General features: G+C 41.6%; 123 protein-coding genes, 3 tRNA genes, 2 rRNA genes, 5 pseudogenes and 2 CRISPR repeat arrays. Of the genes and pseudogenes, 65 read left to right on the forward strand and 68 right to left on the reverse strand.

Features of this window, described 5'->3' with window-relative positions; all coding sequences use genetic code 11:
* Together L8106_RS07255 and L8106_RS07260 are read right to left on the reverse strand one after the other, a co-directional pair.
* Window positions 1-529, reverse strand: a 23S ribosomal RNA gene (locus tag L8106_RS07255); the annotation flags it as partial.
* 250 nt (window positions 530-779) lie between these two features.
* Window positions 780-2,269: ribosomal RNA gene (locus tag L8106_RS07260) — 16S ribosomal RNA — on the reverse strand.
* An 847-nt stretch (window positions 2,270-3,116) separates the two neighbouring features.
* Here L8106_RS07260 and L8106_RS07270 point away from each other — a divergent pair.
* Window positions 3,117-4,967, forward strand: coding sequence for a caspase family protein (locus tag L8106_RS07270; protein ID WP_009783597.1), 1,851 nt, complete (start codon window positions 3,117-3,119; stop codon window positions 4,965-4,967).
* 553 nt (window positions 4,968-5,520) lie between these two features.
* A complete protein-coding gene (locus L8106_RS07275) occupies window positions 5,521-7,797 on the forward strand; it encodes a glycosyltransferase (protein WP_009783599.1) in 2,277 nt (758 codons plus the stop codon).
* Between the two features lie 17 nt (window positions 7,798-7,814).
* On the opposite strand, the gene L8106_RS07280 is transcribed toward L8106_RS07275, so the two are convergent.
* Complete coding sequence (locus L8106_RS07280; protein WP_009783600.1) at window positions 7,815-9,452, reverse strand: Ppx/GppA phosphatase family protein; 1,638 nt, start codon at window positions 9,450-9,452, stop codon at window positions 7,815-7,817.
* Window positions 9,453-9,752: 300 nt separating this feature from the next.
* Between L8106_RS07280 and L8106_RS07285 the strand changes: the two genes are divergently transcribed.
* Window positions 9,753-10,637 carry a 4-hydroxybenzoate solanesyltransferase gene (locus L8106_RS07285; RefSeq protein ID WP_009783601.1) on the forward strand — a complete coding sequence of 295 codons (885 nt, stop codon included), beginning with the start codon at window positions 9,753-9,755 and terminating at the stop codon, window positions 10,635-10,637.
* A gap of 32 nt (window positions 10,638-10,669) precedes the next feature.
* Here L8106_RS07285 and L8106_RS07290 read toward each other — a convergent pair whose 3' ends face one another.
* A complete protein-coding gene (locus tag L8106_RS07290; protein ID WP_050779085.1) occupies window positions 10,670-11,734 on the reverse strand; it encodes a DUF389 domain-containing protein in 1,065 nt (354 codons plus the stop codon).
* Between the two features lie 127 nt (window positions 11,735-11,861).
* Between L8106_RS07290 and L8106_RS07295 the strand changes: the two genes are divergently transcribed.
* From L8106_RS07295 to L8106_RS32020, 4 genes are all read left to right on the forward strand, one after another.
* Complete coding sequence (locus L8106_RS07295; RefSeq protein WP_009783603.1) at window positions 11,862-12,359, forward strand: LOG family protein; 498 nt, start codon at window positions 11,862-11,864, stop codon at window positions 12,357-12,359.
* A 151-nt stretch (window positions 12,360-12,510) separates the two neighbouring features.
* Window positions 12,511-13,404 carry a class I SAM-dependent methyltransferase gene (locus L8106_RS07300; RefSeq protein ID WP_009783604.1) on the forward strand — a complete coding sequence of 298 codons (894 nt, stop codon included), beginning with the start codon at window positions 12,511-12,513 and terminating at the stop codon, window positions 13,402-13,404.
* Window positions 13,405-13,507: 103 nt separating this feature from the next.
* Window positions 13,508-14,215 carry an HAD family phosphatase gene (locus L8106_RS07305; protein WP_009783605.1) on the forward strand — a complete coding sequence of 236 codons (708 nt, stop codon included), beginning with the start codon at window positions 13,508-13,510 and terminating at the stop codon, window positions 14,213-14,215.
* A 360-nt stretch (window positions 14,216-14,575) separates the two neighbouring features.
* Complete coding sequence (locus L8106_RS32020; RefSeq protein ID WP_009783606.1) at window positions 14,576-14,740, forward strand: hypothetical protein; 165 nt, start codon at window positions 14,576-14,578, stop codon at window positions 14,738-14,740.
* A gap of 34 nt (window positions 14,741-14,774) precedes the next feature.
* Here L8106_RS32020 and L8106_RS07310 read toward each other — a convergent pair whose 3' ends face one another.
* The 3 genes from L8106_RS07310 to L8106_RS07315 all read right to left on the reverse strand — a co-directional run bounded on the left by L8106_RS07310 (window position 14,775) and on the right by L8106_RS07315 (window position 16,369).
* Window positions 14,775-15,803 (reverse strand): Gfo/Idh/MocA family protein, encoded by a 1,029-nt coding sequence (locus L8106_RS07310; protein ID WP_009783607.1) that lies wholly within the window; start codon window positions 15,801-15,803, stop codon window positions 14,775-14,777.
* 79 nt (window positions 15,804-15,882) lie between these two features.
* On the reverse strand, window positions 15,883-16,032 hold the full coding sequence (locus tag L8106_RS32820; RefSeq protein ID WP_198012909.1) for a hypothetical protein: 150 nt from the start codon (window positions 16,030-16,032) through the stop codon (window positions 15,883-15,885).
* Window positions 16,025-16,369, reverse strand: coding sequence for a YwiC-like family protein (locus L8106_RS07315; protein WP_009783608.1), 345 nt, complete (start codon window positions 16,367-16,369; stop codon window positions 16,025-16,027). The genes L8106_RS32820 and L8106_RS07315 overlap by 8 nt, the downstream gene beginning before the upstream one ends.
* 512 nt (window positions 16,370-16,881) lie before the next feature.
* Here L8106_RS07315 and L8106_RS07320 point away from each other — a divergent pair.
* Window positions 16,882-17,175 carry a ferredoxin gene (locus tag L8106_RS07320; protein ID WP_009783609.1) on the forward strand — a complete coding sequence of 98 codons (294 nt, stop codon included), beginning with the start codon at window positions 16,882-16,884 and terminating at the stop codon, window positions 17,173-17,175.
* 148 nt (window positions 17,176-17,323) lie between these two features.
* Complete coding sequence (locus tag L8106_RS07325) at window positions 17,324-17,614, forward strand: ferredoxin (protein ID WP_009783610.1); 291 nt, start codon at window positions 17,324-17,326, stop codon at window positions 17,612-17,614.
* A gap of 252 nt (window positions 17,615-17,866) precedes the next feature.
* Here L8106_RS07325 and L8106_RS07330 read toward each other — a convergent pair whose 3' ends face one another.
* Entirely contained in the window at window positions 17,867-19,516 is a 1,650-nt protein-coding gene (locus tag L8106_RS07330) for a SpoIID/LytB domain-containing protein (RefSeq protein WP_009783611.1), read from the reverse strand.
* Between the two features lie 174 nt (window positions 19,517-19,690).
* Here L8106_RS07330 and egtC point away from each other — a divergent pair, with 174 nt between their 5' ends.
* Together egtC and L8106_RS07340 are read left to right on the forward strand one after the other, a co-directional pair.
* On the forward strand, window positions 19,691-20,482 hold the full coding sequence (gene egtC, locus L8106_RS07335) for an ergothioneine biosynthesis protein EgtC (protein ID WP_009783612.1): 792 nt from the start codon (window positions 19,691-19,693) through the stop codon (window positions 20,480-20,482).
* Entirely contained in the window at window positions 20,457-21,716 is a 1,260-nt protein-coding gene (locus L8106_RS07340) for an SUMF1/EgtB/PvdO family nonheme iron enzyme (protein ID WP_009783613.1), read from the forward strand. The genes egtC and L8106_RS07340 overlap by 26 nt, the downstream gene beginning before the upstream one ends.
* 55 nt (window positions 21,717-21,771) lie before the next feature.
* On the opposite strand, the gene L8106_RS07345 is transcribed toward L8106_RS07340, so the two are convergent.
* On the reverse strand, window positions 21,772-23,244 hold the full coding sequence (locus L8106_RS07345) for an MBOAT family protein (protein ID WP_009783614.1): 1,473 nt from the start codon (window positions 23,242-23,244) through the stop codon (window positions 21,772-21,774).
* A gap of 596 nt (window positions 23,245-23,840) precedes the next feature.
* On the opposite strand from L8106_RS07345, the gene L8106_RS07350 reads away from it, so the two are divergent.
* Window positions 23,841-31,559: a tandem-95 repeat protein gene (locus L8106_RS07350; RefSeq protein WP_009783615.1), complete on the forward strand. Its 7,719-nt coding sequence runs from the start codon at window positions 23,841-23,843 to the stop codon at window positions 31,557-31,559.
* 39 nt (window positions 31,560-31,598) lie between these two features.
* On the opposite strand, the gene L8106_RS29420 is transcribed toward L8106_RS07350, so the two are convergent.
* The 3 genes and pseudogenes from L8106_RS29420 to L8106_RS34420 all read right to left on the reverse strand — a co-directional run bounded on the left by L8106_RS29420 (window position 31,599) and on the right by L8106_RS34420 (window position 34,530).
* Window positions 31,599-33,137 carry a hypothetical protein gene (locus tag L8106_RS29420; protein ID WP_009783616.1) on the reverse strand — a complete coding sequence of 513 codons (1,539 nt, stop codon included), beginning with the start codon at window positions 33,135-33,137 and terminating at the stop codon, window positions 31,599-31,601.
* 106 nt (window positions 33,138-33,243) lie between these two features.
* Window positions 33,244-34,380 (reverse strand): annotated as a pseudogene (locus tag L8106_RS07360) (RNA-guided endonuclease InsQ/TnpB family protein); the annotation flags it as partial.
* A gap of 24 nt (window positions 34,381-34,404) precedes the next feature.
* A complete protein-coding gene (locus L8106_RS34420; RefSeq protein ID WP_232228439.1) occupies window positions 34,405-34,530 on the reverse strand; it encodes a helix-turn-helix domain-containing protein in 126 nt (41 codons plus the stop codon).
* Between the two features lie 65 nt (window positions 34,531-34,595).
* Here L8106_RS34420 and tnpA point away from each other — a divergent pair.
* A pseudogene (gene tnpA, locus L8106_RS07365) lies at window positions 34,596-34,983 on the forward strand (IS200/IS605 family transposase); the annotation flags it as partial.
* A gap of 146 nt (window positions 34,984-35,129) precedes the next feature.
* Here the strand turns inward: tnpA and L8106_RS07370 are convergent.
* The 3 genes from L8106_RS07370 to hemW form a co-directional block, all read right to left on the reverse strand.
* A tRNA-Met gene (locus L8106_RS07370) sits at window positions 35,130-35,206 on the reverse strand.
* Window positions 35,207-35,385: 179 nt separating this feature from the next.
* Window positions 35,386-35,667: a DUF1830 domain-containing protein gene (locus L8106_RS07375; RefSeq protein WP_009783619.1), complete on the reverse strand. Its 282-nt coding sequence runs from the start codon at window positions 35,665-35,667 to the stop codon at window positions 35,386-35,388.
* Window positions 35,668-36,233: 566 nt separating this feature from the next.
* Window positions 36,234-37,475 carry a radical SAM family heme chaperone HemW gene (gene hemW / locus L8106_RS07380; protein WP_039895692.1) on the reverse strand — a complete coding sequence of 414 codons (1,242 nt, stop codon included), beginning with the start codon at window positions 37,473-37,475 and terminating at the stop codon, window positions 36,234-36,236.
* Between the two features lie 287 nt (window positions 37,476-37,762).
* Between hemW and L8106_RS07385 the strand changes: the two genes are divergently transcribed.
* The 3 genes from L8106_RS07385 to L8106_RS07395 all read left to right on the forward strand — a co-directional run bounded on the left by L8106_RS07385 (window position 37,763) and on the right by L8106_RS07395 (window position 41,422).
* Complete coding sequence (locus tag L8106_RS07385; protein WP_009783621.1) at window positions 37,763-38,842, forward strand: PIN/TRAM domain-containing protein; 1,080 nt, start codon at window positions 37,763-37,765, stop codon at window positions 38,840-38,842.
* A 459-nt stretch (window positions 38,843-39,301) separates the two neighbouring features.
* Complete coding sequence (locus L8106_RS07390) at window positions 39,302-40,708, forward strand: HD domain-containing phosphohydrolase (protein ID WP_039895693.1); 1,407 nt, start codon at window positions 39,302-39,304, stop codon at window positions 40,706-40,708.
* A 111-nt stretch (window positions 40,709-40,819) separates the two neighbouring features.
* Window positions 40,820-41,422, forward strand: a complete 603-nt coding sequence (locus L8106_RS07395) for a pentapeptide repeat-containing protein (RefSeq protein WP_039895720.1) — start codon at window positions 40,820-40,822, stop codon at window positions 41,420-41,422.
* Here L8106_RS07395 and L8106_RS30375 read toward each other — a convergent pair.
* Together L8106_RS30375 and L8106_RS07400 are read right to left on the reverse strand one after the other, a co-directional pair.
* Window positions 41,367-41,648 carry a hypothetical protein gene (locus L8106_RS30375; RefSeq protein WP_071941375.1) on the reverse strand — a complete coding sequence of 94 codons (282 nt, stop codon included), beginning with the start codon at window positions 41,646-41,648 and terminating at the stop codon, window positions 41,367-41,369. The genes L8106_RS07395 and L8106_RS30375 overlap by 56 nt on opposite strands.
* Before the next feature lie 87 nt (window positions 41,649-41,735).
* A complete protein-coding gene (locus L8106_RS07400; protein ID WP_009783625.1) occupies window positions 41,736-42,710 on the reverse strand; it encodes a calcium-binding protein in 975 nt (324 codons plus the stop codon).
* Between the two features lie 209 nt (window positions 42,711-42,919).
* Between L8106_RS07400 and L8106_RS29425 the strand changes: the two genes are divergently transcribed.
* Window positions 42,920-43,939: a calcium-binding protein gene (locus L8106_RS29425; RefSeq protein ID WP_009783626.1), complete on the forward strand. Its 1,020-nt coding sequence runs from the start codon at window positions 42,920-42,922 to the stop codon at window positions 43,937-43,939.
* A 119-nt stretch (window positions 43,940-44,058) separates the two neighbouring features.
* Here the strand turns inward: L8106_RS29425 and L8106_RS32825 are convergent, their stop codons facing one another.
* Window positions 44,059-44,199: a translation elongation factor G (fusA-2) gene (locus tag L8106_RS32825; RefSeq protein ID WP_009783627.1), complete on the reverse strand. Its 141-nt coding sequence runs from the start codon at window positions 44,197-44,199 to the stop codon at window positions 44,059-44,061.
* A 924-nt stretch (window positions 44,200-45,123) separates the two neighbouring features.
* On the opposite strand from L8106_RS32825, the gene L8106_RS07410 reads away from it, so the two are divergent.
* Window positions 45,124-47,046 (forward strand): S8 family serine peptidase, encoded by a 1,923-nt coding sequence (locus L8106_RS07410; RefSeq protein ID WP_009783628.1) that lies wholly within the window; start codon window positions 45,124-45,126, stop codon window positions 47,044-47,046.
* A gap of 233 nt (window positions 47,047-47,279) precedes the next feature.
* Here L8106_RS07410 and L8106_RS07415 read toward each other — a convergent pair whose 3' ends face one another.
* From L8106_RS07415 to L8106_RS32030, 4 genes are all read right to left on the reverse strand, one after another.
* Window positions 47,280-49,127 (reverse strand): GAF domain-containing protein, encoded by a 1,848-nt coding sequence (locus tag L8106_RS07415; RefSeq protein ID WP_009783630.1) that lies wholly within the window; start codon window positions 49,125-49,127, stop codon window positions 47,280-47,282.
* A 466-nt stretch (window positions 49,128-49,593) separates the two neighbouring features.
* The gene (locus tag L8106_RS07420) at window positions 49,594-49,824 is read right to left on the reverse strand and encodes a type II toxin-antitoxin system CcdA family antitoxin (RefSeq protein WP_039895726.1); all 231 of its coding nucleotides are present in this window, start codon (window positions 49,822-49,824) and stop codon (window positions 49,594-49,596) included.
* 244 nt (window positions 49,825-50,068) lie between these two features.
* Window positions 50,069-51,883 (reverse strand): transglycosylase domain-containing protein, encoded by a 1,815-nt coding sequence (locus tag L8106_RS07425; protein ID WP_009783632.1) that lies wholly within the window; start codon window positions 51,881-51,883, stop codon window positions 50,069-50,071.
* A 218-nt stretch (window positions 51,884-52,101) separates the two neighbouring features.
* Complete coding sequence (locus tag L8106_RS32030; protein WP_156803609.1) at window positions 52,102-52,239, reverse strand: hypothetical protein; 138 nt, start codon at window positions 52,237-52,239, stop codon at window positions 52,102-52,104.
* Window positions 52,240-52,317: 78 nt separating this feature from the next.
* On the opposite strand from L8106_RS32030, the gene tyrS reads away from it, so the two are divergent.
* Window positions 52,318-53,568 carry a tyrosine--tRNA ligase gene (gene tyrS / locus L8106_RS07430; RefSeq protein WP_009783633.1) on the forward strand — a complete coding sequence of 417 codons (1,251 nt, stop codon included), beginning with the start codon at window positions 52,318-52,320 and terminating at the stop codon, window positions 53,566-53,568.
* Window positions 53,568-54,275 (forward strand): orotidine-5'-phosphate decarboxylase, encoded by a 708-nt coding sequence (pyrF, locus tag L8106_RS07435; RefSeq protein ID WP_009783634.1) that lies wholly within the window; start codon window positions 53,568-53,570, stop codon window positions 54,273-54,275. Before tyrS ends, pyrF begins: the two co-directional genes overlap by 1 nt.
* A gap of 312 nt (window positions 54,276-54,587) precedes the next feature.
* On the opposite strand, the gene L8106_RS07440 is transcribed toward pyrF, so the two are convergent.
* Window positions 54,588-55,883, reverse strand: a complete 1,296-nt coding sequence (locus L8106_RS07440) for a hypothetical protein (RefSeq protein WP_009783635.1) — start codon at window positions 55,881-55,883, stop codon at window positions 54,588-54,590.
* 222 nt (window positions 55,884-56,105) lie between these two features.
* Here L8106_RS07440 and L8106_RS07445 point away from each other — a divergent pair, with 222 nt between their 5' ends.
* Window positions 56,106-58,736 (forward strand): dynamin family protein, encoded by a 2,631-nt coding sequence (locus L8106_RS07445; RefSeq protein WP_009783636.1) that lies wholly within the window; start codon window positions 56,106-56,108, stop codon window positions 58,734-58,736.
* Between the two features lie 99 nt (window positions 58,737-58,835).
* On the opposite strand, the gene L8106_RS07450 is transcribed toward L8106_RS07445, so the two are convergent.
* A complete protein-coding gene (locus L8106_RS07450) occupies window positions 58,836-63,068 on the reverse strand; it encodes a response regulator (protein ID WP_009783637.1) in 4,233 nt (1,410 codons plus the stop codon).
* A 663-nt stretch (window positions 63,069-63,731) separates the two neighbouring features.
* Here L8106_RS07450 and L8106_RS07455 point away from each other — a divergent pair.
* From L8106_RS07455 to L8106_RS33500, 4 genes are all read left to right on the forward strand, one after another.
* Window positions 63,732-65,459: a diflavin flavoprotein gene (locus tag L8106_RS07455; RefSeq protein ID WP_009783638.1), complete on the forward strand. Its 1,728-nt coding sequence runs from the start codon at window positions 63,732-63,734 to the stop codon at window positions 65,457-65,459.
* 205 nt (window positions 65,460-65,664) lie between these two features.
* Window positions 65,665-66,297: a hypothetical protein gene (locus L8106_RS07460; RefSeq protein WP_009783639.1), complete on the forward strand. Its 633-nt coding sequence runs from the start codon at window positions 65,665-65,667 to the stop codon at window positions 66,295-66,297.
* 32 nt (window positions 66,298-66,329) lie between these two features.
* Entirely contained in the window at window positions 66,330-68,063 is a 1,734-nt protein-coding gene (locus L8106_RS07465) for a diflavin flavoprotein (RefSeq protein WP_009783640.1), read from the forward strand.
* Window positions 68,064-68,708: 645 nt separating this feature from the next.
* On the forward strand, window positions 68,709-71,741 hold the full coding sequence (locus tag L8106_RS33500; RefSeq protein ID WP_009783641.1) for an FG-GAP-like repeat-containing protein: 3,033 nt from the start codon (window positions 68,709-68,711) through the stop codon (window positions 71,739-71,741).
* 87 nt (window positions 71,742-71,828) lie between these two features.
* Here L8106_RS33500 and sfsA read toward each other — a convergent pair whose 3' ends face one another.
* Window positions 71,829-72,551, reverse strand: coding sequence for a DNA/RNA nuclease SfsA (gene sfsA / locus L8106_RS07475; protein WP_039895697.1), 723 nt, complete (start codon window positions 72,549-72,551; stop codon window positions 71,829-71,831).
* A gap of 136 nt (window positions 72,552-72,687) precedes the next feature.
* Here sfsA and murJ point away from each other — a divergent pair, with 136 nt between their 5' ends.
* The 3 genes from murJ to L8106_RS29430 all read left to right on the forward strand — a co-directional run bounded on the left by murJ (window position 72,688) and on the right by L8106_RS29430 (window position 77,171).
* On the forward strand, window positions 72,688-74,301 hold the full coding sequence (murJ, locus tag L8106_RS07480; RefSeq protein WP_009783643.1) for a murein biosynthesis integral membrane protein MurJ: 1,614 nt from the start codon (window positions 72,688-72,690) through the stop codon (window positions 74,299-74,301).
* 326 nt (window positions 74,302-74,627) lie between these two features.
* Entirely contained in the window at window positions 74,628-76,013 is a 1,386-nt protein-coding gene (locus L8106_RS07485) for a carotenoid oxygenase family protein (protein WP_009783644.1), read from the forward strand.
* Window positions 76,014-76,412: 399 nt separating this feature from the next.
* Complete coding sequence (locus L8106_RS29430) at window positions 76,413-77,171, forward strand: methyltransferase (RefSeq protein ID WP_009783645.1); 759 nt, start codon at window positions 76,413-76,415, stop codon at window positions 77,169-77,171.
* Between the two features lie 329 nt (window positions 77,172-77,500).
* A CRISPR array of direct repeats spans window positions 77,501-79,021; the repeat unit is 37 nt; unit sequence GTTGCAATTAACAAGAATCCCTATGAGGGATTGAAAC.
* A 130-nt stretch (window positions 79,022-79,151) separates the two neighbouring features.
* On the opposite strand, the gene treY is transcribed toward L8106_RS29430, so the two are convergent.
* From treY to L8106_RS07505, 3 genes are all read right to left on the reverse strand, one after another.
* Window positions 79,152-81,965 (reverse strand): malto-oligosyltrehalose synthase, encoded by a 2,814-nt coding sequence (gene treY / locus L8106_RS07495; protein ID WP_009783646.1) that lies wholly within the window; start codon window positions 81,963-81,965, stop codon window positions 79,152-79,154.
* 83 nt (window positions 81,966-82,048) lie between these two features.
* Window positions 82,049-83,869: a malto-oligosyltrehalose trehalohydrolase gene (gene treZ / locus L8106_RS07500; protein ID WP_009783647.1), complete on the reverse strand. Its 1,821-nt coding sequence runs from the start codon at window positions 83,867-83,869 to the stop codon at window positions 82,049-82,051.
* Window positions 83,870-83,889: 20 nt separating this feature from the next.
* A complete protein-coding gene (locus L8106_RS07505) occupies window positions 83,890-84,963 on the reverse strand; it encodes a DMT family transporter (RefSeq protein WP_009783648.1) in 1,074 nt (357 codons plus the stop codon).
* 292 nt (window positions 84,964-85,255) lie between these two features.
* On the opposite strand from L8106_RS07505, the gene sppA reads away from it, so the two are divergent.
* From sppA to L8106_RS07520, 4 genes and pseudogenes are all read left to right on the forward strand, one after another.
* Entirely contained in the window at window positions 85,256-86,077 is an 822-nt protein-coding gene (sppA, locus tag L8106_RS07510) for a signal peptide peptidase SppA (RefSeq protein WP_009783649.1), read from the forward strand.
* 109 nt (window positions 86,078-86,186) lie between these two features.
* A pseudogene (gene aroH, locus L8106_RS30385) lies at window positions 86,187-86,555 on the forward strand (chorismate mutase); the annotation flags it as partial.
* 27 nt (window positions 86,556-86,582) lie between these two features.
* Window positions 86,583-88,115: a CRISPR direct-repeat array (repeat unit 37 nt; unit sequence GTTTCAATCCCTCATAGGGATTCTTGTTAATTGCAAT).
* Between the two features lie 299 nt (window positions 88,116-88,414).
* Window positions 88,415-89,011, forward strand: a complete 597-nt coding sequence (locus tag L8106_RS07515) for an IS607 family transposase (RefSeq protein WP_039895698.1) — start codon at window positions 88,415-88,417, stop codon at window positions 89,009-89,011.
* Window positions 88,984-90,101 (forward strand): annotated as a pseudogene (locus L8106_RS07520) (RNA-guided endonuclease InsQ/TnpB family protein). The gene L8106_RS07515 and the pseudogene L8106_RS07520 overlap by 28 nt, the downstream one beginning before the upstream one ends.
* A gap of 119 nt (window positions 90,102-90,220) precedes the next feature.
* Here the strand turns inward: L8106_RS07520 and L8106_RS07525 are convergent.
* Together L8106_RS07525 and L8106_RS07530 are read right to left on the reverse strand one after the other, a co-directional pair.
* Window positions 90,221-91,993: a vanadium-dependent haloperoxidase gene (locus L8106_RS07525; RefSeq protein WP_009783653.1), complete on the reverse strand. Its 1,773-nt coding sequence runs from the start codon at window positions 91,991-91,993 to the stop codon at window positions 90,221-90,223.
* Between the two features lie 640 nt (window positions 91,994-92,633).
* Entirely contained in the window at window positions 92,634-93,050 is a 417-nt protein-coding gene (locus tag L8106_RS07530) for an AbrB family transcriptional regulator (protein WP_009783654.1), read from the reverse strand.
* 389 nt (window positions 93,051-93,439) lie between these two features.
* Here L8106_RS07530 and L8106_RS33510 point away from each other — a divergent pair, with 389 nt between their 5' ends.
* Window positions 93,440-93,853 (forward strand): hypothetical protein, encoded by a 414-nt coding sequence (locus L8106_RS33510; RefSeq protein WP_009783655.1) that lies wholly within the window; start codon window positions 93,440-93,442, stop codon window positions 93,851-93,853.
* Window positions 93,854-93,892: 39 nt separating this feature from the next.
* Here the strand turns inward: L8106_RS33510 and L8106_RS07540 are convergent, their stop codons facing one another.
* The 3 genes from L8106_RS07540 to L8106_RS07550 form a co-directional block, all read right to left on the reverse strand.
* A complete protein-coding gene (locus L8106_RS07540; RefSeq protein ID WP_156803610.1) occupies window positions 93,893-94,816 on the reverse strand; it encodes a M28 family peptidase in 924 nt (307 codons plus the stop codon).
* A gap of 117 nt (window positions 94,817-94,933) precedes the next feature.
* Window positions 94,934-96,391, reverse strand: coding sequence for a YdiU family protein (locus tag L8106_RS07545; RefSeq protein WP_009783657.1), 1,458 nt, complete (start codon window positions 96,389-96,391; stop codon window positions 94,934-94,936).
* Window positions 96,392-96,518: 127 nt separating this feature from the next.
* Window positions 96,519-97,526 (reverse strand): hypothetical protein, encoded by a 1,008-nt coding sequence (locus L8106_RS07550; RefSeq protein WP_009783658.1) that lies wholly within the window; start codon window positions 97,524-97,526, stop codon window positions 96,519-96,521.
* Window positions 97,527-97,640: 114 nt separating this feature from the next.
* Here L8106_RS07550 and L8106_RS07555 point away from each other — a divergent pair, with 114 nt between their 5' ends.
* Window positions 97,641-98,546, forward strand: coding sequence for a metallophosphoesterase (locus L8106_RS07555; RefSeq protein WP_009783659.1), 906 nt, complete (start codon window positions 97,641-97,643; stop codon window positions 98,544-98,546).
* Window positions 98,547-98,823: 277 nt separating this feature from the next.
* Window positions 98,824-99,252, forward strand: a complete 429-nt coding sequence (speD, locus tag L8106_RS07560; RefSeq protein WP_039895699.1) for an adenosylmethionine decarboxylase — start codon at window positions 98,824-98,826, stop codon at window positions 99,250-99,252.
* A 137-nt stretch (window positions 99,253-99,389) separates the two neighbouring features.
* Here speD and L8106_RS07565 read toward each other — a convergent pair whose 3' ends face one another.
* The 5 genes from L8106_RS07565 to L8106_RS07585 form a co-directional block, all read right to left on the reverse strand.
* A complete protein-coding gene (locus L8106_RS07565) occupies window positions 99,390-101,846 on the reverse strand; it encodes an exonuclease domain-containing protein (RefSeq protein ID WP_009783661.1) in 2,457 nt (818 codons plus the stop codon).
* Between the two features lie 253 nt (window positions 101,847-102,099).
* The gene (locus L8106_RS07570) at window positions 102,100-102,429 is read right to left on the reverse strand and encodes a hypothetical protein (RefSeq protein WP_009783662.1); all 330 of its coding nucleotides are present in this window, start codon (window positions 102,427-102,429) and stop codon (window positions 102,100-102,102) included.
* Between the two features lie 149 nt (window positions 102,430-102,578).
* Window positions 102,579-104,057 carry a hypothetical protein gene (locus tag L8106_RS07575; protein WP_009783663.1) on the reverse strand — a complete coding sequence of 493 codons (1,479 nt, stop codon included), beginning with the start codon at window positions 104,055-104,057 and terminating at the stop codon, window positions 102,579-102,581.
* The gene (locus L8106_RS07580) at window positions 104,058-104,492 is read right to left on the reverse strand and encodes a nucleoside deaminase (RefSeq protein ID WP_009783664.1); all 435 of its coding nucleotides are present in this window, start codon (window positions 104,490-104,492) and stop codon (window positions 104,058-104,060) included.
* Between the two features lie 126 nt (window positions 104,493-104,618).
* A complete protein-coding gene (locus tag L8106_RS07585) occupies window positions 104,619-105,083 on the reverse strand; it encodes a DUF2267 domain-containing protein (protein WP_009783665.1) in 465 nt (154 codons plus the stop codon).
* Between the two features lie 204 nt (window positions 105,084-105,287).
* Here L8106_RS07585 and L8106_RS07590 point away from each other — a divergent pair, with 204 nt between their 5' ends.
* Window positions 105,288-105,542, forward strand: a complete 255-nt coding sequence (locus L8106_RS07590; RefSeq protein ID WP_009783666.1) for a hypothetical protein — start codon at window positions 105,288-105,290, stop codon at window positions 105,540-105,542.
* A gap of 112 nt (window positions 105,543-105,654) precedes the next feature.
* On the opposite strand, the gene L8106_RS07595 is transcribed toward L8106_RS07590, so the two are convergent.
* Window positions 105,655-106,560 (reverse strand): mechanosensitive ion channel family protein, encoded by a 906-nt coding sequence (locus L8106_RS07595; RefSeq protein ID WP_009783667.1) that lies wholly within the window; start codon window positions 106,558-106,560, stop codon window positions 105,655-105,657.
* Window positions 106,561-106,969: 409 nt separating this feature from the next.
* Between L8106_RS07595 and L8106_RS07600 the strand changes: the two genes are divergently transcribed.
* Window positions 106,970-107,350, forward strand: coding sequence for a WGxxGxxG family protein (locus L8106_RS07600; RefSeq protein ID WP_009783668.1), 381 nt, complete (start codon window positions 106,970-106,972; stop codon window positions 107,348-107,350).
* Window positions 107,351-107,352: 2 nt separating this feature from the next.
* On the opposite strand, the gene ruvB is transcribed toward L8106_RS07600, so the two are convergent.
* Entirely contained in the window at window positions 107,353-108,477 is a 1,125-nt protein-coding gene (gene ruvB, locus L8106_RS07605; RefSeq protein WP_009783669.1) for a Holliday junction branch migration DNA helicase RuvB, read from the reverse strand.
* A 90-nt stretch (window positions 108,478-108,567) separates the two neighbouring features.
* Here ruvB and L8106_RS07610 point away from each other — a divergent pair, with 90 nt between their 5' ends.
* On the forward strand, window positions 108,568-109,101 hold the full coding sequence (locus L8106_RS07610) for a hypothetical protein (RefSeq protein WP_009783670.1): 534 nt from the start codon (window positions 108,568-108,570) through the stop codon (window positions 109,099-109,101).
* A gap of 114 nt (window positions 109,102-109,215) precedes the next feature.
* Here L8106_RS07610 and L8106_RS29435 read toward each other — a convergent pair whose 3' ends face one another.
* From L8106_RS29435 to psb35, 4 genes are all read right to left on the reverse strand, one after another.
* Window positions 109,216-110,709, reverse strand: coding sequence for an extracellular nuclease (locus L8106_RS29435; RefSeq protein ID WP_009783671.1), 1,494 nt, complete (start codon window positions 110,707-110,709; stop codon window positions 109,216-109,218).
* Between the two features lie 423 nt (window positions 110,710-111,132).
* A complete protein-coding gene (purQ, locus tag L8106_RS07620) occupies window positions 111,133-111,810 on the reverse strand; it encodes a phosphoribosylformylglycinamidine synthase subunit PurQ (RefSeq protein WP_009783672.1) in 678 nt (225 codons plus the stop codon).
* 27 nt (window positions 111,811-111,837) lie between these two features.
* Entirely contained in the window at window positions 111,838-112,116 is a 279-nt protein-coding gene (gene purS, locus L8106_RS07625) for a phosphoribosylformylglycinamidine synthase subunit PurS (protein ID WP_039895735.1), read from the reverse strand.
* A 188-nt stretch (window positions 112,117-112,304) separates the two neighbouring features.
* A complete protein-coding gene (psb35, locus tag L8106_RS07630) occupies window positions 112,305-112,505 on the reverse strand; it encodes a photosystem II assembly protein Psb35 (protein WP_009783674.1) in 201 nt (66 codons plus the stop codon).
* Between the two features lie 229 nt (window positions 112,506-112,734).
* On the opposite strand from psb35, the gene L8106_RS07635 reads away from it, so the two are divergent.
* Window positions 112,735-112,938 (forward strand): DUF751 family protein, encoded by a 204-nt coding sequence (locus L8106_RS07635; RefSeq protein ID WP_039895701.1) that lies wholly within the window; start codon window positions 112,735-112,737, stop codon window positions 112,936-112,938.
* A 344-nt stretch (window positions 112,939-113,282) separates the two neighbouring features.
* On the opposite strand, the gene L8106_RS07640 is transcribed toward L8106_RS07635, so the two are convergent.
* Complete coding sequence (locus L8106_RS07640) at window positions 113,283-114,200, reverse strand: histone deacetylase (RefSeq protein WP_009783675.1); 918 nt, start codon at window positions 114,198-114,200, stop codon at window positions 113,283-113,285.
* 71 nt (window positions 114,201-114,271) lie between these two features.
* On the opposite strand from L8106_RS07640, the gene L8106_RS07645 reads away from it, so the two are divergent.
* The gene (locus L8106_RS07645) at window positions 114,272-114,778 is read left to right on the forward strand and encodes a hypothetical protein (RefSeq protein ID WP_009783676.1); all 507 of its coding nucleotides are present in this window, start codon (window positions 114,272-114,274) and stop codon (window positions 114,776-114,778) included.
* A 382-nt stretch (window positions 114,779-115,160) separates the two neighbouring features.
* Window positions 115,161-115,652 (forward strand): pentapeptide repeat-containing protein, encoded by a 492-nt coding sequence (locus tag L8106_RS07650; protein WP_232228441.1) that lies wholly within the window; start codon window positions 115,161-115,163, stop codon window positions 115,650-115,652.
* A gap of 230 nt (window positions 115,653-115,882) precedes the next feature.
* Here the strand turns inward: L8106_RS07650 and L8106_RS07655 are convergent, their stop codons facing one another.
* The 4 genes from L8106_RS07655 to L8106_RS07675 all read right to left on the reverse strand — a co-directional run bounded on the left by L8106_RS07655 (window position 115,883) and on the right by L8106_RS07675 (window position 127,218).
* Window positions 115,883-117,970 (reverse strand): elongation factor G, encoded by a 2,088-nt coding sequence (locus tag L8106_RS07655; protein WP_009783678.1) that lies wholly within the window; start codon window positions 117,968-117,970, stop codon window positions 115,883-115,885.
* Between the two features lie 454 nt (window positions 117,971-118,424).
* On the reverse strand, window positions 118,425-120,521 hold the full coding sequence (locus L8106_RS29440; RefSeq protein WP_009783679.1) for a diguanylate cyclase domain-containing protein: 2,097 nt from the start codon (window positions 120,519-120,521) through the stop codon (window positions 118,425-118,427).
* A 14-nt stretch (window positions 120,522-120,535) separates the two neighbouring features.
* Window positions 120,536-126,403, reverse strand: coding sequence for a PAS domain S-box protein (locus L8106_RS29445; RefSeq protein WP_009783680.1), 5,868 nt, complete (start codon window positions 126,401-126,403; stop codon window positions 120,536-120,538).
* 476 nt (window positions 126,404-126,879) lie between these two features.
* Window positions 126,880-127,218, reverse strand: a complete 339-nt coding sequence (locus L8106_RS07675; protein WP_009783681.1) for a P-II family nitrogen regulator — start codon at window positions 127,216-127,218, stop codon at window positions 126,880-126,882.
* A 137-nt stretch (window positions 127,219-127,355) separates the two neighbouring features.
* On the opposite strand from L8106_RS07675, the gene L8106_RS07680 reads away from it, so the two are divergent.
* From L8106_RS07680 to L8106_RS07695, 5 genes are all read left to right on the forward strand, one after another.
* A complete protein-coding gene (locus L8106_RS07680; RefSeq protein WP_039895705.1) occupies window positions 127,356-127,937 on the forward strand; it encodes a TetR/AcrR family transcriptional regulator in 582 nt (193 codons plus the stop codon).
* Between the two features lie 166 nt (window positions 127,938-128,103).
* Window positions 128,104-128,535 carry a peroxiredoxin-like family protein gene (locus L8106_RS07685; RefSeq protein ID WP_009783683.1) on the forward strand — a complete coding sequence of 144 codons (432 nt, stop codon included), beginning with the start codon at window positions 128,104-128,106 and terminating at the stop codon, window positions 128,533-128,535.
* A gap of 3 nt (window positions 128,536-128,538) precedes the next feature.
* The gene (locus L8106_RS33515) at window positions 128,539-128,760 is read left to right on the forward strand and encodes a hypothetical protein (protein WP_009783684.1); all 222 of its coding nucleotides are present in this window, start codon (window positions 128,539-128,541) and stop codon (window positions 128,758-128,760) included.
* A gap of 62 nt (window positions 128,761-128,822) precedes the next feature.
* The gene (gene trxA, locus L8106_RS07690) at window positions 128,823-129,185 is read left to right on the forward strand and encodes a thioredoxin (RefSeq protein WP_009783685.1); all 363 of its coding nucleotides are present in this window, start codon (window positions 128,823-128,825) and stop codon (window positions 129,183-129,185) included.
* Between the two features lie 74 nt (window positions 129,186-129,259).
* The gene (locus L8106_RS07695; protein WP_009783686.1) at window positions 129,260-130,378 is read left to right on the forward strand and encodes an alkene reductase; all 1,119 of its coding nucleotides are present in this window, start codon (window positions 129,260-129,262) and stop codon (window positions 130,376-130,378) included.
* A 113-nt stretch (window positions 130,379-130,491) separates the two neighbouring features.
* On the opposite strand, the gene L8106_RS07700 is transcribed toward L8106_RS07695, so the two are convergent.
* Window positions 130,492-131,250 (reverse strand): RibD family protein, encoded by a 759-nt coding sequence (locus L8106_RS07700; RefSeq protein WP_009783687.1) that lies wholly within the window; start codon window positions 131,248-131,250, stop codon window positions 130,492-130,494.
* Window positions 131,251-131,719: 469 nt separating this feature from the next.
* On the opposite strand from L8106_RS07700, the gene L8106_RS07705 reads away from it, so the two are divergent.
* The 4 genes from L8106_RS07705 to L8106_RS07720 all read left to right on the forward strand — a co-directional run bounded on the left by L8106_RS07705 (window position 131,720) and on the right by L8106_RS07720 (window position 139,956).
* Complete coding sequence (locus L8106_RS07705; protein WP_009783688.1) at window positions 131,720-135,826, forward strand: PQQ-binding-like beta-propeller repeat protein; 4,107 nt, start codon at window positions 131,720-131,722, stop codon at window positions 135,824-135,826.
* Between the two features lie 134 nt (window positions 135,827-135,960).
* Window positions 135,961-137,403, forward strand: a complete 1,443-nt coding sequence (locus L8106_RS07710) for a hypothetical protein (protein WP_009783689.1) — start codon at window positions 135,961-135,963, stop codon at window positions 137,401-137,403.
* A gap of 201 nt (window positions 137,404-137,604) precedes the next feature.
* Window positions 137,605-139,215 (forward strand): penicillin-insensitive murein endopeptidase, encoded by a 1,611-nt coding sequence (locus tag L8106_RS07715; RefSeq protein WP_009783690.1) that lies wholly within the window; start codon window positions 137,605-137,607, stop codon window positions 139,213-139,215.
* 111 nt (window positions 139,216-139,326) lie between these two features.
* Window positions 139,327-139,956, forward strand: coding sequence for a chromophore lyase CpcT/CpeT (locus L8106_RS07720; RefSeq protein ID WP_009783691.1), 630 nt, complete (start codon window positions 139,327-139,329; stop codon window positions 139,954-139,956).
* Between the two features lie 84 nt (window positions 139,957-140,040).
* On the opposite strand, the gene L8106_RS07725 is transcribed toward L8106_RS07720, so the two are convergent.
* Both L8106_RS07725 and hemF read right to left on the reverse strand, forming a co-directional pair.
* Entirely contained in the window at window positions 140,041-140,403 is a 363-nt protein-coding gene (locus L8106_RS07725; protein ID WP_009783692.1) for an STAS domain-containing protein, read from the reverse strand.
* 72 nt (window positions 140,404-140,475) lie between these two features.
* Window positions 140,476-141,510 carry an oxygen-dependent coproporphyrinogen oxidase gene (hemF, locus tag L8106_RS07730; protein ID WP_039895741.1) on the reverse strand — a complete coding sequence of 345 codons (1,035 nt, stop codon included), beginning with the start codon at window positions 141,508-141,510 and terminating at the stop codon, window positions 140,476-140,478.
* Between the two features lie 297 nt (window positions 141,511-141,807).
* On the opposite strand from hemF, the gene L8106_RS07735 reads away from it, so the two are divergent.
* The 3 genes from L8106_RS07735 (at window position 141,808) to L8106_RS07745 (ending at window position 143,919) form a co-directional block, all read left to right on the forward strand.
* The gene (locus L8106_RS07735; RefSeq protein WP_009783694.1) at window positions 141,808-142,878 is read left to right on the forward strand and encodes an Mrp/NBP35 family ATP-binding protein; all 1,071 of its coding nucleotides are present in this window, start codon (window positions 141,808-141,810) and stop codon (window positions 142,876-142,878) included.
* A gap of 95 nt (window positions 142,879-142,973) precedes the next feature.
* Window positions 142,974-143,174: an NAD(P)H dehydrogenase subunit NdhS gene (locus L8106_RS07740; RefSeq protein WP_009783695.1), complete on the forward strand. Its 201-nt coding sequence runs from the start codon at window positions 142,974-142,976 to the stop codon at window positions 143,172-143,174.
* A 76-nt stretch (window positions 143,175-143,250) separates the two neighbouring features.
* Window positions 143,251-143,919: an HAS-barrel domain-containing protein gene (locus tag L8106_RS07745; RefSeq protein WP_009783696.1), complete on the forward strand. Its 669-nt coding sequence runs from the start codon at window positions 143,251-143,253 to the stop codon at window positions 143,917-143,919.
* Window positions 143,920-144,115: 196 nt separating this feature from the next.
* Here L8106_RS07745 and L8106_RS07750 read toward each other — a convergent pair whose 3' ends face one another.
* From L8106_RS07750 to L8106_RS07760, 3 genes are all read right to left on the reverse strand, one after another.
* Window positions 144,116-145,039, reverse strand: a complete 924-nt coding sequence (locus tag L8106_RS07750) for an alpha/beta fold hydrolase (protein WP_009783697.1) — start codon at window positions 145,037-145,039, stop codon at window positions 144,116-144,118.
* A gap of 48 nt (window positions 145,040-145,087) precedes the next feature.
* Window positions 145,088-145,570, reverse strand: a complete 483-nt coding sequence (locus tag L8106_RS07755; protein ID WP_009783698.1) for a pentapeptide repeat-containing protein — start codon at window positions 145,568-145,570, stop codon at window positions 145,088-145,090.
* 121 nt (window positions 145,571-145,691) lie between these two features.
* Window positions 145,692-147,755 (reverse strand): hypothetical protein, encoded by a 2,064-nt coding sequence (locus L8106_RS07760; protein WP_156803611.1) that lies wholly within the window; start codon window positions 147,753-147,755, stop codon window positions 145,692-145,694.
* 522 nt (window positions 147,756-148,277) lie between these two features.
* Between L8106_RS07760 and psaA the strand changes: the two genes are divergently transcribed.
* Together psaA and psaB are read left to right on the forward strand one after the other, a co-directional pair.
* Window positions 148,278-150,539: a photosystem I core protein PsaA gene (psaA, locus tag L8106_RS07765; RefSeq protein WP_009783700.1), complete on the forward strand. Its 2,262-nt coding sequence runs from the start codon at window positions 148,278-148,280 to the stop codon at window positions 150,537-150,539.
* 251 nt (window positions 150,540-150,790) lie between these two features.
* Window positions 150,791-153,019, forward strand: a complete 2,229-nt coding sequence (gene psaB, locus L8106_RS07770; RefSeq protein ID WP_009783701.1) for a photosystem I core protein PsaB — start codon at window positions 150,791-150,793, stop codon at window positions 153,017-153,019.
* Window positions 153,020-153,811: 792 nt separating this feature from the next.
* Here the strand turns inward: psaB and L8106_RS07775 are convergent.
* Both L8106_RS07775 and L8106_RS07780 read right to left on the reverse strand, forming a co-directional pair.
* On the reverse strand, window positions 153,812-154,690 hold the full coding sequence (locus tag L8106_RS07775; protein WP_009783702.1) for a PEP-CTERM sorting domain-containing protein: 879 nt from the start codon (window positions 154,688-154,690) through the stop codon (window positions 153,812-153,814).
* A gap of 560 nt (window positions 154,691-155,250) precedes the next feature.
* Window positions 155,251-157,503 carry an alginate lyase family protein gene (locus L8106_RS07780; RefSeq protein ID WP_009783703.1) on the reverse strand — a complete coding sequence of 751 codons (2,253 nt, stop codon included), beginning with the start codon at window positions 157,501-157,503 and terminating at the stop codon, window positions 155,251-155,253.
* Between the two features lie 402 nt (window positions 157,504-157,905).
* Here L8106_RS07780 and L8106_RS07785 point away from each other — a divergent pair, with 402 nt between their 5' ends.
* Window positions 157,906-159,135, forward strand: a complete 1,230-nt coding sequence (locus tag L8106_RS07785; protein WP_009783704.1) for a class I SAM-dependent methyltransferase — start codon at window positions 157,906-157,908, stop codon at window positions 159,133-159,135.
* 6 nt (window positions 159,136-159,141) lie between these two features.
* On the opposite strand, the gene L8106_RS07790 is transcribed toward L8106_RS07785, so the two are convergent.
* A complete protein-coding gene (locus tag L8106_RS07790) occupies window positions 159,142-160,647 on the reverse strand; it encodes a cryptochrome/photolyase family protein (RefSeq protein WP_009783705.1) in 1,506 nt (501 codons plus the stop codon).
* A gap of 467 nt (window positions 160,648-161,114) precedes the next feature.
* Here L8106_RS07790 and L8106_RS07795 point away from each other — a divergent pair, with 467 nt between their 5' ends.
* Both L8106_RS07795 and L8106_RS07800 read left to right on the forward strand, forming a co-directional pair.
* A complete protein-coding gene (locus L8106_RS07795; RefSeq protein WP_009783706.1) occupies window positions 161,115-163,094 on the forward strand; it encodes an ATP-binding protein in 1,980 nt (659 codons plus the stop codon).
* Between the two features lie 81 nt (window positions 163,095-163,175).
* Window positions 163,176-163,247 (forward strand) — tRNA-Thr (locus L8106_RS07800).
* 150 nt (window positions 163,248-163,397) lie between these two features.
* Here L8106_RS07800 and L8106_RS07805 read toward each other — a convergent pair.
* A tRNA-Arg gene (locus L8106_RS07805) sits at window positions 163,398-163,471 on the reverse strand.
* Window positions 163,472-163,732: 261 nt separating this feature from the next.
* Between L8106_RS07805 and L8106_RS07810 the strand changes: the two genes are divergently transcribed.
* From L8106_RS07810 to L8106_RS07820, 3 genes are all read left to right on the forward strand, one after another.
* A complete protein-coding gene (locus L8106_RS07810) occupies window positions 163,733-164,404 on the forward strand; it encodes an Npun_F0813 family protein (RefSeq protein WP_009783707.1) in 672 nt (223 codons plus the stop codon).
* A gap of 139 nt (window positions 164,405-164,543) precedes the next feature.
* Window positions 164,544-165,569 (forward strand): hypothetical protein, encoded by a 1,026-nt coding sequence (locus L8106_RS07815; RefSeq protein WP_009783708.1) that lies wholly within the window; start codon window positions 164,544-164,546, stop codon window positions 165,567-165,569.
* 119 nt (window positions 165,570-165,688) lie between these two features.
* Window positions 165,689-166,645 (forward strand): hypothetical protein, encoded by a 957-nt coding sequence (locus L8106_RS07820; protein ID WP_009783709.1) that lies wholly within the window; start codon window positions 165,689-165,691, stop codon window positions 166,643-166,645.
* 142 nt (window positions 166,646-166,787) lie between these two features.
* Here L8106_RS07820 and L8106_RS07825 read toward each other — a convergent pair whose 3' ends face one another.
* The 6 genes from L8106_RS07825 to L8106_RS07850 all read right to left on the reverse strand — a co-directional run bounded on the left by L8106_RS07825 (window position 166,788) and on the right by L8106_RS07850 (window position 172,801).
* Window positions 166,788-167,762 carry a glycosyltransferase family 2 protein gene (locus L8106_RS07825; protein ID WP_009783710.1) on the reverse strand — a complete coding sequence of 325 codons (975 nt, stop codon included), beginning with the start codon at window positions 167,760-167,762 and terminating at the stop codon, window positions 166,788-166,790.
* Between the two features lie 26 nt (window positions 167,763-167,788).
* Entirely contained in the window at window positions 167,789-168,400 is a 612-nt protein-coding gene (locus tag L8106_RS07830) for a serine O-acetyltransferase (RefSeq protein ID WP_009783711.1), read from the reverse strand.
* Window positions 168,401-168,838: 438 nt separating this feature from the next.
* Window positions 168,839-169,882: a sulfate/molybdate ABC transporter ATP-binding protein gene (locus L8106_RS07835; protein ID WP_009783712.1), complete on the reverse strand. Its 1,044-nt coding sequence runs from the start codon at window positions 169,880-169,882 to the stop codon at window positions 168,839-168,841.
* 48 nt (window positions 169,883-169,930) lie between these two features.
* On the reverse strand, window positions 169,931-170,764 hold the full coding sequence (cysW, locus tag L8106_RS07840; RefSeq protein ID WP_009783713.1) for a sulfate ABC transporter permease subunit CysW: 834 nt from the start codon (window positions 170,762-170,764) through the stop codon (window positions 169,931-169,933).
* Window positions 170,765-170,844: 80 nt separating this feature from the next.
* Window positions 170,845-171,711 (reverse strand): sulfate ABC transporter permease subunit CysT, encoded by an 867-nt coding sequence (gene cysT / locus L8106_RS07845; protein ID WP_156803612.1) that lies wholly within the window; start codon window positions 171,709-171,711, stop codon window positions 170,845-170,847.
* Between the two features lie 46 nt (window positions 171,712-171,757).
* Complete coding sequence (locus L8106_RS07850) at window positions 171,758-172,801, reverse strand: sulfate ABC transporter substrate-binding protein (protein ID WP_009783715.1); 1,044 nt, start codon at window positions 172,799-172,801, stop codon at window positions 171,758-171,760.
* Between the two features lie 186 nt (window positions 172,802-172,987).
* Here L8106_RS07850 and L8106_RS07855 point away from each other — a divergent pair, with 186 nt between their 5' ends.
* The 4 genes and pseudogenes from L8106_RS07855 to L8106_RS07870 all read left to right on the forward strand — a co-directional run bounded on the left by L8106_RS07855 (window position 172,988) and on the right by L8106_RS07870 (window position 178,172).
* The gene (locus L8106_RS07855) at window positions 172,988-173,773 is read left to right on the forward strand and encodes a hypothetical protein (protein ID WP_009783716.1); all 786 of its coding nucleotides are present in this window, start codon (window positions 172,988-172,990) and stop codon (window positions 173,771-173,773) included.
* Between the two features lie 331 nt (window positions 173,774-174,104).
* Window positions 174,105-175,142, forward strand: coding sequence for an RNA-guided endonuclease TnpB family protein (locus L8106_RS07860; protein ID WP_009783717.1), 1,038 nt, complete (start codon window positions 174,105-174,107; stop codon window positions 175,140-175,142).
* A gap of 95 nt (window positions 175,143-175,237) precedes the next feature.
* Window positions 175,238-176,410 (forward strand): annotated as a pseudogene (locus L8106_RS07865) (RNA-guided endonuclease InsQ/TnpB family protein).
* A 229-nt stretch (window positions 176,411-176,639) separates the two neighbouring features.
* On the forward strand, window positions 176,640-178,172 hold the full coding sequence (locus tag L8106_RS07870) for a SagB/ThcOx family dehydrogenase (RefSeq protein ID WP_009783719.1): 1,533 nt from the start codon (window positions 176,640-176,642) through the stop codon (window positions 178,170-178,172).
* A gap of 2 nt (window positions 178,173-178,174) precedes the next feature.
* Here the strand turns inward: L8106_RS07870 and L8106_RS07875 are convergent, their stop codons facing one another.
* The 3 genes from L8106_RS07875 to L8106_RS07885 form a co-directional block, all read right to left on the reverse strand.
* Entirely contained in the window at window positions 178,175-178,576 is a 402-nt protein-coding gene (locus L8106_RS07875; RefSeq protein WP_009783720.1) for a Fur family transcriptional regulator, read from the reverse strand.
* Between the two features lie 60 nt (window positions 178,577-178,636).
* Window positions 178,637-179,926 (reverse strand): serine--tRNA ligase, encoded by a 1,290-nt coding sequence (gene serS / locus L8106_RS07880; RefSeq protein WP_009783721.1) that lies wholly within the window; start codon window positions 179,924-179,926, stop codon window positions 178,637-178,639.
* Between the two features lie 402 nt (window positions 179,927-180,328).
* Window positions 180,329-181,157 (reverse strand): RNA-guided endonuclease TnpB family protein (locus L8106_RS07885; RefSeq protein ID WP_009783722.1); only part of this gene is annotated, 829 nt, incomplete at its 5' end.

A 181,157-nucleotide genomic window follows, 5' to 3' on the forward strand; every position in this document is an offset into this window, starting at 1 on the left:
CAGGTTCTATTTCACTCCCCTCCCGGGGTTCTTTCACCTTTCCCTCACGGTACTGGTTCTCTATCGGTCACACAGGAGTATTTAGCATTCCTCGTGGTCGAGGCGGATTCACACGGACTTTCACGGGCTCCGTGCTACTCGGGATACAGCTCGGTTGCTTTAGTTTTCAACTACAGGACTTTCACCTTCTCTGGTGCAGTTTTCAACTGCTTCGTTTAACCTCTACAATCCTTTGATGCTGTCCCACTACCCCCTCTGTAAAAACAGAAGGTTTAGGCTGTTTCCCTTTCGCTCACCACTACTTAGGAAATCGCTTTTGCTTTCTTTTCCTCCAGCTACTAAGATGTTTCAGTTCGCTGGGTTCGCTCTCACTCGCCTATGGATTCAGCGAGTAGTTTATAGGTTGCCCTATTCGGATACCTCCGGATCTCTGCTTGCTTCCAGCTCCTCGGAGCGTTTCGTCGGTCGCCACGTCCTTCTTCGCCTCTGTGTGCCTAGGGATCCACCGTTAGCTCTTTGTAGCTTGACCACTTTGACTTAGTTGTCTGTTACGGTTCTACCTTTTTTCTGATTCTCTATGCAGTTTTCTAGGTTCTGACTGAACTTTCGTCCAGCATCCTATAGCCTTTTTTACGACTTCTAGGTGCTGTACTATATTTTTTTAATACCGAACCGAGAGTTTGAAAGCCTGTTAATGCTTGATTCCTTGACCGACCTAGGATGACCTTAGCCTGCCTATTAATATTGGGGTTGGCTCGACTAAAGTTAGGTCTCCCTATAAAGGAGGTGATCCAGCCACACCTTCCGGTACGGCTACCTTGTTACGACTTCACCCCAGTCATCAACCCTGCCTTCGGCACCCTCCTCCTCGAAAGGTTAGAGTAATGACTTCGGGCATGGTTAACTTCCATGGTGTGACGGGCGGTGTGTACAAGGCCCGGGAACGGATTCACCGCAGTATGCTGACCTGCGATTACTAGCGATTCCTCCTTCATGCAGGCGAGTTGCAGCCTGCAATCTGAACTGAGGCAAGGTTTACGGGATTAGCTCCTCCTCGCGAAGTGGCTGCCCTTTGTCCTTACCATTGTAGTACGTGTGTAGCCCAGGACGTAAGGGGCATGATGACTTGACGTCATCCCCACCTTCCTCCGGTTTGTCACCGGCAGTCTCTCTAGAGTGCCCAACTTAATGATGGCAACTAAAAACGAGGGTTGCGCTCGTTGCGGGACTTAACCCAACATCTCACGACACGAGCTGACGACAGCCATGCACCACCTGTGTTCCGGTTCCCGAAGGCACTTCCGAGTTTCCCCAGAATTCCGGACATGTCAAGCCCTGGTAAGGTTCTTCGCGTTGCATCGAATTAAACCACATACTCCACCGCTTGTGCGGGCCCCCGTCAATTCCTTTGAGTTTCACACTTGCGTGCGTACTCCCCAGGCGGGAAACTTAACGCGTTAGCTACGGCACTGCCTGGGTCGATACAGGCAACACCTAGTTTCCATCGTTTACAGCTAGGACTACTGGGGTATCTAATCCCATTCGCTCCCCTAGCTTTCGTCCCTCAGTGTCAGTTGCGGCCCAGCAGAGCGCTTTCGCCACCGGTGTTCTTCCCGATCTCTACGCATTTCACCGCTACACCGGGAATTCCCTCTGCCCCTACCGCACTCTAGCTATTCAGTTTCCACTGCCTTGCAGTAGTTGAGCTACTGTCTTTGACAGCAGACTTGAATTGCCACCTACGAACGCTTTACGCCCAATCATTCCGGATAACGCTTGCCTCCTCCGTATTACCGCGGCTGCTGGCACGGAGTTAGCCGAGGCTGATTCCTCAGGTACCGTCACTTTCTTCTTCCCTGAGAAAAGGGGTTTACAACCCAAAGGCTTTTCCTCCCCCACGCGGTCTTGCTCCGTCAGGCTTGCGCCCATTGCGGAAAATTCCCCACTGCTGCCTCCCGTAGGAGTCTGGGCCGTGTCTCAGTCCCAGTGTGGCTGATCATCCTCTCAGACCAGCTACTGATCGTCGCCTTGGTAAGCTTTTACCTTACCAACTAGCTAATCAGACGCGAGCTCATCTCTAGACGATAAATCTTTGACCTTTCGGCTCATCCGGGATTAGCAGAAGTTTCCCTCTGTTGTCCCCGTTCTAGAGGCAGATTCTCACGCGTTACTCACCCGTCCGCCACTAACTCCGAAGAGTCCGTTCGACTTGCATGTGTTAAGCAGACCGCCAGCGTTCATCCTGAGCCAGGATCAAACTCTCCGTGTTGATTTCACCACTTGAGTTGAGTTAGCTTGCTCACTATAATAATAATGAGTCGCTTTTCCTCTCTGGCTAGTTTCTTTGTTTGTGTAATTTAGATGACTCTTAGTTTCCTAAAAGTCCTCAAAAGAATATGTTCAAGGAACTGTGCTTAGGCTTTCAAACTCTTTTGTTATCTAGGTTCGGGCGCGTCGGAAGCAGTTGTCTGTTTCTCGAGCGCATTTACTAATGTAGCTGACTCTTCTGGGATTGTCAACCCTTTTCCTAAACTTTTTTTTTGATTGGGCTAACCGAAAGATGAATCTTAGAGCCAGAGGGAGTTTAAGCGATTGCAGTCCCTTGTTATTTGTTGGAGAGCGATCTCTTTCACTTTTGTAATTGTCTAACGGCCCAGTCCCAAGGCTCTCTTCTAAAACAGTTCACTCTCCTGTTGTGAGTACATTCTTCTTTGACTCCTCCCCAAAGCCAACAGTCCTAATTCTTGAGAACGGGTACTCAGAGCCAATACCCTAGTTCTATATATATAGACAAGAGAGAGAGTCCGCCTATTGAGTGTGTTATCGTTTTTTCAGAGAATCAAACCTATACCTATAGGTGCCAGCAGTCAGGAACCCTACCGATAAAGTAGTAGAGCCTGTTGAAACCCACTTTTCATAATGGCAGTCCTGACTAGCCCCCTGAACACCAAACCCAGGTGTAAGGTTCTGAATCCTTCTCTAGTTCGGACTCTCTTTAAACTCTGTTTTTTCTCATCAGTACCTGTTTCTAATTGTCCTTTGGAAAGCGAAATACCCATCTCGCCTCGCTTTCCTCCCGCCCTCTCAACAGGGATGGGTATCCAGCGAGATTTTCTATGAAACATCACGCTTGCATCACAATCGGCATTAACCAGTATCAGTATCTACAACCCCTCAGCTATGCACAGAGAGATGCTGAGGCTCTACAGAGCTTCCTCGTAGAAAGAGGAGGATTTTCACCCGACAAAAGCTTATTGATGAGCGACACTTCATCAGAGGTGTGGGGAATTCCAACATATCCTAATCGTGAGAACCTCAAGGATTGGATTGAGGCCATGTGTAAAGAACAGCTGCGTTCAGGTGATCAGCTTTGGTGTTTCTTTAGTGGCTATGGTCTAACCTATGAAGGCCAAGATTACCTCATGCCCATTAACGGTAATCCCGCTGATATAGAAGCGACAGGAATACCTTTAAAGTTCCTCTTTGAAAACCTCAAAGAAGCTCCCACATCAGAACTTCTGGTTTTGCTTGATATCAACCGTAGCCAAGGAGCGCGTGCTGGGAATACGGTTGGAGCAGCGACAATGGAGTTAGCTAATCAAATGGCAATACCCACTCTACTATCCTGTCAACCCGATCAAGTCTCTCGGGAAACCTCCGCTCTGCGTCATGGATTCTTTACCGCAGCAATTTTAGAAGGACTAAACTCAGGACAATGCAAAACCATTCAAAACTTATGTCATTTCCTCAGTGATTATTTACCCCTGTTAACTGATCAACATCTGCGACCCAAACAAAATCCAGTTTTCATCCTCAATCCCGCAGGTAAAATTGATCAAACCCTTTTACCAGAGCAACTTCCCGCGACCGCAGCAATGGCAAGTCATAATGGAAATAATTGGATTAACTCATCTCCAGAACACAAAAATAATGGAGTTAGACCGAAAACAACTGATAACCAAGTCAATATTCCTTTAAAGCTTGGTCAAAATCACACTAATCAAAAGTCTAAAAAGTCTTCCAATCAAAAAACGCCAACCCAAAAAGCTCATCAGTCCTCGAATCAAACTCAAATCGACTCCCCGGCTCAACAAAATTCTACACAAGAAACTATGTCGGACAGATCGTTTTTACAACAGCTTATTCTCTGGAGTGGAGCCACCGCCCTTTTATTGCTACTCGGTGTGTTCTACACAAATAGATCTATTTTTCTCGGTCAAAACACAGCAGAGCCTGTCTCAACTGCTCCCATAGAATTAGTTGAAGATTCATCATCTACCTCCGGATCAGAACCCAACTCAAATTCAACCTCAACTAACAACGAAACAACTCAAACACCGCAAGCTAACAGTGAAGTCTTACTAGAGCGTTCCAAAGCTTCTTTACAAAGTGCTTCGGCATCTAGCTTTAGTAATGCAATTACTATAGCTAGTCAGATTCCTCCACAAGATCCTTTTTATCCCACCGCTCAAGAAAATATAGAACGCTGGGGCCAAACGATTTTAGATATTGCTGAGGGACGAGCAAAAGCAGAGAATTTTTCCGATGCACTGGCTGCGGCTAAACTGATACCTCAAAGCAGTCGCCCAATTTATGAACAGGCGCAACTCCAAATTCAAAAATGGGAACAGAAACAACAAGAGATTGAAAAGAGTTTTGCTCCGGTAAAAGCTGCACAAGCAGGGATTAAACCTGGACAAGCTTCGTCTTATAATAATGGGATTACGGAGTTGCGTAAAATTCAATCTGACGAAATTAGTTACCCACAAGCTCAACAATTAATTGCTCAATGGAGTGCCGAGATTTTAACGATTGCTCAGTCTCGCGCTCAAAATAAACAGTTTGAGAGTGCAATTCAAGCTGCTAAGTTAGTTCCTACGAATACATCTTCCTATGATGCTGCTCAAAAAGCGATTGCGAACTGGCAAACTCAGCTAAAAGCGAACAATAATGACCAAAACAATTGACAATTGTTGAGTTGGGGGTGAAGCTCGTCCAAACTTACGGTTGCTGGGATGATCACAATAGATAAGAAAAAATATATGTATCGACTCGATTGATTGTTATCAAAGATAAATCAGGAATACTAGCCCTGACCTCAACATAAATCCTGGTGATCAGCGCATGAAATGAAGATCAAATCAGATAGCAATCTAGAAAAATTAGTGGAAAATCATGGGATAGGTAATGCCTATCCTATTTGTTTTATTAAAGGCAACCAAAACTTTCAGTCAATTCTCAGCTTCAACTTGTCAATTTTTCACAAATCTGAAGTTTAATCTTCAATATTAATCGAGAGTAATTGACAAAAAATTCTGATTTCTCGGGTTAACACAAGATTTCGATCAATAGTGTCCGACTCCCGAAGAAAACAAATCTCTCATCAAATTTTCAGAAAAATGTTAAATAATGTAACAGAGGAGTCGAGCGAGCAAGTTATTTTCATGTAAAAACCCTTAGCTAGTAGAATGCTAACTTTGCTTAATACACACACTCATACAATTCAGGAGTTTTCAAACTATGATATCTGAAAGTAAGCAACGCCTGAAAATAGCCCTATGGTTTACCAGTCGTCCTCACACAGCTACATTAGTCTTATTAACGACTATCACTTTATTTGCTGTGATTACGGGCGGATGGTTTTTTGGGGAAGAAAATATTAGCCAGTTTTTTGCTTACATTGATCTAGGACAACAAAATCCTCCTTTTTGGATACAACCTCCAGAAATTAATCAGAAATATCTATTATTACCCACTATTGTATTCGTAACAACGGTTTTTACGATTATCAAACTGTCTCCTAAACCGAAGTTATGGTCGCGAACAATTATCATCGCTATTGTATTAGCTTTAATAATTCGTTATATTTTATGGCGAACTTTATCCACCTTAAATTTAAGCGATCCGATGAACGGAACGTTTAGTTTAGGACTACTTTTCCTCGAAGTATTAATCTGGATTTCAGGTGGTATCCGACTCTGGTTAGTCTTGAAAATGAAAGATCGGAGTCAACAAGCCAATCAAATGGAAATCAATGTTCGCGAAGGAAAATTTTTACCTACAGTAGATATTTTAATTCCAACTTATCAGGAGTCAACATCAATTGTAAAACGAACAATTATTGGCTGTCAAGCTATAGACTATCCTAACAAAAAAGTCTATCTACTCGATGATAGTCAACGTTTGGAAGTCAAACAACTAGCTCAAGAATTAGGATGCAATTATATCGCTAGATCTGAAAACTCTCATGCTAAAGCAGGCAATTTAAATCATGCACTACCCCTAACAAGTGGTGAATTAATTGTCGTTTTTGATGCTGATTTTATTCCAACCCGTAACTTTCTTGATCGAACAATTGGCTTTTTTCAGAATAAAAAAGTAGCTCTTGTGCAAACACCACAAAGCTTTTATAACCCTGATCCGATAGCAAAAAACTTAGGCTTAGAAAAAGTTTTAATATCCGATGATGAAGAATTTTATCGACATATTGAGCTACTCAAAGATGGAGTAAATAGTACCGTTTGTGCAGGGACATCATTTGTGATGAGGCGGAAAGCCCTCGAAGAAATTGGGGGATTTGTAACTGAATCAATCAGTGAAGATTATTTTACAGGAATTCGTTTATCGGCTCAAGGTTATCAGTTAGTTTATTTGAGAGAAAAATTAAGTGCAGGTTTAGCGGCTGAGGATATAACAAACTATTTTGTACAACGAAAACGATGGGGACGAGGAACTTTACAAGCCTTTTTCATTAATTCTAATCCTCTAACTATTCCTGGTTTAAAACTGTCTCAAAGATTAGCACATTTAGAAGGCTTAGTTAATTGGTTAAGTGTTTGGGCTTATCCTTATTTCTTTTTAATGCCATTAGCTTATGCTTTTTTAGGTGTTCTTCCGATTCAAGCTACAGTAGAAGAATGGTTGTATTTCTTTATCCCCTGTTATTGGGTTCAAATCATTGTTTTTAGATGGCTGAATGAACGCAGTCGTTCTGTGATTATTTCAGAAATTTATAAAACTGTTCTCTGTTTTCCTTTGTCTTTAAGTGTTTTTCTAGTCATGCTGAACCCATTCAAGCATAAATTTCAAGTCACTCAAAAAGGAATTTCCAGTCAACGATTTTCATTTAATTGGACTCTTGGCTGGCCTTTAATTTTACTATTTATCGCAACATTAATCGGGCTTTTAAGAATTTTAAGAATTTGGGGAACAGTACCAATTACTGCTGAAGTTGCTGAATTTACTCAAGATGCTTTTGACTTAGGTTTAATCTGGACTGTATACAATTTATTGAGTATTGGAGTCGCACTTTTAGCTTTAATTGATACTCCCAAATCAGATCTTTACGATGGCTTTGATCTTCGACGCATTGTTCGTTTAAAACTCGGCGATCAAACTTTATGGGGAATTACAACTAAAATCTCTGAAGTGGAAGCAGAAATTCAACTCACTCAAAAATTGAGTAGTCCAATTCAACCCAACAATTTCCTCAGTTCTCATCAGGGTTTTCCAGTTAAGCTACATATCGTAGATGAAGGATTAAAACTAACAGCAGAAATGACTAATTACACTTTCATCGATTCATTTCCAACCTTAAAAGTGAAATTTAAACACATTACGCTTTCCCAATATCGGCAATTAATTACAATGCTCTTTTGTCAGCCCGGTCAATGGAAAGAGCGAGAAACACCTGGCGAACTATATTCACTATTTTTGGTTCTAAAAACGTTATTAAATCCCCCACTTGTGCAGAGTTATCGCCGAAAATTTACAAAAGCAAAGAAATTAAAATTCTAATTAATCAACTCCCAAAATCATTGAACAACTCCCATAGATGACTCTAAAAATGCAATCACTTTCAATTTGTACTCAGCTTCAAATGCTTCTTTTTTGAGGTCTAAACTCCATAACTCCAAAGCACAATCATCTTTGGAATCAGCAGGTTTCAGCCTTAAATGAAATTCTTCTGCTTCCCAATGACATTGACAACTTACCTGCGCTACTGCTCCGATTTGACGTCGATCTAAAGCTACAGCCAACCTCAACAAAGGACTTAATTGATCAACAATTTGGCGATATCGTTTCGGAAGATTTTGATAATTTTCGTGTTTTTTCTTGGGCTGACTTTTACGATGATAACGAGCTAAATTAGCTATCGTTTCAATTTCTGTTTCTGTATAACCTAGTAGTTCACTATGTCGAATCAAGTAATAAGAATGCTTATGATGAGCGGAATGACTAATATTCAAACCGCAGTTGTGTAGAATTCCCGCCGCCCATAATAATTCTCGTTCTTCTGGTTCCCAATGGTGAAGAATAGATTTAGTTTGGTCAAATAAATTTAACGCAAAAGCTGCAACCCGTTCACCATGATTCAAATTCACCTGATACTTTTGAGCAATTTTCAGAATACTTCGCTGACGAATTGAACTTCCATAACGGAGTCGATCTTCAATTAATCCATGGGTTAACATCCAATCCACAATCACCCCTTCTCGAAGACTCCGTTCACAAACAGTTAAACAATCAAGATTAAGCAGCGTCATGGCTTCTTGTAAAATCAAAGCACCTGCTAAAATAATCTCGGCTCGTTTATCAGAAATACCCGGAATTTCTAACCGTTCAGAATAAGACATTTTCCGAAAGCGATTGACGAGATCTTGTAAATCACTGAGTTTCAATTCATAGCCCGTTAAAGGTGTGGGTTCTGTTCCTAATTTTTCCCGAGCATTAATCACGGCTAAAGTTTCAATTGTTCCTGATGTTCCCACTAAACGAGGTAATTCTTTACTTTTAAGATTCAAAGCCAGTTCATCAACTGTACGCTCTAATATTCCGCGAATATAAGCTTGTAAATATAAAAACTCACTCCGACTAACAGGATCACTTTTCACATACTCTTGAGTGAGACGAACTGCACCGACTTTCGTACTACTTAAAAATAGAGGTTCTCGTCCTTCTCCTAAAATTAACTCTGTCGATCCGCCTCCAATATCAATAATAATATGAGGCTGATTGTTGAACTCCATTGCAGATAAAACACCCAGATAAATCCGCCGAGCTTCTTCTTGACCTGAGATTAAACTAATTTCTAAATTCAACTCATCAGAAACCTGCTTGATAAAATCTCGACCATTTGGTGCTTCTCGAACTGCACTGGTTGCTACTGCAACAATTTGTTCAGCATTATAGGTTTTTGCCAATTCTTGAAAGCGACGCAAACAAATAATTCCTCGTTCTACTACTTCTTTCTTTAAACGTCCTTTGGGTTCACAATCACCCAGCCGAACCATTTCTTTATCGCGGGCAATAATCGTAAAACTTGGCAATGTCGGATCAATTTTTACAATTACCATATGAAAAGAGTTTGTCCCAAGATCAATAGCAGCAAGAATTCGATCTTGACTGTTAGAAGCATAAGAAACTTTAACGTTAGGAACTGAATTAACCATGAAACTTAAATTTTAGCATCCATTCTCTCAATCATCTCATACAATCAACCCGAACGAAAACCCGTTTTTTTTTATCGATAGAGATGATCACTCAAATCCGATCAGCTTTTTTAATCAAAGACTGCATTTCAGTTCGTGACTTACTGACTCAATTGCAACTGAAATTCTTAGAGATTGGATCAAGGCTGCTGAATGTCAACCAATCGCTATCAAAATTCAATTGGTGATTATCGATGACAGCCTCAGCAAGAAACTATAGAATAAAAGCTGAAAACTCAGTACAAATTCAAAGTCATTCCAATGCTGATTCAATCTGAACCCCAACCCGAATCAACATTAATCCAGATCATTCGATTATTAAGATGGGATAAGCCCGCCGGACGCCTAATTTTAATGATTCCGGCACTTTGGGCGGTATTTTTGGCCTCTGATGCGACACCGCCTTGGCTTTTAGTTTTGGTGATTATCTTCGGAAGTGTTGCGACTAGCGCCGCCGGATGTGTGGTGAATGATTTATGGGATCGCGATATTGATCCTGAAGTCGAACGAACTCGCACCCGTCCCCTGGCTTCCCGTGCCTTAACGGTAAAAACAGGTATTGCTGTGGCTTTTGTAGCCTTTGCTTGTGCTGCGGGATTAGCCTTTTACCTCAATTCTTTGAGTTTTTGGCTGTGTGTCGCTGCCGTTCCTGTAATCATTTGCTATCCCCTTGCCAAGCGGTTTTTTCCGGTTCCCCAATTAGTCTTATCTATCGCTTGGGGTTTTGCTGTCTTAATTAGTTGGACTGCTGCTGTTGCACACTTAGAACCTGTGACTTGGTTACTTTGGGGGGCTACTGTGGTTTGGACTTTGGGATTTGATACAGTTTATGCGATGAGTGATCGCGAAGATGACAAACGCATGGGGGTTAATTCTAGTGCGTTATTTTTTGGAGATCAAGCGGCTAATGCGGTGGGTATTTTCTTCTTGAGTACGGTGATCTTACTTGCTGTTCTGGGAATTAAAATGGAATTACATTGGGAATATGGGATGAGTCTGGCGATCGCAGTTGGAATTTGGATTCAACAATATCGCCAGTTACGAAAACCCGAAATTCCCAAACCTGTCTATGGTGAAATCTTTCGTCAGAATGTCTGGGTGGGTTTCATTTTATTAGCCGGAATGATCAGTGGAACTTTACTTTAGAGTCAAGTCAATTCCAAGGGCGTTTCAAAACGTTAAGGTTTGGCTTTACGCTTAAGAATGCGAACTTTTTTGAGATCTTGATTCGTCATCGTTTTGGTCACTTTATCTTTTTTCTCAGGCTTTCGCATATAGAATGGGTCTGCTTCGGCTCTGACTTCTGTAATCGCATCTACAAGCACAATCAGTTCAAAATTTCGTTTCATTTTTTTACCCAAAAACTCTTGAACTAAACGGACTTGTTTGGGAGTAATGGGTTCTTTTGAACGAACTTTTAGATAAACAGAGACGGGCTTTCTTGTCCACAGCATATCTGTTTCTAGTAGTTCAACTCGTTGACCTGTGAGTGTATTTTTTTTGAACATCCGTGTGAGATTATATTCCACTTGACCTTGAATGATTAATCGAATCAAACTTAAGCCCAACGGAAAAAATAGGATTCCCGTTAACAAAATTGCCCAACCTAAAGCGACATTAACTCGAGTATAGCCTGCCACAATAAACACAATCATACAGGCCAGAGTAATTCCTAACAGGTTTGTAAAATACAGTAAAAAAGCACCATAACTTTCATTCCAAAGCCCTTGAGATAATGTCAATCCAATTACACACAAAGGAGGCATTAAAGCAACAGCAATAGCAGTTCCGGCTACCGCATCATTAATTCCTTGTCGAACCTTAGAAAAACCACTTAATCCTCCAGCAACAATCGCTACACCTAAGTCAATTAGAGTCGGCTGAGTTCGAGCGATTACCTCACTTCCAAAGTTTTGAAACCCTGTTACACGTCCTAAAAAAATGGATAAACACAGAGCGACTCCCGTTGCTGCAATTAAAGAGATAAAACTGCGACGAAATAAATCTGGATCACCCTCTAAAGCCCCAAAAGCAAGTCCTCTCAAAGGTAACATTAAAGGCGCAACTAACATCGCCCCAATAATCACACCTGTACTGTTACTCAGTAATCCAAATGTAGCGATTAAACAGGAGGTAAGAACCAAAACCATAAAGTTAAAATTCAGTTCCGAGTCTGCCATTAAGTCTTGACGCATTTGAATAATGGCAGGTGCAGAGATTTTAGCCGTAGAGATTTTAGGCATAATTTTAGAAGGGGTAACAGGAGAGGTGAAAAAGAGCAAAGAAGAAGATATAAATAGAATAAAGGATATTTTCTCGGTTCTGAGATTCTTTCCAACTTTCTAAAGGATAATCAATATTTATTTTACCATGAAAAAAATAATCATTGGTGTCATGGGGCCAGGTAATAGTGCAACGACTTTGGATCTAAAAAATGCCTATCAACTCGGTCAACTCATTGCTCAAAACGGATGGACTCTTTTGACAGGAGGGCGAAATGTAGGCGTAATGGAAGCCGCTAGTCAAGGCGCCAAATCAGCCCAGGGTTTGACTTTAGGAATTTTACCAGGATCGAATTCCTCGGGAATGTCTGAAGCCGTTGATATTGCTATTTTTACTAATTTAGGAAATGCTCGAAATATGATTAACATTCTCTCTAGTGATATTGTGATTGGCTGCGGAATGGGTGCAGGAACAGCTTCAGAAATTGCCCTCGCTATTAAAGAACATAAAACCGTCATTCTGCTCAATCAAAATCAAGCCAGTCAAGTCTTTTTCAAAAGCTTATCTCCCGATCAAGTTTATCGAGTAGAAACCCCCCAAGAAGCAATCGAGACGGTGATTGATTGTCTCTCCTCACAATTTTGATGATCTTTGAAAGGATCAAGAAATGACCGATATCCCAATCAATGGACTAACTTCACAATCTTAGTCATCCTCCCAAAGCAATCATCGCCAAAATCGGTTAACTTAGGAAATCAAAGCCAATCGTTATTAACGTAACCTCAAACTCATTCCCATGTCAGTTCGTCAAGATACAATTTTTCAACAGTTTCTCCTTCCCCTTTTCGGAAACGTTCTGGTTGATCAAGAAGCCCTAAAACAATTTAAACAGAGCATCAATTGGGAGGAAGAAAGCACTCGCCTCACCAACCCTCGTTTAACCTATCCAGACTATTACCATTCTCAAAATTTCCACGGGATAAAAGGCGGATATCTCAACTCAGAAGCCCCTGTTTCCTATGATCCGATCACTCAATACGTTTTACCTCCCACCGAACCGATTGTTCGACAAGGATTAATTGATCGAATTCGAGTCAAACCTCGACAAATTTTAGACTTAGGATGTGGTACAGGTTCAACAACATTACGCTTGAAGCAAGCCTTTCCCGAAGCTGAGGTGATTGGTATAGATTTATCCCCTTATATGTTAGTGGTTGCTGAACTCAAAGCCAAAAAAGCGGGATTAGAGATTCAGTTTCACCACGCTAACGCTGAGGATACAGGCTTCCCCGATGGGTCTTTTGATCTCGTCAGTGCGTCTCTGTTGTTCCATGAAACCCCGCCAGATGTCGCTCAAACCATTACTCAGGAAAGTTTTAGGCTATTGCGAGTCGGAGGGGAAATGATCGTTTTAGATGGAAATCAGCAAACCTTACGTCAGAACGAATGGTTGACAGAAATTTTTGAGGAGCCTTACATTAAAGCTTATGCTGCGGCAAGTCTTAATGCTTGGATGACTCAAGCCGGATTTGCTCAAGTCCAAACCGATGACTGGTGGTGGGTTCATCAAATTAGCCAGGGAATTAAACCTATTGTTAAAAATACCTCAACATCTACCCGTTCTCAGACTCGGGTAAGTTACAATAAACCCGAAATTGATAGTTCTGCTGGACTACCAGCACCCGCTTAACTTCAGATTAAAGTTACTTTGCGGTTTAGGTGAGAAATTGAGGATTTTTCCTTTTTTCTCACTCCAACGCTAATCTGCTGTGAATTTCTAGATCCCACTTTATATGACTCTCAAAGCAATTTTATTTGACTTCAATGGTATTATTATTAATGATGAACCCCTTCACGAGCGACTGATTGAACAGTTGCTGATTGAAGAAAACTTACGGGCTAAACCTGAAGAATTTAAACAATTTTGTTTGGGACGTAGCGATCGCATTAGTTTGAGAGAATTACTCACTCATCGAGGACGAGTTGTAACCGATGAGTATCTTGAACAGTTAATTCAACGCAAAACTCAAGCTTATTGTCAACAAATGGAAGCTTTAGAAGAATTACCCATTTATTCAGGAGTTCAAGAGTTTGTTTGCAAAATTCACGCGGCTGAGTTAAAAATGGCGGTTGTTAGCGGAGCAGTCCGATCAGAGATTGAATTAATCTTAAATCGGGCTAATATTGCCGAATATTTTTCTGTGATTGTTGCCGGAGATGACATTACAACCAGTAAACCCGATCCCGAAGGTTACTTATTCGCCATTGAGCGACTCAATCAACAATACCCCGAACTTAACTTACATCCGTCTGAATGTTTAGCGATCGAAGATACATTACCCGGAATTCATGCTGCTCAAGAAGCAAAAATAGCAGTTGTTGGAGTGGCTCATACCTATCCATTACATATGCTCCAACGTATAGCCAATTGGTCTGTTGATCATTTCTCTGATCTTGAGCTAGATCGAGTTCGACACAGTTATGAGTTAGAAGTCGCCTAAACCTGTGACCGCTTGAGATCAATTATTTTGTCTTATGACAATTTCCCATCTGTCCCCTAAACTCATGCCTCCGCCTCAATGAAGATTCAACAGATATAGCAGTACGCGAATACGTGTTTGACATTTATAAACCCTAAAACTCCTTCACAGTCTACTGATCCGGTGTTCCCTGTTCCGGTGTTCCCTGTTCCCTAGCGCGTAGCGCTATGTGAGTCACCATCGCCTTACTCAAAGCTTGAATTGCTGGCAGTCACACCACCCAAAAACCAATCAACACAGTGGCATAATTTTATTTTTTCTCTGATATTTTCCTCTTAGGTTAGATCCTAGAAATTCATCACATCGGAGAAACCTGTTACCATGCCACCTGGGAAATCAATATCTTTTTCAACACTTTACTACATCGCACGAGTTCGAGCAACCAGCAATATTCTACTGATCAAATATTACAATCAACTCACTCAAGTTCTCAATACTGCTCCCAAAGTCTCGTTAGTAGTCAATGCCATCAAACTCGCTTTTTAATCCCTGGCGTCATTTGACAATTATTAGACTCCTTTCAGTTCAAACTTTCTACAACTACAACTTTACCTATTTGGGCTGATTGTTTAGCCGCATCCGCAACTTTTAGGGTGTAAGCACTCTCAGAAGCCGTCATGTAGAGGGGAGTATGATGTAACAGATGCTCCAATACAATTTGAGTATCCTTAGCAAATAATCCCCGACGACTCTCGACTTCAATCTTTTGTGAACTCTCCCCTTGAATCAGTTGACCTTGCTGTGGAGTAAAAACTAACGTTCCATTCTCACCATACAGGGTAAATGTATTTTCGCTTTGCCAAAATGTTTCCCCTTTTCCATAAACCGCCTCAGCCAAAACTCCATTTTGAAACTGAAGTTGAGCAGTACACAAACACGCTTTATAATGATCAGTTTGTTCTTCTGTGGGCTGATTCCAAAAGCGGCTTTGACAGTGAACCGTTTGTACTAAACCAAACAAATCTGTTAAACGATTTAAACGAGAAAGCGCCCCAGAAAAGGGAAACCCAAACAGCGAGTGTTGATAAGTCCATTTATCAGGAGCAGGATGTTTAGGACTGATCGTAATATAACGAGCATAAAACACTTGACCAATATCGCCAATTGATTTTTTGATCGCATTATGCAACCCTCCCAACAGTTCAATATGTTCGACGTGTAGCATTTTGTTTTGCTGTTGGGCGAGAGTGATCAGGTTTTGGGCTTCAGTTGGATCTAAACTCAGGGGATATTCAACAATGACGTGTTTATGATTTTCCAAAGCCGCTTGGACAATTTTGCCGTGATCACGGTTAACTGTGGCAATCACCACTAAGTCTACATCTTCACGTTTCACCAGTTCTTCCCAACTTGCAGAGGCTTCTACATTAAACCGTTGACAAATGGCTTTGGTTTTATCAGAAGTATGACCTGTAAGCGTCACCAGTTGCGATCGCCAATCTGACTTTAACGTTTCTGCTCGGGTTTGAGCGGCGTATCCCGTTCCGACAATACCGACTCTAATGGGTGTGGTACTGGGAGTATAAGATGAGAGATCACTGGGCACCATAAAAAAATTGTTGTTCTATACTTCCGCAGTCTTATTGTCTCGCTTTGTCGGGATTTTCGATAGATGGGTTCACAGAAGATCACGACGGGGGTAAATGAGCCGGAAGAACACTAATCGCTGCGATCGCAATATACATCAAGGCGCATCGGGTTTCAAATAGTGCAACATGATGAAATTTAGTGGTGCGATACCACTCAAACCGCCAACAGACCAGAAGAAATTCAAACAAGGCGACAGCAAATGCTAAGGCTGTGACCAGAGATAGATAGTGCAATGATTCCATATATTCCGCTCCAGACTAAAAAGCGGGGCTTCCAACTGCGTCGTTGTTTAATTTGTAGAATCAGGGGATATTCGGCTTGTAGAGCAAAAAAGGTACAGATGAGGGCTAGGGTGGTTGAACTTGTCCAGTGTTGGGCTAAAGCGGATCCGGTGACGACTGATCCAAATAAAATTAACAAAATGCCTTGTTCTGGAGATACAGTCGGGCGATACCAGGCTTGTAAGTTGGGCTTCACTCGTTTTTGCTGCTGAACAGGAGTCGATTCAAGGGTTGATACTGTCATGGTTTGAGAGTAAGTTATTCACTTATTGCAACTTATTTTCAATAAAAAAAGAGGATTATTTATAATAAAGTATCTATGTTTACTGAAAATCAGACTTAATTTAGGTATTTATCAAAAGTAATTAGGAACTATTATCATTAATAAGTATTTTTACTTGAGTATATTTAATAAAAAAGCTGAGTTGAAAAAAAAGTCAATGAGGACAAAAAAGTAAATCAGTCAGTCAATTTTGTGTCAAAACTGACTCTGGATGAATCTTTAAGCCGTTAGAGACGTGATCTAACTTTGGTTTTTAGAGAGTCAGATATAAGCAATTAGGATGTAATTAGAAAAATTTATAATAAAAACCATTCAAACTCTCGTCAAAATTCGTTGTACAAGGTTGGTTTTTTCCCTTAATATCAAAAGATAAAGAAAGTCTGAAGTACCACCATGAAGGTTAATCATCCCTTCGTTTTTGCATAAGGTAAGCTTATACTTTCTGATCATTCAACCTCAAAGAGGAAAATCACATGGCAAGCTACAACGTAACCTTGAAAACTCCTGACGGAGAACAAACAATCGAAGTCCCTGATGACAAGTATATTTTGGATGAAGCGGAAGAACAGGGCTTAGAACTGCCTTTTTCTTGTCGTGCGGGTGCTTGTTCGACTTGTGCAGGTAAAATTGAATCCGGTACGGTTGACCAATCCGATCAGTCTTTCTTAGATGATGATCAAATCGAAGCCGGATATGTTCTAACTTGCGTTGCTTATCCGAGTTCAGACTGCACGATCACCACTCACCAAGAAGAAGCACTGTACTAAATCCGTTACAAATCTAGAGGTTGCTCACTAATTGTGAGAATATCTAGATCAGACAAAAGTCTTCACTCCAAGTACCAAGTCTGAGAATGACTAGGTTTTTGTGTGAGACTGGATCAAACTCTAATTCAAATTTAAAGAGGACAGTAACATGGCAAGCTATAAAGTTACACTGAAAATGCCGGATGGGGAACAAACCATTGATGTTCCTGATGATATTTATATTCTCGATCAAGCAGAAGAACTCGGCTTAGATTTGCCCTTCTCTTGTCGTGCAGGTGCTTGTTCGACTTGTGCAGGTAAAATTGAATCTGGTACGGTTGACCAATCTGATCAGTCTTTCTTAGATGATGATCAAATCGAAGCCGGATTAGTTCTGACTTGTGTTGCTTATCCGAGTTCAGACTGCACGATCACCACTCACCAAGAAGATAATATGTAGGCGGGATATGGGAATAATTATCAGTAAACAGAAAATAGCAACCAGTTACAGCCATAACTGGTCACTGAAATCCCATAAGTTACGAAAAACCTGCCCTCTATCTCCCCACTGAAGGAGCTAGACTTGGGGACTAGGTTAGATTTCAATCAACTCGACGAATCGTTGAGAAGATTTAAAAATCTGATTAGAACTCTGTTTTATTCTAACCTAGTCCCTAATTACTCTTGTGTGCTTCTCAATCATCTGTAATGGTTACCAAAAAATAATCGATTCACTCAGACGTTTAAGCTCAGTACCCGGAAAATAAAATTCAAGAATTCGTGCGCTCGACCAGCCTAACTCAGAGAGTTTGTACGATCCCGTTTGGCTCAAACCCACACCATGACCAAACCCACCTCCGATAAAGACATAACCATCAAGCTTTTGATCTTGATCGTAAATCGGATCAAGATAGAATAAGGTACTCACGGGCGGCCAGAACGCATTTTGAATTTCATCCTTTTCAATTTTGATGATCTCCTGATCCGTTTGAACTTCCATTTGTAGAATTCGTCCAGACGGCGATCGCTGCGTTACTTTTACTTGTTTAATCGTCTTGAAATTTGGTTTAATATTATACTTGCGTTCCAAATAATACTTAAGATGAGCTGTCATCGCCTTTAAACTGGTTGCTTCTCGCCAGCGAAAATCGGCCCAACCCTCCTCATTAAACCCTTTTTTCAAACTCATAAACCGTCGAAAATTCTGTTCCGAGGCTAAACTCTTAGCCGATAAATCCCAAACTTGACCGGGTGAATCAACCACCGAACGCAGGTAAGAACGTTTAGGCCCATTCCAAATATCATGGAAATTGGCAGTGACTCCCCCACTAGACGAAAAATAAACCGCATCAGCCAACTCATTATTGTAAGTCAGTACCAATCCCTCAGTCACCGAAATTGCTCGATCAGTAGACGGGTAAACTTCAGTTAGTCCTTTATAAACCTGACAATCGGTATTTGCACAGATTTCATAGTTATCAGCCTCAAAGCGTCGTAAATTTCTCAGAGCATAAGTTCTCGATAAAATCGCTTGAGCCTCAATAGAAGCATCTGGGGGCCAAGCTCCCATTTCGTGAGGAACCACACCTCGTAAATAAGTTTCTAGGGGAACATGATTCACCAAAGTATGAGTTCCATAAGCATCCGGTTGCAGTTCCAAACTTCCCCCATAACTCATCGGTTGCGGATCTTTACTACTTTTGTGAACCTCAATCACATTCTGAGTCGCACTCAAGAGAAGTTCATGGCGGTTGTAGCGATAGCCACCCAATACCCAATAGGGAATTCGCTGCTGCTTGAGAACTTGAGTTTGTAAACGAACTTTTTGATGTCCTTGGGCTTTGAGACTTTCGAGCAACCAACGTCGCAATAAAGGCGTATTATAAACACTCCGTTTCGCCCAAACTTGCCACAAATCGGGTTGAGCGAGTTCAACTTCAATCCCCATTTCCCGCCATTTTTGGGCTGACTCTTCGGCTGTTTCATAGCTACGATGACTACTGAGAATAATCCGTTCATCAACAAACGGTTCCGGTAGGGGTTGGGTTTCTATTTTGAGAACAACGCTGAGGGTATGGAGAACTTTCTCGCCCTCAGGCGACTGAAACCGCAAAATCAGATGATCGTCGGGTTTAGCTTTGAGAATTAGCGTGTCGGTTGTTTTTTTACCAAACTGCTGAACAACTCCGACTTCCAAAATGGGGTTAAATTCATCTTCAGCATTCGCCCGAACCGATGTCACTCCAAAAAGAATACAGATGGAAGCGATCACCTGAGACACAGAGATCAAAGTGAACTGAGACAATGAGAAGCGGTGTTGACGAACTCGACGAGATGTAAAGCTTGAGGTTGGAATAATCATTAAGGTCAATTCCAGTGAGATCTAAACGTTAGTATTAAAGCGATCGCAGGCAACCATCAAGCATTTTGACATACTCCCTAGCCGTTATTCAATTTCTCCCCCCAACTCCATCAATATAGAAAAATTGAGTAAGAGGGCTGGTAAAATAGAAGCTTTGAAAGTTTTGACAACTCTATGTGTCGTTTACTTGGCTATATTGGCTCTACAATTCCTCTCAAGCAAATTTTATCCGATCCGCCCCATTCTTTGATTGTTCAGAGCTATCAACCTCGTGAAATGGAAGAAGCTTTACTGAATGCCGATGGCTTTGGGTTGGGTTGGTATCATCCCACTCAACAAACTGATCCGTTTACCTACAAAAATATTCTACCGGCTTGGAGCGATCTCAACCTTGATAGTCTCAATCGTTATATTGAGTCCAAACGTATTTTAGCTTATGTTCGCAGTGCAACCCCAGGTCAAGCGGTTAATTTAAGCAACTGTCAACCCTTTCAGTTTGAACGCTTGTTATTTGTTCACAATGGCTACATCAAAGAATTTCGCACCAGTCTCTATCGACTGATTCGCAACCGTCTCCGAGATTCAGTTTACCAGAATATTGAAGGAACAACTGACTCAGAACATATTTTTGGGTTACTCATTAATGAACTGACTTCCGCCACTCAACCGACACTGACAACGGCATTACACACAACATTAATGATCATCAAAGAACTTGCTGAATTAGCAGATGTCAAAGCATTGGTAAATGTGATAATCTGTGACGGGCAGCAAATGGTGGCTTCTCGGTTTTCAATTGCAGGGATTCCACCCAGTTTATATTGGCTGCAAAACGATCCAAAATTCCCCGAATCTGTGATTATTGCTTCGGAACCTTTGTTTCCGGGGAATTGGCATTCTTGTCCTGAACAAAGCATTATTAGTGTGGGAGAAGACCTTAATGTCCACATCGAAAAACTCGGTTAAAGATAGTCTCCATTATGCCTTACATCGCTGTCGTCTAATTACTTTAAAGCAGTTTGAAGATATCGATGAAACTGCTTTTTGCGCTCAACCTCATCCTGATTTTAGTCCGATTGGTTGGCATTTTGGACATATTGCCTATACAGAAGCGTATTGGTTGCTAGAAAAATGTGCGGGTTTAAAACCTTTATTTCCCGAATATGATCAACTATTTCGGGCTGATGGTTTACCGAAAAATGAACGGATTCAATTACCGTCTATATCGACGATTAATTGTTATTTAGAGGCGGTTCGTAGTGAAGTTTGGCATTGTCTTAATACTGCCCCGATTGAAGAACAAGAAAGGTTATGGCGGTTTATTTTACAACACGAAAGCCAACACAGTGAAACGATTGCTTTTGTTTTGCAGTTACATCGTCTAAAAAATTCAAAAAATCAACAACAAATCTCTCATTCTTCTTCTAAAATCTCTCATTCTCCCCAAACATTAAAAATTCCCGCAGGTGAGTTTGAGATGGGGAACAACTCAGTCGAGGCTATGGATAATGAAAAACCTTTACATCGTCTTTCTTTAGACACCTATTGGATTGATCGTTATCCTGTTACCTGTGGTCAATATCGCATATTTATCCAAGCGGGAGGATATCAAAACCGCGAATTTTGGTCAACTCTAGGATGGCAATGGTTACAACAAAATCCAGTTTCTAAACCGTTATATTGGTTAGATGATCCGATCTTTGATGATCATCCTGTTTGTGGGGTAAGCTGGTACGAAGCCGAAGCATATTGTAACTTTGTTGGAAAACGTTTACCGACAGAAGCAGAATGGGAAAAAGCCGCCAGTTGGGATGAAGAAACTCAAAGTAAACTGACTTATCCTTGGGGAGAAGAACTTCCAAATTCTAACCGATGTAATTGTAATGACGGCGAAAGAATGCAACAAGGAACAACCTCTGTGAATGCTTATATTCAAGGAGAAAGTGCTTACGGAGTGCGTGATTTATTAGGGAATGTTTGGGAGTGGACAGACAGTTGGTTTGCGGGATATTCAAAATTTCAACATTATCCCTATGTTGGATATTCTCAGAGTTATTTTGATTACCAACATCGGGTTTTAAAAGGAGGAAGTTGGGCAACTCGTCCTTGGGCGATGCGGTGTAGTTTTCGCAATTGGTATCATCCCGGAGTTCGAGAAATACTAGCAGGTTTTCGTTGTGTAAGTCAGGGTGAATTTTAATCAAAAATCAATTTGTAGGGGCGCAAGGCTTGCGTCCTAATTGTTGTTTATGTATTTAAAAATCAAAATAAATGTAAGGTAAAACTCCTTCAGGTGCCAGTAACCAAACCGCCAGAAAACAAATCGGGGCTAATACCAGTTTTATCGGCCAGCTTAACTGTAATTTCAAGCCTCGATTAAATAGAGTAGACAACCCCATTAAAACAAAAACTGAAACCAATAAAAAAACGACATTAATACGTTCTAAACTTAATGATTCCACATAAACTTTATGGGCAAATTGTACATCAGCGGGATGATTCCATAGATTTTTCATCACAAACTCTGAATCTTTTAAATTGGGAAGCCGGAAAAATATCCACGCAAAAAATACCATGGATTGAGTTAAAAACCAAGAAAAAATTATACCCGGAAATGTTTTCCAAACTTCTTGAATAGAAAATTGTTTTGATAAAGTATCTGTCAAACGATGAATAACTAAAGCCATACCATGTAAAATTCCCCAAACGATAAAACCCCAAGCCGCACCATGCCAAATTCCAGCGATTAACATAACAATTAATAGATTGAGACAAGTGTGAAGTAATCCGACTCTAGACCCTCCCAATGGAAAGTATAAATAATTCCGTAACCAATCCCCTAACGTCATATGCCAACGTCGCCAAAAGTCCGCAATACTCGTCGTAAAATAAGGTGCATCAAAGTTTTCAGGAAGACTTAATCCAAGTAGTAATGCACTCCCTCTCGCTAAATCAATATAACCGCTAAAATCAAGATAAAGTTGGAGTCCATAAGCAAACGTTGCTAACCATAAATCTCCACTCCCAGCCCGTTCTAAACTACTAAAACTTAAGTCAACTAAAATCCCAATTCTGTCTGCAAATAAACCTTTTTTTACAGCCCCTCTCGCAATTAACCACAGTCCATCAGCAATTTGTTCAGGAATGGGAAACTTTAAGTTTTTGAGTTGATATTCAAGATTATGATAGCGAGTAATTGGCCCTGAAATTAATTTAGGGAAAAATAATTTATAAGAAGTAAACGTTAGAAAAGAATTGGCTGCGGGTGCGCCTCGATAAACATCAATTAAATAAGCAATAATTTCAAAACAGAAAAAACTTAATCCGAGAGGTGCAATAAGATTATTGTCTAACCAAGTCGCACGGTCTAAAAACAACGGAAGTTTTAACGTTTCTCCCACAGTATTAAAAATAAACGGCAAATACTTAAAGCCTAACAATAAAAATACATTGAAAATAATACCAATCCAGAGGAGAATTAAACGCCGACTATTCCAAGCTTCATTCGCAATTCGCCAATCCAAGGGTTCACCGATGGCTAATGCCAAGCCAAAATTAAACAAAATATACAGTATAAGTAATGGAATATATTGAATTTGTAAAGTTGCATAAAAAAACAGACTTGCCACCAACAAAGTCAGCATTCGCCAAGATTGCCAAGGAACAATCCAGTAAACTCCAAACAAAATGAGTAAAAATAAAGCGTAGGGAACTGAGATAAAAGTCATCGGTTAATTTTTGTTCACTTTAGGGGTAGAATATATTTGTATCATCTTTTAAGAATCGTTTAAATTTCTCCGCTAACAATTGTTAAGTGAGTTTGAGCTTGTCCGACGGTACGGTTTGTCACTAGGGGTTCTAGTCAATTTCCGCAGTTGTCAGTTACTCCTTACCCTAGAGTCGGTAAAGTACACACAATTTCAATCCTATCATCCATGTAAAAAGTGATATAAAAATTAACTTTTTCTCAAAAAAGACTCAAACTCTGTAAACTTACGGATAAATCTGAAAAAAATTATGCAATCAAAATTCTGTGAATTTACTCAGGACACATTCACGTTAAAATGCTAGATTGAAAGACAGGGAAGTTGATCAAGGATAAAGTTCTCAGTTGGACTTTTTCTTTAACTTCATCTTAACTCTAATCAGGGATTTTATTTTCAAGCGTTGGTTGTAAGCAATCAACTCATTCATCTTAAAAAAGAACGACATCTACAGTTATTCAATATTCAGTTATAGAGTTGAAAGTAAACTCTATAATTGATTGATAAAAAAATCTTCATTGACAAACAAAAGACTCATTCAAACTCCAGGAGTATCTACCGTGTATCTATCAAATAAAGCTGTTGATTCAGTTTCTTATAAAGCTTATACTCTGCGTGCATCTCAATCCTTAAAACCCATGAATAATATTGTTTTTATTGACTCAAACGTTCAAGATTATCAATATTTAGTTCAAACTATTATTGACAACACTACTGTCAAAATCATCAATTCAGAAGCAGATGGAATTCAACAAATTACTCAATATCTAGCAAAAGACAACTATTCAGAAGTTAATATTGTTGCTCATGGTTCACCTGGGTGTTTATATCTAGGAAATAGTCAGTTAAGTTTAGATACTCTCGAATATTATACAGATCAAGTCAAAACTTGGTCAGTTACATCAATTTTAATTTATGGGTGTAATGTTGCAGTTGGAGATGCAGGCGTTGAATTTATTGAAAAATTACACAAAATTACCCGTGCAGAAATCGCCGCCTCTACTCATAAAATCGGTCATTCAGCATTAGGAGGAGATTGGAAGTTAGATATTAAAACTGCTGATTTTTCGGTCAATTTACCATTTCAATCTTGCATTAAAAGTCAATGGAATCAAGTTCTTGAACCGTTTGCATCTCAACCTGCTTTTTATCAAGTTATTGCAGGTCAACTCAAATTATTAAATCCACTGACGGGTGAATATGAGGATATAGGGCTAAAACAATCATTTTATAATGGTACGGGTTTTAATACACAAGATAACTTTATTTATGGAGTCGGTACTGAGGTAAGTATTCTCAACAAAATTATTCGGATTAATTCTGATGGTTCTATTGAAGATCTCAATATAACAGTAACTGGAACTTTAAATAATGCAGGTGAATTTCAGTATGATAGTGTTAATAATATAAGCTACTTATGGATTCAAGATCAATCCCAAAATTTAACAAGAGTAAATCTGACAAATAACACAGCTTCAACTATCACTTTTGCAGATCCAAATAATAATGTACCAGATAATGTCAATGTTGCCGATCTTGTTCTCATCGATAACTTTCTTTATGGAGTCAGAGATAACAATTTATATATTTGGGATATCAACACTAATACAGTTACCCAAAAAACGATATCTGGTTTAGCAAATAATTCGGGTGGTTATGGTGCTGCTTGGACAGCTTCTGGTGGAGAGCTATATGTTAGTAGCAATACTCAAGCGAAACTGTATAAAATCAATAACTATGATCAAAATAATCCAGCTGCTACAGAAATCACAAATACCAATGATAACCAACCAACATTTAATAATGATGGTGTGAGTGATCCTACTCAATTATCACCTTTTGTCATTCCATTAATTGACTTAGATGGTGATAATAATTCGGGTGCAGGTAGTCCTAACTACGAAACAGAATTCACTGAAGATAGCGGTGGTATTGGTATTGTAGAACCGAATAATCCAACAGATGAAACCGCAGATATTCTGATTAAAGATTTTGATACACCGAATCAGATTAGAAGCGCAACAATCACTATTGCAAATACAAAAGAGGGTGATGAATTAATTGTTGAAACTTTACCAACAGGAATAACATCCAGTCAAATTACAAATACTTCAGGTAATATTGTTCTAACGTTAAGTGCAACTGCTGACATTACCCCAGAAAATTGGGAGTTAGCATTAGAAGCAATTCAGTTCAACAATACTAGCGACGCGCCAGATACTGACCCCCGACAAGTACAGGTTTTTCTGACTGATGCTAATGGTAATCAGGGAAATACTGCAACAACAACGATTAATATTGAGGAAGCTAATGATGCGCCCAGTTTTAACGAACTTAATGGAACTCCTACTTTTAGTATAGGCGGAGATGCTGTCGTTCTGGATGCTAATGCAACGATTATTGACCCCGAACTTGATAATACAAATTACAGTGGAGCTACTCTTACTTTACAAAGAAATGGTGGAGCAAATACTGGTGATGTTTTTGGTAATAGTGGAACATTAGGTGCTTTAACCGAAGGAGAAAATATTGTTCTGAATGATGTTTCAGTTGGAACGGTTACAACGAATAGTAATGGAACTTTAAATCTAACTTTTAATACGGATGCAACAGGTGATTTAGTTGATCAAGTTCTCCAACAAATTACTTATTCAAATAACGGTTCAACTTCACCAACTACTGTTCAGATTGATTATACCATTAATGATGGGAATACAGGTGTTCAAGGTACATCTAATCCATTAGCTTTAACAGGAAATGGTTCTGTTACTGTTAATATTACGACTAATACCACTCCCACCGTTAATAATATTAGTAAAACGGGAACAGAAGACAATACCATTCTTTTTACTGCGGATGACTTTACCAGTCAATTTACTGACGATGATGGTGATAGTCTAACGAAAATTCAAATCACTTCACCCCCAGAAAATGGAAGCCTAACTCTGAATGGAAATCCAGTAAATGCTGAGGATGAAATAGAGGTTACACAGTTAGGAAATTTAGTCTTTACTCCGAATGAAAACTTTAACGGAGATACCAGTTTTGGCTGGAATGGCTTTGATGGAACCAGCTACGCCGATACACCTGGAACCGTCAATATTAATATCGGAGAAGTTAACGACGTTCCCACAGTTAACAACATTAGCAAAACCGGAACAGAAGATAACATAATTCCCTTTACTGCGGATGACTTTACCAGTCAATTTACTGATATAGATGGTGATAGTCTAACGAAAATTCAAATCACTTCACCCCCAGAAAATGGAAGCCTAACTCTGAATGGAAATCCAGTAAATGCTGAGGATGAAATAGAGGTTACACAGTTAGGAAATTTAGTCTTTACACCGGACGAAAACTTTAACGGAGATACCAGTTTTGGCTGGAATGGCTTTGATGGAACCAGCTACGCCGATACACCTGGAACCGTCAATATTAATATCGGAGAAGTTAACGACGTTCCCACAGTTAACAACATTAGCAAAACCGGAACAGAAGATAACATAATTCCCTTTACTGCGGATGACTTTACCAGTCAATTTACTGATATAGATGGTGATAGTCTAACGAAAATTCAAATCACTTCACCCCCAGAAAATGGAAGCCTAACTCTGAATGGAAATCCAGTAAATGCTGAGGATGAAATAGAGGTTACACAGTTAGGAAATTTAGTCTTTACACCGGACGAAAACTTTAACGGAGATACCAGTTTTGGCTGGAATGGCTTTGATGGAACCAGCTACGCCGATACACCTGGAACCGTCAATATTAATATCGGAGAAGTTAACGATGTTCCCACAGTTAACAACATTAGCAAAACCGGAACAGAAGATAACATAATTCCCTTTACTGCGGATGATTTTACCAATCAATTTTCTGACACAGATGGTGATAGTCTAACGAAAATTCAAATCACTTCACCCCCAGAAAATGGAAGCCTAACTCTGAATGGAAATCCAGTAAATGCTGAGGATGAAATAGAGGTTACACAGTTAGGAAATTTAGTCTTTACTCCGAATGAAAACTTTAACGGAGATACCAGTTTTGGCTGGAATGGGTTTGATGGAAATAGCTACGCGGATACACCTGGAACTGTTAATATTAATATCGGAACAACAACCAATAATCCTCCCGAAGTTTCTGATAACAGTGTTCGGGTTAATAATAATAGCCAAGATAACGAGTTAGAAATAACCGCCCCAACCGATGAGGATGGTGATAATCTGACGATAACTGTTACCACTTTACCCAACTTAGGAACCATTACCAAAGCAGATGGTACACCTGTTAATGTTGATGATATTCTCACTCCCGAAGAACTCGCAGGACTGCTTTATGACACCCCAGAAAATTACAACGGTACAGATGAATTAGGAAGCTTTAGTTATGACGTGAGTGATGGGGTTAATACCGTTCCCGGTACTGTAAATATTGACATTATTAACCCTGATACAGATACCGATGGGGATGGAATTCCTGATATTAATGACCTCGATGATGATAACGACGGAATTTTCGATAGCAACGAAGGCGACGGAGACACAGACGGAGACGGTATCCCAGACAGTCTAGACCTCGATAGCGATAACGATGGTATTCCCGACCTCAATGAAAGTGGACTCACCCCCGACCAAATTAACCAACTCGATACCGATGGCGACGGCGTTATTGACCCGACTAACAACTTTGGGACAAACGGCGTTATTGACAGTTTGGAAACGACCCCAGACTCCGGTGAACTCGACCTCAACGGCGATGGTCAACCCGATGACCCCATTGATACCGACAAAGACGGGGTTCCCGACTTCCAAGACCTCGATAGTGATAACGATGGTATTCCCGACGTTATTGAAGCGGGAGGAACAGACACCGATGGGGATGGGTTAATTGATGGGGCGAATATTGATACAGATGGCGATGGGTTAGCGGATGCGGTTGACCCCGATAACGGGGGGACTGCGGTTACTATTCCCGATATTGATAATGATGGTGTTGCAGACTTCCGTGACCTCGATAGCGATAACGATGGTATTTCCGACCTCATCGAAGGCGGACAAGACCCCGCAGTGGTCGATACAGATGGGAACGGTATTGTTGACGGTTCCGATAGTGATGGGGATGGTATTCTTGATGTTATTGATGAAAACGACGGGTTCAGCGACGCCAACAACGACCCCCTACCGGATGCAGATGGAGACGGAACACCCGACTATCAAGAAATTGACAGCAATAACGATGGGACTCCTGACCGAGTAGAAGCGGGACTCCCGACAGGAGAAGGAACCCCCGATGTTGATGGAGATGGTCAAATTGATGACCCGACAGATAGCGATGGGGATGGTGTTCCCGATAGTATTGATACCCTTCCCGATGGCGACGGTGGTTTTGAAACGCCCACGAACCAACCTCCAACGGTTGCGAGTAACAGTATTCGAGTCGATGTCACCAGTGACAATAACAACCTTGGACTCAGCGCCCCAACTGACCTCGAAAATGACAATTTAACCATTACCATTTCTTCAATACCCACACTGGGAAGCATTACCAAAACAGATGGAACAGTTGTTAATCAGGGCGATAGCCTAACTCCCGAAGAACTAGAAGGACTGGTTTATAACGCCCCCGACAACTACAACGGTAGCGATGACTTGGGTGAGTTTAGCTATAACGTCAGCGATGGGGTGAATACGGTTACGGGTACAGTTGATATTACTGTCGTTACGCCAGATATTGATAGTGATGGGGATGGAATTCCTGATATTAACGACTTAGATGATGATAATGACGCTATTCTCGATACCGATGAAGGGGAGGGAGACAAAGACGGCGATGGTATTCCCAATGTTCTCGACCTCGACAGCGATAACGATGGTATTCCCGACCTTTACGAAAGTGGACTTCCTCTCGACCAAGCCAGTCAACTCGATACCGATGGAGATGGCGTTATTGACCCCACTAATGATTTTGGTAACAATGGTTTTGCAGATAGTATAGAAAACCCTCCCGAGTCCGGTCAAGTCGATTACAATGGCGACGGTCAACCCGACACTCCCGTTGATACCGATAGCGATAATACCTCCGACTTTCAAGACCTCGACAGCGACAACGACGGAATTAACGATGTCATCGAAGCCGGAGGAACAGACACCGATAACGATGGGTTAATTGATGGGGCGAATACCGACACAGACGGCGATGGGTTAGCCGATAGCGTTGACCCTGATAATGGAGGAACAGCAAATATTCCCCCTGATACCGATAATGATGGTGTCGCAGACTTCCGTGACCTTGATAGCGACAACGACGGAATAAACGATATTATCGAAGGCGGTTCACCTGACCCCGATGGCGATGGGGTTATTGGTGGGGGGGATATTGATAATGACGGTATTCCCGATATCGTTGACAATAATGATGGCGGTTTTGGTAATAGTGGCGGAACTCCCACACCAGACACCGACAACGACGGAACCCCCGACTATCAAGACCTCGACAGTGACAACGATGGAACTAACGATATTATCGAAGTCGGTTTAACTGACCCCGACGGTGATGGTCGCCTCGATGGGGCGGATAACGACAGTGACGGTATTCCCAACGCAGTTGACAATAATGATGGTGGTTTTGGCAATAGCGATACCCCTCCCCTTCCGGATACAGACAATGATGGTATCCCTGACTTCCGAGATGTCGATACACCGCCCACCCCTTCTGTTCCTTTCGTTCCTGTTCCAACGGTTCCTGTTGATAATCAACCTCCCGTTGCTGTCGATGATACCCCCAATACGCCGAAAGACACCACTGTTGTCATTGATGTTCTCGAAAATGACAAAGATGATAACCCCTTAAACCCCGGTAGTGTTGTAGTTGTCAGCGAACCCAACCAAGGTACAGTCGTTAACAATCAAAACGGTACTCTGACTTATACCCCCAATTCTGAATACATTGGTTCAGATAGTTTTTCCTACACCGTTAAAGACCAAGATGGCAACTTATCCAATATTGCGACTGTTACAATTACGGTTAACGCCCAAGGAACTATCGATACCGAATGTTGTCAGTGTCCTGAACCCCCTCAACTCGGCGAAACAATTCTCCCGACTCCCCCAGAAGTAACAGCTAGCAATTTAAACAGTACCAATGAAGCGGACTTGTTGGTGGGGACTGTTAACGATGATGTGATTACTGCTTCTGCGGGAAACGATACCCTGGTTTCGGGAGACGGAAATAATCTCATCTATACAGGCTTGGGTGATGATTTAGTCTTCAGTTCCACGGAAAATGATACCCTATACGGTGAACTCGGTAAAGATACCCTGATTGGTGGGCCTAGCGGTTTAGAACCTATTGGGAATAGCGGCGACCAAGATATTCTGTTTGGTGATGAAAATGAAGATTGGTTAGTCGGAAGTTTCGGTCAAGATACCCTTTACAGTGGGAAAGACGATGACAAAGCTTTCGGGGGTAAAGATGATGATTGGGTAATGGGTGAACAGGGTAATGATACTGTTGTTGGGGATATGGGAAATGATACCGTTCTCGGCGGAACTAATAACCTCCCAGATGACCCCACACGCGATACCAACGGAGAAGATTGGCTATTTGGCGGTGAAGGAAATGACTTCATGGATGGTAACGAAGCCAACGATACCTTAGTTGCGGGAGTGGGTGACGATACGGTTCATGGCGGTAAACAGAATGATTGGCTATGGGGTGAAGCCGGAAATGATATGATGTTCGGCGATATTGGCAATGATAGCCTTTGTGGAGGGGAAGGTAATGATACTTTACGCGGTGATCAAATCGATAATGGTAATTCTCCCTCTGTCGGCGCCAATGGTCAACAAGATCAACTCTCTGGTGGGGTTGGAAATGACCTGTTATTCGGTGATGAAGGTCAAGATACTCTCTGTGGAGGAGAGGATAACGATACCCTACATGGCGGTAAAGATGATGACCTGTTGAAAGGATGTAGCGGCGATGATTTGCTGTTGGGAGAAATGGGCAATGATAGTTTAGTAGGTGGTGAGGGTAATGATACCCTAACAGGTGGGGAAGGAAACAACTATTTTGTCCTAGAACTTGATTCCGGTTCAGACTGGATAACCGATTTTCAAGTGGGTCAGGATAAGTTAGTTTTAGCAGAAGGGTTAACAATTTCCCAATTGCAAATTAACCCCGAGGGTGACAACACAACGATTACCATTAATAGTCAAATTATCGCGACTTTACTGGAAGTTGATGCAACGGTAATTATTCGTTCAGATCTCCTGATCTAAGCGAAGAAAGGGCGCAAACGACCGCGCCCCTCAAAAAATTCAAAACGGTTCACCCTCACTGTTAGAAGCCATCACCTCTTGGTCTACAGGCGAAGATTGGGAAAATCTCGGAAGTTCAACCCGTGCTAACGATCGCAATTTTTTCTGACGAGTCGGTTGAAGTAATGGTGCGGGCCAATTGGAGGTCTTCGAGGTTGATGAAACTGTTTGCTGGGGTTGTGAACCTCGATGCAATTGATCAAGCGGTTGATCAGGGAAAGGAATAAACCCTGACTTCCCTGAATCTAACTCAAAACTAGGGATTGTCGAGGACGCATATTCCATCCGAATTCGATCCAACTCATCTTCGATAAACTGAGGAGAAGATTGTACAGGAGTCGATTCAACCGATTCTGACTCAGATTCAAACTCAGATTCAGAGGTTTCTACAAAGGGATTTGACGTTAAGGGTGTCTCTCCCGAATCATCTGGATACCAATAGTTTTCTAATTCGCCTAAATTGGGAAGTTCTGACAGTTGAGAAGCGGCTAAACTCGGTTGATTTTCTCTCCAATAATCTTGTTGGGATAAGTCATCTGGGGTGTTCTGGAGATGAGGAGGGATCTGTTCATCTAGTTCTAACCATTCTGAAACCATTTCTTCGTCAAAATGATCCAGGTGTTGTTCTTGCCTAACAATTTCATCGAGGCGTTCTACACTATTATTATCGTCTGTCGATTCGGCTGACCACGGTTGAACTGGTTGAGATCTCGAAACTGCTATTGGAGGGGAGTCAAGTTCCAACCCCAAAGACTCTCGAGGATCTTCTCCTGGGCTGGTCTGTTCAATTTTTGGTAAATTTAAATAGGTCTTGGGTTGATTGTGTTGATCATTGGGCTGTTGTCGCGGTTGCATCTCTAAACATCGTTCTAAAGCCGCTTTAAACTGAAGGGTATGACGTTGCTGGCGGTGTAAACGCGATCGCAATTCTCGACAAGCATTTTGAGCTTCTACCAACTCATGGAATTGTTCATTGTAGCGCTGTTGAGCCAAAGCACATTCTCGTTCCATCTGAGCCATGCGGGTTTGGCTGGTTTCCCATTGTTGGGTGAGGGTTTCGACTAAGACTTGTTGACGGCGAATGACTTGATTAGATAGTTCTAGCTTCCCAAACAACCGAGTTACCTGATCTTGAGCAATCGCAAGTTCTTGAACCCGCTGATTGAATAGACTATCTTGATTGTGTAATGCTTTTCGACATTCATCAAGTTCAATTTCAAGTTCTGTGACTCGATTAATCAAATCCCGATTACACTCATGTAAGGCTTGGATTAACTGAGATGGATTTTCGCTTTCACCCGGTTGAATTTCGACTTCCTCAAGAGCAAACTTTTCCTCTACAACTTCTGAGATGTTGTTTTCGGGAGTAACGGGAAGCTGATCGACACTGATAGCATTCGGTAAATTAACAGTTTCCCATTCTTCCTCTGGTGAGTGACTCCGATGAGCGGAACTCTCATTCGCCTCTAAAGGGTGAGAATCTGTTGAAGGAGTGGGATCAGATGGATTGATGTTGGGTGGAAGATCGGCTCCGGGCATAGCTTTAACTTAGACAGCAACAGAATTACATCCAGTTTACCGTGATCGTTTCTGACTGCCAAAGTTTCTCCTGGAAATTCTCTGTACTATGAACTACGCACATCCGCTATTGCTGAGATGTGCGTTTCTGACGCTTCACTTGAGAAACTTTCAGACCGCTAACCAAACAAGTAGAGGTTGTCTCATCTGCGTCTGTAGAGGCACGTTCCATACCCCTGTCTTGGAAAATTGCTCCACTTGGGGACACCCCAAGACCGCATTTTCCGCTTGCGTAATTAAGCATCACCATTGCTGCTGCGACGTCTCTATCACACTGAAACCCACAGTTGACACAATGATGAACTCTATCTGCTAATGCTTTCTTTCTTTGATGACCGCAATTAGGACAGGTTTGTGAAGGCTTTACTTTTTGGGTTGGAATCTCAATATAAAACCCACCTGCTTCGGTGACTTTATATTTAATTAAATCCTTAAAATTCCCAATCCCAACGTCAAGCAATGAACGATTCAGTCCCGATTTTTGACGTTTGTTTTTACCCTTCGATTTGCGAGTCATCCCTTTAAGGTTTAACTTTTCAGTGGCTACCAAGCTATTACAGCTAACGATTTGTGTAGACACTTGATGCTGCCAGTTCTGTCTTTGTCTGGCGATTTTAGACTGAATTCTGGCAATTGCTTGATTTGCTTTTCTCCAACGTCGCGAAGCTTTAACCCCTCTCTTTGGAGGTCTTTTTCTCCGACTGGTTTTAGCAATTTTGTTGATTTGGTGTTGAGCAACTTTAACAAATCTGGGGTGATCAGTTATATTCCCCTTTGAGTCGGCAATTGCGTGATGGGTTCCAAAGTCTAAACCAATTGCACCAAGATCGGTTTGATAACGAGTTGGGACGCAATCAACGGTAATTGACGCATACCATTTCCCTTGTTTAAACAGTATGGTACAGGTTTTTGGTTTTCCCCAATCTCTAGCTTGACCTCGCATTTTAAGGGTTCCCAAATTCGTTATTTTCAAGAAACCATTTTTACCATCAGTCAAAGCTTTCCATCCGCTTTTACAAGGATATGTCCATCCCTTGTAACGCCGACTTTTTTTGAATTTAGGATACCCAGACCTAAGTTTGAAGAAGCGTTGAAAAGCTAAATCAACTCGTTTAACAGTGTCTTGCAATGCGTGGCTACCCAGTTCTTTATAATCTGTCCAGAATTCTTTGAACTCTGGCAAACAATTCTGTTGGTCATAGTAACTAACCGACTTATTGAATCGTTTTTAAGATGTTTTCCGGTGTTCCACACAAGCATTATACAAAGCACAATGCAGCTTCCGCCAATAGTGCATTTTATTGGCTTGTGTTTTAGTTGGATACAAGCGGAATGTTACTCGTTTGGTAGCCATAACATATCGACCTTCTGTTATTTTTATGGTTACTTATTATAGTTACGCAGGTACAGTCTATCAATATGTCTATCAGAAAAGGTTCTCACAGCATATGAGCGTGTGCGGTTGCACTTTGTTTTTGTGACCCATTACCGAAAAAGGGTTTTAAACACAGAAATGCTCAACCGACTAAAAGAAATGGTTGAGCAAGTGTCAAATAAAATGGGATGTCAGTTGATTGAGTTTAATGGAGAGTCTGACCATATCCATATTTTGTTAGACTTCCATCCGAGAAACTCAATCGCTGCGGTTGTTGGAAGTTTAAAAAGTTCGAGTGCGAGAATGCTTAAAAAAGAATTTCCTGTAGAAGTTGAAAAGCATTACTGGGGTAAAGTTTCGTTTTGGTCGAACTCGTATTATGTTGCCTCTTGCGGCGGCGCACCAATTGAAGTTCTTAAAAAATATATCCGCGCACCAAGCAAGTTCCTAGAAATCGCTATCCTTCCCCACCCCGCTTTGCGCTCGGGTGGGGACTGCCGCTCAAATCGTTCATCTCTGATCCAAAAAAGCCCTCAGCGATTTCTTGCTTTTGGGCTTTTTTGGTAAACTGTTGTTATTGGTGGCGGGGAGCGGATTTGAACCACTGACCTTCGGGTTATGAGCCCGACGAGCTACCAGACTGCTCTACCCCGCGTCGCACTTCTATTACTATAACCTGATCAACACCAAACTGACAACCCCCTAATTCAAATCAATTGATTGAGTCTTCCTCAACTCCAATCCTGTTAAGCTTTTGAGCAATCGCGCTTCTCTTGCATCAACAGAAGACACAGGGAGAGACGCGATCACATTTTAAGTTAGGACGCTAAGAATTTAGCTGGCGGATTTCGACTCATGGCCTTCTTCAACTAGCAGGCTAGAGCAGGAATGCTTGGCTAGTAATTGTACTCCCTCAGTCGCATCTTGATAGACTTCTAACTCCGCTTTTGAAGGGGCTTCAAATAGAAAGTCTTCTTGAGGAAAAACAACTCGTTCTAAATACCAATTTTGAATATTACTAATCCGCACAACCTGTACTTTGTCACTCTCGTTAAAATAGCAGCAAAGTTTCTTGATCCCATAACTTGCAGGCAATTGATCCAATGTTAATGTCATTGTGAAATCCTCATTTCAAATGTTGTTTTTATCAGACACCCTTTCCTCATTTTACTGAGGTATGATCCCCAATCATCTAGAAATTTCTGAGACGCTTGAAAATCTACAAAATATCCTTTCCTTTTCTAGCGTCAAAAAAAGCCAGCTTTATCCATTTGGTTAGTTGGCTTTTAACTTAAACGGACAGGCTCGCAGCTTTTCAGCCGATCTGTCCGAATTTTGCTTAACCCGATCAATTTTCTATAGAAGTAGATTGCACTCAATTTTTTTTCGCTAACTCTGGAGTTGACCCATCTCGCTGTCTTGATCCTTTACATCTTAACTTTGTGTTTAGGTCAATTCCTTATCCCAATTCTACTGCTTGTTAAAGCCTTTTTGCAAGATAAGTTTGATAAATCTAACTTGAGTTAGAGATCTATGATCAGCCATCCTCTCTCAGCAGGGGAGTTGTATAAGTTACAATTAGCTATTATACAAATTTTTACTTTGTATTTTTTTTTCTATAAAGAATTTATTAAAGACTAGATTCGAGTCTGAAGACCAAACTGTTTGGGTTAAAATATCCCTCAACTGTACTGGTAAGAAATCTCAGAATCCGTAAAATAGTGAAATAGGCTAGCTAAAATTGTATTAGAAAATAAGAAGCCTTCTGGATCAGTTAATCTCAGAAAGCCAGAAATCGCCAGATCAGACTCCCCATCCATCGCTACAACTTCTACCCATCCTTGTTCTTGATAGGGATGCAAACAATAGAGAATATCTTTAACCGTTTGTTGTCCAAATCGTTGACTCAAACTCCTTAAATTCAGTCCTTCAGACAACCTTAACCCCAACATTAAGCTTTCAAGTAACTGATCACAAGCACGATTAACCCATTCGGCATCTTGCATTTGATCTTCAGAGTGTACCCACTGATGATAAAGTTGAGTCTGTCGAGGGCGAGTGAGACGATATCCCTGTAAATAACTGGCAGCCCCCATTCCAAACCCGTAGTAAGGCTGACAATGCCAGTACACTAAATTATGGCGACACTGCATACCCGGTTGGGCATAATTCGAGATTTCATAGTGAGTATAACCCGCTTGAGTGAGGATTTTTTGCGCCCAACGATACATCGCCGTTGTACTTTCATCCGTCGGTAGCGGTGACTCTCCCGGCGAATAATATCGTCCAAAAACCGTTTTGGGTTCCACAATCAGATCATAATGGGAAATATGAGGGGGATTGAGAGTTAAAACCTGCTCTACAGACTGTTGCCAAAGTTCTAGAGTTTGATGAGGTAAACCCGAAATCAGATCCAGACTGTAATTAGAAACTCCGGCAGTGTGAATGAAATCAATAGCCTTCCAAACATCAGCCACCGTATGCGATCGCCCACAAGCTTGTAAAAGTTCATCTTGAAAGGCTTGTACACCCAAACTGACTCGATTGATCCCTAAATTGATAAATCCTTGTAACCGATGAAGATCAAACGTGTCAGGGTCCATTTCCATCGAGATTTCAGCCTCAGCATCAATCCCAAAACGTTGCTCAAGTCTATCAAGAATTTGACCCAACTGACTCACCGATAACAGCGAAGGGGTTCCCCCACCAAAAAAAATCGTTTCTAGAGGCTGATCTTCGACAGGGGCTTGAGTAATTTCCTCACACAACACATCGACATACTGTTGTATCCAAGTCGAATTTTCACCCCGTTTGCGATCGCCGACAACAGACACCGCAAAATCACAGTAATAGCATCGACGACGACAGAAGGGGATATGAAGATAAGCTGAGGTTGGAATTGAGAAAATAGGGGAGTTTACCATCTCAAGAATGTTTTGCCGCTGGCATTAACAAAATTTCACTCAATCTATTATCCTCAAACTCAAACCCATTGTGGGATAATCCGATTCAAGCTCAGTCATGATCCTCAAAAGGATTGATGGTACAGCCGATTGATCAAAAAAAATAGTCTGATCATCCTGAAAAAATTGTAGGGTTTACCGAAAGACGATCAGGAAAACAGTAAAGTTTGATTGAACGATATAATAGAACGAAAACTTGTGGAAATTCCTATTGGAAAATCCCTATCCAATTCCATTAGCCTAAAGCAATGCTAGATGCCATCATTATCATTCTATTCATCCTAGCGGGCGCAGGAATGGGCTTCTATGGTATTGAACTGCTTCCTTACAATGTACTGGAGCAAGTCACCAATATCGAGGGACTGCGATCAGTGACGGCTGCATTCACAGCCCTCATCGGAGGAGTGCTAGGCTTAGTGGTTCAAACCACCTATCGCCGACTCGAAGAGCAAGTCCGACAGATGCCCATTGACGTGCTGCTGACTCGTGCCATTGGCTTAGTCATTGGGCTATTAGTGGCGAACCTGATGCTAGCACCCTTATTTCTGTTGCCAATTCCGAGAGAATTTGGCTTTATCAAGCCGTTAGTCGCTGTATTATTCAGTGTCATGTTAGGTTTTACCGGAGTAAACCTCGCCGATACACACGGACGAGCCTTTTTACGACTGCTAAACCCGAATAGTCTAGAAAGTATGCTCATCGCTGAGGGTACACTTAAACCAGCCTCCAGCAAAATTCTCGATACGAGTTGTATTATTGACGGTCGAGTTGAGAAGTTGTTAGAAACAGGCTTTCTCGAAGGACAAATCTTAGTCCCGGGCTTTATTTTACAAGAGTTGCAACTGGTGGCAGATGCAGCCAATGACCAAAAACGAGCGCGTGGACGCCGAGGATTAGAAATCTTAAATCAAATTCGAGAAAATTATCCGGATCGCATTCAAATTCATTCAGCAGATTACGAAGATGTACAAACTGTTGATGCTAAACTGGTGCGACTCGCTCTAGATATCAATGCCACATTGCTAACCAATGACTATAACTTGTCTCAAGTGGCAACTGTGCAGCAAATCTCGGTATTGAATATTAACGACTTAACTCAAGCGTTACGCCCCAACTATTTACCGGGAGATGGTCTAGACTTGAAAATCCGCAAAGAAGGAAAAGAACCCTCTCAAGGCATCGGCTACCTCGAAGATGGCACAATGGTTGTTGTAGAAGCCGGAAGTGATTATGTTGGTGATCAGGTGAGAGTTATTGTCACCAGTTCTTTACAAACTTCGGCGGGACGGATGATTTTTGCTCGACCTGAACAATCTGTTATGGCTTAGGGTTGACTTCAATTGGTGAATCTTGAATCCGGGAAACCATACGAAAAACAACCCCCCAAAGACACGGCAATCCCACCTGATCGTCGTGTTTTTTGTGCGAAGATCTGCTCAAACCAGCTTAAAATGGTATCTTATATAAAATTGAAAAAATAATGATACCGCTCATTTTCTGGACTTCCCTTGCTTCTTCTGCTTCCCTGGCTCCCCTGCCACTCAAGCGATCGCAAATATTTAAGTATTTCATTTAGCAGCTCACTATTGCTAAATTTTGGAGCAGAGTTTGAACTTGATCAGATTGGAGATCGACAAAACCGATCTTAAATCTGGGATCAATTTTAGGTTAAGAATCTATGCTTACCCTAAATGTGTCTCCTCCAACAACGGAGCCTTACAGTCTAGATGTCGGGCTTTTCACAGTTTAAGTTAAGATTTAAAGAACAGTCAGGATTGCCTGTCGATATGAATCCAGAATCCACATTACATCAACTCAAAACAGCACAGCCTAATGGTCAACTGCCTTCAAGCTTTGGAGTTTACTATAAAAACACCTTAGTGGCGCTGTGTCATGCCTTAGAAGACCACATTTTACAAACCTCTAATCCTGAACCCAACCAACAACCCCTGGTTTTAGTCACCTTCCAAGAAGGAAAGTGGTATTTACAAGAAGCCGAACGCTATTATGATCTAGCCCAATGTTGCCGTCACGTGGCGATCGCCGCTAAACCGGACAGCGGGTTTATTCAGCATCGCACGGGACAGTTGGAAAACGTCTCTTTGATCAACTTGAAAGATAGCGATCACTTGGCCGAAGAATGGAATTTGATCATTCTGGCACCAGGTTACACGGCGATGGTGTTGTGTCACGAACTCTCAGAGGAAGAATATCTCCCCCAGGGAAAACCGAAGAACGATTCCGAGCGGAAATTCTACGGGTTGTGGACGTTTGACTGCAACTTGGTTCGCAAGTCGGCGGAAATCTTAATTGATCGCATCGGACCCTACAACCCGGAGTTGGGCGACCGACTCCAGCAGCAGCACCAAGATATTCTCAAAACCACCTGTCCGGCGGTTCCCGACTTGACCGGAGTGGTTTCCCGGATTGTGACTTATTTGCAAACCTCCCAGCAAGAACTGATCGCCGTCAACCGCCAAGCCCGGGAACTGCGAGAACTCGAAGGTCAAGCCAAGCGCGTTAGCCGTAATATTAACGCCAATAAATTACAAGCTTTTCTTCGCATGGCTCAACGAGTCGATGAACGAGACAAAGACAACCCCTTTGCTTCCCTACAAGTCTCCGCTTTGTGTGAAACCATAGGTCAACTATTAGATTTACCCACGGTGAAGTTACGGCGTTTGCGTCTGGCGGGGTTACTATATCGCATTGGGTTGGCTTCCGCACCCCCAGAAGTCTTTACCCAAACCCCAGAAGAAATGGACGATGCAACTCACGCCTTCTGGAAAGAACGAGCCGCGATTGGAGCTAGACTATTAGAGGCGATGCCTGAAATTGCGATCGTTAGGGATGTTGTGGCTCATCATTTGGAACATTGGGATGGTAGCGGTAAACCTAATGGTCAACAGGGGGAAGAAATTAATATCAAAGCTCGCATTTTAGGATTAATTTCTTACTTCCAAGAATTGATTCAACCACGGGGAAATCGTCCAGCATTGAGTTTGTCTGAAGCACTGGAAAAATGCCAAAAACTGAGCGGAACTCGCTTTGATCCTCAGTTAGTCGAGTCACTCAATACCATAGTTCGACTCTCAGAAATTGGTTTAATGCAGTTACCCGATCGACCCGCTCAACTCCCTAATGTCTGGTTAGAGGACAGCTCTCCTTTGGATCAGATTAAATCAAATAGTTGAAGTTTGATCAATTAAGAAGTTTAGGAGTGACAAGAATAAAGAGTTTAGAGCTTCTGAACTTCTCAAACTCCTCGAACTTCTAAACTCTTTATGAATATTGATTTGAATGTTATGAATCTTGACCTAAGTGCTATTCGACGGGGAAAACTGAAAGAACTGACTTATGCGTACCTTGCGGGTGCCGACTTATCAGGCGCAGACTTAAGCAATGCAGATTTGTCTCAAGCCAATTTAACGGGTGTGAGTTTAACGGGGGCTAATTTACAAAGAGCAAAGTTACGCGCTAATTTACGGGGGGCGGACTTAACAGGCACTAATTTAATCGGGGCAGACTTACGAAATGCTGATTTAAGAGGTGCGATTTTGTTGGATGCCGATGTCCGCGAAGCCAGTTTCGCTGGAGCGTTTTTAACGGGTGCGAGTTGTGGAGCGTTGGATCTCACGGGTGTTGATTTGCGAGGGGCTGATTTGCGAGGGGTTAGCCTATCTCAAGCTATTTTACAACAAGCAGACTTGAGAAATACGAATCTCTCAGGAGCAGATTTATCCCAAGCAGACTTAGAAGAAGCGAACCTTAGTGGTGCAGTTTTACGGGGAACTAACTTAGAACGAGCGAACTTACTTTGTGCCATTGTCGAACAAACCCAATGGTTCGGAACTATTCTCGATGGGGCTTGTTTGGAAGGAACTCCCCTCGCCCTAAAACAGAGTTAGGGGCGTTCTTAACGGTTATTGAACCAATATTATTAACCGGGCGATAACAGGCAAACTCCATCGTAATTGAAGCCATTCCCGAAGTCAGCGATCGCAGTGGGTTAGAATAGCCAAACGTCTGCACTAACGACACTTCGGCTTGAATAATCAACTCCCCAAATTGAGGCGTATGACCCCAACAATAACCCCAGACGTGCGGATAAATCGCCCTGAAGCAGTTCGGCATCAATTCAACCCTCAGCTTGGGAAAGATTGTTATTCAACCCCATTGGGTCGTAACCTTCTTCCATACCTTTTCTTGACAAACAGTCTCTTAAACAAAGTCTTCTGCGTCAATCTGATTACTTGCTAGAACCGGGATAGCTGGGTTATCCCCAATATTCCCATTGAGTACCGCCAGAAGTTGACCCGTCTGAGCCAGTCGAATTCCAACGTCTGTGGGAGCGTTTATCCAAGGTAGCTCTGAAATCTGGTTGAGAATATCGGCATCTGTTGAGAGTTCAGCGATCGCAAGGTCATCAAACGAGATACCCTCCGGCAGCATGAATTTATCAATGCCATCCTCAAAATCAGAGATCAGGTCAAAGGAAATATCAGACTGAACCTCCAACACAAATTCATCAGGCGTATCATCCCCTGGGAATGACGGGGCACCCCCTTCGGGCGGAATTCCCAAATCCCCACCAATTAGAACGTCAAACCCGCTTCCTCCGGTCAATACATCTACCCCTGCCCCAGCTTGCAAATTGTCGTTTCCTTGATCTCCCCAAATCGAATCATTTCCAGCCCCAGCAGTCAGATTGTCGTCGCCTTGGCCCCCATAAAGTAAATTGATTTCTAGTGGAAGACTCTCATCTCGAATAAAATCATCTCCTTCCCCACCTAAAATAGTGTCATTTCCCATTTGACCATCAATAGAATCCCCAGCGGTCTGACCAAACAGCAAATCATTTCCATCTCCGCCCCTTAATGCTTCGACACCCACCCCGCCGTAGACAGTATCATCACCAAAACCTCCAGTGAAATTATCATCTCCTGAACCCCCATAAAATAGGGTTGTACCCAAACCAAATCCAGTAAATTCGTCACTGTCTTCTAAGCCAAATACAATTTTTGAGCCTTCGTCAAAGCTAAAGATAGTATCAATTGAAGCAGTTCCAATAAAGACACCAGAGCCACGAAGTTCAACAGAACGACCCACTCCTTGAACTCCATCAGGAGGAAATAACGACAATGTTCCATCGGGATTTTGAATCTCTCCGTTTGGCAATGAAATGATTGTAAGCATTTATGTTATCTATTAGATTATTAGAGTTCAAAAGATCTCTGGTATATTTTACAATCTTTATTTTAAGTTTAATAGAAAGTTAAGTAAATACGATATTTTTTAAAAATTTTTTAGCTAAAAAATTTTTATCTTTCGTTTATAAAACCTCTGATACAATCCAAGTAAAGGAAAGAAAAATCCGCGAAAACCTTCAAATTAGGAGCAACATTATGGCTGTTTTAATTGGAAACAATAATAGTGAAAAGATCCAAGGAGCGGCTGGGGATGATACCATCTACGGATTGGGAGGTAACGACAGTATAAACGGCGCAGGAGGTCGTGATTTAATATTTGGAAATGGGCAAAACGACTTATTGTTCGGATCTTCCGACCGAGATACTATGTTTGGTGGGCAAGGAAATGACAATATAGAAGGGTCAAGTGGTCGTGACGACTTGTATGGTGATAATGACAACGACACCTTGAATGGAGGTAGTGACACAGATACTTTCACAGGTGGAAGTGGCAGTGATTTATTTATACTTAGCACAACGGAGTTTGTTAACTACACCCGAGATTTCAACAGTAGCGAAGGTGATGATGTAGTTCTGACCAATAGCCCTTTTGCACTTGTGGTGCCAGAATCTGATGTGATAGGCATTGAGTCCGTATCTGAATCTAGCTTCTCTGAAACCCCTTACGCAATAGAATTAATCCGTCAGGGCGATCACCTGTTCTTAACTTCTTCATGGACTGAGGATTACGGCATACTTCGTGGAGCTGGAGAAGAGATTGAAAATATTCCTCAGTTGCTTTCCTCCGTTAATTTTAATGAAGTTCCGTTAATTGATCTGGCTCCGCCTGCGGATGAAGTAATCGAAGAAGATCCTTTAACAGAATTATCTGAATCTCGTTTTTTTCTAGAGCAAGAAATTCGTCGTACTGCACAACAAGAGGCTAATGGAACCTTAGATGAAAATGCACCTACCGTAGAAGATCTAGAAAGTGCCCTTGTTGAAATAAATGAACGCATTGCAGACTTTCAGAGTAATGAATTCGACTTGTTGAAGCCTCTCCAACCTGATTTCTCTCTCCCAAGCGAACGGGTTGTTATTCTAGAAATAGCAGATGTAGCTGTACTGAACAACACCTCTGCAACAGTTAACCTCACCGAAGATATGGGTACAATTGAAACCGAGGTGTTCACCGTACCCGATGGATACTTCCAGTTCCAAAATAACCTAATGTGACATACTCGACACAAGCGACTCTAAAGCCTGTGTGTAAGCCATAGTAATAGATTTAGCTTCGTTGACACTTGCTAATAGCCGCTCTTGAGTTAGCTTAAGTAAGTGTCAAGTCATAGCGTTTAACGCGATTCTGAGTCAACGCCAACCCGAAAGGTGGGATCTTCTTTACCAAAACGGTTCAACGCTTTCGATAAACGGGCGATATCCTGTTGGCGCCGAGGAATAATCGCCAAAGTCACAACGGGTTCGGGTAAAAACATCCCCTCTAGGGAGATTAAGCGATGTTCTCCGCACTATCGCAATCTACCCCAATCAGAATAATTATATCTTCGGCGATCGCGGGGGTCGATATCCTCCTGTTTATTGGCGTGCATTCGTTTGAGTTGTTCGATCGCAATCGTTCCCCAGTTCGAGAATTATAGACTTGATCTCCGAGTTTGAGTGTTTTCGAGGAATCATCAGATTGGCTCCTACTTGAGCTTTTTTGCACTACATATATACTACATTTGTCCCAGTTCCGATTCCAGATTCTGAATAAAAACCCAATTTTTTGGGGCTGGCGGCCTCGGGCTTTGGGTTAGTGCTTTTTGAAAAGGAATCTCCGTAGAAATACTGAGTCTCAACAACAGTATATAGGGATTTTTAGTATTTTTATTCACTAATTATTGATGTAATCCGAGAAAGCACTGACTGATTTTTGTTTTAAGTTGTAGCAAATTACTTTTCCACCAGTCAGTAATTTCACTGAAAATAAATTGATTCAATATTCAAAAGTTATATTCTGGTATTTTTACGGAGACTTTGATTTCATTTTTTATCAGAATAAATACGCAAATTTTGTTTGTAACTAGGCATAAAATATCTCCATATTCATCTCCGTGTATTCGTTTTGACTCTCTTTTTTTTACTTTAATAGATCACTAAAGTTCAGTGGTATAACCGATGACAGACCCTAGAGTGAACTGCAATAATTTAATTATGAAAGGTTAAAAAAGATACGGCAAGCCAATCACTCTATCTTTACAAAAACCTTTGATATTCCCGGACAACATTGAAAATTGCTGTCAACCTAAAAAGTTAATCAAATCAATCTAAATCGACCATAAAAGGCTAAGAATTAACTCATTTTTTCATATTAATTACTCAAACTAATTTACAAAAAATCAGCCCAGGAGATCGTCGTCATGTTTTCTAATCAACCCATTACCCGCTCAAATTCAGTCATTAGTCAAGGCGATGTTGCTCTCAATACAGAAGAAATTCGTAATACACTCAACCTCGATGGTAGCGGTATTAAAATTGGGGTAATTTCTGATAGTTTTAACCGATTAAAAGATGGAGTAACCGCAGTAGATGACATCAGAAGTGGCGACCTACCAGGTATTGGAAATCCAGATGGTTATACAACTCCGGTACAAATTTTAAATGAAGGCTCTAAAGGTAAAGATGAAGGCCGAGCAATGTTGCAAATCGTTCACGACATCGCACCGGGTTCTGAACTGATGTTTTATGGAGTTTCTAATAACGTAGAAATGGCTCAAGCTATTGATGCTTTAGCCGCAGCCGGAGCGGATATAATTGTCGATGATATGGGCTTTACCAATCAGCCCTTTTTCCAAGATGGAATTGCAGCACAAGCGGTTAATCGAGTTGTAGACCAAGGTGTTGTTTATTTCTCCGCCGCTGGAAACGATGGTCAACGCTCCTACGAATCAGAATTCAGCAACTCAGCGTCTACCTTCACTGTCAACGGAATCACCTACGAAGCCCATGATTTTAATAGCGGAGCAGGTGTTGATATATTTAACCAATTTAACCTCGATGCAGGCAAGAAACTCGGACCATTAACACTACAATGGGATGAACCCTTCGCCTCTGTGAATAATGGCTCAGGAGCAACCAGTGATTTAGATATCTTCATCGTTACAAAAGACTCTCTCAACCTGAGTGCAGATAATATTGTTGCTTCTAGCACCGATAGTAACGTCGGAGCAGACCCCCTCGAAACCTTTTCTTTTACCAATAATACCGATAGCAGCAAATTCTATGTTTTGATTGGTAAACGAGTAGAGTCCACTGAACCGAATCAAATCAAATACATCAGCTTTTCTAACGACGCAGACAACTTTGAGTATGGTTATAATAGTTCTACCGTTTTCGGACATCCCAACGCAGAAAGTGCAATTACCATTGGAGCTACTGGCTACAACGACACTCCAGCATTTGGTACAAGTATTCCCAAAGCCAAGTCTACTTCTTCTGTCGGTGGAACCCCCATCTTAATTGCAGCAGATGGAACTCACCTAGAGAGTTCTCTAATTCGTCAAAAACCCAACTTACTCGCCACAGACGGCGTAAATACCACCTTTTTCGGTGTGGATAATTCTTCTGATAGTGATGCGTTCCCCAACTTTAGCGGAACGTCTGCTGCTGCTCCCCACGCTGCGGGAGTTGCGGCTTTGATGTTACAAGCCGGAGGCGGTGCAGATTCTTTAACCCCTGGGGAAGTTCGGAGTATTCTCGAAGAAACTGCTCTGGATGCTGATTTTTCAGGGTTAGACTTTAAAAGTGGTTCGGGTTTAATTCAAGCTTCGTCAGCAGTCGAATTAATTGCACCTCAGTTTGGGGGAGTAGCGGAAGATAATACAGCCATTACTCGGGTTTCTCGGGATGCAAACAATGATATGGTGGGTACAGTAGAAGATGATATTCTCACAGGAAGCACGGGGTCTGATGTTCTTCTCGGCGCTCAAGGCAATGACCAACTGTTAGGGGAAGCCGGAGATGATGCGCTCTACGGGGGTCAAGGAAATGATATTTTACTCGGACGACAAGGCAACGATATTTTAAGTGGAAATTTAGGCGATGATGTTTTGATTGGTGGAAAAGGAAATGACCGCTTTGATTTAGGTTTAGAAGCGGGTGTCGATGTGATTAAAGACTTTACGCCTGGAGAAGATATTATCGGTTTGAGTGATGGCTTGGTTTTCACCGATTTAACGCTCAGTTTCCACAATGGCGCAACTCTCATCGCAGCTCAAAATCAAGTCCTGGCGACAGTAGATGGGTTACATTCTCTGAGTGAACAGAATTTTGTTTCTCTCTAATCTGTCTGATTGTAATCGAGATCAACTCCAATTATTAATCTTCAGAAATTTTGTTTACCCCAAAACAGTCTACTTTCTCCACTAATATCATGTCCGCCCAAACAGTCATTATTCCCCTGTGCCTTGCAACCTTCCTCCTTCCCTTCTGACTTCTGCCCTCTGCCTGATCTCCAGCAATAGTGTAAGTATTCCATCGAGAGCAATTGCCGCTTGTGCAAAGTTCATATTAAAAATCAAGAGATAGAGTTGGGCGTGTTATCCAAAAAAATATTATTATTTTCAGCGTTATTTTGTCGAGGTTCTTGATACAAAGGAACGGTAAACGTGACAGTTGAGCCTAAACCTTCGCCAAGACTATAGAACTTCACACTTCCTCCCATCGCTTGTACCAATTTCTGAGAAATCACTAATCCTAAACCCGTACCCCCATATTGACGAGTGTAGCCTGTATCGACCTGAGAAAAGGCTTTAAAAAGGCGATCTTGCTTTTCTAAAGGGACACCAATTCCGGTATCTGTGACTCGAAATTCTACAAAACCGGGAAATTCTTGATTCTGAAGGATGACTTTTTGGTTCAGGACTCCTAAACTGATATTGACTCCTCCTTCGTGGGTGAATTTAATGGCATTTCCTACCAAGTTCAGCATGACTTGTAGGAGGCGTTGATAGTTGGCATAAACAATTAAGTCTGGGGAGTAAGAGTGTTCGTGAATCGATAAATTTAATCCTTTTTGTTGAACTTGAGTTTTGGTAAACTGTTCGACTTCTTTTAAAAGTTCACTCACTTTAACTAAAGCCAAGTCAATTTCCATTTTTCCGGCTTCGATCTTGGCAATATCTAATACATCATTAATTAAATTGAGCAAATGTAAAGCAGCACGATGACCTTCTTGGACAAACTCTCGTTCTTCTTCAGGATCATCAACCATCCCATCAATAACGAGTTTGAGAAAGCCAATAATACCATTAAGCGGGGTACGCAGTTCGTGGGAAGTATTAGCGAGAAATTCACTTTTGAGACGGGAGGAGGCTTCAGCTTCTGCTCGGGCTTCTTCGAGTTCTTGATATAAAGTTGCATGAGCAATTGCTGTTCCCACATGAGTGGCGAGTTCCCGCACAAAATCAATTTCAGCGAGTGTCCATTGACGAAAGCGATCGCATTGATGGAGGGCGATCAAACCATTCGGGCGGATCACTCCATTGGGTTGATCGAGGTAGGATGTTGCCACCACCAACACCGAATGACGTTTGTAGGAATCTTCCGAAGCAGACGTGCGTTCGAGGGCGATGGGTTCGAGGGTTGCCAAGGCTTGACTCCAACCCCACTCGTGACTAATGGAGATTTCTGAACCGAGCATACTTTCGTAGGGATTTTGCAGATACTCTGCCACAACTTGGGTGTGCGCGAACCGAATATCTGTGTGAGTCTGATCCGGTTTGTAGGGACAAATAATGCAACGGTTAACTCGCAGAACCTGACCTAAACTTGCTACCGTTTGCTGCCAGATTTGCTTGAGATCAAGGGTGCGGCGAATTTTTTGGGTTATTTGACTCAGAAGCGTTTGATAAATTTGGGAACTCGGAGGTACTGTCCGACAAATCGTTCCGGCAATTTGCACCAGCATTTTTTGCTGAATGTCAAAGTTAGAAGGCAAAGAACGATAAGCAATGATTTCGTCGAGATTTGCCTCCGAATTCATCTCATTTTGTTCGAGAGTGCGACCCATAACCATTACCCGACTCGGTTTGCTATTCGGGGTCAAAATGGGACTGACGACTAATTCTAAGGGAATATAATGGTCTTGATAAACAAAGGGATAGCTAAATCGCTCTGGAATTGAATTTTCGAGAACACGGTGAATTCGTTCTAGATAGGGTTCTAACAAAGCAGGCCCAAACGTTTCCCCCATTTGAGAGCCTACTACTAGGTCAGCACCAAGATCATAGGATTCGCTCTGTTGCCAATAAAACGACAGATACTTACCCGATGCATCCTGAATAAATACTAAATCAGCCCCCAACTCTCGCCAAATTTCGGCAGGAAATGAGTTTGAAAGCTGAAAGTCTGTATTGGAGTTCATCAGTGTTCGCGACAGGGAACCTTTACCTCAATGCAGTTTAGGAGAATCAAGCTTCACCTTAGACCCCAGAGAATCTGAGAAGTTGAAAGCTTCAAACCGATCAATTGATCGAGAGAAAAGCAACTTAAGACTACTAATCTTTGATTCTAGCTTTTGATTCTCGCTCCCGGATCTATTCCTCACATAGCAATAGAGTAACCTTCTTTCCTGGAGGTCTTCAAGTCGTCACTTTAACTTCTTCCCCTACTCTCGATTAGCGGGGACTCTAAAAGGATGTTTGGAGGCGGGTTAAAGCCTGACCTCTCAACTCTTTTAGCTGACTCGTTTTTACCGTTTTGGGGACGAGTCTAAACCCCCCGACACACTCAAACCCACTCTTATTCAAGACTGGAAAAGTGACTTACAAAAATTGAACAGGGACTTTCCGTTCTATCCAATCAGACAGAGTGGAGAGTGGGGAGTTGAGCTAATCATTCCACTCACCCCGAGGCGGGATGGGAGGATTGCGTTGGAGAGTCAAAGCCAATTCATCTTCAGGACGTTCACCTCTGAGCCACTGACGCAAAGCATTTTCTATCACCTTACTCGGATCATTCGTCAGATGCTTAATCTGATCAAGCAGCTCGGGGTCTATTTTAATAGAAACTTCGACTTTTGTGGGCGCATCGGAGGAAGATATGGGGTTCTGCTGGTTCATAACGTAAAAAAATCCTAGCCAATCAAAATCTAAATCTTTCGGGGGAATAAGCACGGCTGAGTATGATTTTCACCTGAAACTTGGGGTGACTTTACCCAGGAAGACTCGCTTCATTTCTTTGATTTGCAGCAAGACAGAGCAACCCCTGATTCCGTGCCTATTTCTATTGTACGATGCCCGTTCCACAATCCAACAAACTGAGTTATTGGGAGTTGACTCCTGAACCCCCAACAATCACGATTCTTTAGGGTCGTTCAAACTTAGATGGAGGTTGAAACCCTTGAGCGGACTGACCTGAGAGCGCACGACTCATAAAATCTCGCCAAATCGGAGCAACTGTTGTACCTCCGGTAGACCCGGAAGCCAGGGGAGTGTAATCATCATGTCCCACCCAGACAGCGGTGGATAATTGCGGGGTATACCCCACAAACCAGACATCTCGCTCGGAGGAGGTCGTTCCCGTCTTTCCGGCTGCTGGACGGCCAATTTGCGCGCGGGTTCCAGTTCCCCCTGAAATTACTCCTTGTAAGACACTGTTAAGCGATGCTGCCGCCCATTGATTCAAGACTAATCTCGGTTTAGGCGTATTATCCAACAATATATTTCCCTGACTGTCGGTGACTTGGACAATAAAGGTCGGATCAGAGTGCCAACCGTCATTGGCAAAGGTCGCATAGGCACCGGCCATTTCCATCGGGGTAACATCGACTGAACCCAACGGTAAAGAAATTACCGGGTCTATCGGACTTCGGAAACCCAGAATGCGACAGACTTCAATCACTTGATTGAGTCCAACCGCTTGACCGATTTTCACCGCCGGAATATTGAGAGAATTGGTCAAAGCGGAGCGAATACTCACCGCCCCAGAAAAGCCACCTCCGTAGTTGCGGGGAGAATAGTAGCCATAACCATCGGGATAACTCACCGGTGAATCAGAAACGGTTGATTCTGGGGAATATTTACCCGTCGCAAAGGCGGTATAGTAAACAAACGGTTTAAACGCCGAACCCGGTTGACGTTGAGCTTGAATCGCCCGGTTGTATTGACTGGTTTTGTAGTCAGCACCCCCCACCATCGCTTTGACAAAATGGGTTCGCGGGTCAACAGCAGCCAAAGCAATTTGACCTTGATCCCAACTCCGGTAAACTCCCCAATAATACAGGCGTTCATGCCATGTACTCACGACTTGTTCGGCCATGCGTTGGAAGTTGACATCAATCGTTGTTTGTACGCGCATTCCGCCTTTGAGGACTGCATCTCGGCCAAACTTACGGGTTAACTCCTGAACCACCGCTTCGGTCACGTAGGGTAACTGACTCTGGCGAAATGAGGTGATAGACCCGACCAGCAGAGGTTGTTTGAGGGCTTCAGCTTCTTCTTCGGGGGTAATCCATTTTAACTCCCGCATTCGTTTGAGAACGGTGGCTTGTCTCTGCTTGGATTTTTTGTAGTCTACAAACGGGCTGAAATCTTCGGGCGCTGGAATCAAACCCGCTAACATCGAAGCTTCGGCCAGCGTCAGATCCTTGGCTGATTTATTAAAATAACTTAGAGATGCGGTTTCTACACCATACAGGTTATGACCCCAATAGACTTGGTTGAGATATAGCTCTAAAATCTCGTCTTTGGCTAAAATTTGTTCTAACCGAATCGCCATCACCGCTTCAGCGGCTTTCCGGCTAATGGTGCGGTTTGGGGACAGAAACAGGTTTTTCACCAACTGCATGGTTAGGGTTGAACCCCCCTCTACCGTCTCTCCGCTCTCTAAGTTGGCCACAAAAGCCCGGATAATTCCTGTGGGATAAATGCCTTTGTGATAGTAGAAGTTGCTGTCTTCAATTGCTAAAACTGCACGCTTGAGGTGAGGTGAAATTTCATCAAGGGAAATAACTTCTCGGTTGGCTTCATCGTGAAGACTGGCCAGTGGTCTACCCTGAATATCGTAAATGTGGGTGGTTTCTGTCGGGGCGTAGCTTTGCATAACCCGCACATCGGGCAAATTTCTGAAGCTGACGGCTAAACCCACTAGCCCTCCAGCCATGACCGAACTCGCTAACATGGTAGCACTGAGTAGCGTCCCAGCCGTGACCTTGCTAACCGACTGCACGAAGTCAAAAATACCTTCTGAGTTGTTAACTTCTGGTTTTTGGTGGATAGCGTTAGTTGATGACACGTTAGATTTCACTCCCTTCAGGAAAACAAGGCAACAGGGGATCAAGCCGGGGTTAGGATCGCGCCCAGAGGGTGATCGCTCTGGCTAAGTGATAGCATACAGCATTAGTTTGTGGCTATTGATTGGTTTTCTAAAAGTTTTCTCAGAAAACCGGGTTCGACAATTTGGGCTTGTCTCTCCTCTTTGTAATCTATCCCCAATCGCATCGGACAATGGTAAGATGCTGTATGAATATAAATCATTGATTAACACAGCATATCAGGGATCAAGGTTAACTTAATCGATCCAATATTTGCAATAATAAAAATCTTCATCAAATTATGGCATTGAGTCAACCTCCAAAAGAGAGATCAACAGAAGCATCTCTCGATCATATGACGAAACTGCGTCGAGGTGTTAGTGAAATTTTTCCCGAACAACTCGATTCCGAGAGTCCCGATGACAATTTTAACCAACGATTGGCTCAGTCTGATCAGCCGTTACGAGTTAAATTCGGGATTGACCCCACTGGAACTGATATTCACCTCGGACATAGTGTTGTTGTCCGCAAACTTCGGGATTTTCAAGATGCTGGACACACTGCTGTTTTAATTATTGGTGATTTTACGGCAAGAATTGGTGATCCGACGGGAAAATCTGAAGTTCGTAAACAACTCACGACTGAACAAGTTCAACAAAACGCTCAAACTTATCTCGATCAAGTTCGTCCGATTCTTGATTTTGACACCCCCGGACGCTTAGAAATTCGGTATAATTCCGAATGGCTATCGACGCTAGATTTAGCTAAAATTTTGGATTTGCTTTCGACGATGACGGTAGGGCAAATGTTAGCCAAAGAAGGCTTTGCGTTGCGCTACGAAAAAGAAGCACCAATTTATTTACATGAATTTCTCTATCCTCTGATGCAAGGCTATGATTCGGTTGCCGTTGAAGCCGATATTGAACTCGGAGGCACCGATCAAAAGTTTAACCTGGCGGTGGGTAGAGATTTACAACGCTACTTCCAACAAAAGCCTCAATTTGGTTTATTAATGCCGATTTTAATCGGTACCGATGGCGTTCAGAAAATGTCAAAATCTCTGGGAAATTATGTCGGACTGTCTGAAGATGCACTAACCATGTATTCCAAATTGGAAAAAATTCCTGATGATTTGATTGTACAATACTTTGAACTACTTACCAAACTCCCCCTCGATGAACTCCCGGAAAATCCCCGAGAACGACAAAAATTATTAGCCCTCGATGTTGTTTCTCAGTATCACGGCAAAGAAGCTGCATTAGAAGCCCAAAAAGCCGCCATCAACCTCACAGGAGGAAATACTAAACAAGCCGATGCGGTTCCTGAATTTTCCCTCGCTGAAGTCGAATTTCCGGCGAAGTTATTCTATATTCTCAGTGCGAGTGGGTTGTGCAAAAGTGGAAGTGAAGCCCGACGACAAATGCAAGGGGGCGGAGTTCGACTCGATGGCGAACAAATCACCGATGCTAACCTCATCTTTGACTCAATAGATGATTTAAACGGACGAGTTTTGCAAGTTGGGAAAAAGAAATTTGTGCGGTTAGTTGGATAATGAATACAGATAAAATTATTGTTCCTCTCGATGTTTCAACGATTACAGAAGCACTCGCTTTAGTTGACCAATTGCCCCAAGTTTCTTTCTGGAAAGTCGGTCTAGAACTCTTTGTGAGTAACGGGCCAGAAATATTAACCCAACTCAAACAACGACAAAAACGAATATTTCTCGACCTGAAATTTCACGATATTCCGAATACCGTTGCAGGTGCTTGTCGGGCGGCTTCTCAATACGGCGTTGATTTAATTACCATTCACGCAACCGCCGGAAAAGTGGCGTTAAAAGCCGCTCAAAATGCCCTAGAAGAAGGGGCAAAAGCAGCTAATAAACCGATTCCAAATTTAATTGCAATTACATTATTAACGAGTCTCAATTCCCGTGAATTAGCCTTTGATTTAAAAATCCCTTTAGAGTTGCCAGAATACGCCCTACACATGGCATTACTCGCCCAAGAAAGTGGGTTGGCGGGGGCGGTTTGTTCACCCCAAGAAGTTGAACAGTTACGGCGAACCTGTGGGAATGATTTTCTACTCGTTTGTCCGGGTGTACGTCCGACTTGGGCGGAAAAAGGCGATCAACAGCGTTCATTTACCCCGTCTCAGGCGATGAAAGCGGGTGCTGATTACCTGGTCATCGGACGACCCATAACCGCCTCAGAGGACCCCGTAGGTGCTTTAGAACGCATTTTTGAGGAGATATCTTAAACATAAATTATCCCTCTAAATCCCCCTTTGTATCCCCCTAAATCCCCCGCCCCCTAAATCCCCCAATTCTGGGGGACTTTGAAAGATGGAGACTTTGAAAGATGGAGACTTTGAAAGATGGGGGACTTTTTGACTGATTCCGCCTTAAAAAAAGGAACTTTCTAACTAATTCCCCCCTTACTAAGGGGGGCTAGGGGGGATTCAACTCAGGGGGGCTAGGGGGGATTAAAAACTTGACATCATTAGTAGCAAACATTAAATAATTTTATATGAACTCTCATGCTGAACTCCCTAAATAATTTATAGGTCAATTTAAGCGGTAACAGTTGTGGGTTTGAGTTCATCTTCTGACTCGTCTTGAACTTTGAAATACCAATACAAATTGGCAACGGTCATGTGAGAAGCCTGTTGTAAATTAGCAGAAACGAGGCTTTTAAATCCCGCATTTTTTGCGTGTTCACTAACATAACGTTCCGACTCTCGCCGCAAATCTGGGTTCATTAAAAATATAAGTTGATCCTGTAAAGATGCGGGGTGAGACTTTTGTTTTAACTCTTGATAATATTGATATTCCGGCGGTTCTGTAACGGGGGTTAATTGTGTTTCTGGGGTTTCTGTGGATTCTTGAAAATCTGCACTTGCTAATAGTTTTAAGTCTTCGGGTGGTAAACTCATCATCCAATCTATTTGATTTTCCCACGCTGACAATGCTGCTAAATCATGGTCGTGAATGTGGGTCAATTCGGGGAATATAAAGTCTAATTCTTCTTCGGTTTGGCAAGATTTAATCACTTCTAAGGAATCTTGACGAATTTTTTCTTGTAAATCAGAAACGGACTGTTTTAACGCTTTGGGTTCATTTTGCAGTTGATAGGTGAGACAAATGGTTTGTTCTATCGCCCAAGCACATTCGTGTCTTCGCAGTTTTCCGGGTGCGGAAGTTTCTGATAACAAATGGGGACTATTATAAATCGCCAACGCTTCTCCAAGGGTTTGACGGGCGTTAGAAAGTTCTACTTTTCTCGCGTCTAAATCTTCGATAGTCGTGGCGGTTTTCATTAATTTTGTCGCTTGAATAAACCGCGAATAGGCTTTGACATATTCGAGGCGATGCTGTTCAAACTTGATATCTTCGGCGACTTTATCCAAATGTTGAACAATTTCAACGCCCTGGCTTCTTAATGCTTGTTTGAGGTCAAGAAAACCGCCTCGGAGTTCTAATTTTAATTGTTTAACATCTTCTCGTAACTTCAATGTTTGCCATAAATTAACCGCCGAAAGTACAGCCGTCGCCGCCACACCAACGCCGATAAAAGCTGTTGTTGCTTGCAACATTCCCAAGCCCGATTTAATAACGTTTAATTGTCCTAATACTTGTTGATTTTGGTACATTTGTCCTAACGCTAAAGGAATCTGGGCTGGAGTTCCACCAATTAGAGGCGATAAAGAAGCACCGTTAAAAACTGCACCTTTTGCCATTTCTACAAATTGACCCGTAGCGGGATTTCGCAATAAAGGCAAAACTTGACCTGTACTTGTGGTGACTTGAAGCAGTTTACCTGCGCCCAAAAGTGCTTGACTTCCTGCACTGAAGATGTATTCTATCATTGTTAACTTTTTTATTGAAGAATGACCCTGCTTTCTAATCGAATGATATACTACTTTCGTATAGAAGCATTACTCTAATTTTACTTTAACTCGAATTGTAGTAAATCAAGAAAAATTGATTTGTTAGTTGGTTTTTTCGAGAGATAATTTTTATCTCTGCATTTTTACGAAAGTTCTGAATAAAAACCTATCAATCACTAAAACTTAGGAGGCTGACGGCTCATGGATTTATCATTAATTACAGCCGATACCGTAGATTTACTGTCTCGCATCACCGGACACGAACTTGAAGAAGAAGATCTCAGTCCTCCCGTTGTGTTTCTCGCCGCTTTAGTCTGTGTATTGTTGGGTGTGATAGCTGCTGATAATCAAGTTGATCAAGAGGAAACACAACGGCTTCTAATTACTCTCCGTCGCTTTATTCCAGAAACAGGAAATGTTCGCGAATTAGTCAAACTAATGAAACAGGGAGTTCGTCAACAAAAGATTTATCAAAATCCTAATGATTTGTTGTTGCTGACCGCATTTTTTTCGGAATCGGAAAAGTTGTTATTGATTGGCTTGGGTTATGAAATGTCAGCAGCAGATGGAGATATGGATGCGCGAGAGAAAAAATATTTAGAAATTTTGGCGAATCACTTGAGACTTGAACCGCAATATTTAAACGTATTAGAATCGGCGTTTACTAATCCTGCTTCTGTCGATAACGAATATTTAGAAAAAGTCAGATTTTTACTCGATCCGGTTTGGTTTCACGATTTAGATAGCGTGTTTGTGAAAGCGGCGAGTCAGATGTTAGCGGTTCTTCCGGTTGTTTCCGAAAAGAAAAAAAGTCAACAGCATCGCACGATTTCCTATGAGGCGTTACAAGCCTTTCAAAACTGCAAACGCCAGCTTGATCAAAAATGTGTTGATATTGAGAAAATTGTACAAGATTGTACGGACAGAGAGTTTCTTCAGGCGTCTTTAATTGAGGACATTGGCAAAGTTTCTAAAAAGCTACAGTCCCAACGTTTTCGAGTTGCGGTTGTGGGTGAATTTAGTCAAGGAAAGTCAACGATTTTAAATGCTTTACTGGGTGAAGAAATCCAACCCGTTCGAGATATTCCCTGTAGCGGAACGGTAACGGTTTTGAGATATGGAGAACAAAAACGGGTAATTTGTTGTTACAAAGATAAACGACAAGAAGAAATCCCGTTAGAACAGTATCAAGAAAAAGCGGCGATTTCTGAAGAAGCTGCATTGGGAAATCTAACCGAAGGATTGGCGAATTCTGAAGTTAGTAAAATTAGCGAAATTATTTTTGAGCATCCTAACTTAGAGTTGTGTCGGTATGGGGTTGAAATAGTTGATTCTCCGGGGTTGAACGAACATCCAGAACGAACGGAAATCACTCAACAACTGCTAAAAGATACGGATGTTGTTATTTTTGTAACGAATGCTTCCCGTCCTCTCACACAGGGAGAACGAGAGTTACTTGAAAGTCTGAAAAATCAACTCAATGGCAATAAACAGGAACCCGCCAATAATTTGTTTATGTTGGTGAATTTCTGGGATTTACTTCGCAGCGAAAATAGTCGTCAGCAGGTACAAAAACGGATTGAAAATTTGGTGATGGGGAAAAATCCTATCATTGGCGGAGAAAACCGAATTCATTTTATTTCTGCACAAGCAACCCTCGATGCTATTTTAGCGGGAACGGAGAATGAGTATTTGCAAAGTTTTTCTCATTTTACCCAATCTGTAGAAAAGTTTCTGACTCAGGAACGGGGAATTTTAGAGGTTAAGAAAGCAACGACAGAAGTTAATCAATTAATTCAGTCGGCGTTAGAAGGTTTGCATCAAGCCGAGAATCTTTTAGAAGGAAAACTACAACTCAAGGAGGCGGGAAAATCAGAAATTATTGAAAAAATGGGAGAAATCAGTGGACGGGATGTAAAAATTAAAATCTTTGCAGATCAAGAACTAGAAGATGTGATTGACGAAGTTCTTGAATCTTGGAATAAATGGCTTGATCAATTGGATGAGCGCATTATTCAATCAAGCGAACAATGGACTTCAACCTATTCTCCATTCAAAGACAAAAAAAAGTTAATCAAAGACTATGGAGATCAATTTATGGCTTCTCTTTTAAAAGAAATTAAAGAGTGGGAATCAACATTAAAAGATGACCTGTTGCTTGACTGGCTTAAAAATATAAATGGATTCATTCAATATGAACTTGAAGAAATCAAAAATGATTTAACCGAATTAGATAGCAAACTCGATACATATATCGGTAATCAATTTACCTCTACTCTAATTGGAAATGTGAATGCTTGTCGAGAATTAGGGATTAATCCTACACTTAAGTCTCAGAAGAATGAAGAAGAAGATTTTCATTTATTTGCTGGTCTGGGAACCGCAGGTGGATTAGCAATAGGCGCAGCGTTAGCATTTACAGGAATAGGGTTGATTCCATTATTGATAGGTGGTGTAGGTGGAGCGGTAACTGGAGTAGTCGGTTCTGCATTATTTGGCAAGAATAAGGATAGCATTAACGCTAAAGTTAAGGGAGAAGTTTGTGAGACAGGTTTGAAAAACTTTTATGAGTCTCACCAAGAACTGTTCGACAACATTTGTGAGCAGATTCAATCAATGTATAATACCCGAGTTGAATTAGCGAGTAATTTAATTAACCAAGCGATTTCACTGTGCGAAAATCCACTTAAACAGCAAGAAAAAGATTATCAAAAATCTGTTCAACAGCGCCAACAAGATCAAGCTTGGATAGAACAACAGCGTCAACGACTGGAACAAGTTCGACAGGAAATACAAGCCATTGTTCGTGATATTAACCCGGTTAGCAATTAGAAACTATGAATAAATTAAACGATTATCGTCAACGTCTTCAAGATTTAATTAGCCCCCAGAATTGGGGGTTGGGGGCAATATTAACCGACTGGAAACTCCCTACGGGGAACGTTTAACTTCGAGTTGTAACGCTGCTTTTACCCATCCCAACTCGGCTGTAACTTTATCATAAATTGTGGTAATATCTTCTGATAAAGGAACGCCTTTTTCTAGAGTTTCACGGGCTTTCATCTCCAACTGTTCGCAGAGTTCAAAGAGTGTTAAAGCCCCCAACGTTCCACTAATTGATTTGAGAGAATGGGCGGCAGGTTTGAGTTGTTCGGCGTCTAGGTTTGTTGTCGCTGCTGCTATTTTTTCTAACAGTTCGGGTGCTGTTTCTATATACGCTTCGACTGCTTCTTCTAAGGCTTCAATCTCCCGTAAACTCTCAATCACATTCGGATCGAGAACGACCAATTTTTCACGGGGAGAAGTCGCCACTTGAGTCGAAAAAACTTGGGTTTGTTTAGGTTCATTCGTTAACTGAACAGTCTCAGAAACGACAACATCGATATTATTATTTAAAACAGCTTGATTAATCGGTTTACATTGTTTTAAAACAGAAACTAACTGTTCCATTCTAATCGGTTTACTGATATAATCATCCATACCCGCAGCAATACAATCATTGCGATCGCTTTCCATAGCATTCGCAGTTACGGCAATAATTCTTGGACGTTCAGACATATCTTGTTCGCGATCGCCGTAGAGTTTTTTAATCTGTCGCGCCGCTTCCAAACCATCCATTTCCGGCATTTGCATATCCATCAAAATCACATCATAGGTTTGACGCCGCAAAGCCTCTAATACTTCTAATCCATTCCCCGCCACATCCGCCCGATATCCCATCCGTTGTAAGATTTGCAAAGCCACTTTTTGATTAACTAAATGATCTTCAGCCAGTAGAATTCGCAAAGGTAAAGTTTTTGCCAGTAAAGGAATATCTTTAGTGAGTTTCACCCGATCTTTATCGGCTAAATGAACTTCTAGCGATTCTCCCCCTAAAATATTCATCAATACATTATAAAGCTGAGATTGTTTAATCGGCTTATTTAAACAAGCAGAAAAATCATAAAGTTGGGCGCGATCAATACTTTGCCTTCCCATCGAAGTTAACAAAACCAAAGGAACTCTTTTATAGGGTGATAGCTTGCGAATTTCTTTAGCTAATGACAGCCCATCAAAATCAGGCATTTGCATTTCTAACAACGCCATATCAAACGGTTCACCCTGACGCAAAATATTTAAGGCTTCTACTCCATTTGCGGCGGTTTTTGCTAGCATTCCCCAAGCTTGAGTTTGTAGAGTCAAAACTTGGCGATTTGTGGCATTGTTATCAACAATTAATAACCGTTTTTCGGTTAATTCAGGCGTTTTTCCCCACTCTTTTTTGAGATGAGAACAAGATTCTACAATAATAGTAAAATAAAAGGTTGAACCGACTGCTTTATTGGGAATAAAAGATTTAGACGTTTGTGAAACTTGATCAATTTTTACGGGATCGAGTAAGGGGCGATTCCCGGTAGAATTTGTCATAGAAGGTATAAAATCAGTAGGCGGTTCACCTGCTATTGTTTTGTGACTTTCCACCCACATTTGACCCCCCATCATTTCAGCAAGTCGTTTGCTAATTACTAATCCTAAACCCGTTCCGCCATATTGCCGACTGGTGGAAGAATCCACCTGACTAAAGGATTTAAACAAACGATTCATTCGTGCGGGTGGAATACCAATTCCGGTATCTCGGACTGCAAATTGAATCTGATAACGGTTGGGTTGAGTTGTCGTTTCTGTAGAATTTTCGTCTAGATTTTCTTCAGAAACAATCGGCTCTAAAGAAACTGCTTTTAGTGAAATTACCACTTCTCCGGTTTCTGTAAATTTAACAGCATTACTGAGAAGATTCACTAAAATTTGTCTAAGTCGCGCCCCATCTCCAATCACTTTAGAAGGCGTTATCGGGTCAATTAAATAGGCAAGTTCAATATTTTTACTGACTGCTTTTGTCGCGAGTAAATCCAACGATTCTTCAATACAAGTTCGCAAGTCAAATGGATGTTGTTCTAACTCCAACTTTCCCGATTCAATTTTTGAGAAATCCAGAATATCATTAATCAATGAAAGCAACGCATCGCTACTACTACGAATCGTTTCCACATAATCTTGTTGAGTAGAGGTGAGGCGAGTATCTAATAACAACCCTGTCATCCCAATTACCGCATTCATGGGGGTACGAATTTCGTGACTCATGGTGGCTAAAAACTCACTTTTCGCTTTAGTTGCAGCCAGGGCTTCATCTCGAACTTTAGCTAAATCTTGGGCGGTTTTTTGACGTTCAAGTTCACTTCCGATCCATTGTGCCATTAACTTTAAGAGTTCCCGATCAACGGCTTTAAAGGGTTCTGTTTTTGTTTGCTGACTCCAAAAACATAAAATCCCATAAACTTTATTTTCAACAATCACCGGAATGCCCATATAAGCTTCAATTTTAAATGGTGTTGAAGTTGAACAGGGTAAACCAGAAAATTGTAGGGATTCAAAATAAAGGGGTTTTTTAGATTTTGCTGTCATCAAACCCAAACTATCCGTCAATTCAAAAACTTTTCCTGTTTGGATCTCTGGATAGGGACACATAGCAGCCATGATTTCCAGTTTATATTGATTTTGAGTCGGATTAATATCTTCTAGACGAGAAAGCAACCCCACTTCTAAACCAAACTTATAACAACCCACTTTTAAAATTCGACGGAGACGTTCTTGAAAATTCATCTCTCGGGTGGATGTGATCTGATATAATGCTCGAATAGAAGCTTCACTATCTTGAAGTTGTTGTTCGCGTTGTTTGCGATCGCTAATATCTCGAGAAACGCCAATAATTTCTTGTGAATCTTCATTCTCAGAAGTCCGAATTGCGCTACTGGTGGTTTCAAACCAAATATAATTTCCATTTTTGTGACGGATGCGATAAGTGATGGTGTAAGTCACATTTTGACGCAATACAAAAAAATGAGCTTTCACTAAAGCATTCAAATCACGAGGATGAAGAAACTCAGCCGCAGTACAATTAATTAATTCTTCGGGTTCATATCCGAGTAAAATTCGACAAGCGGGTGAAGCATAAAGAATAATTCCGTCAACCGAATGGCGAGTAATCATATCGGTTGAATGTTCGGCTAATAAACGATAACGTTCTTCTTGTTGTAGGCGATCATGATCAGCATCTTCTAGGGCGCGAAGCATCTGATTAATGGTTTCAGCTAAATTCCCTAGTTCATCTTCTCCCAATACCGATACTTGTAGAGATAAGTCGCCACTACTGCTAATATTACTAACTTGATTGTTTAAATCAGATAAACGGGATAATACCAATCGTTCTAGAACAAAGAGGGTAATTCCACCTAAGATTGCACCCACAAACAAAACTGCTATAATTAAGTGATATTGACTATCTTGAGACGCTTTAGAGAAGATTCGGTTAACTTTTACTTCGAGTTTTAGGGCGTTTTTGCCTTGAATATCTCGCAGAACTGTATATCCCTCTAATATTGAATAATTCAGAGGTTCAACCCAAATATTTTCTGAGTTTTTTGAAGGAAATATGGCGGAACTCCAAGGTTTGATCTCGAGCGATAATTGACTTCTTTGGGCAATATCAGGAACTAAGCGGTTTAAATTCTGTCCTAATATAACAACACCTTGCAGGTTTGGAGAATCAGAGGTAAAAATGGGTTGAGTTGCAATTAACCAATTACTTTCTGGTAAAGTCAAAAGACCCGAACTTCCCGGGGTAAAAATTGAAGAATAAGAACTGTTTTTTTCTGCTACACTAGAGGACAATAAAAACTTAGACTGGGGGACTGTCTGACTATTTTCACTAAAAAATTGGCAGAGTCGAAAAGAATCTGAAGTCAGATAGTCTTGAAATGCTTCAGAAATTGGAATTTCTCGCTGACGAGTCGGATCAAATCCTCTACTAAAAACAACTTTCCCTTCCCCATTCACTAAGACGAATAAATCAACGGGTGTTTGTTGCCAATCTACCTCCATAGAATTTGAGGAACTGACAATCGCAGTAATATTGAGGGACTGGGCTTGATGTTGGGCTAGTTTTTCTAAGTTGACAGATTCTTGATGTAAAGCATTCACCGCCCGCATGACCTCTTGATGTACAGACTCCACTTCTAGGCGATGAAAGTTGTTATGCAGGACAATTGATACTGTGACATAGAGTGCCACAAGGAGACTTGATAGGGCTGCACCGATAATCAATAGAGTTTTCTTACGCAATTTCATGGGATATTCCTTAGTGGTGCGACTGAGTGACTCGCATCAATACACCTGCACCCAACTGATGGAGGGGAATCTCCGACCATGGCATCTCAATCAACTGTAATCGTTTGCTGGTGGCATTACCTCATCTTTTTGAGGGGTTGGTTGATGTCTCATCTCGATTTTAACTTGAATACTACAAACCCTTCCAATCTCCCTGTCTTGATCACCACAGAATATCAGAAAAATAGCCATTGAAAGTCACAGATAAAATCTTGTAAAACCTTTAACTCTTTGAATTGGGCTTAAATCTCATTTGATTGGATCACGGTTTGGTCATAAAAATTTGATACAATTCTATCTAATATATAGATATTCAAGTTAGGGTTATTTGGAGATCACTTTTCAAGCTTTAACACTCAATAACCTAATATTAAACTTCAACTCAAAAACAAAACTCAAAGTACGAGGTGTTTTTCAGGTGAAGATGATCCCAGATTTTTGCGGTATTGTTCGATCGAGTTGCTGTAGAACTCAAGGAGAGCGTCCCCTGTAAACGGGGGAAAATGAACAACCTTTTGTGGATCTTAACTCACCTATAGGTTTTTCAATAAAACTTTAGAGTTGATTCATGTCACAATAGAACACAAATTGAAGTCATAACGAGTTACTGCGGGGAAGTCAAATATGGTAGCCCTTACCGATAAAGTTCAATCAAGTCGCTTGACGATGGAAGTCAGCGAAACCGTTACAGATACAACAGCGATTCGTTCCTTAGATTGGGATCGCGATCGCTTTGATATCGAATTTGGATTACAAAATGGAACAACCTATAATTCATTCATCATCCGAGGCGAAAAAACCGCTTTAGTTGATACATCCCACGCCAAATTTCGTCAACAGTACCTCGAAACTCTCCAAGGACTGATTGATCCGCGTGAAATTGATTATCTGATTATCAGTCATACCGAACCCGATCACAGTGGTTTAGTCAAAGACGTTTTAGAACTCGCCCCGAATATTACCATTGTCGGCGCAAAAGTCGCCATTCAATTCCTCGAAAATCTGACTCACGTTGAGTTTAAACGCATTCAAGTCAAAAACGGTGAGACTCTAGACTTAGGCAATGGTCATCTCTTAGAATTTGTCTCTGCTCCCAATTTACATTGGCCAGACACGATTTTCACCTACGATCACAAAACCCAAACCCTGTTTACCTGTGATGCGTTTGGGATGCACTATTGTTCTGATCAAACCTATGATGCAAATTTAGCCGCAATAGAACCCGATTATCGCTTCTATTATGAATGCTTGATGGCACCGAACGCTCGTTCAGTCCTGAGCGCGATCAAACGCATGGAAAAACTCGGAGAAATCAATACGATCGCCACCGGACACGGGCCATTACTTCGTCATAACGTCGGGGAACTGGTAGGGCGTTACTTCGAGTGGAGTCAAGCCCAAACCAAAGGCGAAACTACTGTCGCGGTATTCTACTATTCCGACTACGCCTATAGTGATCGGCTTTCCCAAGCGATCGCTCATGGGGTAACTAAAACTGGAATTGCAGTCGAAATGCTAGATTTGCGATCAGCCGATCAGCAAGAAATTCGTGAACTCGCCAGTTCCGCCCAAGGCTTAATCGTGGGTACACCGCCTGTATCTGGCCCTGATGCTGAAATGGCCGAAGAAGCAATTAGCACGATTTTAGCCTCCACTCACGCCAAACAAGCCTTTGGTCTGTACGAAAGCGGCGAGAGTAGTCTATCGGTTTATCTGTTAGAAGTAAAGTTTAAACAAACCGGAATTAAACAAGGTTTTCCCTCCATTCGCGTCACAGAAACCCCAACCGAAAACACCTACAAACTCTGTGAAGAAGCGGGGACTGACATTGGACAGTGGTTAGGGTTGAAAAAAGCTGTTAAGCAAATGAAGTCTCTTGATAATGACCTCGATAAAGCGCTCGGTCGCCTCAGTGGAGGATTATATATTATCACCGCCACCAAAGGAGAAGTTCGCAGTGCGATGTTGGCGTCTTGGGTGTCTCAAGCCAGTTTTCAACCCTTGGGTTTGAGTATTGCGGTGGCAAAAGATCGGGCAATTGAAGCCTTAATGCAGGTGAATGATACCTTTGTTTTAAATGTCTTGGCAGAAAATAACTATCAAAAGCTGATGCGTCATTTTCTCAAACGGTTTGCGCCCGGTGCGGATCGTTTTGAAGGGGTTGAGACTCAAAGCGCAAGTAATGGCAGTCCGATTTTAACCGATGCGGTGGCTTATCTAGAATGTCAAGTCGCTAGTCGGATGGAGTTGAGTGATCACTGGATTATTTACGCTACGGTGCAGGCGGGACGGGTGAGTGATCCCGATACTTTACCTGCGGTTCACCATCGGAAAGTGGGTAATCATTACTAGACTGGGAATCAAAAAATAGGGAATGTAAAAGCGTGAGTTGATTGTTGTTCTCTGCGGGAGAGCGATAAAAAGGAGCTAAAGAAATGCCTGTTTTTTTACTTTTTTTAGGCAGCGGCGTTGATAAAATCAGAGGAGTAGGAATCTCTAGAGAACGCCTAATCATTCACGTCTCAGCCATTTCCCTATTTTTACGAGGTGCAATTCCATGTCTACCGATTTATTGAAAGACCGTAGTTACACAATTGTTATTGCTCGCAGTGGGGTCAGCCGCGATCAACACCATCCTTGGTTTAATGAATGGATAGATGCTCAAGCTTCTTTAATTGATTTGGCAAAGAAATGTCAGGAATTTGATCCCGAGGGCTTAACGATTTATGAGGCTTCTAGTTATTTAAAAAAATATCCGAAAGCGACCGTAAGTCGATTTGCCGATCTTTTACAAGAAAATAATCGTTCTTGTGTCACCAATATCATTGACATTAATGTAGTTGAAGCGGTTGCTGATATTCTCAATCATTATTTTGAGCGCAAAGAAAACCATCAAACTAAGCCAAAAGGTGAGATTATTGTGGTTGTTCTAGATAAACATGGCATTGATGGCATTGGAGATCTACAACAATTAATTATCAAATCCTCTCATCAGATGGATTATGCCGAAGAATTGGGAATTACCTTTATTCAAGTCGGAGATGATGTGACAACTCGACGATTTATGACGGGATTGGATGATGATTTAACCCAAGTTGGTGCTAAGTTTGATATCGTAGATACAAAATATTGGCATGAAGTTAAACGGAAATCCATTAATCAGTTTTTAATTGATGCAATTTTGGATTAAAGCAATTCACAACTCATTTAAAATAATCTAACATGACAGCAACACTTGTAAAAGCCCGTGACGTACAAACACTCTTGATTGCAGAAGATACAAAAGTCCTGCGATCGCGCACTTGGGATCGCCTAAAATTTGAGGTTGAATATTCCCTCAAAAAAGGCACCAGCGCCAATAGTTATCTGATTCAAGCTGAACACACTGCAATTATCGATCCGCCCGGAGAATCCTTTACCCGCAACTATATTGAAGCCTTGCAAATGCGGCTGAATTGGTCTAAATTAAATTACATTATCTTAGGACATTTTAATGCGAATCGAGGCGCGACGATTAAAGCATTATTAACACTAGCCCCACAAGTGACTTTTGTTTGTTCCAATCCTGCCGCCCTAGCTTTAAAAGAATATCTCAGCGACTACGATAATATTAACTTGCTCGTTGTTAAAGGAGAAGAAACCCTCGATCTCGGCAACGGACATCAACTGCAATTTATCGCCGTCCCCACACCCCGTTGGCCGGATGGCTTATTAACCTACGATCCCAAAACCCAAGTATTATACACCGATAAATTCTTTGGGGCGCACGTTTGCGGCGATCAGATTTTTGATGAAGGATGGTCAATTTATAGCGAAGATCGACGCTTTTATTATGATTGTCTTCATGCTGCCCAAGCCCGTCAAGTGCTTTCAACCCTCGATAAAATTGCAGATTTACCGCAAATTAAATTCTATGCAACAGGTCACGGGCCGTTAGTTCGTTATGGGATGAGTGAGTTAACTCACCTGTATCGAGAATGGAGTAATAAACAAAAAACTCAAGCTTTTAATGTGGCTTTATTATACGCTTCAGCCTATGGAAATACAGCAACTATCGCCCAAGCGATCGCCAAAGGTTTAACCAAAGCAGGTATTGCCGTCGAATCAATTAACTGTGAATATACCAAAGCTTCAGACATTCAAGCCGCGATTGAAAAATGTGATGGATTTATTATCGGTTCACCCACTCTCGGAGGTCACGCCCCGACCCAAATTCAAACCGCATTAGGAATTATATTAAACACCGCTTCTACCAATAAATTAGCTGGAGTTTTTGGGTCTTTTGGATGGAGTGGAGAAGCCATTGATATCCTCGAAGGTAAGCTAAAAGATGCCGGATATAAGTTTGGGTTTGAACCGATTCGTGTTAAATTTAAACCCACCGATGTTACCCTACAAACCTGCAAAGAAGCTGCTATTGACTTCGCCCAAACCCTCAGACGCACCCAAAAACTGCGGAGCGCCCGATCTTCTGTCACCGACTCTGGGGCTGATCGTACCGCCCAAGCTGTAGGGCGTTTAGTGGGTTCGCTGTGTGTGATGTGTTGTCGGCGAGAAGATGTTCAAAGTGCAATGTTGGCGTCATGGGTGTCTCAAGCGACATTTAACCCTCCTGGTTTAACCATCGCCGTCGCCAAAGATCGGGCGTTGGAGTCTTTAACCCATAGCGGCGATCAATTTTTGTTGAATATTTTAGAAGAAGGGAAACAACTACGAAAGCATTTTATCAAACGGTTTGCACCGGGAGAAGATCGGTTTGCGGGTTTGGAGATTGGGGAAGCATCTAATGGTTGTGTGGTACTAAAAGATGCGTTGGCTTATCTCGAATGTGAGGTTAAACAACGGATGGAATGTGGCGATCATTGGTTGATTTATGCCACTGTTACGAATGGTCAGATATTGAGTTCTGAAGGAGTAACAGCCGTTCATTACCGAAAAATTGGTACTCATTATTAAAGAAGGCAGAAGTAGGGAGACAGAGGGCAGAGGTTGATTTGTTTAGACCTAGTATACCTCTCCTAAACTCCCAGAGTTGCAGAAGATTTAGATCTAATTGATCAAAAAAGATACACCGTTGCGAAGAGACTCTCTTTGTGTTTGGTGTGTCTTTTTAGTTTGTATTCTTAACTGAAGCTCAAGATCAAGTAGAGTTATAACATTTTCATACTTTTTTATACTTTTTCTCACGGCATTCAAAACTGTTTGAATTTGTTTCCTCAAACCCTTTGATATCAAGGTTGGCGATCAGTAATAATTCATTAAACCCCTAATAATCAAGGATTTCACCACAATTCGGTTCACGCTTACAAAATCAAACTTTACAAAGTTATATAAAAAATAGTGCAGTTCATATTGATTTATCAGGATATTTTCAGGCTTTTTTAAGAAAACAATCATTTTGCTCTCAGATTAAAATAAAAACAATTTTCTCTATAACTACATACGTTTTCAAACATTTTCATATTGTCTTTGTTCTAAATCAAGATTAAATTTGTTGATAACAAGATTGATTAATCAGTTCTGAAATGAGTAGAGATTAATTTCACGCTCTGACCGGACAAAGATTTAATTAATGCAAACAAATTTAAAAGGAGAACAACAATGGCAACCTTTAACATCGATACAACCCTTGATATTGTTGCTGGTGATGGTTTAACCAGCTTGCGAGAAGCCGTTAATGCCGCCGCAAATACGCCCGGTTCAGACATCATTAACCTTAGTAGTATTGTTGAGTTGAACAGTCCCCTGTTAATCACCGCAGGCAACGATCTGGATTTTAATGGAAACGGTTCATTTACCGGAATTGATGGCAACGGCCAAACTCAGCTTTTTGACATCCGCAGCGAAGCAAACGTTCGGTTTGAAAACCTCACCCTAAGCGGAGGAGTCGCACGGGGAGGTAATGGACTCCGAGGAGGAGGCGGTGGCGGTGGCTTAGGCGGGGCCATCTTTACCAGTGGTAACGTTAGCCTAGAAAGCGTCTGGTTTCGCGATCACCAAGCCATTGGCGGTAACGGTTTCAATGGCCGGGGCGACGGTGGACGAGGCGGTAACGCCTTCAATAGTGGCAGTGGTGGCTTCAACGGAGGTAATGGTGGAGTATTCAGTCTAACCACGTTCAACCAAGTGGCTACAGCTGGTTCCGGGGGTAATGGAGCTTCTGATCAAACACCAGCAGGCTCTGGTGAAGCGGGTAGTGGAGGCTTGTTTGCCACAGGTGGTGCCAGCGGTGGTGGTGGTGGTGGCGGTGGCGGTGAAGCCGTTAGTTTCCCCAATGCTGGTGGTCAGGGTGGTAATGGTGGTGCTGGTGGTTTTGGCGGTGGCGGCGGTGGTGGTGGCGGCGGTGGCGGCGGTGGCGCTTCACTCCTTCTTGGTGCCGATAATACTGGTGGTCCTGGTGGTACTGGTGGTCCTGGTGGTGCTGGTGGTTTTGGTGGTGGCCGAGGTCAAAATGGTCAAGATGGTGAGGAAGGTAATGCCAATTTCTTAGGTGATGATCCTGGCGTGGGGGGAATTGGTGGCGACGGTGGCGGTGGCGCTGGCTTGGGGGGTGCAATCTTTGTCAACGAAGGTACGCTGACGCTTGGAGACAATATCCTGTTTGAGAACAATACCGCCACAGGAGGAACGGGGTTTGAAGATGGACAGGGTAAAGGGGGCGCGATCTTTGTTCGAGAGGATTTGGATGCTGAAGTCGTTGTTTTGGGAGAAGATTTCGCTGCGGCAAATATCCGATTTGTCGAAAATAATGCTTCCGATGATGATAATATCAACAGGCAAACCAGCGATCCGAATATTTTCTTCACCGACAACCCCAACACCTTTGGAAATATTGAGTTTCTACCCCCTACACCTCAAAATCAAAACAATCCTTTAGGCAATATTGATGTTGGTTTTAACAGCGCTCCCACCTTTGTCGATGAAAATGGGGATGGAGATCTTGATTTGTTCATCGGTGCGGGTGACGGAACCATTGCGATCGCTCGAAATGAAGGCACCGCGACTAATCCTAATTTTTCAGCCCCAATAGTTATTCGAGATGTGGGCAACCGCAGCACTCCCACTTTTGTCGATATTGATAACGATGGCGATCAAGATCTATTTTCCGGAGATACTTTTGGCCGACTTCACTATTATCGCAACCGGGGTAATGTCAATGGCGCAAGTTTCGACCCTCCTATCATTAATCCCTTTGGTTTTTCGGGTGCAGGCGGTTTATCTAATCCTGCGTTTGCCGATATTGATGGGGATGGCGATCACGATTTATTTGTCGGAACAGCCACCGGAACAACGCTATTTTATCGCAATACCGGAACTCGCACCAGTCCGAATTTTGTTCGGGGAGATAACAATCCTTTTGGGTTAACCGAGGTTTCGGGTTCAGCAGCGCCGAGCTTTTTTGATGCCGAAAATGATGGAGATTTTGATGCTTTTATTGGAACTGGAGACGGAACCAGCATCTATTTTATTAACTTAGGAACTCCTACATCTCCACTTTTTGTGAATACGTCTACTACAGCCGTAGCCAATGGATCATCTTCTGATTCTTCCGAACCCGCTCCACCAATTCAGTTACCGGACAGTTTACCCGATGTGGGTATTGATGCAACACCCGTTTTAGTTGATATTAACAACGATGGTTTTCTGGATGCTTTTATTGGCGAAAATAATGGTACGGTCAACTTTTTCAATGGAGTTATTGAAGGTGGTGACTATCCGGTTCCGGTAAATTTAGGGGATGGAACGGTTGTTTTAGGGGGTTTTGGTGGTGTTGGCAATAGCACCGAATTTCCGGAAGTTTTCGATGAGTTGCACTTTTTTGGCGAAGGTTTAACGGCTGAGAATTTACTTTTAACTCAAAATGGCGAGGATTTAGAACTATCTTTTGAGGGGATTGATAATACTCAAGTTGTTCTCAAAAGCTTGGAGTTAGAAGATTTAGAAAACCAAGACAATGGTGTTGGTAATATTATCTTTGACGGAAAAACGGCTATTGAAGACAGTTTTGATGTGATTGATGCCGATGCCAATCCGACTCAAGTTGAACGGGTTAACACTGTTACTTTCCTCAATGATTTGGATAACGCTATTATCGGGTTTGATGACTCGAATGATGTGATTAATGGTCAAGGTGGGAATGATATTATTGCGGGTTTAAGTGGTGATGATTTAATCCGAGGTGGTGACGGTGATGATGTTTTACGTGGCGATCTGAATGAACGTTCTCCTGGCGGTTTAGAAGGGGGAAATGATACCTTAATTGGCGGAGAGGGTAACGATCGCATTGGTGGAAAAGGCGGTAATGATCAATTATTCGGTTCTGAAGGTGATGATCAACTTTATGGTGATGCTGGAGATGATCTTTTAAATGGCGGTTTGGGTAATGATACCCTACAAGGAGATGATTTATCTGGCGCTCAAGGAAGTGATACGTTTGTATTAGCTGAAGGACAGGGTATTGATACCATTATAGACTTTGAAATTGGCATTGATTTTATCGGTTTAGCAGAGGGGTTGAATGTCGATCAACTTACATTTTTTGAGAATGAAATTCGTCTCAATGACAACACTTTAGCCATTGTTAATGGTGTGGATACAACAACACTCGAACAGTCTAGTTTTCTATCAGTTTAAGTTAGATGTGATGAAGTTTGAGTTGATAAATTTGTAGTTTAAAGCCTCTACTCTATACCTCTATTTGAGTATTGGAGTAGGGGAATTTTAGATTTCTAATTTTGCCAGTCCCAAATATTGAATTCCCAAAGGTGTCACCTCAAACCGACAGGGTAAGACTTCAACTCCGATGTTTATCGCTTCTTTTAACAACTTTGCATAAACCGGATCGGCTTCTTTTCCCGGAGAAAAGCGATCGCAATCTCCCCGATTAATAAAATACAACATCACCGCTCGGCCGCCTTGTTGTACAATCGTGGTTAACTCTCTTAAATGTTTCTGTCCCCGTGTCGTAACGGTATCGGGAAATAACGCCAATCCCTCTTTTGCCCAAGTCGTATTTTTTACTTCTAAATAAATCGGTTGATTCTCCCCTTGCAACCAAAAATCAACCCGACTTCTGCTATCTTGACCGTAAACCACTTCTTTTTTAATCTCGCTATAGTTTCCCAACTCTGGAAACAAATGTTGTTCAAGGGCTAATTTTATCACCCGATTGGGTAAACCTGTATTCACCCCCACCCAAGTCGGTTGATTATCCGTCAGTTGTATCAATTCCCAAGTATAGGCTAACTTCCGCTTCGGATTATTACTGGGCGAGACTTGAACTGCATTTCCCAACACACAAACCCCCGTCATCGGGCCAGTATTCGGACAATGGGCGGTAATGGTTTCTCCGGATGTCAGCATAATATCAGCGAAGAACCGTTTGTAACGATTGACTAAAACGCCCGCTTGCAATGGCGGATATTGATAGAGGAAATCAGTCATCAGGCAAGTAAAATCAAGAGTAACTTCACTATTTTGCCTGATCGACGCATCTACAGCGAATTCTTTCTCTACCCTATTTTCTAATTGTCCATTCCCCGATAAACTAGGGGTTGCCACTCAGTGTTTATAACCATTTGTGTCTGGATCGCAAAAAACAACTCGTTCCCTGGTCAGTATTGCTACCGTTGTAGCAGTCGCAACCCTGATCAGCAAAGTATTTGGCCTGGTTCGACAACAGGTGATGGCAGCACTTTTCGGCGTGGGGGCGGCGATCGACGCCTACAACTACGCTTACGTCATTCCCGGTTTTCTGTTGATTTTACTCGGTGGAATTAATGGCCCGTTTCATAGCGCCATTGTCAGCGCCCTCGCCAAACGCGATCGCAGTGAAGCCGCACCTTTGATCGAAACGATCACCACTTTAGTCAGTGGGGTATTGTTATTGATCACAGTATTTATGGTTGTATTTGCGAGTCCATTAATTGATTTAGTCGCGCCTGGACTCAGCCAAACTCCTGAAGGTTTAGAAATTCGGGCGATCGCGATCCAACAACTGCAAATTATGGCACCAATGGCGTTATTTGCGGGGTTAATTGGCATTGGTTTCGGAACGTTAAATGCAGCCGATATGTATTGGCTACCGTCTATTAGTCCGTTATTTTCTAGTGTTGCTTTAATTGGCAGTTTGGGAATATTGGCGGTTTATCTCGGCCCTAAAATTACCGATCCCCAATATGCTTTACTGGGTGGAATTGTGTTGGCGCTTGGAACATTAGCCGGGGCGGTATTGCAATGGTTGGTACAACTTCCGGCAATGTGGAAATCGCAACTCGGAAAATTGCGGTTGAGATTTAACCTCAAACAACCTGGGGTTAAAGATGTAATGCGCGTCATGCTTCCAGCAACTTTTTCATCGGGAATGCTGCAAATAAACGTTTATACAGACTTATTTTTTGCCTCTTATATTCCCCAAGCTGCTGCTGCACTGGCTTATTCTGGGTTATTAGTTCAAACGCCGTTAGGAATTATTTCTAATGTGATTTTAGTGCCGTTTTTACCGATATTTTCTCGACTGCGAGAACCCGCAGATTGGCCGGAATTAAAGAACAGAATTCGACAAGCGTTGATGTTAACCGCTTTAACTATGTTACCTTTAAGTGCGATCATTGTTGCCTTAGCATTACCCATTGTGCGAGTGGTTTATGAACGGTTTGCATTTGATTTAGCAGCGTCTCAATTTGTCGCTTCGGTATTGATGGCTTATGGCGCGGGAATGTTTGTCTATTTGGGGCGAGATGTTTTAGTTCGAGTCTTTTATGGGTTGGGAGATGGAGAAACACCTTTTCGAGTCAGTATGGTGAATATTGTCTTGAATGGGGTGTTAGATTTTCTGCTCGTGAAAGCGTTTGGCGCACCGGGTTTAGTCTTAGCAACGGTGGGTGTTAATTTAGTTTCGATGTTAATGTTTTTAGTGCTATTAGATCGCAAGTTAAACGGGCTTCCGTGGCGAGAATGGGGGTTTCCGTTACTCGGTTTAACGGTGGGGAGTTTATTTGCAGGTTTGGCTTGTTGGGGAACGGTTTGGGGAACTCAAAGCCTTTTAGGAAGTGAGGGATTTTTGATTTTATTAATAGAACTTTGTTTAGCCACAACAGTCGGACTCTCTGTATTTGCTATCTTTGCAATGCAAATGAATTTACCTGAAGTTGATTTATTAATGAGTAAAGTCAGACAACGAATTAGTCGATAAATGAAGTTGTGTATTGGTTGATGGATTGTTGCTGTTTTTCGACCTATTGGACACAAGTGAGGACTTTTAGAGTATTTTTATTGGAAATGTAAACAGGAGTGTAAGTCTCTCCCTTGCTGGATTGGTCTGGTCAGTTAACAGTTGTTCACAAATTATTTGAAAATACTATAGAACCCGTGTTGATGAGACGATTACTCTAAAATCCTTGAACTCAGAAAAACTTTTACTCTTGGTGATCAATTTCTAACCTAAGAGAGAGTTTTTTTCTGACGCGAACGTAAATATTACGGTATGTTAAAGAGTAATGCACCTCACTAACTTATAATATGACCTCAACAGTTGCAACAAACCCTTATCTTGATGGTAATTTCGCCCCAATTCGGGATGAAATAACTGCTGATCATTTAAAAGTCATCGGTGAACTTCCTGCGGGTTTGTCGGGGATGTTTTTACGAAACGGCCCGAATCCTCAATTTTCGCCCATTGGACAGTATCATTGGTTTGATGGAGATGGGATGATTCATGGGGTTCGTATCCAAGACGGTAAAGCGTCTTATCATAATCGCTATGTTCGGACTCTGGGCTATAAAACCGAACATGAAGCCGGAACCGCCCTCTGGAGTGGAATTTTTGAACCGCCCCAACAAAATCTTCCCGGTGGCCCGAGCAAAAATACTGGAAACACAGCTTTAGTTTGGCACGCGGGTCAATTTTTTGCACTCTGGGAAGGGGGAGAACCTCATGCGTTAAAGCTTCCAGAAATTGATACGGTTGGGGCTTATAACTTTGATGGTAAACTCACCTGTGCATTTACCGCCCATCCGAAAGTTGACCCCCAAACGGGTGAAATGAGGTTTATCGGTTATTCAATGTCAGCCCCTCCTTATCTCCAATACGGTTGGGTTGGTGCAGATGGAAAACTGAAGCAAATTAACCCGATAGAACTTCCCGTTGGGGTGATGATGCACGATTTTGCCATCACGAAAAACTATACAATATTTATGGATTTACCCCTAACATTCCGCATGGAACGGATACAACGGGGCGAACCTGCGATAATGTTTGAAAAAGAAACACCGAGTCGGTTTGGTATTGTTCCTCGTCACGGGGATAATAGCCAAGTGAAATGGTTTGAATGTCCGTCTTGTTTTATTTTCCATACGTTAAACGCCTACGAACAGGGTTCGGAAGTTGTTTTAATTGCTTGTCGGATGGAGTCTACTTCTGTATTGGCAATGACTGGTGATGATGCTTCTGATATTCCCTTGTTATATTGTTGGCGGTTTAATATGGAAACCGGGGAAGTGAAGCAAGAACAGTTGGATGATGCGCCTTCGGAGTTTCCGACAATTAATAATCAGTTCACCGGACTACAAACCCGCTACGGTTATACGGGTAAAACGGCAAAGACTGAACTTCCCAAATTAGAAGGGATTAATAAATACGATTTTGAAAAAAATACTTGTCAGGTTCACCGTTTTGGAGAGGGACGTTTTGGGGGTGAAGCGGTGTTTGTTCCTCGTTCAGATGATAGTGCCGAGGATGAGGGTTGGTTGGTGACGTTTGTTCACGATGAGAATCAAAACCAGTCAGAATTAGTGATTGTTGATGCTCAGAATATCACGTCTGAACCTGTGGCGCGAGTGATTATTCCCCAACGGGTTCCCTATGGTTTTCATGGAACTTGGGTGTCTCAAGAACAGTTTCAATAATTTTCTGAGATCACCAAACCGGATCTTAAATTAAGTCCATCCAGACAAAATTCGGTGTATAAAATAGGCCCTGGTTGATCATTGCCAGGGTCTTTATTATCAAAGTAAATATTTAGAAATGTAAAGATTCAGTCTATTTTGTTTGAAAATTCTTGATTTTTGTTAGAACCGTTGAATAGTATAGCAAGATATAAGCTCATTAATCCAGTTTTAGATGAGGTTAAAAATCCAGGATTTAAGTGTAAGCTATTAACGATAATAGCGTTATTGCTAATATCAAAAGTATAGTTACAAGATATTGCTTACACTCGATCTGGAAATCAAATAGAAGTATCATAAGGGTGTTCAGTCTAAGTTTTAACTTGGAAAGGTAAACTAAATATTGAGGAAATATTGACTATGACTCTAAAAACAGAATTAAGAACAGGAATAGTTAAGTTTTTGCAAAAAACCAAACTGAATAAATTCGCTCACAAAGTTTATTATGGGTATGTTCATGGTTTTAATAGTGCGACTCCTGAGTTAGAAGATGCTTTAGAGATTGTGTTTCAAAAAGCTCAAGAATTCGGAACAGCAGATCAGGGAGATTACTGTGAGTTTGGTGTATTCAAAGGATATGCGTTTTGGAAAGCCCAAAATATTTCTACACAGTTCAAAGATGATTTTGCTCAGATGAGATTTTTGGGTTTTGATTCTTTTCAAGGATTACCGGAAATCACTAACCCAGAAGATCAAACCCAAGAGGAAGTTTTTTATCAAGGTCAATATAATTGTTCAAAAGAAGGCGTCATCAATAATTTAAACTCGAAAGGTGTAGACTGGGAAAGAACTTTTTTAGTCGAAGGCTTTTTTGAAGACTCTCTGACTGAAGCGGTCAAGACTCAATACAATTTGAATAAAATCACGATTGGATTAATTGACTGTGATCTTTATTCTTCTACACAAGAGGTGCTAAAGTTCATCTCAAATATGCTGATAGACAAGACGATACTGATCTTTGATGACTGGAATTGCTTTGATGGAGATAATAATCGAGGTCAACGAAAAGCTTTTCGAGAATTTCTAGAAGAAAACCCGCAATTTGATCAAGAAGAATTTATCTCTTATGGAGCTTATGGTCAAGTTTTTATCATCCATAAAAAGTCTTCTGAAGTCTAACCTCTGTAATTGATAGTCAATAACCCGGCTTCCTAGAGAAATCGGGTTTTTAGATTGGGCGACTCTTATTGAGCAGTTAGGATACATGATTTTATCCTCTATTTGCGCCCACGGGTGGGTATCAAAATTTCGCGATCGCTGTCAATGGCTGGAGGAGTTATGCTGTCTGGGTTTGCGGTCGTTGGTTCTGTGTAGAGGTGGGCGCATCCCACTGTGTAAGGGTTTCAGGGTTTTTGACAAATCTGAGGCAATCCGGTATTATAGTTTTAGTCGCACCAGGCGCAACTGTACCTCGAAAACTGAATATAGTAGGAGTTTCAAGATTCCGCAGTTGCAATTAACAAGAATCCCTATGAGGGATTGAAACCTGAAAATAAAAACGTTGTATTGTAAAGCGATCCTGTAGCGTTGCAATTAACAAGAATCCCTATGAGGGATTGAAACATTTACTGCGAAGGCCGAACTGTATGGAGTAAAGTTGCAATTAACAAGAATCCCTATGAGGGATTGAAACCCAACCGCGATTATTTCCGCCGAAGTTGCGGTGATAGCCTCGACTACAAGTTGCAATTAACAAGAATCCCTATGAGGGATTGAAACTATTTTACTCTTTCCAAATGGGGGAATGCAAAGGTTGCAATTAACAAGAATCCCTATGAGGGATTGAAACGTTTCTGAATGCTTACTCAAATCAGAGATAAATGGTTGCAATTAACAAGAATCCCTATGAGGGATTGAAACTAAATTGAGAAGTTTTTGAGCTACGTTTCGACCTGTTTTCCGGTTGCAATTAACAAGAATCCCTATGAGGGATTGAAACTTTTGGGGAAGTATCAGAGCGTGACGTGCGACGAGTTGCAATTAACAAGAATCCCTATGAGGGATTGAAACACTATGGCTTATATGAGGGGCAGGACAAAGTAGTTTTTGTTGCAATTAACAAGAATCCCTATGAGGGATTGAAACCAAAACAAGATACACGTCGAAGAAGCCAACCAGGTTGCAATTAACAAGAATCCCTATGAGGGATTGAAACTTGGAAATACTTCAAGCATTGAAGGATGGAGGCTTGGGTTGCAATTAACAAGAATCCCTATGAGGGATTGAAACATCAAATCTACCCCCCGCTTTACTGAGGGGTTGAAGAATAGTTGCAATTAACAAGAATCCCTATGAGGGATTGAAACCCCCCAAGCAGTCCTCAGCGGCCTGTGATATTCATCTAAGGTTGCAATTAACAAGAATCCCTATGAGGGATTGAAACAAAAGCCCTGTATCTTCGTTGATCGTTGAATGTTGCAATTAACAAGAATCCCTATGAGGGATTGAAACATAGAAAAAACCCTACATTGTATTAAACATTAAGAAGTTGCAATTAACAAGAATCCCTATGAGGGATTGAAACTACAAGATTACTGATATCAAGTTCCGCTCCCGACGATTGCACTATAGTTGCAATTAACAAGAATCCCTATGAGGGATTGAAACTTGTTCTCGGTAAGAAATGGAACGAGAAACCAGCTAGTTGCAATTAACAAGAATCCCTATGAGGGATTGAAACTACAAATCTCCCAACGAATACTTCCCGATACCGTTGCAATTAACAAGAATCCCTATGAGGGATTGAAACTTTCCCATTAATAATATTAAGAGGAAAAAATAAACCGGTTGCAATTAACAAGAATCCCTATGAGGGATTGAAACGACATATTTCCTGACATCAGCAATTCAAATCCGAGTTGCAATTAACAAGAATCCCTATGAGGGATTGAAACCGGAATTCCGAACCGTGAGAATCATTCCCAAAACTCGGGTTGCAATTAACAAGAATCCCTATGAGGGATTGAAACTGAAAGCAATAAAAACTATTTTCTATTATTTCTTGATGTGTGGTTAAGACGGGTTTTTAAATGTTATTTGTGAAAAATATACATTTGTGTATAACCCGCCCCAACTGTTTTTGATTCCCAATTAAAGGATTTATTCGTGAGTTAAATTGGGATCAAACTTGACCAACAAACCCAGAGGAAAATGTTGTAAAATCGTACCGACTCGGATCATATTCGCAGCAGGAATTTGAAAATCAGTAATTTTTTCATGCCAATCTGATTCAGAACCATTGGGAATTTCAATCGTCGTATCTCCCCAAACATCCTCTCCAGTCGGAAATACTCCCGCTTGAACAACACCTGTTAGAAATCGAGGAATCACAATAATTGCTGTCTCTTGTTCATAAATACGAGCAAATGCAATAATTCGATCTTGATGTTTACCCATCACTTTCAGAGGAACATAATTTCCATACTGAAACAATTCCACAAATTGCTGACGAACTTCCAATATTCGGGCGATACAAAATAACTTCAAGCGTCCATCTTCACAAGTCGCTATCAAGTCTTCGAGTAAACTCATCATCCCAGTTTTACAACGGCGTTTAATTTCTTGTAAAAAAGACAGTCGTTGTTCAAAATCAACGGGACGACGATTATCAGGATCAACTAAACTTAAATCCCAAAGTTCTGTACCTTGATAAAAGTCAGGTATCCCTGGAGTTGCCATTTTTAACAAGGTTTGAGACAAAGAATTAAATATTCCATAGAAAGCAATCTTTTCTTGAAAAGCTCGAAATTCAAATAAAAAACTGTTCTCGTCGGAGGGGTCAAGCACTTGTTCAACAAAGGAAATAAACCCTTCTTCATAAACCGTATCGGGACGTAACCAAGCCGTGTGAACTTTGGCTTCTCGTACTGCTTTCACCACATATTCTTTCACCCGTTCAACAAACTGCGGATATTCTTCTTCATACCAGGGAAAAGCCCCAATTATCGTTTGATAGAGGAAGTATTCATCATTATTATCAGGAATCAATATTCCGTCACTTTCTGTCTTCTTAGAACGGTTGAGTTCCATCCAATTTCGGACTTGAGTTTCCCACTCATCCGGAATTTCTGAAATTACATTCAATCTCGCTCGCATATCTTCACTGCGTTTGGTATCGTGAGTTGAAGATGCACTCATCGCATGAGGCCAATTTTGCAGTCGTTGTTGATTAAACTGGTGAAATGTCTCGGGTTTAATTCCAAAGTGTTGCGGTGAACCTCCCACCTCATTTAAAGACAAGAAACGGAAGTAAACGTAAAACAATGTATCTTCAATTCCCTTCGCAGTTAACGGACTTGAGAACTGTTGAAATTTCATCACAAACCGTAACCATAACTGTTTGTTGTCTTCACTGAGAAAGTCATCATAATCGAGCAATAAGAACTTCTCAATTAAATTCAACTCGTTCAACAGTTCGGGAATTTTTCCTTTTGCTTCTTGAATCGCTTTCTTTACATATTTACGATCTTCATCACTTACCCCTTCTTCGGTAATATAAGTTCGGTAAACTGGAAAACGAACCAAAACTTCCATAATTGCCGTTTTTAAACCGAGTAAGGTAAAATCACGACCATAACGATATTCTCCTGAAATTCGCTTCAGTAAATGAGCGAGGTTATCTGCATCTCCCGCTAAGTTTTTATCCGCAATTAACCGTTTATTATCAACGATAAGCTGGTTGTAGGGTGTCGTTGATCCGGTAACATCTCGGTAAATTTGGCTAAAGCGTGACTCCTTAGAGGTATCACAAAATAGTCCATTCACATAGTTCAAATATTCATAGCCTGATGTTCCTTGAACTAACCATTTTGAAGGTAACTTTTCATCCAGTTCTAGGATTTTTTCAACGGTAATATAAATATCTCCAACTTTATCTCGCAGCCACCGTAGATATTGAACGGGGTTATAAAGCCCATCAATATGATCAATTCTGAGTCCCGTAAATTGACCCGATTCTACCCGTTTTTCAATCATATCATGGGTTTTCTGGAACACTTTAGCGTCTTCTACCCGCACACAAATTAACTCGTTAATCGTAAAAAAGCGACGATAGTTTAGTTCTTCCGCGCCTACCTTCCAAAACGAAAGCCGATAAAACTGATTTAATAATAAGTTATCCAGTAAATTAAAACTTTCCGGATCACCTACTTTTCCGTTGAAATATTCAACATTTTGATCAATAAATACGGTGATTTCCGGATTATCTCGATACAGTTCCCACAATAAACCCTTGACAAACAAAGCCTGATCTCGACGCTGTTGATTAGAGGTTTCTGCGGGAATATTTTTGAGCATATACAAAACCCCTAATAATTTCACCACGTCTGGGTTTCGGCTGCCAAGTTTTTTCGAGAGTTCTCCTAATTCGTGACTAATAAACTGAGCGTAGGATTCAATATTTAGTGGAACTTTTAAGTTATAATAATTAATACTTAACCCTTCTTCATCGTAGGAAAGTTTGAGTTCTCCATTTTCCAAGCAATTTCCATAAAAATCTCCCAATAAAGGCGTTAAAACTCGACCCCGGATATCTTTATAAGGATGTTGCCAGTCAATCTCAAAAAATTCAAAATATTCTGAATCTGGGCCATATTCAAGAATATCCATCAACAGCTTATTTTGACTATCATAAGCCATGTGATTCGGGACAATATCTTGCACCCAACCCATGCCTCGATCTTGTAATTCTTCTATTAACTGATCAAAGGTTTCTGGAGTTCCTAACTGAGGATTTAATTGATTAGAGTCAACCACATCATAGCCGTGGGTACTTCCTTCTCTGGCTTCAAAAATCGGAGACGCATATAAATCAGATATCCCGAGTTCATGGAGATAGGAAACAATTTTTAGGGCTGATTCAAACCCAAAAGTTGGGGTAAACTGAATTCGATATGTTGCAACTGGAATCCGCATATTTTTTTTTAAGTTTAGAGGAGTTTAAAGTGATCTAATCATAAGTGATTTTTGGGGAAGATTGTTATCTCCTCCCCGTCCCATCACTTCTGATAAACTACACAACTTTCAGGAGACAGTGTTAACGGTTGGGATGTACTCAGAGTCTCTGGTAAACTCGATCCACTTCCCATCCATTGCTGATCCGCAGAATCTAACCGTTTCTGCCAACTTCCTTCTATACTGATGGCATCAGTCGTCACCGCTTCAGAGTTAAAATTCAGTATACAAAGAACTTGACTGTCTGGACTCCATCTGCGGATAGAGAGGATTTTTTCCGTTTCCCAACTCTGGACTTCTTGATGCTGGAAACTCAGGTTTTTCAACGCAGGAATTTGTCGTCGGAGTTGAATCAGTTCTCGATAAAAATCAAGCAGAACTTTATGTTTTCCTTCGGTTCGTAAATGCCATTTTAAGACACAATCTTTGAACGTTTCTGTACTTTGAGGATCGGGGGCTTCTCCCTCCAGATGAAAAGCTGCAAATTCCTCTTTTCGTCCCTTTCTCACCGCTTCAACTAAGCCCGGATCAGAATGACTAATAAAGTAAGCAAAGGGTGATTCTTCTCCGTATTCTTCTCCCATAAATAACATCGGAACAAACGGCGAGATAAGCAGTGTGGCGGCACCCAACTTTAGGGCTTCAAACGAGGAAAGTTGACTGATTCTTTCCCCTAACATTCGGTTTCCAACTTGGTCGTGATTTTGAATACAAACCACAAACTGAGAGGCGGGGCGATCGCCTGCATAGTTGCCATGATAGCGCTGACGATTTGCCGAATAATGCCAAGAATAAGCAAACCCTTCTTTCAGCGTTTTTGCGAGTAGATCACACTTACCAAAATCCAAATAATATCCTGTGGTTTCTCCGGTGAGTAAGGTATGAACACAGTGGTGAAAATCATCACTCCATTGACCCTCTAACCCATATCCACCCTGCTCTTTCGGTTTAATAATTCTGACATCATTCAGGTCACTTTCAGCAATCAAATAAAACGGACGTCCTAGCTGTTCAGATAACGCCTTTGTTTCATCTGCCATTTCCTCTAAAATATGCTTGGCACCGAAATCATAAATCGCATGAACCGCATCTAAACGCAGTCCATCAATATGATAATCACCTAGCCAATACAGGACATTTTCAATAAAGAAATTCCGCACACCCGGACTATAAGCATCATCAAAATTAATCGCTCGTCCCCAAGGCGTGTTATATTTCCCGGTAAAGTATGGGCCAAACTCCGATGTATAATTTCCTTCCGGCCCAAAGTGGTTGTAAACCACATCGAGAATCACCATCATTCCCCGTTGATGACAAGCATCCACCAACCCTTTTAACCCCTCTGGGCCACCGTAGGAAGCCTGTACACCGTAGGGATAAACGCCATCATATCCCCAGTTACGACTGCCAGGAAATTGCGCCACAGGCATAATTTCAATGGTGTTAATGCCGATTTCCAACAGATCTGGAATCCGATCAATAATGGCTTCAAACGTGCCTTCAGAGGTGAATGTTCCCACATGAAGTTCATAGATAATCAAATCTTCTAACGGGATCACCTGCCAGTTACTATCTGTCCAAGCAAACGCCCCATGATCAACAACCGCAGAAGGTTTATGAACATCATCCGGTTGGTAATGGGATGCCGGATCGGGTCTTGTGATCTCTCCATCGAGTTGAAACTGATAACGACTTCCGGGTGAAACCTCTGTAGCGGTGAGACGCCAATAGCCTTGGTCATCTTTTTCCATCGGCAGAAGCCGTTCTTGGGGAGTTAAAATCTGAACAGAAACTTGTTGTCGTAACGGCGCCCAAACAATAAATTCACAGCGACCATCACCCAGATAATTTGCACCAACTTTCATAGGTTTGTTGCTTCTCCTGATTAAAGCTTGGGTTCGGGTTCGCTCAGACGCACCTTTACAGGGATATCAACGGGTTTTTCTTCCGATGATTTTAGCTGTTGTTCGCTAGGGGAATTTAACCCTTGAGCGTCAGAACGCTTGAATTTGAGCTTTTCTGCTAAGGTGTCGCGCTGATTGACCAGGTAAATACTGACCAACGTTAAACCAACCCCTAATGATTGTAACGGACTGAGGACTTCTCCTAAAAACAGATTTCCAAACAACAATGCAAACACAGGTGTCAAAAAGGTCAAGGAACTCAAACTGGTGAGTGAACCGCTAGAGGCAAAATAGAAGAACAAAGCATAGGCGATCGCACTCCCAAACACGGTAGAGTAAGCTAAAGCCAGCCAGTCTGATGCCGCTAAATGTATCCATTGTTGGGACTCTAGACCTCCAGAAAGGGCAAATAGCGGTAAACCCCCGATGATCATGTGCCAACCTGTGGCGACAACGGGATCACAATAGCGACACACCCAACGGACTAACACGGTACCCACAGCCATTGACAGAGAGGCGAGTAGCATTAACCATTCACCGCTTTGAAATAGATGATCGAGTCCCCATGCCATGCCTGCGGTTTCGAGGTCAAATCCGTTTAAAATCAGTTGATCGGGTAAACCAATTAGACTAATTCCACCGACGCCAATGACTAAGCCAAGCCAACCCCAAAAGCCAATTCGATCTTGAAACAGCCATAGGGATAAAATAGCTACAGCCAGAGGTTGAGAGTCGATCATCACTGAACCTAACCCCGCCCCGGTTCTCACGAGTCCTTCGGCGAGAAATCCTTGAAATAATGCTCCATCTACTACAGCGAATATACTGATCCATAACCACGCTTTCCAACTTTTAGGTTGAGGTCTACCTTGTAGGGTTGTAAATAGTAGTATGAGTAAACCGGCCGGAACTAAACGCACACCAGCCATAAACAAAGGAGTAGTCTGAGGCATAACGCCCTTCATGGCAACCATTGCGGTTCCCCACAGAAAAAACGGGGCGATTAAAAATAGAGGTTGAAAAGGTAATTTAATATCGGTCTGTTTAAGCTGCATTCAGCTTTCTCCAAAAGATTTTGCTAAATTTTCAACAACAAAGATGAGTTTGTTTTTGTTTTGTTAAATTATCTTTACAATCATAACGAGTTGGGGAGATGATGTCTAGGGAAGACAGACCGACGGGGAGGAGATGAGACAATTGACAGTGACCCGTTTCCTCAAATCTAGTTTCTCAGAGGAACTGAGTTTTTATTTTTAGGTAATGTATCTGAATCTACAGAAATAAAATGCTAAAATTTGATATTATAAAAGATTCTATTTGACAGATAAAGCCTCACCTGGACTACACATGATCTGGCCATTCAAACCTCGATATCGCAAACAAATTGCACGCATTGAAGTTACTGGTGTGATTGCCAGTGACACTCGAAAACGGGTTCTTGAAGCCCTAAAAACCATCGAAGAACGTAAATATCCAGCTTTGTTGTTGCGGATAGATAGTCCCGGTGGAACGGTTGCAGATTCCCAAGAAATCTATAGCGCTCTGAAAAAGTTACAGGATAAACTTAAAATTGTCGCCAGTTTTGGCAATATTTCTGCCTCTGGAGGAGTTTATATTGGTATGGGCGCCCAACACATCATGGCGAACCCAGGCACCATTACCGGAAGTATTGGGGTAATCATCCGAGGAAACAACATTGAAGGTTTATTAGATAAAGTTGGGGTATCATTTAAGGTGATCAAGTCTGGCCCTTATAAAGATATTTTGGCGTTTGATCGACAACTCACAGATCCCGAAAAACAAATTTTGCAAGAATTGATTGATACCAGTTATCGTCAATTTGTGATCACCGTTGCTGAGTCTCGCAACTTAGAAGAAACCGCAGTCAGAAGCTTTGCGGATGGTCGCATCTTCACCGGAGAACAGGCTTTAGAGTTGGGCGTGATTGATCGTTTAGGGACTGAAGAAGAAGCCCGGTGTTGGGCGGCTGAATTGGTCAACCTTGACCCTGATAAAACAGAATGCGATACTTTGGAAAAACCAAAATCTCTGGTGAGTCGAGTCTTAAGTAATAATAATTTAGAGACTTCCCGATTAGCGTCGGCTAAAAATTGGCTAGAATTTGAGCTTTCTACCAGTGGTCTACCGTTATGGTTATATCGACCCTAAAATTGGAGTAAACTGGAGTCAAATAGTAAATGCTATTGATTCAGATGAAACGTTCTCATCGAACATTTCAACCAACAATGCACAATTGAGGAAAACTGGAGGACTTTTCGTGGAGTGGCGTGTACGAGCAATACGTGGAGCAACAACCGTTTCGGAAAATTCTATCGAAGCGATCGCTGAAGCGGTGACAGAACTACTAGATGAACTCGAAACCCGAAATCATCTTAAACCTGAACAGATCATCAGCACAACCTTTACAGCAACTCGCGATCTTGATGCTACGTTTCCTGCTGCTATTGCTCGTCAACGTCCCCAGTGGGATAATGTTCCGTTACTCGATGTCCAACAGATGCACGTTCCGGGAAGTTTAGAACGGTGTATCCGGTTTTTGGTTCATGTCAATTTACCCGCCAGTCAAACGGAAGTTCATCATCCTTATCTACGGGGTGCGAAAGATTTACGGCCAGATTGGAGTTTAGCCCCTGCAAAATCTGGTCTTTCTTCTGTTTCAATCCCTCATAGGGATTCTTGTTAATTGCAATCACAGGCAGTTATAGCAAACTCTGGAAAGCGATTCTTGTTTCAATCCCTCATAGGGATTCTTGTTAATTGCAATCAGGCGTTGATCACCCGGATCGGGCGTAGATCACCGGTTTCAATCCCTCATAGGGATTCTTGTTAATTGCAATTGAACCGATATCGCTGTTCTCATGTCTGACTCCTGGTTTCAATCCCTCATAGGGATTCTTGTTAATTGCAATATCTTCTTCCGTTCAAAGTATCTTAAAGGAAGCAAAATTAGTTTCAATCCCTCATAGGGATTCTTGTTAATTGCAATCAGATTTGAGTCTGATGCTCGAATTCTGGAGTGCCGGTTTCAATCCCTCATAGGGATTCTTGTTAATTGCAATATGGGAAAAACCGAGCGTCACGACTTGGTTGTTTCAATCCCTCATAGGGATTCTTGTTAATTGCAATAATTTATCTATCATGTTTCTTAACCTTGACTTTTTGTTTCAATCCCTCATAGGGATTCTTGTTAATTGCAATGAATTTACTTACACTAATTGTTTTTGGTGGGAAGTTTCAATCCCTCATAGGGATTCTTGTTAATTGCAATTTTCTATCGCTACAATGAAGTTCGTCGCGCCCTCGGCAGTTAGTTTCAATCCCTCATAGGGATTCTTGTTAATTGCAATTGGGGCAGAAATTCTGGAATGAAATTTGGGGCGGTGAAGTTTCAATCCCTCATAGGGATTCTTGTTAATTGCAATACAATAACCCTTCATTTTCAGTAAACACTACTCGTTTCAATCCCTCATAGGGATTCTTGTTAATTGCAATCGACAATATCAAGTCTGTGATGATTGGATACATTCTTCGCGGTTTCAATCCCTCATAGGGATTCTTGTTAATTGCAATAAACAGATCTGCAACGCCTTAAAAGAGGGCGGCGCCACCATGTTTCAATCCCTCATAGGGATTCTTGTTAATTGCAATAGTTATCTCGTTTACAAACCTCCCGCATGATAATGTTTCAATCCCTCATAGGGATTCTTGTTAATTGCAATTGCGGTACCGGCAGAGGGCCGCCATCTGATGTGTAGTTTCAATCCCTCATAGGGATTCTTGTTAATTGCAATTCCTAATCGTAGCTACGAACCAAGTTCACCGTTCCAACTGATAAACTGCTATGTTTCAATCCCTCATAGGGATTCTTGTTAATTGCAATTTGATATATACGCTATATCAACCGATCACCGCGATCACGATGATTTGTTTCAATCCCTCATAGGGATTCTTGTTAATTGCAATTGAATACTCTACCTAGAACCTCTGCCTGGCTTGCGTTTCAATCCCTCATAGGGATTCTTGTTAATTGCAATAAGTAAAACGACAGATCAATAAATCTGTCGCCAGCTAATCTGTTTCAATCCCTCATAGGGATTCTTGTTAATTGCAATGCGAATTAAGTCTTCGTCAACGTTAGTCAGTTCATAGGTTTCAATCCCTCATAGGGATTCTTGTTAATTGCAATGGCGGCATCTTGAAACTCTTACTATATTCAGTTTTCGAGGTACAGTTGCGCCGGGTGCGACTAAAACTATAATACCGGATTTCCTCAGATCTGTCAAAAACCCTGAAACCCTTACACAGTGGGATGCGCCCACCTCTCGTTCTGACAATCAACCGCAAATCCAGACAGCATAACTCCTCCAGGCATTGACAGCGATCGCGAAATTTTGAGACCCACCCTCGGGCGCAAAAAGAGGTTCACTTAGTTGACGATTAGTTGTACAACACGGTATTATAAGTCCGTTGTCTACAGTTGACGAGGTGACAAAGTATTTGAAACCAAGAGAAGCGGCAGAACATCTAGGGGTTAACGTCAGAACGTTAGCTAGATGGGAAAACAAAGGAATTATTCAAGCGATAAAAACCCCATCTGGTCAGCGCAGATATGACATTGAGTCCTATACTCAAAGCTTCTCTCCTGTAAAGCAAACCGTGTTGTACTGTCGGGTGTCCAGTCATGCTCAAAAACCTGATTTAAACCGTCAAGTCGCTGCGTTGCAAGCACTATACCCAGAAGCAAAAACGATTAAAGAAATTGGTGGAGGGTTGAACTTTAAGCGAAAAAAATTGCTTGAACTCTTAACTCAAATAATGAAAGGTGAAGTGAATCGAGTAGTTGTTGCTCATAAAGATAGACTTGCTCGATTTGGGTTTGACTTGTTTAACTGGCTTTGTGAGCAAAACAATTGTGAGTTGATTGTTCTCAACGAAAAAGAACTTTCACCACAAGAGGAAATGGTAGAAGATATTTTAGCGATATTGCACTGTTTCTCTAGTCGATTATACGGGTTGAGAAAGTACAAAACTCAAATCAAGAACGATCCTGACTTATGCAACGAGCCTTTAAGACAAAACTGAAACTGAACAACAAACAGAAAACTTTAATGGCTCAACACGCAGGGTATTCTAGGTGGATTTGGAATTGGGCGTTAAACCTTTGGAACGAGGCTTATGCTGCGGATTTAAAACCCTCTGTTAATAAGCTCAAAAAGTTCTACACCCATCATGTTAAGCCTGTTTATCCCTGGATGAAAACCTTGTCCTCAAGAGTTTATCAGTTTGCCTTCATGCACCTGGGAGAAGCATTTAGTCGGTTTTTCAAAGGTTTGGCTAAATATCCTAAATTCAAGAAGAAAGGCAGAAATGATAGCTTTACTCTTGATAACTGCGGTAAGGTTATGCAGTTTTCAGGGACTCGGTTAAAGATCCCCTTCATTGGATGGGTTAGTACCTATGAGCCGTTACCTGAAATCAACACAAAGCGAATTACAATCAGTCGTACTGCCGAGAATTGGTACTTATCCGTCGCCTATGAATTTGAACCCGAACGCACGGAGAAGTCAAGAGAATACCTGGGTGTTGATGTTGGGATAAAGGTTTTGGCGACTTGCTCAGACGGCACTGTTTTTGCTAATCCCAGAGCGTACAAGAAGGCAACTCAAAAATTGGCGCGACTTCAACGCGAACTCTCTAGAAAGCAAAAAGGTTCAAATAACAGGAATAAGGCTAGACTGAAACTGACAAAAGTACATGAAAGAGTGGCTGACATCCGAAAAAATACAATTCATAAATTAACCTCATGGCTATGCAAAAATCACGCGGTCATTGGGTTAGAGGACTTGAATGTTTCTGGGATGTTAAAGAACCATAATTTAGCAGGTGCTATTGCTGATTCGGCTTTGTATGAAATTCGCCGCCAAGTTGAGTATAAGGCTAATTGGTATGGCTCAATCGTAGTTTTTGCTGACAGATTTTATCCGTCGTCTAAAACTTGTTCAAATTGTGGGCATATTCAAGAAATGCCTCTAAAAGAAAGGGTTTTCAACTGCAAAGTTTGCGGCGAAGTCAAAGATCGTGATTTCAACGCCAGCCTCAATGCGCGAACATCGTGGCCGTTGGCTATTCGGTTTGAGCCTGTGGATCGGGTACTGCCGACAGTCCGAGATGAAGCAGCGCAAAGTCCGATCTCGGCGGTTTCCGTCGAGAAGGAACTTTGCAAGACAGGAACGAAACTTTGATACGGTTTGTACCGTGTTATGTCAGTTTTCGATAGCAGGATAAAATCAATTATTCAATTTCCCCATTAATATACATCTGGGCTTGATTCCAGACAGCTTCCCCCACTTTTCGCCCCAATATTCGTCCGTTTAAGTCTGCATCGCGAAAATGAATCCCGCCATACAATCGAGAGATTCCGGCTTCATCAGCAGCATCGGAAAAGGTTGGCCAGGATAAGGTTATATCTTGAGAGGGGGTAATTTCGGGTTCAAAGTGGGAACTTCCGACAGGGATAGTATGGAAAGCCCCAAATTCATCACTTCCGGTATAGCGTTTCAAGACTTCAGCAGCGGCGGCGCTATAACTGCTGTGTCCTGAAACATATTCAGGAAAAGGGGGAGTCGGATCATTGATGCGTTGGTAGGGATGCCACTGGCTACCGTCGAGGGTTTGTGTGCCTTTGCCGGGACCTGCCCAAGCTTGAATTTGTTGACCGTTAAACAGGCTACGAATAGCCGATACCGGGCGAATATAATCATAATACCGTTTGGACTCCCAGGCAGCGATTCCGGCATCAAAAACAGCATTTCCCAGCATAAAAAACAGTTTCACATCTTCATCGAGACTGTGATCATCCCGTTGAGAAATATATTGTCCAAATGCCATCCATTTACCGGGTGGAAAGGAAGTTCCCGGCCCATCTTCCCAATATTCGGCAATGATTTTATGTTTGTCGGTGAGGTTGGCGTTGTAGTCTAAGACTTCTTTGACTCGTTGATGAAAAGTCGGTGTGGCAAACTCAGGTGGGGCGGGGGGGCGAAATTGGGAACCCGAGGTTAAACCGAAGGGGATAACGTTTCCCCAGTGAGGTGTTAGGAACCTTTGGAGGCGACTTTGGGGAGTGTCGAGGGGAACTCGTAGGGGTTGCCAACGGTTGGGGTTGTTGAGGATATCAGGCGAGTTAACGGGTTGATAATTTGTGGGGTCTGTGTAGTTGTTGAGTTGGTTTGATCCGTCGTTGTGACGAAAACGGAGTAAGGCTTTGGCTGCTGCTTGTCCAATTCCACTCGGGGTTTGGGGGTTGGCGATTGACGCAGTAGCGTCAGTGGCGAAGCCAATCGCGATTTTGGGATCATAACCGAGTTGCTGCATCACCTCCTCAAAAATTTGAGTTTGAGTTGGAAATAAGTCGATCAGGGTATGATAAGCGGCGTAACTGATCGCTTCACTTTTGTTGGAGAGGGTGTTTTCATCTACGGGACGCTGTAGACGGTCTTCGAGTTGGGTACCGATAGCAACGGGATCATAACTAGCCCAAGCATCAAAGATGGCGGTATGTACCATTGCATAGGCGCGTGAGGCGATAGTCGGGCCAGGGGAGGTGTTGCGGATGGCTTGTTGGGCGGCTTCATCCCAGAGAATGACGGTTTGAGTCGTGCGATCGCGGTGATCGGGTTTTTCTGGATTAATTAAGGGTTGGAGTCTACTGACTATTTTTTCGGAATTGAGAGAATTTAGGGAATATCTCTCGGAGTGATTGTGGCGAGCAAAACCTTCGTTATTTTGTACTATTATTGGGTTTCCTATGATTTGATCAGATTTGCAGGTGAGGTCAAGTTCGGGGTTTAATTTACTCGCCTCTATGGGTTCGCTGACATCTGGAGATCGACTCTGATCGACTCGTTCACTCGGATAGAAACGAGGGTGACAGCCGACAAACTGACTCCCAGATTGGTGCTGATCGAGTCTGCCGTTAGATGAATCATTTTCTACTGCAATGATCACTTCTGAGTATTGGTTCAGGAAGAAACTCTCATCAAACAGGTTTAGGAGTTCCAACATAAAATTCAAGCCTGAGTAATATCTCTAGACTTCATAATTTGCCTATTCTTAAACATTTGTCAAGTCTTTGGGTTTATTCTCCCCTGATTTGTATCGAAAAGTTACGGTTTCGTGGCCTATCCAACTTTAAAATAACACCGATTGTCAAGTGCCTAAACCGAGTTTTCCTTCTATCAATGAAATAACTTCGCGGGGACTGAGCATCATCGCCATTAAAGGGGAGTGGGCGTTGATCGGTTCATTTGGGGGAACGTCTCTTCAGTGTAGATCGTTATGTCGGTATTTGGCATCGGTCGGGGCTAAGGTTTTTAGATGGACTTTCACTTCCTCTAGTCACCGTTCTTCATCTTCGTTAATGGCGAGGAGGATCATGGTGTGGCGAGAGCAAAGCAGGACTTGATCGTTGCTAATCTAACTCGACTCTAGGCGGCTGACAATCTCTAGTGTAATGTTTTAAATTCCTATGCCTAGCTGGGTTTTGACCGATATCAAGTGATGAATGATCGCCATGCTTTGGATCTCAAGATTAGTCTCAAATGATACAGATATTAATTGAGTAGCCCAGACCTCTGAACTTTTGAGGCATTTGGGCTACAGATTCAACTGTTAATTTCGATGAGAGAGAAATAAATCAGTGAAATTATTCTTCTTCGTCTTCGCTTAACTCTTGACCAGATTTGGCGTCTACCTGAATGAGATGAATATGTTTGTGACCTAAGCGAATTTCAAATTGATCACCGGGTTTTAAGCCCATTGCTACGGTATAGTTTGCGCCAATAACCAAAGAACCATTCTTGTGTACGCACGCCCGATAACTGGCTTCTCTACCTCGACCATCTGTACGACCTGGATCTAAAGAAATTCCCTTCGCGGCTAACAGTGCATCGTAAAATTCTGTCATGTTTGCCCGCATTTGCTCGTCTTTTGTGGTGGTGTAATATCCACAAAGTTTAGCGGTCTCTCGCCGGGGCATATTACCAAGCGACTTAACTTTCTGAAGCAATGCTTTTCCGGTCAATGGAGATGCTGAAATTTTCTCTGTTGCTGATTTAGCCATTAGTCTACTCCGAATCTTAGTTGATCAATCCTAACACGTAAGATTGCTATTCTTTACATCATATAACTAGAAAAGCATTTTTGTGTAAGTTCTTTAGATATTTTCTGATATCTTGATGACTCAACTCTCTTGATAATCTGTAAAAACTCTGATTACTGTTCCTACTGTTAAAAGTGTACAGCCTTTTGAACCCCACATCGGGATCTGTTGAATCGGTGACACTGCTATAATCTCAAAATATTCGATGGGGATCACAGCAGTTTTTTCATTTTGTTACATCTGTCTTTATTCTCTTTCTTAAGTTGACTTAAAAATCAAATTTTGTTAAACTTCTAAATAGTAGTGGGTCTGAAGTGAATTTAATTACAGAGTGCAACGGGTGAATTTCCATGAAACTAACAAAAATTGATTTGAGTCAAATCGTGGCGGTGGGTCACAATAATGGTCAATTGGGACTGTTGATTGATCGAGGCGAGGAAATTGACTATATCGAGATTCCCGCGCCAAAAGTAGCTTATGATGGCCTGCAATCGGTATCTAATTTTGCCAACAATAGAGCAACTTTAGGAGGTGAGCAAGACCCTAACTCACTCAGGGGTTCTCTACCCTTTGATAGAAGCGGAGAGGGTGTTTTTTTAGACGAACAAGAGGAAGACGAAGAAGAAGAACTCTTGATTGAATTAGAATGTTGTGATCCAAACGATGATGAATATTACCCAGTTGAGATAGTTTCCGAGGAACTCTCGCAGGATACCCCCAATGGTAATCAATTGCTAAATTTTCAAGTTCCGGGTTATTCTTGATCACAGCCAGCTTAAACGCGAGGAAAAGCGATTACTTTCTTAACTGACTAATTCTTCAATCACTCGTTCTAACCCCGCCACCACTCGCGCCAAGTATTCATAATTGACTTGTTCGGGTGTATCGTTCCAAGCGTGATAATAAGGATAGCGAAACATCGCTGTATCAGTCACCATCACGGCTGGATATCCTTGTTCCCAAAAAGACCAATGATCTGAATAACTAATTCCTGTCACCAAACCAGGAACTGCGGCGCCTTCACAGGGAAACTGAGTGTGACTACGAAATGATCCGACAATTTGACGCACCAGGGAAGCCGATTTTAAATGGGTGACGAAGGCGATATAATTTCCTGTTGAGGGATAAAAATTCCCCAGCGGAAAGGGAAAGCGCTGACTTCCGAGTTCCTCAGAATAATAGCCCATTGTTTCTAGAGAGAGCATCCCAACAATATTATCTTGAGACTGTTTGCAATAACGCGCATAAACCAAACTTCCCATATTTTCGGTCATCGCAAACGGGGGTTCTTCATTGACAAATTCAACAAATCGTAGGGTACGCGCAGGTTTTTTGGAGGCAAATAATCGGGCTAATTCTAAAACCGCAGCCGCTCCGGAACCGTTATCATTTGCGCCTGGACATCCTCCTACAGAGTCATAATGACCTCCAATCACAATAATTTCATCGGGGCGAACATTTCCTTTGATTTCGACGGCGAGATTTTCAAAGGTTTGATCATGGACTTGATAGGCTTGACGTTGAACTTGATAGCCACATCCTAAAAACTCTGTCTCTAAAAAATCTGCTGATGCTTCGAGATTAGCAGGGTTGAGATAGTTTCGTTCGCCGATCTCTTGTGCCAAAATTTTGACATCTCGTTCAAGAGCCATTTGGAGTTGTACTTCTTGAGGCGTTAAAGAAGGCAAAGGCCCCCGATAACTTTCACCAGGCATGGAGGGAATCATAAAATTTGCTGTTCTTTTTCTGCTCAATTACAGCCGAGAGTAACTGAAAACAAAGCCTTTTCATCATATCATTTAAGGTCAACCTTTGTCCTTTTATTCTCTGAGATCTGCTTGATTTTAAGATGTTCTTTTGGTTTCTGCCTCCGGCTTTGTTCCTTGTTTAATTCGGTGTAACAGAGTATAAAAAGGCTCCCAGTTATCAGAGGCTATAATCGGTTCCCAAATCGCTTCTATTTCTGATCGAAGGGGAACAAAGCTCGGATTGTGTTGTTGTAATCGGGCTTTCATTTCCTGCATTTCAGCTTCTGAGAGCGTTTGTAGATAATGGTGATAAAGTTGTTGCCAACTTTCTAGATATGATTTCCGCCATCCTTCAAACTCAGGTAATCCTTCAGCTTGACAAATCAGAGTCGAATCCTCTTGCCATTGTTGACAAAAGCCTTGAGTTAACAGTGTAAAAAAGTCATGATACCCTAAGTCGTTACTTTTGAGTAAATTTACGGTTAACTTTAAAAATTCTTCAGATTCGGGTATGGGCAACTGTTCAAAACCCAGTTTATTTAACATTAACTGTCGATAGGTTTCTCGAAACTGGCTATCAAATAAATCGAGTCCTGTCTCTAGATCTTTGGGGTCGATCACCATGGATAAAGGTTGTTGTAGCCGTTCTAAATTCCCCTTACAAACCCACGGTTGATTGGCGTAGCAATATAGACCACTATGGTCAAAATAAGCAGCCGTAAAACGGGGATTGTAGCTCGGCATAAACGCATAGGGGCCATAATCAAAGCTTTCTCCGGTAATCGACATATTATCTGTATTCAAGACACCATGACAAAATCCAGCAGCCATCCATTGAGCAACTAATGTAGCGACTCGTTGCACTAATTCGGCATAAAATAAAGCATAGCGATCGCGATCATTTTGAAAATGAGGATAATAGTATTCAATTACATGATCTAACAGTTTTTCGACTAAATCTGCACGCCCAAAATAGTGTAATCGTTCAAAAGTGCCAAAGCGAATATGAGAGCGGCTAAAGCGTACCATAACCCCTGAACGAGTGGGAGAGGGTTCATCACTGCGATAGAGTTTTTCGCCCGTTTCGATTAGACTGAGAGTGCGAGAGGTTTTAACTCCCATCCGATGTAAAGTTTCAGCCGCGATCACTTCACGGATACCCCCTTTGAGAGTTAATCGACCATCGGCGTTGCGAGAGTAGGGGGTTTGACCCGTTCCTTTTGTCCCAAAGTCGTAGAGTTCACCATTGGTTGCGCGAACTTGTCCATAGAGAAAACCCCGTCCATCCCCAAGTTGGGGGTTATATTCTCCAAATTGATAGCCGTGATAACACATTGCCAAAGCCGGACGCACACTTTCAAATTTACCAAAGGCTTCGATAAAATGATTGTCGGTTACGCTTTGGGGGTCAAGCCCTAACTGAGTGAGTATCTCATCATTACGGAAACGCAGAATATGGAAGGGAAATTCTGCGGCGCTGACTTTATCGTAGTAATCACTGCCTAATGTTTCAAATGCAGGTTCATATTCGAGGAAAAGGAAGGGATTCGCCATGAGAAACTCATACTGCCTATTTCAATTGTTATATTCTATAAGTGGAAGATTGTATTGTGATCAGGACTACCAAAGAATTTAAGAATTTCTGGCGATCGCAGATTAGGTTTGAGGACTAGATGAGGGTTTAAGTGGCTGATTTCGTGCGATTTAAAATCACAATGTTTGATCCAATTACGGCACTGCGAGCAAGGGGTTTTCCGCTAGTCTCGATCAGTTCGATGCGGGTAAAATCAAAGTTCTGGGCTTGCTCAAATAGAACTTGTGACATTTTGTTTTGTTTGTTTTCTGAAAGTTCATACCAATTTTCATTGAGTTCAACTCGGAGTAAACTGGCGGAAAAATTGGCGCGGACTGAGACAATTATTTCAGGGCTGATTTTTGTAGTAGATTTTTTCATTTGAGCTTGAATTGTCGTCATCAAATACTGTTTTGATGTCAATTCTAAAGCGGGAGGGGAAATCAAGTTTACGGGCTGAGGCGAAGCTATTGCTACGATAAACTGGGGGATTTTATTGGGATTCTCGGGTAAGTTTTCCGATTCTAGCATGGATTCATTTTGATCTTTAGACAACGATTCCTGGTCTTCTAAAATAGTAGGATTTTCAGTGACAATTTCTGAGAGAGAAGGTTCACTTTGATCAAGTTGGGGTGATTCTGGTAGTGTTTCTTCTAATTGAGATATTGATTGAGGCAATTCTGGAGGTGTGTCTTCTAAGGGTTGATCAATAATAGTTTCTGATGGGGTTGTTTTTGAAGGGATTGTTTCCGTGATTTTTAGAGGGGGTTTATCACTCGAAAATTGTTGAATCATTTGACTCGATAGAATAACAACAATAAATCCGATAGTTATTGCTAAAATAGAGTCAGGTAATATTCGATTTATAGAATCGGGAAGAATCCGGCGAATCGGTGATAAAATTCGAGAGAGTTGATATCTTAGAGATCGCTTTTTTGGTTTTGGGTTGCGGGAATTTTCAGAGGAAGATGGATTTTCTAATTGAGTGACAATTCCTTCGAGTTGGTCAATTAAGCCCCGCAAAACTTGCAGGGTTAGATTGATCAAAAAATTACGCTGAGGGGGACGAGATGGCGGTTTTTTGGGGTGAGGAGAGGTGAATCGATCTTCAGACATTGTTTATACCCGGCTAACCGTTGAGCGAAATCAAATGCGCTAGACTAAAGTGTGGGATGTGTCATCCTAATGTATCATTTTGTTGTCAGTTTTGAGAACCTCAGTTTTTTATAGATGAAACGTCGTTATTTTATTCTCTCTAGTTTGGCTTGCGGAAGTGTAGTGGGTTTGAGTTGGAAGTTGGGGAATTCCCAAACCTTGATTGATGTGACTCAGACTGCGGTTAATCCCACTAAAATTGTCTCGATTCCCACAACAGAACCTTTGTTACGTTTTGTTTCTGTAGCGGATACTGGAACAGGTGAAGCGGAACAATATGCGGTGGCTAAAGCGATGACTCGTTATCACGAAAAACATCCTTTTAATTTAGCTATTTTAGCTGGAGATAATATTTATCCGAATGGTGAAATAGATCGAATTGAAGCGGTTTTTGAGAAACCTTATCAAAGATTATTAGAACAGGGTGTGAAATTTCAAGCCTGTTTAGGAAATCACGATATTCGCACCCAAAATGGTGATTTACAAGTGCGTTATCCAGGTTTTAATATGCAGGGACGTTATTATACATTTCGTCGAGGTCCGGTACAGTTTTTTGCCTTAGATACCAATAAAAGTGCAGATTGGTCAACTCAACTGGCTTGGCTAGAAGAACAATTGCGGCGTAGTGATGCGACTTGGAAGATTGTTTTTGCTCATCATCCGATTTATTCATCGGGAGTTTATGGTGTCAATGAAACGTTAATTAAAAAGTTGACTCCGTTGTTTAAAACCTATGGGGTTCAACTTTATATTAATGGTCACGAACATAACTATGAACGCACTCGGGCAATTGAAGGAACCACTTATTTAGTCTGTGGTGCTGGTGCAAAAAGTCGCCCCGTTAAACGTTCAGAATGGACAGAATATTCAACGCGAGAATTTAGTTTTGCAGCCTTGGACGTGTATGCAGATCAGATCATTGTGCGAGGGATTAACACTCAAAATCAAGTCTTTGATGAGGGGGCAATTCTTCAATCTTAGATCACTCGATAACAGAGATATTTTGATTTAACAGCCCCTCGCCCCAACCCCAGTCTGTTCAGTTAAATTGGCCCTTTTCTAGTCCAACTTCACGAAAAACTATCTTTCACCACTGAACAATTTTCCCAAAAAACTCTACACTAGAAAGAGAAGCAAACCTCAACCCCTCTGGCCCTCGCTCATCCTCAAGGTTCCTCCTGTTGCAGGAAGTCAAAGGTCAGGCAGGTGAAGTAAGCTGAAAATCATCTACAATTTAAGGGAGGTGGAACCCGAATCAATGAAAAAATTAGGTACTCATTTAATTCTCGATGCCTGGGAATGTCCTGCTGATCTTCTCAATGATCCTGAACGGATTCGGAACTCAATTCTAGAAGCGATCACCGCAGGAAATGCGACTTTAATTGACTTCTGTGTACATCAGTTTAGTCCTCATGGGGTGACGGCAACCGCCACACTCGCCGAGTCACACATTGCTATTCACACCTGGCCAGAATACGGTTATTTTGCCGCAGATTTCTTCTTTTGTGGTCAAGGCGAACCTCGCAAGGCGGTAGAAGTATTAAAGACTGCTTTACAAGCCAAAAAAGTTGTACTGAGGGAATTTCAACGAGGAATTGAAACCGAAACAACGATAGAAGGGGAAAACCTAAACCCCACAGTGATTTCTCAATCTCTGACTTCAGAAAAAGAAATCTGTTCAGTCTAATCCACTTCAACCTCAAATCACCATTGCTTCCTGTTTGAGTCTAGGAAGTTAAAGGTAGAGGGGTAAGACATTAATCGTCTGTCTTCCCCTCAGAAGCTGTTTCAAAATGAGGGAATTTAAGCGAGATAAACCTCAGTCTAAACTTGATTCTGAGTTAAGGTTAACAGCGTTAGGTTTTTGAATAACCAATAATTGCGGTAATCAAACAACACAATATCCAATGCTTCGACAAGATTCACTTCTAAATCTTTATTTTGGATATCCACAATCATCTGATAGATTAGTTCAAAGATAATTCGTTGTTCTTTATCCATAAACACAAAATTACCATTCTCTGCATTGCGAAATTTTTCGAGAAATTCAGCACTTTTTTTTGCTGTAATCAAACCTTCACGGGATTCTCGACAGAGATTAAATTGAATTTCAGGATGATTAATGACTAATTCATTCCAGTTGCGAATGCGGTGATAAAATCTTGTTCCTCCTTGATGTAAAAAACCCACAGCAAATTGATGAGTCGCGGTTTGAATGACTAAATGTTCAGGAAGAACCCGTCGCCCTAATCGTAAGACTTCAAAATTAAGCGGAGAAATTACAGATCGCAGAGACTCCAAAATCGTCGTTAATTTTCCGAGATCATCACTTTCGGTAATAATTTGAGGTTTGCTATAGTTGTCTTCTAAACTCAGACGTTGCTGGCTTAAATAGTCTTGAACTTGTAGCTTAATGGGGGAATTTTGGGAGACGTGAGGAGTAATGACAGCAGGCGGTTCTGACAGCATCCCATTCCCATTTTCAGTGATATTTAAGGTTTGGGTGATTTTGAGAATGACCTGTTTCATTTGGGAAACTTCTGCGGTTAGCTGTTGAATTTGTTGTTCAAGTTCGGGTTCAACTGTAGAAGTATTGGAGATTGAAGATAAACGTTTGGGTAGGGAAATTCCTTCGATTTTGTAGCGGTAATAATCTGCTGCTGTATTGAGTGTAGACCGAATTGAAACTTGTTCTAAAATTGTTTGAATTTCATCCGGTTCAAACAGTTCTGAGATAGAAACTTCTGCGGTTTGTAGTTTTAAATTCAGCAGTTGTATCATTTGTTGATTGGCGGGTTTAGAGAGGAAAATCTGAGATTGAGAAACCCGATCTACAATGGAACCATCAAAAATCTGTTGAAACTGTTGCCAACGATCCGGAAAGAGATTTAAAATGATTAAGCTATTGGGAACATGGGTAAATATTTCTTTGATCGATTCTCCAAAACTTTGTAAAAGGGATTCGTTGTGTTTTAAACCTAGTCCTTCTAACTGATCAAAGATAATAATCAAAGGTTCATCGAGTAAAGATAATTTACTCAAGACTTCTAACGCCGCCAGCGAGATTTCTTCCCGACTCCAATCCTCTCCCCAACTTTCGAGTCCAACTTTATCGAGTTCTTCGGAAGATAAGTCATTTAAAGCCAACCATTGGGTAATAATTTGACGACAGTTAAAGTCAGTATAGCGACAAAAACGAATAATTCCTTTGAGAATTTGTGGGGCGTATCCGGCAGAAGAAAAGTTTCGCAACCACCAATCATAAGCCCGTTTTTCGATATGAGTCCAATATTGGAGTTTGGTTGTGCTTTCATCTTTTCCTAATTCGGTAAATAAGTTGAGATTTCCAGACTCGATCACTTTTAATATTCTTTCATCTTTCTGGATTTTTGCACTCGAATAGTAATCTTCATTTTGAATTATTTTTGCAAAACTATTAGCGAGTAAATGTTCCAGTTGAGTGCGATCGCTTCCGGGAACGTTTTGGATTAAAGATTCTAATATTCGGCTATAGGTATGAAATAAAACCGCATCTTTATTATTAGGTTGACGAATAAATAATAATCGATTTGTTTTGAGTAAATCCTTTGCCAGACGCATCATTAAATGAGTTTTGCCTGATCCGGGTTCTCCAATCACAATAGCCCCTTTACTTTGATGATTGGGATCTTGTTTGATATCAATAATAATAGATTTTAAACGTTCAAACTCATTTTGAAAAATCGAGCGAAAATCTATATGATCTTGAAACGGGGTATCAACACGACTAGAACCAAAAGGATTGGGTCTTTTTTTGAGTCTAACCTTTAAAAACTCATTCACCATCCGTCGGTACAGTTGATAGGTAAATAACGCATCATATTTAGCACGATGGGCAGAATCATTATTAAATATTTTACCCTCTGACTTCAGATTTAGATGCTTACTTAATGCTTCTAAAGAATGGCTACCTAGTTCGGGTAAATGCTGTTGGGCAAGTTCAAAACTACACTCAAAAACTAAATGAGGCGTGGGAATTCCAACCGCCCGAAAGCTATTACGCAGCACTTCAATATCATGTCTTGCATAATGACAGATAATGGTTTTAGAATGAGCGAAGTCCAAAAAATCAGTAATAATGGTTTTGAGGGGTTTGGTTTTAGGACTAATTTTAGGATTATTAGGGTGATTATCTGCCCAAGCTTCATAGATTAGTTTTCCCTGATAATCCACAATCGCAATTTCTCGCAGAATTGGCTGTCCTTCGGTATCAATTACAATAAAGTTGGGATTAAATTTCATAATAGTTTTAAGTACAAATACGACTTATATGGACTGATGCGGTGTATGATTCGCTGAATCCGGATTGTGACACCAGCAGGGAAATCGTAAACTGCAACCTACTGTTATTGTGCCACAAGTCGTAGCTCTGGCCACAGGCTGTTTACAGATTGCAATAAATAAAGAATAAATATAACTAAATAGCACCGCCATGATAACGGTGCAATTAACAAGATGAAGGACTATTTTAGTCTACGGTTAAGGAAGGCAATATTTATCGTCCAAAAGTTTTCTTTAAACCTTCATCAATCTGTTCTTCAACAGAAGTAGAAGTAGAATTTTCAGGTCGTTTCATTTGTTCTTTATTTGCATCTCCCTGAACTAAATTTAAGCCGGAGGGTGCATCAGCTTTCGCTTGATCTAAAGAACGAGGAGGAGTTTTGAGGACATCTTCTGATTTCTTCTGAACATCTTTTAGAGAATCTTCCCCTTGATTGGGCATACTATGAGCAGCCATCGCCGGAAAGCCCTGGGAAATAACCAATACTGTACAAACACAAACTGCAAAGAAAATTCGAGTTAAACGCAATAGAATATTTTTCATTATTTTCATCTCTCAAACTGAAATCACAAAACATTTATAGCAGAAAAAACTAACCTGCTTACTCTATCAAAGGAAAGAGATTTTTTAAAGAGAAATACATCAAGCTTTCTGCAAAAAAACCTTTAAAAAATTAAATGCTTTCCCTTCTCTCAAAACAAATCATCGCCAGTATCGGGGACATCTTGATCTCGTTCTTCTCGCTCTTGACGAAGTTGTTCTGCTTCTGCTAAAGTTTGTTCTGGGTCATCCTTGCTAGAGCGCTGGATATAGTTGAGCTTCAATTCCTCTAAGAGATCAAAGAGCCAAAGTTGTAATTCAGATTGGGTAACTTCATCCTGAAGTTCTTGACGTAAAACAGATTTAAAATTTTCACTCAGTTTGTTAAAAAGTTCTCTACCTTCCGCGTCAGAATAAGATGTCGATAAAACATCATAACTCGCATTGGCTAAATAATCGGCAAGTTGATCAATAACACTGGAAGGAAGCCCTTTCAATCCCGGAACTTGTTTTAATCCTTGATAAAAGTCTGATTGTGTTAATGTACCCTTTAAACTATGACGCAATAAGTCTTCTATATCTGGCTGAACTTGCGGTAAAACCCGATAAATAGAAAGTTGTAAAATCCGATTTATAATTGCATCTATTTTGTCAACTTCGCTGACTTGAATATAGGGATCAGGTTCAAAGATAGAACGAGCCATTTCTCCTGTTTGAACGGAATCTTTCGCTTGATTAACAACTTGTACCATCAAGAAAGTCGAAATTCGATCAGCAAGATAAGCAGAGGGTTCATGAGTGATTTGGGCTAAGATTCGTTCTAGATTAAATAAACCTGATTTATGAACTCGAACAGAAACAGGAATCATTCGCAGCCAACGCCAAGTCGGAAGTAAAAATAGCCAATCATACCAGCGCCGCAGCATCCCATCAAACCAACTCACTCCCGGTTGTCGCCTGGAAATAATTAGGGTTCGCCCGAGAAAATCTACCCCTAAAAAGATCATAAAATAGAGATCTATTTTCCAAAAATTATCAATATATTGACCATTTTCATCAACGGGTCTGAAGTAGTTGACTTCTAAAAGTGGACGGATTTTTTGCTCAAAAAAACTCAAAGCATTAGTCACTCCAACTTCTGTTAAATAGTCTTGACTCCAAAATTGAGTAAAAGCTTGTTGAGCATAGGGAATTTCGACATGATATTCCATTCGACGCTTGAGTTTAGCAAATGTACCAAATTTGTTGGAAACATCAAAGGGATTTTCTGCAATAATACTTTGACTTTGTTGACGCAGATCTGCTAGAATATCATTAGTTTGTTCAGATTTTAATCCCGTTTGAGTCAGTTCGGATTTTAAAACTTTAACCGTCTCAATATAGTGAGTTGTATCTGGATGAGGTTCAATCCCTTTGACGGGATCATAAAGCTTTACTAGAATCGGAAAATGTCTAAGATAAATATCTCGTAGAGGAATATAACTAATATTGAAAAAGACTAAACAGAGATTGATCAGAGCAATTAGAGCAACAAGCTTACTCCACCATTTCCATTGAAATCTTGGCTGAGAATTTTTAGGCGAGTTAGACGAAAAAGAGTCTTGATTTTTAGGTTGATTTAAAGAGGTCATTTACTTGAACAATGCCAGACAATCTTCAGCAAGAATACCTTGAGTAATTTTAATATCTTGAAATCCTTTTTTGACCACAGCTTCACAGGATAAATCAATTTGCTGTGAACCGAGTTGAATGAGTTGTTGAGTCGAAGCTCCAAACACAATTTCAGATAAGCCAACCCAAACACAAGCGGCTGCACACATCGGACAAGGTTCACAAGTTGTATACAGAGTATACCCCTTCAAAGCATCAATAGAATAAGATTTATTTTCTAAAGTAAATTGACGTAAAACATTAATCTCAGCATGAGCCGTAACATCATTATCCCTTTGAGCCGTGTTATGTCCTTGTACCACAATTTGATCTTCTTTAACTAAAACTGCCCCATAAGGCATATCTCCTTTTTTGGCTTCTTCTAGGGCAATTTTCATGTAATCTTCGGCTGTCATACTCTTGCTTTTAAATCTTTACTGATTCACTGCTCAAATTGATTAGATAACCCTAGAAGATTTTCTTGTTTTTTTAGATTAACAAATTGCAACTAGGGTTAATGACGAATTAATCTTTAATAACCTTTAAGCTTTCTGCCAAATTTCCTTGATTTTTCCGGGCATAAATTCAGAAACCTCTTGAATTCGGCTTTGAGAAAGTTCATGCTTTGTGGCTGAAAAAACAGCTTCAATAATGGTTTCACCCGACATTCCTTTGGGCGCTCCTCCCTCTTGTTCAATCCGAAAAATAAATGTGTTATCATCAAATTTCAGAGGGGGACGAACTCGACTCAGCCAAGCAACAATAGGATTTGTATCTTTCCAAAGGGTAGAAATTTCTGATTTCAGAGTTTTGTCATCTGTCGGTTGAGCTTCTTCGTGAAGTTCAGAGGCAACACGATCTGATGATTCTGTCGTCATTAAGTCACGCATTGTCCGAAACACGATTTCACTAAGATCTCTAGCCTCGTACAAGTCGTTAAGCCCGGCTTTAACTTTCACTTTCTCGAGGAAAGCTGTGTTGGTTTGAGAGATTTGAGGAGTTTCCATTTGATCTTAATCTAAAGTTGAATTTTATCGGGTAATACAACGCTATAGTCTATCATGGTTTTGTACATCCTACCCAGGATAAGTTTTAAAAATAAAAATAATATCGGCATAAGTATTAATCTCTTTCTTCTGGTAGAGGATAAATTTTTTTGAAAATGAGATGATTGTACAGGACATATTATAAATTTTCAAGGATTAGCTTTTATGGCCCAGACTCAACCCCTAACCGGAACAGAACTGATTGATTGTGCGAAAGCGAGTGCGAATCTCGGTCTAAAACAAGCGGCTCAAAACTCTGGTTATGGCGAAGATATTGAGAGCTTTCAAAAAAATCTTAAACAAGCTTGTGATCACATCGGAGTTAGCATTGATGGTTTGAGTGATTTGATCACTTCGCAGCAACAAGTTAAACAAGGACAAGGTATAGAAATTGCACCTGATAGTAAAAGCTCTCTCTAGAAAGTTAGTTGAGTTAGTAAAATAGATTGATTTCTATTATCAGTTAGGGTGAGTTTAGAGAATGCTGCTCACCCCATTTTATGGATTTTTATTTTATGGGTTGTGATGTTTTTTACAGACGCAACGCATCTTCAGAACGCCCATCAGAATTCGGTGTCGGCATATAATCATTATACTGATCCTGATTGTAGAAGTAAAGCGTCCGAATTGGATAAGGAATATTGATATCTGCTTGATCAAAGGCTTCTTTAATCGCTACAATTGCCCGAGTTTGAACTTGACGAACCATCTTTTGTTGAGGTTTAGTCCAGTAGCGAACAATAAAGTCTATTGAACTATCTCCAAAACTCACTAAATCTATTTCTATTTCCGGATTTCCTAACACCCCTTCGACTTGAGAAATTGTTTCTTTGAGAAGTTGAGATGCTTGGCGTAAAGACGTATTATAATCAACACCAACTCCTAAATCAGTTCGTCGGTAAGCAAAAGCCGTCCTCACTTGAACTGCACTGGTAAACACCGTTGCATTCGGAATTAAAACTTGTTCTCCTTGGTAAGTCCGAATTCTGGTTGTGCGAATATCGATTTGTTCTACTGTTCCTTCATAGTCCCCAATAATCACCTGATCATTAATTTGAAAGGGTTCTTGAACGAGCAATAAAATCCCCGCCAAAAAGTTTTTAAAGATATCTTGAAAGGCAAATCCAATCGCAACAGAACTTAGCCCTAAAGTCGCAATAACATCTCCTAACCGTAAACCGGGAAAAGCAATAACACAAGATAAAACAATACCAATAACCCAAATCCCAACATCACTGGTTTTGATTAGAAGTAATTGTAAAGATCGACTGCGAATAGTTCGACTCGCTATTTTTGAAACAATTTGTCTGAAAAATTTAGTAGCATAACGAGTCAAAAAAATGATAACCAGAGCTATTAAAATTGCCGGGATAAGTTTAACCCCACTGCCAACCATCTCTTGTATACTGTCTTTTACGGTGTTAAACAACTGATCCATGATGATAGAAAATTAGTCCTTTATTTTAACTATTTGGGTTCTTCAAAATTAATGTAGATGTACCCGATATTACATTGTATTGATGAAATTCTTTCGGGTGAACTCAAAATTAAAGCTCAATATTGAGAGATGCACAGAAAAATCCTAAGTTATTATACCATAACTCAAAAATTCAATAGTCTATCTTAGGGTATAAATTATCAAATTACGGTTATGTCTATCCTCTCCTGGTTTGAAAAAAGGCTTCAAACTCCCTCGATAAAACCGCTTAAATTTTCCAAATATAAAATAAAAGCCTGATCAGTTTACCTCCTCAGATAGAAGCCTTTCAAGGATTAAATTTGATATACTTAAGAAAATAAAAAATATCAATTTCAACTTTTTATCAAAAATAAAAGGAAATTTAACCATGAAAAAACATCTTTTTTACACAACTCTGGCAACAAGTTTAATCGCGGTGAGTTTGCTGCTATTTCCGTTTCATCGCCCCGCTTTTTCTCAAAATAACAATAACACTCCTAACAATGCTGAAGAAAACTTAGATCAAGCTGGAGAAAATCTTCAAGATGCTGGGCAAAATCTATTAGAAGCCACTGACGAAGCCGCCACAGATGCTCAACAACAGGTAGCAGAAACAGCGAATGTCGTCGAACAAAAAGCCAACTGGGGATGGTTAGGGTTACTCGGTTTATTGGGTTTATTCGGACTCGCAGGTAAAGGAAAAGAAAAAGTCGTTCATCACTATGAAACCGATCCAAACGTAGTGAGAACACCCACTAGAGATTACTAACGCTAAGGAAAGAGAGATAACTGTTCTTCCGGCGGCGAATACCCTAAATGTTTCCACGCTGAAGCAGTTGCTAATCGTCCGCGATGAGTGCGTTGTAAAAAACCAATTTGCATTAAATAAGGTTCATAAACCTCCTCAATCGTTTGAGCATCTTCGCCCGTTGTTGCTGCCATTGTTTCCAAACCAACAGGCCCACCGTTAAAGTTTTCAATCATCTTTTGTAAGAGATGCCGATCCGTCCAATCTAATCCCATTGGATCAACATTAAACAGTTGTAAAGCAGTGGCGGCAATCTCCCCCGTAATCGGCCCTGAAGCCTTAACTTCCACATAATCTCGTACTCGTTTTAACAGACGATTGGCAATTCTGGGAGTCCCTCGTGAACGACGGGCAATTTCTTCAGCACCATCAGGATTAATGGGGGTATTTAATAACTTAGCGGTGCGTTCTACAATTAAACTTAATTCATCCACTTCATAAAACCGTAACCGTTGAATTAATCCAAAGCGATCGCGTAAAGGAGATGTTAACGCTCCGATGCGAGTCGTCGCCCCAACAATCGTAAATGGAGTCAGTGGAATACTGCGAGTTTTTGCAGATCGACCTTGACCAATGGTAATATCGAGACGGCAATCTTCCATCGCCGGATAAAGTATTTCTTCCGCCATTTTTGATAAGCGGTGAATTTCATCAATAAACAGAATTTCGCCCGGTTTAAGATTCACTAATAATCCGGCAATATCACGCGGTTTTTCAATAGCCGGAGCCGTGGTAATCTTACAAGTAACCCCCATTTCCGACGCTAAAATCAACGCCATTGTTGTTTTTCCTAACCCCGGTGGCCCGTACAGTAATAAGTGATCCAGGGTTTCATTGCGAGATTTCGCCGCAGCGATCGCAATTTCCAGGACTTCTTTTAAATCCTTTTGACCGATATAATCACAAATACGCTGCGGTCGAATGGATTCATCTTGTTTGGGGTTAACTTGCTCATCAGTTGTTTCTTGAGGTTCCAGAAGATGATCGTCACGAGATTGAGATTTTTCGGCGGTTTCCGAACCTACAGATGCCCGCTTTTTGGGGGAATTGGGGTCAGTTGGTTGTGATTTTGATGAAATAATTGCCATGACGGGCGAATTTTACCTTCCGTCGGATTTCTTCATTGTGCCACAATGCTGATAATCTCAAAAATGGTATCAAGTTATTCACCTTTTTTTATGACTTCTCCCTCTACTGAGTCCAATTCCGAAGATCTCACCTTTGAACAAGCGATCGCCCAAACTCAAACGTTACTGGAGGACATGGCTGCAAACGCCCTATCCGAGTCGGAAACCCAAACCGCGATCGCGAATTTAGTTAAAACTCACAATGGCGCGAGGGGGTTTTTTGTCACCTATCTCACCGATCCTCGTGATTTTGTTGATCGTCCCTCAGAAGCAGTTATACGGGGTTTAGAAGCCTCTCCCGAAGTCCCTGATCTGCTGATCAAAAATGCGGCGATGTCTGCGGCTATGGGGGTTCATCATCGTCGCAACAAACGGGAAGAAATGGCCGCCAGTTCAGGTCGAGTCCGATCCCGTTCAGTTCACTTGATCCAATCTTTGAATACTCCTGTTTTATATACAATGGTCAAGCAACTTTTAGAAAGTGCAAAAACAGGAGGGGGTGAATACCAAAGTTTTCTCGAACGTTGGGGTTATGATGCCGAACAAAAAGAAGCGATCATACAGGCAATACATCCTTTGATTTAGGATAAATCTAAATGAACGTTCCTCTGCGATCGCGCTGGAAATGATGTCTTTAAAATTCAAGATGCAACCCTGTTTTTTCAGAACCATCGTTGTTTGATCACTCTCAGGTTTCGCTTAGACGACTGGTTTCGCGTAGAAAGAGACTCCCTCAAGCCTAAAATCCGGAAGGGAATCTGCAAACGCCGCTTGATTGGGATCAATCGTATAGAAGTGACCGTCTGAAATCAGATTATAGGCTCGGAATACAGGCAATGTTCCCGGTTGTTGAGTTGAAGACACTTGAATCGCTACACCAGAAGGAGAAGCTTGCCATTCTTGTAAGCTTTGTACAAAAGCAATTTCACTCGGATTACTGCTGTAGAAATAGCCGCCTTTTGAGTTGACAAAACGTTCAAGTACATTGCTTCCTTCCGACTGAAATTCAAACCCTTCGTTATTAAATTGAGGATTGACATTCGTTGCTTGTTGTTCTCCCGGATCAGCCGTAAAGAAATGTGAAAGTGCATTCGTATCCCAGTAACGAGACACTCGTTCGCCTGTTGTTGTTGGAGAAGAAGCATCTAGAATACTCAGAGTTGCACTCCCTTGAGAACTCACCGTATAACCTGTAGCCGCTTGTAAGCCAATTTCAATGGTTTCATTCAAGTCCGCAATCCCATCATTAACGGGGTTAATCGTAATATTGGTACTATTTTGTCCAGCCGGAATCGTCGCCGTGCCGTTGGTGGCGTTAAGTGTTCCGCCTGTCTGATTATAGTCAGTTCCAAAAGTGGCTGTTCCTCCAACGCTGAAATTGACAGTGAGGGGAGTAGTTGTATCTCCTGTCCGCGAGATCTCAAATGTACCTGGAGTTGGGCCGACTTCAGAAGGATTTCCCAATGCACTCACCGACACAGATGTTTCTCCACCTGTTCCTGGAGTAATCTCTAAATTATAGGGAGTCGATGTCGCACCCGCATCACTCAAGTTTGAACCATTGGGAAGGTTAGAAACTTGAACAAAATAAGTTCGGTTGGCTTCGAGAGGAACTTGGACTTGCTCCTCTGTGACCCCTGTATTGATGCCTTGATTCAGCAGAGAACCATCATCTCGAAATATTCTAAAATCTGCATTATCGACTAAATTTGAGAGTCTGAACGTAAAGTTTCCGGCGGTGGGAGGTGCGACAAATTGATACCAATCCTCAGTATCACTTCGACCCACAAATCCATTTAGGTTTCGAGACGTGTTGATAATGCCTTGGGGTTCGGCAATAGGCGCAGAGTTATTCGGAGTTTCTGCACTCACTTCAAACAAAAAAGGTCCCGTATTCGCAAAGGAACTAACTCGGACAACGGCACCTTCTCCAACGGGAAATCCGACGGGAAATGATAAGACTTCTGGACTTCCATTTCCGGCAAAGTCAATATTTGTACCCGAGAGAAAACCCGGTACATTTGCCTCAGCATTAAACCGAATATTAAGATTCGGGACAAGACCTGGAGCTGCACCTATGGGATAGGCTGTAAATTGAATCGGTACATTTGGTCTAATCTCTGATGAAGCTACATTGATTTGGACATTTGCTCCTAGATTATTAATCGCATTTGCATATCGTTGACCTGCCATTTTTTTTCTCCTACATCATAAATTCTGACAAGCATAAATTGCCCTATAGTCTCTACTAGGGTTTATCTACACCGTTTATGCTTTATAGTTTAAATTATAGTTTTTAGTTTGGAGTTGATGACAATATTTTTAGTACAAAAGTTAATCAAATGTTTGAAATGAGCGAGAGAAAATCGGGTTAATTCAATCCTTTTTTCTGAATTCCAATCAAGCCTATAATATGAAATCCTTAAATATTTGCTACAAATGATCGATGGGGAGGTGGGGAGGTGGGGAGGTGGGGAGAAAGATGTGTAGCATTATTGTTTGTATTTCCTATAAATATTTTGTCTGCAATCTTTCTATACAGGGATTTTTGCCGCAGGAATTAGGTATTTTATCCCTTAATCGCATTCAAATAATTTAATAATTCAGCTTTATTTTTTATAATAAACTTTTAAATAACTTCATCCCATCGGTCTGTCCTAAACTGGGATCAGAAGCTCGTTCGGGGTGGGGCATCATTCCTAAAACATTCCCCTGACGATTACAAATTCCCGCAATATTATTCAATGAACCGTTAATATTTTCAGCATCACTGTTGGGAGTGGGAACCGAACCGTAGCGAAAAACCACTTGATTATTTGCCTCTAATTCTGCTATTGTATTCTCATCGCAATAGTAACATCCCTCTCCGTGTGCGATCGGGAGATTAATCACTTCGTTGGCTAAATAACCAGTTGTCCAGAGTGTTTTATTATTCACAACCGTTAACGGTACGCGATCGCAAATGAAGTGTAAATCGCGATTTCTGACTAACGCTCCGGGTAATAATCCCAATTCCGTTAACACCTGAAAGCCATTACAAATACCAATCACAGACTTTCCTTGCTTGGCGTGTTCGAGAGTTGCCTGCATCACCGGAGAAAAACGAGCGATCGCCCCACACCGCAGATAATCACCATAGCTAAACCCACCCGGAATCACCATCACATCAATATCAGAAATATCCGTATCTTGATGCCAAATCATCCGAGTCGGTTGACCCAAAAGCCCTTGAGTCACCCAAACAACATCGCGATCGCAATTAGAACCGGGAAAAACAACAACACCAAATTTCATGGAATAATGGTTAAATAAAATCTAAGTTTAAGTTGTTTTAACTTCCGAAGAAACGGGAGTCAAATCAAATCGATAAGTTTCAATAACGGGGTTCGCCAGCAGTAAATCACAAATGCGATCCAGTTGAGTTTTCGCTTCATCTTCATTACTGGCATTGAGAGTCAGTTCGATATATTTGCCAATTCGGATCTGTTCTACATTGTCATAGCCCATCTGTTGAACTCCGGATCGAACCGCGACACCTGCCGGATCTAAGACAGAAGGACGAAGGGTGACATAAATTTGAGCGTAATACTTTTGGGTCACAATCAAGCCAAGTTTAACCAAACATTCTTATTATCCATCAAACGGAGACATTTTAAGATCTATTCATTTCAAATCAATGAATTAATTTTTGTTTGTACTCCCCAGTAAATATACCCAATTTGCCCAAGATCCTACCGGGTGAAAACAAATATCATGGGCGTATGCCATACGCCCCTACAGACTGATCATTATTGACCCGGTTTCTCTTTGTCAGCATCGACTTTGGGAACCCAACCAGGAGCATCAGCATCTTCCCAACCTGCCGGACGCTTAGAATTATACCAGGCGATCGAACCAATAATCGTTGCAGCTAGAAATCCAGCCGCAAGAATTCCCAGTAACGCCCATTGTACATAATCTTGATAAGCTACATTTGTAGTCACTTCCATTAAAATCTTCATGTCGAGTATCAATGTTTGATCAAGAAAGCTAGCAAACCCTAGATTACCACCTTACCCGATCAGACTCAAATCCTGGGTAGGGGCATATATTCGCCGCCTTGACATCGTTTTCATCCCGAAGACTTATGATCGGTTTTTTCAACTGATTTGTATTGTTGAAACGACAAACAAGTGCTACCACTACAAGATGAGATCACTGAATTAATCCAAACCACCCATGAAAGACTTTTTAGATAACCTTTCGCGCTACCCCCGCTACTTTATCACCTTTACCTTGGGGATATTTTTCTTTTTGTTTGATAAGTTGAAGCCTTACATGGAGAGACCCCTGACGGCGATCACCCTCGTGGGTTTGATGGGTGGCATTTTTGCCTTTACGTTTTTTACGCTACGAGCTATGTTGGGATTAAGTCCAGTATAGTTGGTGGCAACTGGCAACTTTTAGACATTGGGAGTCGGAATAATGGTCAAAATAAATGCCGACTCCTGATTTACTTATTTTCAGCTATCATCTCAAGACAATAGCCATAATACTGAGAGAAACCGAGCTTTTTAATCATTTTACACCCTGATTCGCACACAAGCTCTCATTTTCAACGGATGAGAATGGAGAACAGTTAATCCATCTCACGAAAAACTCTACACCCTAACTTTCTTCTCTGAATCAACAAGAAGAAAATCGCCATTATCTATCTTTAGTTATAAAAATTGTAAAACGGAGTTGTCTTCTTGTCGAGACATTAAATTAACAATTGCTGAAGTTGTTCAAAGTCGATATTGCCGATAGACTTGAGTGGCAGCCCGATGTAAAATCGAGTGACGATAGACTAAAGCAGCCATGTCATCACAGTAGCCTCCGCCAATAATTCCAGCCACCGGATAACCCAAACGAACACAACTGCTAAGAACTTGCATCTCTCGTCGCCAGAGTCCAGTATCACTTAAAGCAAGCTTCCCCAAACGATCATCAACGTGAGTATCCACCCCCGCATCATAAAAAACTAAATCGGGTTTAACCTCTGATAATAGATCTTCTAAATACTTCCCCAAGGTGTATAAATAAGCCTCATCTTCCATCCCCACCGGAAGCCCGACATCCAAGTCACTTTTTTGTTTCCGGGCGGGAAAATTCGCCTCACAGTGCATGGAAAAAGTAAAAACACTCGGATCATCTTGAAAAATAAAAGCCGTCGCATCCCCTTGATGTACATCTAAATCAAGAATTAAGATTTTTGGCGCGAGTCCTAAATTTTGAATAGTGCGAGCAGCGATCGCGATATCATTAAAAATACAAAATCCAGTTCCTAAATTGGGAAAAGCGTGATGAGTGCCTCCTGCGGTATTACAAGCGAGTCCATGACTTAAAGCGAGTTTAGCCGTTAAAACCGCCCCTCCGACTGCGATACAAGTCCGGTTTGCTAAAGCAGGACTCCAGGGTAAACCGATACGACGTTGGGCTTTGGGGTCAAGTGTTCCCTGACAGTAGGCTTGTACATAATCACGATCATGGACTAATTCTATCCATTCTGAGGGCGGAAGTTCGGGCGTATGAACTTGGGAGGGTTCGATCACTTCATCAGCGAGTAACATTTGATAGAGTAGCCTAAACTTTGACATCGGGAAACGATGACCTGGGAGTAAAGGGGCGACATAATCGGAATGATAGACAATCGGTAAATCCATAATGATGCTGAAAGGCTAGAGTAGAAAGTAGGTTACTCAATAATTTGATCACATTGGCTTGGGAAGGTATTATGACATCAACAATCACTTGGCAGTATGGCAGCAGCAACCCCGAAAATGCAACTGACCTAGAAACTATTCGTCAGTGGTGGGCTGATATTGAAGGACAGGAGATTACTTGGCAACAGCGTTTAATTCCGGAAAATGGAGATTTAAGCCAGATCAATTGGGAGTCTCAAAAGTTTGATGAAGTGTTTTTGATCGTCAATCCTCAGTTGCGAGGAATTACCTTATATTGGTCTAAGCCAAAAAGTGATCAAGAACGCAGTATTACCGCAAGTAAGTTAGAGTTAGATCCGCTACGTCAGCAGTTGTATGTTTTTTCTCAATCTCAAACTAATATTGTCATCCGAGTTGAATTTCCCCAAGTTAAATATCGGATTTTAGACTTAAAAAATCCAGAGATTGCTGTCGGAAAAAGTGGAACTATTCTGTTGCGAGATCCTGAACAATTGCTAGAGGTGAAAGTGAGTTTGACTCCAGAAAAGTTAGAACAGTTGAAACAGAAACTAATGTAGTTTTCACGAACCCACAAAAGTCTGGGCTGTTTCTTCTCGGGTTCCATTGATATCCAGTAAAGTTTAACCTATTCAATATTGAAAGCACTTGCATCAACGTTGACCCTGAAGAATAATCGAGTTTTGTGTCCAGGGTAAAGGGTTTAAAGGGTCATGTTTCTGAGATTGTAAAATGTAGATCAAAGCTGGATCTTCTTTCTATAGACAACAAAATTAATTTCAGCAATTGTTGATCAGATCAGCATGATTTGGATTTTTAATTGAGAATATTCCCCAAACCGATACCATTAAATTTAACATCAAGTTATAACAGAATAGATCATTAGTGAGTGATTTTTAATTTTATATGACAAACGATGACAAAAACCCCATCCACAAACCCATGAGCGCCAAGGAATTGATCGAGCGTTATGCAGCCGGAAAACGAGGTTTTATGGGGGTAGAACTTCCGGGCGCAGAATTGCAGGATGCTATTTTACCTAGTATATTATTATGGCAGGCAAATCTGCAAGGTGCAAACCTGAGTCGAGCTAATCTCAAAGATGCTCACTTATTTGCCAACTTGAGTAATGCTAACTTATCTCATATTGATTTGACTGGGGCTAAACTGATTTATGCAGATTTAAAAGCCGCTGACTTAACCCAAGCTAAACTGTTTAAAGCTAATCTTAAAGGGGCTGATCTACGGGGTGCTAACTTAAATGAAGCCAAATTTATTTATACAGATCTCAGTGAAGCCGACCTGCGTGGCGCTAGCATGAAAGGAACAATGTTTTATAAAGTTAATCTATTCAAAACTAACTTACAAGACACAGATTTAAGTGAAGCTTTATTACTCGGAACAGAACTTTGGACAGCGATTATTTCTTCTTGAGTTTCCCCTATCCAATGTTCCTCTATTCTCTCTAGAAAATCGGCATCAAAAAGATTGACAATTGGGGGAATTTTCCGTATCATAGAAGATGAAGGCTTTCTGGGTAAACCTGAATATACGCTTGAACTTTTATTCAACACCTGATCACTTAAAAACAGTAAAATCGAGTTGACGTCCGATTGATCAAATCCTAGAGACAAAATCAATCAACCGGACAACCGCTCAATTATCTAACCTTTGCCATTTCCATTTCCATTTCCATTCCCATTTTCCGAGTCAGCGCCACTCGCAATCACCTTGTCAGCCAACTTCTCTGGAACTTCTTGGAGATGATCATATTTCCACTGAAAACAACCCACACCCATCGTCAGCGATCGCAATTCTACAATCAAATCTTGCATCTCTGAGATAGCCAAATAAGCGGTAATTTTATCCCAACCTTTCCAACCCATGATCACTTCATAATTTAACACCTGTCCCCGTCGTCCCGTAATTAACTGAAACATCTGGGAAGTAAATTCATTAGGTGCAGAAAATTCAACCACAGCGATCGGTTCGAGTAAAATCGGATCACAATTCGTCATCCCCGTCTGCATCGCCAACCGTGCCGCCTGTTTAAACGCCTGTTCAGAACTATCGACCGCATGATATGATCCGTTAGTGAGTGTCACCGCCACATCCACCACCGGGAAACCCAACGGCCCCTGTTCGAGAGATTCACGCACACCAGTTTCGACGCCCGGAATATACTGTTTCGGAATAACGCCCCCAACAATCGTATCGTTAAAATTAAACCCTTCACCCCGTCCTAACGGTTGAATATCGAGATACACATCCCCAAACTGTCCATGTCCGCCGCTTTGGTGTTTGTAACGTCCGTGAGAATGAGTCGTTTTACGAATCGTTTCTTTGTAGGGAACACGGGGTAAATGAGTCGTCATCGGTAGATTATACTTGCGACGCAACCGATCTAAAGTCACTTGCAGGTGAATTTCCCCTTGACCCCATAAAATGATTTCGTGAGTATCACCGTGTTGTTCCCAAACCAACGCCGGATCTTCTTCCAACATTTTACTTAAAGCCGATGTCAGCTTCACTTCATCTTTGCGGTTGTCAGGAGTAATGGCTAACGCAAACACAGGGGGTAAAATCTCGACTTTCGGTAACGCTTTCACCTCTTGGGGTTCTGTTGTCAGGGTATCTCCGGTTTGAATGCTATCCATCCGCGCTAAGGCAACAATTTCACCTGTTTTCGCGATCTGGAGGCTTTCTGTTTGTTGACCCATCAAACGGTACATTCCCGCCGCCCGTACTCCATTGAGAACAATACCTTCAGTCAGTTCACCTTGCCACACCCGCACTAACGACAGTTTACCACCTTGGGGAGTGTAATAGGTTTTCAACACTTGAGCAATAGGCAGATCGGCTTGGAGTTTGAGTCCGCGACGATGGGCTGTAACAAACGGTTCCGGGGCTTCCCGAACCATCGCATCTAATAGACTACGCACACCATACTCCGCCTCTGCAACCCCCAGAAACACAGGAACAATTAAGTCAGCACCCAGTTCCATTTTCAAGTCTTTGACAATTTCATCTTGGGGCGGTTTAATATCTTCGATCAGTTCTTCGAGAAGATGATCGTCAAAGTTCGCTAACTCCTCTAACATCTGTTGACGGGCGAGATGTTCGGCTTCAGAGAGTTCATCGGGAAGTGCAACCGGATCAGAAGCAGCACCCGGATGATAATGATAGGCTTGTTCAGTCACCAGATCAATAAAGCCCACCAGTTCTTGTCCTTGGGCGATGGGGTATTGATGAGGTACAACAGGGCGGGAAGAAACGGTTTTTAGGGCGGCGAGAAGTTCACTATAGTTGGTTTTGCAGCTTTCTTCATCCGTAAACGCCCGATCCATTTTATTTATAAACACCAGGTGAGGAATTTCCCAGTCATCAAGGAATTTAAACAAGGGTGAAAGCGTTAAAATACGGTGGGTATCGGGTTCACAAACCACCACGGCTAACCCCGCCCCCACGAGGGCATTATAAGTTTCTTGGGCAAATTCTACCGAACCTGGACAGTCCAGGAATGTAAAACGAATGCCGCCGTACTGGGTACTAGCGGCATTGACTTCAACGGTCATATTGCGGTCTTGGGCTTCGGGCGCAGCATCTCCGACCCGGTTGTTTTCTTTTGCTGTTCCTTTACGGGTGGTTGCTCCTGTGATGTGCAGGATACTTTCGAGTAGTGCAGTTTTACCGCTAAGATAGGGGCCTACAATCGCAATATTACGGTTGTCTGAGGGGATATTTGATTTCATCGTACCGTCTCCTGTACTCGTCAAATGAATGAATTAAAATGCTGCAATTACAAACAAAAGTTTGCACAAAAACATAAATTTTTAAGGATGTTTTCAGGTTTAAATTCAAGCTCAAATTTGACAAAAAACATCATTGTGACCATTGGATAAACGTTGGTTTTGGTCAATTCTTCTTGCGGTTGATCTCGAACTAACAGATCAGAATCAAGCGATCAGCTATCCAATCGAAGATGTTAGGTGTTTTTAGCGTTGACTTCAATCTCTGAAATGTTCTATCCTCAATGCGTCTGAGATCGAGGTTCGCTACTTCTATAATTTATAATCTTTTGGTCACGAATCACCAACGCTTAACTAAAAAATACAATATTTATTTTTTGAAAGTTTTGTAACTGAATATTGCAAACCCGCGATCAATGATGAATCTTCCCTATCCCCTCTTTTGCCTCTTACCTGACTACGACGAGACAATATATCGATTGCGTCCTTGTTGTTTGGCGGTGTATAATACTTTGTCTGCTTGAGCGATTAATTGAGCGGGTGAGGTTTTAGAATTAGGAATAGTGCAGGCAATTCCCTGACTCAGGGTAATAATATTACTCACCTGAGACTTTTGATGAACAATCGCCAATGTGCGAATCATTTGCTGAATCTGTTGAGCAATATTAATCACTCCTTTTTGGTTTGTATTCGGAAGAACAACTACAAATTCTTCTCCCCCATAACGGGCGACTAAATCGGCTGGACGTTTTAAAGTTTTTTTGATAGCTTGAGCAATTGAAATTAAGGATTTATCTCCGGATTGATGCCCATAAAAATCATTATAAAATTTAAAATAATCAATATCTAATAAAATCAAAGATAAATATTGTTTTTCCCGTCTTAAACGCTGCCACTCTTTGATAAGATAATCATCAAAATAGCGACGATTAGCAATTTGAGTTAAACCATCGGTATGCGCCAGTTTTTCTAAAGTAAAATTAGCTTGTTGTAGTTTAATTTCCGATTGTTTGCGATCGCTAATATCCCGAATCATCATCAAGACTTCATGATCATCGAGTTTAACCACACGAGCTTCTTGATAATGGAGTTCTCCATCAACTTCGAGAGAATATTCATAGATTTGTCGTTCATTTGTTGTTAAAGCTTGGCAAATATAATACATTTGTTGTTCAGCTAACCGAGGCGGTAAAGTTTGATAAATCGATTGCTGGAGAATATAGGGAATACGACTAAACTTTTGGAGACTTTTACCTAAACCAATACTTTTACAAATTCCGTTGCGATCAAGACGAATCATCAGATCGGGAATCGCTTTTAAAATCGCTCGTTGAGTCGTTATATTTTTGCAGAGGGCGGCTTCAATTTTTTTGCGATCGCTAATGTCAACAATATGAACAATGAGGTAATGAGGTGAATTTTTCTGGTCATACATTAACGAAATATTCATCAGCCCCCAAATGATTTGATTAGATTGGGTTAAAAATCGCTTTTCAATTTGATAACCCGGAATTTCACCCCTAAACATTTGTTGGGCTAATTGATCATCAAGGGTTTGATCATCGACAAAGATTAAATCACTGAGGTGAAGGGAGAGAAGTTCAGCCGAATCATACTCAAACATCTGACAAAGAGCCGCGTTAACATCGATAATTTTTCCCAATATAGACACCAAACACATTCCGGCTGTAATGGTATCAAATGCCCCTCTAAATTTTGCTTCACTGCGGCGCAAATCATCAGTCATTTGTTGATTAATAAGCTCATTTTTTTTACGTTCACTGATATCTTGATGAAAGCCAATCATCCGCAGGGGAGTATTATCTTCAGCCCAAACTGCTTGTCCTCGTGCCAAAATCCATTTGTAACTGCCATCTTTGCAGCGTAAACGATATTCAACTTTGAAACTAGAAACTTTGCGGGTGAGATAATCATTGAGAGCAGTTAAAACTCGCTCACAATCTTCAGAATGAAGAAGATTTTTCCAGGCTTCCAAATCATTTTTCATCTCCTCATCGGTGTAACCCAACATTGCTTTAAGTGTAATCGACTTAAACGCTTCCCCGGTTTTTATATTCCAGTCAAAAATGCCGTCACCTGTTCCTTTCAGTAATAATTGCCAACGTTCTTCTTGCTGTAGTAATTGTCGGTTTTGAGTTTCGAGTTGGTAGAGGAGTTTTTGATGAGCTAAATGAAATTTAATTCGGGCTAAGACTTCCTCAGATTCATAGGGTTTAGTGACATAATCTGCGCCCCCAACTTCAAAGGCTTTGACTTTGTTGAATACTCCATCAAGCGCACTCAAAAAAACAATCGGAATGTGAAAGGTTTTCTCGTCTAATTTTAGCTGCTGACAGACAGAATATCCATCAATATCAGGGAGTTTGATATCCAACATAATCAAGTCAGGTGGAGACACTTTAGCTGATTCTATAGCGAGTTTCCCTGTCGGTGCAATGCGAGTATGATATCCACAACTTGAGAGAATCTTGATTAATAAGTTTAAGTCTGCTGGAGTATCATCAACAATCAGAATATGATTAAGAATAGACATAACATTTCTATTTTTTAACGAACTAAATGAATTAAATCGAGTATCCGAGTGTACTCAAACTGATCAGCCCAGACACTCAGAGTTTCAGCGAGGTGATGATTATGCTGACGGAGTAACTCAATGATTTGCCGAATTTGGCTAGGATCACCAAATATTAGGGCTTCTTCTAGTTCCTGGAGTATATCATCAGATAAAAGAGCGAAGGCTTCCATCCACTGTTCAAGATTCATCGGTTTTTGACTTTCTTCGGAATCTTCTTGAGCATAGCTGTATTCTACACCCAAATGTTGTTGTAAGACTGTAAATATTTCTAACTCTTTAAAAGGTTTATAAATAAAGTTATTGAAGCCCAGAGTTTGGTAATCGTCTCCTAATTTATTAGCAGAAACGGCAATAATCACTACGGGTTGTTTTGGCTTTTTCGATTGTTCTTGATCGCGAATTTGTTTTGTTGCTTGATAACCATCTAGTTCGGGCATTCGTAAATCCATCCAGATTAAATCAGGATGCCATTGTTGCCAAAGGGTAATCGCTTCCGCCCCATTTTCAGCTTCTTGTACAGCAAATCCTAGAGGGCTGAGGAGTTGAAGTAATAACTGTCGATTCGCAGAACTATCATCAACAACAAGCAGGCGATAAAGGGGAGTTTGGGGAGCTAAACTGATAATTTTATCTTCTTTAAAAAATAATTTTTGGGGAATTTTATCAACAATTTTGGCGACAATATAAAACTGAAATTTACTCCCGATATTCACTTGACTTTCTACAGAAATTTCACCCCCCATTAATTTGATAAATTCTCGACTAATTGCTAAACCGAGTCCAGTTCCTTCTTTAACTTGTTTTCCCGCTTGGCTTTGATTAAAGGCTTCAAAAATATCCGTTTGTTCTTCCGGTGCAATACCCACTCCTGTATCTTCGACTTCAAAATTGAGCATCACATTATTGTCTGATTTTTTAGATTTTACACTAATATTCAGGGTAATAAATCCTCGTTTCGTGAATTTTAAAGCATTACTCAAGAGATTAATGAAAACCTGACGGAGTTTGATTTCATCAGTACAAATAGAACAGGGAACATCAGATGTTTTCTGTACATTGAAATTCAATCCTTGCTCTTGAGCTTTGAGATAAAACATATTATAAATATCGTCAATTAGCTGATCAAGATTCAAGTCAGTAGGCTCAACTGTTATTCTGTTTGCTTCAATTTTAGCTAAATCCAAAACTTGATTAATCAGGTTTAATAAATGCTCACCACTACGATAGATAATTTCAGCATTCTTACGCTCATCAAGTGAGATCTGAGAATTATTTTTCAAAAGACGAGAAAATCCTAATATTGCATTCAGCGGGGAACGTAATTCATGGCTCATATTAGCAATAAAAGCACCTTTTGCTTCGCTGGCGGCTTCGGCAACTTCTTTGGCTTTTTGTAGTTCTAGTTCAATCTGTTTGCGATCGCTGATATCTGTCACTCGAACCAAATGAAACATTTGATCCCCAATATAAATTGGCTTAACGGCAAGATTTCCCCAAAAAGTATTCTCTTTTTTTGTAATATATTCAACCTCTAAATTCCAAAATCCTTTTTGATTCACTTCATTTCGACTGTATTCAATTTCCTGGGGAGTAAAGGGCTGTTTTTGTAATGTATAACCTGCTATACCAATTAATTCTTCTCGCTTTTGAGCTTCAAACAGTTCAACGGCTCGACGGTTACAATCAACGATTAAAATACTATCGACATCAACCAAGAAAATTGCATCCGCAGATTCATGGAAAATTGCATCTCGTAAATCTCGACTTTTACGCAGTTCTAATTCTGCTTGTTTACGCTCGCTAATATCAGTAACAATCGACCCAAACAGGGTGAATTTACCGTTGTCATCTATTAAGGGAAAGAGAATAGATTCAAAGATTTTAGATTGGTCATTAATAACAAGTTCATCTTCGATTATCAAGGGTTTACCACCATCAACAAGTATCTTAACTCGGGTGCGAAAACGGTTAACAATTTCTTCAGGAAAAAAATCACCAAAGGTTCGTCCAACAATTTGTTCTTCGGAAAGATTGAACAGGTTAGCAAAGGCTCGATTTACCCGCCGATAAACCATCTCAGCATCAAATATATGGATGATTGCAGGTGAATAATCAAAAAAGGCTTGTAGTTGTTGATTGACTCTTTTTAGAGCAAGTTCGACTTGTTTACGATCATTAATATCGCGACCCACTGACTGTAATTCGACTAAATTTCCCTGAGTATCATAAATGGCTTGGTTTGTCCATTGCGTCCAACGCACTTCACCATTAACAATTACTCGATTTTCAATATTAAAGACAGGCTGTTGAGGAGAAATTTGAGCGAGATAGCGATCAATAGTAGCTTGGTCTTCTGGATAAATGATCGGTTGATAACAGTGTCCAAGAAAATCTTCCTTAGAAATACCAAAATAGCGGCAATAAGCCTCATTAACATAACTCAACTTTCCATCGGGTTTAAATCGGGTGATGAATTCAGTTTGATACTCTAAAATCGATAAATAACGGGCTTCTGATTGATGCAGTAATTCTTCTACTCGTTTGCGATCATTAATATCGCGACCAACCGACTGCAATTCGACTAAGTTTCCCTCGGTATCATAAATGGCTTGGTTTGTCCATTGCATCCAACGCACTTCACCATTAACAATCACTCGATGTTCAACAATCCCGACGGGTTGTTGAGGAGAAAGTTGAGCCAGACAGCGATCAATAATCGGTTGATCTTCTGGGTAAATTCGAGGTTGATAGCAATGTCCAATTACCTCGTCTCTGGAAACACCATAATAGCGACAAAAAGCCTCATTAACATAACTCAACTTACCATCGGGTTTAAATCGGGTAACGAGTTCGGTTTGATACTCTAAAATCGACAAATAACGGGCTTCGGATTGATGCAGTAATTCTTGTGCTTGTTTGCGTTCGCTAATATCCTGAACGACCCCATGCCAAGCAATTTCACCATTTTCGCGTCTTTGGGGTCGAGAATTGGCTTGAATCCATTTAATTTTCCCTGAAGGTGTGAAAATTCGCCATTCATATTTGAAGGGTTTCCCGCTTTCGAGACTTTCTTTTATCGCTTGTTTATAACCGTCTCGATCATCTCGATGTATTTGGTTAAAAGTAATTGTGGCATCTTCGAGAACGGACTCCACAGAAATTTCGTGAATGTCTTCAAAAGCCGGACTTAAATATTCGTAGCACACCGGGCCGTTCGGATATTCAATCACAGTGTAAATCACTCCGGGAGAAGCGGCAGCTAATTCTTGAAATCTTTCTTCACTTCGGCGTAAAGCTTCTTGAGCCTGTTTGTGTTCGCTAATATCCTGAATCACCCCATGCCACGCGATCGCCCCATTGCTGCGTCGTTCCGGTTTGGATGTTGCCTGCAACCATTTAAGTTGGCCTGTGGGGGTAATAATTCGCCACTCGTGGGAGAACAACTCCAAAGATTCGGCGCTTCGAGTCCAAGCCGCAAGATAACCCGCGCGATCGTCAGGGTGCATCTGCTCAATCACCAAATTAGCATTTTCCAGCGCTTGTGCTAGGGTGACTTCATGGATAGTTTCCACCGCCGAACTGGTATATTCAAACCAAAGACGGCCATCGGGTTCTAGAACCAGGGTATAAATTGAACTGGGCGATTGACGGCTATATTGTTGCAGCCATTGTTCAGTTTTGCCGAGTTTTTCTTCAATCTGTTTGCGATTGGTAATATCAGAAAATGAACCGACCATACGCTCGGGTTTACCGTTTGGATATCTTGAAGCTTGTCCTTTGATTAAAAACCAACGATAGCGACCATCGGATCGTTGAACTCGCAACTCGATAATATAGGGATGATTGTTTTCTAAATGATCGGTTAGAGCTTGCTGAAGGTGATCGCGATCGTCGGGATGAACGAAGTTAGAGAATTGAGGGACTGGATCGGCTTCAATCTCTGCAACTGACAAGCCGAGAAGTTTATAAAGTTGTGGAGACCACCAAGCAGTATTATTAATTATATCCCAATCCCAAATTCCTTCTCCCATCGCCGCAATGACTAATTTTAATCGTTCTTCACTTTTTTGTAAAGCTAGAGTTCGTTCTGTAATTTCTTGTTCGAGTTGCTGTTGATAATTTTTCTGTAGTTGTTCGATATGATGACGTTCTGTGATGTCTTGAAACGCGATGATAGAGTAATGTACTGTTCCCCATTCATCGAAAACTGGAATTGATGTTACCTCTAGAGGAATCCGACGACCGTTGACTTCCACTTCCATATCATCAACCTGTACTTTTTCCCCTTTTAAAGATCGGAATCCAGGTAATTCTTCGGTGGGATAGAGTTGATTTGTTCCCGCAATATAAACTTGATAAACTTCTGAAATTTGGTCGTATGAAGTGGTTTTAATTCCTTGTCCTAAAATTTGTTCACTAACTTTATTAATCAAAATATGCTGTCCGTTTCGATCCAATATACTCACGCCAATAGGAATATTATCAAGTAAGCTTGAAAATCGCTGTTCACTCAGTTTTAAGGCTTGAAATGATGAGTTCAGTTGAGCAGCCATCTCAGCAAAAGAATCGGTGAGTTGATTGATTTCTTTAATCCTCGTTTTTTCCAGAGGATTAAGGAGATTATTTTGGGCGAGTTCTTGAGTAGCTGAATTTAATTTTTTAATAGATTTTAAAACAAACTTTGCTTTTAAAATGGCAATTAAAGTTGCAATTAATATAGCCAAAACGCACAAAAACACTGTTTCATTAACATTTTTTTTTATTTTTTCCATAAACTCGGATTCAGGCACGGTTATCACAATAAACCAGTTAGAATCATCATCTAAGGAATAGGGTATAACTCGGATGAAATACCATTTATTTTTTCCTTTTATTTTAAATTTAGCAGCATGATTAATTGAGTTTAAATTACCCAACTTCCCTCTGACATACTTTCCCGCCGCTTGAGTCACGGGGTGGCGGCTATCTTCTACAGAAAGTCGCCATTTTTGAGGGTTTGAAGTCTCTAATTCAGGAGAAAAATCTGTTACACGAAAGGGCAATTCATCGGTTGAAGTGGTAATTAAATATCCTTCGTTATCCATAATAAAAGCTTGTCCGGTTTTCCCGATCTTTAATTGACGCAAAAACTCACTCATTTTATCTAGAAAAACCGTTGCACCCAGAACCCCTTGAAAATTACCTTCGGAATCATAGAAGGGTAAAGAATGAACCAGAACTAAGATTAAATTGGATTTTTTTACGCCTGAAGTAACCGTTTGCCAAGTGCCGTTTTTTGCGGCTTTTGCCATTGGATACCAAGGCTGACTGGGAGGATCGTTGTGAGGATCGTAATTGGGAATAGTATCTCGTAAATAAAGGCGGTTTCCTTGTAAATTAGCAACATAGTTTTCCAGATCTCCCGTGCGGGGATTCCACTCTCGTATCACTAAAGAATCCGGTTCAGGTTTAGCCACAACAAAAAAGTCTTTTTGTTCGGTAGCGATATAGATAGAACTGACCTGAGAAAATGTGTTAATTTGTTCGACAAAGTAATCTTCTGATTGCGATTTATTCTGCCAGTTTAATAGACCTAAACTGATTGATTTGGCGTTGATTTGGGTAATATCAATAGACGTCTGTAAATAATCGTCGAGATTTTGAGTAATGCGATCGCCGATTTCTGTCATTAGTTGGTTTGTGAGTTCTTCTACCGCTTGCTGTCCGCTGCGATAAGATAAATAACCAATTACTCCCACAGTACCCAAAATTTGCAGGACAAAAGGCACAATCAACACCGTGCGAAGGGGAATCTCGTTGAAAGTTGTTTTTATCCATTGGTTCAAGGGTTTGATCAGCATTAGTCTAACTTTTTGATCTCAAAAAAATTTGCTGTTTTTACTGAACTTTGTAATAACCTTAAAAAATTTACTCGAGTTTTTCTGGTTTTTATGATAATTTTTAAGGTAGACTCATTAAACTTGAAAATTTCTTGTGCTTAACATTTGTTTTAATTATTTTAAAATAACCCTCTACACGAATATTTTACACTAAAAGTCCCATCAAGTAAAAAACAATAAAAGTTGATATGTTAATATAGCATATATTGTTTAATATTATATTAAACAATAAATATACGCTACCGATTCTGTTTGAACCAATAAATTAGGCGTTAGGGATTACGCCTCAGTAAACCCATTCCCCAACCCCAACACTATGATTGATGCAAAAACAACAATTCTCAACACCATGAAGATCATCGCTAACTCCATTACACGAATAGCAACAGTTCTAGCATAGTTTATCTCGCTCGCTTCTTTAATCTCTTGATGCTGGGTTAAAGGGCTTCTAAATCGCTTTCACCTGTACGAGTGCGGATGATATGTTCCATCGATTGAATAAAAATCTTACCATCACCAATTTGACCTGTTTGCGCCGCCTCCACCAATTTTTCGACAACGAACTCACACACTTCATCTTCAACTACGATTTCTAGCTTCATTTTGGGATGAAACTCAATAACGTGTTTGACTCCCCGATAAGATTCAGTTTGACCTTTCTGGCGACCATAACCCCGAACATTTGTGACACTCATACCCACAATTCCAGCTTCCACTAAAGCCGTGACTACTGAGTCAAACTGGACGGGACGGATCAGGGCTTCTATTCTTTTCATCATTGCAACTCCTGAGATTTTCCAAATCTAATTTCTGTATCTTTCATAACAGATTTTTGCTCTTATTTTTAAATCAAATATTTTACTGATCATTCCAAAAATGATAAAGTGATTATGTCTCATCCTCAATACAAGTTATGGCAAGGCACAAGGAGTTTAATCGCGGAGAAGTTCTAGCAAAGGCAATGGAGACGTTTTGGCGTTATGGCTACGAAGGAACGTCTGTCCAGGATTTGATTGAAAGTATGGGAATCAATCGAGGGAGTCTGTATGATACTTTTGGGGATAAACGATCTTTGTTTCTCGAAGCGATCGCCCACTATGATCAGACAATTGTTCGCCGTGCGATTGCCCGTTTAGAAGCCCCAGATGCCTCCAAACAAGCTATTATTGATCACTTTAAGAGTTTAGTAGATCGCATCGTTGCAGACACCGAACCTCGGGGATGCTTTGTCACCAATACCGTCGTTGAACTTTGTCCCCACGACCCCGATACAGCCCAGCAAGTTACCAAGAACCTCCAACGCATTGAACAGGCTTTCTATACAGCTTTATTACGGGCGCAGGAAAAAGGCGAAATTTCGGCCAATCAGAATTTACCTGCTTTAGCGCGTTATTTGACCTGTAACTTACAAGGGTTACGAGTAATCTCCAAAGTGAATCCTGATCCCCAAGCTTTGAAAGAAATCATCCAAATCCTTCTCTCTGTCTTGGATTGAGGAAACTTGTTCCAAATACTTGACTATTCGTTCCAGAATTGTTATTCTAAAAATATGAAAAAATAAATTCACTGGTTTTCCAAGTTGTCCTCTCAAAGAAAGTAACTGCCGAAAACTCTATTTTTTAAAAATAACTGGAACAATCGTTATAAAAAGGAGATCAACGATGAATTTGACTCAAGAACTGCAAAATCTACAAAACAAACTGCGAGCAAATAATGCTGAAGATATCAAAGCAGTCATGGATCAAGCCACAGAATATTTAGTCAAATCAGGACTTGTTGAAAAAGCGTTAAAAGTCGGTGATCAAGTTCCAAATTTTCAACTCCCGAATGCAGTAGGCGAAACAGTCGAAATCAAGGAATTGTTCAAATCTGGGGCAACTGTAATTACTTTTTATCGAGGTGAATGGTGTCCTTATTGTAATTTAGAACTGCGAACTCTACAGAAATATTTGCCTGAAATCGAACAATTTAAAGCAAAGTTAGTGGCGATTTCTCCCCAAACACCTGACCATTCTCTATCAACACTAGAAAAGAACGAACTCACCTTTGAAGTCTTGAGTGATGTCGGAAATCAAGTCGCAAAAAAATTTTGATTAGTGTTTACAGTTCCGGAGGAATTACGCCCCATTTACCAAAACTTTGGAATTGATATACCCGCTCATAATGGGAATGAAACCTTTGAATTACCCATTCCTGCAACCTATGTAATTGATCAAAACGGAATGATTATTCAAGGGTTTGTCAAAGCGGATTATACCCAGCGTTTAGATCCAGAAGAAATTCTCGCTACATTGAAAAATCTTCCTGTAGCCGTATAATCACCCTCAGATGGGGAACGGTACCGCCATACCCCAAATACAACTTGAGGAGGAATCCAATCATGTCAGACCCAACAAAATACGTCACATTAACCAATGAAAACTTTGAAGAAGAAGTTCTCAAAAGCACAATACCCGTTGTGGTTGACTTTTGGGCGCCGTGGTGTGGCCCTTGTCGGGTAATGAATCCGATTATCGAGGGATTAGCCGCAGAATTTGATGGGGTTGTGAAATTCAGTAAATTAAACGTTGACAATTACGAACAACTCCCCACTGACTATCGGATTGAAGCCATTCCCACCCTGTTATTTTTCAGTCAAGGCGAAGAAGTTTATCGAGTTTCTGGTGTTGTTGATCAGTCTGTATTATCAAATCAACTGAAGGAATTACTCGAACAAGTTTCAACTTCTAATTCTGTGGGTTAACTAATTTCAAGGAAGGCTGGTTTTAGCCTTCCTCACGTCTCAAAAACAGCAATAAATCTATCTAGACATTAGCCATGAATACTACTCTAAATTTGTTAAAACCGTTTAAACTCGGCGCTTATGAACTCCCTAACCGGATGGTGATGGCACCATTGACTCGGATGCGGGCAAAACCGGGAAATATTCCTCAAGAAATGAATCAGGTTTATTATACTCAACGAGCATCTGCGGGGTTAATTATTAGTGAAGCTACTCAAATTTCACCCCAAGGATTAGGTTATCCTAATACACCCGGAATTCATTCACCTGAACAAATTCAAGGATGGAAAAAAGTCACCCAAGCGGTACACGAAAATAACGGCAGAATCTTCTTACAACTCTGGCACGTAGGTCGCATTTCTCATCCCTCTTTACAACCCAATGGAGAGTTACCAGTCGCGCCGAGCGCAATTGCACCAGAAGGGATGGCAAATACCTTTTCAGGAGAGCAACCTTTTGTCACCCCCAGAGCGTTAGAAACTGAAGAAATTCCGGCGATTGTTGAACAGTATCGTCAGGGTGCAAAAAATGCTCTAGAAGCAGGATTTGACGGGGTAGAAATTCACAGTGCGAATGGTTATTTACTCGATCAGTTTCTCCACGATGGTTCCAACAAACGCACAGATCAATATGGGGGTTCTATAGAAAATCGGGCGCGTTTCTTGATGGAAGTTTTAGAAGCCGTCACCAGTGTTTGGGATGCAGATAAAGTTGGGGTGAGGTTATCACCTAGTAGTACATTTGGGACGGTATTTGATTCTGATACCGAGGCTTTATTTAATTATGTTGTCTCAAAATTAAATCCGTTTAACTTGGCTTATCTCCATATTGTTGAACCCAGAATTCAAGGAAATGTTACGGTTGAAGACGACGGAAATGGGCTAGGTGCGAGTTATTTTCGGTCGATTTATCAAGGCACAATTATCACAGCCGGAGGGTACACTCGAGAAACAGGAGAAGCAGTTTTAGAACAAGATGATGCAGATTTAGTTGCTTATGGCCGCTTGTTTATTGCTAATCCTGATTTACCAAAAAGATTTGCGTTAAATGCACCGTTAAATGAATATGATCGCTCGACATTTTATGGAGGAGATCAACGGGGTTATACAGACTATCCTTTCCTCGATGATTCAAAAGTATTGACGACAGTTTAATCGGTTGAAAAATCTATTCTAGGGTGGGTATTCCTCATCCTATGAATTGAAAATTTTAGATTCAATCTATTCAAATATTCAAAAGTAAAAAAATATCGAAAAATAAACTTCAATTAAGCTTTCTGTTTTCGGTCAACTTGATAATGTATAAAAATCTCTTGTTCTACCTGTTTAACTTCTAATAACTGCAAACGAGGAGACACATCAGCTAAAAATCCCTTTCCTTCGACTGGAGTAGGTGCATCAACACCACCGAGAATCAGAGGACAAACTGTTAACCAAAATTCATCAATTAAATCCATTTGAATTAATGAACCCACCAATTGACCTCCCCCTAAAACTGCTAGCCGTTTGAGTCCCATTTGCATAAATTGTTGAAAAGCATCGTTCCAGTCAATCAAGTTAGAGTTTTCGGAAAGGGTTTTAGCGATTAAAATTTGTTGAAAATCAGCAGACTTGTCCGGTAAATTAGTTAAATGTAAATTCTCTCTTTTAACCTGTTCTGATCCTTGGGAAGTTGTTAGTAACCACCGAGGTACAGACTGTTGAAAAAATCGTAAGTTTGGATTGATTTTTCCAGAACTTGAACAGACAATTTGAATCGGTTGAGGGGATTTTTCTTGCTGTTGGCGTCGCTGTAATAATTCTTCTGAAGAAACACTTAAGGTTGTACCGTAGGTATCCAAAGTTCCTCGTCCGAATAAAACCCCATCCGCATCAGCAATTTGAGTTTCTAGGTGAGTTGTATCTGTCGGTGAACCAAATCGAGCGGGTGAACGATTTTTATCCGCTATTTTACCATCTGCACTCATAGCGAGAATAACGGTTGTATGAGGTCGGTTCAGCAAGTTTGGGAAATTTATATTATTCATTAACTCCAATTCATTTCGGTTCTTCTGTACTTTTTTTAAGTTTCTCCTTTTTTGAATCAAAAAGCAACAGATATCTTTAGCAAATTCCTATAACTTCAGTCCGAAAATTGTGGGTATATTCTATTCTTATTTTACTCTTTTAGGTTTGGTCAATTCCTGTACCAACCTGGGGCTAACTTGTATCTTGGGTCAGAGACACCTATACTTTTGGCTAGGTTAAAAACTAACTAACAACAGTCTTCGGTTGTAGTTTTATTCAATTGGACATCTAAATAAAGTTCGGGGATTCCCCGAAGTCAAATCACTTCCCCCACTGCTAAAACTAAACGCTGAAGGGGATTTTAGCCTTTTATTTGTCAATTAGCTTCAGTGTAGGTTATGACTATATTATTAAGTCAAAAGCTTTGGAGAGTCAAGACTCCAAAATAGGCTACTTATATACAGCATCATTGCGGCTGCAAGCTAATTTATGACAAATCAAACAAGTCCCAAAACGATTTTAATATTAGCGGCCAATCCCCAAAATACTACTCGGTTGCGACTGGAGGAAGAAATTCGGGAAATTGATGAAGGGTTGCGACGGGCAAATCAACGACATCAGTATAAATTAGAACAAAAGTTAGCCGTTCGCTCTCGTGATTTTTATCGGGCAATATTAGATTATAAACCATCAATTGTTCACTTTTGCGGACATGGAGTCGGTCAGGAAGGAATTGTTCTCGAAGATGATACGGGGAAAAGCGCGGTGGTGCCAACCAATGCCCTGGCTAGTATGTTTAAAATATTTGCGACAAAGGGTGTAGAATGTGTTATTTTAAATGCCTGTTATTCAGAAGTTCAAGCCACAGCCATTAGTCAATATGTAAATTATGTATTGGGGATGAATAAGGCGGTTGGAGACCAAGCCGCTCTCGCCTTTTCTGTTGCCTTTTATGATGGGTTAGCCGCAGGATATGAAGTCGAAGAAGCCCACGAATTAGGCTGTTCGCAGATGATGAGTTTCTTAGAACATGAAACTCCCGTTTTAAAAATAAAACCGTTAACTGATAATTCTACTATTGATTCTGAGGATAACCCTGATTTAACGGCCTTTGAAGATTTCATTCCGCCGAACCCCTATCAAGGATTGGCGGCTTTTGGAGAAGAAGATGCCGACTACTTTTTTGGACGGGAAAACTTTGTTGATAAATTGGTAGAAGCCACCAACCAACAGCCGTTAGTTGGGGTAATTGGGCCGAGTGGGAGCGGGAAATCTTCGGTGGTCTTTGCGGGATTAATTCCGAAATTGCGACAACAGGGAAACTGGTTAATTGAAATTTTCAAGCCCGGAAAAGATCCGTTTTTACCCTTAGCTTTTGGCTTGGTGAGACAACTCGAACCGGAAGCGGGAGAAACTCACAAAATGCGGGAAGCGATGGGACTCGCCAGTGATTTTCAACAGGGTCGAATTACCGTGCAACAGGTGATTGATCAGATTTTAGAACGGAATCCGGGGAAACGCTTATTGTTAGTTGCTGACCAATTTGAAGAACTCTATACCCTTTGCCAAGTCAAGGAAGAACAGGAACGCTTTGCCGATGAATTGCTGGCGACAATTTCTCAAGAAAATATTACACTGATTTTTACGTTACGAGCCGATTTTTATGGTTATGTGCTGTCCTATCGTCCGTTTCGGGATGCGTTAGAAACTTATACTCCGAAATTACTCAGTTCGATGAAACGGGAGGAATTACAACAAGCCATTGAACTTCCTGCCCAAAAGTTAGACGTGCAATTAGAAGACCAATTAACCCAAAGAATTCTGGATGACGTGGGACAAGAACCGGGGAATTTACCGTTATTAGAATTTGCCCTAACTCGCCTGTGGGAAAAACAAAAACATCGAACCTTAACTCACTCCGCCTATAACGAAATTGGGGGCGTTAAAAAAGCGATCGCTAATCATGCAGAACAAGTTTATCAACAACTGAATGAAACGGAGAAACAACAAGCCCAGAGAATATTTTTACAATTAGTGCGTCCGGGGGAAGGAACCGAAGACACCAGACGGGTGGCCACCCGTGAAGAAGTCGGGGAAGAAAACTGGAATTTGGTCAGTTATTTGGCGGGACATCAAGCCCGGTTGGTAGTAACGGGACGTCAAGAAACTGAAGATACGGTAGAGGTGGTGCATGAAGCGCTCATTCGAGAATGGTTAACGCTGCGGGGGTGGATGAATGTAAACCGTCAGTTTAGAACCTGGCAAGAACGGTTAAAAGTAGCGTTGCGGGAGTGGAAAAAGAATAACCATGACGCCGGGAATTTGTTGCGGGGGGCGCCGTTGAGTGTAGCCGAAGAATGGTTGCAAAAACGAGCCGATGAGATGACCCAGGAGGAACGAGATTTTATTCAAGCAAGCCTCAAAGACCAAAACCGACAGAAACGGATACGCCAACTCGCTGTTTTGAGTCTGGCTGGCGGTTTTCTGCTGACTTTGGGTTTAGCAGGAATGGCAAGTTTCGGTTTATGGAAGGCTCGTATCAATGAAATTAATGGTCTAGCTCAATATTCCGATGCGCTATTGAGTTTAGATGGGTCGAAAGCGGTCAAAACCAGTTTAAAAGCTGTTCTGCAAATGCGACGCACACCTTGGGTTGATGCTGATACCCATACCCAGGTGGAACTCGCATTATTAAATATTGTCTCCAATGTGGCAGCACCAAACACTTTGGGAGGACACGTGAACTGGGTTAGGGCGGTGAGTTTCAGCCCCGATGGCAAACTTCTGGCGACGGCTAGTGGTGACAACACGGTGAAACTGTGGGATGCCAGCACTGGCAAAGAAATCAAAACCCTCACTGGGCATACCAACTCGGTTAATGGGGTGAGTTTCAGCCCCGATGGCAAACTTCTGGCGACGGCTAGTGGTGACAACACGGTGAAACTGTGGGATGCCAGCACTGGCAAAGAAATCAAAACCCTCACTGGGCATACCAACTGGGTTAATGGGGTGAGTTTCAGCCCCGATGGCAAACTTCTGGCGACGGCTAGTGGTGACAACACGGTGAAACTGTGGGATCTTTCTACTGGCAAAGTAATTAAAATGCTTACGGAACATACCAACTCGGTTAATGGGGTGAGTTTCAGCCCCGATGGCAAACTTCTGGCGACGACTAGTGGTGACAACACGGTGAAACTGTGGGATGCCAGCACTGGCAAAGAAATCAAAACCCTCACTGGGCATACCAACTCGGTTAATGGGGTGAGTTTCAGCCCCGATGGCAAACTTCTGGCGACGGCTAGTGGTGACAACACGGTGAAACTGTGGGATGCCAGCACTGGCAAAGAAATCAAAACCCTCACTGGGCATACCAACTGGGTTAATGGGGTGAGTTTCAGCCCCGATGGGAAGTTGGCGACAGCGAGTGCTGACAACACCGTGAAACTGTGGGATGCCAGCACCGGGAAAGAAATCAAAACCCTCACTGGGCATACCAACTCGGTTATTGGGGTGAGTTTCAGCCCCGATGGCAAACTTCTGGCGACGGCTAGTGGTGACAACACGGTGAAACTGTGGGATGCCAGCACTGGCAAAGAAATCAAAACCCTCACTGGGCATACCAACTGGGTTAATGGGGTGAGTTTCAGCCCCGATGGGAAGTTGCTGGCTACTGGCAGTGGTGACAACACGGTGAAACTGTGGGATGCCAGCACTGGCAAAGAAATCAAAACCCTCACTGGGCATACCAACTCGGTTAATGGGGTGAGTTTCAGCCCCGATGGCAAGTTGGCGACAGCGAGTGCTGACAACACCGTGAAACTGTGGGATGCCAGCACCGGGAAAGAAATCAAAACCCTCACTGGGCATACCAACTCGGTTATTGGGGTGAGTTTCAGCCCCGATGGCAAACTTCTGGCGACGACTAGTGGTGACAACACGGTGAAACTGTGGGATGCCAGCACTGGCAAAGAAATCAAAACCCTCACTGGGCATACCAACTCGGTTAATGGGGTGAGTTTCAGCCCCGATGGCAAACTTCTGGCGACGGCTAGTGGTGACAAGACGGTGAAACTGTGGGATGCCAGCACTGGCAAAGAAATCAAAACCCTGAGTGGGCATACCCACTGGGTTAATGGGGTGAGTTTCAGCCCCGTTGGCGCTAGCCTGCCGTCAGGCATAGGCAAAACGCTGGCGACGGCTAGTGGTGACAACACGGTGAAACTGTGGGATGCCAGCACTGGCAAAGAAATCAAAACCCTCACTGGGCATACCAACTCGGTTAATGGGGTGAGTTTCAGCCCCGATGGCAAAACGCTGGCGACGGCTAGTGGTGACAACACGGTGAAACTGTGGAATGCCAGCACCGGCAAAGAAATCAAAACCCTCACTGGGCATACCCACTGGGTTAGGGCCGTCAGTTTCAGCCCGGATGGCAAGTTGGCGACAGCGAGTGAGGACAATACCGTGAAACTGTGGCAATTAGATTTTGATTATTTAGTTCAGGAAGGATGCAAGTATATAGAGAATTATCTCAAACCCAATCCCGAGGATTTAGAAGCCCAAGAAATTCAACGGGAGTTATGCAGCAAACTTTGACAACTTTCGATGAAAAACTGAATAAACGCTTCGAGTTCAGATTTCTCTAAATATAGATTTTCCCAAACTTTACTGAGGATTTAACCATGACGACTTCAACTCCACGGAATCAACATTATTTTAGGAAAACAACGATGACAGAAAAAGTAAAAATGAAAGACATGATTGTAATTATCCCCGGAATTACAGGGAGTGTCTTACAAAAAGATGGTCAAGATATTTGGGCGGTTTCAGGTCAGGCAATTTGGCAAGTTTTAACCAATTTAGGAGATACAATTGAGCAACTTAAAATAGACCAAGACGACCCAGAAGCGGAAAGTTTAGGGGATGGTATTCAAGCAACTGCACTCATTCAAGACACCCATCTAATTCCCGGTTTATGGAAAATTGATGGCTATACAAAAACAGTACGGTTAATTACCGATAACTTTGATGTCGTTTCAGGTAATATTTACACCGATCCCGATGACAAACCCGCCAATTTGTATCATTTTCCTTATGACTGGCGACGGGATAATCGCGCCTCTGCAAAGTTACTGAAAAAGTTATTAGATAAACGCTTAAAACGGTGGCGAGAAGCCACTGGTGCGGAGGACGCAAAAGTGATTTTACTTGCTCATAGTATGGGGGGTTTGGTGTCTCGTTATTATTTGGAAGTATTAGAAGGTTGGCGAGATTGCAGGGCTTTATTTACCTTTGGTACTCCCTATCGGGGTTCGGTTCATGCGGTCAATTTTCTCGCCAATGGCTACAAGATGCTATTCGGAGATTTAACCGAAGTTTTACGCTCCTTTACGTCAGTTTATCAACTGCTTCCGATCTATGAAATGGTCAAAATAGGGGATAACTATCTGCGAATTGCCGAAGCCGACAACCTGCCAAATATTGTTAAAACTCGCGCTCAAGACGCCCTAAAATTTCATCGGGAAATTGAAGATGCAGTTAACAAAAATCGCCAAGATGAAATTTACCAAAATTCATTTAAAACAATTCCCATTGCAGGTATTCAGCAAGCAACTTTACAATCGGCTGAGTTGATTAATGGAAAACTGACGGTGAGCGAAAAATTACCGAAAATCTTACAAAATCGCCCCGATCTGGCTGACGGTGACGGTACCGTTCCTCAAGTTTCTGCGATTCCTATTGAACTGTCTAATAGTTTCAATAATAGCTTTATTGCCGAACGTCATAGCTCTTTACAAAACCACAATCAAATTCTAGAAGATTTGAAGAATCGAATTCAATTTAATCAATCAGATTTGGCGAGTGTTAGATCTTCACAAACTGCAATTAGCCTCGCTTTAGAGGATTTATACTTGACAGATGAAGCGATCGCCATGCGTGCGAGAGTCATCAGTACGCCAGGGTTTTTTAGTGGGAAACTTCACGCAAAAATTACATCAATTTCCCATGAACAACCCCCGATAAACTTTGATTTTGAAGAGCAGGAACAAGAATGGATATTAGCAATTAATGAATTAAAACCGGGATTATATCGAGTCAGCGTACAAACGGAAAATACCAGCGAACAAGCACCCAGTCCTGTTCACGATATTTTTGAAGTGGTTAAACAATAGATAAAAACTTAACTATTCTAGATAGGTGGGGTTGAGGCTTCAAAAACGCGATCGCCAAAATTATTTCATTTTCATCCCATTAAAACAGTCAGGAGGCTTTATGTTAACTATTCCGTTATTTTGCTCTTGGCATTGGCGAAGATTGCCTTCTTAAAAAGCGGTCTTTATAACAGTAAACCAAATTAAAACAAGGAGACAACAATGGTATTAGAAATTAATCCAAACCACCGCTCTGAAACTTCAGAACATGACCATACAGCCTGCACCGCCCCTATTGGTTTCACCGCAGAAGAACTTGAACAGTTGAGTTGGGGATCGCGAGGTATTTTTCAACAAATGCCTGCCAGTGGAGAAGGGTATGAATGTTACGGTTATCGTGATAAATGTTATGGTCATTCAGAAGTAATTCAAGCGATTATATCCATCTGTAGCGAGTGGGCAAAACTCTATAAAAAGCCTCGAATTGGCATCGGAAATATTAGCCTTACCAACGGTGGGCCAATGGAACCTCATAGTTCTCATCAACACGGACTTGATGTTGATATTGCCCCCATTGCTAACACTGAAGAAGAAATTCCGCTCACTTGGTATGATAGTAAATATTCTCGCGATCGCACTCAACAATTAGTCGATTTAATTCACAATAATACTATTTTGGGTGTGAAGGTAATTCTGTTTAATGACCCGGATATTAAAGGAGTAGAACCTTGGGCGGGACATGACAATCATCTCCATGTTAGTTTTCTCCCTCCTGGCATTAATTCAGCCCCCTACAGCAGTGACCAAAACGGGGATTTGCGATTAGTTATTCCTCCGATGCAAGGAGAACGAGTTCGCCAACTTCAAGAAGATTTAGCCAACGTTGGAATTGCAATAACAGCAGATGGTATCTTTGGAAAACAAACCGATGCAGCAGTCCGAAAATTTCAAGCTGAACAGGGTTTACAAGTGGATGGAATTGTCGGTTTTGTCACCCAAACTAAACTCGATCAGTTAAATTCTAGACAGTCTCGTGGGGGTTCTGATCAACCCTCTAATCTAACACTTCAAGATGTGATTGACCAAAACCAATCGATTTCTTTTGATGATATTAACTCCGGTTTATTGTTTGAAGATCAGCTATTTTGTGCAGAAATTCAGACCATTTTACGGGGGAATCATCTGTTAGAAGATGTTGATGGAATTTATGGGCTTAAAACCCAAGCAGCCTTGAGAAAATTTAAAACTAATCATCAACTGAGTGGCGGAGATGTATTGGGGGCAACAACAGCTAAAGCTTTACTCGATGCTAAACCCAGTGCTGGAATATTACCCAATTGGCAAGGGGGTGATAAACAAGCAGCAGTGCAAGCAATTATCCAAGAAGCGAATCGCCAAAATATTACTTCTCAAGCTCAAATTGCTTATATTGTCGCAACTGTTCAACATGAAACAGCAGAGAGTTTTCAACCTGTAAAAGAATCCTATTATTTGGGTGAACCCGCTGGAGAAAATCACCGCCAAACTCTACGTTATTATCCCTACTACGGACGGGGATATGTGCAGCTAACCTGGGATTACAATTATCGAAAATATTCTGATATATTAGGGCTGGATTTGGTTAATAATCCTGATCTTGTTATGCGTCCCGATATTTCACTATTTATTCTAGTTCATGGCATGAAATGGGGTGCTTTTACGACTTTAAAACTGGATGACTATATTTCCGATAACAGTGTAGATTTCTGGAGTGCGCGTAAAATTATTAATGGTATGGATCAAGCAGAACGGATTCAAACTTATGCAATGAATTGGCAAACTCAATTAGGATAAAACTAGCAGCTTGGGTGATTAGAGGAGATGGGGAAATCTTGCTTCTTGCCTTCTAACTTCTGAGTTCTGCCTTGTGAGAAAGTAGGATAGTTGAAAACTTGAGAGCGAAAAATGAGTTTTTCACCCGAACTAATTGCCTTAGCCCGTTATCTCGCAGGTGAGTTTGACAACCAAGCACAAGCCACTGCGGAACCCGTTTGGTATGTTCCTCTCCGCCTTTGGCATCGTCCCTTTCCTACCCCTATTTTTGCCGATAGTATTACCCTGTTTGTGGAACAAGCCAACGCTTTAACTCTCGATCAGCCCTATCGTCAACGAATTATGCAACTCTACTCATCTCCAGAGAGTCCAGAACACCTACACGTCCAGTATCATATGCTCAAAGACTTAAAAGCTGTTCAAGGCGGAGGTCGTCATGCAGAGAAACTGAGACAGCTTACACCCGAACAGCTTGAATTTCTTCCGGGTTGTCGGTTAGATGTGACCTATCAACAACTCTCGGCGAATACTTATCACTTCAAAGCAAATTTGCCCGAAAATACTCGCTGTTGCTTCACCTATCAAAATCAAACCATTCAGATCGATTTAGGCTTTGAAGCAATGCCCAATGATTTCTTCAGTTACGATAAAGGAATCAACCCCCAAACAGGTCAGGCGACTTGGGGAGCATTATTAGGCCCGTTTCGATTCGTCAAATGTCAAGACTTTGCATCTGAACTCTCAATTCAACCCCATGGTTAGGCAGTGGGGAGTCGGGAATGGGGAAGTAAAGTTATTAACAAACTGTATTCAGCAGTTGCCGTCCCTAGTCCCTAATCCCTAATCCTAACTGGCTCGTACACCTTCCTCAAGTGCCTCTTCTTCAGTTTCAAAGATTTCAAACACAGAATCCATCATGGTGACTTCAAACACCAATTTAGCTTCTGGATGAACATTGCAAATGCGGAAACTGCCTTTAACTTTATCCGCATCGCGCATCCCTGCCACCAATGACGTCAACCCAGAGCTATCAATAAAGTTAACTTGACCAAGATTGACGACAACATGACGACTAAGTTTCGAGATGCACTCTTGCAACTTGAGGCGGAATTGCCAAGCCGTAGTGATATCTAGGCGTCCACTGGGAGCCAAGACAATCACTTTTGTTCCATTTTGGGTCGTATGTTCCTTTTGATCGATATGAATCACTGACCGTCCCCTCGGATGTTCGATAGAGCAATGATTGATTGCTGCTTCTGACAGTAGTTTAACTCAGACCTGTTAGTTGGGAGCAGTCCAGTTAGCCCAATCTTGGGGTTTCAAGAACGTTTCATACAGTTCGGCTTCTGGGGTTCCAGGTTGAGGTTGATAACCATATTCCCATCTTACCAAAGGTGGCAAAGACATGAGAATCGACTCCGTGCGTCCATTGGTCTGTAACCCGAAGATCGTACCGCGATCGTAAACGAGATTAAATTCTACATATCGGCCCCGTCGATACAGTTGAAAATTGCGTTCGTGATCGCCATATTCTGTCCCTCGACGACGTTCAACAATCGGCTGATAGCCCGGTAAAAAGGCACGTCCACAGTCCTGTACAAAGGCAAATAACGCTTCCCAATCTCGGGTTTCCGGGGTGCCAATGTGTCCGGAGTATTTTGCCGCTTCACTGTCGCTATGAGGGCCGCGATAGAGTTCTCCTTGACCATCTTGATAGTCAAAGAAAATCCCCCCTATTCCTCGGGCTTCTTGACGGTGCTTGATGTAAAAATATTCATCACACCAATGTTTAAACACCGGATAATATTCGTCATGATGGCGATCGCAGGCCACTTTAAAGGTTTTGTGAAAATGAGCCGCATCTTCAGCAAAGGGATAATAAGGCGTCAGATCTACACCGCCCCCAAACCACCAAACCGGCCCGGCTTCAAAATAGCGATAATTCAAATGCACAGTGGGAATGTAGGGATTACGCGGATGCAACACCATAGAAGTGCCTGTGGCGTAAAATCCATGACCTTCGGCTTCCGGACGTTGAGCCAAAATCGAAGGAGGTAAATTTTTACCCCAAACCTCCGAAAAATTCACGCCCCCTTGCTCAAATACATCACCATCGTGAAGTACACGAGATCGGCCGCCGCCACCTTCTGGACGTTCCCAGGAGTCCTCTTGAAACTTGCTTTTACCATCAAGCTGTTCCAAACCCTGACAAATTTCATCTTGAATCTGCTTCATAAATTGGCTGACTCTAGCTTGGGAGTCTGCCCCTGGCGGATTCGGCATTTTTGTTTTTTCAGATACTCTCGAAGCTGTCATAACCGCTCCTAAACATTCGTGATTGCTAAACCATTGCTCGTTGCTAAGTGATTTAATCATCCGAGCTTTAACCCTACTTGGTCAATAGGTTAATCTCACAAATTTTTATTTTAACCTGATAGCGTCAACTCTTTGATCTTTGAGTGTATTGCGCTTTCGGAGATTGTCTCTTTTCGTTAGAATATCGTCATCAAAACTTCATTATTCCGGTTCTACCCAAAAATAGTGTAGGGAGGAAATCGCACCCAATGCGATCAACACCCACAATTGATCTGGCTTATTCAATCAAAAACCAAGATGTCAAATTCCCTCGATGTTAACTCTGTGTTAGAAATCCTGCGACCCGTACAAGATCCCGAACTTCAAAAAAGTTTGGTCGAACTGAATATGATTCGCAACGTCAAAATCAATGAGGGTGAAGTTAGCTTTACTCTCGTTCTCACCACTCCCGCCTGTCCGTTACGAGAGTTCATCGTCGAAGATTGTCAAAAAGCACTCAAGCAACTTCCGGGAGTTGAACGAGTTACCGTTGATGTCACGGCTGAAACTCCCCAACAGAAATCAATACCGGATCGCCAGGGTATAGAAGGGGTCAAGAATATTCTCGCCATTTCGAGCGGAAAAGGAGGCGTGGGAAAAAGTACCGTTGCGGTTAACGTTGCGGTTGCTTTGGCTCAAATGGGCGCTAAAGTCGGGCTAATTGATGCGGATATCTACGGCCCCAATGACCCGACAATGATGGGACTTTCAGACTATCAAGTGATCGTTCATCAAGGCCCCCAAGGTGAAGTCCTAGAACCTGCTTTTAACTATGGCGTTAAGTTGGTTTCTATGGCGTTTTTGATTGATCGCGATCAACCCGTGATCTGGCGTGGCCCGATGCTAAATGGGATTATTCGTCAGTTTCTTTACCAAGTCCAATGGGGCGAACTCGATTATCTGATTGTGGATATGCCACCGGGAACTGGAGATGCTCAACTCACCCTGGTACAAGCGGTTCCCATGTCTGGTGTTGTGATTGTGACGACGCCGCAAACGGTTTCACTTCTCGACTCTCGCAAAGGTTTACGAATGTTCCAACAACTGGGAGTTTCTATCCTGGGAATTGTTGAAAATATGAGTTATTTTATCCCACCTGATCTCCCGGATAAAAAATATGACATCTTTGGTTCAGGAGGGGGCGAGAAAACGGCGAAAGAACTCGGTGTTTCCCTCTTAGGTGGAATCCCTCTAGAAATGCCTGTGCGAGAAGGCTGTGATAACGGAGTTCCAATTGTCATCGCTCATCCCGAGTCTGCTGCTGCGGTTGAGTTAATGGCAATTGCTCAACGAATTGCAGCAAAAGTCTCTGTCGCGGCTCTTGCTTAAAGACGAGCGAAAAAAATTTAATCACTTCAAGGCTGTTCCGAATTCTCGAATTTTCTGTAGACTGAGGAATGTAGAGATCAATTTAGGATAAAGCAATGATTCTCCCCGGTTCAGCAGTTCGTGTCATTAATGCAAGTGATACCTACTTCAGTTTTCAAGGACAGGTGCAACGGATTAGCGATGGAAAAGTTGCGGTTTTGTTTGAAGGGGGAAACTGGGATAAATTAGTCACGTTTCGACTTTCTGAGATCGAACCTGTTGATGCGACAGCCGGACGGCAAGCGAAGAAAAAATAATCAAATCGGGCAGGTTCAGGATCAGTTTAATCATCCTCTACCTGCCTGTCTGTAATGATTTGCCGGGTATTTGCTCATGCGTCTTCCCTTTCCTCAATTTAGTACCACTCCTCGTCATCCCCGTCATATTGGAGAGGTGATTGAGACAACAACCTGTGAATTTTTAGCTCAATGTCTTGAATCTGAAGATCTGACTTTGCCGATTATGCCTCCGTTTGGCAGTTGGATCAAATCGAGTGATGAGGAGTCGGGTAATCAGATTTATGCGATCGTTTATCATGTCACTACCAGTCCGATTGATTCGGTACACCGAGCGCGAGCTTTGGGGTTATCTTTGCAAGAGTTACGGGAAGAACAACCGCAGATTTTTGCAATGCTGAAAACCGAATTTAGAGCGGCGATTGTCGGGTTTGAAACTCCGGCTACGGCTAATAATGGGATTGAACCCCCCCGAGGTTTGGTTTATCAATACATTCCGCCTCGTCCTCCGCAAATTCATCAGGCGGTTTACCACTGCGAATCTACAGATATTATTCACTTTAGCGAGGAATTTGATTTTCTGCGAACCTTACTGCAAGTCAATCAAGCGCCTGTTGAGTCTTTGGTTGCGGCGGCGATTCGTCATATTTATCAACTGCGAAATTGTGATCGTTCTTGGCTAGTGGAAGCGGGGCGCACTTTAAGTCTTGTGTTACGAGATGACTATGATTGTTTGCGGGTAATTCTGAAACAAATTCATCCTTGAGGAGAGTTAGGAAGACAGTCAACACTTATCACTTTTGACTTATAACCTTTCTCAAATAAGAACAAAAACCTTTTTCAAGTGATGTAGATTGGATATCAACAACTGATCGCCTCACTCAGAGACTCAAAATACAAAAACCCAAACCCAAAATCTGGGTTCAGGTTTCAGCATGATCCTTAATATTATGGAAGAAAACTTACTGGAGACTGGACAGAAACTTGGCAACAAGATCAATAAAGTCCTCTGTTGATTCGTAAGGTAGGACATTGCGACCGGGAATAATCCGAGACTGACCATTCGGCCATCCTTTATGATAAGCTTGAGCGCGTAGTTCAGGCGTTTCTGAAAACCCTTTGCGGCTAATACTAGAAGCTTTTTCGCCGATCGCCACTAATGTCGGTTGGGTAATCGCCGCCATTGCAGACTCATAATCTTTTCGCCAAAACCCCGCTAAAAATGCAAACACCGCGTACCGACTTTTAGGGTTAATTGCTCCGGCTTCTAGTATATCAAGCCAATATTGATCCACCGCTTCAGCTTCGGCAAATAATTGACGAATTGAAAAAGACTCAACAAATTGACGACGACGAGCATAAAGCCAGAATAAACTCCCAATGGGAGCATCAAAAAACAAATTCCACAGAAGTCGATGTTGAGTCGGTGAACCCCCTTCTGTCATCACTCGCCAAGCCGGAGGGCCAGATAACACTAAACCTTTAATTAACTGGGTTTGTTTTTGTTGCTGTAGCTCAACTAAAGCGATCGCAGTGGGGAGAAGCGCTCCCTGTACCACCAACAATACAGGTTTCTGAATCACCGTTTGTAAGAATTCATTTAACTGTTCGGCCCAATCTTGCGGTTGGTAAGCCACATGAGGCATTTCACTATCACCACACCCCAGTAAATCAGGATTATAAATCGGATTTTGATAACCTTGTTGTTGCCAGCGATCGCAAAACCGATACCAAAACTGACGGGATAATCCTACACCAATAGGATGGATCAACAGCAAAGGTAAATGCTCTGAAGACTCAGAATCTATTGTCGAATGAACTTCATAAGCACAACGATACCCTTTGTAGGTGTAAAACTGCGGCGTTGGGGTTGCTGAGGGTTCCATAACCAGTAGTGTCCAGATGTGGGGTCTATTGCAAGATGTACCTCGATTTTATATCGTTTGAACCCAGCGAACGAAATCTCCTGGTGCAAAACTCACCTCGGGATCGAGGGGAAATCGTTCTTGTTGGTTGGCTTGACAGTAGATAAACCGACACAAGACATGATTAAAGTTTGTTTGGCTATCAATTCTCCAGTCTAGAAGACAAGCACCTGTGAGGATTGTACCTTGAAAATTTGCACCAAAAGTTTGAGTTTGGGAAAGATCTGCTCCCCAAAGGTTAGCCCCTCTCAAGTCTGCATCTGTGAGATCAGCACCTTTGAGGTTTGCTTCCCACAAATCAGCACCTTTGAGATCCGCTTGACGGAGATCCGCTTGACTTAAATTGAGTCCTTTGAGGCTAGATAATCGCAGCATTGCCGATCTTAAATCAGCACTTTTAAAATCGGGTTGAATTTCGGGGTTCTGTTTTCTCCAGTGGTTCCACACCGAAACTCCCTGTTTGAGTATGGCAAGATGTGTTGTGTCAGCCATCAAAGATTAACTCCTTGAGTAGAAATCTGGATCAATCTCTTTACAATTTGCCCAATAAAATACGCAGCTTTTACAGAAAAAAGCCACGTATTTCTACGTTAGCTCAAACTTAACTGCTTTGTTAGGGTCTTAGGTTAGATTCCTCTAACTCAACTTCGAGTTCCACAAGTGAAGTTTCCTCAACGATTTCGGGAAGGGTTTCGGGTTCGGCTTCTGGGGTAATTACGACGGGTTCTTCCGAAACAGGTTCGGGTTCGACAACAGGTGTTTCCTCAACTGTTTCGCCAATGGGTTCAGCTTCGATAACAGGTGTTTCCTCAATCATTTCAGGAACAGGTTCGGGTTCGACAACGGGTGTTTCCTCAACTATTTCAGGAACAGGTTCGGGTTCGACAACGGGGGTTTCCTCAACCATTTCGGGAACAGGTTCCGGTTCGATAACGGGTTCTATCGTTTCAACCGTTGGCTGTGGTGTTGGCGAAATTTCAGTCGATGGCTTTAACTCATCGGGAACAAGTTCGGGAGATTCTTCGGGTTCTGGGGCTTGAGTCGGTTCGGGAATAGGAGCCTGATTAACAATTTCGGGTAAGGTTTGGACGGGTTCCGGTTCCGGTTGGGAAGTTTTTTGCTGAAATAGAGGAATTTGCTGAAAACGGCTGAAAATGCGTTTGAATACATTATCCGTTTCGGAAGGTTCTGGGGTAGGTGTTGGAGTTATTGAGGGACTCGCTTCAGAATTGTTGTTCTCTAATATCGGGAGTGGCGGAATTTGACCTTGAATGCGATTAAACCATCCATTAGTTTTGGGTGGGGTTGCTGTTTCTACGGGAACAGGAGTAATGGGTTTGGTTTCTATTTCTGTTTGTGGAAGTTGTTCGAGTTCTTCTTTTGCTGCTGATACAGGTTTTTCTACAGATTCTTCTTCCGAGGGTAAAGCTTCCTCGACTGCTGTAACCGAAGTTTCTTCGACGGTTGAAGGAATATCTGTTTCTGGAATGACTTCGATGTCTTCGGTTTCTTCTAAGGGTTCTAATGTTTCAGGAATTTCTTCTGCTGAGGGAACCGTTTCAACTTCTGGGGAAATATCCGGTTCTGATGTTTCGGGTTGTTCGTCTGCTAACGGAGTAATTTCAACTTCTGAGGAAGTCTCCGTCTCTGGAATTTCTTCGACTTCTGGAGTCAGTTCAACTGGAGGGATAGGAAGATCGGGTTCTGGTGTTTCTTCGATTTCTGGAGTGACGGCTTTAACATCATAGCCTGGATCAACAATGGGACGAGCTTCGGCGATGCTGAGTTCACCGCGTACAAGTTTAGACAGGGTGTCTTGACTGTTGGGATTATAGGTAAAAACGCGAGCTGTTTTATTGTAGACGTTGATCAGGGGTTCACCGAGTTCGTCGAGATATTCCAGTTGTACCCAATTTTTTCCGGGTTTTATACCTTTTATATAGATCGGTTGCCATTGAGCAAGGATAAAGCTATCGCCGTTGACTGTGACGCGAATTCGCCAATCGACGATTTCATCTTCTGGATTTTCTTGAGCGACCAAATGCAGGGGAGCATTAGCCAGGTAGAAGTCTAATAGAACGGGTTCGGCTCCATAGGTTCCTCGGGGTTGGTTATAGGTTAATAGGGGAAGTTGGGGATTGGGGTTGTTTTCTGGAGTTTTGGTGAAAACATGAAAGGTGGTTTGAGCGTAGGCGCCATCGTTTTTGAAGCTTTCTTCCCAGGGATAAGCCGCAAAGATTCGCAGGGTATGGGTTCCGGCTTCTAAGTCTGATAAAACTAGGGGCTGATCGAGGGTGTAGAGATTATCAAGGGGTTGATTGTCGAGAATGATTTGTAGATGTGGCCCTAAACCCAAGGTTTCATCTCTAAATAATGGTAAGTCCTGCACTTGAAGTTGGACATTGAGGGTATTGTCCTGAAGGACTTCATCGGGTTGAGGACTCAGGATGGTGACTTGAGGTTGGTAGACATCCAGGGGCTGATGAAGCATTTGAATCGCCTTTGGAGGTGAAACTTCCGCCATCTGGGTTGTCGGTTGAGGGGCTGACAAATTCGGGGGACTGGGTTCGGGTAATTCGGGTTGCTCACATCCGAGAAGATTTAAGACCAAGATGACGGCTAGGGCAGATATTAACCGTTTTCTTAGGGTTGTCCGACCACAATTCCTGTTCAACACGTTAGTTCTCCTGAAACTCCCAAATCCAATTTTGTATAGAAGGCTTCCATAGGGAACTATAGCCCAAAAGGATCATTGACTAAACAGCGATCGCGAATTTCAGCCTCTCCAGATCTTTATAAGTTTAAGAACTTACTCTCATTTAGTTTAAGTTTTGTAACATTTATCAATGATTTTTGGTGATTTTTTCCACTCAAAACAGGCTCTAAGCAATGTACAGCAAGTGTTATAGGCGCGTTTAATTATTGTTAACAACCCATTTCCCCCTAACAGGTAAAGATGATATATCATTTAGATACAACAGCCCCTTGAAAGCGGCTTAGGAAAATTCCCAAGTGCTAAAGAGGGGTTGAGTGTGAAATTAAATTTTCCACTCTTGTAGTAAATTAAAGGGGAGTTATGTTGCCCTCTAGCAAGTGTTAGTAACACATTAACTTTTGCTAAGGATTTTGAAAGAGTTTAACCACTTGTTTCATAATCAGCAACACGTAGAGTTTTTGTCATAGGGAGAGGAGAGTCTCAATGACCATCAGTCCTCCAGAGCCGGAGGCGAAGGTGAAGGTTACGGTCGATAACGATCCGGTTACTACCTCGTTTGAAAAATGGGCAAAACCCGGTCACTTCCGACGTGATCTAGCGAAAGGTCCAAATACCACCACCTGGATTTGGAACCTCCACGCCGACGCTCACGACTTCGATAGTCATACCAGTGATTTAGAAGATATTTCGCGCAAAATCTTTAGCGCCCACTTCGGTCATTTAGCTGTGATCTTTATCTGGCTAAGTGGCGCATACTTCCACGGCGCGAAGTTTTCAAACTATGAAGCTTGGTTAACAAACCCCACAGGCATCAAACCGAGTGCCCAGGTTGTTTGGCCAATCTTCGGTCAAGAAATTTTAAATGCAGATGTGGGAGGAGGCTTCCAAGGTATTCAAATCACCTCTGGATTGTTCCAACTCTGGCGTGCATCCGGCATCACAAATGAATACCAGCTTTACTGCACCGCTATTGGTGGGCTGGTTATGGCTGGCTTGATGCTGTTTGCAGGTTGGTTCCACTATCACAAACGCGCTCCCAAACTGGAATGGTTCCAGAATGTGGAGTCGATGATGAACCACCACTTAGCAGGATTGCTCGGCTTAGGATGCTTAGGTTGGGCTGGACACCAAATTCACGTGTCCTTACCGATCAATAAGCTTCTGGATTCTGGGGTTGCCCCCGCCGACATCCCCCTGCCCCATGAGTTTATTCTGAACCGGGATTTAATGACCGAGCTGTATCCCAGCTTTGCAGAAGGTTTAAAACCCTTCTTCACCTTAAACTGGGGAGTCTACTCAGACTTCTTAACCTTCAAAGGTGGTCTGAATCCGGTAACAGGCGGCTTGTGGCTGTCAGATACAGCACATCATCACTTAGCCTTAGCTGTACTTTTCATTATTGCTGGCCATATGTACCGCACCAACTGGGGTATTGGTCACAGCATGAAGGAAATTCTAGAGGCCCATAGAGATCCACTACTCATCGGTGGTACAGGTCATAAAGGTCTCTACGAAACGCTAACCACTTCTTGGCACGCACAGCTAGCGATTAACCTCGCAATGGTGGGTTCTTTGAGCATCATCGTCGCTCATCATATGTATGCGATGCCGCCTTACCCCTACATTGCCACCGATTATCCCACTCAACTATCCCTCTTTACCCACCATATGTGGATTGGCGGATTCTTGATTGTGGGTGCAGGCGCTCATGGTGCCATCTTCATGGTGCGTGATTATGATCCAGCGAAGAACGTCAATAACGTTTTGGATCGGGTAATTCGTCACCGCGACGCGATTATTTCTCACTTGAACTGGGTTTGTATTTTCCTGGGCTTCCATAGCTTTGGCTTGTACGTTCACAACGATACAATGCGAGCCTTTGGTCGTCCTCAAGATATGTTCTCAGATACCGGGATTCAGCTCCAGCCAGTCTTCGCTCAGTGGGTTCAACACCTACATACTTTGGCTCCCGGTAGCACGGCTCCAAACGTCTTGGCGAGCGTTAGCCCAGCCTTTGGCGGCGATGTCGTTGCAGTGGGCGGTAAAGTGGCAATGATGCCAATTACATTGGGTACGGCGGATTTCATGATTCACCATATCCATGCCTTTACCATTCACGTTACCGTTTTGATTTTGCTGAAGGGTGTTCTGTTCGCCCGCAGTTCTCGCCTGGTTCCAGATAAAAGTGAATTAGGCTTCCGCTTCCCCTGCGATGGTCCGGGTCGGGGTGGTACCTGCCAGGTTTCCGGTTGGGATCACGTGTTCCTGGGTCTGTTCTGGATGTACAATTCCCTATCGATTGTGATTTTCCACTTCAGTTGGAAGATGCAATCTGACGTCTGGGGAACTGTCGGATCAGACGGTACAATTTCTCACATTACTAATGGTAACTTTGCCCAGAGTGCCATTACGATTAACGGATGGTTGCGTGATTTCCTGTGGGCGCAAGCTTCTCAGGTGATTACCTCCTACGGGTCTGCCCTGTCTGCCTACGGTTTGCTGTTCTTAGGAGCGCATTTTGTCTGGGCATTCAGCTTAATGTTCCTGTTCAGTGGTCGTGGCTACTGGCAAGAACTGATCGAATCGATCGTTTGGGCACATAATAAACTCAAGGTAGCTCCCGCTATTCAACCTCGCGCTCTGAGCATTATTCAGGGTCGGGCGGTTGGAGTCGCTCACTACCTTCTTGGAGGAATCGTCACCACTTGGGCGTTCTTCCTGGCTCGAATCATTTCAGTAGGATGAGAGTCTCCCCGCTTAAGGATTAGGGTGAAGGATTATTCACGCTTTGCTCTAATTCCTTGAGCGGACTATCGCAAGAGAGCGCGAAGTGCGGTCTTGGCGGTTTCCGTCAAGGAGCAACTTCGTAAGAGAGCGCGAAGTGCGGTCTTGGCGGTTTCCGTCAAGGAGCAACTTCGTAAGAGAGCGCGAAGTGCGGTCTTGGCGGTTTCTGTCAAGGAGCAACTTCGTAAGAGAAGACGATTTAGTTAGGACTTATGGCAACCAAATTCCCCAAATTTAGTCAGGGATTGGCTCAAGATCCGACCACCCGTCGGATTTGGTACGGGATTGCCACAGCCCATGATTTTGAGAGTCATGATGGCATGACGGAAGAAAATCTTTACCAAAAGATTTTTGCTTCCCACTTCGGTCACATCGCCATCATCTTTCTCTGGACATCTGGCAGCCTGTTCCACGTCGCCTGGCAAGGTAATTTTGAACAATGGGTTAAAGATCCCTTAAATGTCCGTCCGATCGCTCACGCGATTTGGGACCCTCAATTCGGACAGCCTGCGGTAGATGCTTTCACGCAAGCAGGTGCTTCTAATCCGGTTAATATCGCTTACTCAGGTGTTTACCACTGGTGGTACACCATCGGCATGAGAACCAACGGAGATCTCTACCAAGGTTCTATCTTCTTGCTGTTAATGTCTGCAATCTTCCTGTTTGCAGGCTGGTTACACCTCCAGCCCAAATATCGTCCTAGCCTCTCCTGGTTCAAAAACGCTGAATCTCGTTTAAACCATCATTTGGCGGGTCTATTTGGGGTCAGCTCTTTGGCTTGGACAGGACACCTGGTACACGTTGCCATTCCTGAGTCTCGCGGACAGCACGTGGGTTGGGATAACTTCCTCAGCACTCTGCCTCACCCGGCAGGCTTGGCTCCCTTCTTCACCGGAAACTGGGGCGTTTACGCTCAAAATCCGGATACGATGAGCCATGTGTTTGGGACTTCAGAAGGTTCAGGAACAGCTATTCTGACCTTCCTCGGTGGGTTCCATCCTCAGACTGAATCTCTGTGGCTGACGGATATGGCTCACCACCATCTGGCGATCGCTGTGCTATTCATCATCGCTGGACATATGTACCGGACTCAATTTGGAATTGGTCATAGCATCAAAGAAATGCTCAATTCCAAAGATCCCCTGTTCGGCTTCAAGAATGAGGGTCAGTTTAATCTGCCTCACCAAGGGTTGTATGACACCATCAACAACTCTCTGCATTTCCAGTTAGGCTTGGCGTTGGCTGCTTTGGGCGTAATCACTTCTTTGGTCGCCCAGCATATGTATGCCCTACCGCCTTACGCATTTATAGCGCGGGACTACACCACTCAAGCTGCACTGTACACCCATCATCAGTATATTGCTGGTTTTCTGATGGTTGGTGCTTTTGCTCACGGCGCGATCTTCTTTGTCCGTGACTATGATGCAGAAGCAAACAAAGGTAATGTGTTGGCTCGGATGCTCGAACACAAAGAGGCAATCATCTCTCACCTGAGCTGGGTGTCTCTGTTCTTGGGCTTCCACACTTTAGGAATCTACGTTCACAATGACGTTGTTGTTGCGTTCGGTACTCCTGAAAAACAAATCCTGATTGAACCTGTATTCGCTCAGTTCATTCAGGCGGCTCACGGAAAAGCTGTTTATGCCATGGATGTTTTGCTGTCGAACCCCGATAGCATTGCAACCACTGCATGGCCCAATCACGGTAATGTTTGGTTACCCGGTTGGTTAGACGCGATTAACTCTGGTAAGAACTCTCTGTTCTTAACCATTGGCCCTGGCGACTTCCTGGTTCACCATGCGATCGCTCTGGGTCTGCATACCACCACTTTGATTTTGGTTAAAGGTGCGTTGGATGCTCGCGGTTCCAAGTTGATGCCCGACAAGAAGGATTTTGGTTATTCCTTCCCTTGCGACGGTCCTGGTCGTGGCGGTACTTGCGACATCTCGGCTTGGGATGCTTTCTATCTGGCTATGTTCTGGATGTTAAACACGCTAGGTTGGGTAACCTTCTACTGGCACTGGAAACATCTGGGTATCTGGCAGGGTAATGTCGCTCAGTTCAATGAATCCTCAACCTACCTGATGGGATGGTTACGGGATTATCTCTGGCTGAACTCTTCCCAGCTAATTAACGGATACAACCCCTTTGGAACGAACAACCTATCCGTCTGGGCTTGGATGTTCCTCTTTGGACACCTGGTTTGGGCAACAGGCTTCATGTTCCTGATCTCTTGGCGTGGTTATTGGCAAGAGTTGATCGAAACTTTGGTCTGGGCTCACGAGCGTACTCCTCTGGCTAACTTAGTTCGCTGGAAGGATAAGCCTGTGGCAATGTCCATCGTTCAAGGTCGTTTGATTGGTTTGGCTCACTTCACGGTCGGTTATATTCTGACCTATGCTGCCTTCCTGATTGCCTCGACTGCGGGTAAGTTTGGTTAATCTAGCATAAACTAAACTTGCTTCCTTGAAGCTGAATCCCTCGTCGCCTGACGGGGGGTTTTTTATAAGTTAAAAATCGCAAGTGTTAGAGATCAGAAGAATATTATTTACCTAAATTAATATAATTTACAGTCATTACACTGACTATTGTAAACTTTAGTTTAATTGGCTTGCCGATCAATAGATAAAGAATTACATTGTTAATAGAAGCTAATCAAGCTTCATTTGACAGATAAACAGGCAATGTTTGAAGGGTTCACTCGAACTCAATCTAACAAAGCTAATCATCGCAGTTTACTGGGAAACGAGGAGGTCAACACACTGTTTCATCTGAAGTCTGTGATTTCACATAGCATCACCTGCCTGAGTTGCAGAAATTTCCTCAAATGGTGATTTGGGAGCCATACATTAAAATCAATCATACTCTTTAATGTAACTCTATTTCAATTTAAAAAAGAGGAGTCAATCTGCTAAACTAGGAGGTCAAGAAAGCTGTTTAAGTTCAAATCTGTCTCGTCAAATATCGGTAACAGCATCCACAAGGTATTCTTATATTTCCTCAAATAGCTAACAGAGAGCAATGCAACTAAATGATCATTTTTAGTGTAACTCTGGATCTATTTTTACATAGGAGGAAGTCACTGAGAAAACAAGTTAGGATGCTGTTATTGTTGTAGGGTTTCTGATTAACTTAAAAAAAATCTAAAAAAATAGACTATGTACTGATGAGATCATCAACAAATCGTCTATCTTGAATCTATATTGGAAATGAGTTTGAACGGTATTTATTATTTAGACTTTTGCTTTCTCCTTCTTTCGCTTTTTAGAAGATTCCTTCTTAAATAAAACTCCAAATCCTAAAGCTGTACCTGTTCCTAGAATTGTGAATGGTTCCGGAACAAAATAGACTCCATCAATCGAAGCATTCTGCAAAGCAATATCTCTAGCAATCAGAGTTCCTGAAACCTTTCCGCCATTAATACTGGTGCTTGAACCTCCATTAACAGCTAGGATTGTACCAAAAACACTAGAATCTCCATCTAGCAATACATTCCCCAAAACATTAATCAGTACGTTATCGACTTTAACTCCACCCGTTAACTCAATTGCAGCAAAGTTAGAGAGCTTTAAATCCCCTCTAATATTGAGAACGACTGATTCTCCTCGAAGTGCATTAATCGTAAACTTGTTATCTCCATCGAGATTAATGCCACCATTGATATCAATGACATTATTGAAATTGGGTTTTCCCACCCCTGTCACTGTTGTTGCAGTATCAATACTACCAAAAGTAGCAGTGGGGTTCGTTACACTAAAAGCATTATTTGACGCAGTTTGGGCATAGTTACTAACGCTCGATAGTTCGTCTGAGTTTAGAGAAAAGAATTCATTGAGGGTGAGTTCTCCGTTGGCATTAATCGGAACATAACCTCCTGTTCCCACATCTAATACTGTGTAATCCCGAGGTACATAGGGAAAAACTTCAGTTTTAAGTTGTCCAACCGTAATCGCCTGAGTGGGTAAAGCAAATAAAGCCGTCGCAGCAGCTATTCCAGCAGATACCATCCATTGAGTTAATGTCCGTTTGGGAGATGCTTCGAGTTGAAAATGGAAAACGTTTTCTAAACCCTGATCATTTTGTTCTTCAGACTTTGTACTTACTCGTATCATCAGTTCACCCTTATCCTGTGTTCAAAATCAATCAACAAAAGACACAATGTTGATGGTCAATTCAATGAAAAAATTAGTCTGACTTCAGACTTGTGAAAACAAACATTGGATATAGCCTAATCATATATAGCTTTTTTTTAAAAAAAGGACAACTTTACAAAAGCTTTATAAAAGTTTTACACAGATAGTTCTTATGTAAAATATAGCTTTAGAGCTAAACAAACCGTTAATGCAAATTAAAATAGACTCCGGGCTTTAGGGCCGAAGGCTTGGAGACTTCAAGAGCAATAAAAATTAGATGAAAAATTAGATCGAGAAAAGTTAAATAGGCATTGATGATTGATAAATTAAGAATATCTTAAAACCTTTAAAGATTTAATACATTTTTGTGATCAAGCTGTATCTAATTAATTTTTCTATTTTTCTTTAATCCATGAAATTTTATAGTGCTACTCACTAAGGTTAAGACACTTATAAAGGCTGAAAACGCAGGGTAAGAGTCGAACTTTTGCCTTTTGCAAGATTACCTTTTGCCTGCGCGTAGCGTCATAGTTGCGTAATTAAGGAGAAATTATCTGAGATTGAGTCTCGGACTGATCAACCAAATTGCCAGCCAACAAAGGGACTTTTCCCTGACGTAAAACCGCACATTCACCGAACAGTATTAAGTCTGAACTAAGTTTTAAGGGTTTGTTTTTGTTTAAATTCACTGCAATTTTAGCAGGACTGTGATCTCCAATTTTTACCGATAAAATCATGGTATCAGAAGTAGCCGAAAACACATGAACATCAACCCCAAGAACTCGATCTTTTGCAGGAACCAAAACCCAAGCAAAACAAGTTGAAGTTTGTATTTGAGTTGAATAAATCGCCGTTGGGTTCGGTTGCTTATGATTATACTCCCGACTCCACCAACCCTGAACCGGATTTTCTTGACCTTGAACTAAATTCACCGTCCAATCAAGAGTAGAAACAGGAATAATTTTCAGATTTCCTAACCCTTCATCCACAGAACCTACAGTATCTGCTTCAGTAACGACAGTACAATCTGGATGAAAATGCCATAGTGTTTCTATCTGACGGGGACGGTTCGTGAGAATTTGATCGACAACGACCCAGTATTGATCACGCAGATAGACAACCGCCCGAGTATGAGTAACTATTCCTGAAACCCCAATAAATCCAGCTTTAAAACAACTTCGGGCATAGTCTAACTCATCAGAAATACTATAGCTAATATTTTCCGTAAACGGACGATAAGTTTCCCGAATATCCATTTTTTGTCCGCCGCCATTCACTAAAATCACATTATGACTGGCTGACCCTCGAAAATAATGCCAATAAGGACTACGAACATAACTGTATCGACCACTATCAACCAATAAATCCCGTCCATAAGCAGCGACAGAAAGATGCAGTTTATCATTATGAATATGATAGTTAATTCCCATTGGTCCCATATCAAAAAATGCCCAGTGAGCTTGTTTATCCCAAGCACTTCGCATCACCATTTGACCCGCCCAAGGAAAAATAATAGAAGGTCTGACCATCGGCTTTTGACCTGATTTTCTATTGGTAGTAATAGAAGTCCAGTCTAGTCGCTCATAAGTAATTGCGGCTTCTTTGATAATAGCTTGATTGTAATCTCTATCTGAGTCATTATTAAGAACACCATAGCCATCGGGACGCACTGAATAAGCCAAGTAATTCCACATCTGTTCTAAACGTTTTTTAAACAATGGTGGAACAGGCTGTCCTGATTGCAAGAGTAAATTAGCAAAACTCTGAAAATCATCCATTGTAACCCGGTGATAATGGCTTGTTAATTCCTTGTGAACTCCATCAGGATAGACCTGAATATTGATCTGGCTAACTAAATGATATTCAGCATATTTAAACCATTCTTGAGACTGTTTAAATTCAGGCCAGTATAAAGCAAGCGTTGCTAAACCATTCATTTCTCGACACAACCAATTGGCTCCCCAACCATGAAAATGTCGTAGATAATTAGCATGGTCGGAAACACTTGATAACATCAGAATACGAGCCGCAGGAGAAAAAGCTTCAATAGGTTGTAAACTATAAAAAATTGATGACCAATTGATCATACGCCAAGCCACTTCTAAGCCTCGCCATTGCGCCCAGGTGGATGTACTTGTTGATGATAGACTAGAAAGAATCCAATCGATAATCTGATTGTTTAAGCAGCAAATATAGTCTAAATTATTCGTTTTTTTATACGCAATAAATAAATCTTTTAAATGATAGTGACGATTTATAAAAAAAGCCCATTGTTCATCATTTTTTGGGCCTTTATATGACCAGTCTAAATAATAATCAGACAGACGGGGTACTTTCCCTGTCACTAATTGAAAGGTAAAGGTATCTTTGAGTAATAATTCAGCATCAGAATAATGGATAGTATTCGGTTGAACAGCAATCTGATGTTGCCATGCTTTGGGATTATAATGACAGTAATATTCGAGTAACGCTTCACAAGCTTCTAACCAATTCCCTTTAGAGGTAGCTATTTTAACTGTTTGTAAACCTTCCTTGTCTAAGTTTAGACTCAAAAATAGATTTTTAATTCGCTGGGGATAGAGTTCACAAATTTCTGGAAGTGAGATTTTACCCCAGTCTGTTTTGTACTGATGTCCAATTGTTTTTTGTGCAGTATTCAATGAAATCAGAAAATTTTTAGTTAAAGGATATATACACTTAATTTTTATTTTCCTTTTCGCTTTTTTAAAATAAGTTTGAGTCAGGTTTTCAAAATCTTTGAATTTTTCTGTATTCAACCAATTTTCAATCATGATAGTTTACCCTGGTTTTAATCTTCAATATCACTGATTGTTTATTAAGCCAACATAAATAACCGGTGAATAGAAAGACAATCACGTAAAACTGAGAATATTTATAGATAGCACCCGAAGCTTGAATAACCGAAGAAAGGCATAAATTATCACCTTTAGTATATCTCACAATATACAAAATTTTATAAATCAAAGAGACTCAATCAAAAAATTTACAATAAAAATTTACAATTTTATATCAACATTTATTGTTTTGAAAGCTTGTTTTAGTAATCAAAAAAATTCATAACCACACTGATGTCTGAAATGCGGTAAGCTTATAAAGCGTTATTTTTAGGCTGTCAAGCTGTGACTTTTGTTAGACTCTAAATAAACCCATAAACCCTGTAATCCACTGTAGCAATGACAGTTCAACCTCAAAATAGCGGTAACAAGCCCAATTCAATTCTGCGTGAGTTCATTACTCAGCAAATTAACGAAAGCCCAAATCAGCGTATCTCTTTCGCTGAATATATGAATTGGGTTCTTTATCATCCTCAACAGGGATATTACGCTACACCTCAAACTCGCATCGGCGCCTCTGGAGACTTTTTCACAGCACCTCACCTGGGTATAGATTTTGGAGAATTACTCGCTGAACAGTTGGTAGAGATGTGGGAGATTTTACATCAACCTCAGCCTTTTACTCTTGTAGAAATGGGGGCTGGACAAGGTATTCTCGCGGCAGATATCTTACAATACATTCAGCGACGGTATCCGCACTGCTTCAAAGTTGTAGACTATATCATTATTGAAAAATCAGCCGCCCTCAAAGCAGAACAACAACAGAAACTCAATGATCAAATCGGTTCTTCTGTCTCGGTGCGTTGGTGTGAATGGGATGACATTCCTAACGATTCCATTACAGGCTGTTTCTTCTCCAACGAACTCGTAGACGCTTTACCTGTACACCAAGTCATTGTTCGCAATCATCAACTGCGAGAAATCTATGTTGCGCTTAACACGCATAGTGAGGGCAACAATAGCATTAACGCTTATTTTACAGAAATTGAGGCTGATTTGTCAACCCCCCAACTTCAAACCTATTTTCAATCGCTAAAAATTGACTTATTATCTGAGATTTATTCTGATGGATATCGTACTGAAATTAACTTGGCTGCACTCGATTGGATAACAACAGTTACGAACAAATTACAACAAGGATTTGTATTGACGATTGATTACGGTTATTCGGCTGAACGTTATTATAGCCCAACTCGTGCGAGTGGAACCTTACAATGTTATTATCAGCATCGTCATCATAATAATCCTTATATCCATATTGGTCAACAAGATATAACGGCTCATGTTGATTTTACAGCTTTAGAAAAACAAGGAGAATTATTAGGATTAGAAGTGATTGGATTTACCCAACAAGCCCTGTTTTTAATGGCATTGGGACTTGGCGATCGCATTGCGGCTATTTCTCAAACTCAGGGACAAAATTTATCCGAAGTTTTGCGAAGACGGGAAGCTTTACATTCTCTGATTAATCCGATGGGTTTAGGTAATTTTGGAGTGTTAATTCAAAGTAAAGGTTTAGCCACAAAAAATCCTATTCAACTCAAAGGTTTAACCATTCCTACACTCTAACAGTTCTTAAAATCGACTACGCCAATTAACCGCCTGTTGATGAATAATTTGACGTTCATTTTCCGACATTTTATCGAGATGACGAAGAACCAAATTCATCCGCCCTTGAGACTTGAGTTTTTCCCGATGTCTATCGAGAAAATCCCAGTAAAAAACATTAAAAGGACAAGCTTTTTCTCCCGTCCGATGTCTAGGATTATAAACACAACCTTTGCAATAATCACTCATTTTATTAATATAATTTGCTGAAGCTGCATAGGGTTTAGAAGCCAAAATTCCGCCATCGGCAAATAACCCCATCCCAATCACATTGGTTTGCATAACCCAATCATAAGCATCAATAAAAACCGCATGAAACCAGTTTTCAACCTCTTGAGGGGAAAGACCAGTAATTAAAGCAAAATTACTTAACACCATTAACCGTTGAATATGATGAGCATATCCTGTAGTTTCCACCTGAGACAACACCTGAGATAAACAGTTCATATCTGTCTGTTCAGCATCCCAAAAAAACTCCGGTAAAGGTTGAGTATGGTTAAACCAATTGCGTTGGGAATAATCAGCATCCATTAATTGATAAATACCCTGCATATATTCTCGCCAACCTAGAACCTGACGAATAAATCCTTCGACACAATTTAGGGGTAAATTTTGCTGATAATAAGCATTTTCTGCGGCTTGAATCACTTCTAGCGGATGCAATAAACCCAAATTCAAATAAGGAGACAATAAAGCGTGCCACAAGGTTTGTTCACCAGTAAGCATCGCATCTTGATAAGTCCCAAAATTAGGCAAACGTTCCTGAATAAAAGATTGCAAAACCTGAAGTGCTTGTTGACGAGTAACAGCCCAAGCAAACGGCTCTATTTTCCCGTATAATGGAAGTGAAAGTTGGTTAACCTGTTCAATCGTTGCCTGAGTTATTTCATCGGGTTCAAACCAAAGTGGATGAGGAGGATTGAACTTTCCTTTGGGCGGTTTACGGTTTTCTGAATCAAAGTTCCAGCGATTACCAATTGGTTGTTTATCCTCCATCAAAATATTGAATCGTTTGCGGCTTTCTCGATAAAAGTCTTCCATTAATAAACGTTTACGACCCTTTGACCACTGCTTAAACTCGTCTATCCTCCAAAGAAAATGGTTGTTTTCTAACCAATCGATTCGACAAGATAAGTTTAAATTTTGAATAAATTCCTGAAAAGGTCGATCATTGGGAATCATCACTCGCAACTGAGTAATTTGATGATCTTTAATCCATTTTTTGAGAGGAACATCCACAGATTTTTCTGTAATAATATAAGTCACAGACCAACCTGCCTCTCGCAATTCCTCCGCAAAATGTCGCATTGCTGACCAAACCAACACCAATTTTTGGCGATGATAAGGTCTAACTCGCACAAATTCTAGAGATTCAATCAAAATAATCGGTGTCTCAAAATCAGAGTCAACACTTTTTAATCCAGCTTGTTGACTCCAAAGCTGATCTCCTAAAATCCAAATTCCTACTGTCATGCAACTAATTTCCTGAAAATTTAGAGTCAGAATATAAAAGATTTTAAACAAATATTTCTATCTTGTCATTACCCTATCCCCAAACTCTCTCTAAAATTTAGGAAATTATTAGGAATAAAAATCATAGACTTGGTTACCAAAGAAGATCAGAAAATCTTTTTGATTGCCGGGATAAATTATACCCAATTCACAGTATTTGATCACAACTAATATATAGGGAGGATGCAATTGAGGTTAATAAGGGTTACGATATAAAGAGAAAGCTGAAAGATCACTTATCATAGAATTAGAACCTATAATCTCACCGGATCAGGTTTGCAATCTCACCGCAAAGTCAGTTTACTCCCTAGCCTAACCACTCAACCTTTCAATTCACATCTCCCTTTTTCTAACTCTAGTCCTCGTTGAATTTAGGTCAAGCTATTGGCCGATCATGCACCTTCAGTTCAAACAGTTTAGAACAGACCATGGCTAAACTCGGTCAATCCTCATTTCGTCGAATACTTCTGTCTCGGATTTTACTGCTAAGTGTTCCGGTTCTCCTGGTCGGAGAATATGTCACTTATCGGAAGGCGAGATCAGGTCTACTCGAAACTGCTCGTCTCAATTTAACTGAAAGTGCAGTTGAGATGGCACAAGACATTAACGACTGGGTAAAATCACTCCAGTCTAATCTAATTTTAGCAACAGAAAGCACAATATTACAATCAGAACAGTCCAAAGATTATCAACAATTTATCAAAGAACTAGAACAACAACTTCCGACTCAAGTTAACTGTCTACAATTGGTGAATATTCAAACCAATCAGATTCAAGCCAGTAGTTGTGGAAATGAAGTGATTATTGAAATTCCTCCGAACCTATGGGCTGAGAAAAAACCTCAAGATAAGATCTTAACCTTGACGAGTGTTTATATCCAAAACAGAGTATTTAGCTCTCAATTTTCCCCCCTGACAAGACTTGAAAATTCAGTCTCTGTCCCTCCCTGGAGAAATAAAATACAGCTTGTTTTTATGGCTCCTGTTTATGTAACAGAATCCCAAAACTTCAATCAACTAAAATACGTTTTAATCTTAGAATCCTCTTTACCCTTATCCTCTAAAGACAGACCCAAATCCTTAACAGGTTTTACGGTCGTTCTTGATGAAGTTGGTCGAATTATTGCTCATCCTGAACCGGAAAGAGTCGGAGTTAACATCAATGAGGAAACTGATGGCCCCCGTCTTCAAAAAATCATTGATAGTGCATTATCTGGAGAGAAAGATTTTGTACATCTTTTCTTCTTTGATCAACAGGGGAATGAATTACTCGCTGGGTATGATGCAGTTTCAAGTCCAATTTCTCAGGACAAAGAAAGTCAATGGGTGATTTTAGCAGTCACCAGTTTAGATGATGCACTCTCAGGTTTAAAAGAAATCAACTCTGTTTTATTTTATTTAACAATTAGTTTAATTGCAGCCAGTATAATTGCAGCACTTTATTTGTCTCGGGATTTAGCTCGCCCACTTGAACGATTGAGAGATTATGCTTTAACCATTAATAGCCTAGAATCACCTAGACCTATTCCTCAAAACTTAAAAATCCGAGAATTTATCCAACTCGGACAAGCCATTAGTATTATGGTTGAACGGCTACAATCAAGAGCATCTGCACTAGAACTCGCTACTAAAGAAGCTCAAATCGCCAATCAACTCAAAGATGAATTTTTACGAATTATCTCTCACGAACTGAGAACCCCACTCAACGGTATTATTAATTCTCTCCAATTTCTCCGAGATGATTTGTGTGATACTCCAAAAGAAGAACAAGAATATTTAGACATGGCGAATAAATCAGCTTTGCATCTTTATAGTATTGTGAATGATATTTTAGATATTGCTCTCATTCAAGAAGGACAACTCTCTATTACTCAAAAACCTGTAGACTTAGTTAAAATCATTCGAGAAGCAATCGCCACTCAAAGCTTAGAAGTTCATCAAAAAGGTTTATCTTTAAAACTACATCTTCAAGACCCGATCAAAGTCTGGGCTGACCCAGATAAACTGAAACAGGTTTTGCTCAATATTTTAAGTAATGCCGTTAAATTTACAAAAAAAGGTCGGATTATAATCACCGCTGAAGTTCTTCCCATTGTACAATGTGATCGAATATCCTATGAATCCTGTGAGGAGAAATTTCAAGCTGTTATTGTCGTCCAAGATACCGGAATTGGTATAGCGGTAGAAAAACAGGATAAACTCTTTCAACCCTTCGCTGTTGTTGATGGTTCAACCACTCGTGAGTTTGGTGGTATTGGCTTAGGATTAAGTATTTCCCAAAGTTTAATGACCATGATGGGCGGTTCCATTGAACTGTATAGCAAAGGCGAAAATCAAGGAACCACAGTTACTCTGTGCATACCCGTCGCCCTATCCTCTTCTGAGACTAAGTTGTTTTCCAACCTGTGATGCAATTTCTCAGATTAATCGGGAATAGGGGAGAGACAAGGCAGAAGTAAAGCCTGACAATGTGTTATAATTATTAATTGTGCCGATGTGGCTCAGTGGTAGAGCGGCGCACTCGTAATGCGTAGGCCAGGGGTTCAAATCCCCTCATCGGCTTCTTTTGAAAACTGAGTTGTACTAGAAAATAACTTTTATGCCGCTAATGGTTTCAGAAGTGACCTGTCTAGAACTTGTCATCAAATGCAATCTCGATCAAAGTTAGAGACTGACAACGAAATAGATCAAGGGATAGAGATAAAAGTTGAACGGGTGTGGCAGGACTCGAACCTGCGACTCGCTGCTTAGAAGGCAGCTACTCTATCCACCTGAGTTACACACCCAAGATGACAATCGTTGAGATTTATTATAGCTTACCCGAGTCAAATCTAAAATTTTCTGTTCAATTGAGGTGACTCAATTCCCCATGAGTCGTAACGAATCATGAACTTGCTTCCCTCAAACAGACGAAGATGGGTGCTTGACTCGTGTTATTCTGAGAGTGAGCTGGAATCCCCCTAATTATGCTTCTCGTCGGAGGTCAGTGTTAGAGACTAAAATGACAGACACAGCCTCCAGCTCTAACAGGAGTAGGTCTGAGTGTCATGTTTATTCTGAAACGGCAGGATGTTGAAATTCAAACCATTCAACACCCAAATCGGGATCAGCAGATTCCAATTTTGAATTATCAGGGACAGAGTTTTCGCCTTATGAAAGTGTTTACCTCCCAGCAAGCTGATGAGGCGAGAGCCTTTTGGCGAGATCTGACGGATAACCGAGGCAAAGCTTGTGTATTGCTTGAAGAACCGGATCGATATAGTGTTTGGGGGAAAGTTCGCCCGGATCAATTGGTTAGCGATGCTGTCAGTACGAGCAATAGTAAACATTATGCACTCGTACAAGCGTGTTTGCTGGTTTTGCAAGCGGTTTATTTCGATGTGGAAGACTTATTAGGTTCTCGACAAGCTGGCTCTTTTGAAAAAGATTTAGCTCAAATTTTTCACAAAGCGAAACTTCCACAGATGGAAACTCAAGAGGCCGTGAAAACCTTGCTAACAAGAGATCCCCTTGACGAGCTTCAGGTTCCCCCGTGGCAGGAACATCATCTCAACACTTTATTAGAAGAACTCTATCAACTTGCTAAACAATATTTTGGCAATACCAGCTTTGCAGAGGGAATGAATGAAGTGTTAGAAGAAATGAGTACCGAAGATCGCACTCACTTTATTGGTTGGCTCAATCAATCTTCTCTAGGTCAGCTGTGGACAATAGGTTAAGGAATGTTGAGAAATTCTCAGTTCTGAGTCTCAGATATGGGACGCTGAATAATCGACCCTGCTAAAAAGTTGAACTTGGCAGCTTGTCGGGGGATCAAATCATAGGTTTTCATGTTAAATTGCCTGTTATTTTATCGCTATGAGTAGCACTTCACAACAAAAATCGCTGTCGAGATCGTCTATCCTTTCCGCTCAGAATCTCGTCATTTTTGGTATTGTCTGGGCGGTACTTGCACTGCTGTTTTTTCTGCTATTTAGTGTCACCCCGGAAGGGGAGGAACTACCATTGTGGTACTCCATTGGCACTTACGTTTTTGAACTCGGTGCTTTTCTGGTGGCAGCATTAGTTTGTTACCGCAACTGGCAAAGCCCCCAAATGGTCAGTGGACGCAACGTTTGGCTAGGTTTTGGTTTAGGATGTTTCTTTTATTTCGCTGGTGGTGTACTGTTTGGCTTTTGGGAATTGGTCTGGCATTTAGATCCAGATGTTTCACTAGCTGATTTATTTTATATCTTCAGTTATGTATTCTTAGGTTGGGGTATGGTTTTAGCCGTCAGCTCAAAACGGTTGAATTTAGAAATTTGGCAATGGGCAGCCATCTTGGGAGTCGCGGTGGGTGGAACAGCACTCGCTGTTTGGGTCGCTGATCCTTCCTTCTTTGGGCTACTTGGCTCTGAAGAAACGGTTGTGATCGAACAACAAGTCGCCCCAGAAACGACAGCCACATCAACCACTCCTCCCGTGGCACCTGCTGTCATGTCTGCCGCAGAAGAAGAAGCAGAAGAAGAAACGACAGCCCCCAGTTGGGTAGTAGATCTTGATCGCACATTAGAGCCACTAGCGACCGGGGTTAATCTGTTTTACATTATTGGTGATGTTTTTCTGTTAATTTTGGCAACCGCTCTGATTTTGGCGTTTTGGGGTGGACGCTTTTCTCAATCTTGGCGAATGATTGCCTTTGCAACCTTCTCACTTTACGTTGCGGATATGTACTTTAAGTGGACAGACTCTCGCGGTCAAGGAGAATACGAAAGTGGTGGATTATTGGAAGTTTTCTTTGTATTTACTGGAATTTTGTTTGCCATTGGTGCGGTATTAGAATACGATATCTCCACCCGTTCTCGTCAGAGTAGACGGGGAAGACGTGGTAGTGGTAAAAGCTAAAATGGAGGGAACAGGTGAGCGACTCATTCGGAACTCATAAGCTCAGTTTTCCCGGAACGCTCACCCCCTCAACAATCACTTTTTGATTCTCTATCTCAGATCTCAAACCCCAAAATAGAATGTCATCCTCCAAATTATCTGACGCTGAAAAACAGGAAATTGTTAAGTTGTATCAACAGATGCCAGAGGAGACAACTATTACTCTGGCTGACCGTTATGGCGTAAGCAGTTCAACCGTCAGACGTGTTCTTCAAAGTGCTATCCCCAAGGATACTTATGAGACACTGACTCAACAAAAACAACGCCTACATCGAACAGGTAAACGTTCAACCCGCAATGCTGAGGAACCAGAGGAAAGCCCCTTAACCTCAATGATTGAACAAGAGTCTCAAGAACAATTTGAAGAACAATTTGAGGAAGTATCGCCGGGATCTGATTCTTCTCCGACTATTAAACGACGACGTAAACGGTCTTCTGCAATTGAAAACGAGATTCAATCGTTAGACTCTCCAGCCAGTTCCTCGCCCATTCCCAAACCCATTATTAAATCAGGGGATGAAGAATCTAACTCTTCTCCTCAACCTAATACAGCGACTAACATTGACCTCATTGCTGAAGACTTTTTGCAGGAAGAATTCAGTGAATTTGAACAGGAGGAGGATGACGATGATGATGATGATGATGATTATATTATTGAAGAAGATTCCGATGATGGGGAAGAACCAGAAAAGTTCTTTTCTTCTTCTTTTTCGATGGGCGGATCAAGTCAAGTTAAAATCTTACCCTTGACAGAAGCAGAACTCCCAAAAACCTGCTATCTTGTGATTGATCGGGCTGCAGAATTGGTTGCTAAACCGTTAAAAGCTTTTAGTGAGTTAGGGCAGATTCCCGCAGATGAAGTTCACGAAAAAACGTTACCTGTGTTTGATAATCATCGAGTTGCCAGTCGGTTTTCTGCCCGAAATCAACGGGTGTTTAAAGTTCCCGACACTCGCCTGCTGCAAAAAGCTGCACCTTGTTTACAAGCGAAGGGAATTACTCGACTCTTAATTGATGGTCAAGTTTATCGATTTTAATTTTTAGGAGTAGGGTGGGCATTGCCCACACTACCAAATACAGGCTAAACAAATCTACATTAAAAAGATGCAACGTTTTGCTGAAGCTCAAATGTCTCTTGATCACTCAAAAAGTTAAATTTTTTCGAGATGCTCATCAAAATTAGCTTCTTCTCGTTTGTTGAAATAAGGACAAAAATACACTATTGCGAATTGAATCTCCCAAAAAACTAGGGGGATCAAGAATGGGTTTACGTTCCAGGGTTCGACGCCAACGCCACAGGGTTAAACTCATAATCCACGCTCCATCGACAAGGGCTGCATACAGCCATCCGTAGTTTTTCACGTAGTAACGACGTCGTGCATCAAACCAATATTGGGGGCGACGCTTCGGGGTAATTTTAGTGTCTGTAATCCCCGAACTCTGTCCAACTAAATGAACCACCCGACTTTGGGGTTCATACCAACAACTCCAGCCTGCACGTTTGGCTTGTAGACAAAAATCCTCGTCTTCGTAATACAGAAAATACCCTTCATCGAGTAAACCCGCTTGTTCAAAGACTTCACGCCGTACCATCATACTCGCACCGGGTACCCAGTCTGTCGCACAAGGGGAGTTAGACACCGGAGGCGCAACCATCCAACGCGCTAACAGTTTTGAGACTAATCCTAATCGCAAGCCCCCCTCAAATTGACTCATCAGGGTTTGAAAGCGAAAAGCCGAACGTTGAGGAGTTCTATCAGGATATTCTAGGCGACTCCCCACAATTCCCGCTTGAGGATGAGTTTGGAGAAAATCAATTAAGGGTTGCATTGCCCCAGGGCGAACTTCTGTATCTGGGTTGAGTAACCAAACAAAATCAGGCGGATGAGATGATTGTAAAGCCGGACGAATAGCGGCATTATTCCCAAAAGCATATCCGCCATTTTGATTCAGGGCTAAAACAGAAGCCCATTCTCCCCACCCTTCCGCTTGAATTGCAGCTTGAATTTGTTCTGCTGAACCGTCGCCCGAACAGTTATCAACGACGACAACCTGAATATTCGAGAGAGATTGAACTTCAGAAATTAGCGATCGCAAACCATTAATCGTCAGTTGAGGTGTGCGATAATTGAGAATGACAACCAGTATATTCATGCCACAGTTTAAAAGCGATTGTGTAGCTACGCAACGGTTTGTAAATCAGAATTTTTGCAGCGAATAATTTTAGAAGGAATACCCACTACTGTCGCACCCGCAGGCACATCAGACAGTACCACAGCATTAGCACCAATACAAACATCATCCCCAATGGTTACATCACCCAGAATTTTTGCACCTGCACCAATATTGACTCGATTTCCTAGTTTTGGAGCCTCCAAAGGACGGTCTAAATAGCGATTTCCAATGGTTACACCTTGACGAATAATGCAGTCATCCCCAATTTTACTATAACCATGAATCACAATCGCGCTTTGATGTTCAATAATCACACGCTGTCCGAGTTCTACAGTGTAGGGTAATTCAATCCCATAAACATTACGAACATGGCGAAATAAAGAGCGATAAAGAATGCTCAATGGCGCTCGTAACAGCTTTGATTTAATCTTCATTCTCCACATCCCAAACCTCGCCACAGCGACCGCTCGAAATCCGGGTTTTGTCAAATCTCCTTCGTGAACCTCCAAATCTTCGCGAATTTGTTGCCAAAATCCTAGATTTTTAGAAGAAGTATAGTCAACCTCAGAACAATCGGAATTGAAGTGAGAATTTAACGGCTGTGATTGCATGATCATTGTTGTTTCTCCTCAAGTGTTAAGAAAGGGAATGAATTGTATAGCGCTACTTGAATCGGGAATAGGGAACAGCGCTTGCCTTGCGGCGGGCGCGGTTTCCGGCGAGACTTAGTTGGCAATCTTAGGGAACAGCAGACTATGAAAGCGGTGTGACCCTGCGGCTTTGTAAGCCGCCAAGGAATGCACACGCCTGAGAGGGTTTCATAATTTAGAAATGTCCTAACCAATTTGCGTAGTGCTGTATAAATTGAGCTTAAAAACATACATTTTTAGCGAAGTTAGTTTGAACTTGATCTACAGCTCAATCTTTGTTGAATAGGGCTAGACTAACACAATTTTTGAATAACAATTGCCATTTTGGCAGATTTTTTCACAACAAACCCAGCGACTTCAATTTCCAAGCAAAGTGGGCATTGCCCACACTACAGATACAGATATCTATGCTTTTCGTGAAAGTCGATTGTCTAATAAAAGTTCACAAGTATCACCTCGATAACCTCGCTTAGATTTAATAAACACTTGCTGACCTTTTTTAAAGTTCAGTTGAGTAAATTGTTCTCGAGGTAGATGAGCCACGATCTGATGTTGGTCAGCTAAAATCAAATCAACTTGAACTTCCCACCCTAAATGGATAATACGCTTAATATAAGCCGTCGTTGTTCCACTCGCTGCAAAAGGTAAAACTTCAATATCGTGGGGACGAATAAATAGATGTGCAGGTAAAGTTTCTAGAGCGTGTTCAGCAACAATAGACGCATGGGCTGGAACCACATTCACCGCCCCAATAAAATTCATCACAAACGGAGTCGCCGGACGGTCATAAATGTCTGCGGGGGTTCCAACTTGTTCAATTTTACCTTGATTCATCACGACAATTTCATCCGCAACCGCCATCGCTTCTTCTTGGTCGTGGGTCACAAATACACTGGTAATATGAACTTCATCATGCAAATGACGCAGCCAAGTTCGCAACTCCTGACGCACTTTTGCATCCAACGCCCCAAAGGGTTCATCTAATAATAATACCTCCGGTTGAACCGCTAGCGCTCGCGCTAAAGCCACCCGTTGACGTTGACCTCCAGAAAGTTGACCTGGATAACGGTTTCCAAGTCCTTCTAATTGAATTAAGGCGAGTAATTCTTCAACCCGATGTTTGATATGAACAGGAGAATGTTTGCGAATTTCCAAACCAAAAGCGATATTTTGGCGGACAGTTAAATGCTTAAACAGGGCGTAATGTTGGAAGACAAACCCAATATTACGCTGACGGACATCAAGATGAGTGGTATTTTGACCATTGATAATAATATTACCAATATCGGGTGCTTCTAAACCTGCTATCGTTCTTAATAGGGTTGATTTTCCTGAACCTGAAGGCCCCAATAAAGCGACTAAAGTTCCAGTTTTGATTTCTAAGTTGATATTATGAAGGGCTTGAAAATTGCCGAACTGTTTAGAAACGTTTTGAATGATAATACTCATGGCTTTTACCTCAAAAAAAAGAACAATTTAGGACAAATATCGAAATTTCTATGCACTCAATTTTCGCTCAGTGCGGCGTTCTAAAATCTCTTTTAGAACTAATGTTACTGCTGCTAATAGTGCTAAAATAGCTGCGGCTCCAAATGCTGCTTCATCTTGATAGTTTTTATGGGCTTGTTCGACAAAAGAAGGCAAAGTTAATGTGCGACCTGCAATTAAACCAGAAACAACAGAAACCGCCCCAAATTCACCCATCGCTCGGGCATTTGTTAACAGCACTCCATAAAGTAATCCCCACTTAATATTCGGGAGTGTAACTCGCCAGAAAGTTTGCCAATCATTTGCTCCTAAAGTTTGTGCAGCTTCTTCTTGTTCAAGACCAATTTCTTCTAAGACTGGAAGCACTTCTCGAGCAACAAACGGTAAGGTTACAAATAATGTAGCGATCACCATTCCGGGTAGTGAAAACAAGACTTGAATATTCAGTTTGTCTAGCAAGGGAGCAAACCAACCGTTATTTCCGTAGAGTAAAACAATCATTAATCCGGCGACAACGGGAGAAATTGCAAAGGGTAAATCAATGAGACTAATTAATAGCGTTCGTCCGGGAAATTGATGTCGGGCTAATACCCAAGCTGTACAAATACCGAATACTGTGCAGAAAGGAACAACTATCGCGGCGATAGTCAGCGTCATTTGTGCAGCATGAATAAAGTCTCGACTACTTGCAGCTTCAATAAATTTACCAATTCCTGTATGAAATGCTTCGTAAAAAACAGCAAGAGCCGGAATAAATAAGATGAGCATCAAATAGACTAATGCAATGGTAATCAATACAAGTTGTAGGGGAATTTTACGGAGACTTTTGATTCGGTTCAGCATGATGGTACATGAAGTTTTGAACGTTTTTTAGCTTGGAGATTGAGGTGAGAAAAATTCAGCAGTTTAAATCCTATAATCATTTAGGATTTAATCGCATATCGTTGACCCCATCTTTGCAAACTGTTGATCGCAAATAACATGACTAATGACACGATTAACAACACAGTTCCAATCACAGCCGCCCCTTGATAATCGAACTGTTCTAGGCGTTGAAAAATGAGTACAGGTGCAATTAAATCTTTAAAAGGAATCGCAGAAGAAACAATCACAACCGAACCATATTCACCAACAGCCCGAGAAAATCCTAAAGCAATTCCTGTTAAAATTGAAGGCATTAAAGGCGGTAGCAATACACGAGTAAATGTTTGCCAAGGTGTTGCACCCAAGCTCCAAGCCGCTTGTTCGATTTCTGGTTCCATTTCTTGTAAAACTGGTTGTAAAGTCCTAACCACAAAGGGTAAAGAAATAAACACCATCGCCACAAATACCCCTAAACGAGTAAAGGCTATTTTTATCCCAAAAGGAGCAAAAAGTTGTCCGATCCAACCTTGAGGACTGTAAAGAGTCGCTAAGACTAAACCCGCCACCGATGTCGGTAATGCAAAGGGTAAATCTATGGTCGCATCAACCAGTTTTTTACCAAAAAAATCGTAGCGAACTAATACCCAAGCGACTAACGTTCCCATAACACCATTGATTAAACCTGCAAATAAAGCGGTTAAAAAAGTGACATTATAAGCAGAAATAGCCACCGGGTCAGTTGCAATCCGCCAAAACTCATTAAATCCAATCGAAAAAGATTTGCTAACTAATGCGGTAATTGGTAAAAACAACAACAAAGCTAAAGACAGAACGGTTACAGTCCAAGGGAAGGAAATCCGATCTAAATTAGGGTAAACAATTCGGCTGAATACATTTGATGGAGTGGCTTGATTGGCAGAAGTCATAACCAAATTATGCGTTTTTAACATTAAAACAAGATTGGATTAATTTCTAGTTTGTAGCTGGAGATTGAGCAATTTGGGCTTGAATGTTATCGAAAATTGCACCATCCGCAAAAAATTGGGTTTGTACAGCATTCCAACCGCCTAAATCTTTGGCTGTAAATAGGTTTTTAATTTTGGGAAATTGATTGGCAAATTCGGCTTCAACTTGGGAATCAACAGGACGAAAACCAACTTTTGCAAATTCTCGTTGGGCTTGGGGAGTATACAAATATTGAACAAAGGCTTCAGCAACTTCTCGAGTACCGTTTTTATCGACATTCGCATCAACAACCGTGACCGGATTATCAATGGAAATGTTGTAATCAGTGGGGACAATATAAGTTTGAGGATCACCTTTTTGTGCAGCTAAAATCACTTCATTTTCGTAGTTAATTAAAACATCACCTTGACCCTGTTTATAGAACACATCACTCGCCGCCCGAGCATCTTTCGGAAGAACCGGAACACGTTGATAGACTTTTTGTACGAAGTCTTGGGCTTGTTGTTCAGTACCGCTTGCTTGGGTAATTACTCCCCAAAATGCCATAAAGTTCCATCTTGCACCCCCCGAAGTTTTTGGGTTTGCAGTAATTAATGAAACATCATCACGAGCTAAGTCTGACCAGGTTTTGACGTTGCTGTTTTGATCGCGAAGTACGAAGGCGACAACCGACTTGTGAACGATAGAGTCATTGGGTAATTCTTGTTCCCAACCTGGTTCGATTAGTCCGGCTTCCTCAATTTTTTGGGTATCGAGAGCGAGCGCTAACGCCACCACATCCGCGTTTAAACCATCAATCACCGCCCGGGTTTGAGAACCAGAACCACCGTAGCTTTGATCAACGCTGATCTTTTCCCCGGTTTTGGCTTCCCACTCGGCGACGAACTGGGGAATGATTTTTTCGTAAGCACTTTGGGTCACAGCATAGGAGACGAGGGTGATTGTTTTCTCTTTTTGGGCGCGATTACCCGATGAGCAAGCCACAACTAAACCACTAAGGGCTGCTGTGGTCAGGAGTAGTCCAAGACGAGATCTGTCGAAAGTATTCATAGCCAGTCTCCTAAAGATGGGTAGATTTTGAATTCAGTTTTATCTCGATTTTAATCGTAAATTTATCATAGCTGTGTTTAAAATAAATTTCAATACATTTCAAATTAAATTTGCAAAAGCTTTACATAGCGGCTCAAGTGCGGTTCCATAACAGATAGGACACACCTGCACGAAAAGCCCGTGGCTATGGCAAAAGCAAAGCAGTCAGAACCCAGTCTGGCTCAACGATTGATTGAGCATAACTATCTGTTCCGAGAACTGGATGCAGACTGGCTAGCAAACTATCTACCCAATGACTTGAACATCGATAAGCTGTACTCGAACCGCCCGGTTTATACAGCTTTCCGTCCGAATACCTCTGGGGATGTGTTGTATCTAATCTTGGAAGGTGGCTTTGTGATTACCCGCAGCACTCCCTTAAACCGCGTCATCTCGATTACCTATCCTGGGGGTTGCTTTGGGATGCGAAACCTACCCTTTAGTTACGGACGGGTTGGACGAGCCTTTCCCAGTTTGGTCGAAGCCTATAAAACCACCGATGTGATTAAACTGCCCTTGGAGGTTCTCAAAGCTGTATATAATGACAGTGAACAGGTTCGCGATCGCTACGAACAACTGTTTGAACTCCGCGAAAAATTTCTCTATCATTTACTCAATTGCAGTTCTTATCCCCCGCAAGCGGTAGCCACACTGTTACGAGCGCTCATTTATCAAGAACGGGCGTTAGGAAATCAACCCGACTCTAAAGGGATGTACAATTTTGACTTACCCATTGATGTCATTTCTCATGCTTGTCAACTCAATCACCGTACTGTTGAGCAAGTGTTGAAGGGAATGCACAAGGTGAAATTGATTGAAGTGGCAAAATCTAGTGATGAGTCTGGAGATCTGATCCACGTCCTCGATGCTGAAGGACTAAAAGAAGCTTACGGCGCAACCCGAGATAAAGTTTCTTGGTGGCCATTACGTTAGCAGGCAATAGGCAATCTTGCAATAGGCAATCTTGCAAAATCTCCCCATTCCCCGTTCACTGTTACAATGGCGATGCGTAAAGCCCCCGTTTTCAAACGGGGGATAAAAGCGAGGGAGCCAAATTTATTTGGCAGTGAATGTTAGCTGTGACGCGGATCATTCTACGTCTTCATGCTACTATAGAAAACCATGAAAACACTAAAGTTTAAGCTCTACCAACACAAACGAAATAGATATCTCAAGCGCACTATTAATGCAGCAGGGGTTATCTATAATCACTGTATTGCTTTGCATAAGCGATATTATCGAATGTTTGGCAAACACTTAAACTGTGCAAAGCTTCAGTCTCACCGCCGCGAAACTCAGAAAACGAAATAAATTCTGGAAACTGGTAGGCTCTCAATCCGTTCAAGACATTTGTCAGCGCATTGAGAAAGCTTACCAATTATTTTTTAAATACAACAAAAAAGGAGTTAGACCGCCCAATTTCAAAAAGGTCAAAAAGTACAAGTCATTTACGCTAAAACAGGCGGGCTACAAATTCCTTGGTGGTAACAGAATTAAGATTGGTAGTAAAATCTATCAGTTTTGGAATTCGCAACCCATCGAAGGGAAAGTAAAAACTGCAACGGTCAAAAGAACCCCTTTGGGTGAGTTGTTTTTAATTATTGTCGTTGATAATGGCAGTAAACCCTCAGCCAAATCCGAGACGGGTAAAATCGCTGGTGCGGAATGCACCCCCACTTTCCTCTCGGATTTCAAATCCGAGAGGGTCGGGGGATTTGATTTCGGGCTGAAAACGTTTTTAACTTGTTCAGAAGGATTCTCTATTCAGTCACCGCAGTTCCTCAAGCAAGCCCTTACCGATGTTAAGAAAGCTTCTCGAAACTTATCTAAGAAGCGCAAATGGTCTAACAATTGGGAGAAAGCGAGGAAACACTTGGTTAGACAGTGCGAAAAAGTTGTCAACCGTCGCCGTGATTGGTTTTGGAAGTTAGTTCACCAACTCACCAGTCAGTTTGATGTTCTGTGTTTCGAGACTCTAAACCTTAAAGGGATGCAAAAACTTTGGGGAAGAAAAATAGGTGACTTAGCTTTTGGTGAATTTATTGAAATCCTTGAATGGGTTGCCACCAAGAAAGGCAAATTAATCGTATTTATCGACCAGTGGTATCCATCTTCAAAAACTTGTTTTCACTGCGGTCATGTCTTGGAAAAACTGGAATTATCAACCAGAGAATGGCGTTGTCCGTCCTGTTCAAATATTAATGGACGGGATGAAAATGCCGCTCTAAATATAAAAAGAGTTGGGGCATCAACTCTTGGATTAGACGGTGTAAGACTGGCTCCGCCTGCAACTGTTGCTTGAATCCAGAATCCCCCGTTTGAAAACGGGGGAGCAGTAACTTAGTTGACGATTTATAGTACAACACGGTACTATCTGTCAGATCACATCATACATCTATGCAACGAGCTTTTAAAACAAAATTAAAACTGAATAATAAACAGAAAACTTTAATGGTGCGGAAGGCACCGACAGGCAAGCACTCGAATTTAATTCGAGTGAACCTGTCGGCTCAACACGCAGGCTATTCTAGATGGGTTTGGAATTGGGCGTTGAACCTTTGGCGTCAAGCTTATGATGCAGGATTGAAGCCCTCTGTTAATAAGCTCAAAAAGTTCTACACCAATCATGTTAAGCCTTACTATCCCTGGATGAAAACCTTGTCCTCAAGGGTTTATCAATTTGCCTTCATGCACCTGGGAGAAGCATTTAGTCGGTTTTTCAAAGGTTTGGCTAAATATCCAAAGTTTAAGAAAAAAGGCAGAAATGATAGCTTTACTCTTGATAATTGTGGCAAGGTTATGCAGTTTTCAGGGACTCAGTTAAAGCTTCCTTTTATTGGATGGATTAGTACCTATGAGCCGCTACCTGAAATTAAGACAAAGCGAGTCACAATTAGTCGGGTTGCGGATTCCTGGTATATTTCAGTAGCTTATGAATTTAAGTCTGAACCTACAATAAAGTCAAGAGTTTATCTGGGGGTTGATGTTGGAGTTAAAGTATTGGCGACCTGCTCAGATGGGACTGTGTTTGACAATCCTAGAGCCTACAAAAAAGCGACGAAAAAGTTAGCGCGACTTCAACGTGAACTCTCTAGAAAACAAAAGGGTTCAAATAACAGGAATAAAGCTAGACTTAAACTGGCAAAAGCATATCAAAGAGTGGCTAACATCCGAAAAGTGTCAATTCATAAATTGACCTCATGGCTCTGCAAAAATCACGCGGTCATTGGGTTAGAAGACTTGAATGTTTCTGGGATGTTAAAGAACCATAAGTTAGCGGGTGCTATTGCCGATTCGGCTTTTTATGAAATTCGCCGCCAAGTTGAGTACAAGGCTGATTGGTACGGTTCAATCGTAGTTTTTGCGCTATAGATTTTATCCGTCGTCTAAAACTTGTTCAAATTGTGGGCATATTCAAGAAATGCCCCTAAAAGAAAGGGTTTTCAACTGCAAAGTTTGCGGCGAAGTCAAAGATCGTGATTTCAACGCCAGCCTCAATGCGCGAACATCGTGGCCGTTGGCTATTCGGTTTGAGCCTGTGGATCGGGTACTGCCGACAGTCCGAGATGAAGCAGCGCAAAGTCCGATCTCGGCGGTTTCCGTCGAGAAGGAACTTTGCAAGACAGGAACGAAACTTTGATACGGTTTGTACCGTGTTATGTCAGTTTTCGATAGCAGTATGTCAACCACGCACCATCGGAAATCAGCCCCGGAGTTTAGACTAGAGAAGAAACCCTTTTTAAATCAGATTATTTCAATTTCCATTTCTCGTCCTTGATATTGCATTCAGTTTACTCCTATGCCAGAATCCCCTATTTCCATTGCTCAACACTTTCACGAGCGAACCAAGTACCACCCAGAAACGATAGCATCTAAAAGCCAGCAACTCGACTGGGAAACCCAACCCACACCTTATAAAGAATATAAAATTGGCAAAACCTTCGATCTCAGACCTTATCTTCGCGAAGTTTCCGAACCGTTATCGGATGATTCCAAAATTAAGGAAGCTCAACGTTTGTCTCACCTGCTACTCCACAGCTACGGTTTAACAGCCAAGCTTTCGACTATGCAGGGATTTCACTATCTCAGAAGTGCGCCGTCAGCAGGGGGACTCTATCCAGCGGAGGTTTACATCATTTCTCGGGGAACCGCTTTTTTACCCCCAGGACTTTATAACTATCAACCTGTTACCCATTCGTTGCTACAATTTTGGGATAGTCAAGTTTGGCAACAATTACAAACGGCTTGTTTTTGGCATCCAGCTTTAGAAAATACCCATTTAGCGATCGCCATCACATCAGTATTTTATCGTTCAGCTTGGCGGTATCAAGATCGTGCCTATCGCCGTATTTTCCTCGATACAGGTCATTTACTGGGTAATATTGAGTTATCCAGTACCCTCAATGATTATCGACCTCATTTGATTGGCGGATTTGCAGATGAAGCGCTCAATGAGATGATGTATCTAGATTCTATGCAAGAAGGAGCAATTACAGTTATTGCTTTAGCCGACTTATTAGAAATCGACCAAAATTTACCTCCGATAAAAACAGCTTTACCTTCAGCAACCCAAACCGATTATCCTGAACTTGCTGATAGTGAACTGTTGGGTTATCTCCATAATGCCACGAAGTTAGACTCCGATACTTCAGGAAGTCAAGGATGGACTCAAACCCCCGTTGATGAAGATATTGAAGACAAATACAATTTTCCCTTCTGTACAAAAGTCTCAACTGCAACTCCGGCGATTGATTGGGGAAAAAATGGTCAAGGATTAGATCAAACGATTCTCAAACGTCGTTCTACTCGCAGTTATAGTGGAGTGGATCTCAAGTTAGAAGAACTCTTGGCGTTGTTAGATTTTACCTACCAACCCAATCACTATATTAATCAAGGATTTGATGGTTCTCCAGATTATTTTGATTTAGGTTTGATTGAGACATTTATCGCTGTTTCTGGAGTGAGTGGTTTAGAAGAAGGATGTTATTATTATGCACCGCTTGCCCAAGAATTACGCCAAATACGCTTTAAAAATTTTCGCCGAGAACTTCATTATCTCTGTTTAGGACAAGAACTCGGACGGGATGCGGGGGTTGTTTTATTTCACACCGCAGATTTGAAAAAAGCTGTCGCGAAATATGGCGATCGCGCTTACCGCTATCTTCACATGGATGCGGGTCATTTAGGTCAACGGTTTAACTTAGCCGCCATTTATCTGCGTTTGGGAGTCAGTGGAATTGGAGGCTTTTTCGATGATCAAGTCAATGAAGTGTTGGGAATTCCCACTGATGAAGCCGTTATTTACATTACCACATTAGGACGACCTCGATAAGATTAAGAGTTCCCCATTTCTTGTAGACGACAACAGTGTTCACACAATCCAAAAAACTCTAAAGTATGATAATAAATTTTGAAGTGATGAGACTGTTGCAATGAATTTTCAAGATTGTGAACGGGACATTCATTCAGAAGAATAGATTTCCCACACTCAACACAAGTCAGGTGATGTTCGTCTTGCTGAACACAACTATAGACGGACTCACCTGTGGGAAGGATTCGCACATGAACTAAACCTTCCCGTTTCAAAGCATCCAGCGCACGATAAACAGTAGCTAACCCCATTTTATGCTGAGTTTTGCGTAACTCGGCGTAAAGTTCTTGGGCGGAAATTGATCGCTTTTGGGTTTTGAGTTGACCTAAAACAACTTCTTGGCTGCGAGTGCGACGAGTGTTCATCTGTAGTTTAAGATTTCAATGAATGCCTATCTCTAGGCTATCTTAATCTTTGACAACATTTTACAACGTCTCCCGTTTCATGTAGGGTTGTAATACTTCTGGAATTCTAACACTGCCGTCAGGTTGCTGATAATTTTCCAGAATCGCGGCCATTGTCCGACCAATTGCTAGTCCTGAACCGTTCAACGCATGAACAAATTCGGTTTTCTTCTTTTTCTTTCCAGACTTACTTTCTTTAAACCGAATATTAGCGCGTCGGGGCTGAAAATCTTTAACGTTAGAACAGCTAGAAATCTCTCGATAGCTTTGAGAAGATGGCAACCACACTTCTATATCATAACATTTTGCCGCCGAAAATCCCAAATCTCCCGTACAAAGTTCGATCACTCGATAGGGTAATTTTAACGCTTGTAAAATCCCTTCTGCATCTTGAACTAATTTTTCATGTTCAGCCTCGGAAGTCTCTGGACGAACTAACTTAATCAGTTCAACTTTATGAAACTGATGCAGTCGGATTAAACCCCGTGTATCTTTTCCATAACTCCCGGCTTCTCGACGAAAACAAGGGGTAAAAGAACAGTGATAAATGGGAAGTTGTTCCCCATCTAAAATCTCATCTCTGTAGAAATTCACCACCGGAACTTCTGAAGTCGGAATTAACCACAAATCATCTTCACTACACTTAAAACTTTCTTCGGCAAATTTCGGGAGTTGACCTGTTCCCTGCAAAGATGTACTATTGACTAATAAGGGCGGCATCACTTCCACATAACCGTTTGAAGTGTGTGTATCCAGCATAAACTGAACTAAAGCTCGTTCTAAAGCTGCACCCGCACCAATCAAGCTAACAAACCGACTCTGAGCAATTTTAACCCCCCGTTCAAAGTTCAAAATTCCCAGATTTTCTCCGATTTCCCAGTGCGGTAAAATCTTAGGATTCTCAGGAAGATATTCATCACCCCAACGTCGGACTTCAACATTTTCTTCCTCACTTTTACCAAAGGGTGTAGACTCACTCGGTAAATTCGGAATGGGAAGTAATAATGCTTCAATTTCTGCTATAACTTTCTTTTCTTTCGGTTCGAGTTCACTCAAGCTTTCTCTAAGTTTTTGACCTTCTTCCTTTAACGCTTGAATTTCCGCACCTTTGGGATCACTTCCACTTTTAATTTTCTCTCCAACTTGTTTCCCAATTTCATTACTGCGAGTTTCCAGTTGAATGCGTTCTTTTTCTAACTCACGTCGCCGTTCATCTAGATCTAAAATGGGTTGGAGATCGTAATCTCCCCGCAATTTTAAACGATCTTGAATGGCTTGTGGATTTTCCCGAATTTGTTTAATGTCTAACACAACTTTGTTCCCAGAGTTTAACGAATAATTATATGAAATCGCTTCAGGTTTGCAACTAACACTTCTTGATTTTTCATCTCTCCACTTGCTATACTCTCCTTAATCCGATAGCCCCGTCAAGAAGACAGAGCCGTTTGATTCTCAAGAAGAAACGGTCAAGCTCGATCAGGTAACAGGTAAACTGGGCGAACTCCCCCTGCACCCCTGACCAGTACCGTGCAGTCATCAGTTTGACAGCAAAAGGTTGATAACCCAAGCATCAACCCATCCGTTTCTTAAAGCGTTAACCTTGATAGCCCAACCGTCAAGTCATCCGTTTACCATCTTTACCCCTATAGGATTGTAAAGCGCGATCGCGCTTTTGTCTCAAGTCTTAAGTGACGTACTCCAGACGTTCGTTGCTTAGGCAACAGAACGCTGGCTTCTCCTCTTCTTATTATCAGAAGATTTGCGTTTTATAGTGAGGCGAACGCCCAACCCCACTTTTTTTATTAATATTGCCGAATTAATGTCTCTTGACATTGATGCACCACAAGCGCAAGAATGCCAACGATCTGATAATTCTTTAGGAACACGATTAAGACAAATTGCACAATGTTGAGATGTACCTTTTGGATTGACTTTAACTACTTTCTTGCCAGCTTTTTCAGCTTTGCCAGGAAGTATCTCGCTAAGAAATCCAGAGATACCAGCATCAGCAAAACTTTTGTTTAACCCAGATTTAGCTGATTGTCCATTAGGTAGAAATGTTCCATTTTCTCCCTGCTTAGGTTGATTTCGCCTAGACATATTGGATACCTTTAAGTCTTCAACAAATAAGACATCAGCTTTATCTAAGAGTTGATTAGCAATTTCATAGTGCCATTGTTTACGTTGCCTTGCGATCTTTTGATGAAGTTTCGCTACTTTTTGGTTGAGCTTTCTTCTGGCTTTAGACCCTAATTTTCTACGATCTCTTTTTGATTGAAGTTTAGCTAATTTATCTTCGGATTGGCGATAGAATTTAGGGAGTTTAACAGCAGTTAAATCACTGCAAGCAACAAAAAACTCTAAACCACTATCAATACCTAAACTGTTTTCTTCTGTTGGTTGAATATCTACAGTTAGGCTAGGAACTGATTTATCTTCAAGTGTTAGTGTTACATACAAGCCATCAGCTTTTTGGGTAATTAAAGCTCTTTTAATTGTCAACCCATCAGGTAAAGGACGATGTTGAATAAACTTAATATTG

The sequence above is a fragment of the Lyngbya sp. PCC 8106 genome, from assembly GCF_000169095.1.
Classification (GTDB): Bacteria; Cyanobacteriota; Cyanobacteriia; order Cyanobacteriales; family Microcoleaceae; genus Capilliphycus.

Excerpts from the sequence above, each read along its gene's own strand:
- L8106_RS07270 (WP_009783597.1), top strand. The coding sequence starts at position 3,117 with ATGAAACATCACGCTTGCATCACAATCGGCATTAACCAGTATCAGTAT.
- L8106_RS07275 (WP_009783599.1), top strand. The coding sequence starts at position 5,521 with ATGATATCTGAAAGTAAGCAACGCCTGAAAATAGCCCTATGGTTTACC.
- L8106_RS07280 (WP_009783600.1), bottom strand. The coding sequence starts at position 9,452 with ATGGTTAATTCAGTTCCTAACGTTAAAGTTTCTTATGCTTCTAACAGT.
- L8106_RS07285 (WP_009783601.1), top strand. The coding sequence starts at position 9,753 with ATGCTGATTCAATCTGAACCCCAACCCGAATCAACATTAATCCAGATC.
- L8106_RS07290 (WP_050779085.1), bottom strand. The coding sequence starts at position 11,734 with ATGCCTAAAATCTCTACGGCTAAAATCTCTGCACCTGCCATTATTCAA.
- L8106_RS07295 (WP_009783603.1), top strand. The coding sequence starts at position 11,862 with ATGAAAAAAATAATCATTGGTGTCATGGGGCCAGGTAATAGTGCAACG.
- L8106_RS07300 (WP_009783604.1), top strand. The coding sequence starts at position 12,511 with ATGTCAGTTCGTCAAGATACAATTTTTCAACAGTTTCTCCTTCCCCTT.
- L8106_RS07305 (WP_009783605.1), top strand. The coding sequence starts at position 13,508 with ATGACTCTCAAAGCAATTTTATTTGACTTCAATGGTATTATTATTAAT.
- L8106_RS32020 (WP_009783606.1), top strand. The coding sequence starts at position 14,576 with ATGCCACCTGGGAAATCAATATCTTTTTCAACACTTTACTACATCGCA.
- L8106_RS07310 (WP_009783607.1), bottom strand. The coding sequence starts at position 15,803 with ATGGTGCCCAGTGATCTCTCATCTTATACTCCCAGTACCACACCCATT.
- L8106_RS07315 (WP_009783608.1), bottom strand. The coding sequence starts at position 16,369 with ATGACAGTATCAACCCTTGAATCGACTCCTGTTCAGCAGCAAAAACGA.
- L8106_RS07320 (WP_009783609.1), top strand. The coding sequence starts at position 16,882 with ATGGCAAGCTACAACGTAACCTTGAAAACTCCTGACGGAGAACAAACA.
- L8106_RS07325 (WP_009783610.1), top strand. The coding sequence starts at position 17,324 with ATGGCAAGCTATAAAGTTACACTGAAAATGCCGGATGGGGAACAAACC.
- L8106_RS07330 (WP_009783611.1), bottom strand. The coding sequence starts at position 19,516 with ATGATTATTCCAACCTCAAGCTTTACATCTCGTCGAGTTCGTCAACAC.
- egtC (WP_009783612.1), top strand. The coding sequence starts at position 19,691 with ATGTGTCGTTTACTTGGCTATATTGGCTCTACAATTCCTCTCAAGCAA.
- L8106_RS07340 (WP_009783613.1), top strand. The coding sequence starts at position 20,457 with ATGTCCACATCGAAAAACTCGGTTAAAGATAGTCTCCATTATGCCTTA.
- L8106_RS07345 (WP_009783614.1), bottom strand. The coding sequence starts at position 23,244 with ATGACTTTTATCTCAGTTCCCTACGCTTTATTTTTACTCATTTTGTTT.
- L8106_RS29420 (WP_009783616.1), bottom strand. The coding sequence starts at position 33,137 with ATGCCCGGAGCCGATCTTCCACCCAACATCAATCCATCTGATCCCACT.
- L8106_RS34420 (WP_232228439.1), bottom strand. The coding sequence starts at position 34,530 with ATGGCTACCAAACGAGTAACATTCCGCTTGTATCCAACTAAAACACAA.
- L8106_RS07375 (WP_009783619.1), bottom strand. The coding sequence starts at position 35,667 with ATGACATTAACATTGGATCAATTGCCTGCAAGTTATGGGATCAAGAAA.
- hemW (WP_039895692.1), bottom strand. The coding sequence starts at position 37,475 with ATGGTAAACTCCCCTATTTTCTCAATTCCAACCTCAGCTTATCTTCAT.
- L8106_RS07385 (WP_009783621.1), top strand. The coding sequence starts at position 37,763 with ATGCTAGATGCCATCATTATCATTCTATTCATCCTAGCGGGCGCAGGA.
- L8106_RS07390 (WP_039895693.1), top strand. The coding sequence starts at position 39,302 with ATGAATCCAGAATCCACATTACATCAACTCAAAACAGCACAGCCTAAT.
- L8106_RS07395 (WP_039895720.1), top strand. The coding sequence starts at position 40,820 with ATGAATCTTGACCTAAGTGCTATTCGACGGGGAAAACTGAAAGAACTG.
- L8106_RS30375 (WP_071941375.1), bottom strand. The coding sequence starts at position 41,648 with ATGCCGAACTGCTTCAGGGCGATTTATCCGCACGTCTGGGGTTATTGT.
- L8106_RS07400 (WP_009783625.1), bottom strand. The coding sequence starts at position 42,710 with ATGCTTACAATCATTTCATTGCCAAACGGAGAGATTCAAAATCCCGAT.
- L8106_RS29425 (WP_009783626.1), top strand. The coding sequence starts at position 42,920 with ATGGCTGTTTTAATTGGAAACAATAATAGTGAAAAGATCCAAGGAGCG.
- L8106_RS32825 (WP_009783627.1), bottom strand. The coding sequence starts at position 44,199 with ATGTTTTTACCCGAACCCGTTGTGACTTTGGCGATTATTCCTCGGCGC.
- L8106_RS07410 (WP_009783628.1), top strand. The coding sequence starts at position 45,124 with ATGTTTTCTAATCAACCCATTACCCGCTCAAATTCAGTCATTAGTCAA.
- L8106_RS07415 (WP_009783630.1), bottom strand. The coding sequence starts at position 49,127 with ATGAACTCCAATACAGACTTTCAGCTTTCAAACTCATTTCCTGCCGAA.
- L8106_RS07420 (WP_039895726.1), bottom strand. The coding sequence starts at position 49,824 with ATGAACCAGCAGAACCCCATATCTTCCTCCGATGCGCCCACAAAAGTC.
- L8106_RS07425 (WP_009783632.1), bottom strand. The coding sequence starts at position 51,883 with ATGTTAGCGAGTTCGGTCATGGCTGGAGGGCTAGTGGGTTTAGCCGTC.
- L8106_RS32030 (WP_156803609.1), bottom strand. The coding sequence starts at position 52,239 with ATGATTTATATTCATACAGCATCTTACCATTGTCCGATGCGATTGGGG.
- tyrS (WP_009783633.1), top strand. The coding sequence starts at position 52,318 with ATGGCATTGAGTCAACCTCCAAAAGAGAGATCAACAGAAGCATCTCTC.
- pyrF (WP_009783634.1), top strand. The coding sequence starts at position 53,568 with ATGAATACAGATAAAATTATTGTTCCTCTCGATGTTTCAACGATTACA.
- L8106_RS07440 (WP_009783635.1), bottom strand. The coding sequence starts at position 55,883 with ATGATAGAATACATCTTCAGTGCAGGAAGTCAAGCACTTTTGGGCGCA.
- L8106_RS07445 (WP_009783636.1), top strand. The coding sequence starts at position 56,106 with ATGGATTTATCATTAATTACAGCCGATACCGTAGATTTACTGTCTCGC.
- L8106_RS07450 (WP_009783637.1), bottom strand. The coding sequence starts at position 63,068 with ATGAAATTGCGTAAGAAAACTCTATTGATTATCGGTGCAGCCCTATCA.
- L8106_RS07455 (WP_009783638.1), top strand. The coding sequence starts at position 63,732 with ATGGTAGCCCTTACCGATAAAGTTCAATCAAGTCGCTTGACGATGGAA.
- L8106_RS07460 (WP_009783639.1), top strand. The coding sequence starts at position 65,665 with ATGTCTACCGATTTATTGAAAGACCGTAGTTACACAATTGTTATTGCT.
- L8106_RS07465 (WP_009783640.1), top strand. The coding sequence starts at position 66,330 with ATGACAGCAACACTTGTAAAAGCCCGTGACGTACAAACACTCTTGATT.
- L8106_RS33500 (WP_009783641.1), top strand. The coding sequence starts at position 68,709 with ATGGCAACCTTTAACATCGATACAACCCTTGATATTGTTGCTGGTGAT.
- sfsA (WP_039895697.1), bottom strand. The coding sequence starts at position 72,551 with ATGACTGATTTCCTCTATCAATATCCGCCATTGCAAGCGGGCGTTTTA.
- L8106_RS07485 (WP_009783644.1), top strand. The coding sequence starts at position 74,628 with ATGACCTCAACAGTTGCAACAAACCCTTATCTTGATGGTAATTTCGCC.
- L8106_RS29430 (WP_009783645.1), top strand. The coding sequence starts at position 76,413 with ATGACTCTAAAAACAGAATTAAGAACAGGAATAGTTAAGTTTTTGCAA.
- treY (WP_009783646.1), bottom strand. The coding sequence starts at position 81,965 with ATGCGGATTCCAGTTGCAACATATCGAATTCAGTTTACCCCAACTTTT.
- treZ (WP_009783647.1), bottom strand. The coding sequence starts at position 83,869 with ATGAAAGTTGGTGCAAATTATCTGGGTGATGGTCGCTGTGAATTTATT.
- L8106_RS07505 (WP_009783648.1), bottom strand. The coding sequence starts at position 84,963 with ATGCAGCTTAAACAGACCGATATTAAATTACCTTTTCAACCTCTATTT.
- sppA (WP_009783649.1), top strand. The coding sequence starts at position 85,256 with ATGATCTGGCCATTCAAACCTCGATATCGCAAACAAATTGCACGCATT.
- L8106_RS07525 (WP_009783653.1), bottom strand. The coding sequence starts at position 91,993 with ATGTTGGAACTCCTAAACCTGTTTGATGAGAGTTTCTTCCTGAACCAA.
- L8106_RS07530 (WP_009783654.1), bottom strand. The coding sequence starts at position 93,050 with ATGGCTAAATCAGCAACAGAGAAAATTTCAGCATCTCCATTGACCGGA.
- L8106_RS33510 (WP_009783655.1), top strand. The coding sequence starts at position 93,440 with ATGAAACTAACAAAAATTGATTTGAGTCAAATCGTGGCGGTGGGTCAC.
- L8106_RS07540 (WP_156803610.1), bottom strand. The coding sequence starts at position 94,816 with ATGATTCCCTCCATGCCTGGTGAAAGTTATCGGGGGCCTTTGCCTTCT.
- L8106_RS07545 (WP_009783657.1), bottom strand. The coding sequence starts at position 96,391 with ATGGCGAATCCCTTCCTTTTCCTCGAATATGAACCTGCATTTGAAACA.
- L8106_RS07550 (WP_009783658.1), bottom strand. The coding sequence starts at position 97,526 with ATGTCTGAAGATCGATTCACCTCTCCTCACCCCAAAAAACCGCCATCT.
- L8106_RS07555 (WP_009783659.1), top strand. The coding sequence starts at position 97,641 with ATGAAACGTCGTTATTTTATTCTCTCTAGTTTGGCTTGCGGAAGTGTA.
- speD (WP_039895699.1), top strand. The coding sequence starts at position 98,824 with ATGAAAAAATTAGGTACTCATTTAATTCTCGATGCCTGGGAATGTCCT.
- L8106_RS07565 (WP_009783661.1), bottom strand. The coding sequence starts at position 101,846 with ATGAAATTTAATCCCAACTTTATTGTAATTGATACCGAAGGACAGCCA.
- L8106_RS07570 (WP_009783662.1), bottom strand. The coding sequence starts at position 102,429 with ATGAAAAATATTCTATTGCGTTTAACTCGAATTTTCTTTGCAGTTTGT.
- L8106_RS07575 (WP_009783663.1), bottom strand. The coding sequence starts at position 104,057 with ATGACCTCTTTAAATCAACCTAAAAATCAAGACTCTTTTTCGTCTAAC.
- L8106_RS07580 (WP_009783664.1), bottom strand. The coding sequence starts at position 104,492 with ATGACAGCCGAAGATTACATGAAAATTGCCCTAGAAGAAGCCAAAAAA.
- L8106_RS07585 (WP_009783665.1), bottom strand. The coding sequence starts at position 105,083 with ATGGAAACTCCTCAAATCTCTCAAACCAACACAGCTTTCCTCGAGAAA.
- L8106_RS07590 (WP_009783666.1), top strand. The coding sequence starts at position 105,288 with ATGGCCCAGACTCAACCCCTAACCGGAACAGAACTGATTGATTGTGCG.
- L8106_RS07595 (WP_009783667.1), bottom strand. The coding sequence starts at position 106,560 with ATGGATCAGTTGTTTAACACCGTAAAAGACAGTATACAAGAGATGGTT.
- L8106_RS07600 (WP_009783668.1), top strand. The coding sequence starts at position 106,970 with ATGAAAAAACATCTTTTTTACACAACTCTGGCAACAAGTTTAATCGCG.
- ruvB (WP_009783669.1), bottom strand. The coding sequence starts at position 108,477 with ATGGCAATTATTTCATCAAAATCACAACCAACTGACCCCAATTCCCCC.
- L8106_RS07610 (WP_009783670.1), top strand. The coding sequence starts at position 108,568 with ATGACTTCTCCCTCTACTGAGTCCAATTCCGAAGATCTCACCTTTGAA.
- L8106_RS29435 (WP_009783671.1), bottom strand. The coding sequence starts at position 110,709 with ATGGCAGGTCAACGATATGCAAATGCGATTAATAATCTAGGAGCAAAT.
- purQ (WP_009783672.1), bottom strand. The coding sequence starts at position 111,810 with ATGAAATTTGGTGTTGTTGTTTTTCCCGGTTCTAATTGCGATCGCGAT.
- psb35 (WP_009783674.1), bottom strand. The coding sequence starts at position 112,505 with ATGGAAGTGACTACAAATGTAGCTTATCAAGATTATGTACAATGGGCG.
- L8106_RS07635 (WP_039895701.1), top strand. The coding sequence starts at position 112,735 with ATGAAAGACTTTTTAGATAACCTTTCGCGCTACCCCCGCTACTTTATC.
- L8106_RS07640 (WP_009783675.1), bottom strand. The coding sequence starts at position 114,200 with ATGGATTTACCGATTGTCTATCATTCCGATTATGTCGCCCCTTTACTC.
- L8106_RS07645 (WP_009783676.1), top strand. The coding sequence starts at position 114,272 with ATGACATCAACAATCACTTGGCAGTATGGCAGCAGCAACCCCGAAAAT.
- L8106_RS07650 (WP_232228441.1), top strand. The coding sequence starts at position 115,161 with ATGAGCGCCAAGGAATTGATCGAGCGTTATGCAGCCGGAAAACGAGGT.
- L8106_RS07655 (WP_009783678.1), bottom strand. The coding sequence starts at position 117,970 with ATGAAATCAAATATCCCCTCAGACAACCGTAATATTGCGATTGTAGGC.
- L8106_RS29440 (WP_009783679.1), bottom strand. The coding sequence starts at position 120,521 with ATGTCTATTCTTAATCATATTCTGATTGTTGATGATACTCCAGCAGAC.
- L8106_RS29445 (WP_009783680.1), bottom strand. The coding sequence starts at position 126,403 with ATGCTGATCAAACCCTTGAACCAATGGATAAAAACAACTTTCAACGAG.
- L8106_RS07675 (WP_009783681.1), bottom strand. The coding sequence starts at position 127,218 with ATGAAAAGAATAGAAGCCCTGATCCGTCCCGTCCAGTTTGACTCAGTA.
- L8106_RS07680 (WP_039895705.1), top strand. The coding sequence starts at position 127,356 with ATGGCAAGGCACAAGGAGTTTAATCGCGGAGAAGTTCTAGCAAAGGCA.
- L8106_RS07685 (WP_009783683.1), top strand. The coding sequence starts at position 128,104 with ATGAATTTGACTCAAGAACTGCAAAATCTACAAAACAAACTGCGAGCA.
- trxA (WP_009783685.1), top strand. The coding sequence starts at position 128,823 with ATGTCAGACCCAACAAAATACGTCACATTAACCAATGAAAACTTTGAA.
- L8106_RS07695 (WP_009783686.1), top strand. The coding sequence starts at position 129,260 with ATGAATACTACTCTAAATTTGTTAAAACCGTTTAAACTCGGCGCTTAT.
- L8106_RS07700 (WP_009783687.1), bottom strand. The coding sequence starts at position 131,250 with ATGAATAATATAAATTTCCCAAACTTGCTGAACCGACCTCATACAACC.
- L8106_RS07705 (WP_009783688.1), top strand. The coding sequence starts at position 131,720 with ATGACAAATCAAACAAGTCCCAAAACGATTTTAATATTAGCGGCCAAT.
- L8106_RS07710 (WP_009783689.1), top strand. The coding sequence starts at position 135,961 with ATGACAGAAAAAGTAAAAATGAAAGACATGATTGTAATTATCCCCGGA.
- L8106_RS07715 (WP_009783690.1), top strand. The coding sequence starts at position 137,605 with ATGGTATTAGAAATTAATCCAAACCACCGCTCTGAAACTTCAGAACAT.
- L8106_RS07720 (WP_009783691.1), top strand. The coding sequence starts at position 139,327 with ATGAGTTTTTCACCCGAACTAATTGCCTTAGCCCGTTATCTCGCAGGT.
- hemF (WP_039895741.1), bottom strand. The coding sequence starts at position 141,510 with ATGACAGCTTCGAGAGTATCTGAAAAAACAAAAATGCCGAATCCGCCA.
- L8106_RS07735 (WP_009783694.1), top strand. The coding sequence starts at position 141,808 with ATGTCAAATTCCCTCGATGTTAACTCTGTGTTAGAAATCCTGCGACCC.
- L8106_RS07740 (WP_009783695.1), top strand. The coding sequence starts at position 142,974 with ATGATTCTCCCCGGTTCAGCAGTTCGTGTCATTAATGCAAGTGATACC.
- L8106_RS07745 (WP_009783696.1), top strand. The coding sequence starts at position 143,251 with ATGCGTCTTCCCTTTCCTCAATTTAGTACCACTCCTCGTCATCCCCGT.
- L8106_RS07750 (WP_009783697.1), bottom strand. The coding sequence starts at position 145,039 with ATGGAACCCTCAGCAACCCCAACGCCGCAGTTTTACACCTACAAAGGG.
- L8106_RS07755 (WP_009783698.1), bottom strand. The coding sequence starts at position 145,570 with ATGGCTGACACAACACATCTTGCCATACTCAAACAGGGAGTTTCGGTG.
- psaA (WP_009783700.1), top strand. The coding sequence starts at position 148,278 with ATGACCATCAGTCCTCCAGAGCCGGAGGCGAAGGTGAAGGTTACGGTC.
- psaB (WP_009783701.1), top strand. The coding sequence starts at position 150,791 with ATGGCAACCAAATTCCCCAAATTTAGTCAGGGATTGGCTCAAGATCCG.
- L8106_RS07775 (WP_009783702.1), bottom strand. The coding sequence starts at position 154,690 with ATGATACGAGTAAGTACAAAGTCTGAAGAACAAAATGATCAGGGTTTA.
- L8106_RS07780 (WP_009783703.1), bottom strand. The coding sequence starts at position 157,503 with ATGATTGAAAATTGGTTGAATACAGAAAAATTCAAAGATTTTGAAAAC.
- L8106_RS07785 (WP_009783704.1), top strand. The coding sequence starts at position 157,906 with ATGACAGTTCAACCTCAAAATAGCGGTAACAAGCCCAATTCAATTCTG.
- L8106_RS07790 (WP_009783705.1), bottom strand. The coding sequence starts at position 160,647 with ATGACAGTAGGAATTTGGATTTTAGGAGATCAGCTTTGGAGTCAACAA.
- L8106_RS07795 (WP_009783706.1), top strand. The coding sequence starts at position 161,115 with ATGGCTAAACTCGGTCAATCCTCATTTCGTCGAATACTTCTGTCTCGG.
- L8106_RS07810 (WP_009783707.1), top strand. The coding sequence starts at position 163,733 with ATGTTTATTCTGAAACGGCAGGATGTTGAAATTCAAACCATTCAACAC.
- L8106_RS07815 (WP_009783708.1), top strand. The coding sequence starts at position 164,544 with ATGAGTAGCACTTCACAACAAAAATCGCTGTCGAGATCGTCTATCCTT.
- L8106_RS07820 (WP_009783709.1), top strand. The coding sequence starts at position 165,689 with ATGTCATCCTCCAAATTATCTGACGCTGAAAAACAGGAAATTGTTAAG.
- L8106_RS07825 (WP_009783710.1), bottom strand. The coding sequence starts at position 167,762 with ATGAATATACTGGTTGTCATTCTCAATTATCGCACACCTCAACTGACG.
- L8106_RS07830 (WP_009783711.1), bottom strand. The coding sequence starts at position 168,400 with ATGATCATGCAATCACAGCCGTTAAATTCTCACTTCAATTCCGATTGT.
- L8106_RS07835 (WP_009783712.1), bottom strand. The coding sequence starts at position 169,882 with ATGAGTATTATCATTCAAAACGTTTCTAAACAGTTCGGCAATTTTCAA.
- cysW (WP_009783713.1), bottom strand. The coding sequence starts at position 170,764 with ATGCTGAACCGAATCAAAAGTCTCCGTAAAATTCCCCTACAACTTGTA.
- cysT (WP_156803612.1), bottom strand. The coding sequence starts at position 171,711 with ATGACTTCTGCCAATCAAGCCACTCCATCAAATGTATTCAGCCGAATT.
- L8106_RS07850 (WP_009783715.1), bottom strand. The coding sequence starts at position 172,801 with ATGAATACTTTCGACAGATCTCGTCTTGGACTACTCCTGACCACAGCA.
- L8106_RS07855 (WP_009783716.1), top strand. The coding sequence starts at position 172,988 with ATGGCAAAAGCAAAGCAGTCAGAACCCAGTCTGGCTCAACGATTGATT.
- L8106_RS07870 (WP_009783719.1), top strand. The coding sequence starts at position 176,640 with ATGCCAGAATCCCCTATTTCCATTGCTCAACACTTTCACGAGCGAACC.
- L8106_RS07875 (WP_009783720.1), bottom strand. The coding sequence starts at position 178,576 with ATGAACACTCGTCGCACTCGCAGCCAAGAAGTTGTTTTAGGTCAACTC.